Source organism: Pseudomonas orientalis (assembly GCF_001439815.1).
In the GTDB taxonomy this organism is placed as follows: Bacteria; Pseudomonadota; Gammaproteobacteria; order Pseudomonadales; family Pseudomonadaceae; genus Aquipseudomonas; species Aquipseudomonas orientalis.
Map to the genome: position 1 here is coordinate 57,672 of NZ_JYLM01000009.1, position 230,686 is coordinate 288,357.

192 protein-coding genes, 1 pseudogene and 2 riboswitches (2 of these 195 only partly in view) are annotated in these 230,686 nt (G+C 61.3%); of the genes and pseudogenes, 88 read left to right on the plus strand and 105 right to left on the minus strand.

The window, feature by feature from the left end:
• From TU82_RS20835 to TU82_RS20855, 5 genes are all read right to left on the minus strand, one after another.
• Nucleotides 1–998: the 5' portion of a vWA domain-containing protein gene (locus tag TU82_RS20835; RefSeq protein WP_057725105.1), read on the minus strand. It extends 91 nt beyond the left edge of the window; 998 of the gene's 1,089 nt are visible here — the first part of the coding sequence; its start codon is at nucleotides 996–998; the stop codon falls past the left edge of the window.
• Nucleotides 991–1,485, minus strand: a complete 495-nt coding sequence (locus tag TU82_RS20840; RefSeq protein WP_057725106.1) for a DUF4381 domain-containing protein — start codon at nucleotides 1,483–1,485, stop codon at nucleotides 991–993. The genes TU82_RS20835 and TU82_RS20840 overlap by 8 nt, the downstream gene beginning before the upstream one ends.
• Entirely contained in the window at nucleotides 1,482–2,414 is a 933-nt protein-coding gene (locus TU82_RS20845; protein WP_057725107.1) for a DUF58 domain-containing protein, read from the minus strand. Before TU82_RS20845 ends, TU82_RS20840 begins: the two co-directional genes overlap by 4 nt.
• Nucleotides 2,415–2,419: 5 nt before the next feature.
• Nucleotides 2,420–3,379: an AAA family ATPase gene (locus tag TU82_RS20850; RefSeq protein WP_057725108.1), complete on the minus strand. Its 960-nt coding sequence runs from the start codon at nucleotides 3,377–3,379 to the stop codon at nucleotides 2,420–2,422.
• 478 nt (nucleotides 3,380–3,857) lie between these two features.
• Nucleotides 3,858–4,211, minus strand: coding sequence for a hypothetical protein (locus TU82_RS20855; RefSeq protein WP_057725109.1), 354 nt, complete (start codon nucleotides 4,209–4,211; stop codon nucleotides 3,858–3,860).
• Nucleotides 4,212–4,299: 88 nt separating this feature from the next.
• Here TU82_RS20855 and TU82_RS29025 point away from each other — a divergent pair, with 88 nt between their 5' ends.
• Nucleotides 4,300–4,560, plus strand: coding sequence for a hypothetical protein (locus TU82_RS29025; RefSeq protein WP_211269737.1), 261 nt, complete (start codon nucleotides 4,300–4,302; stop codon nucleotides 4,558–4,560).
• Nucleotides 4,561–4,692: 132 nt separating this feature from the next.
• Complete coding sequence (locus TU82_RS20860) at nucleotides 4,693–9,552, plus strand: NAD-glutamate dehydrogenase (protein WP_057725110.1); 4,860 nt, start codon at nucleotides 4,693–4,695, stop codon at nucleotides 9,550–9,552.
• 94 nt (nucleotides 9,553–9,646) lie between these two features.
• Here TU82_RS20860 and TU82_RS20865 read toward each other — a convergent pair whose 3' ends face one another.
• The 4 genes from TU82_RS20865 to TU82_RS20880 form a co-directional block, all read right to left on the minus strand.
• Nucleotides 9,647–10,636, minus strand: a complete 990-nt coding sequence (locus tag TU82_RS20865; protein WP_057725111.1) for a hypothetical protein — start codon at nucleotides 10,634–10,636, stop codon at nucleotides 9,647–9,649.
• 101 nt (nucleotides 10,637–10,737) lie between these two features.
• Nucleotides 10,738–11,439, minus strand: coding sequence for a GntR family transcriptional regulator (locus TU82_RS20870; protein WP_057725112.1), 702 nt, complete (start codon nucleotides 11,437–11,439; stop codon nucleotides 10,738–10,740).
• A 16-nt stretch (nucleotides 11,440–11,455) separates the two neighbouring features.
• On the minus strand, nucleotides 11,456–12,157 hold the full coding sequence (locus tag TU82_RS20875) for a FadR/GntR family transcriptional regulator (RefSeq protein WP_057725113.1): 702 nt from the start codon (nucleotides 12,155–12,157) through the stop codon (nucleotides 11,456–11,458).
• Nucleotides 12,158–12,318: 161 nt separating this feature from the next.
• On the minus strand, nucleotides 12,319–13,629 hold the full coding sequence (locus tag TU82_RS20880) for a C4-dicarboxylate transporter DctA (protein ID WP_057725114.1): 1,311 nt from the start codon (nucleotides 13,627–13,629) through the stop codon (nucleotides 12,319–12,321).
• Between the two features lie 231 nt (nucleotides 13,630–13,860).
• Here TU82_RS20880 and TU82_RS20885 point away from each other — a divergent pair, with 231 nt between their 5' ends.
• Nucleotides 13,861–14,490, plus strand: a complete 630-nt coding sequence (locus TU82_RS20885) for a DNA-3-methyladenine glycosylase I (protein ID WP_057725115.1) — start codon at nucleotides 13,861–13,863, stop codon at nucleotides 14,488–14,490.
• A gap of 4 nt (nucleotides 14,491–14,494) precedes the next feature.
• Here TU82_RS20885 and TU82_RS20890 read toward each other — a convergent pair whose 3' ends face one another.
• Nucleotides 14,495–15,649, minus strand: a complete 1,155-nt coding sequence (locus tag TU82_RS20890; protein WP_057725116.1) for an acetyltransferase domain-containing protein — start codon at nucleotides 15,647–15,649, stop codon at nucleotides 14,495–14,497.
• Nucleotides 15,650–15,836: 187 nt separating this feature from the next.
• Between TU82_RS20890 and yfcF the strand changes: the two genes are divergently transcribed.
• The gene (gene yfcF, locus TU82_RS20895; protein WP_057725117.1) at nucleotides 15,837–16,469 is read left to right on the plus strand and encodes a glutathione transferase; all 633 of its coding nucleotides are present in this window, start codon (nucleotides 15,837–15,839) and stop codon (nucleotides 16,467–16,469) included.
• Here the strand turns inward: yfcF and TU82_RS20900 are convergent.
• A complete protein-coding gene (locus tag TU82_RS20900; RefSeq protein ID WP_057725118.1) occupies nucleotides 16,444–16,716 on the minus strand; it encodes a hypothetical protein in 273 nt (90 codons plus the stop codon). The genes yfcF and TU82_RS20900 overlap by 26 nt on opposite strands.
• Before the next feature lie 143 nt (nucleotides 16,717–16,859).
• Between TU82_RS20900 and TU82_RS20905 the strand changes: the two genes are divergently transcribed.
• Nucleotides 16,860–17,504: a hypothetical protein gene (locus TU82_RS20905; protein ID WP_057725119.1), complete on the plus strand. Its 645-nt coding sequence runs from the start codon at nucleotides 16,860–16,862 to the stop codon at nucleotides 17,502–17,504.
• A 46-nt stretch (nucleotides 17,505–17,550) separates the two neighbouring features.
• The gene (locus TU82_RS20910) at nucleotides 17,551–17,892 is read left to right on the plus strand and encodes a hypothetical protein (RefSeq protein ID WP_057725120.1); all 342 of its coding nucleotides are present in this window, start codon (nucleotides 17,551–17,553) and stop codon (nucleotides 17,890–17,892) included.
• A 72-nt stretch (nucleotides 17,893–17,964) separates the two neighbouring features.
• Here the strand turns inward: TU82_RS20910 and TU82_RS20915 are convergent, their stop codons facing one another.
• Together TU82_RS20915 and TU82_RS20920 are read right to left on the minus strand one after the other, a co-directional pair.
• Entirely contained in the window at nucleotides 17,965–18,711 is a 747-nt protein-coding gene (locus TU82_RS20915) for a creatininase family protein (protein WP_057725121.1), read from the minus strand.
• A gap of 29 nt (nucleotides 18,712–18,740) precedes the next feature.
• Nucleotides 18,741–19,469 (minus strand): murein L,D-transpeptidase catalytic domain family protein, encoded by a 729-nt coding sequence (locus TU82_RS20920; RefSeq protein ID WP_057725122.1) that lies wholly within the window; start codon nucleotides 19,467–19,469, stop codon nucleotides 18,741–18,743.
• Nucleotides 19,470–19,508: 39 nt separating this feature from the next.
• Here TU82_RS20920 and TU82_RS20925 point away from each other — a divergent pair, with 39 nt between their 5' ends.
• On the plus strand, nucleotides 19,509–21,110 hold the full coding sequence (locus TU82_RS20925; RefSeq protein ID WP_057725123.1) for a L,D-transpeptidase family protein: 1,602 nt from the start codon (nucleotides 19,509–19,511) through the stop codon (nucleotides 21,108–21,110).
• Nucleotides 21,111–21,256: 146 nt separating this feature from the next.
• On the opposite strand, the gene TU82_RS20930 is transcribed toward TU82_RS20925, so the two are convergent.
• Both TU82_RS20930 and TU82_RS20935 read right to left on the minus strand, forming a co-directional pair.
• A complete protein-coding gene (locus TU82_RS20930; RefSeq protein ID WP_057725124.1) occupies nucleotides 21,257–22,648 on the minus strand; it encodes a sensor histidine kinase in 1,392 nt (463 codons plus the stop codon).
• Complete coding sequence (locus tag TU82_RS20935; protein ID WP_010564812.1) at nucleotides 22,626–23,309, minus strand: response regulator transcription factor; 684 nt, start codon at nucleotides 23,307–23,309, stop codon at nucleotides 22,626–22,628. The genes TU82_RS20930 and TU82_RS20935 overlap by 23 nt, the downstream gene beginning before the upstream one ends.
• A gap of 391 nt (nucleotides 23,310–23,700) precedes the next feature.
• Between TU82_RS20935 and TU82_RS20940 the strand changes: the two genes are divergently transcribed.
• Nucleotides 23,701–24,606, plus strand: coding sequence for a hypothetical protein (locus TU82_RS20940; protein WP_057725125.1), 906 nt, complete (start codon nucleotides 23,701–23,703; stop codon nucleotides 24,604–24,606).
• A 225-nt stretch (nucleotides 24,607–24,831) separates the two neighbouring features.
• Here the strand turns inward: TU82_RS20940 and TU82_RS20945 are convergent, their stop codons facing one another.
• Both TU82_RS20945 and TU82_RS28725 read right to left on the minus strand, forming a co-directional pair.
• Nucleotides 24,832–25,740, minus strand: a complete 909-nt coding sequence (locus TU82_RS20945; protein ID WP_057725126.1) for a MurR/RpiR family transcriptional regulator — start codon at nucleotides 25,738–25,740, stop codon at nucleotides 24,832–24,834.
• Between the two features lie 82 nt (nucleotides 25,741–25,822).
• Nucleotides 25,823–26,026, minus strand: a complete 204-nt coding sequence (locus TU82_RS28725; RefSeq protein ID WP_156421679.1) for a hypothetical protein — start codon at nucleotides 26,024–26,026, stop codon at nucleotides 25,823–25,825.
• On the opposite strand from TU82_RS28725, the gene TU82_RS20950 reads away from it, so the two are divergent.
• The 13 genes from TU82_RS20950 (at nucleotide 26,025) to TU82_RS21005 (ending at nucleotide 41,354) form a co-directional block, all read left to right on the plus strand.
• Nucleotides 26,025–27,962, plus strand: a complete 1,938-nt coding sequence (locus tag TU82_RS20950; RefSeq protein WP_057725127.1) for a bifunctional 5-dehydro-2-deoxygluconokinase/5-dehydro-2-deoxyphosphogluconate aldolase — start codon at nucleotides 26,025–26,027, stop codon at nucleotides 27,960–27,962. The two genes, TU82_RS28725 and TU82_RS20950, sit on opposite strands and share 2 nt — an antisense overlap.
• A 165-nt stretch (nucleotides 27,963–28,127) precedes the next feature.
• On the plus strand, nucleotides 28,128–29,015 hold the full coding sequence (gene iolE, locus TU82_RS20955; protein ID WP_057725128.1) for a myo-inosose-2 dehydratase: 888 nt from the start codon (nucleotides 28,128–28,130) through the stop codon (nucleotides 29,013–29,015).
• A 2-nt stretch (nucleotides 29,016–29,017) separates the two neighbouring features.
• A complete protein-coding gene (gene iolB, locus TU82_RS20960; protein WP_057725129.1) occupies nucleotides 29,018–29,806 on the plus strand; it encodes a 5-deoxy-glucuronate isomerase in 789 nt (262 codons plus the stop codon).
• 27 nt (nucleotides 29,807–29,833) lie between these two features.
• Nucleotides 29,834–30,649, plus strand: coding sequence for a TIM barrel protein (locus TU82_RS20965; RefSeq protein WP_057725130.1), 816 nt, complete (start codon nucleotides 29,834–29,836; stop codon nucleotides 30,647–30,649).
• A 10-nt stretch (nucleotides 30,650–30,659) separates the two neighbouring features.
• Nucleotides 30,660–32,591, plus strand: coding sequence for a 3D-(3,5/4)-trihydroxycyclohexane-1,2-dione acylhydrolase (decyclizing) (gene iolD / locus TU82_RS20970; protein ID WP_057725131.1), 1,932 nt, complete (start codon nucleotides 30,660–30,662; stop codon nucleotides 32,589–32,591).
• Between the two features lie 19 nt (nucleotides 32,592–32,610).
• Nucleotides 32,611–33,621 carry a bifunctional inositol 2-dehydrogenase/D-chiro-inositol 1-dehydrogenase gene (gene iolG / locus TU82_RS20975; RefSeq protein ID WP_057725132.1) on the plus strand — a complete coding sequence of 337 codons (1,011 nt, stop codon included), beginning with the start codon at nucleotides 32,611–32,613 and terminating at the stop codon, nucleotides 33,619–33,621.
• A gap of 153 nt (nucleotides 33,622–33,774) precedes the next feature.
• Entirely contained in the window at nucleotides 33,775–34,803 is a 1,029-nt protein-coding gene (locus tag TU82_RS20980) for a Gfo/Idh/MocA family protein (RefSeq protein ID WP_057725133.1), read from the plus strand.
• Nucleotides 34,804–34,931: 128 nt separating this feature from the next.
• Nucleotides 34,932–35,108 carry a hypothetical protein gene (locus TU82_RS28935; protein WP_163001556.1) on the plus strand — a complete coding sequence of 59 codons (177 nt, stop codon included), beginning with the start codon at nucleotides 34,932–34,934 and terminating at the stop codon, nucleotides 35,106–35,108.
• A 48-nt stretch (nucleotides 35,109–35,156) separates the two neighbouring features.
• Nucleotides 35,157–36,086, plus strand: a complete 930-nt coding sequence (locus TU82_RS20985; RefSeq protein WP_057725134.1) for a sugar ABC transporter substrate-binding protein — start codon at nucleotides 35,157–35,159, stop codon at nucleotides 36,084–36,086.
• 64 nt (nucleotides 36,087–36,150) lie between these two features.
• Nucleotides 36,151–37,704 (plus strand): sugar ABC transporter ATP-binding protein, encoded by a 1,554-nt coding sequence (locus TU82_RS20990; protein WP_057725135.1) that lies wholly within the window; start codon nucleotides 36,151–36,153, stop codon nucleotides 37,702–37,704.
• Between the two features lie 25 nt (nucleotides 37,705–37,729).
• Entirely contained in the window at nucleotides 37,730–38,752 is a 1,023-nt protein-coding gene (locus tag TU82_RS20995; protein WP_057725136.1) for an ABC transporter permease, read from the plus strand.
• A 423-nt stretch (nucleotides 38,753–39,175) separates the two neighbouring features.
• A complete protein-coding gene (locus tag TU82_RS21000) occupies nucleotides 39,176–39,580 on the plus strand; it encodes a TraR/DksA family transcriptional regulator (protein WP_003191666.1) in 405 nt (134 codons plus the stop codon).
• Between the two features lie 544 nt (nucleotides 39,581–40,124).
• Complete coding sequence (locus tag TU82_RS21005) at nucleotides 40,125–41,354, plus strand: methyl-accepting chemotaxis protein (protein ID WP_428838887.1); 1,230 nt, start codon at nucleotides 40,125–40,127, stop codon at nucleotides 41,352–41,354.
• Nucleotides 41,355–41,405: 51 nt separating this feature from the next.
• On the opposite strand, the gene TU82_RS21010 is transcribed toward TU82_RS21005, so the two are convergent.
• From TU82_RS21010 to TU82_RS28125, 3 genes are all read right to left on the minus strand, one after another.
• On the minus strand, nucleotides 41,406–41,648 hold the full coding sequence (locus TU82_RS21010) for a DUF2789 domain-containing protein (RefSeq protein ID WP_057725138.1): 243 nt from the start codon (nucleotides 41,646–41,648) through the stop codon (nucleotides 41,406–41,408).
• A 71-nt stretch (nucleotides 41,649–41,719) separates the two neighbouring features.
• Nucleotides 41,720–41,950, minus strand: a complete 231-nt coding sequence (locus TU82_RS21015) for a hypothetical protein (RefSeq protein ID WP_057725139.1) — start codon at nucleotides 41,948–41,950, stop codon at nucleotides 41,720–41,722.
• 122 nt (nucleotides 41,951–42,072) lie between these two features.
• Nucleotides 42,073–42,348, minus strand: coding sequence for a hypothetical protein (locus TU82_RS28125; protein ID WP_082632050.1), 276 nt, complete (start codon nucleotides 42,346–42,348; stop codon nucleotides 42,073–42,075).
• A 375-nt stretch (nucleotides 42,349–42,723) separates the two neighbouring features.
• On the opposite strand from TU82_RS28125, the gene TU82_RS21020 reads away from it, so the two are divergent.
• Nucleotides 42,724–43,194, plus strand: a complete 471-nt coding sequence (locus TU82_RS21020; protein WP_057725140.1) for a hypothetical protein — start codon at nucleotides 42,724–42,726, stop codon at nucleotides 43,192–43,194.
• 132 nt (nucleotides 43,195–43,326) lie between these two features.
• Nucleotides 43,327–44,343 (plus strand): ABC transporter substrate-binding protein, encoded by a 1,017-nt coding sequence (locus tag TU82_RS21025; RefSeq protein ID WP_057725141.1) that lies wholly within the window; start codon nucleotides 43,327–43,329, stop codon nucleotides 44,341–44,343.
• Nucleotides 44,344–44,959: 616 nt separating this feature from the next.
• Here TU82_RS21025 and TU82_RS21030 read toward each other — a convergent pair.
• A complete protein-coding gene (locus tag TU82_RS21030) occupies nucleotides 44,960–47,086 on the minus strand; it encodes a TonB-dependent receptor (protein ID WP_057725142.1) in 2,127 nt (708 codons plus the stop codon).
• Between the two features lie 93 nt (nucleotides 47,087–47,179).
• Nucleotides 47,180–47,569: a DUF2946 domain-containing protein gene (locus TU82_RS21035; protein WP_057725143.1), complete on the minus strand. Its 390-nt coding sequence runs from the start codon at nucleotides 47,567–47,569 to the stop codon at nucleotides 47,180–47,182.
• Between the two features lie 94 nt (nucleotides 47,570–47,663).
• Between TU82_RS21035 and TU82_RS21040 the strand changes: the two genes are divergently transcribed.
• The 4 genes from TU82_RS21040 (at nucleotide 47,664) to TU82_RS21055 (ending at nucleotide 49,329) form a co-directional block, all read left to right on the plus strand.
• Nucleotides 47,664–48,101 carry a DUF3995 domain-containing protein gene (locus TU82_RS21040; RefSeq protein ID WP_057725144.1) on the plus strand — a complete coding sequence of 146 codons (438 nt, stop codon included), beginning with the start codon at nucleotides 47,664–47,666 and terminating at the stop codon, nucleotides 48,099–48,101.
• An 82-nt stretch (nucleotides 48,102–48,183) separates the two neighbouring features.
• The gene (locus TU82_RS21045) at nucleotides 48,184–48,513 is read left to right on the plus strand and encodes a hypothetical protein (protein ID WP_057725145.1); all 330 of its coding nucleotides are present in this window, start codon (nucleotides 48,184–48,186) and stop codon (nucleotides 48,511–48,513) included.
• Nucleotides 48,514–48,609: 96 nt separating this feature from the next.
• Nucleotides 48,610–49,056, plus strand: coding sequence for a GNAT family N-acetyltransferase (locus TU82_RS21050; RefSeq protein WP_057725146.1), 447 nt, complete (start codon nucleotides 48,610–48,612; stop codon nucleotides 49,054–49,056).
• Between the two features lie 3 nt (nucleotides 49,057–49,059).
• Nucleotides 49,060–49,329, plus strand: coding sequence for a hypothetical protein (locus tag TU82_RS21055; RefSeq protein ID WP_057725147.1), 270 nt, complete (start codon nucleotides 49,060–49,062; stop codon nucleotides 49,327–49,329).
• 311 nt (nucleotides 49,330–49,640) lie between these two features.
• Here TU82_RS21055 and TU82_RS21060 read toward each other — a convergent pair whose 3' ends face one another.
• Nucleotides 49,641–50,003 (minus strand): NUDIX hydrolase, encoded by a 363-nt coding sequence (locus TU82_RS21060; protein WP_057725148.1) that lies wholly within the window; start codon nucleotides 50,001–50,003, stop codon nucleotides 49,641–49,643.
• Between the two features lie 125 nt (nucleotides 50,004–50,128).
• Between TU82_RS21060 and TU82_RS21065 the strand changes: the two genes are divergently transcribed.
• The 3 genes from TU82_RS21065 (at nucleotide 50,129) to TU82_RS21075 (ending at nucleotide 52,478) form a co-directional block, all read left to right on the plus strand.
• Nucleotides 50,129–51,106, plus strand: coding sequence for a Gfo/Idh/MocA family protein (locus TU82_RS21065; protein ID WP_057725149.1), 978 nt, complete (start codon nucleotides 50,129–50,131; stop codon nucleotides 51,104–51,106).
• A 47-nt stretch (nucleotides 51,107–51,153) separates the two neighbouring features.
• Entirely contained in the window at nucleotides 51,154–51,783 is a 630-nt protein-coding gene (locus tag TU82_RS21070; RefSeq protein WP_057725150.1) for a ribonuclease T2 family protein, read from the plus strand.
• A 107-nt stretch (nucleotides 51,784–51,890) separates the two neighbouring features.
• The gene (locus tag TU82_RS21075) at nucleotides 51,891–52,478 is read left to right on the plus strand and encodes a LysE family translocator (protein WP_057725151.1); all 588 of its coding nucleotides are present in this window, start codon (nucleotides 51,891–51,893) and stop codon (nucleotides 52,476–52,478) included.
• On the opposite strand, the gene TU82_RS21080 is transcribed toward TU82_RS21075, so the two are convergent.
• From TU82_RS21080 to gloB, 8 genes are all read right to left on the minus strand, one after another.
• Nucleotides 52,420–53,313 carry an AraC family transcriptional regulator gene (locus tag TU82_RS21080; protein WP_057725152.1) on the minus strand — a complete coding sequence of 298 codons (894 nt, stop codon included), beginning with the start codon at nucleotides 53,311–53,313 and terminating at the stop codon, nucleotides 52,420–52,422. The genes TU82_RS21075 and TU82_RS21080 overlap by 59 nt on opposite strands.
• Before the next feature lie 18 nt (nucleotides 53,314–53,331).
• Complete coding sequence (locus TU82_RS21085; protein WP_057725153.1) at nucleotides 53,332–54,933, minus strand: ABC transporter ATP-binding protein; 1,602 nt, start codon at nucleotides 54,931–54,933, stop codon at nucleotides 53,332–53,334.
• Between the two features lies 1 nt (nucleotide 54,934).
• Nucleotides 54,935–55,954, minus strand: coding sequence for an ABC transporter permease (locus TU82_RS21090; RefSeq protein ID WP_057725154.1), 1,020 nt, complete (start codon nucleotides 55,952–55,954; stop codon nucleotides 54,935–54,937).
• Nucleotide 55,955: 1 nt separating this feature from the next.
• Entirely contained in the window at nucleotides 55,956–57,032 is a 1,077-nt protein-coding gene (locus TU82_RS21095; RefSeq protein WP_057725155.1) for a microcin C ABC transporter permease YejB, read from the minus strand.
• On the minus strand, nucleotides 57,033–58,871 hold the full coding sequence (locus TU82_RS21100; RefSeq protein WP_057725156.1) for an extracellular solute-binding protein: 1,839 nt from the start codon (nucleotides 58,869–58,871) through the stop codon (nucleotides 57,033–57,035).
• Nucleotides 58,868–60,697: an extracellular solute-binding protein gene (locus TU82_RS21105; protein WP_057725157.1), complete on the minus strand. Its 1,830-nt coding sequence runs from the start codon at nucleotides 60,695–60,697 to the stop codon at nucleotides 58,868–58,870. The genes TU82_RS21100 and TU82_RS21105 overlap by 4 nt, the downstream gene beginning before the upstream one ends.
• Nucleotides 60,698–61,313: 616 nt before the next feature.
• Entirely contained in the window at nucleotides 61,314–62,714 is a 1,401-nt protein-coding gene (locus tag TU82_RS21110) for a transglycosylase SLT domain-containing protein (protein ID WP_057725158.1), read from the minus strand.
• Nucleotides 62,715–62,812: 98 nt separating this feature from the next.
• Nucleotides 62,813–63,580 carry a hydroxyacylglutathione hydrolase gene (gloB, locus tag TU82_RS21115; RefSeq protein ID WP_057725159.1) on the minus strand — a complete coding sequence of 256 codons (768 nt, stop codon included), beginning with the start codon at nucleotides 63,578–63,580 and terminating at the stop codon, nucleotides 62,813–62,815.
• A gap of 65 nt (nucleotides 63,581–63,645) precedes the next feature.
• On the opposite strand from gloB, the gene TU82_RS21120 reads away from it, so the two are divergent.
• The 5 genes from TU82_RS21120 to TU82_RS21140 all read left to right on the plus strand — a co-directional run bounded on the left by TU82_RS21120 (nucleotide 63,646) and on the right by TU82_RS21140 (nucleotide 68,657).
• A complete protein-coding gene (locus TU82_RS21120; RefSeq protein ID WP_057725160.1) occupies nucleotides 63,646–64,404 on the plus strand; it encodes a class I SAM-dependent methyltransferase in 759 nt (252 codons plus the stop codon).
• Nucleotides 64,405–64,434: 30 nt separating this feature from the next.
• Nucleotides 64,435–64,887 (plus strand): ribonuclease HI, encoded by a 453-nt coding sequence (rnhA, locus tag TU82_RS21125; protein WP_057725161.1) that lies wholly within the window; start codon nucleotides 64,435–64,437, stop codon nucleotides 64,885–64,887.
• 67 nt (nucleotides 64,888–64,954) lie between these two features.
• Nucleotides 64,955–65,695 (plus strand): DNA polymerase III subunit epsilon, encoded by a 741-nt coding sequence (dnaQ, locus tag TU82_RS21130; RefSeq protein ID WP_169794969.1) that lies wholly within the window; start codon nucleotides 64,955–64,957, stop codon nucleotides 65,693–65,695.
• Nucleotides 65,696–65,811: 116 nt separating this feature from the next.
• Nucleotides 65,812–68,067 carry an Orn/Lys/Arg family decarboxylase gene (locus TU82_RS21135; RefSeq protein ID WP_057725163.1) on the plus strand — a complete coding sequence of 752 codons (2,256 nt, stop codon included), beginning with the start codon at nucleotides 65,812–65,814 and terminating at the stop codon, nucleotides 68,065–68,067.
• An 8-nt stretch (nucleotides 68,068–68,075) separates the two neighbouring features.
• Nucleotides 68,076–68,657: a GNAT family N-acetyltransferase gene (locus TU82_RS21140; protein WP_057725164.1), complete on the plus strand. Its 582-nt coding sequence runs from the start codon at nucleotides 68,076–68,078 to the stop codon at nucleotides 68,655–68,657.
• Between the two features lie 8 nt (nucleotides 68,658–68,665).
• Here the strand turns inward: TU82_RS21140 and TU82_RS21145 are convergent, their stop codons facing one another.
• Nucleotides 68,666–69,574, minus strand: coding sequence for a LysR substrate-binding domain-containing protein (locus TU82_RS21145; RefSeq protein WP_057725165.1), 909 nt, complete (start codon nucleotides 69,572–69,574; stop codon nucleotides 68,666–68,668).
• Between the two features lie 182 nt (nucleotides 69,575–69,756).
• Between TU82_RS21145 and TU82_RS21150 the strand changes: the two genes are divergently transcribed.
• Entirely contained in the window at nucleotides 69,757–70,095 is a 339-nt protein-coding gene (locus TU82_RS21150) for a hypothetical protein (protein ID WP_057725289.1), read from the plus strand.
• A gap of 49 nt (nucleotides 70,096–70,144) precedes the next feature.
• On the opposite strand, the gene TU82_RS21155 is transcribed toward TU82_RS21150, so the two are convergent.
• Nucleotides 70,145–70,381 carry a hypothetical protein gene (locus TU82_RS21155; protein ID WP_057725166.1) on the minus strand — a complete coding sequence of 79 codons (237 nt, stop codon included), beginning with the start codon at nucleotides 70,379–70,381 and terminating at the stop codon, nucleotides 70,145–70,147.
• A gap of 227 nt (nucleotides 70,382–70,608) precedes the next feature.
• Here TU82_RS21155 and TU82_RS21160 point away from each other — a divergent pair, with 227 nt between their 5' ends.
• Nucleotides 70,609–71,166: an NADPH-dependent FMN reductase gene (locus TU82_RS21160; protein WP_057725167.1), complete on the plus strand. Its 558-nt coding sequence runs from the start codon at nucleotides 70,609–70,611 to the stop codon at nucleotides 71,164–71,166.
• A 41-nt stretch (nucleotides 71,167–71,207) separates the two neighbouring features.
• On the opposite strand, the gene poxB is transcribed toward TU82_RS21160, so the two are convergent.
• Nucleotides 71,208–72,932 (minus strand): ubiquinone-dependent pyruvate dehydrogenase, encoded by a 1,725-nt coding sequence (gene poxB, locus TU82_RS21165; RefSeq protein WP_057725168.1) that lies wholly within the window; start codon nucleotides 72,930–72,932, stop codon nucleotides 71,208–71,210.
• Between the two features lie 78 nt (nucleotides 72,933–73,010).
• Entirely contained in the window at nucleotides 73,011–74,243 is a 1,233-nt protein-coding gene (locus tag TU82_RS21170; protein ID WP_057725169.1) for an NADH:flavin oxidoreductase/NADH oxidase family protein, read from the minus strand.
• A 71-nt stretch (nucleotides 74,244–74,314) separates the two neighbouring features.
• Between TU82_RS21170 and TU82_RS21175 the strand changes: the two genes are divergently transcribed.
• Nucleotides 74,315–74,719 (plus strand): MerR family transcriptional regulator, encoded by a 405-nt coding sequence (locus TU82_RS21175; RefSeq protein WP_057725170.1) that lies wholly within the window; start codon nucleotides 74,315–74,317, stop codon nucleotides 74,717–74,719.
• Between the two features lie 150 nt (nucleotides 74,720–74,869).
• On the opposite strand, the gene TU82_RS21180 is transcribed toward TU82_RS21175, so the two are convergent.
• The 5 genes from TU82_RS21180 to TU82_RS21200 all read right to left on the minus strand — a co-directional run bounded on the left by TU82_RS21180 (nucleotide 74,870) and on the right by TU82_RS21200 (nucleotide 87,521).
• Nucleotides 74,870–75,364 carry a DUF934 domain-containing protein gene (locus TU82_RS21180; RefSeq protein WP_057725171.1) on the minus strand — a complete coding sequence of 165 codons (495 nt, stop codon included), beginning with the start codon at nucleotides 75,362–75,364 and terminating at the stop codon, nucleotides 74,870–74,872.
• On the minus strand, nucleotides 75,348–77,006 hold the full coding sequence (locus TU82_RS21185) for a nitrite/sulfite reductase (RefSeq protein ID WP_057725172.1): 1,659 nt from the start codon (nucleotides 77,004–77,006) through the stop codon (nucleotides 75,348–75,350). The genes TU82_RS21180 and TU82_RS21185 overlap by 17 nt, the downstream gene beginning before the upstream one ends.
• A 405-nt stretch (nucleotides 77,007–77,411) precedes the next feature.
• The gene (locus TU82_RS21190) at nucleotides 77,412–77,627 is read right to left on the minus strand and encodes a DUF2970 domain-containing protein (protein ID WP_057725173.1); all 216 of its coding nucleotides are present in this window, start codon (nucleotides 77,625–77,627) and stop codon (nucleotides 77,412–77,414) included.
• Between the two features lie 51 nt (nucleotides 77,628–77,678).
• Nucleotides 77,679–82,535 carry a dermonecrotic toxin domain-containing protein gene (locus tag TU82_RS21195; protein WP_057725174.1) on the minus strand — a complete coding sequence of 1,619 codons (4,857 nt, stop codon included), beginning with the start codon at nucleotides 82,533–82,535 and terminating at the stop codon, nucleotides 77,679–77,681.
• A 135-nt stretch (nucleotides 82,536–82,670) separates the two neighbouring features.
• The gene (locus TU82_RS21200) at nucleotides 82,671–87,521 is read right to left on the minus strand and encodes a dermonecrotic toxin domain-containing protein (RefSeq protein WP_057725175.1); all 4,851 of its coding nucleotides are present in this window, start codon (nucleotides 87,519–87,521) and stop codon (nucleotides 82,671–82,673) included.
• 226 nt (nucleotides 87,522–87,747) lie between these two features.
• Here TU82_RS21200 and TU82_RS21205 point away from each other — a divergent pair, with 226 nt between their 5' ends.
• The gene (locus tag TU82_RS21205) at nucleotides 87,748–94,953 is read left to right on the plus strand and encodes an NEL-type E3 ubiquitin ligase domain-containing protein (protein ID WP_072024042.1); all 7,206 of its coding nucleotides are present in this window, start codon (nucleotides 87,748–87,750) and stop codon (nucleotides 94,951–94,953) included.
• Nucleotides 94,954–94,959: 6 nt separating this feature from the next.
• On the opposite strand, the gene metH is transcribed toward TU82_RS21205, so the two are convergent.
• A complete protein-coding gene (gene metH / locus TU82_RS21210) occupies nucleotides 94,960–98,670 on the minus strand; it encodes a methionine synthase (RefSeq protein ID WP_057725176.1) in 3,711 nt (1,236 codons plus the stop codon).
• A 234-nt stretch (nucleotides 98,671–98,904) separates the two neighbouring features.
• Here metH and nfuA point away from each other — a divergent pair, with 234 nt between their 5' ends.
• Nucleotides 98,905–99,489: a Fe-S biogenesis protein NfuA gene (gene nfuA / locus TU82_RS21215; protein ID WP_003173594.1), complete on the plus strand. Its 585-nt coding sequence runs from the start codon at nucleotides 98,905–98,907 to the stop codon at nucleotides 99,487–99,489.
• Nucleotides 99,490–99,797: 308 nt separating this feature from the next.
• On the opposite strand, the gene cobM is transcribed toward nfuA, so the two are convergent.
• Genes cobM through TU82_RS21235 form a run of 4 tightly spaced genes read right to left on the minus strand, consistent with a single transcriptional unit; the run spans nucleotide 99,798 to nucleotide 101,910 of the window.
• Nucleotides 99,798–100,547, minus strand: a complete 750-nt coding sequence (cobM, locus tag TU82_RS21220) for a precorrin-4 C(11)-methyltransferase (protein WP_057725177.1) — start codon at nucleotides 100,545–100,547, stop codon at nucleotides 99,798–99,800.
• A 40-nt stretch (nucleotides 100,548–100,587) separates the two neighbouring features.
• The gene (locus TU82_RS21225; RefSeq protein WP_057725178.1) at nucleotides 100,588–101,010 is read right to left on the minus strand and encodes a cobalamin biosynthesis protein; all 423 of its coding nucleotides are present in this window, start codon (nucleotides 101,008–101,010) and stop codon (nucleotides 100,588–100,590) included.
• Nucleotides 101,007–101,711 carry a CbtA family protein gene (locus tag TU82_RS21230; protein ID WP_057725179.1) on the minus strand — a complete coding sequence of 235 codons (705 nt, stop codon included), beginning with the start codon at nucleotides 101,709–101,711 and terminating at the stop codon, nucleotides 101,007–101,009. The genes TU82_RS21225 and TU82_RS21230 overlap by 4 nt, the downstream gene beginning before the upstream one ends.
• A gap of 10 nt (nucleotides 101,712–101,721) precedes the next feature.
• Complete coding sequence (locus TU82_RS21235; RefSeq protein WP_057725180.1) at nucleotides 101,722–101,910, minus strand: CbtB domain-containing protein; 189 nt, start codon at nucleotides 101,908–101,910, stop codon at nucleotides 101,722–101,724.
• A gap of 97 nt (nucleotides 101,911–102,007) precedes the next feature.
• A riboswitch (cobalamin riboswitch) is annotated at nucleotides 102,008–102,235 on the minus strand.
• Between the two features lie 59 nt (nucleotides 102,236–102,294).
• On the opposite strand from TU82_RS21235, the gene TU82_RS21240 reads away from it, so the two are divergent.
• The 5 genes from TU82_RS21240 (at nucleotide 102,295) to TU82_RS21260 (ending at nucleotide 110,663) form a co-directional block, all read left to right on the plus strand.
• A complete protein-coding gene (locus tag TU82_RS21240; protein ID WP_231982757.1) occupies nucleotides 102,295–103,836 on the plus strand; it encodes a M10 family metallopeptidase C-terminal domain-containing protein in 1,542 nt (513 codons plus the stop codon).
• Nucleotides 103,837–103,882: 46 nt separating this feature from the next.
• Nucleotides 103,883–104,081: riboswitch (cobalamin riboswitch) on the plus strand.
• Nucleotides 104,082–104,174: 93 nt separating this feature from the next.
• The gene (gene cobW, locus TU82_RS21245; RefSeq protein WP_057725181.1) at nucleotides 104,175–105,236 is read left to right on the plus strand and encodes a cobalamin biosynthesis protein CobW; all 1,062 of its coding nucleotides are present in this window, start codon (nucleotides 104,175–104,177) and stop codon (nucleotides 105,234–105,236) included.
• A 2-nt stretch (nucleotides 105,237–105,238) separates the two neighbouring features.
• On the plus strand, nucleotides 105,239–109,000 hold the full coding sequence (gene cobN / locus TU82_RS21250; RefSeq protein WP_057725182.1) for a cobaltochelatase subunit CobN: 3,762 nt from the start codon (nucleotides 105,239–105,241) through the stop codon (nucleotides 108,998–109,000).
• Nucleotides 109,000–110,007, plus strand: coding sequence for a magnesium chelatase ATPase subunit I (locus TU82_RS21255; protein ID WP_057725183.1), 1,008 nt, complete (start codon nucleotides 109,000–109,002; stop codon nucleotides 110,005–110,007). Before cobN ends, TU82_RS21255 begins: the two co-directional genes overlap by 1 nt.
• 53 nt (nucleotides 110,008–110,060) lie before the next feature.
• Nucleotides 110,061–110,663 (plus strand): vWA domain-containing protein, encoded by a 603-nt coding sequence (locus TU82_RS21260; protein ID WP_057725184.1) that lies wholly within the window; start codon nucleotides 110,061–110,063, stop codon nucleotides 110,661–110,663.
• A 108-nt stretch (nucleotides 110,664–110,771) separates the two neighbouring features.
• On the opposite strand, the gene TU82_RS21265 is transcribed toward TU82_RS21260, so the two are convergent.
• Entirely contained in the window at nucleotides 110,772–111,719 is a 948-nt protein-coding gene (locus TU82_RS21265) for a DUF1853 family protein (protein WP_057725185.1), read from the minus strand.
• A gap of 156 nt (nucleotides 111,720–111,875) precedes the next feature.
• Here TU82_RS21265 and TU82_RS21270 point away from each other — a divergent pair, with 156 nt between their 5' ends.
• Genes TU82_RS21270 through pepN form a run of 6 tightly spaced genes read left to right on the plus strand, consistent with a single transcriptional unit; the run spans nucleotide 111,876 to nucleotide 118,376 of the window.
• Complete coding sequence (locus TU82_RS21270) at nucleotides 111,876–112,766, plus strand: NAD(+) kinase (RefSeq protein ID WP_057725186.1); 891 nt, start codon at nucleotides 111,876–111,878, stop codon at nucleotides 112,764–112,766.
• Nucleotides 112,763–113,737, plus strand: a complete 975-nt coding sequence (locus TU82_RS21275) for a metallophosphoesterase (RefSeq protein ID WP_162276159.1) — start codon at nucleotides 112,763–112,765, stop codon at nucleotides 113,735–113,737. The genes TU82_RS21270 and TU82_RS21275 overlap by 4 nt, the downstream gene beginning before the upstream one ends.
• On the plus strand, nucleotides 113,734–114,603 hold the full coding sequence (locus TU82_RS21280) for a rhomboid family intramembrane serine protease (protein WP_057725188.1): 870 nt from the start codon (nucleotides 113,734–113,736) through the stop codon (nucleotides 114,601–114,603). Before TU82_RS21275 ends, TU82_RS21280 begins: the two co-directional genes overlap by 4 nt.
• A gap of 14 nt (nucleotides 114,604–114,617) precedes the next feature.
• Nucleotides 114,618–114,878, plus strand: a complete 261-nt coding sequence (locus tag TU82_RS21285) for a YeaC family protein (protein WP_057725189.1) — start codon at nucleotides 114,618–114,620, stop codon at nucleotides 114,876–114,878.
• Entirely contained in the window at nucleotides 114,875–115,705 is an 831-nt protein-coding gene (locus TU82_RS21290) for a DUF2797 domain-containing protein (RefSeq protein WP_057725190.1), read from the plus strand. Before TU82_RS21285 ends, TU82_RS21290 begins: the two co-directional genes overlap by 4 nt.
• 13 nt (nucleotides 115,706–115,718) lie before the next feature.
• Nucleotides 115,719–118,376: an aminopeptidase N gene (gene pepN / locus TU82_RS21295; protein WP_057725191.1), complete on the plus strand. Its 2,658-nt coding sequence runs from the start codon at nucleotides 115,719–115,721 to the stop codon at nucleotides 118,374–118,376.
• Nucleotides 118,377–119,014: 638 nt separating this feature from the next.
• On the opposite strand, the gene TU82_RS21300 is transcribed toward pepN, so the two are convergent.
• The 6 genes from TU82_RS21300 to TU82_RS21325 form a co-directional block, all read right to left on the minus strand.
• Nucleotides 119,015–119,416 carry a cupin domain-containing protein gene (locus tag TU82_RS21300; protein WP_057725192.1) on the minus strand — a complete coding sequence of 134 codons (402 nt, stop codon included), beginning with the start codon at nucleotides 119,414–119,416 and terminating at the stop codon, nucleotides 119,015–119,017.
• 82 nt (nucleotides 119,417–119,498) lie between these two features.
• The gene (pdxR, locus tag TU82_RS21305; RefSeq protein ID WP_057725193.1) at nucleotides 119,499–120,932 is read right to left on the minus strand and encodes a MocR-like pyridoxine biosynthesis transcription factor PdxR; all 1,434 of its coding nucleotides are present in this window, start codon (nucleotides 120,930–120,932) and stop codon (nucleotides 119,499–119,501) included.
• Between the two features lie 69 nt (nucleotides 120,933–121,001).
• On the minus strand, nucleotides 121,002–121,769 hold the full coding sequence (locus TU82_RS21310; protein WP_057725194.1) for an SDR family oxidoreductase: 768 nt from the start codon (nucleotides 121,767–121,769) through the stop codon (nucleotides 121,002–121,004).
• Nucleotides 121,770–121,791: 22 nt separating this feature from the next.
• Nucleotides 121,792–122,859, minus strand: coding sequence for a phosphotransferase family protein (locus TU82_RS21315; RefSeq protein WP_057725195.1), 1,068 nt, complete (start codon nucleotides 122,857–122,859; stop codon nucleotides 121,792–121,794).
• Between the two features lie 129 nt (nucleotides 122,860–122,988).
• Nucleotides 122,989–123,942 (minus strand): 2-hydroxyacid dehydrogenase, encoded by a 954-nt coding sequence (locus TU82_RS21320; RefSeq protein WP_057725196.1) that lies wholly within the window; start codon nucleotides 123,940–123,942, stop codon nucleotides 122,989–122,991.
• 214 nt (nucleotides 123,943–124,156) lie between these two features.
• A complete protein-coding gene (locus TU82_RS21325) occupies nucleotides 124,157–124,600 on the minus strand; it encodes a hypothetical protein (RefSeq protein WP_057725197.1) in 444 nt (147 codons plus the stop codon).
• 274 nt (nucleotides 124,601–124,874) lie between these two features.
• Here TU82_RS21325 and TU82_RS21330 point away from each other — a divergent pair, with 274 nt between their 5' ends.
• On the plus strand, nucleotides 124,875–126,152 hold the full coding sequence (locus TU82_RS21330; protein ID WP_057725198.1) for a serine/threonine transporter: 1,278 nt from the start codon (nucleotides 124,875–124,877) through the stop codon (nucleotides 126,150–126,152).
• A 229-nt stretch (nucleotides 126,153–126,381) separates the two neighbouring features.
• Here TU82_RS21330 and acnB read toward each other — a convergent pair whose 3' ends face one another.
• Nucleotides 126,382–128,991 carry a bifunctional aconitate hydratase 2/2-methylisocitrate dehydratase gene (gene acnB / locus TU82_RS21335; RefSeq protein WP_057725199.1) on the minus strand — a complete coding sequence of 870 codons (2,610 nt, stop codon included), beginning with the start codon at nucleotides 128,989–128,991 and terminating at the stop codon, nucleotides 126,382–126,384.
• 394 nt (nucleotides 128,992–129,385) lie between these two features.
• Here acnB and TU82_RS21340 point away from each other — a divergent pair, with 394 nt between their 5' ends.
• A complete protein-coding gene (locus TU82_RS21340; RefSeq protein WP_057725200.1) occupies nucleotides 129,386–129,856 on the plus strand; it encodes a DUF1289 domain-containing protein in 471 nt (156 codons plus the stop codon).
• Nucleotides 129,857–129,991: 135 nt separating this feature from the next.
• Here the strand turns inward: TU82_RS21340 and TU82_RS21345 are convergent, their stop codons facing one another.
• Complete coding sequence (locus tag TU82_RS21345) at nucleotides 129,992–130,855, minus strand: universal stress protein (protein WP_057725201.1); 864 nt, start codon at nucleotides 130,853–130,855, stop codon at nucleotides 129,992–129,994.
• Between the two features lie 145 nt (nucleotides 130,856–131,000).
• Here TU82_RS21345 and TU82_RS21350 point away from each other — a divergent pair, with 145 nt between their 5' ends.
• Complete coding sequence (locus tag TU82_RS21350; protein WP_057725202.1) at nucleotides 131,001–131,603, plus strand: MiaE family protein; 603 nt, start codon at nucleotides 131,001–131,003, stop codon at nucleotides 131,601–131,603.
• Here the strand turns inward: TU82_RS21350 and TU82_RS21355 are convergent.
• The gene (locus TU82_RS21355) at nucleotides 131,559–132,758 is read right to left on the minus strand and encodes an MFS transporter (protein ID WP_057725203.1); all 1,200 of its coding nucleotides are present in this window, start codon (nucleotides 132,756–132,758) and stop codon (nucleotides 131,559–131,561) included. The two genes, TU82_RS21350 and TU82_RS21355, sit on opposite strands and share 45 nt — an antisense overlap.
• Nucleotides 132,759–132,915: 157 nt before the next feature.
• On the opposite strand from TU82_RS21355, the pseudogene TU82_RS21360 reads away from it, so the two are divergent.
• Nucleotides 132,916–133,275: pseudogene (locus TU82_RS21360) on the plus strand (response regulator); the annotation flags it as partial.
• 201 nt (nucleotides 133,276–133,476) lie between these two features.
• Here the strand turns inward: TU82_RS21360 and TU82_RS21365 are convergent.
• Both TU82_RS21365 and ampC read right to left on the minus strand, forming a co-directional pair.
• Entirely contained in the window at nucleotides 133,477–137,511 is a 4,035-nt protein-coding gene (locus TU82_RS21365) for a hypothetical protein (RefSeq protein WP_057725204.1), read from the minus strand.
• A 151-nt stretch (nucleotides 137,512–137,662) separates the two neighbouring features.
• Complete coding sequence (ampC, locus tag TU82_RS21370; RefSeq protein ID WP_057725205.1) at nucleotides 137,663–138,817, minus strand: class C beta-lactamase; 1,155 nt, start codon at nucleotides 138,815–138,817, stop codon at nucleotides 137,663–137,665.
• Between the two features lie 131 nt (nucleotides 138,818–138,948).
• On the opposite strand from ampC, the gene TU82_RS21375 reads away from it, so the two are divergent.
• Nucleotides 138,949–139,827: a LysR family transcriptional regulator gene (locus TU82_RS21375; protein ID WP_057725206.1), complete on the plus strand. Its 879-nt coding sequence runs from the start codon at nucleotides 138,949–138,951 to the stop codon at nucleotides 139,825–139,827.
• On the opposite strand, the gene yghX is transcribed toward TU82_RS21375, so the two are convergent.
• The gene (yghX, locus tag TU82_RS21380) at nucleotides 139,824–140,711 is read right to left on the minus strand and encodes a YghX family hydrolase (protein ID WP_057725207.1); all 888 of its coding nucleotides are present in this window, start codon (nucleotides 140,709–140,711) and stop codon (nucleotides 139,824–139,826) included. The genes TU82_RS21375 and yghX overlap by 4 nt on opposite strands.
• A gap of 69 nt (nucleotides 140,712–140,780) precedes the next feature.
• Nucleotides 140,781–141,671: a DMT family transporter gene (locus TU82_RS21385; RefSeq protein ID WP_057725208.1), complete on the minus strand. Its 891-nt coding sequence runs from the start codon at nucleotides 141,669–141,671 to the stop codon at nucleotides 140,781–140,783.
• A gap of 88 nt (nucleotides 141,672–141,759) precedes the next feature.
• Between TU82_RS21385 and TU82_RS21390 the strand changes: the two genes are divergently transcribed.
• Nucleotides 141,760–143,085 carry an aminotransferase-like domain-containing protein gene (locus TU82_RS21390; RefSeq protein WP_057725209.1) on the plus strand — a complete coding sequence of 442 codons (1,326 nt, stop codon included), beginning with the start codon at nucleotides 141,760–141,762 and terminating at the stop codon, nucleotides 143,083–143,085.
• A gap of 29 nt (nucleotides 143,086–143,114) precedes the next feature.
• Here TU82_RS21390 and TU82_RS21395 read toward each other — a convergent pair whose 3' ends face one another.
• Nucleotides 143,115–143,546 carry a nuclear transport factor 2 family protein gene (locus TU82_RS21395; RefSeq protein WP_057725210.1) on the minus strand — a complete coding sequence of 144 codons (432 nt, stop codon included), beginning with the start codon at nucleotides 143,544–143,546 and terminating at the stop codon, nucleotides 143,115–143,117.
• A gap of 153 nt (nucleotides 143,547–143,699) precedes the next feature.
• Between TU82_RS21395 and TU82_RS21400 the strand changes: the two genes are divergently transcribed.
• A complete protein-coding gene (locus TU82_RS21400) occupies nucleotides 143,700–143,906 on the plus strand; it encodes a DUF6434 domain-containing protein (RefSeq protein ID WP_057725211.1) in 207 nt (68 codons plus the stop codon).
• Between the two features lie 456 nt (nucleotides 143,907–144,362).
• On the opposite strand, the gene TU82_RS21405 is transcribed toward TU82_RS21400, so the two are convergent.
• A complete protein-coding gene (locus TU82_RS21405) occupies nucleotides 144,363–146,069 on the minus strand; it encodes an amidase (RefSeq protein ID WP_057725212.1) in 1,707 nt (568 codons plus the stop codon).
• A 121-nt stretch (nucleotides 146,070–146,190) separates the two neighbouring features.
• Here TU82_RS21405 and TU82_RS21410 point away from each other — a divergent pair, with 121 nt between their 5' ends.
• Entirely contained in the window at nucleotides 146,191–146,511 is a 321-nt protein-coding gene (locus tag TU82_RS21410) for a DUF2834 domain-containing protein (RefSeq protein WP_057725213.1), read from the plus strand.
• Nucleotides 146,512–146,564: 53 nt separating this feature from the next.
• Here TU82_RS21410 and TU82_RS21415 read toward each other — a convergent pair whose 3' ends face one another.
• Genes TU82_RS21415 through TU82_RS21425 form a run of 3 tightly spaced genes read right to left on the minus strand, consistent with a single transcriptional unit; the run spans nucleotide 146,565 to nucleotide 149,495 of the window.
• A complete protein-coding gene (locus tag TU82_RS21415; RefSeq protein ID WP_057725214.1) occupies nucleotides 146,565–147,488 on the minus strand; it encodes a sugar ABC transporter substrate-binding protein in 924 nt (307 codons plus the stop codon).
• Nucleotides 147,489–147,525: 37 nt separating this feature from the next.
• Nucleotides 147,526–148,650 carry a phytanoyl-CoA dioxygenase family protein gene (locus tag TU82_RS21420; RefSeq protein WP_057725215.1) on the minus strand — a complete coding sequence of 375 codons (1,125 nt, stop codon included), beginning with the start codon at nucleotides 148,648–148,650 and terminating at the stop codon, nucleotides 147,526–147,528.
• Nucleotides 148,650–149,495 carry an SDR family oxidoreductase gene (locus TU82_RS21425; RefSeq protein ID WP_057725216.1) on the minus strand — a complete coding sequence of 282 codons (846 nt, stop codon included), beginning with the start codon at nucleotides 149,493–149,495 and terminating at the stop codon, nucleotides 148,650–148,652. Before TU82_RS21425 ends, TU82_RS21420 begins: the two co-directional genes overlap by 1 nt.
• 123 nt (nucleotides 149,496–149,618) lie before the next feature.
• On the opposite strand from TU82_RS21425, the gene TU82_RS21430 reads away from it, so the two are divergent.
• Both TU82_RS21430 and iolG (TU82_RS21435) read left to right on the plus strand, forming a co-directional pair.
• Nucleotides 149,619–150,644, plus strand: coding sequence for a LacI family DNA-binding transcriptional regulator (locus TU82_RS21430; RefSeq protein ID WP_057725217.1), 1,026 nt, complete (start codon nucleotides 149,619–149,621; stop codon nucleotides 150,642–150,644).
• 31 nt (nucleotides 150,645–150,675) lie between these two features.
• On the plus strand, nucleotides 150,676–151,680 hold the full coding sequence (gene iolG / locus TU82_RS21435; protein WP_057725218.1) for an inositol 2-dehydrogenase: 1,005 nt from the start codon (nucleotides 150,676–150,678) through the stop codon (nucleotides 151,678–151,680).
• A gap of 43 nt (nucleotides 151,681–151,723) precedes the next feature.
• Here the strand turns inward: iolG (TU82_RS21435) and TU82_RS21440 are convergent, their stop codons facing one another.
• Nucleotides 151,724–152,935, minus strand: a complete 1,212-nt coding sequence (locus tag TU82_RS21440) for an MFS transporter (protein ID WP_057725219.1) — start codon at nucleotides 152,933–152,935, stop codon at nucleotides 151,724–151,726.
• A gap of 97 nt (nucleotides 152,936–153,032) precedes the next feature.
• Between TU82_RS21440 and TU82_RS21445 the strand changes: the two genes are divergently transcribed.
• Both TU82_RS21445 and TU82_RS21450 read left to right on the plus strand, forming a co-directional pair.
• Nucleotides 153,033–153,854, plus strand: a complete 822-nt coding sequence (locus tag TU82_RS21445; protein WP_057725220.1) for an AraC family transcriptional regulator — start codon at nucleotides 153,033–153,035, stop codon at nucleotides 153,852–153,854.
• 370 nt (nucleotides 153,855–154,224) lie between these two features.
• Nucleotides 154,225–155,148: an AraC family transcriptional regulator gene (locus TU82_RS21450; RefSeq protein WP_057725221.1), complete on the plus strand. Its 924-nt coding sequence runs from the start codon at nucleotides 154,225–154,227 to the stop codon at nucleotides 155,146–155,148.
• Here TU82_RS21450 and TU82_RS21455 read toward each other — a convergent pair.
• The 5 genes from TU82_RS21455 to TU82_RS21475 all read right to left on the minus strand — a co-directional run bounded on the left by TU82_RS21455 (nucleotide 155,123) and on the right by TU82_RS21475 (nucleotide 159,851).
• The gene (locus TU82_RS21455) at nucleotides 155,123–155,629 is read right to left on the minus strand and encodes a GAF domain-containing protein (protein ID WP_057725222.1); all 507 of its coding nucleotides are present in this window, start codon (nucleotides 155,627–155,629) and stop codon (nucleotides 155,123–155,125) included. The two genes, TU82_RS21450 and TU82_RS21455, sit on opposite strands and share 26 nt — an antisense overlap.
• 52 nt (nucleotides 155,630–155,681) lie before the next feature.
• Nucleotides 155,682–157,184 (minus strand): glycine betaine/L-proline transporter ProP, encoded by a 1,503-nt coding sequence (gene proP, locus TU82_RS21460; RefSeq protein WP_057725223.1) that lies wholly within the window; start codon nucleotides 157,182–157,184, stop codon nucleotides 155,682–155,684.
• 158 nt (nucleotides 157,185–157,342) lie between these two features.
• Nucleotides 157,343–157,798: a hypothetical protein gene (locus TU82_RS21465; RefSeq protein WP_231982756.1), complete on the minus strand. Its 456-nt coding sequence runs from the start codon at nucleotides 157,796–157,798 to the stop codon at nucleotides 157,343–157,345.
• Between the two features lie 88 nt (nucleotides 157,799–157,886).
• Complete coding sequence (mapR, locus tag TU82_RS21470; RefSeq protein WP_057725224.1) at nucleotides 157,887–159,296, minus strand: GntR family transcriptional regulator MpaR; 1,410 nt, start codon at nucleotides 159,294–159,296, stop codon at nucleotides 157,887–157,889.
• Nucleotides 159,297–159,611: 315 nt separating this feature from the next.
• Complete coding sequence (locus tag TU82_RS21475; RefSeq protein WP_057725225.1) at nucleotides 159,612–159,851, minus strand: DUF3203 family protein; 240 nt, start codon at nucleotides 159,849–159,851, stop codon at nucleotides 159,612–159,614.
• A gap of 121 nt (nucleotides 159,852–159,972) precedes the next feature.
• On the opposite strand from TU82_RS21475, the gene TU82_RS21480 reads away from it, so the two are divergent.
• Nucleotides 159,973–160,464 (plus strand): MgtC/SapB family protein, encoded by a 492-nt coding sequence (locus TU82_RS21480; protein ID WP_057725226.1) that lies wholly within the window; start codon nucleotides 159,973–159,975, stop codon nucleotides 160,462–160,464.
• Here TU82_RS21480 and TU82_RS28940 read toward each other — a convergent pair.
• Nucleotides 160,442–160,618: a hypothetical protein gene (locus tag TU82_RS28940; protein ID WP_169794968.1), complete on the minus strand. Its 177-nt coding sequence runs from the start codon at nucleotides 160,616–160,618 to the stop codon at nucleotides 160,442–160,444. The genes TU82_RS21480 and TU82_RS28940 overlap by 23 nt on opposite strands.
• Before the next feature lie 205 nt (nucleotides 160,619–160,823).
• On the opposite strand from TU82_RS28940, the gene TU82_RS21490 reads away from it, so the two are divergent.
• The 4 genes from TU82_RS21490 (at nucleotide 160,824) to TU82_RS21505 (ending at nucleotide 170,293) form a co-directional block, all read left to right on the plus strand.
• Complete coding sequence (locus TU82_RS21490) at nucleotides 160,824–162,812, plus strand: alpha-1,4-glucan--maltose-1-phosphate maltosyltransferase (protein ID WP_057725228.1); 1,989 nt, start codon at nucleotides 160,824–160,826, stop codon at nucleotides 162,810–162,812.
• A 145-nt stretch (nucleotides 162,813–162,957) separates the two neighbouring features.
• A complete protein-coding gene (gene treS, locus TU82_RS21495) occupies nucleotides 162,958–166,305 on the plus strand; it encodes a maltose alpha-D-glucosyltransferase (RefSeq protein ID WP_057725229.1) in 3,348 nt (1,115 codons plus the stop codon).
• Entirely contained in the window at nucleotides 166,302–168,539 is a 2,238-nt protein-coding gene (gene glgB, locus TU82_RS21500; protein ID WP_057725230.1) for a 1,4-alpha-glucan branching protein GlgB, read from the plus strand. Before treS ends, glgB begins: the two co-directional genes overlap by 4 nt.
• Before the next feature lie 626 nt (nucleotides 168,540–169,165).
• Entirely contained in the window at nucleotides 169,166–170,293 is a 1,128-nt protein-coding gene (locus tag TU82_RS21505) for a GGDEF domain-containing protein (protein ID WP_057725231.1), read from the plus strand.
• Here the strand turns inward: TU82_RS21505 and TU82_RS21510 are convergent.
• Entirely contained in the window at nucleotides 170,272–172,476 is a 2,205-nt protein-coding gene (locus TU82_RS21510) for a GAF domain-containing protein (protein ID WP_057725232.1), read from the minus strand. The genes TU82_RS21505 and TU82_RS21510 overlap by 22 nt on opposite strands.
• Nucleotides 172,477–172,648: 172 nt before the next feature.
• On the minus strand, nucleotides 172,649–173,500 hold the full coding sequence (locus tag TU82_RS21515; RefSeq protein WP_057725233.1) for a CAP domain-containing protein: 852 nt from the start codon (nucleotides 173,498–173,500) through the stop codon (nucleotides 172,649–172,651).
• A 175-nt stretch (nucleotides 173,501–173,675) separates the two neighbouring features.
• Between TU82_RS21515 and TU82_RS21520 the strand changes: the two genes are divergently transcribed.
• Nucleotides 173,676–174,347 (plus strand): GNAT family N-acetyltransferase, encoded by a 672-nt coding sequence (locus TU82_RS21520; protein ID WP_057725234.1) that lies wholly within the window; start codon nucleotides 173,676–173,678, stop codon nucleotides 174,345–174,347.
• Between the two features lie 240 nt (nucleotides 174,348–174,587).
• Here the strand turns inward: TU82_RS21520 and TU82_RS21525 are convergent, their stop codons facing one another.
• Complete coding sequence (locus TU82_RS21525) at nucleotides 174,588–175,199, minus strand: TetR/AcrR family transcriptional regulator (protein WP_057725235.1); 612 nt, start codon at nucleotides 175,197–175,199, stop codon at nucleotides 174,588–174,590.
• Nucleotides 175,200–175,271: 72 nt separating this feature from the next.
• Between TU82_RS21525 and TU82_RS21530 the strand changes: the two genes are divergently transcribed.
• The gene (locus TU82_RS21530; RefSeq protein ID WP_057725236.1) at nucleotides 175,272–175,871 is read left to right on the plus strand and encodes an NAD(P)H-dependent oxidoreductase; all 600 of its coding nucleotides are present in this window, start codon (nucleotides 175,272–175,274) and stop codon (nucleotides 175,869–175,871) included.
• Between the two features lies 1 nt (nucleotide 175,872).
• Here TU82_RS21530 and TU82_RS21535 read toward each other — a convergent pair whose 3' ends face one another.
• From TU82_RS21535 to TU82_RS21545, 3 genes are all read right to left on the minus strand, one after another.
• The gene (locus TU82_RS21535) at nucleotides 175,873–176,262 is read right to left on the minus strand and encodes a hypothetical protein (RefSeq protein WP_057725237.1); all 390 of its coding nucleotides are present in this window, start codon (nucleotides 176,260–176,262) and stop codon (nucleotides 175,873–175,875) included.
• A gap of 32 nt (nucleotides 176,263–176,294) precedes the next feature.
• Complete coding sequence (gene aroA / locus TU82_RS21540; RefSeq protein WP_057725238.1) at nucleotides 176,295–177,551, minus strand: 3-phosphoshikimate 1-carboxyvinyltransferase; 1,257 nt, start codon at nucleotides 177,549–177,551, stop codon at nucleotides 176,295–176,297.
• A gap of 91 nt (nucleotides 177,552–177,642) precedes the next feature.
• The gene (locus TU82_RS21545) at nucleotides 177,643–178,197 is read right to left on the minus strand and encodes a UPF0149 family protein (protein WP_057725239.1); all 555 of its coding nucleotides are present in this window, start codon (nucleotides 178,195–178,197) and stop codon (nucleotides 177,643–177,645) included.
• A gap of 161 nt (nucleotides 178,198–178,358) precedes the next feature.
• Here TU82_RS21545 and TU82_RS21550 point away from each other — a divergent pair, with 161 nt between their 5' ends.
• Nucleotides 178,359–179,171: a crotonase/enoyl-CoA hydratase family protein gene (locus TU82_RS21550; protein WP_057725240.1), complete on the plus strand. Its 813-nt coding sequence runs from the start codon at nucleotides 178,359–178,361 to the stop codon at nucleotides 179,169–179,171.
• A 5-nt stretch (nucleotides 179,172–179,176) separates the two neighbouring features.
• Entirely contained in the window at nucleotides 179,177–180,010 is an 834-nt protein-coding gene (nudC, locus tag TU82_RS21555; protein ID WP_057725241.1) for an NAD(+) diphosphatase, read from the plus strand.
• Here the strand turns inward: nudC and TU82_RS21560 are convergent.
• From TU82_RS21560 to TU82_RS21580, 5 genes are all read right to left on the minus strand, one after another.
• Nucleotides 179,978–180,757: a TSUP family transporter gene (locus TU82_RS21560; protein WP_057725242.1), complete on the minus strand. Its 780-nt coding sequence runs from the start codon at nucleotides 180,755–180,757 to the stop codon at nucleotides 179,978–179,980. The genes nudC and TU82_RS21560 overlap by 33 nt on opposite strands.
• 196 nt (nucleotides 180,758–180,953) lie before the next feature.
• Nucleotides 180,954–181,670 carry a phosphatidylcholine synthase gene (gene pcsA, locus TU82_RS21565; RefSeq protein ID WP_057725243.1) on the minus strand — a complete coding sequence of 239 codons (717 nt, stop codon included), beginning with the start codon at nucleotides 181,668–181,670 and terminating at the stop codon, nucleotides 180,954–180,956.
• Nucleotides 181,671–181,818: 148 nt separating this feature from the next.
• Nucleotides 181,819–182,739, minus strand: a complete 921-nt coding sequence (locus TU82_RS21570) for a class I SAM-dependent methyltransferase (protein ID WP_057725244.1) — start codon at nucleotides 182,737–182,739, stop codon at nucleotides 181,819–181,821.
• 49 nt (nucleotides 182,740–182,788) lie between these two features.
• Nucleotides 182,789–183,277, minus strand: coding sequence for a DUF1289 domain-containing protein (locus tag TU82_RS21575; RefSeq protein WP_057725245.1), 489 nt, complete (start codon nucleotides 183,275–183,277; stop codon nucleotides 182,789–182,791).
• Nucleotides 183,278–183,426: 149 nt separating this feature from the next.
• The gene (locus TU82_RS21580) at nucleotides 183,427–184,677 is read right to left on the minus strand and encodes a ribonucleotide-diphosphate reductase subunit beta (protein ID WP_057725246.1); all 1,251 of its coding nucleotides are present in this window, start codon (nucleotides 184,675–184,677) and stop codon (nucleotides 183,427–183,429) included.
• 303 nt (nucleotides 184,678–184,980) lie between these two features.
• Here TU82_RS21580 and TU82_RS21585 point away from each other — a divergent pair, with 303 nt between their 5' ends.
• From TU82_RS21585 to TU82_RS21595, 3 genes are all read left to right on the plus strand, one after another.
• Entirely contained in the window at nucleotides 184,981–185,499 is a 519-nt protein-coding gene (locus TU82_RS21585; protein ID WP_057725247.1) for a sigma-70 family RNA polymerase sigma factor, read from the plus strand.
• Complete coding sequence (locus TU82_RS21590) at nucleotides 185,496–186,404, plus strand: FecR domain-containing protein (RefSeq protein WP_057725248.1); 909 nt, start codon at nucleotides 185,496–185,498, stop codon at nucleotides 186,402–186,404. Before TU82_RS21585 ends, TU82_RS21590 begins: the two co-directional genes overlap by 4 nt.
• Nucleotides 186,405–186,548: 144 nt before the next feature.
• Nucleotides 186,549–186,764 (plus strand): TOBE domain-containing protein, encoded by a 216-nt coding sequence (locus tag TU82_RS21595; protein ID WP_057725249.1) that lies wholly within the window; start codon nucleotides 186,549–186,551, stop codon nucleotides 186,762–186,764.
• Between the two features lie 20 nt (nucleotides 186,765–186,784).
• Here TU82_RS21595 and TU82_RS28735 read toward each other — a convergent pair whose 3' ends face one another.
• Nucleotides 186,785–187,258 (minus strand): hypothetical protein, encoded by a 474-nt coding sequence (locus tag TU82_RS28735; RefSeq protein WP_162276147.1) that lies wholly within the window; start codon nucleotides 187,256–187,258, stop codon nucleotides 186,785–186,787.
• A gap of 298 nt (nucleotides 187,259–187,556) precedes the next feature.
• Complete coding sequence (locus TU82_RS21605) at nucleotides 187,557–188,702, minus strand: MalY/PatB family protein (protein WP_057725251.1); 1,146 nt, start codon at nucleotides 188,700–188,702, stop codon at nucleotides 187,557–187,559.
• A gap of 191 nt (nucleotides 188,703–188,893) precedes the next feature.
• Here TU82_RS21605 and ggt point away from each other — a divergent pair, with 191 nt between their 5' ends.
• Both ggt and xth read left to right on the plus strand, forming a co-directional pair.
• Nucleotides 188,894–190,618, plus strand: a complete 1,725-nt coding sequence (gene ggt, locus TU82_RS21610; RefSeq protein ID WP_057725252.1) for a gamma-glutamyltransferase — start codon at nucleotides 188,894–188,896, stop codon at nucleotides 190,616–190,618.
• A gap of 76 nt (nucleotides 190,619–190,694) precedes the next feature.
• Entirely contained in the window at nucleotides 190,695–191,489 is a 795-nt protein-coding gene (xth, locus tag TU82_RS21615) for an exodeoxyribonuclease III (protein ID WP_057725253.1), read from the plus strand.
• Here the strand turns inward: xth and TU82_RS21620 are convergent.
• The 3 genes from TU82_RS21620 to TU82_RS21630 all read right to left on the minus strand — a co-directional run bounded on the left by TU82_RS21620 (nucleotide 191,486) and on the right by TU82_RS21630 (nucleotide 194,456).
• Nucleotides 191,486–192,022 (minus strand): AAA family ATPase, encoded by a 537-nt coding sequence (locus TU82_RS21620; protein ID WP_057725254.1) that lies wholly within the window; start codon nucleotides 192,020–192,022, stop codon nucleotides 191,486–191,488. The two genes, xth and TU82_RS21620, sit on opposite strands and share 4 nt — an antisense overlap.
• Nucleotides 192,019–192,582 carry a nicotinamide riboside transporter PnuC gene (gene pnuC, locus TU82_RS21625; RefSeq protein ID WP_057725255.1) on the minus strand — a complete coding sequence of 188 codons (564 nt, stop codon included), beginning with the start codon at nucleotides 192,580–192,582 and terminating at the stop codon, nucleotides 192,019–192,021. The genes TU82_RS21620 and pnuC overlap by 4 nt, the downstream gene beginning before the upstream one ends.
• 239 nt (nucleotides 192,583–192,821) lie before the next feature.
• The gene (locus TU82_RS21630; protein ID WP_057725256.1) at nucleotides 192,822–194,456 is read right to left on the minus strand and encodes a methyl-accepting chemotaxis protein; all 1,635 of its coding nucleotides are present in this window, start codon (nucleotides 194,454–194,456) and stop codon (nucleotides 192,822–192,824) included.
• Between the two features lie 228 nt (nucleotides 194,457–194,684).
• Here TU82_RS21630 and TU82_RS21635 point away from each other — a divergent pair, with 228 nt between their 5' ends.
• Nucleotides 194,685–195,515 (plus strand): undecaprenyl-diphosphate phosphatase, encoded by an 831-nt coding sequence (locus tag TU82_RS21635; protein WP_057725257.1) that lies wholly within the window; start codon nucleotides 194,685–194,687, stop codon nucleotides 195,513–195,515.
• On the plus strand, nucleotides 195,512–195,895 hold the full coding sequence (locus tag TU82_RS21640) for a DUF1294 domain-containing protein (protein WP_057725258.1): 384 nt from the start codon (nucleotides 195,512–195,514) through the stop codon (nucleotides 195,893–195,895). Before TU82_RS21635 ends, TU82_RS21640 begins: the two co-directional genes overlap by 4 nt.
• Here TU82_RS21640 and TU82_RS21645 read toward each other — a convergent pair.
• Together TU82_RS21645 and TU82_RS21650 are read right to left on the minus strand one after the other, a co-directional pair.
• The gene (locus TU82_RS21645) at nucleotides 195,878–196,240 is read right to left on the minus strand and encodes an MmcQ/YjbR family DNA-binding protein (RefSeq protein ID WP_057725259.1); all 363 of its coding nucleotides are present in this window, start codon (nucleotides 196,238–196,240) and stop codon (nucleotides 195,878–195,880) included. The genes TU82_RS21640 and TU82_RS21645 overlap by 18 nt on opposite strands.
• Complete coding sequence (locus TU82_RS21650; protein WP_057725260.1) at nucleotides 196,237–197,145, minus strand: LysR substrate-binding domain-containing protein; 909 nt, start codon at nucleotides 197,143–197,145, stop codon at nucleotides 196,237–196,239. Before TU82_RS21650 ends, TU82_RS21645 begins: the two co-directional genes overlap by 4 nt.
• A gap of 125 nt (nucleotides 197,146–197,270) precedes the next feature.
• On the opposite strand from TU82_RS21650, the gene TU82_RS21655 reads away from it, so the two are divergent.
• Nucleotides 197,271–197,882, plus strand: coding sequence for an FMN-dependent NADH-azoreductase (locus TU82_RS21655; protein ID WP_057725261.1), 612 nt, complete (start codon nucleotides 197,271–197,273; stop codon nucleotides 197,880–197,882).
• A gap of 191 nt (nucleotides 197,883–198,073) precedes the next feature.
• Nucleotides 198,074–199,111 carry an alpha/beta hydrolase family protein gene (locus TU82_RS21660; RefSeq protein WP_057725262.1) on the plus strand — a complete coding sequence of 346 codons (1,038 nt, stop codon included), beginning with the start codon at nucleotides 198,074–198,076 and terminating at the stop codon, nucleotides 199,109–199,111.
• On the opposite strand, the gene TU82_RS21665 is transcribed toward TU82_RS21660, so the two are convergent.
• The 3 genes from TU82_RS21665 to TU82_RS21675 form a co-directional block, all read right to left on the minus strand.
• Nucleotides 199,105–200,277 (minus strand): MFS transporter, encoded by a 1,173-nt coding sequence (locus tag TU82_RS21665; protein ID WP_057725263.1) that lies wholly within the window; start codon nucleotides 200,275–200,277, stop codon nucleotides 199,105–199,107. The genes TU82_RS21660 and TU82_RS21665 overlap by 7 nt on opposite strands.
• 225 nt (nucleotides 200,278–200,502) lie before the next feature.
• On the minus strand, nucleotides 200,503–202,089 hold the full coding sequence (locus tag TU82_RS21670; RefSeq protein WP_082632055.1) for an ABC-F family ATPase: 1,587 nt from the start codon (nucleotides 202,087–202,089) through the stop codon (nucleotides 200,503–200,505).
• 142 nt (nucleotides 202,090–202,231) lie between these two features.
• Complete coding sequence (locus tag TU82_RS21675; protein ID WP_057725265.1) at nucleotides 202,232–203,470, minus strand: MFS transporter; 1,239 nt, start codon at nucleotides 203,468–203,470, stop codon at nucleotides 202,232–202,234.
• A 541-nt stretch (nucleotides 203,471–204,011) separates the two neighbouring features.
• Here TU82_RS21675 and TU82_RS21680 point away from each other — a divergent pair.
• Nucleotides 204,012–205,349, plus strand: coding sequence for a Wzz/FepE/Etk N-terminal domain-containing protein (locus tag TU82_RS21680; RefSeq protein WP_057725266.1), 1,338 nt, complete (start codon nucleotides 204,012–204,014; stop codon nucleotides 205,347–205,349).
• 258 nt (nucleotides 205,350–205,607) lie between these two features.
• The gene (gene lpxO / locus TU82_RS21685; protein ID WP_057725267.1) at nucleotides 205,608–206,507 is read left to right on the plus strand and encodes a lipid A hydroxylase LpxO; all 900 of its coding nucleotides are present in this window, start codon (nucleotides 205,608–205,610) and stop codon (nucleotides 206,505–206,507) included.
• A 19-nt stretch (nucleotides 206,508–206,526) separates the two neighbouring features.
• Here lpxO and ligD read toward each other — a convergent pair whose 3' ends face one another.
• Together ligD and ku are read right to left on the minus strand one after the other, a co-directional pair.
• Nucleotides 206,527–209,052, minus strand: a complete 2,526-nt coding sequence (ligD, locus tag TU82_RS21690) for a DNA ligase D (RefSeq protein WP_057725268.1) — start codon at nucleotides 209,050–209,052, stop codon at nucleotides 206,527–206,529.
• Between the two features lie 24 nt (nucleotides 209,053–209,076).
• Nucleotides 209,077–209,916 carry a non-homologous end joining protein Ku gene (ku, locus tag TU82_RS21695; RefSeq protein WP_057725269.1) on the minus strand — a complete coding sequence of 280 codons (840 nt, stop codon included), beginning with the start codon at nucleotides 209,914–209,916 and terminating at the stop codon, nucleotides 209,077–209,079.
• A gap of 192 nt (nucleotides 209,917–210,108) precedes the next feature.
• Here ku and TU82_RS21700 point away from each other — a divergent pair, with 192 nt between their 5' ends.
• Together TU82_RS21700 and TU82_RS21705 are read left to right on the plus strand one after the other, a co-directional pair.
• Nucleotides 210,109–210,423 carry a hypothetical protein gene (locus TU82_RS21700; RefSeq protein ID WP_057725270.1) on the plus strand — a complete coding sequence of 105 codons (315 nt, stop codon included), beginning with the start codon at nucleotides 210,109–210,111 and terminating at the stop codon, nucleotides 210,421–210,423.
• An 11-nt stretch (nucleotides 210,424–210,434) separates the two neighbouring features.
• The gene (locus tag TU82_RS21705; protein WP_057725271.1) at nucleotides 210,435–211,592 is read left to right on the plus strand and encodes a PQQ-dependent sugar dehydrogenase; all 1,158 of its coding nucleotides are present in this window, start codon (nucleotides 210,435–210,437) and stop codon (nucleotides 211,590–211,592) included.
• 624 nt (nucleotides 211,593–212,216) lie between these two features.
• Here TU82_RS21705 and TU82_RS21710 read toward each other — a convergent pair.
• Together TU82_RS21710 and TU82_RS21715 are read right to left on the minus strand one after the other, a co-directional pair.
• Nucleotides 212,217–212,696: a nuclear transport factor 2 family protein gene (locus tag TU82_RS21710; RefSeq protein ID WP_057725272.1), complete on the minus strand. Its 480-nt coding sequence runs from the start codon at nucleotides 212,694–212,696 to the stop codon at nucleotides 212,217–212,219.
• 52 nt (nucleotides 212,697–212,748) lie between these two features.
• Nucleotides 212,749–213,312, minus strand: coding sequence for a TetR/AcrR family transcriptional regulator (locus tag TU82_RS21715; protein WP_057725273.1), 564 nt, complete (start codon nucleotides 213,310–213,312; stop codon nucleotides 212,749–212,751).
• A 124-nt stretch (nucleotides 213,313–213,436) separates the two neighbouring features.
• Here TU82_RS21715 and pssA point away from each other — a divergent pair, with 124 nt between their 5' ends.
• The gene (gene pssA, locus TU82_RS21720; protein WP_057725274.1) at nucleotides 213,437–214,780 is read left to right on the plus strand and encodes a CDP-diacylglycerol--serine O-phosphatidyltransferase; all 1,344 of its coding nucleotides are present in this window, start codon (nucleotides 213,437–213,439) and stop codon (nucleotides 214,778–214,780) included.
• Between the two features lie 79 nt (nucleotides 214,781–214,859).
• Here the strand turns inward: pssA and efeO (TU82_RS21725) are convergent, their stop codons facing one another.
• The 4 genes from efeO (TU82_RS21725) to efeU are packed head-to-tail and all read right to left on the minus strand — an operon-like array spanning nucleotide 214,860 to nucleotide 219,083.
• A complete protein-coding gene (gene efeO, locus TU82_RS21725) occupies nucleotides 214,860–215,678 on the minus strand; it encodes an iron uptake system protein EfeO (protein ID WP_057725275.1) in 819 nt (272 codons plus the stop codon).
• A 27-nt stretch (nucleotides 215,679–215,705) separates the two neighbouring features.
• A complete protein-coding gene (efeB, locus tag TU82_RS21730; protein ID WP_057725276.1) occupies nucleotides 215,706–217,010 on the minus strand; it encodes an iron uptake transporter deferrochelatase/peroxidase subunit in 1,305 nt (434 codons plus the stop codon).
• 14 nt (nucleotides 217,011–217,024) lie between these two features.
• The gene (efeO, locus tag TU82_RS21735) at nucleotides 217,025–218,227 is read right to left on the minus strand and encodes an iron uptake system protein EfeO (RefSeq protein ID WP_057725277.1); all 1,203 of its coding nucleotides are present in this window, start codon (nucleotides 218,225–218,227) and stop codon (nucleotides 217,025–217,027) included.
• Nucleotides 218,228–218,237: 10 nt separating this feature from the next.
• Nucleotides 218,238–219,083 carry an iron uptake transporter permease EfeU gene (gene efeU, locus TU82_RS21740; RefSeq protein WP_057725278.1) on the minus strand — a complete coding sequence of 282 codons (846 nt, stop codon included), beginning with the start codon at nucleotides 219,081–219,083 and terminating at the stop codon, nucleotides 218,238–218,240.
• Nucleotides 219,084–219,251: 168 nt separating this feature from the next.
• Here efeU and TU82_RS21745 point away from each other — a divergent pair, with 168 nt between their 5' ends.
• Nucleotides 219,252–220,274, plus strand: coding sequence for an AraC family transcriptional regulator (locus tag TU82_RS21745; RefSeq protein ID WP_057725279.1), 1,023 nt, complete (start codon nucleotides 219,252–219,254; stop codon nucleotides 220,272–220,274).
• A 59-nt stretch (nucleotides 220,275–220,333) separates the two neighbouring features.
• Here TU82_RS21745 and TU82_RS28190 read toward each other — a convergent pair whose 3' ends face one another.
• The 5 genes from TU82_RS28190 to TU82_RS21765 form a co-directional block, all read right to left on the minus strand.
• On the minus strand, nucleotides 220,334–221,581 hold the full coding sequence (locus tag TU82_RS28190; protein ID WP_082632056.1) for an MFS transporter: 1,248 nt from the start codon (nucleotides 221,579–221,581) through the stop codon (nucleotides 220,334–220,336).
• Nucleotides 221,582–222,352: 771 nt separating this feature from the next.
• The gene (locus tag TU82_RS21750) at nucleotides 222,353–223,768 is read right to left on the minus strand and encodes an efflux transporter outer membrane subunit (protein WP_057725280.1); all 1,416 of its coding nucleotides are present in this window, start codon (nucleotides 223,766–223,768) and stop codon (nucleotides 222,353–222,355) included.
• Nucleotides 223,765–226,944: an efflux RND transporter permease subunit gene (locus tag TU82_RS21755; protein ID WP_057725281.1), complete on the minus strand. Its 3,180-nt coding sequence runs from the start codon at nucleotides 226,942–226,944 to the stop codon at nucleotides 223,765–223,767. The genes TU82_RS21750 and TU82_RS21755 overlap by 4 nt, the downstream gene beginning before the upstream one ends.
• 15 nt (nucleotides 226,945–226,959) lie before the next feature.
• Nucleotides 226,960–228,201 (minus strand): multidrug efflux RND transporter periplasmic adaptor subunit MexE, encoded by a 1,242-nt coding sequence (mexE, locus tag TU82_RS21760; protein ID WP_057725292.1) that lies wholly within the window; start codon nucleotides 228,199–228,201, stop codon nucleotides 226,960–226,962.
• Nucleotides 228,202–228,439: 238 nt separating this feature from the next.
• The gene (locus tag TU82_RS21765) at nucleotides 228,440–229,732 is read right to left on the minus strand and encodes an MFS transporter (RefSeq protein WP_057725282.1); all 1,293 of its coding nucleotides are present in this window, start codon (nucleotides 229,730–229,732) and stop codon (nucleotides 228,440–228,442) included.
• Nucleotides 229,733–230,057: 325 nt separating this feature from the next.
• Between TU82_RS21765 and TU82_RS21770 the strand changes: the two genes are divergently transcribed.
• Nucleotides 230,058–230,686 carry the 5' portion of a PAS domain S-box protein gene (locus TU82_RS21770; RefSeq protein ID WP_057725283.1) on the plus strand. It continues 1,174 nt past the right edge of the window, so 629 of the gene's 1,803 nt are visible here — the first part of the coding sequence; the start codon lies at nucleotides 230,058–230,060; its stop codon lies beyond the right edge, outside the window.

The window sequence follows — 230,686 nt, forward strand, 5'->3', positions numbered from 1 at the left end:
TACAGCCGCTGCAAGGCGTTGTTCGGCCAGCGCTCCTGCACCACCAGCAGCAGACTCAGCAGCAACGCCAGGGCCAGAGGGCCGCTGTACAGCGCGTGCGCAGGACGGGCGCGGGTGGGTTGCTGTTCGACCGGCTCAAGGGTGTCGAGGGTGGCCTTGATCTGCTCCAGCTCCTTGCCATCACGGGCGCGGAAATACTGGCCGCCCGTGGCCTCGGCGATGGCCTTGAGCGCCGGTTCGTCGAGGTCCAGGCTCGGGTTCACACCAAGAATACCCAGGGAGCCGGTTTGCTCGGGATCGGCGCCAATGCCGATCGGATAGATTTTCACGCCTTCTTCCGCAGCCAGGCGCGCGGCGGTGAGCGGGTCGATTTGCCCGGCGTTATTGGCGCCGTCGGTCACCAGGATCAGTACGCGGCTTTGCGCCGGGCGCTGGCGCAGGCGTTTCAAGGCCAGGCCGATGGCGTCGCCGATCGCGGTGTTCTTGCCGGCAATGCCGATGCGCGCTTCATCCAGCCAGGTGCGTACGGTGCGCCGGTCGAAGGTCAGCGGCGCTTGCAGGTAGGCCTGGCTGCCGAACAGGATCAGGCCCACGCGATCGCCTTCACGCGCTTCAAGAAAGTCGCCGAGCAGGTGCTTGACCAGGGCCAGGCGGCTGACGTCCTCGTCCTGCCAGTGCATGTCGGGAAAGTCCATGGAACCGGAGACATCCACGGCCACCAGCAAGTCGCGACCACTGGCGGCAATCGGCAGCGGCTCGCCGAGCCATTCCGGGCGTGCGGCGGCGCTCAACAGCAGCAGCCACAGCACCACGAAGGGGGCCTGCTGGCGCCAGCCCGGCAGATTGATCCGGGCGCGGCGTCGGGCCAGGCTTTCGAGGTCGGTGAGGTAGCTGACTTTCAAGGCCGGCTCGCCGCTGTCGGCCACCGGCAGCACAAGGCGCATCAGCCACGGCAGCGGCAAGAGGATGAAGACCCACGGCCAGGCGAACTCAAACATGTTTGCGAATCCAGGTATCGACAGCTTGGGTCAGACCGGCGATGGCCTTGTCGTCGAGTTTGCATTCGGGCTTGTAGGCGCCTTCGACCAGCACCATCCAGCGCGTGAGGCCGGCGGCGGGGCAGCGGTTATCCAGGAATGCCAGCCATTTGCGACCGTTGAGGGTGTGGCTTTGGCTGTAGGGGTAGTCGTTGCGGCACAGGCGCTTGAGCAAGCCATTGAGTTGTTGCAGCCAGGCACCGGCGGGCGCGCCGTCATAGGGCTTGGGCATCAGCGCAAGCTCAGCCAGGGCCGCGATGCGCAGCGGGTCCAGTGGTTGTTCGGCGCGGGCGACGGGTTGGCGGCTGGGCAAGAAGCGCCGTAGCCGCCACAGGCCCCAGCCGAGCAACGGGATCACCAGCAACAGCAGCCACCAGCCCGGCGCAGGCGGCCAGAAGCCGATGGCCGGCGGGGCGATCAAGGGTTGCAGTTGGTCGAGGCTGCTCATTGTTTTCTGGCCGGGCGTTGCGGGTTGAGGTATTCGCGCAGTTGCTCGACCATTTCACTCTGGGTGCTCAACGGCATCAATAACACCCGCAGCTTCTGCGCCAGCAGCTCCCAGCGGGCGATACGCGCTTCGGCCTGGGCCTTGTAGGCCTGGCGCAAATCGACATTCAGCGTGTCCAGTTCCAGTTGCGCGCCTCGTTGCGCAAAGCGCAGCAACCCGGCGGCGGGCAGGGCGTGGTCCAGGGGGTCGGAGATGGGCAGCAGCAGCAGGTCGCAATGGCGCGACAGCAGGCTCAACTGTTGCTCGGCGCCTTCGGTGAGCGCGCGTTCATCACAGATCACAATGCCCAGGCTGCCCGGGCGCAGCACTTCGCGGCCACGGCGCAAGGCCATGCCCAGCGCATCGGCTTCAGGCAGGCTTTCGGTCGTGAGGCTCTGGTTGACCCGCACCAGGCGGTTAAGCAGTTGCAGCAGGCTTTGCTTGCTGCGCCGGGGTTTGATTTCGTAGTGCTCGCTGTCGCCGAACACCAGGCCGCCCACGCGGTCGTTATGCCCCAGTGCCGCCCAGCCGATCAGGCTCGCGGCTTGTGCGGCGAGCACCGACTTGAACATCTGCCCCGAGCCGAAAAACAACCGGCAGCTTTGCTCGACCATGATAAAAATCGGCCGTTCGCGCTCTTCGTGGAACAGTTTGGTGTGGGGCTCCTGGGTGCGCGCCGTCACGCGCCAGTCGATGGTGCGCACATCGTCCCCGGCCTGATACACGCGCACCTGGTCGAAATCCACGCCGCGCCCGCGCAGCTTGGAGTGATGCAGGCCGACCAGCGGGCTGCGCTGGCCTGGCGTGGAAAACAATTGCACTTCACGCACGCGATGGCGCATCTCGATCAACTCGCTGAGCGTGACGTGGAGACCCGCGCTCGCGTTCATCGACTTCAAGCGACGGCAACGACGTCAAGGATGCGTTGCACCACGCGGTCCTGGTCTACGCCGGCCGCTTCGGCTTCGAACGACAGGATGATGCGGTGGCGCAACACGTCGAACAGCACCGCCTGGATATCTTCAGGGCTGACGAAGTCGCGACCGGCCAGCCAGGCATGGGCGCGCGCGCAGCGGTCCAGGGCGATGGAGCCGCGCGGGCTGGCGCCATAGGCAATCCATTCGGCCATCTCCGGGTCGAACTTGGCCGGGGTGCGCGTGGCCATGACCAGTTGCACCAGGTATTCCTCCACCGCATCGGCCATGTACAGGCCGAGAATTTCCTTGCGCGCGGCAAAGATCGCCTGCTGGCTGACGCGGCGCTCGGGCTTGGCTTCGCCGTTGAGCGCTTCGCCACGGGCCTGTTGCAGGATGCGCCGTTCGACGGCGGCATCCGGAAAGCCGATCTTGACATGCATCAGGAAACGGTCGAGCTGGGCTTCCGGCAGGGGGTAGGTGCCTTCCTGCTCGATGGGGTTCTGCGTGGCCATGACCAGAAACAGCGGCGACAGCTCGTAGGTGCTGCGGCCCACGCTGACTTGGCGCTCGGCCATGGCCTCGAGCAGCGCCGACTGGACCTTGGCCGGCGCGCGGTTGATTTCGTCCGCCAGCACCAGGTTGTGAAAGATCGGGCCTTGCTGGAACACGAAGCTGCCGGTTTCCGGACGGTAGATTTCGGTGCCGGTGATGTCGGCGGGCAACAGGTCGGGGGTGAACTGGATACGATGGAACTGCGCTTCGATACCTTCGGCCAGCTCTTTGATGGCCTTGGTCTTGGCCAGGCCCGGCGCGCCTTCGACCAGCATGTGGCCGTCGGCGAGCAGGGCGATCAGCAGGCGATCGATGAGTTTTTCCTGGCCGAGAATCTGCGTAGAAAGAAAGGTTCGCAGCGCTAGCAGCGCTTCACGATGTTCCATCGATGACGGTTCCTGGAAAGATGAGCCTGGTGTCAGGGAAAGAAACACCGGCCTGGGGCGCTTACTTTAATGCATCGCGGGGTGTGGCGACTAACGGCGTGACGGGTATTTTTGGCAAAGCTTGTAGGAATTTTGTGTAGGAGTGCGTGCTTGCCGGGGTGAACACAGTCAAGGTGGGAGGGGGCTTGCTCCCGATTGCGTTGGGTCAGCTGGCAATTTCTTGACTGTCAGGGCCTCATCGGGGGCAAGCCCCCTCCCACAGTTGGTCTTCTGTGTGTTAAAGACTTTGATCGGGGCAAGCTCTAATACCAGTCAGTCAAGCGTACATCGCCGTCTGTAGGAGCGAGCTTGCTCGCGAAAAACGTCAACGATAACGCGTGCTTCCTGAATGAACGCGGTGCCTGTGAGTTTTTCGCGAGCAAGCTCGCTCCTACAGTATTAGGGCAAGCCCCCTCCCACATTTGATCCTGGGTGCAGCTTAAATCCGGGTGAAGGTGCCGGTGCCTTTGAGGATGTTCTGCAGGGTCTGCTCGACCTCGGCCAGGTCGGATGCGGCCGTGGCATGAGTAATCTTAAGGTGGTCCTTGCCCCCCAGCGCATCAACGTCACCGGCGGCCAGCTCTACCGACAGAGTGGTGTTGCCCAGCGTTACCTTGAGCCCGGTCAACGTCGACGGCTCGTAGTCCCAGGTCAACTCCACGTCGTCTTCATCCGGGTAACGGCTGAGCATGAACATCTCGCCATTCTTGCCGTGGCAGCAGAGCATGGCCATGTTGTCTTCTTCGTCGTCGCACGGAGTGGCCATCAGGGCGTCGGTTTTCAGCTGCAGCATGGGGAATCCTGTGTGGAGGGGGGCGTTGCACGGGGCAATTGTGCCATTGTGGCGAATTTTATGCTGCACGATGTGTCAGAGCTGGGGCATGACCTTGCGCGCGAAACCAGTCATTTCCGGCACTCACCGGCTTGAAAACAGCCGGTTTTTTACCCGGGAAAACCCGGTTGCACAAGTTGCAACCCCGCACCTGCTTGTCGATGACCGAATATGTCGCAGCACCGCAAGCAGCGCGCTTCCTACACTCGTTAAGCTGCGCAACGGATGTGCTCCGCGCCAGGCGCCTGACCTGCCCGTCGTACCGTCACCCGGCAAGGTGTACATCTGGTGGAAGTTGTATGTGACCTGACTGTCTTGTCCAGCTTCACCCACCTGTCACTCTGAATCGTTTATCGTGACCGACGAACAGAGCTGACGTCTCCCCGCAAGGGGATAACACGCGACGCTTCCATCAATAACAAGCCCAAGCGGAGTACCACAGATGGCGTTCTTCACCGCAGCCAGCAAGGCCGACTTCCAGCACCAACTGCAAGCGGCACTGGCGCAGCACATCAGTGAACAGGCACTGCCACAAGTGGCGCTGTTCGCTGAGCAATTCTTCGGCATCATTTCCCTGGACGAACTGACCCAGCGTCGCCTTTCCGACCTGGCCGGTTGCACCCTGTCTGCCTGGCGCCTGCTTGAGCGCTTCGACCACACCCAACCGCAAGTGCGGGTCTACAACCCCGATTACGAACGTCATGGCTGGCAATCGACCCACACTGCGGTCGAAGTGCTGCACCATGACTTGCCATTTCTGGTGGACTCGGTGCGTACCGAGCTCAACCGCCGTGGCTACAGCATCCATACCCTGCAAACCACCGTGCTCAGTGTGCGTCGTGGCGGCAAGGGCGAACTGCTGGAAGTGCTGCCCAAGGGCACCCAGGGCGACGGCATCCTGCAAGAATCGCTGATGTACCTGGAGATCGACCGCTGCGCCAACGCCGCCGAACTCAATGTGCTGAGCAAAGAGCTTGAGCAGGTGCTGGGCGAAGTGCGCGTGGCCGTGGCCGATTTCGAGCCGATGAAAGCCAAGGTCCAGGACCTGCTGGCCGGTATCGACGCCAGCGCGTTCGTGATCGACGGCGAAGAAAAAGCCGAGATCAAGAACTTCCTCGAGTGGCTGGTGGGCAACCACTTCACTTTCCTGGGCTACGAAGAGTTCGTGGTACGTGACGAGGCGGACGGCGGTCATATCGAATATGACGCCGGCTCCTTCCTCGGTCTGACCAAGCTGCTGCGCGCCGGCCTCACCGCCGAAGACCTGCGCATCGAAGACTACGCCGTCGCCTACCTGCGCGAACCGACCGTGCTGTCGTTCGCCAAGGCCGCCCACCCGAGCCGCGTACACCGCCCGGCTTATCCTGATTATGTGTCGATCCGCGAAATCAGCGCCGACGGCCAGGTCATCAAGGAACACCGCTTCATGGGCCTGTACACCTCCTCGGTGTACGGCGAAAGCGTGCGGGTGATTCCTTACATCCGCCGCAAGGTCGCGGAAATCGAGCGCCGCTCGGGCTTCCAGGCCAAGGCGCACCTGGGCAAGGAACTGGCCCAGGTAGTTGAAGTACTGCCTCGCGACGACCTGTTCCAGACCCCGGTCGACGAGTTGTTCAGCACCGTCATGTCGATCGTGCAGATCCAGGAACGCAACAAGATCCGTGTGTTCCTGCGCAAAGACCCGTATGGCCGTTTCTGCTACTGCCTGGCCTACGTGCCGCGCGACATCTATTCCACCGAAGTGCGCCAGAAGATCCAGCAAGTGCTGATGGATCGCCTGAAAGCTTCGGACTGCGAATTCTGGACCTTCTTCTCCGAGTCCGTGCTGGCCCGTGTGCAACTGATTCTGCGGGTCGACCCGAAGAACCGCCTGGACATCGACCCGCTGCAACTGGAAAAGGAAGTGGTGCAGGCCTGCCGCAGCTGGCAGGACGACTACGCCAGCCTGGTGGTCGAAAGCTTCGGCGAAGCCCACGGCACCAACGTGCTGGCAGACTTCCCGAAAGGTTTCCCGGCCGGCTACCGCGAGCGTTTCGCCGCGCATTCGGCCGTGGTCGACATGCAGCACCTCAACAGCCTCACCGAAGCCAACCCGCTGGTGATGAGCTTCTACCAGCCGCTGGGCCAGGTCTCCGGCCAGCGCGAGCTGCACTGCAAGCTCTACCACGCCGACACGCCGCTGGCGCTGTCGGACGTGCTGCCGATCCTGGAAAACCTTGGCTTGCGCGTGCTGGGTGAATTCCCGTACCGGCTGCGCCATGCCAATGGCCGCGAGTTCTGGATCCATGATTTCGCGTTCATCGCCGCCGAAGGCGTGAACCTGGATATCTCGCAGCTCAACGACACCCTGCAGGACGCCTTCGTGCACATCGTGCATGGCGACGCCGAGAACGATGCGTTCAACCGCCTGGTACTCACCGCCGGCCTGCCATGGCGTGACGTGGCGCTGCTGCGTGCTTACGCGCGTTACCTCAAGCAGATCCGCCTGGGCTTCGACCTCGGCTACATTGCCAGCACCCTGAACAACCACACCGACATCGCCCGCGAGTTGACCCGGTTGTTCAAGACCCGCTTTTATCTCGCGCGCAAGCTCACCGCCGACGACCTGGAAGACAAGCAGCAACGCCTGGAACAAGCGATCCTCACCGCGCTGGACGACGTCCAGGTGCTCAACGAAGACCGCATCCTGCGTCGCTACCTGGACCTGATCAAAGCCACCCTGCGCACCAACTTCTACCAGAGCGACGCCAACGGCCAGAACAAGTCGTACTTCAGCTTCAAGTTCAACCCGCACGCTATCCCTGAGCTGCCCAAGCCGGTGCCGAAGTTCGAAATCTTTGTCTATTCGCCACGCGTCGAAGGCGTGCACCTGCGCTTTGGCAACGTGGCCCGTGGCGGCCTGCGCTGGTCCGACCGGGAAGAAGACTTCCGCACCGAAGTGCTCGGCCTGGTAAAAGCCCAGCAGGTGAAGAACTCGGTGATCGTGCCGGTGGGCGCCAAGGGCGGCTTCCTGCCGCGTCGCCTGCCCTTGGGCGGCAGCCGTGACGAGATCGCGGCCGAGGGCATCGCCTGCTACCGCATCTTCATTTCCGGCCTGCTGGACATCACCGACAACCTGAAGGACGGCGCCCTGGTGCCGCCGGCCAACGTTGTGCGCCATGACAACGATGACCCGTACCTGGTGGTGGCGGCGGACAAGGGCACCGCAACCTTCTCCGACATCGCCAACGGCATCGCCATCGACTACGGCTTCTGGCTGGGCGATGCGTTCGCCTCCGGTGGTTCGGCCGGTTACGACCACAAGAAAATGGGCATCACCGCCAAGGGCGCGTGGGTCGGTGTGCAGCGTCACTTCCGTGAACGCGGCATCAACGTGCAGGAAGACAGCATCACCGTGGTCGGCGTCGGCGATATGGCCGGTGACGTGTTCGGTAATGGCTTGCTCATGTCCGACAAGCTGCAACTGGTCGCGGCCTTCAACCACCTGCATATCTTCATCGACCCGAACCCGAACCCGGCCACCAGCTTCGTCGAGCGCCAGCGCCTGTTCGAGCTGCCGCGTTCGGCCTGGACCGACTACGACACCAGCATCATGTCCGAAGGCGGCGGGATCTTCTCGCGCAGCGCCAAGAGCATCGCCATCTCCGCGCAGATGAAAGAACGCTTCGACATCAAGGCCGACAAGCTGACCCCGACCGAACTGCTCAACGCCTTGCTCAAGGCGCCGGTGGACCTGTTGTGGAACGGCGGTATCGGTACCTACGTCAAAGCCAGCAGCGAGAGCCACGCCGACGTGGGCGACAAGGCCAACGACGCGCTGCGCGTCAACGGTAACGAGTTGCGCTGCAAGGTGGTGGGTGAGGGCGGCAACCTGGGCATGACCCAACTGGGTCGTGTGGAATTCGGCCTCAATGGCGGCGGCTCCAACACCGACTTCATCGACAACGCCGGTGGCGTGGACTGCTCCGACCACGAAGTGAACATCAAGATCCTGCTCAACGAAGTGGTGCAGGCCGGTGACATGACCGACAAGCAACGCAACCAGTTGCTGGCGAGCATGACCGACGAAGTCGGCCACCTGGTGTTGGGCAACAACTACAAGCAGACCCAGGCCCTGTCCCTGGCCGCGCGCAAGGCTTACGAGCGCGCCGCCGAGTACAAGCGCCTGATGAGCGACCTGGAAGGCCGTGGCAAGCTGGACCGCGCCATCGAGTACCTGCCGACCGAGGAGCAGCTTGTCGAGCGCGCCGCGACCGGCAAGGGCCTGACGCGTCCGGAGCTGTCGGTGTTGATCTCCTACAGCAAGATCGACCTCAAGGAAGCGCTGCTCAAGTCCCAGGTGCCGGATGACGAGTACCTGACCCGTGACATGGAGACCGCGTTCCCGCCGAGCCTGGTGGCCAAGTTCTCCGAGGCCATGCGCCGCCACCGTCTGAAGCGTGAGATCGTCAGCACCCAGATCGCCAACGACTTGGTCAACCACATGGGCATCACCTTCGTGCAGCGGCTCAAGGAGTCGACCGGCATGAGCCCGGCGAACGTGGCCGGTGCCTATGTGATCGTGCGCGATATCTTCCATCTCCCGCACTGGTTCCGTCAGATCGAAGCCCTGGATCACCAGGTGTCGGCCGACGTGCAACTGGAGCTGATGGACGAGCTGATGCGCCTGGGCCGTCGCGCCACGCGCTGGTTCCTGCGCAGCCGTCGCAACGAACAGGACGCCGGGCGTGACACGGCGCACTTCGGTCCGCACCTGGCGGCGCTGGGCCTCAAGCTTGATGAACTGCTCGAAGGTCCGACCCGTGAAGGCTGGCAGAACCGCTACCAGGCCTACACCCAGGCCGGCGTACCGGAGTTGCTGGCGCGCATGGTGGCAGGCACGACCCACCTGTACACCCTGCTGCCGATCATCGAAGCCGCCGACGTGACCGGGCATGACGCCGCCGAAGTGGCCAAAGCCTACTTCGCCGTCGGCAGCGCCCTGGACCTGCCGTGGTACCTGCAGCAGATCAGCGACCTGCCGGTGGCCAACAACTGGCAGGCCCAGGCCCGTGAAGCCTTCCGCGATGACGTGGACTGGCAGCAACGGGCGATCACCATTTCGGTCCTGCAAATGGCCGACGCGCCGCAGGACATGGAAGCCCGCGTGGCCCTGTGGCTTGAACAGCACCAGGACATGGCGGATCGCTGGCGCGCCATGATGGTGGAAATTCGTGCGGCGGTCGGCACGGACTACGCCATGTACGCGGTGGCCAACCGTGAATTGCTCGACTTGGCGTTGAGCGGTCAGTCGGTGCTGTAACCGACGGGACCGAGCAGCAAAAAAAGCCCCGTATCGTGAGATACGGGGCTTTTTCATTGAGGCGCGAGGGGCTATGTCAGCCGGGCGTCAGGGCTCAATGCGCCCAGCCCAGGATGACCGTCGGATCAACGACCTTGAACAACGCAGGTACGTCTGACTGAAGTTCCAGCAGGTTCTTCTCGTACTCGATAGTGTCTGATAGCTGGTGCACCAACGCCCAGTAGTCGTGTTCAACGCAGGGCAGCTCCAACGCCCCGGCGGTTCTCGTAAGGGCCAGTTTCAATACCGCACAGGCCCTGGGCAGGTTCTGTTCAAGCCCATAGGTGCGAGGCGTCCTGGTTTTGTCTCGGGACAGGCCCGCCAAGGCGTACCCGTACTCAAGCAGGCCACGAAGCTGGCCCATAAAGGCCAATTGAGTGATCCTTTTTTGCTTCTCTGTGACGCTCACAACGCCGTCTTCTGAAAAGGCGAGTTCGTACACGGCCCTGCGGCATCCGGCGTCGGCAGCGCGTTGCATCAGGTCTGCAATCACCGTATCGCTCTGCTGCGGATCGGGAAGCAGGCGCGGTGTTTTGCGGTAAGCGGCGGCGAGTTCGTATAACGCTTCGGCATCGTCCGAGGACGCGGCCATCTGCAGCCACTCGATCTCCTGAGTCAGGATATGCATGTAAATCATGGAAGCGGGTTTATGGGCGTTGGCGGTGTTCCTTGCCAATTCCTTGGCTTTTGCTATCGATTCGCGGGTGCCCAGCCTTATCAGCGCAGGAATATGGTCTTGTGCTGCGGCCAGCAGCAGCCATTTGCGTGTGGTGTCACTGATGAAATGAAACCCGCCGTCCATGCGTGTCGTGCACGTGGCCATGGCGTATTGGGACTCGACGTCGCCGGCGGTCCCCGACAGCGTCAGGTGGAGCAAGGCCTTCTCATAAGCACCCAGGTTGAACAGCTCGAAACCGGTGGTTTTCGCCGTTGCATTCAGTTCGCTCAAGGCTGAATTCAGCGAGGCAGGCAGCGTGCCTGCCTGTGCGTTGAGTTGCGTGAAGAGGGTGAACAGCGGCGCGAGTATTTTTGATTCAACGTACATTTTACACCTGTCATAGAGCACTCAAATTGTGCGAGATACAGGCTATGTGGAGTCCTTGGCAGCATGTCGTTAAATACTTGTCACCCGCCGACGCTGCACCCTTACTGGGCGGTGCACAGGCTCAGTTGCAGTCCGATATGCTCAAGGTGTCGAATCATCAGGGTGGCTGAACGGTTGACGTCGCAGCGTTCCAGCGCTTGCACAATTTCTTCATGCTCGGGCCCTATCAAATTGCCGTTGGCGCCCAGGCCATGTTGCGCAAGGATCAGCGAGGTCAACGGCACCAGGCTGTTGAGGAACTGGGCCAGCGGTCGATTGCCCGCAATGGTGGCCAGTTGCAGGTGAAAGTCGCCCCACAACCGAATCGCCGCACCCCGTTGGCCTTGCTCGCTGCACGCACGCTGTTGGGCGATCAGTTCACGTAAGAGCCTCACCTGCGCTGGCGTGGCTTTGGCGCACGCCAGCTTCACCACGGTTACCTCCATCAAGCGCCGCGCTTCCAGAATATGCTGCACTTGCCGGGCATCCGGTTGCGCAACCTGGGCGCGCAGGTTTGGGCGCAGGATGATCACCTGCTGCTCGGCCAGGCGCGCCAGGACGCGACGGATCACACTGCGACTGGCGCCGAAACTCTGCGCCAGACTGTCCTCGGTAAAGCGGCTGGCGGGCACGATGCGCTGCTCGAGGATGGCGTCGAATAACCGCGGGTAGATGTCCTGTGCCGAAAGCCGGGTGCCTGTTGCCAGGCGCATGGGGGGCAGGGCGGGTGCAACCCTGTTGTGTTGCATGGCGTGGGCGGTCATGGTCTGTCTCCTCCCGTCAGCTGTCGAGGTGGTCGTCCGGGATGTTCATGGCGATGCCCATGCGCTGGCCTTCCTTGAGGATGTGACGGCGCATTTCGGCGCTGGCCAGGGCGCTGTTTTTATTGCGGATGGCGCGTACCACCGCTTCGTTTTCCTGCAGGCGTTCGGCCAGATGTTCGGAGGAGTTACGCAGCACCTGGGCACTTTGCTTGAGCGCGTTGCTGGTTTGTTGCACCACGTTCTGGAAGATCGGATTGGAGGTCAGCGCGAACAGTTCCTCGTGAAAGGCAATGTAAGCATTCATCCCGGCTTCGCTGTCACCGACATCCAGGGCTTCGCGCATGTCCATCAGGGTCAGGCGCAGTTGGCCGATTTCCTTGCTGCTGATGGACTGGGCGACCAGACCGACGATAAAGGGCTCGAGGGTGTAGCGCAGTTGCAGGATGTCTTGCAGGCTGGCATCGGCCACGCTGTCGCTCGACTGCGGCTGGCTGATGCTGGTTTCCAGCACCACCACGCCCTTGCCGGGCATTGAGCGCACCAGGCCGAGGGTTTCCAGCACGATCACCGCTTCGCGCAGGCTCGGGCGGCTGATGCCCAGTTGTTCGGCCAGTTCACGTTGGCCGGGCAGCATTTCACCCCGGCGCCATTGGCCACGTGCCAGGGCGGCGCGCAGTTTTTCCACGACTGAATTGACGACGGTTGAGGTGCTGATCACGTCTCATGCACTCCTTGAAATTGCGAACACGATAGTCAAGCTGTTGAAGGTCAAAGTGTGGGAGGGGGCTTGCCCCCGATGGCGGTGTGTCAGTCACAGCATCATCAACTGATAGATTGCTATCGGGGGCAAGCCCCCTCCCACATTTTCCCATGCCGATTTCAGAATTCCTGGTGCGCCGGTAATGCCGGCTTCTTGGCCTGGAAGGCATAGCCTTGCTGGCCGTCGAGTACCTTGTTGGCGCGTTGGATATCGATGTCTTTTTCCCAGCGCGCGATGGCCACGGTGGCGACGCAGTTGCCGATCAAGTTGGTCAACGCGCGGCCAATGCCCATGAACCAGTCCACCGCAAGTACCAGCACCAGGCCCACCACCGGAATCGCCGGGATGGCCGTGAGCGTGGCCGCCAGAATCACCAGCGCCGAGCCCGGAATGCCATGGGCACCCTTGGACGTGATCAACGACACCAGCAGGATGGTCAGCAGGTCAGTCATCGACAGCGGCGTACCGGTGGCGTTGGCGATAAATACGATGGCCAGTGTCAGGTAGATCGAGAAACCGTCGAGGTTGAACGAATATCCCGTAGGAATCACCAGGCCCACGGTGGAGCTGCCTATCCCCAGGTGCTCCAGCTTGCGCATGATCTGCGGCAGCACCGCGTCGGACGAAGCTGTGCCCATCACGATCAGCAATTCTTCACGCAGGTACTTGAGCAGCGGCAGCATGCGCAGGCCCGACAAGCGCATCACCAGGCCGAGGATCAGCCCGACGAAGGCCAGGCAGGTCAGGTAGAACAGGCCCACCAGGCTGCCCAGGTGTTGCAGCGAGTCCAGACCGTAGGTGCTGGTGGTGAACGCGATCGCGCCGAATACGCCGATCGGCGCCAGGCGCACGATCATGCCCATGATGCGAAAGATCACATGGCTCAGCTCGTTGATGAGCCGCGAGATGCCCGAAGCCGCTTCACCCACCAGGTTCAGCGCGCTGCCGAACAGTACGGAGAACAGCAGCACCTGCAGCACGTTGTTGTCGGCAAAGGCACCGATCACCGAGTTGGGGATCAGGTCCATCAGGAACTGGCTGGTGCCCTTGATGTGCTGGCCCTTGTCGGCGAGTTCAGTCAGGCCGGCGGAGGACAGTTGTTCCAGATGGATGTTGGCGCCGCTGCCGATACCGGTGCTGAAGGCCATGATCAGGCCGAGCACCAGGGCGACGGTGGTCAGCACTTCGAAATAGATCACCGATTTCAAGCCGATGCGCCCGACTTTCTTCAAGTCGCCGGCGCCGGAAATGCCGCTGACCACGACGCAGAATACAATCAGGCCGATCAGCATTTTGATCAGCTTGATAAAGCCATCACCCAGGGGTTTGAGTTGCGAGGAGAATTCGGGAAGGGCCAGGCCGCAGATAACGCCGAGCATCAGGCCAATCACGACTTGCAGGAAAATCGAACGCGAGCACCATCTGAGCATGGGAAGGATCTCTATTCGGTGCCCTGGTGGTTCCAGGGCTTAATTGTTGTGGTCTTACCGGTAAGTCCAGTGCGCGGCCAGTCTACGCCCGGCTTTTTTCAAACTACAAGTAAATATTCGGTGGCTGATGGTCCCCGGTCTGACCAGTGGGTCGGCAAGTGCGGCGCTTGAGCGGTTGACGGGGCGCAAATTTTTTTGCGTATCATCCGCGCTCGGTACGCGAGGTGATGGATGGACCAGTCAGGACTGACAACGGATGAAGCCGGGCGCACCCATTGCGCCTGGCGCAACGCCGCGCCGCAATACTCGCATTACCACGATCATGAGTGGGGCGTGCCGGTGGCGGACGACATCCTGTTGTACGAGAAGATCTGCCTGGAAGGTTTTCAGGCGGGGATGGCGTGGATCACCATTCTGCGCAAGCGCGAGCAGTTTCGGCGGGCGTTCGACGGCTTTGATTTTCGCAGGGTGGCGCAGTATGGCGAGGCGGACATCGAACGCTTGATGAACGACCCGGGTATCGTGCGCAACCGGGCAAAGATTGTGTCTACGGTCAACAATGCCCGCCGCGCCTGTGAGCTGGTGAGTGAAACCGGTTCGCTGGCGCGCTGGGTCTGGTCATTCGAGCCCGGCCCGCAGGAGCGCCCGGCGGTGGTGGACATGGCGTACTGGAACGCCAACCCGACCTCACCGGCGTCGATGCGCTTGTCCAAAGCGCTGAAGAAACGTGGCTGGACCTTTGTCGGCCCGACCACGATGTATGCGCTGATGCAGGCGTTGGGGATGGTCAATGATCACTTGGAGGGTTGCGTGTGCCGAGGGCGCATCGAAACGTTGCGCCATCAGTTCGAACGACCCTGAGCGCTCAGAGATATTTAAGCCAGGTGATATCCCTGCGCCGCGCCTTGAGTCCGGCAAACCATCGCACCGGCACATACAACGCCAGTGGCAGCGCCAACGCCGCCAGCCACACGGCGCCTATGCCGTCGAACCCGAAATAATTGCCGTGATCGAGCCCAAACACTGCGACACACGCGACGTAGAGTAGTTTGAGCACATACAGGTGCAGCAGATAAAAGAACATCGGCGCCGCGCCAAATACCGCCAATGTGCTGATCCAGCGCTTGTGCCCGGCGCGTTCGAACGCCAGCAGCAACAGCAGGCCGATGCCCAGCGTCAGCGCCAGGAACAACAGCGACGGCGGGTATTTGGTGATATTGAAAAAGCTCATCACGGTCTGCACGCCGCTGTCATAGGCCTGCCACGGCTTTTCGCCATAGCCGTTGACCGCCCGCAACAGCGCAAAACCCAGCAACGCGCCGACGCCCGCCCGCAGCAGATAACGCTGGCGCATGGCTGGCAGCGCGGCATTCGAAAACCACGGCCCGAGGCCGTAGCCCAGGGCAATCACGCCGATCCACGGCAGCACCGGGTACGTCACACGCAGGCGCAGGGTGTCGGACACCTCGATCCAACTGCGCTCATGCAGGATCGACCACGCCACTTGCGCGGCCGAGCCCGGTGGGAAATGCACACCGTCGAGCAGGTTATGCCCGGCGATGAGCACCAACGCCAAGGCGATCAGCAGCGGGCGCGGCAACCACACCAGGGCGGCAAGGGCGATCATGCTCACGCCAATCGCCCAGATCACCTGCAGATAAATCACACCCGGCGGCAACTGGAAGGTCCAGGCGAAGTTGACCAGGGTGAACTCCAATATCACCAGAAACAGCCCGCGCTTGAACAGAAATGCCGACACCGCGCGCCGGCCCTGGTATTTCTGCCCGTACAGCCAGGCCGACAAACCGGTGAGCAGCACGAACACGGGCGCGCAAAGATGGGCCAGGGTTCGGCTGAAAAACAGCGCCGGCTCGGTGGTGTCGATGTTCATCGGGTCGCCGACCTGACGGTGCAGCAGGAACGTTTCGCGGACATGGTCGAGCAGCATGAAGAGGATCACCAGGCCGCGCAGAGCGTCGATGGAAAGCAGGCGTTGGCGTAGCGCAACAGCGTCAGTCATGGGACGGTTCACAAGGCTGGAAATAAAAGGGACGTTATTCTATAACATTAATCGGTGGTTTAGCCGATCAGTCCTGCGCAGTGATTCAGCAGCGCTATTCCCGTCAGGAATGCCCCCATAAAAACCGCGCATTGTCTTTATCGCCGTGGATCTCGTAGCGTTAAGCCTCATTTCAAGGAGATCGTCCATGAGCCACCGTCCGCTGCGCCTCTACGTTGATTCGCTGTTCACCAGCCCCTATGCCATGTCGGTGTTTGTCGCCTTGCGCGAAAAGGGCCTGGCGTTCGAGACCGTGCCTCTGGACCTGGACGCTGGTCAGCATCAGGCCGCGGATTACGCGCGACTGTCACTGACCCGGCGGGTGCCGACGCTCGAGGAAGGCGAGTTTTCCCTGTCGGAGTCTTCGGCGATTACTGAATACCTCGACGAAGCCTACCCCGAGAGCCGCGTTTATCCGGTCGAACCGCAGCAGCGGGCGAGGGCGCGGCAGGTGCAGGCGTGGTTGCGCAGCGATTTGCTGCCGATTCGCCAGGAGCGTTCGACCCTGGTGGTGTTCTGCGGGGAGAAGATGCCGCCATTGTCGCCGCTGGCCGAGGCTGCGGCAGGCAAGTTGATCAGTGTGGCGCAGGCGTTGCTGGCGGCTGACCCGGACTGTCTGTTCGGCACCTGGTCAATTGCCGACGTGGACCTGGCCGTGATGCTCAATCGCCTGGTCCTCAACGGCGACGCCGTGCCTGCGCAGTTGGTGGCTTACGCCCAACGTCAATGGCAAAGGCCGTCAGTGCAGGAATGGGTCAACCAGCCACGCCCTCGGGGGTAGGGCTCTCGTTCATTTGCGCGACGCGCCGGTCCAGATCTTCCCAATCCGCCATGCCCAGCACGCGCGTGGTATTCAGGCCGCGCAGGTAGCCACGCAGTTGCTGGGCACTGGCCGATTGCGCGGCGCCAGCGCTTGTTTCACTCAGCAGAACGTTTTCATATTCGACCAGGTAATCGGCGACTCGCTCGCGATACTCCGGCAGTACGGCTTCGCGGATGCGGTCGAAGGTTTTCTGGTGACGCTTCATGGCATGGTCCTTATAGGTTTTATGGGGCTGGGCTACCTGACACTATCGGTTCAAATGATAGTCACCATCAAGGATCACAAGTTCTGTTTTTACGGCAAAGGCGCAAAATCCGCTCATCGAAACGCTGCTCAAGGAAATGCGCGATGAGAACTCTGATCCAGCTGGCTTTGATCACCCTGATGCTCGGCACCGCCGTGCTGACCAACCCGGCCGTTGCCGATGAGCTGCGTACGGGCCATTTGCTGCCACTCGCCGCTGGCGTAAACTCCCTGCAGCGCGCCCAGTCGGTGGGGGTGTTGTACAGCGAAAACACGCGGGACAACCTCAGCTACCTTGAGCGTTACCACGCCATGGCGGTCAATGGCGCCAAGGATGCCTTGGACGGGCGTATCCGCGAGGCGTTCGTCAACAGCTCCGATCCGGAGCTGGCCATCGACTGGCTGATGAACTCGCTGCAAGGCACGTTTGTCTCGGTGACGGTGTATGGCAGCCTGGACGCGCTGGTGCAGGCGCATCCGGACGTGGTGGTGGTGCTCGATACCCATAACCAATTGCTGACCCCGCGTAACGACGTGGTCGAGGCGCGTTTTACCGCGCGGTTCTATGACGCCGATCTGCAATACATCGCCAAGGCCGAAGGCGCGGTGGACAAGCAGGTGCCATCGGTGTGGGTGCATGACAAGTCAGCATTCGAAATTGCCGCGCAGATCGAGCAGCAGCGAGATGTACAACAAGATGCCTTGAAGCAGTTTGACGCATCGCTCAAAGCCCTGGTCCGCGCCGGTTGATACGCGGGTCCACAGGCACCTATTTTTGTTATTTTCAGGAATGTTTATGCGCGCTTTTTTCGCCCCGGCCCTGGCCTTTGCTTCCCTGGCGCTGGCCGGGTGCATCACGGCCCCAAATGCCCCCTCGCTGACCCTGCAAACCGCCAAGACCCCCGAAGGCTACGTGCAATGCGTATTGCCCAAGCTTGAACAGCACGGCATCACCTCGACCGTGACGCAGAACTCGCGCCACGCCAAGGTGCTGTTGACCAGCAAGATCGCGGCCGATGATGTGCTGGAAGCCTATAAGTCCCAGGATGGCACCAAGGTGTTCCTGTACGAGCGCAAACCGCTGGCTTCGGCGATCAAGGCGTCGCGGCTCGAGCAGGCGGCGCAGGATTGTCGGTAACCTGTGCAGGAATGAATACAAATCAAATGTGGGAGGGGGCAAGCCCCCTCCCACATTTGGATAGTGTTCGACTCAGGGTTTGGCTTCGTTGCTGAAGGCATTGACCGTCTTGACCAGCCCCTGCGCCGCCAGCGCCACCAATGCACCGCCTTTCTCCACGGTTGCCAACGCCGGGTCCGAACCCATGCGCCCATCGGGGAAGCGTGCGCGGAAGTCCAGCGCTTCGCGGATCGGGCCGGTGCTGGCGATTTGCGGCGAGTACTCGGCCGACTTGATCGAGTCCGGATAGGCCCATTGCGTCACGGCAATCTCCGACGGCGTGGCGTGGCTGCCATGGCCCACCGGGAATTGGCGCTGCGCCAGGTCGGTGACGCCCTCCAGGTCCCACCAGTTGACCAGCTTGAGGGCGAACCCGGCCGGGCGGCGGGCAAAGCTGGCTTCGGCGTAGAGTTCGGAAAACGCCGCTTCGATGGTGGCGATATTGCCGCCGTGGCCGTTGAGGAACAGGATCTTGTCGAAACCATGCCCGACCAGCGAGCGCACCCAGTCGCCGATCGCCGCGATAAAGGTGGAAGGGCGCAGCGAAATGGTGCCGGGAAAACCCAGATGGTGCTGGGCCATACCGATGTTGAACGTCGGGCCGACCAGGATATCGGCATTTTTCTGCGCTTCGACGGCGATGATCTCCGGGCACATCCAGTCGGTGCCCAGCAGGCCGGTGGGGCCGTGTTGCTCGTTGGAGCCGATGGGGATTATCACCGTGCGGCTGCGCTGCAGAAACTGCCCGATCTCGATCCAGGTGGACTTGTGTAGAAGCATGCGACGCTCTCTTTTATCTGTGGGACAGGCTATCCGCCACGGATTGTACGACTACTGGCCACCTGTTGGGGTTTGCAATTGAGATAGGTCGAGGACTTCAGCCAGCGCTGGTCGGGGTACCACGAAAACATGAATTGCCCGTCCTTGAGCTTGTCCACCACTTGGCGCGCGACTTGCGGGCGCACCGCCGGGCAGCCCTGGCTGCGGCCGATACGGCCTTCGCGCTTGCTCCATAGCGGGCTGACGTAGTCGGCGGCATGGATCACAATGGCGCGGTCGCGGGCCAGGTCATTGAAGCCAGGCTCCAGGCCGTCCATGCGCAGTGAGTAGCCATGGGTGCCGAGGTAACTTTCCTGGGTGCGGAACAGGCCCAGGCTGGACTGATGACTGCCTTCGAGGTTGGAAAACGCGGTGGCGAAGTTTTCGCCGGACTTGGCACCGTGTGCCACCAGGTCGCGCAGTACCAAGGTCTTTTTGCGCAGGTCGAAAATCCACAGCCGACGGGCGGTCGAAGGCTGGGAGTAGTCAATCACCGCCAGGCGATCGGAACGTTCCTCGCCGTTATTGACCGCGCACTGCACCGCGCTCAGGGCGCTTTTCAACACGATGGGATTGAGTTCTGGAGCAGAGCGCGCCAGGCTGCTATACAAGGAAGGAGCGGGGCCATTGGCGGCGAGCGCAACATTGCTCAGTAACGCCAGGCTCGCGGTGATCAGGCCCAGGTTGGTTGAACCGAGCCGGCGCATTAAAGTCAGCATCTACAGTCGAGTCCCCGCTGTGGAGTGGAGCTAAGTCAATTGTTCAAAAAACACGCATGTTACTTGAGCATTTGCCTGCTCGTTACACCACTGGTCGCCACAGCCGAAGCGCCGCCGCTGGAGCCGCTGCCGGTCACGACCCCGGCACCGGTCGACCTGGCGCCGCTGCAACAGGCCCTGGCGCAGTTGCCCAGTGTCTGCCCGCAACTCGCGCCGCGTATCGACGCCAGCGCGCAATTGCGCCTGCAAGCCTTTTACCAGCAGCAGGGCGATGCGCCGCTGTGGTCGGCCGACGAGCGTCGGCAGGCCTTGCACGACCAGTTGCTGATGCTGGCCGACGACGGCCTGGACCCCACCCACTATAGCTTGCCCACCGCAGACGCCACGGCCAATGTGCTGTGCAGCGATATCGCGATCAGCCAGCAGTACCTCCAGGCCCTGCAGGATTTGCACTTCGGGCGTCTGCAGCAATCGCGCTTCGAGCCGCTCTGGCACGCCCAACCGCCTGCCGATGACCCGCACACCGCCGTGCTGGCCTTCGCCGCCACCGGCTTGCAGGACATGGCCCAGGCGTTCGACCAGGCGCGGCCCAGCGCGGATTTGTATCGCAGCCTGCGTAACGCCTATTCCAGTGCGCGCCAGCAGCCGTTGCCGCAGTGGGAAGCGGTGGGCGAGGGGCCGCTGTTGCGTCCGGGCATGGAAGACCCACGGGTACCGGAACTGGCGCGTCGCCTCTACCGCGGCGGTTACCTGACCCAGGAACCCAAGGGCAGCGCCAGGCTGTACCGCCCCGAACTGGTCGCTGCGGTCAAGGCCTTCCAGCTCAGCCATTCCCTGCAGGCTGACGGTGTGATCGGCGCCGGCACCGTGGCCGAACTCAATATCAGCCCTTTGACGCGCCGCGACCAGTTGCGCATCAACCTCGAACGGTTCCGCTGGCTGGCCCGGGACCTGGAGCCTGAAGGCGTGGTGGTCAACGTCGCGGCCGCGCAATTGAGCGTGTATCAGAGCGGCATCCCGGTATGGCAGACCCGCCTGCAAGTGGGCCGCGCCGAGCGCCAGACACCGCTGCTCAAATCGCGCATCACGCGGCTGACTCTCAACCCGACATGGACCATCCCGCCCACGATCATGCGCGAGGACAAGCTGCCGGCCATCCGCCTCAATCCGGAGTATCTGCGCCAGCAGAACCTGCAAGTGCTTGACGCCGAAGGTCACCCGCTGACGCCGGAGCAGGTCGACTGGGCACGTCCCGGCAATATCCTGCTGCGCCAGGAGGCAGGGCCGCGCAACCCGTTGGGCAAGATTGTGATGCGTTTTCCCAACCCGTACTCGGTGTACCTGCATGACACGCCGAGCCAGCCGCTGTTTACCAAGGGGCCGCGGGCGTTCAGTTCGGGGTGCGTGCGGGTCGAACAACCGCTGCTGTTGCGCGACCTGCTGGTGAGCCCGGCCGAACGCACGCGCACCGATGAGTTGCTGGCCACCGGCGTCACCCATGAATTCAGGCTGGCCACGCCGGTGCCGGTGCTGCTGGGGTATTGGACGGTGGAAGTGGATCGCCAGGGAAGCCTGGTGTACGCGCCGGATATCTACGCGCGCGATCCGGTATTGATCAAGGCCATGGGGAGTGTGTTGTAGAGCGCTGCCCGGAATGTGGAATGGGGGCTTATGTGGGAGGGGGCTTGCCCCCGATGACGGTGTGTCAGCTACAGATAGGCTGGCTGACACACCGCTATCGGGGGCAAGCCCCCTCCCACATTTGGATCTGCGGTGCGTTCACTTACCTATTCAGGCATTAATTGCTGGCGGCACTCCAGCACCAGCCGCGCGCCGCCCAGTTCGCTGGTGGCCACGTCCAGCTTGAAGCCGTGCAGGTTGATGATTGCCGCCACGATCGACAGGCCCAGGCCAAACCCGCCTTGCTGATCACTCTCATCCACCCGATAGAAGCGCTGGAACACCGAAGCACGTTCGGCCGCAGGAATCCCCGGCCCCGAGTCGAGCACTTCGATCCGCGTGCTGCCCACATCATTGAGCGCGCGCAGGATCACCTGGCCGCCCGGCGGGGTGAACTTGATCGAATTGCTCAGCAGGTTGGCCAGGGCCTCGAACAACAGGGCGCGGTCGCCGGTGATCCAGGGCAGTGAGTCCGGGGTCTGCAGCAGCAGTTCCAACTCGCCTTCTTCGGCCAGGGGCAGGTAGAAGTCATGCAGTTCGCGCAGCAGCGGCAGGGGGTCCATGAGCAAAAAGCCCGAACGCCGCTGGTGGTCTTCCAGTTCCGAAATCCGCAGCAAACCGCGAAAACGCGCCATCAGCGTGTCGGTTTCGGCAATCGCGTCATCGAGCTTCACCGCATGGGCCGAGTCTTCCTCCGCTTGTTGCTTGATGCGGTAAAGCTGCGCACGCAAGCGCGTCAGCGGCGTGCGCAGATCGTGGGCGATGTTGTCGCACACGCCCTTGACCTCGTTCATCAGCTTCTCGATGCGGTCGAGCATGGCGTTGACGATGGCCGCGAGCATGTCCAGCTCGTCGCGCCGATCGGACAGCGGCAAGCGGTGCGTCAGGTCGCCGGCGACGATGGCCTCGGCGCTCGCCTGAATACCGCGAATGCGCCGCAGCGGACGGCGGCGCAGCAAGTGCCAGCCAGCGGCGCCGGGAATGATGGTCAGCGACAGCGCCCACAGCAGGGCATGCCAGATGATCCGGGTCACGCCGAACAGCGAGCCGTTGGCGCGCACCAGCACCAGCCAGCGGCCATCTTCGGTGTGGGTGGCCACGGCGTCGCAGCTGTCCTTGGGCAGTTTCGGGTCGTCGGAGTCGACACAGTTGGCCAGGGAATGGATCTTGCCATCCAGCGGCAAGTCGGGCGGCACGGCGCGGATCGGCCCGCTCAACGGACGAAACTGTTCGTCGAACAGGCCATAGGCGTCCACGCCTTTCATGTCGAAGGTCATGCTGGTGGTCAGCGCCTCCACCAGTTCTTCGCCGTCGAAGCGTTGGAACAAATGCTGGCGCTGCATCAGCGAATGGCGCGACAGGTCGCCCAGGTACCCGGACACCTCGTAATACAGCACCCCCATGAGGATGCAGCTCCACGCCACGAACAGCGAACTGTACAGCGCCAGCAAACGGCTGCTGGAAGAGCGCCAGCCTTTAGAGGGGTTCAGCAATGACATATCCCGAGCCTCGTACCGTGCGAATCAGCGGCGTGAGGCCCGGCGGGTCGATTTTCTTGCGCAGGCGACCGATGTGCACGTCGATCAGGTTGGTGCCGGGATCAAAGTGATAACCCCAGACTTCCTCGAAGATCATCATGCGCGACAGGATCTGCCCGGTGTTGCGCATCAGAAATTCCAACAGCTTGTACTCGGTGGGCAACAGGCTCAGCGGTTGATCGGCGCGGCTGGCTTCGCGGCTGATCAGGTTCAGCTCCAGATCGGCCACGCGCAGGGCGGTTTCGAATTCCTTGACCGTGCTTTTGCGTCGCAGCAGTACCTCGACGCGGGCGGCCATTTCGTCGGAAGCGAAGGGCTTGGTCAGGTAGTCATCGCCGCCGGCGCGCAGGCCGCGCACGCGTTCGTCCACGTCGGAGAGGGCGCTGATCATCAAAATCGGCGTCGACACCCCGATGGTGCGCAGGGTGGTGACGATGGCCAGGCCATCCAGTTCGGGCAGCATGCGGTCGAGGGTGATCAGATCGTAATCACCACTCACGGCACGGACCAGGCCTTCGCGGCCGTTGTCCACCCAGTCTACGTCCAGTCCATGGCTACTCAGCTCGGCGACGATCTCGCGGGCCGTTACGGCGTCATCCTCGATGGTCAAAATGCGGGTCATAGGATTACCTGGTGAGCGTTCACACTAGAAGTGTGGGCATTTTGCCAAGAAGTTGCTGAATGTTTCCTAAATAAAACTTCATCTAGGCAAATCATCCCCTATTCCAGTGTGGGAGGGGGCTTGCCCCCGATAGCGCTAGGTCAGTCTGTCAATTCTTACCAGACACACCGCAATCGGGGGCAAGCCCCCTCTTACATTGGTTGTTCAACAGGAGAATGCATAACGCCCGCTCTCTGCAGGCCATTCTTGCAACTTGCATGATTTAAAGAAGTTCAATTTAGTTAAGCTGTTGAAATATAAGCAGTTTATTTTCTACTTGAGCTGGCACGCTGCCTGCACTGTCCCTTTTGAGACTTGTAACACTATTTTTCATGCCTGGAGCAAAACAACAATGATCACATCCTCATCCACGCTGCAAGAGTCAAGCGCGCTCTCCGGGGTTTCCTGGGGGGCGATTTTTGCCGGGGCTGCCGCGGCGGCTGCACTGTCCTTGATCCTGGTGCTGCTGGGCTTCGGCCTGGGTTTTTCGGCGGTATCGCCGTGGGCCGACAGCGGCATGAGCGCCAAGGGGCTTGGCATTTCCACGATTGTGTGGCTGGCATTCACCCAAATCGTCGCGTCGGGCCTGGGCGGCTACATTGCCGGCCGGTTGCGCGTGAAGTGGGCCAATCTGCATGGCGATGAGGTGTACTTCCGTGACACCGCACACGGCTTCCTGGCCTGGGCGGTCGCGACACTGATCACGGCGATGCTGGTGGTCGGTTCGGTCAGCAGCGTAGTCAGCGGCGGCGTGAAAGCCGGTGCCAGCGTTGCGTCGGGCGCCGCCAGCGGCATGTCCCAAGCCGCCGGCAGCGTAGCCAAGGGCGCCCACAGCGGCGACTTCGGTTACTACGTCGACAGCCTGTTCCGCGACGACCGCCCTGCAGCGGTCAGCGATGACGCCGCCCATGCCGTGGTCGGCCGCATCTTTGCCCGTACCCTGGGCAATGACGGCCAACTGGCTCCGGAAGACCGTACCTACCTGGCCCAGTTGATCAGCCAGCGCACCAACCTCAGCCAGGCCGACGCCGAGGCGCGCATCGACAAAGTCTACGGCGATGCCCGTAAAGCCGTCGAAGACGCCAAGGTCAAAGCCAAGCAAGCCGCCGACACGGCCGCGAAAGTCGCTGCCTACACCTCGCTGTGGACCTTCGTCGCGCTGCTGATCGGTGCGTTCTTCGCCAGCTTCGCCGCAACCTTCGGCGGTCGCCGCCGGGATGCCGTGGTGTACGTCGAAACCGAAAACTACGTTCGTTAATTCAAGGAGAACATGATGCGCTCATTACTGCTGTGGTTCCTCGGCGTGCCGATTCCGCTGATTATCCTGATTGCCATTTTCATGCACTAAACCTGAGCCTGGCTCTGGTCCAATGTGGGAGGGGGCTTGCTCCCGATAGTGGAGTGTCAGTCAGCTGGTTCGGCGACTGACACCCTGCTATCGGGGGCAAGCCCCCTCCCACATTTGGTTGGCGGTGAGCCAGCCTTAGTCGTCGAACCCTACCTGCTCGTGAATCTCATCGACCTTCAGCTCCAACCGATACGCCACCGCAATGAACAACGCCTGGCACAGGCACAGCGTGGCGCTCAGTGAGCGAAAGGCGAAAGACGAACCCTCATTGACCAACAGCACGGCGTTTGCCCGCTTGGCCAGGGGCGACAGGTTGCTGTCGGTGATAATCAACGTCTTGGCCTGGTGATGCTGGGCAATGCGCAGGCAATGCTGGGTTTCCTTGCCGTACGGCGTGAAGCTGATCGCAATCACCAGGTCATTGGCGCGCACGCTGCGCATCTGTTCGCGGTAGCTGCCACCCAGCCCCGAAATCAGGTGAATACGTTTGTTGGTGTGCTGCAGGTTGTACACCAGGTAGTCGGCTACCGCGAATGAGCGGCGTACGCCGACCACGTAGATATTGTCGGCATTGACCACCAGGTCCACGGCCTTGTCGAAGGCCGCGTCGTCCAGTTCCAGCCCCAGCCGTTCGATGCCGGATAACGTGGCATTGACGCACTCACGCGCCAGGTCGCCGCCGCTGGCCTTCTGCGACTTGTTGGCGATCATGCTGCGGATGCGCTGCTGGTAGTTCTGCACCGGCGTGGTCTTGTGGGTATACGCCTCGCGAAACAATGCCTGCATCTCACTGAACCCGCTGAAGCCGAAACGTTGGGAAAACCGCACGATGGCCGAGGGGTGCACTTCACATTCACGGGCGATATCGCTGATGCGGTCGACCATGATCCGGTCGCTCTGCTGGCTCATGTAGCTGGCGATGCGCTTGAGTTGACGGGGCAGGCTTTCGTATTCGTCGGTGATCAGCTGCAACAGGCGTTCGGCATTGATCGGAGGGCTGGCGATCGGATCTTCCAGGGTGGTCTCGGGATCGGTGCGGGACATGGGCAATCCTTCTGGCGTGTTCGTCTGGTGCGCTGATGGGTGGCGCAAGTCTACAGGGTAGGCGCAAAAAAATACCTCGGCATCACGGCCTGCGCGGGCTGCTGAAACGATGCACGACGGCTGCCACAGCATTATGCCGGCTTATTGGAAAAAATATTCCACTAAAAATAATTATGGAATAAATATTGATTGCCGCCGCCGGACGTTCTAGTCTGCTCCCACCAAGAGCGTTTGCCGTCGCCACGGCGGCACAACGCAGGCTGATAAAAATAACAGGAGCCAGCATGGGCCAGACTCGTTTTGCCAGTGGGCGTCAATTGGATCTGATTTGCCTCGGACGCCTGGGCGTCGATCTCTATGCGCAGCAAGTGGGCGCGCGGCTTGAGGACGTGACCAGCTTCGCCAAATACCTTGGCGGTTCCTCCGCCAATATCGCCTTCGGCACGGCGCGGCTGGGGCTCAAGTCAGCGATGCTCAGCCGGGTGGGCGACGACCACATGGGCCGCTTCCTGGTCGAATCCCTGGCCCGTGAAGGCTGCGACGTCAGCGCTATCAAAATCGACCCGGAACGCCTGACCGCCCTGGTGCTGCTCGGTCTCAAGGACCGTGAGACCTTCCCCCTGGTGTTCTACCGCGAAAACTGCGCCGACATGGCCCTGCGTGCCGAAGACGTCAACGAAGCCTTCATTGCTTCCAGCAAGGCGCTGCTGATCACCGGCACGCATTTCTCCACTGACGGGGTGTACAAGGCCAGCATCCAGGCGCTGGACTACGCGGCCAAACACAACGTCAAGCGCGTACTCGACATCGACTACCGTCCGGTGCTGTGGGGCCTGGCCGGCAAGGCCGATGGCGAGACCCGCTTTGTTGCCGACCAGAATGTCAGCCAGCATGTGCAGAAAATCCTGCCGCGTTTCGATCTGATTGTCGGTACCGAAGAAGAATTCCTGATTGCCGGCGGCAGTGAAGACCTGCTCGGCGCCTTGCGCACCGTGCGCGAACTGACGCCCGCCACCCTGGTGGTCAAGCTCGGCCCGCAAGGCTGCACGGTGATTCACGGCGCCATTCCCGAACGCCTGGAAGACGGTGCGATCTACCCCGGCGTGCGCGTGGAAGTGCTCAATGTGCTGGGTGCCGGCGATGCCTTCATGTCGGGCTTCCTCAGCGGTTGGCTCAACGACGCCACGGATGAGCGTTGCAGCCAGTTGGCCAATGCCTGTGGCGGCCTGGTGGTGTCGCGTCATGCCTGCGCGCCGGCCATGCCGACGCCTGCCGAGCTGGAATACCTGTTCAATAGCCCGGTGCCGATCACCCGGCCTGACCAGGACGCGACCCTGCAACGCCTGCACCGCGTCAGCGTGCCGCGCAAAACCTGGAAGCAGCTGTTCGTGTTCGCCTTCGACCACCGCTGGCAACTGGTCGACCTGGCTCAGCGCGGCGGCCAGGAGGTGGCGCGCATCAGTGCGATCAAGCAATTGTTTATCCAGGCCATCGAACGCGTGGAGCGCAAGCTGGGCGAGCAGGGCATCGAGGCCGATGTGGGCCTGTTGGCCGACCAGCGTTTCGGCCAGGATGCGCTCAACGCCGCCAGCGGTCGCGGCTGGTGGATCGCACGCCCGGTCGAAGTGCAGAACTCGCGGCCCCTGGCGTTCGAACACGGTCGCTCCATCGGCAGCAACCTGATCGCCTGGCCTGCGGAACAGATCATCAAGTGCCTGGTGCAATTTCACCCTGATGACGAACCGCTGCTGCGCCTGGAACAGGAGGCGCAGCTCAAGGCGGTGTACGAAGCGTCCATTGTCAGCGGCCACGAACTGCTGCTGGAAGTCATCCCGCCCAAGGATCACCCGTCCACTTACCCGGACGCGCTCTATCGCAGCCTCAAACGACTCTACAACCTCGGCATCTACCCGGCGTGGTGGAAGATCGAGGCGCAATCGGCCGAGGACTGGAAAAAGCTCGACGAACTCATCCACGAACGCGACCCGTACTGCCGAGGTGTGGTGCTGCTGGGGCTGAATGCCTCGGCGGAGTTTCTCGCCGACGGCTTCAAGCAGGCCAGCCAGAGCACTACCTGCCGTGGGTTTGCCGTGGGCCGCACGATCTTCCAGGAACCGAGCAAGGCGTGGATGGCGGGGGAAATCGATGATGAAACCCTGATCCAGCGTGTCCAGGCCACCTTCGAACAACTTATTACCGCCTGGCGCAGCGCGCGAACCTGATCACAGTTCCAAATGTGCAATGCAATCAAATGTGGGAGGGGGCTTGCCCCCGATAGCGGTAGTTCAGTTAGAGAAGTGTTGTCTGACACGCCGCTATCGGGAGCAAGCCCCCTCCCACATAAAGCAGATTTTCAGTGTTAGTTGAAAACAATAAAAGGTGCAGCCATGCCCGCAATCCGAATTGGCATCAACCCGATCTCCTGGAGCAACGACGACCTGCCGGCCCTGGGCGGTGAAACGCCGCTGAGCACCGCTTTGAGCGAAGGCAAGGAGATCGGCTACGAAGGGTTTGAACTCAACGGCAAATTCCCCAAGGACGCCAAAGGGGTCGGCGACGTGCTGCGCCCCTATGACCTGGCGCTGGTCTCCGGCTGGTATTCAAGCCGCCTGGCGCGGCGTTCGGTGGCCGAAGAAATCGAGGCCATCGCCGGCCACGTCGAGCTGCTCAAGCACAATGGCGCGACGGTGCTGGTGTACGGCGAAGTCGCCGATTCGATCCAGGGCTCGCGCATCCGTCTGATCGAACGCCCACGCTTTCACACCGAGCAGGCGTGGCAGGCGTACGCCGACAAGCTCACGGAACTGGCGTGTTTCACCCTGTCCCAGGGCGTGCGCCTGGCCTACCACCACCATATGGGCGCCTATGTCGAATCCCCCGAAGATATCGATCAGCTGATGCGCCGCACCGGCCCGGAAGTCGGTCTGTTGTTCGACTCGGGCCACTGCTACATGGGCGGCGGCGAACCCCTCGAGGTGCTGCGCAAACACATCGCGCGCATTTGCCACGTGCATTTCAAGGACGTGCGCAAACCCGTGGTGCAGCTGGCGCGCAACCAGATGTGGAGCTTTCCCGACTGCATCGTCAATGGCACCTTCACCGTGCCCGGCGACGGCGATATCGATTTTGCGCCATTGCTCGATGAGCTGTTGGCCGCCGGTTACAGCGGCTGGCTGGTGGTCGAGGCCGAGCAGGACCCGGCCGTGGCGCCCAGCTATATCTACGCGAAAAAAGGCTACGACACGTTGCGAGCATTGCTCGACGAGAGGACTTAACCATGAGCTTGCTGGTCAAGAGCAACACACGCGGACAAACCATGGTCGCCCTGGAAACAGGGCGCCTGGAGTATGTCGGTTTCAGCGCTTATCGCCTGAGCCTGGGCGAGACGCTGCCGGTCAGCGCCGGCGACAAGGAGCTGTGCCTGGTGCTGCTCAGCGGCCGGGTGAATATCCAGGGCGAGGGCTTCGACTGGCAGAACCTGGGGGATCGTCAATCGGTGTTCGAGGACAAATCCCCGTTTGCCGCCTACTTGCCGCCCGGCACCGACGCCCGGGTCACCGCCTTGAGTGATGTACAGATCGCGGTCTGCGCCGCGCCCGGCGCGGGCGGTTACACACCGCGCCTGATCCGCCCGCAACAGTGCAAGCGCAGCGTGCGCGGTAAAGGCGCCAACACCCGCTACGTGTGCGACATCCTGCCCGACAGCGAGCCGGCGCATTCGCTGCTGGTGGTAGAAGTGCGCACGCCATCCGGGCATTCGTCGAGCTACCCGCCGCACAAGCACGACACCGATGACCTGCCGCACCAGAGCTTTCTGGAAGAGACCTATTACCACCAGGTCAATCCACCCCAGGGCTTCGTATTCCAGCGCGTGTACACCGACGATCGCAGTATCGACCAGGCCATGGCCGTGGAAAACAGCGATCTGGTGGTGGTGCCCAAGGGCTATCACCCGGTCAGCGTGCCGTACGGCTACGAGTCGTATTACCTGAACGTCATGGCCGGCCCCAAGCGTGCCTGGCATTTCCACAACGACCCGCAGCACAGTTGGCTGCTGGACCTCTGAAACGGTTTTGCACGGAGAACAACAACAATGAAGTCGCCGCTACGCTTTGCCCTTAACCGTATGGTCGCACCCAACCTGTCCCTGCCGGACTTCATCCAGCTGGCCGCGTCGCTCAAGTGCGATGCCATCGAGATCCGCAATGATCTCAAGGACCGCCAGATCGAATACGGCACGCCCGCCAGCCGTGTGCGCGAGCTGTGCGCGGTACAGGGCATCACGGTGTTGTCGATCAACGCGCTGTATCCCTTTGACGTGTGGAACGATGAGCGCCGTGCCCAGGCAATCGAGCTTGCCACCTATGCCCGTGAATGTGGCGCCCAGGGCCTGGTGATGTGCCCGTTCAACGAGCCGGGCGACACGCGCACCGATGCCCAGCGCGCCGCCGGTTTGCGCACGGCCCTGAGCGAAATGGCGCCGATCCTGCGCGAGTACGGGATCCTCGGTTTCGTCGAGCCCCTGGGCTTCGAAGAATCGGCCCTGCGCCGCAAGCGCGTGGCGGTGGACGCGATCAAGGCCATCGGCGGCCTGGATGTGTTCCGTGTGGTGCACGACACCTTCCATCATCACTTGGCCAACGAACATGAGTTCTTCCCGGAACTCACTGGCCTGGTGCACATCTCCGGCGTGGAAGATGCCGACGCGCCGCTCAACGCGATCCGTGACGGCCACCGCGTGCTGGTGGGCGAGGGCGATATCCTCGGCAATGCGGCGCAGATCGACACCTTGCTCAGCACCGGCTACAGCGGCTACCTGTCGTTCGAGCCGTTTGCGACCAGCGTGCATGAACTGGCGGATATCCAGCAGGCCTTGGGCGCCAGCATTGCCCACCTGAAAAAAAGTTAAGGGGCGCGACATGACCACCACCCGACTGACCATGGCCCAGGCCCTGGTGAAGTTCCTGGATAACCAATACATCGAAGTCGATGGCGTGCAGAGCAAGTTCGTCGCCGGCGTGTTCACCATTTTCGGTCACGGTAACGTGCTGGGCCTGGGCCAGGCGCTGGAGCAGGACAGCGGCGACCTGGTGGTGCACCAGGGTCGCAACGAGCAGGGCATGGCCCACGCCGCCATCGGGTTTGCCAAGCAGCACCTGCGCCGCAAGATCTACGCGTGCACCGCCTCGGTGGGACCCGGCGCGGCGAATATGCTCACCGCCGCGGCCACCGCCACCGCCAACCGCATTCCGTTGCTGCTGCTGCCCGGCGATGTCTACGCCAGCCGCCAGCCGGACCCGGTGTTGCAGCAGATCGAGCAGTTTCATGACCTGAGCATCAGTACCAACGACGCCTTTCGCTCGGTCAGCAAATACTGGGACCGTATCAACCGCCCGGAGCAATTGATGAGCGCGGCGATCCACGCCATGCGTGTGCTTACTGATCCTGCGGAAACCGGCGCGGTCACCCTGGCGCTGCCCCAGGATGTGCAGGCCGAAGCCTGGGACTATCCGGATTACTTCCTGCAAAAGCGCGTGCACCGCATCGAACGTCGCCCGCCGACGGCGGCAATGCTTGACGACGCATTGGCTGCCTTCAAGGGCAAGCGCAAACCGCTGATCATCTGCGGCGGCGGAGTGAAGTACTCCGGCGCAAATGCCGCGCTGCAAGCCTTTGCCGAGCGCTTCGATATCCCCTTCGCCGAAACCCAGGCGGGCAAGAGCGCGGTGGTGTCCAGTCACCCGCTGAACGTCGGCGGCATTGGCGAGACCGGCTGCCTGGCGGCCAACCTGCTGGCGCCCGAGGCGGACCTGATCATCGGCATCGGCACCCGTTATACCGACTTCACCACCTCGTCCAAATCGCTGTTCAAGCACGCCGAGGTGACGTTTCTCAACCTCAATATCAGCCCGTGCGATGCGTTGAAGCTCGACGGCGTGCAAGTGCTGGGCGATGCCAGGGTCGCCCTGCAAACGCTGGCCGATGCGCTGGGGGATTACCGCGCCGGCTGGGGCGAACAGGTGCGCGACGCCAAGGCGCAACTGGACGCCGAAGTGGACCGGGTGCATCAGGTTGAATACCTGGGCGATGATTTCGTCCCCGAAGTCGATGACCATCTGGACCGCGCGGTACTGCGCGAATTTATCGAACTGACCGGCTCCTGCCTGACCCAGAGTCGCGTGCTCGGCGTGCTCAACCAGACCCTGGCCGACGACGCCATCATTGTCGCCGCCGCCGGCAGCCTGCCCGGCGATCTGCAGCGCGCCTGGCGCAGCAAGGGCGTGAACACCTACCACGTCGAATACGGTTATTCGTGCATGGGCTACGAGATCAACGCTGCCCTCGGCGTCAAGCTGGCCGAACCGGGCAAAGAGGTGTACGCGCTGGTCGGCGATGGCTCCTACATGATGCTGCATTCGGAACTGGCCACCTCGATCCAGGAGCACCGCAAGATCAATGTGGTGCTGCTCGACAACATGGCCTTCGGTTGCATCAACAACCTGCAGATCGGCAACGGCATGGACAGCTTCGGCACCGAGTTCCGCTACCGCAACCCCGAGAGCGGCAAGCTCGACGGCGGCCTGGTGCCGGTGGATTTCGCCATGAGCGCGGCGGCATATGGCTGCAAGACCTACAAGGTCAGCAACGTGGAACAGCTTGAAGCGGCCCTGGCCGATGCACGTACCCAAACCGTGTCGACCCTGATCGATATCAAGGTACTGCCCAAGACCATGGTCCACGGCTACCTGTCGTGGTGGCGGGTGGGGGTGGCGCAGGTGTCCACCAGCGAACGCACGAATGCCGCTGCAAAAAAACTCAATGAACAGCTGGCCAAAGCCCGGCAGTACTAATAACAAGAGGAGTGTGTGTATGTCGTTGAAGCTTGGAGTGATCGGTACCGGTGCCATCGGCCGTGACCATATTCGTCGTTGCAGCCAGACCCTGCTCAACAGCCAGGTGGTGGCGGTCACCGATATCAACCTTGAACAGGCCGCCAAGGTGGTGGCTGATTTGAAGCTGGACGCCGAGGTGTACCCGGATGGCCACGCGTTGATCAACTCGCCGCAGGTGCAGGCGGTGCTGGTGACCTCGTGGGGGCCGAGCCATGAAGAGTTCGTGCTCGCCGCCATCGCGGCCGGTAAACCGGTGTTCTGCGAGAAACCCCTGGCCGTGACCGCCGAAGGCTGCCGCCGCATCGTCGAAGCCGAAGTGGCGCACGGCAAGCGCCTGGTGCAAGTCGGTTTCATGCGCCCCTATGACGAAGGTTATCGCGCCCTGAAAGCGGTGATCAAAAGCGGCCAGATCGGTGAGCCGCTGATGCTGCACTGCGCCCACCGCAACCCGACGGTGGGCGAGAACTACAAGACCGACATGGCGATTACCGACACCCTGATCCACGAACTGGACGTACTGCGTTGGCTGCTCAACGACGACTACGTCTCGGTGCAGGTGGTGTTCCCGCGCAAGACCAGCAAAGCCCTGGCCCACCTGCGCGACCCGCAGATCGTATTGCTGGAGACCGTCAAGGGCACGCGTATCGACGTGGAAGTATTCGTCAACTGCCAATACGGCTACGACATTCAGTGCGAAGTGGTGGGGGAGAGCGGTATCGCCAAGTTGCCGGAGCCTTCGCAGGTGCAACTGCGCAGCGGGGCGAAGTTGTCCAACGCGATTCTGATGGACTGGAAGGACCGGTTTATCGGCGCCTATGACGTGGAACTGCAAGCGTTCATCGACAGCGTGCGCGCCGGACAAGTGGGCGGGCCGTCGGCCTGGGACGGGTATGCGGCGGCCGTGGCGGCGGATGCGTGTATTGAAGCGCAGGGCAGTGGGCAGATTGTGCCGGTGAGCCTGCCGGATCGCCCGCACTTCTACGGCTGACCCCAAATCTGAATTGAAATGCAGTCAGTGTGGGAGGGGGCTTGCCCCCTATGGCAGTGTGTCAGTCAGTAAGTCTGTATCTGAACCACCGCCATCGGGGGCAAGCCCCCTCCCACATTTGATTGGGTTTGCACTTCAAAGAAGGAATAAATCATGCGAATCGGACTAGTCGGCTACGGCCACGGAGGGCGCTTCTTTCATGCGCCGCTGATTGCGACGTTGCCAGGCGCGACCTTTGTCGGCGTCGTCACACGCTCCCCCGAGCGCCGCCAGCAACTGGCAAACGACCACCCTGGCCTTCCGGCCTTCGACACCATCGGCCAGATCGTCGAAGCCGGCGTCGACGCCCTCGTCATCTCCACCACCCTCAAAGGCCGTCCGGCCCTGGTGCTGGAAGCCATCGAACACGGCGTGGCGGTGGTCAGCGACAAGCCCTTCGCCGCCAACGCCGAGCAGGCCCAGGCCTTGATCACCGCCGCTGAACGCCAGGGCACATTGCTCAGCGTCTACCAGAACCGCCGCTGGGATTCGGATTACCTGACCCTGCGCAAACTCATCGAGGCCGGTGCCCTGGGTTCCATTACCCGCTTTGAATCCCGCGTCGAACGCTACAGCCCCCAGGCGGTGGGCAATGCCAGCGGCGGCGGCTGGTTGCGCGACCTCGGCAGCCATCTGGTGGACCAGGCCCTGCAACTGTTCGGACCGGTGGACCGGGTATTTGCGCAACTGCACTTCACGCCCGAGCATCCCACCCTTGACCACGGCTTTTTCGTGGCGCTGACCCATGCCAACGGCGTGATTTCGCACCTGTGGGGCAGTGCTTTGCAAAACAGCCAGGCCCCACGCTTTCGCGTCAGTGGCACGCTGGGTTGTTACACCGTCGAAGGGCTGGACGGCCAGGAAGATGCGCTGATGGCCGGCAAGTCACCGAAAACCGAAGGCGAGCACTGGGGCGCCGAAGAACACCGACGCTGGGGCTGGTTTGAACAGGGGCCGGAGCGGGAACGGGTGCCGTCGGAAAAGGGCTGCTGGCCTCAGTTCTATCGGCAGTTGCAATGTGCCGTGCAAGGCCAGGGGCCGCTGCCGGTTGATGCCTGTGACGCGCTGGAAACTACCCGTATATTGGACGCCGCACGCCTGAGCGCCGAGCGCCAGCAAGTGGTTTCGACAAAAATAGAATAAAATTCTAAAACAGGTTGATATGGAAATTATTTTCCAATAAAGTCGTTTCCAGGTTGCATAAAGTACGTCTGGGGCTCGACCCCGGCGACTCAACAAAAACAAGATCAAAAACAACCAGGTACCGTCAGATGAAAATCTTCAACGCTGTACTGCGAGTTTTACGCCCTGCCCACACGCCACGCGCACTGCCTCGCGCCCGGCCGTTCTACTTCTCCTTCCTCAATGTGCTGTGCGTCGAAAACCAGGGCGCACTGGTCTGCTGCATTCCCGGCGCTCCGGTGGTGCGCGTGCCTGCCGAACGCTGATAAACGCAACGTCCATAAAACCAACAAGAAAGTGGAGACAGACCGTTCATGAAGACCCCGATCCGTTTTACCGCGCTGGCCCTGTCGATGCTACTCGCCAGCGGCATTGCCGCAGCTGCTGACCTCAAGGTGGGGGTGAGCATGTCCGCCTTCGATGACACCTTCCTGACCTACCTGCGCGAAGACATGGACAAGCAGGCCAAGTCCTATCCCAAGGGCGACGGCGTGCAGCTGCAGTTCGAAGACGCCCGCGCCGATGTGGTCAAGCAACTGAGCCAGGTCGAGAACTTTATCAGCCAGAAAGTCGACGCCATCATCGTCAACCCGGTGGACACCGCCTCCACGGCGAACATCATCAAAGCCGCCACCGCCGCGAAAATCCCCTTGGTGTTCGTCAACCGCCGTCCCGACCAGAAAGACTTGCCCAAGGACGTGGTCGCCGTGACCTCCGATGACGTTGAGGCCGGCAAGCTGCAAATGCAGTACATCGCCGAAAAACTCGGCGGCAAGGGCAAGATCGTGATCCTGCTGGGCGACCTGGCGAACAACTCCACCACCAACCGCACCAAGGGCGTGAAGGAAGTGCTGGCCAAGTACCCGGACATCAAGATCGAGCAGGAACAGACCGGCATCTGGCTGCGCGACAGGGGCATGACCCTGGTCAACGACTGGCTGACCCAGGGCCGCGACTTCAATGCGGTGCTGGCTAACAACGATGAGATGGCCATCGGTGCGGCCATGGCCCTGAAATCGGCAGGCAAGAAAGACGTATTGATCGCCGGGGTCGACGGCACGCCGGACGGCCTCAACGCGATCACCAAGGGCGACATGGCCGCCTCGGCCTTCCAGGACGCCAAGGGCCAGGCCGTGGGCTCGGTGGAAGCGGCGCGCAAGATGGCCAGGCACGAGCCGGTGGAGCAGAACGTGGTGATCCCGTTCAAGCTCATCACCCCGGACAACGTCAAAGACTTCAAGTAGCCCTGAACTCACAACCCTAAGCTGGCAGGGCGGTCACGGCCGCCCTGCCGATGGAGTACCTCCTATGCTCGCTCACGCCACTGTCGCGCCGCCGCCGGGTATCCCGCCGCTGGCGCAGGACGAACCCTACCTGCTGGAAATTCTCAACATCAGCAAAGGCTTTCCCGGCGTCGTGGCCCTGGACAATGTGCAGTTGCGGGTGCGCCCCGGCACGGTGCTGGCGCTGATGGGCGAGAACGGTGCGGGCAAGTCGACGCTGATGAAAATCATCGCCGGCATCTATCAGCCCGATGCCGGCGAAATCCGCCTGCGGGGCAAGCCGATCACCTTCGAGACGCCGCTGGCGGCGCAGAAGGCCGGGATTGCGATGATCCACCAGGAACTTAACCTGATGCCGCACATGAGCATCGCCGAAAATATCTGGATCGGCCGCGAGCAGCTCAACAGCCTGCACATGGTCAACCACCGCGAAATGCACCGCTGCACCGCCGACCTGCTGGCGCGCCTGCGCATCAACCTCGACCCGGAAGAACAGGTCGGCAACCTGAGCATCGCCGAACGGCAGATGGTCGAGATTGCCAAGGCCGTGTCCTACGACTCAGATATCCTGATCATGGATGAACCGACCTCGGCGATTACCGAAAAGGAAGTCGCGCACCTGTTTTCGATCATTGCCGACCTCAAGTCCCAGGGCAAAGGCATCGTCTACATCACGCACAAGATGAACGAAGTGTTCGCCATCGCCGATGAAGTGGCGGTGTTTCGCGACGGCCAATACATCGGCCTGCAACGCGCCGACAGCATGAACAGCGACAGCCTGATCTCGATGATGGTCGGCCGCGAGCTGAGCCAGTTGTTCCCGGTGCGCGAGACGCCGATTGGCGACTTGTTGCTGTCGGTGCGCAATTTAAGCCTGGACGGCGTGTTCAAGGACGTTTCATTCGACCTGCACGCCGGTGAAATCCTCGGCATTGCCGGGCTGATGGGCTCGGGTCGCACCAACGTGGCGGAAACCATTTTCGGCATCACTCCCAGCAGCAGCGGGCAGATCACCCTCGACGGCAAACCGGTGCGCATCAGCGATCCGCACATGGCCATCGAGAAGGGCTTTGCACTGTTGACCGAGGACCGCAAGCTCAGTGGCCTGTTCCCGTGCCTGTCGGTGCTGGAAAACATGGAAATGGCGGTGCTGCCGCACTACTCGGGCAACGGTTTCATCCAGCAGAAAGCTCTGCGCGCCTTGTGCGAGGACATGTGCAAGAAGCTGCGGGTGAAAACCCCATCGCTGGAACAGTGCATCGATACCCTGTCCGGCGGTAACCAGCAGAAAGCGCTGTTGGCGCGCTGGCTGATGACCAACCCGCGCCTGTTGATCCTCGATGAGCCGACCCGCGGCATCGACGTGGGCGCCAAGGCCGAGATCTATCGATTGATCGCCTTCCTCGCCAGCGAAGGCATGGCGGTGATCATGATTTCCTCGGAACTGCCCGAAGTGCTCGGCATGAGCGACCGGGTGATGGTGATGCACGAAGGCGAACTGATGGGCACCCTGGATCGTGCGGATGCGACCCAGGAAAAAGTCATGCAATTGGCCTCCGGTATGACCGCAGTCCACTGACTCCAGAATAAGAAGGTGATGGGTTATGAATGCAATAACAGATAACAAGCCGGCCACGGCACCAGTCAAGCACCGTCGACGCATGCCTACCGAATTGAGCATCTTCCTGGTGCTGATCGGCATCGGCCTGGTGTTTGAACTGTTCGGCTGGATCGTGCGCGACCAGAGCTTTCTGATGAACTCCCAGCGCCTGGTGCTGATGATTCTGCAGGTGTCGATCATCGGCCTGCTGGCCATCGGCGTGACCCAGGTGATCATCACGACCGGGATCGACCTGTCGTCCGGCTCGGTGCTGGCGTTGTCTGCGATGATCGCTGCGAGTTTGGCGCAGACTTCCGATTTTTCCCGGGCGGTGTTTCCGTCCCTGACCGACTTGCCGGTGTGGATCCCGGTGGCGATGGGCCTGGGCGTGGGACTGCTGGCGGGGGCGATCAACGGCAGTATCATTGCGGTCACCGGTATCCCGCCGTTCATTGCGACCCTGGGCATGATGGTCTCGGCCCGTGGCCTGGCGCGTTACTACACCGAAGGCCAGCCGGTGAGCATGCTCTCGGACTCGTACACGGCCATCGGCCACGGCGCGATGCCGGTGATCATCTTCCTGGTGGTGGCGGTGATTTTCCATATCGCCCTGCGTTACACCAAGTACGGCAAATACACCTACGCCATCGGCGGCAACATGCAGGCGGCGCGCACCTCGGGGATCAACGTCAAGCGTCACCTGATCATCGTCTACAGCATCGCCGGTCTGCTCGCAGGCCTGGCCGGCGTGGTGGCTTCGGCCCGAGCGGCGACCGGCCAGGCCGGCATGGGCATGTCCTATGAGCTGGACGCCATTGCGGCTGCAGTGATCGGCGGCACCAGCCTGGCGGGCGGGGTAGGGCGCATCACCGGCACCGTGATCGGCGCGCTGATCCTTGGCGTCATGGCCAGCGGGTTTACCTTCGTCGGGGTGGATGCGTATATCCAGGACATCATCAAGGGCCTGATCATCGTGGTGGCGGTGGTGATCGACCAGTACCGCAACAAGCGCAAGCTCAAGCGCTGAGCCTATTTCAAGGACAACATCCATCAAATGTGGGAGGGGGCTTGCCCCCGATAGCGGTGGATCAGTGACAAAATTGTTGACTGACACACTGCAATCGGGGGCAAGCCCCCTCCCACATTTATTAATTCTGTGCGATCCGTATTAACCGTTTGTCTTCTATATAGCTCCATCAACTTGAATTTCTTGCTATAAACGCACTCCGATAACCGTTCGCCAAGCCCGTCCTGGTGCTTTTGGGGGTTGATCGGGAAAAAATGCCTGTCATTTCAGTTGCTGCGCCTTCAAGTCGGCCTTAGACTGCCGCCCCTCGTAAATTGAGTGCCGGGTGGCGCTTGGAATGGATGGCGCCTTTCCGAGACCTGCAGAGGTCGACCGGAACGCTCCCTTATTCGCCTTAATGCACGTATTTTTATAGAGAAATCAATGACAAAGGAAAAGTTGCTGGCCATGCCGGCGGATGACTACATGAATGCCGAACAGCACGCTTTTTTCGAGAAGTTGCTGCAAGACATGAAAGTGGAACACCACGAGCGCATTGAACAGAACCGTATCGCCATTGAAAGCCTGGACACCCCGGCCGACCCGGCGGACGCCGCTTCCGTGGAAGAAGAGCGCACCTGGCTGGTCAATGCCATCGACCGCGACCAGCGCATGTTGCCGCAACTGGAACGTGCCTTGGAACGCATCAAGGAAGATTCCTTTGGCTGGTGTGATGACAGCGGCGAGCCTATTGGCCTCAAGCGCCTGCTGATCAGCCCGACCACCAAATACTGCATCGAAGCGCAAGAGCGCCACGAGCAGATCGACAAGCATCAGCGTCAAGCCTGACGCGGTGCATGGGGGGCCGCATGCTCGGCTCCCCGGAGAGATTTCCGTTACACCCTGGTTATTGATCTACTGCAAGCACCTGTACTAAAGGCCCATGGATAATGGCCCGATAGTGGCGTTTAATGCAGACACAATAACGACAAGCAGCGGGGTAACGACAATGGCTGGAGACGGATCTCTGATGGGCGCAGCAGTACCACCGCACACGGTGGCGCGGGTGCCGCCCGGCTGGCTGATACCGCTCGCGCAGAGTACCGCCCTGGTGCTGCTTCTGCTGGGCCTGGCGTTTGCCCGCTTGCCGATTTACCTGTGCCTGCCGCTGGCCTTGCTGGTGATCTGGCTACCCCGCCTTAAACGTCCCACGCCTTCGGTGGCCCACGCCGAGCCCGGCGACGCGATTGGCGAGCTGACCCGCGACCTGTCCCATACCACCAGCCATAATGCACTCTCTGCCGCGGGCGTGGCCTATTCGGTCAGGCAACTGGCGGCGCGCCTGCAATCGCAGTTGAGCGCTTCACAGCAAATCGTCAGCAGCGCGCAGGTGATGATCGGCACCGAACAGGTCACTGCCCAGCTCAGCCGCCAGGCCCTGGGCGCGTCCAGCCAGGCCCATCAGCGCAGTAATGAGGGCCGTCAAGTACTGGTGCAGTCGATCACCCGCATGCATCAACTCAGCCAGCGTGCCGATGCCAGCCGTACGTTGATCGAAGCCTTGAGCCAGCGCAGCGAGGACATTCAGCGCGTGACGCTGGTGATCCAGTCCATCGCCAGCCAGACCAACCTGCTGGCACTGAACGCGGCGATTGAAGCGGCGCGCGCCGGAGAGCACGGGCGCGGGTTTGCCGTGGTCGCCGATGAAGTGCGCGGCCTCGCCGGACGCACCGCCACGGCCACGGATGAAGTCGGGGGGATGGTCGCCGATATCCAGCAGCGCACGGCCCAGGTGGTCGAGCAGATTCGCCAGTTGTCGGCCGACCTGCACACCGGTGTCGAGCAAGTGGAAAATGCCGGCGAACACCTGGCAAGCATCGCCGGCCTGGCGGCGGATGTGGAACAGCAGGTCAGTGAGATCGCCCAGGGCACCGACACCAACCGCAGCCAACTCGACAGCCTGTTCCACGCCGTGGAGCAGATGCGCAGCGACCTTGCGGTCAGCGATCAGCAAACCCGCCAGCTCGCCGACGCCGCCGTGCAGATGGAAGGGCAGGCGGAAACCATCAGCGAGCGCCTGGCGCAAGTCGGCCTGGATGACTATCACCAGCGCATCTACGATCTGGCTCGCGAAGGCGCCCGGCGTATTGGCGAACAGTTCGAGGCGGATGTGCTGCACAGTCGGATCAGCCTCGAGGATCTGTTTGATCGCAGCTACACGCTGATCCCCAATACCCATCCGAGCAAATATAAAACGCGCTTTGACGCCTACACCGACCAGGTATTGCCCGCTATCCAGGAGGCGCTGTTGCCGCGCCATGAAGGCTTGGTGTTTGCCATCGCCTGTACCCCGCAGGGCTACGTGCCGACGCATAACAAAGCGTTTTCCCACGCATTGACCGGTGATGCCCAGGTGGACGCGGTGCAGAACCGCACCAAGCGCAAATTCGACGACCGTACAGGCTTGCGATGCGGTAGCCATCAACAAGCCCTGTTGCTGCAGACCTACACGCGCGATACCGGCGAGTTGATGCACGACCTGTCGGTACCGATCATGGTCCAGGGACGGCATTGGGGTGGCCTGCGCCTGGGCTACAAGCCGCAGGGCGCCAGGCCCCAATAGCTGCAAGCGCGCTCCTGCGGGCGGAGCGGGCCTGCTGTCAGGGCGGTTGAATCAGGCGACGGGAGACTCGTGCAGCAGGGCGTTGAGGTCATCGACCGCAGGGGCCCATTCGGCATCGACATGCAATTGTTCCCTGAGGAAACTCGCCTGTTGCTCGCTCCAGAACGGCGCGTCGATGAGTTTCACGTCATCCGGCAGACGGTGCTCAGCGGTGAAGCGTTCGATGCCTTCCTGAGTGGAATCCAGGCCTAGCTGGTCGAAGAGGGTTTCAAGTGTCGGGGTGGTGGTGTCCATCATATTCTCCATGCGGGCTGATCATCGGTATGCATGTGAGGGATAGGGAACGCCAGAGTTCTATCGGATTGTCACGAAGTAAGCGCGCCGGAGTCCACGGCGGCTTTGAGGGCCTTGGCGGCTTCTTTTGCTGCAATGGCGGCAGCGTCGACGGTTTTGAACCAGCGGTCTTTTTCGACCTGATGCGTTGTGACTGTGGTCAACGGCGGTTTGGCCCGCATGATGATGACTGCTTGAAACTCACCGTCCACTTCCCTGGCATCGCCATGGATAAAAAATTCGCCAATATCAAATTCCGTCACGTATAGCCTTCCCTTCGCGGTAACTGCACTGATGAAACCTGACCCGCAGGGGGCAAACTTCAATGGACGGGTCAGTATGGCAGTTGTTGAAGGGCCGCTGTGCAGTAAAGTGTGCAGTACAGTCAGCCAGCTGACGAAACGAGCGTGCCGTGCAGGCGCTGCAGGTTGGCTTCCAACGCTCTGGCCAGTGCACAGGCCTTGGTGTGATCGCTGCGAAAGCCTTTTATCCTGCCGCTGGTCACTTCCTGGATATGAAAAAAGTTTCTTCCGGCCGGCACCACCCGATAAAGCACGGAATGGGAGTACCCATCGGGTGCAGGTAAGCAGTAGTATTGGTGTTCGTCTGGACATGATGAACGAGTGTGAAAAGACGCAGTATCGTGTTGACGTCGTTGCATGCTCAGCTCCTGTCGATCGACCGGTTTGATATAAGCGCCACGTTTCGGCTGGTTTTGTCCTGTGTTGCTGTTTTAGTATTGTCGTCGGCAGCACGCGCCTGGTTCCATGGCCGGGTATTTTCTTTTGTGATGCGTGTCGGAAAATTGTGTTTTTAATCGGGTTATTCTCTGAAGTTGTTCGACCCGTATTCTCGGGTCGTTGAACCTGTGATTTGCTGTGTTACCGGATGACCTTGCACAAAGGGCACCGCGCCCGTCTGTACGAGTCTTAGGGTTATCTTCAGGTTTTAAAGAATATGTGATCGTGCCGTAATGGCCGTTTTTTTGTGCTGCCCGCTTACGCGGTCAGTGCTTTATCGATGTGGGGGCGTTTCCTTGGCAGTCAGTAATCTGGATATGCACGCGTTGTTCGTGCTGGGTGATTTGCGCGCAAAATTGGTCAAGCAGTTTCAATCTCGTTTTGTCTACGTTACCGAACAAACCCCGGAAGGTATCTACATCGCCGAGATCGACACCGAAGCGGCGTTGGTCGTGGACGACAAGCCACGCCTGGAACTCAAGGTAGGCGATCATTTTCGCGCGGCGGTATTGCCCAGTCGCGAAGGTGGCAAGTTCGAACTCAAGTTCCGCGATATCAAGTTGACCGTGTATGGCCTGGGCGACTACGCCTTTGTGTCTTCGGCCGAAGGCGAGGGCATTGTGTTCAAGGAAGGCCACAGCGTGATGCTGGTATTTGCCGCCCACGAACAACTGCAGGAAGGCCTGACCAAAACCCTCAAGGCCGTCACCGGCAAAGCCGCCAAGTGGCGCAAGGGCGAACTGGTGACGTTCAAGGCCAGTGAGTAAGCGCCAATACGGCGAACTTCGTTTATCTCCCGGAACCTCTACTACAGTTGAGTTGACTTAACTACTGAAGAGGCTTCGCGCATAGCAGCAAAGCCGTCCGCTGATGGCTGCGATATCGCGAGGTGCGAAGCAATGAAAGGATTGAGAACGCTGTTGGCTGCATCGCTGACGAGCCTGGGTCTGGCCATGGCGTCAGTGCCGCTATCGGCGGCCCAGGCGCCGGTGCACTTTGCCGACCTGAACTGGGAAAGCGGCAGCCTGATCACCGAGGTGCTGCGGTTCATTGTCGAGAAGGGCTACGACTTGCCCACCGACACCTTGCCCGGGACCACGATCACCCTGGAAACCGCCCTGGCCAAGAACGACATTCAGGTGATCGGTGAAGAGTGGGCCGGCCGCAGCCCGGTCTGGGTCAAGGCCGAGGCGCAAGGCAAAGTGGTGGGCCTGGGCGATACGGTCAAGGGCGCCACCGAGGGCTGGTGGGTGCCGGAATACGTGGTCAAGGGTGATCCGGCCAGAAATATCAAGCCGCTGGCCCCTGACTTGAAAAGCGTGGAAGACCTGGCGCGCTACAAGGATGTGTTCAAGGACCCGGAATCACCGGGCAAGGGGCGCTTTCTCAATAGCCCCATCGGCTGGACCTCGGAAGTGGTCAACAAGCAAAAGCTCAAGGCCTACGGCCTGGACGACAGCTACGTGAACTTTCGCAGCGGCTCGGGGGCGGCACTGGATGCCGAGATTGCATCTTCGATACGCCGGGGCAAGCCTGTGCTGTTCTATTACTGGTCACCGACGCCGTTGATGGGCCGCTACAAGTTGATTCAACTGCAAGAGCCGCCGTTCGACGCCGAGGCCTGGAAGACGCTGACGGATGCGGACAATCCTGATCCCAAGCCGACGCGGTCGCTGGCGTCGAAGTTGAGCATCGGGGTGTCCACGCCGTTTCAGAAAGCGCATCCGCAGATTACGCAGTTCTTTGAGAAGGTCGAGTTTCCTATCGAGCCGCTTAACGAGGCCTTGGCGTCGATGAGCGAACATCACACGCCACCCCGGGATGTCGCCCAGGCGTTCCTCAAGGCCCATCCCGAGGTGTGGAAGGCGTGGTTGACGGAGGATGTGGCACGCAAGGTTGAGTCGGCCCTTGAGTGATCGACAGTATCGCTAGTTGATGGAGATCAAAATGTGGGAGAGGGCTTGCTCCCGTGGCGGCCTATAGCTATCTGACTGATGCCCCGCGTTCCAAATGTGGGAATGTGGGAGGGGGCTTGCCCCCGATGGCGGCCTGACAGCCGACCAGGATGTTGGATCAGATCGAGTACATATCCATTATTTAGGTCACGGCCACTTAGGGTTCCGCCCTTACGGCGGCTCACTTTTGAAAAGCCGGAATGCCGGCCCAGTCAAAAGTAAGCAAAACGCTCTTGCCCCACCACTCGGCACCTCGCTTGGGCTCGGTGTGCCCGAACGCAGGCTTGAATCCGTGGGCCGCCGCAATGGGCCATCCATGGCCCAATGCGGCTAACCCGGCGTCCTGCCGGGTTGCCCACGGATTCAAGCCTGCGTTCGGCCAGCGTGGTTTAACGGGGCGCCTGAGATCAAGATCAAGATCAAGAGCGACTCGCTTCGCATCGTGGTTACCGTTGGCTGCTACGGTCTGGAAAGTTGTGTAGATACCTATGCGATAGCAGGCAGCCGGACAGCGATGTGTAAGCTGACACACTGCAATCGGGGGCAAGCCCCCTCCCACATTGTTTGTATTCCATAGTTAGAATCGGGTTTGTACGGCTACCTCGAACGTTCGCGGCGAGCCGAGGTAATACGCCGGTGACACGTGGGCGAACTCGGCATACACCTCATTGGTCAGGTTGCGCACCCGGCCGGTTATCGAGGTATGGGAGTCCACCTTGTAGCGCAAGAAACTGCCAAACACTGTGTAGGCCGGCACTGTCTGGGTGTTGGCATTGTCGGCGTACACCTGGGCCACGTAACGCGCGTCCACACCGCCTTGCCAGTCCTCGGAAAAGTCATAGGTCAGCCATAGGTTGCCCACGCGTCTGGGTACGTTGGTCGGCGTATTGCCTTTACGCGACACCACCGCACCGCTGGCGGTTTTTTCGTTGAAATCGTCGTATTGTGCGTCCACCCAGGCGACGTTGCCTTCAGCCAGCAAGCTGGGCGTCAGGCGCAGCGAACTGGCCAGCTCGATGCCCCTGGATGACTGCGCACCCACGGGAATGCTGCGAGTCGGGTCCTGTGGGTCGGTCACCGCAAAGTCCTTGCGCTCGATCTTGTAGACGGCGAGGGTGGCGGCGCCACGACCGTCGAGGTAGTCGAACTTGCTGCCTATTTCCCATTGCTTGCCGGTCGATACGTCGAACACTTGCGTCGTGGTGCTCGGCTGTTCGGCGGCGGTGCTGTATTGCACGTAGACGTTGGCCGATGGCATGAACTGATAGGTCAAACCCACGCGTCCGGTCACCGGCTCCCAACTGCGCTTCAAATGCCGGGGGTTGGAGGCTGTCACCGCTCTATGGTTGGTGACGTCCAGGTCGATGGCGTCATAACGCAGGCCGGTCAGCAGCGACAACGTGTCGGTCAAGCCCAGGCGGTTTTCCACGAACAGCGCCTTTGTGGTCACTGCGCTGGTCTTGTCTTTGGTAAAACCAGGCCGGGTGCCGGGGATGTCATAAAAGTGGCCTGGGTTATAGCCGTTCGGGTCCACCGTACTGTTGCCCGGCACGTTCAACGGGCTGTTGGTGGTGCTGTTGACCTTGTATTCGAAGCCTGCGGACCAGGTGGTGGCCAGGCCGAAGACAGCGTCCTCATGGCGCAGCTCGAACTGGTTGCCGTTCTGCCCGCCCTGATGCCGCACTTGATAGGCGGTGGAGCGGTTCACCGCGCTGTTGTCGGCGTTGTACTGGTAGGTCTCCAGGTTGCGATAATCGCGCTGGCTGTCGAGGTGGTAGAGGGTGTTTTTCAGCGTGGTGCTGTCGTTGATCCGGTAATCGATGATCGAGCGTGCCCACACCGTGCGCTGTTCATAGCGACCGTCCGCGACGTTGTAGTTGTTGAAGCGGTTGTGCCGGTCGATCTTCAATTCACCGGCCTTGGGATTGAGCACCGGGGTGCCCCAGTAGGGACTGTCTTCGTGCTCGTCCTGATATTCCAGGGCCAGGGTATGGGACAGGTTCGGGGTCAGGTCGCTGAGCAGGGAAAACGCCACGCTCCAGGCTTCGCGCTGGTCACGGTCGATATAGCTGTGCTGGGTGTTGCGGCTCACATCCAGGCGTGCGTAATGCTGCACCTCGGCGCCCGGCTCGGTGAGCGCATGGTTGAAGCCCAACGCCAGGCCGGCGGTGTCATGGCTGCCATAGGTCAACTGGCCTTCGATGGCTTGTTCCTCCCGGCTGGCCAGTTTGGTCACGTAGTTCAGCGAACCGCCCACGGAGCCTGCGCCATTGATCAGGGAGGAGGGGCCGCCGACCAGTTCGACACGGTCGTAGATCCACGCATCCACCGGCCGCGCCAAGCCGGTGGCGACGCTGATACCGTTGAACATCTGGGTGATCTGGCTGCTGGTGAACCCGCGGTAGGAGACGAACCCCCCAAAGCCCGGTGGTGCGCTGGCGTTGACGCCGGGCAAGGTATTGGCCGCATCGCGAAAGGTCCGGGCGCCATGGCGCTCGATATCGTTGCGCGTGGCGATGGCCACCGACGCCGGGGTTTCGCGCACAGTCAATCCCAGTCGCGACGCCATGCCGCTGGGTTGATCCAGGGCCAGGCCGGGATCAAGGCTTTGCTCGCCTTCAATGGTGGTCGGGGCCAGCTCGAGGGCTGGAGCGCAAACAGGCAGGCAGCCGAACAGGCCCGCCAGCAAGGGTAAAAGTTTCATGGTTGAATCCTGAAAACGTGGCGTGAAAACAACGCACGACCGCGCGTATTTCCTGATGGAAACAGGGGTCAGTGCAGAGGGACAGCGCAGGGATCAGGCAGAGGCGGGCGGCGCGCGCGGGTTGGCGGTGGGCCAGTTGAGGCGGGCGGGGATATCAGCGGCGAGGACCACGGACGCAGGCGGGGCGTGCGGTTGCGGCAGCACCGCTACATTCAGGTGACTGTTGAGCGCGGGGCCCATACCGCCGGTGGAGCACAGCGGGCAACCGAAGGCCTTGGCCAGGGTTGGCAGGCCCTCATCGGTAGAGTTCGATTGCACGGGCGCCTGGGTGCGCGGGTCGACCGTACAGAACTGACCGCTGATGCCGTTGAGCTGCATCCCGACCATCTGCCCGTGTCCGATGCTGCAGGCGAACACATTGAACAGGACGCAGCCATACAGCATCCAGGCAATGAGTGAGCGGTCGGTGCGGGCAAGTTTCATGGGGCGGCACTTTACCATCAGCCGCCGATTAAATACCTGCAAAAACTATCAGGGCGTCTATGCTCATCCCCACCTTTTCTGGGGAGCGTCCGCCATGAGCTTCGCCGTTGCGCGCTGGATCGTCGGGATTTTCACCTGCATCAGCGTGGTGCATTTGTACTGGGCCGCCGGCGGCAAACTCGGCAGCCTGGCCGCCATTCCACAATTGCCTGGCGAATTCGCCGGCGGGCCAAGGCCAGCCTTCAAGCCCTCGGCGCTGGGTACCTTCCTGGTGGCGATGGGGTTGGTGGCGATTGCGCTGCTGGTCTGCCTGCGCGCAGGTCTGTATTTTTCGCCGGTATCCCATGGGGCGCTGCAATGGGGAATCAGCGCGATTGCCGTGGTGATGTTTGCCAGGGCGATTGGGGATTCGGAACTGGTGGGTTTTTTCAAGAAGGTGGTGGGTTCAAGGTTCGCCCGGCTTGATACCTACTTTTATTCGCCGCTGTGCCTCGTGTTGGGCGCCGGCTTACTGATAGTGGCGTGGGCATGAGATAAGGCAATCTGATGGCCCCTTTGTAACAAAATTCTCGCCAGAATCGCTTTTATTTTCAGGTGGTTAGGTGAGAAAGCCCATGCGCACTGTTGGAATCATGCTGGTTGCTTGTTCACTGGCCGGCGGCGCGGCAGCCGTGCAGGCCCGGGAGTTGCGCGAGGGCGACAAATATATGTGCAGTTGGGGCGCCGGCACCGCCGCCAGGGCTCAGGAACTCAAGCTTTCGGGTGTGTCGCTGTACGCCGCTCGGCAAAAGATCCAGACCCTCAAATTCAATAAATCGTGGATGCGCATGATGGCCATGGGCATCACCGAACAAACCTATGACAGCCGCTCACGGCTCAAGCCCGAGGTGATTCGCCAGAGTTTCTACCAGGATTGCCTGCGCTACAAAGTGGCGCGCAAATAAGCGCCATTCGCAGGTTCCTGCGGGGCGGTTTACAAATCCACGACAAATGCCGTGTATGTATTTGCATACAATCACCCCCTTGATCGGGAGGCGTGTATGCATGTGCTTATTCGAGCGGCGACCGTCGATGACGTCGACACGCTCATAACAATCCGTACGTCCGTTGTGCAAAACCACCTGAGTGTCGAACAGATGGCTGACCTTGGGATCACGCCGCAGGTACTGATCGACGCCCTGCGCACAGCCCGGTGCGCATGGGTCGCTGAAGTAGACGGCCAGGCGTCCGCCTTCTCGATGGTCGATCTGGAGGCGGGCGAGGTGTTCGCGATGTTCGTGTTGCCCACTCACGAGAACCTGGGACTGGGCCGGCGGTTGATGGCCGAGGCCGAGGCCGCATTGTTCGAGCATCACGACCGTGTGTACCTTGTCACCGATGGCCGTGATGGGATCCGCGCCAACGGGTTCTATCAGCGTCTGGGCTGGCTGAAGGCTGGCGGCGCAGACGGTGACGACGTTCGCTACGAAAAGCGCAGGGCGCGTTAATTCATGAGCGCTTCGGTCCCCGAGTCATCCAATAGCTTGCGCAATTTCGTGGTGGGCGTGCTGGGCGTCGCGGCGCTGCTGGGTTTCTATTTCGTACAACTCAACGCCGAGGCCGATCGCCAGCGTGAAGCCGCCGCCGAGCAGTTGACGTTGTGCCTTCATCTAAAGCGGGTCGCCGGTGCAGCCGCTTCAACCCCTTCAACCCCTGTCGAACTTGGCGCGGCGTGCAGGCAATTGAACATCGAGTTTTTGAAAAGTGTGAAAGTGGAATAAGTAATAACCTTTATTTATAAGTGGGTAAGTTCGGTACAGGAGCGCTAACTTGCACCAAAAAGTGGCGTCGGTAGCCCGCTTACCTTAAAAAACATGTGGTTATTGAACGACTTACGACGGTTTAATCCGACGAAAGGAATAAAATAATCTTGTGAGCCGATTTTTCAGTCGCTACTATACCCGGGCGTTCACCTCCCACGGTTTATGCATTTTTAAATCCCAAGTTTCCATCAGCTACTTGGGATTTTTTTTGCCCGGAATTTGATCTTCGTACCAACGTGTCGGCAAAACTCGCCGGGCAAACCGCCGTCTCAGAGGCGGCGCAGAAAGGACTTGACGATGTGCCGTGTGGCGTCAGTGGTGTCCAATTCGTCGAGTGCGCCGTAGGCGTACCACTGACATTCAACGATTTCGTTGCACGGCCGTGCCTCGTCGACATTCACCACCGAGGCCTCGAACACATGGTGCAGGGTGTCGCGGGCCTTCAGCTCCTGCAGATACAGCAAGCCGTCCACGTTCAACCCTGTCTCTTCTTCCAGCTCGCGTTCCGCCGCGCCCACCGGGCGTTCACCGCGCTCTACCTTGCCGCCCGGCAATGCCCACTTTGATCTGGCCTTGCGCACGAAGAGGATGTGCCCTTCGTGTTCGCAGATGACGGTGGCCCGTATTTTCATAGTCTGTACCTGTCACGGGATGCTTGTCATAAAAGTGTAATGCAATTGTCATGCTAAGTGGTTATGGCGCGCTGGGGCCTGTATGTGGATACTGCCCGATTGACGTAAATGAACGAGGAGAGCAGATGAGCACCGTACGTTGGGGCATGATCGGCTGTGGCAGTGTGACCGAATTGAAGAGTGGACCGGCTTTCTACAAAGCGCCAGGTTCGGCCCTGGTGGCCGTGATGGGACGTCGCGAAGAAGCCGTGCGCGATTATGCGACACGCCACGGCATTGCCCGCTTCTACACGGATGCCCAAGCCCTGATCGATGACCCCGAGGTGGACGCGGTGTACATCGCAACGCCACCCGACAGCCACCTCGAATACAGCTTGATGGTGGCGGCGGCAGGCAAGCATTGCTGCGTCGAAAAACCCATGGCGTTGAACGCCGAACAGAGTGCGCTGATGCAACGCACCTTCGAGCGCGCCGGGCTGCACCTGTTCGTCTCCTACTATCGGCGCTCATTACCGCGCTTCCAGCAGGTGCGCACCTGGTTGCAGGAAGGCCGTATCGGCGAGTTGCGTCATCTGACCTGGACCCTGTGCAAGCCTGCGGCGCCGGCCGATACCAACCCGGCTAACTGGCGCACTGATCCGGCCATTGCCGGCGGTGGTTATTTTGCCGACCTGGCCAGCCATGGCTTTGACCTGTTCCAGTACCTGGCGGGGGATATTGTCGAGGTTTCGGGCTTTACCGCACGACAGGCCGGGCGCTATGCGGCGGAGGACGCAGTCACCGCGTGCTGGACCTTCGCCAGCGGCGCATTGGGCATGGGCTGCTGGAACTTTGTTGCAGACCGTCGCGAAGACCGGGTCGAGCTCATCGGCAGCCGTGGGCGCATCACGTTCGCGGTATTCGAAGACCAGCCGTTGCGCCTCGAAGGGGAGGCAACGGAGGTGCTGGAGGTGCCTTGCCACGCGCATATCCAGTGGCACCACGTACTGGCGATGAACGCCCATATCCGTGGCGAGGCCAAACACCCTTCGCTGGCGATCGAGGCGTTGAAGACCGATCGAATCCTGGACAAGGTGCTGCAACGTTACTCCCAGCACCCTTAGTCGTCGCGATAGCGTGATGCTTCACTTTTATTGAGAAGGGTATCGCGATGAAATACTGGATGCTGTTGTGGCTGTTGATTGTTACTGGCGCGACGGCGGCGCCGCGTAGCCAAGGACAGGCGGGGGAATTTGATTTTTATGTGCTGTCGCTGTCATGGTCACCGACGTTCTGCCTGACGCACCCGAACAATGAACAGTGTTCGGGCAAGGGCTACGGCTTCGTATTGCATGGACTGTGGCCACAGTATGCCAAAGGCGGGTGGCCGGCTTCCTGCGCGCCGCAATCGCGGTTGAGCGATGAAGCCATGGAAAAGGGTGCGACGCTGTTCCCCACGCGTGCATTGCTCAAGCACGAGTGGGCTAAACACGGGACCTGCAGCGGGCTAGAACCGCTGGAGTATCTGGAAAAGTCCGATACGGCGCTGGGCGCGGTTGTGATTCCACAACAACTGCAGCCGTTCAATACGCCGCCGTCATTATCGGCCAGTGCAATTGAGGCACTGTTTCGCGACAGCAACCCACGCATGAGCGACCACGGGATGGCTGTCATCTGCAAAGGCCGCGTGTTGTCTGAGGTGCGGGTATGCCTGACCAAGGACCTGGCCTTTGCCGGATGCCCGCGCAGCGTGAAGAGCCAGTGCCGTGGCGGCGATATACGGATCCCGGCGCAACGCTGATTCCGAATGTCTCGCGTCGTTCGAGGGGCATTTTGTTCAATACCTCGATCGCCCCAGTCTTTACCGTGATGCCATCCCTGTCTGGCATCACGAATAAAGGAACTGCAATGAGCTTGATTATTTCCATGGCTGCTTTCGCTCTGGCGACCTCCATTACGCCAGGCCCCGTCAATGTGGTCGCCCTGAGCAGCGGCGCGCGCTTCGGATTCGCTGCCAGCCAGAAGCATGTGCTCGGCGCGGCTGTCGGTTTCACGCTGCTGCTGGTGCTGATCGGCCTGGGTTTGCACGAAGTACTGCTGCGCTGGCCGATCCTGACTCAACTGATCCAGTGGGGCGGGGTCGCATTTTTGTTGTACATGGCCTGGAAACTGGCCGTGGACGATGGCCGCCTGCAGGATGACGGCGCCGCCACTGCGCCATCGATGCTGTATGGCGCGATCATGCAGTGGCTCAACCCCAAAGCCTGGCTGGCCTGTGTAGCGGGGATGGGGCTGTTTGCGGCGGATGGCGAGGCCAGGCAAGTCTGGTTGTTCGCCGGCCTTTACCTGGTGATCTGCTACCTGTCGGTGGCGTGTTGGGCCTACGCCGGAACCTTTCTGCGGCGCTACCTGCACAATCCCAAGGGTGTGAGAGTCTTCAACCGCTCCATGGCCGCGTTGCTGGTGGCCAGTGTGGGTTATTTGCTGATGGCTTGAGCGTTTCGCGGTATTGCCCCGGCGTGGCGGCGAAATGCTGTTTGAACGCACGCTGGAAATGCGCCTGGTCGGCAAACCCGGCGGCCAGGGCCACATCGGCGATCAGCTCGCCATTGCGCAGTTGGGTGCGGGCGAATTGAATGCGGCGGTTGACCAGGAACGCATGGGGCGTCAGCCCGTAATACTGCTTGAAGGCGCGGATCAGGTAGGACGGGGACAGCTCGGCGGCATGGCAAATGTCTTCGAGCTTCAAGGCCTCGGTACAGTGTTCACGGATGTAGTCGGCGGCCCGCTCCAACTTGTGATTGACCTCTCGCACGGGTGTGAGTGAAGGGTTCAGGCGCTGCTGCACGTCGCTGAAGTAGTCCACCAACGCGCTCTGTTTGTGCAACAGTTCGGCCCGCTCATCCACCAATAGCCGGTACAATGCCAGCAAGCCGTTGTACAGCGACGTATCCCGCGTATGGGCCGTGTTGAACGGGCGGTAACCCTGGTCGGTGCTGAAACCGAGTTGATGCTGCAGGTCGGTCAGCCAGGGCGTGTCGAGGTAGAGCATATGGTAGGACCAATGCTCGTTTTCGATGGGATTGCACGCATGCACGTCGCCTGGGTTCATCAACACCACGGTGCCGGCGCTGATCACGAAGGTCTGTTCGCCATAGTGGTAATAGCTGCGCCCGGCGGTGATAGCGCCAATGGAAAAATGCTCATGGGCGTGGCGGGTGTAGGTGACCTTGCGCCCATCGGCAATGGTGCGCGCCTCGATGAACGGCAGACGCTCGTCGCGCCAGAAGCGCGGCGAGTGCGCAGGGTGAGCGGGGCTGTTCAACGACATGGCGATGGCTCCTGCCTGTTATGCGGGCACCAGAAAGGCCGCTTCCAGCAATTGCCGAGTATAGGCATGTTGCGGGTTGGCGAAAATCGTCGCGGCATCCCCTTGCTCCACGACCTGGCCCTGCTTGACCACCATCAACTGATGACTCAGCGCCTTGACCACCGCCAGGTCATGGCTGATGAACAGGTAGGTCAGGTTGTACTTGGCCTGCAAGCCGCGCAGCAATTCCACCACTTGGCGTTGCACCGTACGGTCCAGCGCCGAGGTTGGTTCGTCCAGCAGGATCAGGCGCGGTTTGAGCACCAGGGCGCGGGCGATGGCGATGCGTTGGCGTTGGCCGCCGGAAAACTCATGGGGGTAGCGATGCCGCGACTCCGGGTCCAGGCCGACCTCCTTGAGCGCGGCGATGATCGCCGCTTCCTGCTCGGCCGGCGTGCCCATCTTGTGAATGCGCAAACCTTCGCCGACGATCTCGCTGACGCACATGCGTGGGCTCAGGCTGCCGAACGGGTCCTGGAACACCACCTGCATTTCCCGGCGCAACGGGCGGACCTGTTGCTGGGTCAGGCGATCAAGCGGCTGGCCTTCGAAGCGGATCCCGCCCTGGCTGCCAATCAGGCGCAGGATCGCCAGGCCCAGGGTCGATTTACCCGAGCCGCTTTCGCCGACGATGCCCAGGGTCTGCCCCTGGGGCAGGCTGAAGTTGATGCCGTCCACGGCCTTGACGTAATCGACGGTGTTGCGCAAAAAGCCTTTCTTGATCGGGAACCAGACTTTCAAGTCTTTGACTTCCAGCAGCGCTGGCCCGACGGCATTGGCGGCCGGGCCGCCGCTGGGTTCGGCCGCCAGCAATTCCTGGGTGTAAGGGTGCTGCGGCGCCTGGAACAGCGTCTCGCAGTCGGCCTGTTCGACGATGCAGCCCTGTTGCATCACGCACACGCGGTGAGCGATGCGGCGGACCAGGTTCAGGTCATGGCTGATCAGCAATAACGCCATGCCCAGGCGCGCCTGCAGTTCCTTGAGCAGTTCCAGGATCTTCAATTGCACCGTCACGTCGAGGGCCGTGGTCGGCTCATCGGCGATCAGCAGCTCCGGCTCGTTGGCCAGGGCCATGGCGATCATCACCCGCTGGCGCTGGCCGCCGGAGAGTTCGTGGGGCAGCGCCTTGAGGCGTTTGTGCGGCTCGGGGATGCCCACCAGTTCCAGCAGTTCCAGGGTGCGCCGGGTGGCGACCTTGCCGGTGAGGCCCTTGTGCAGACCGAGCACTTCGTTGATCTGTTTTTCGATGCAGTGCAGCGGGTTCAGCGAGGTCATCGGCTCCTGGAAGATCATCGCAATGCGATTGCCGCGAATATGCCGCAGGGTCTTTTCCTTGAGCGTCAGCAGGTCTTGTCCGGCATAGCTGATGGTGCCGGAAGGGTGCCGCGCCAACGGATAGGGCAAGAGGCGCAGGATCGAATGCGCCGTCACCGATTTGCCGGAGCCGCTTTCGCCGACCAGGGCCAGGGTTTCGCCGCGCTTGATATCGAAGCTGACGTGATTGACCACGCGATGCTGATGCTCGCCCGTGACGAACTCGACACTGAGGTCGCGGATTTCGATCAGATTGTCCTGATTCATCTCATTTCCTCGGGTCGAAGGCGTCACGAGCGGACTCGCCGATAAATACCAGCAGGCTCAACATGATCGCCAGCACGGCGAACGCACTCATGCCCAGCCACGGCGCCTGCAGGTTGGATTTGCCCTGGGCCACCAGTTCGCCCAGTGACGGCGAGCCGGCCGGCAGGCCGAAACCCAGGAAGTCCAGGGCGGTGAGGGTGCCGATGGCGCCCGTGAGGATGAACGGCATGAAGGTCATGGTCGAGACCATCGCGTTGGGCAGGATATGGCGGAACATGATCGCGCCGTTCTGCATGCCCAGTGCACGGGCCGCGCGCACGTACTCGAGGTTGCGCCCGCGCAGGAACTCGGCGCGTACCACGTCCACCAGGCTCATCCACGAGAACAGCAGCATGATGCCCAAAAGCCACCAGAAGTTGGGCTGCACGAAACTGGCAAGAATGATCAGCAGGTACAGCACCGGCAACCCGGACCAGATCTCCAGGAAGCGTTGCCCGGCCAGGTCCACCCAGCCGCCATAGAACCCCTGCAGGGCACCTGCGATCACGCCGATGATCGAGCTGAGCACGGTCAGCGTCAGCGCGAACAGCACCGACACGCGAAACCCATAGATGACCCGCGCCAGGACATCGCGGCCCTGGTCATCGGTGCCCAGCAGATTGACGCCCGACGGTGGCGCGGGCGCCGGCACCTTCAGGTCGTAGTTGATGCTCTGGTAGCTGAACGGGATCGGTGCCCACAAGGTCCAGGCATCCTTGGCCTTGAGCAGTTCCTGGATATACGGGCTCTTGTAGTTGGCTTCCAGTGGGAACTCGCCGCCGAAGGTGGTCTCCGGGTAGCGCTTGAGCGCCGGGAAATACCAGTCGCCGTCGAAGTGCACGGCCAGCGGCTTGTCGTTGGCGATCAATTCGGCGCCCAGGCTCATCACGAACAGGATCAGGAACAGCCACAGCGACCACCAGCCACGCTTGTTGGCCTTGAACCGCTCGAACCGGCGGCGATTGAGGGGGGACAGGTTCATCTCAATGCTCCCGGCTGGCGAAGTCGATACGCGGATCGACCAGGGTGTAGGTGAGGTCGCCGATCAGTTTCACGATCAGCCCCAGCAGGGTGAAGATAAACAGCGTACCGAACACCACCGGGTAGTCACGATTGATCGCCGCCTCAAAGCTCATCAGGCCGAGGCCGTCGAGGGAGAAGATCACTTCCACCAGCAGGGAACCGGTAAAGAAAATACCGATAAAGGCCGAGGGGAAACCGGCGATCACCAGCAGCATCGCATTGCGAAACACATGGCCGTAGAGCACGCGGTGGTTGGTCAGGCCCTTGGCCTTGGCGGTGACCACGTACTGTTTGTTGATCTCGTCGAGAAAGCTGTTCTTGGTCAGCAGGGTCATGGTGGCGAAGTTGCCGATCACCAGGGCGGTCACGGGCAGGGCCAGGTGCCAGAAGTAATCGAGAATTTTGCCGCCCCAGCTCAATTCGTCGAAGTTGTTGGACGTGAGTCCGCGCAAGGGGAACCAGTCCAGGTAACTGCCGCCGGCAAACACCACGATCAGCAGGATAGCGAACAGGAACGCAGGGATCGCATAGCCGACGATGATTGCCGAGCTGGTCCACACGTCGAAGTGACTGCCGTGGCGCGTGGCCTTGGCGATGCCCAGGGGGATCGACACCAGGTACATGATCAGGGTGCTCCACAACCCGAGAGAGATGGAGACCGGCATCTTCTCCTTGATCAGGTCGATGACCTTGGCGTCACGGAAAAAACTGTCGCCGAAATCCAGTCGGGCGTAGTTCTTGACCATAATCCACAAGCGTTCCGGCGCGGACTTGTCGAAGCCGTACATTTTCTCGATTTCCTTGATCAGCGCCGGGTCCAGGCCCTGGGCGCCACGGTAGCTGCTGGAGCCGGCCACCGAGACTTCGGCGCCGCCGCCGGCAATGCGGCTGGTGGCGCCGTCAAAGCCTTCAAGCTTGGCGATCATCTGTTCCACCGGGCCCCCTGGGGCGGCCTGGATGATCACGAAGTTGATCAGCAGGATCCCGAACAGCGTAGGGATGATCAGCAATAGGCGACGAACAATGTAGGCCAGCATTCAATCGCCTCCGCTCGCCGCTTCGGCGCTTTGTGTGGTGTCCAGGGGAACGGCCGGTTTGACGTCGGGTTTGGCCCACCAGGTGGCGGTGCCGACGTCATAGCGCGGCGAGACGTTCGGGTGGCCGAGGTGGTCCCAGTACGCCACGCGGAAGGTCTTGATGTGCCAGTTGGGGATCACGTAGTAGCCAAACTGCAGCACGCGATCCAGGGCCCTGGCGTGGGCGATCAGGCTTTTGCGCGAGTCGGCGTCGATCAGTTGCTCGACCAGTTGGTCCACGGCGGGGTCCTTGAGCCCCATGTAGTTGCGGCTGCCCGGTTTGTCGGCGCTGGACGATTTCCAGAACTCGCGCTGCTCGTTACCCGGTGAAGTGGATTGCGGAAAGCTGCCCACCAGCATGTCGAAATCCCGCGAGCGCAGGCGGTTGACGAACTGCGACACGTCGACCCGGCGAATCACCAGGTCGATGCCCAGGTCGGCCAGGTTGCGCTTGAACGGCAACAGGATTCGCTCGAACTCGGTCTGGGCCAGCAGGAACTCGATGGTCACCGGTTTGCCGGTGGTGTCGACCATTTTGTCGTCGACGATTTTCCAGCCGGCCTCCTGCAGCAACTGATAGGCCTGGCGCTGCTGCGCCCGGATCATGCCGCTGCCGTCGGTTCTGGACGGCTCGAAGGCCTGGGTGAAGACGTCGGCGGGGATCTTGTCGCGCAGCGGTTCAAGAATGGCCAGTTCATCCGGGCCGGGCAAGCCGGTGGCGGCCATTTCCGAGTTCTCGAAGTAACTGCGGGTGCGGGTGTAGGCGCCGTTGAACAACTGTTTGTTGCTCCATTCGAAATCCAGCAACAGGCTGATGGCCTTGCGCACCCGTACGTCCTGGAACATCGGTTTGCGCGTGTTGAACACGAAACCCTGCATCCCGGTGGGGTTGCCGTTGGGGATTTCTTCCTTGATCAAGCGGCCCTGGGCCACCGCCGGAATGTTGTAGGCGTTGGCCCAGTTTTTCGCGCTGAACTCCAGCCAGTAGTCAAACTGCCCGGCTTTCAGTGCTTCCAGGGACACCGTGCTGTCGCGGTAATAATCGGTGATACGGTTATCGAAGTTATAGAAACCCTTGGCCACCGGCAGGTCCTTGGCCCAGTAGTCCTTGACCCGCTCGTAGCGAATCATGCGCCCGGCCTTGACCTCGGCCACCTTGTACGGGCCGCTGCCCAGCGGTATTTCAAGATTGCCTTTGGAAAAGTCGCGGCTGGCCCACCAGTGCTTGGGCAGCACCGGCAATTGCCCGAGGATCAGTGGCAGCTCACGGTTGTTGGTGCGCTTGAACTTGAACAGCACCCGAAGCGGGTCTTCGGCGATCACTTCATCCACGTCGGCGTAGTAGGTGCGGTAGAGCGGGGTGCCGTCCTTGATCAGGGTCTGGAAGGTAAACACCACGTCTTCGGCGCGGATCGGATGGCCGTCATGGAAGCGTGCCTCGGGGCGCAGGTAGAAGCGCACCCAACTGTTATCCGGGGCCTTCTCGATCTTGCCGGCCACCAGGCCATATTCGGTGATGGGCTCATCCAGGCTCTGCATGGCCAGGGTGTCGTAGATCAGCGGTAGATTGTCCGCCGGCACGCCTTTGCTGATGTAGGGGTTGAGACTGTCGAAGCCGCCCATGGCCGATTCGCGAAAGGTACCTCCTTTGGGGGCGTCGGGGTTCACATAGTCGAAGTGCTTGAAGTCGGCGGGGTACTTGGGGGGCTCGTTATAGAGCGTCAACGCATGTTGCGGGGCGGCCTGGACCGCGCCGCACAGCAACAGGCCGGCCAATACAGTACTGCGCAAGGACATCATTGGGCTTTCTCCGAAGCTTTCAGCCACCACGCGCTCAAGCCCAGGCTGTAGGGCGGCGTGGTGACGAAGGCGAACCGGTTGCGGTACGCCAGGCGATGATAGTTGAGGTACCAGTTGGGAATGCTGTAATGCTGCCAGAGCAGCACCCGGTCCAGGGCGCGACCGGCGGCCAGTTGTTCTTCGCGGGTCTTTGCCGCGAGCAGTTGTTCGAGCAGGTGATCGACCACGGGGTTGGCGATGCCCGCGTAATTCTTGCTGCCCTTGATGGTGGCCTGACTGGAGTGGAAGTACTGCCATTGTTCCAGCCCGGGGCTGAGGGTCTGGTTGAGCGTGATCAGGACCATGTCGAAGTCGAACTGATCCAGGCGCTGCTTGTACTGTGCGCGGTCGACGGTGCGCAGGCGCGCGTCGATGCCAATGCTGATCAGGTTCTCGACATAGGGCTGCAGGATGCGCTCCAGGTTCGGGTTGACCAGCAGGATTTCCAGGCGCAGCGGTTGCCCGTCCTTGTTCAGCAGGCGTTGGCCGGACAGCTTCCAGCCGGCCTCGCCAAGCAGGGCCAGGGCGTGGCGCAGGGTTTCGCGCGGGATGCCGCGACCGTCGGTCTGCGGCAGGTTGAAGGCTTGGGTCAACAGATTGACCGGCAGTTGCTCGCGATAGGGCGAGAGCATCAGCCACTCGTGGCCGACCGGGACGCCCGTGGCCGAGAACTCGCTGTTGGGGTAGTAGCTCAAGGCGCGTTTGTAGGCGTTGCTGAACAGGGTGCGGTTGGTCCATTCGAAGTCGAACATCAACCCCAGGGCTTCGCGCACTTTTGTCTGGCTGAAGGCCGGTCGCCGAGTGTTCATGAACAGGCCCTGGCTCTGGGTGGGGATCCGGTGGGCGATCTGCGCCTTGATGACCTCGCCGCGATTCACCGCAGGAAAGTGGTAGCCGGTGACCCAGTTCTTGGCCTGGTGCTCGATGTAAATGTCGAATTCGCCCGCCTTGAAGGCTTCAAAGGCGACGTCGCTGTCGCGGTAGAACTCCACCTCGACCTTGTTGTAGTTATACAGCCCCTGGTTGACCGGCAGGTCCTTGCCCCAGTAATCCTTGACCCGTTCGAACACCAGCTGGCGGCCAGGGGTGACCTTGCTGATGCGGTACGGCCCGCTGCCCAGCGGCGGTTCGAAGGTGGTGGCCTTGAAGTCGCGATTCTTCCAGTAATGCTGGGGCAGCACCGGCAGCTCACCCAGGCGCAGGATCAGCAGCGGGTTGCCTGCGCGCTTGAAGACAAAGCGTATGCGATGGCGATTGAGCACATCGACCCGCGCCACTTCCTGCAGGTTGGTGCGGTATTGCGGGTGGCCTTCGGTGAGCAAGGTGCGATAGGAAAATGCCACGTCATCGGCGGTAATCGGCGTGCCATCGTGAAAGCGCGCCTCGTGGCGCAGGTTGAACACCACCCAGCTGCGGTCCTCGCTGTACTCCACCGATTGGGCAATCAGGCCGTAGCTGGACGTAGGTTCATCGCCGGACGTGGCGTACTGGCCGGTGCCGACCATCAGCGGTTCGTTCAGCTCATTGACGCCATACTGCAGGAAGTTTGCCGTGGAAACCGGGCTGGTGCCCTTGAAGGTATAAGGATTGAGGGTGTCGAACGTGCCAAAGGCCATCACCCGCAGCGTGCCGCCTTTGGGCGCTGCAGGGTTTACCCAATCGTAGTGGGTGAATTTGGCCGGGTACTTGAGCGTGCCGAACTGCGCGTAACCGTGGCTCTCGGTAATCGTCGCGTTCGCCGCAAAGCTCAAGGCCAGACTTATTAGTAGAAGGAGGGGACGCTTCAAGTCAGAGTTCCGATCCGGGCGGCTTGGGCTTTATGATCGGTACAGTAACAGCTTGTTCCGGATGGAAAAAGCCAGTTGGGACGATGGAGATCAATGTGGGAGGGGGCTTGCCCCCGATGGCGACCATAGGGCCGACCAAGATGCTGGATCAGACCGAGTACATATCCGTTTCTGCGGTAACGGCTGCTATGGGTTCCGCTTTTACAGCGGCTCACTTTTGAAAAGCCGGAATGCCGGCCCAGTCAAAAGTAAGCAAAACGCTCTTGCCCCACCACTCGGCACCTCGCTTAGGCTCGGTGTGCCCTCTCTCCGGCTTGAATCCGTGGGCCGCCGCAATGGGCCATCCATGACCCAGTGCGGCTAACCCGGCGTCCTGCCGGGTTACCCACGGATTCAAGCCTGCGTTCGGCCAGCGTGGTTAACGGGGCGCCCAAGATCAAAAGCAGATCAAGAGCGACTCGCTTCGCATCGTGGTTACCGTCGGCTGCTACGGTCTGAAACGTTGTGTAGATACCTATGCCCCGATAGCATTCAGCCAGACACAGATGCGCAAGCTGACACACTGCAATCGGGGGCAAGCCCCCTCCCACATTAGCTCTTCGGTGTGCTTGAGGCCTTATCGTGGCCCCGACACCACCAGCATCTGACCGGGCTTCAACGCCTGGCCGGTACGCGGGTTCCAGCGCTTGAGGTGTTGCATCTCGACGTTGAAACGCTTGGCGACCATGTACAGCGAGTCGCCTTTCTTGACCTTGTACTGCACCGGCTTTGCTGCGGCGGCTTTGCGCATGTCCTGCATCACCAGGGTCTGGCCGACCTTGAGGGCCTGGCCGTTGAGCTTGTTCCAGCGCTGCAGGTCGTGCACATCGACCTTGTTGGCCTTGGCGATCAGCGTGAGGTTGTCACCGGTGCGCACCTTGTAGCTGCGGGTCCGCCCGGCAACCGCCTTGGTCTCGACTTCGTCGAACACCGGCTTTTTCGGACGCATGCTCAACAGCTCTTCGGGCTTCATCGTCGACAGGGTGCTGGTGAGCAGTTGCGCCTTGGAGGTGGGTACCAGCAGATGCTGGGGGCCATCCAGGGTGGTGCGTTGTTTCAGGGCCGGGTTGAGCTGGAACAGCTCGTCTTCATCGATTTCCGCCAGCGCGGCGACCCGGGACAGGTCCATGCTTTGCTTGACTTCAACCACTTCGAAATATGGCGTGTTGGCGATCGGGTTCAGGTTGACGCCGTAGGCCTCGGGGGCCAGCACCACCTGGGACAGCGCCAGGAATTTGGGCACGTAGTCCTTGGTTTCCTGGGGCAGCGGCAGGTTCCAGTAATCGGTCGGCAGGCCGAGCTTTTCGTTGCGCTCGATGGCCCGGCTGACCGTACCTTCACCCGCATTGTAGGCCGCCAGGGCCAGCAGCCAGTCGCCGTTGAACATGTCATGCAGACGGGTCAGGTAGTCCAGGGCGGCGGTGGTGGAGGCGGTGATGTCGCGGCGGCCATCGTAGGCGCGGGTCTGGCGCAGGTTGAAGTAACGTCCGGTGGAGGGGATGAACTGCCACAAGCCGACCGCATCGCTGCGCGAATAGGCCATTGGGTTGTAGGCACTTTCAATCACCGGCAGCAGCGCCAGCTCCAGGGGCATGTTGCGTTCTTCAAGGCGTTCGACGATGTAATGAATGTAGAGGCTGCCGCGTTCTCCGGCGTTCTCCAGGAAGGAGGGGTTGCTGGCGAACCACAGGCGCTGTTGCTCGATGCGTGGGTTGACGCCGACGCCGTCCTGCAATTGAAAGCCCCGACGCATGCGTTCCCAGACATCCTGGGGCACTTCGGGGCTGGGCTTCTCTGAGAGCCAGATAGGTTTTTGCTTGATCTTGGCAGCAAGATTGGGTTTGGGTTGCACGGTGGATTGTGCAGCGTAATGAGTCGATTGGCAGCCCGCCAGAGTTGCGGAAACGGCCACCGCCACGGCTTGAGCCAGGCGGGTCAATGCGTCTGAAGAAATGGATTTACGAATAGATGACGACATTGGCTGGAAGTAAGTTCCGGGCAAAAATGTCGGGCGATTCTAGAAAGCGCTTCGGTTCCGGTCAACCATTCAGAAATTTCGTATCAGATTGCTTCCGCTTAGAACTTATCTTTCCAGGCCCTCAAGCTAGCAAACACCTCGGCCCCAGAGCGGTTGTCGCGTCCATTCCGTTCGTCCGCTTTTTGTTTAACGGATGTTTCAGAGGTGCGCAGAAAAGGGTTAGTACGTTTTTCAAGCGCCAGATTGGACGGCAGCGTCATCTCGCCACGGGCCCGCAACTGGGCGACCTGCTCCACCCGTTCAGCGATGTCGGCATTGTGCGGTTCCACGGCTTGGGCAAACTTGAGGTTACTTTGTGTGTATTCGTGCGTGCAGTACACCAGGGTGTCGGCGGGCAGGGCGGCCAGGCGCTCGAGCGAGGTATGCATCTGCTCCGGCGTGCCTTCGAACAGGCGACCGCAACCGGCGGCAAACAGCGTGTCGCCACACAGCAACACGCCTTGATGGTAATAAGCGATATGGCCGAGTGTGTGGCCGGGCACCTCGTACACAGCAAAGTCCCAGCCGAGCACGGTGATGTGGTCGTTGTCCTGCAAGCCGGTGTCCCGTGCGGGGATGTTTTCGTTCGCGGGGCCGTAGACCTTGGCGCCCGTCAGCTTCTTGAGTTGCTCGACGCCGCCGACATGATCATGGTGATGGTGAGTGACCAGGATATCGCTGAGCACCCAGGCCGGGTGCTGCTCAAGCCAGGTGAGCACCGGCGCGGCGTCACCGGGGTCGACCACGGCGCAACGTTGGGTTTGCTCATCCTGTAACAACCAGATGTAGTTATCGGTGAAGGCGGGCAGGGCACTGATCTGTATCATTCTTCGATTCGCCAAGCTGAACACATTGGTGCATCTTAGAACGTCTAGGCGAATTGGAGAATGCAATGACTGATAAAGCGTTCGCCCAGGCCGATCCCGAGTGGCTGGCTCTGATCGGTGCCGCCCGCGAATGGCTGTCCGGGCCGCTGGGGCAATTTCTGCTGGATGAAGAACGGCGCATGCTCGACGACGAGCTGGGCCGGTTCTTTGGTGGCTATCTTGTGCATTACGGTCCCTCGGCCGAGTCGCCCCCGTGCGCACCGCAGGTACAACGCAATGTGCGCCTGGGGGCGCCGTTGCCGGGCGTGGAAATCGTCTGCGAGGAGCAGGCCTGGCCGTTGAGCGAGCACGCCGCCGATGTGGTGGTGTTGCAGCACGGCCTGGATTTCTGTCTGTCTCCCCACGGTTTGTTGCGCGAAGCCGCGAGCAGCGTGCGTCCAGGTGGCCATTTGCTGATTGTTGGCATCAACCCCTGGAGCTGCTGGGGCCTGCGCCACCTGTTCGCCCAGGACGGCCTGCGCCAGGCACGCTGCATCGCGCCTTCACGGGTCGGCGACTGGCTGAACCTGCTGGGCTTCGCGCTGGAGAAACGCCGCTTCGGGTGCTATCGTCCGCCGCTTGCGTCCGCCAAGTGGCAGGGCCGCCTTGCAGGCTGGGAACGCCGCGCAGGGGCCTGGCAACTGTCGGGTGGCGGCTTCTATTTACTGGTGGCGCGCAAGATCGCGGTCGGGCTGCGGCCGGTGCAGCAAGTGCGCCGCGAACCGCTCGGCAAGCTGGTGCCGATGCCGCTGGCCAAGGTCAACCGCGAACAACGCCAACCGTAAAACCTCTTTTTGATTCAGGCCGAATAACCGATGACCGATAGTGTAGAACTCTTCACCGATGGCGCCTGCAAGGGCAACCCCGGCCCCGGCGGCTGGGGCGCGTTGCTGGTGTGCAAGGGCGTGGAGAAGGAGTTGTGGGGCGGCGAAGCCAATACCACCAATAACCGCATGGAGCTGATGGGCGCCATTCGCGGCCTCGAAGAGCTCAAGCGGCGCTGCAATGTCCTGCTGGTGACCGATTCGCAATATGTGATGAAGGGCATTAACGAGTGGATGGTCAACTGGAAGAAGCGCGGTTGGAAAACGGCGTCCAAGGAACCGGTCAAGAATGCCGACCTGTGGCAATTGCTCGACGAGCAGTGCAACCGCCATGACATCACCTGGAAATGGGTGCGTGGGCATATCGGCCATCCAGGCAACGAGCGCGCCGACCAACTGGCCAACCGTGGCGTGGATGAAGTGCGCGGCTACAAGCAGAGCTGAGGCCGGCCGACGTGTTAACATCGCGCCCTTTGACCTACACACCGTTGAGAGCTGAACCCTGATGGCCATCCGATCCGTTGTACTCGATACCGAAACCACCGGCATGCCGGTGACCGATGGTCACCGGATCATCGAAATCGGCTGTGTCGAACTCATGGGTCGCCGCCTGACCGGCCGTCACTTCCACGTCTACCTGCAACCGGACCGCGACAGTGACGAAGGCGCGATCGGCGTCCACGGCATTACCGACGAATTCCTCAAGGGCAAGCCGCGCTTTGCCGAAGTGGCCGATGAATTTTTCGAGTTCATCAACGGCGCCCAACTGATCATCCATAACGCGGCGTTCGACGTCGGCTTCATCAATAACGAATTTGCCTTGATGGGGCAGACGGACCGAGCGGATATTTCCCGGCATTGCTCGATCCTCGACACCCTGATGATGGCCCGCGAGCGTCACCCCGGCCAACGCAACAGCCTGGATGCCTTGTGCAAGCGTTATGGCGTCGACAACTCCGGGCGTGAACTGCACGGCGCCTTGCTCGACTCCGAAATCCTGGCTGACGTTTACCTGACCATGACCGGTGGGCAGACCAGCCTGTCGTTGGCCGGTAATGCAACCGATGGCAGCGGTTCGGCGGAAGGCTCGGGCAATCGCCCCTCGGAGATCCGTCGCCTGCCGGCTGACCGCAGGCCCACGCCGGTCATCCGTGCCAGCGAGCAGGATCTGGCCGAGCACGTCGTGCGGCTCGAAGCGATTGCCAAGGCGGCGGGCGCGCCGGCGTTGTGGACTCAGTTGACCCAACAATAATCCTGGCGCCCTGCGATCGTTCCCACGCTCTGCGTGGGAACGATCAGCAATCTTCATTCGCCACATTCACTTCCAGCTTCTACCCTGAGTACAAGCCCTCAGGCGTAGGCGCGCTCATGTACAAAGACCTGAAGTTTCCCGTCCTTATCGTGCACCGTGACATCAAGGCCGACACCGTTGCCGGTGACCGGGTTCGAGGCATCGCCAGGGAGTTGGAGCAGGAGGGCTTCAGTATCTTTTCTGCGGTGGACTACGCCGAAGGGCGGTTGGTGGCGTCGACCCACCATGGCCTGGCGTGCATGCTGATCGCAGCGGAAGGCGCCGGGGAAAACACCCACTTGCTGCAAAACATGGTCGAGCTGATCCGCCTGGCGCGAGTGAGGGCGCCCAACCTGCCGATCTTCGCCCTGGGCGAGCAAGTCACCCTGGAAAACGCCCCGGCTGATGCCATGAGCGAACTCAACCAACTGCGCGGCATCCTGTACCTGTTCGAAGACACCGTACCGTTTCTGGCGCGCCAGGTCGCCCGCGCTGCGCGCACCTACCTCGATGGCCTGCTGCCGCCGTTCTTCAAGGCCCTGGTGCAACACACCGCTGACTCCAATTACTCATGGCATACCCCGGGCCATGGCGGTGGCGTGGCGTATCGCAAAAGCCCGGTGGGGCAGGCGTTTCATCAGTTCTTCGGGGAAAATACCCTGCGCTCGGACCTGTCTGTTTCCGTGCCCGAACTGGGCTCGCTGCTCGATCACACCGGGCCCCTGGCCGAAGCCGAAGCCCGTGCCGCGCGCAATTTCGGCGCCGACCATACGTTCTTTGTGATCAACGGCACTTCCACCGCCAACAAGATTGTCTGGCATTCCATGGTGGCCCGCGACGATCTGGTATTGGTCGATCGCAATTGCCACAAGTCGGTGCTGCATTCGATCATCATGACCGGCGCGATCCCGTTGTACCTGTGCCCGGAACGTAACGAACTGGGGATCATCGGCCCGATCCCCTTGAGTGAATTCAGTCCCGAATCGATCCGCGCCAAGATCGCTGCCAGCCCACTGGCGCGTGGCCGCCCGGCGAAAGTAAAGCTGGCGGTGGTGACCAATTCCACCTACGACGGCCTGTGCTACAACGCCGAGCTGATCAAGCAGCAATTGGGCAACAGCGTGGAGGTGCTGCACTTCGATGAGGCCTGGTATGCCTACGCCGCGTTCCACGAGTTTTTCGCCGGACGCTATGGCATGGGCACGTTGCGTACGCCGGACAGCCCACTGGTGTTCACCACGCACTCCACCCACAAGTTGCTGGCGGCATTCAGTCAGGCGTCGATGATCCATGTGCAGGACGGCGGCGCGCGGCAGCTGGACCGCGACCGCTTCAACGAAGCGTTCATGATGCATATCTCCACGTCGCCGCAATACAGCATCATCGCCTCCCTGGACGTGGCGTCGGCGATGATGGAAGGCCCGGCGGGTCGCTCGCTGTTGCAGGAAATGTTTGACGAGGCCCTGAGTTTCCGGCGTGCGCTGGCCAATCTGCGTCAGCATATCGCCGCCGATGACTGGTGGTTTTCCATCTGGCAACCGCCCTCGGTGGCCGGTATCGACCGGGTCGCCACGGCCGACTGGCTGTTGCACCCCCAGGACGACTGGCATGGTTTCGGCGACGTGGCTGAAGATTATGTACTGCTGGACCCGATCAAAGTCACGCTGGTGATGCCCGGCCTCAACGCCGGCGGCGCCTTGAGCGATTGCGGGATTCCCGCCGCTGTGGTCAGCAAGTTTCTCTGGGAGCGCGGCCTGGTGGTGGAGAAGACCGGGCTGTATTCTTTTCTGGTGTTGTTCTCGATGGGCATCACCAAAGGCAAATGGAGTACCTTGCTCACCGAGTTGCTGGAATTCAAGCGCAGTTATGACGGGAATGCCAGCCTGGCCAGTTGCCTGCCTTCGGTATATGCCCATGGCCCGGTACGCTATCAAGGCCTGGGGTTGCGAGACCTGTGCGACCAGTTGCACAGTTGTTATCGCAGCAACGCGACGGCCAGGCATCTCAAACGCATGTACACGGTATTGCCGGAAATCGCGATGAAGCCGGCCGACGCCTACGACCAGTTGGTCAGGGGTGAAGTGGAGGCGGTGTCCATCGATGCCTTGCCAGGACGCATCGCAGCCGTGATGCTGGTGCCCTATCCGCCGGGTATTCCGTTGATCATGCCGGGGGAGCGCTTTACCGAGTCAACGCGTTCGATCGTCGATTACCTGGCGTTCGCCCGCACGTTCGATAGCAGTTTCCCCGGCTTTGTCGCAGATGTGCATGGGCTGCAACATGAAGATGACGGCAGTGGTCGTTGTTACACTGTCGATTGCATCAAAGGTTAAGGAACGTTATGCAAGCTGTCATGAACCCGAAGTATCCAGGGCTCAGTGTGCGAGTCGCCGATGAGGGCTTCGACGCTTATGTATGGGGCAATGACTTCAGTTTCGAGGTCAGCGCCTATGGGGTGCCGCAGATGGACAAGCGGGTCGATCAGTGGCCGGTGGAGCGCATCCTGCCGTACCGCAAGTGCTACGGCATCGACCCGGAAGAATTCGCCAGTTTTCGCAACGCGCCCGACAGCGCGATCTTCATGGCCTATCTGGATGATCGCGCAGTCGGGCACGTCGTGGTCAGTACCAACTGGAACGGCTTTGCCCATGTTGACGAGCTGGCGGTGGCGCTGCCTGCGCGGCGCCACGGTGTCGCCAAGGCGCTGTTGGATGTGGCGCAGTTCTGGGCCCGCAAGAAAAACCTGCCGGGCATGATGCTCGAAACCCAGAACAACAACCTCGGTGCCTGTCGCCTGTATGAGCGTAGCGGCTATGTAATGGGAGGCATCGATCAACTGCGCTATCGCGGGATCGACCCGCAGACCCGTGAAGTGGCGATTTTCTGGTATCGGCTGTTCAAGACGGAAGTCAACGCGGTCTGAGACCGCGCCTACTGCGGTTTCATGTCGTTGCACAGCAGGTTTTCGGCCTTCTGGGTCACGATCTCCAGCAGTGCGCTCAGGGCCGGTGACGCGGCCCCGCCGTGCAGGGTCAGCGCATACAGGTTGACACTGATCGGTGGTGAAATCGGGCACACATCCAGCCCCGCGTCCCGTGCACCGCAGGCGGTGAACGGGTCGACAACCGCCAGGCCTTCGCCGGCTTCGACCATGCTGCGCATCATCTGATACGTCTGCACCCGCGTCTGCACCACCGGCAGCGGGCGCAAGGCTTGCAGCTTGGCGTCCAGCAGGCGGCTCAGCGGGTCCCGGCCCTCCAGCCCAATCATCGACTGTCCCGCCAGATCCTGCAGTGCGATGTACTTCTGCCTGGGTTTGAGCCAGCCATGGGGCGCGAGCAATTGCAGTTTGCCCTGGGCCAGTACGCTGCTCTGAATGTGCGGGTGTTCCGGATCGTGCAGGCTCAGGCCCACATCGGTTTCATGCAGCAACAGGCTGCGCACGATTTCCCGGGTCGGTTGGCTCGACAGGTTACACGGCGTGTCCTGGAACCGTCGGCGCAGCAGGGCGATGCTGTGGGGCAACAGTTGGTTAGCCAGCGGCGGGGTGCACAGCACGCGCAAAGTTGGCGCGTGATGGTGCTTCAAACGGTTGGCCAGACGCTGTATTGGCTCCAGCGCTTCGTACAGGTGGGCGATTTGCGGCTGCAGCTCCAGGGTTTCACGGGTCGCTTGCAGGCGCCCGCGCACACTGGCAAACAACATGAAGCCCAGTTGCAGCTCGGCATCCCTGAGGGTGGCGTCCACCTCGCCCACGGAGAGTTGCAACCACTCGGCGGCCAGGCCTGGGTGTCCGGTCTGCAAGATGGCCTGAATCACTTCGATATGACGTAAACGCATGGCCGGAGTCTATGTGCAGCGCGTTGGGGATTCAATGGCGCAGGCCTGTGTGCGCAAAAAAGACTGCGCGCGTCGCCCCTGCCTATGGCGTTGCGCCACGACCCTACTAGAATGCTGTGTCTGATCAGCAACGACCAATGCCGGCAACCCGGTACTTACAACAAAAACAGGTCTGGTCTCAAATGCCTCTACCCTCGACGCTCTTCGGGGTAACGGCCAAGCAACTCCTGGTGCTGGTGACCGTGGGATGCATGGCGGCTTACTTCTTGAACAATCACACTGAACAAGCGCCGGAAAACCTCGAGCTTGAAGCGTTTATCCGCTCCCAGGAACAGGTCGGCGAGCAGGTGGGCGCGGTGCTCGGTATCACGTTGATCAGGCAGGTGCAGGCCTATCCCGCTTACGACCGGTCGGGCTACACGCGCTCGATGTATGCGGTTGAGGGAGAGAGAGGGCAGGTGGTGGTGACGCTCAAGCGGGGCGAGCAGGGCATTGAAGTGACGCAAATCCGCGGCCCGTGAGCATCCCCAGCCCAGTCGCCAGGACTGGGCAGGTATTTAAGGCTAAATCTTATGAGGCGAGGGTGGTCTTCGATTCGCGTACGAGGATCGTGCCCGACTGAATCAATCTGAACTCATCACCCTCGAGCTTTTCCACCCGATCGCCAATGGCCAGCTTGTAGGTGATGGCAGGCGCCGAGCCCGCCAGGTCGCCTTGCGCCGGTTCGGATTCCTGGAACTCATGCACCGAATATACGCGGCCTTCCGCGTCTCTGGCATGAAACTGTCCGACTAGTACTGCTGCCATCTGTTTAGAACCTCTGGAGATAAACACTCGATTTGCGGGTCTGTAGACCGTCAGGGAGCGGGGTAGTTTACCTATAAGAAAAAAATACTATTCGTTTAAAATTTCAGACGTTTCCCACGCTTGGGGCTGCGCTGCAACTTTTGCGGCATTCTCAAAACCTGCTGGTGCGCGCGCGGTGAAATCTCTATAACTACAGGCTCCTTTAGTCAGACATCGGGGAAACCTCAATGAGCAAGGTCTACACGATTGCCGTCCTGGTCGGCAGCTTGAGAAAAGACTCGATCAACCGCAAGGTCGCCTTGGCCCTGGCCGAACTGGCCCCTGCCAACCTGAAGCTGAACATTGTGGAAATTGGCGATTTGCCGCTCTACAACGAGGACATAGAGGGTGCAGCCGCGCCGCAAGCCTACAGCACTTTCCGTCAACAGGTGAGTTCATCCGACGCGGTGCTGTTCGTCACGCCCGAATACAACCGTTCCGTGCCTGCGCCGTTGAAGAATGCCATCGACGTGGGGTCCCGCCCTTATGGGCAGAGTGTGTGGGGCGGCAAGCCTGGGGCGATCATCAGCGTGTCGCCAGGCGCCATGGGTGGCTTTGGCGCCAACCACCACCTGCGCCAGTCCCTGGTGTTTCTAGACGTGTGGTGCATGCAGATGCCGGAAGCCTACCTGGGCGGAGCGGGCAGTGTGTTCGATGAGGCGGGCAAGCTGTCCGAGAAGACCAGGCCATTCCTGCAGTCATTCATCGACGCCTACGGCAAATGGGTCGAAAAACTGAAGGGCTGAATGGATAGCGTGGAGGGAGCCAGCTCCCTCCCACCGTTGGATCAACGCAGCCAGTTGGTGCGCGCCAGTTCAATCACTTCATCGCCACGCCCGCTCATCACCGCCTTGAGCATATACAGGCTGAAGCCCTTGGCCTGTTCCAGCTTGATGCTCGGCGGCATCACCAATTCCTGGGTTGCGGTGACCACATCCACCAGCACCGGGCCGTTGTGGGCCAGCGCGCGGCGCAGGGCCGCTTCCAGGTCCTCGGATTGCTCCACGCGAATCCCCAGGATACCCATGGCATTGGACATGGCGGCGAAATCCGGGTTTTTCAGCTCGGTGCCGGTGTCCAGGTAACCTGCGGCCTTCATCTCCATCGCGACGAAACCCAGTGACGCGTTATTGAACACGATCACTTTGACGGGCAGATTCAATTGCGCCAGCGAAATGAAGTCCCCCATCAACATGGTGAAACCGCCGTCACCCGACATCGAGATCACCTGCCGACCCGGGAACGCCGCCTGCGCGCCGATGGCCTGGGGCATGGCGTTGGCCATGGAGCCGTGGTTGAACGAGCCGATCAGGCGGCGCTTGCCGTTCATCTTCAGGTAGCGCGCGGCCCAGACGGTTGGTGAACCGACATCGGCGGTGAAAATCGCATCATCAGTGGCCAGCTCGCTGAGCAGGCGCGCCACGTATTGGGGATGGATCGGTCGATCCGCCTTGGACGGTTGCGCCAGGTCATCCAGGCCCTGGCGGGCTTTCTCGTAGTGCTTCAGGGAAGTTTCGAGGAAGCTGCGATCGGTCTTGCGGGTTAGACGCGGCAGCAGCGCATCGATTGTCTCACTGACATCGGCGGCGATGCCCAGGTCCAGGGTCGCACGTCGGCCCAGGGCCTGGGGGTTGCGGTCAACCTGGATGATCTTCGCGTCGGTCGGATAGAACTGACGGTAAGGAAAGTCGGTGCCGAGCATGATCAGCGTGTCGCAGTCGAGCATGGCGTGATAGCCGGAGCTGAAACCGATCAGGCCGGTCATGCCCACATCGAACGGGTTATCCCATTCCACATGTTCCTTGCCGCGCAGCGCGTGCACCACCGGCGCGCCGAGGGCGTCGGCCAAGGCCACCACCTGGTCATGGGCACCGGCGCAACCGCTGCCGCACAGCAGCGTGACTTTTTCACTGCTCTGGAGCATATCGCTCAAGCGCTGCAGGTCGGCCTCTGCCGGCAATGTGCGCGGTGCATGCAGCGCCGGCCACGGCTTGAGCTTGTCTTCCACCTCCAGCAGCGACACGTCCCCCGGAATCACCACCACCGCCACGCCCCGATTGAGGATCGCCGAACGCATCGCGCGATGCAGCACGTGGGGCATCTGCTCGGGGTTGCTCACCAGCTCGATAAAATGGCTGCATTCCTTGAACAGCTCCTGAGGATGGGTTTCCTGGAAGTAGTTCAGGCCGATCTCCGAGGACGGAATCTGCGCGGCAATCGCCAGTACCGGCACATGGTTGCGATGGCAATCGAACAGGCCATTGATCAAATGCAGGTTGCCCGGCCCGCAACTGCCGGCACACACGGTCAGCTCACCGGTGGCGGCGGCCTCGGCCCCTGCGGCGAACGCGGCCACTTCTTCATGGCGCACATGCATCCACTCGATGCTGTCCATGCTGCGCAGGGCGTCGGTGAGGCCATTGAGGCTGTCGCCGGTCAGGCCCCAGATGCGCTTGATACCCGCCTGTTCAAGGGTGGTCGCCAACTGCTGGGCCAGGTTGATTTTCGCCATGAAGAACTCCAATCGTCAGTGAGGTTGAAAAACTGCTGATCAGTAGGGGACAGCTCAATCACGGCGAATGCTCCGCGTTTAATGTGAAGATTGCGTCATGCTGGCGCGATATTGCCGTGCGCGCCGCGCGGTAAACCACTGGTCACACACCAGCGCCAGCCACGGAGCGACCTTGGCGTTGGGCAGGCGCCCGCGGCTCAGGCGGCGCATCTGGTCGCGTACCACCGCCAGGGTGGCGAGGGCGGCCAAGGGTTTGCGTTTCCAGTCGATGGGTTTGAGCTGCGGGTTGAGGTCGCGGCCTTCGCGCCAGTGTTTGATCAGTTGCGGCTCGAGGGTCAGGGCGGTGGCGATACCGGCCATGGCAATGCCGCTGTCGAGTACTTGCTGCACGACCGGCAGGCGGCGAATGCCGCCGGTCACCATCAGCGGCATCCTGGCGATGGTGGCCAGTTCCTCGGCGAACTCCAGGAAGTAGGCTTCACGGGCCAGGGTGCGCCCGTCCCGGGCTTCGCCCTGCATGGCCGGCGCTTCGTAGCTGCCGCCGGACAATTCCAGCAGGTCGATGGGCAGCGGGTTGAGCATTTCGACCACAGCGCGCGCATCGGTGGCATCGAAACCGCCGCGCTGGAAGTCGGCGGAATTGAGCTTTACCGCCACGCAAAAGGATGGGCTGACGCTGGCGCGTACGGCATGGATCACCTCGAGCAGCAGGCGCGCGCGGTTTTCCAGTGAGCCGCCCCAGCGGTCGGTGCGATGATTGCTCAGCGGCGAGAGAAACTGGCTCAGCAGGTAACCGTGGGCGCCGTGGATCTGCACCCCGGTGAAGCCGGCTTTCTCGGCCAGGCGGGCGCTGGTGGCGAAGCGTTGGATCACCTCCTGGATGTCGTCCTCGGTCATGGCCCTGGGCTTGGCGAACATTTTGGAAAAGCTGCCCAGGTCCAGCGCGATGGCAGATGGCGCCAGTGCCTGCTGGCCCAGGTTGGCCATGGTCTGGCGTCCCGGATGGCTGAGTTGCACCCAGAAGTGCACGCCCTTGGCCCGCGCCACGTCGGCCCATTCGCGAAAGCTCTCCAGGTGTTGCTCGTTTTCCAGTGCAACGCCACCGGGGCCGGTCATGGCGCGGCGGTCGACCATAACGTTGCCGGTAAGCAGCAAGCCGGGTTCACCCTCGGCCCAGGTCTTGTACAGCTGCTTCAATTCACGGGAGGGTGCCTGATTGAGATCGGCCATGTTTTCTTCCATCGCCGCCTTGGCGATGCGGTTGGCAATAACCTGGCCGTTGGGCAGTTGCAGGGCTTCAAAGGGTGACATGGGTTGACTCCTGAGCGGGGGAGGCCTCAGGCTAAGCTTAAAGTTAACTTTAATGTCAAGCGGGCGTTTCGATGAATATTGGTGAGTTGGCAAAGCAGAGCGGGCTGGCGGCGTCGCGCATCCGTTTTTATGAGGCGGAGGGGTTGATCAGTCAGGTCGGGCGTCAGGCCAATGGCTATCGGCGCTATGCCCCTGAGGCGCTGCAAACGCTGCAATTGATCCAGAGCGCGCAACAGGCGGGATTTACCTTGCAGGAGCTCAAGGCGTTGATGCCTGCGCCGGGGGAGCACAAGCGCGATGAGTTGATCGAGGCATTGGAGCGCAAGGTGGCGCAGATCGAGGTGATGCAGGCGCAGTTGGCCCATAGCAAGGCACAGTTGCTGGGGGTGATCGATGCGGTGCGGGCGCAGCCGGAAGGCGTGCCTTGTTCCATGGGGCAGAAGCAGGTGCTGGCGTCGATTAAGCTGCAATCCTGAAGTCGCTGGATTTGTAGGAGCGAGCTTGCTCGCGAGAAACTCACAGGCACCGCGTTCATTCAGGAAGCACGCGTTATCGTTGACGTTTTTCGCGAGCAAGCTCGCTCCTACAGAGGGCGGTGTCAGGGCTGCCCCCTCCCACATTTTTACTCAGCGGCGGCGGAATAGCGGTAGTGGCTCGTCCGTTGCGGCCTGGTACGTCACCGAAAAGTCCTTGAGGCTTTCCAGCGCTTCATACGGGTCTTTGTCGGCGCGCAAGGCGAAGGCATCGAACCCGCAGCGGCGCAGGTAGAACAACTGGTCGCGCAGCACATCGCCAATCGCGCGCAGTTCACCCGTGTAACCATAACGCTCACGCAGCAGACGCGCGTTGGAATAGTTGCGCCCGTCGGTGAAGGCCGGGAAGTTCAGCGCGATGACCTGGAAGTGCTCGACGTCTCCACCAATCTCTTCGGCTTCTTCATCGGCGTCCAGCCACACACCCAGGCCGCCGTCGCGGGCCTTGAGCGCGTGGCCGTGCTCGCGCCACAGCGCCAGCGGCACGATCAGGTCGTCGCAGTTGGAGATGCCGTCGAAGCTCGCGTCCTTGGGCAGCAGGTGCCAGGTTTCGTCGACGACTTCGTTGTTCTTAATGATTCGCTGCATAGACGCGCTCCTTGAACAGGTCAATGCCGATGCGCTGGTAGGTGTCGATGAAACGCTCATCTTCGGTGCGCTGTTCGATGTACACGTCGATCAGCTTGCCGATCACCTCGGGCATGGCTTCCTGGGCGAAGGATGGGCCGAGGATCTTGCCCAGGCTCGCATCGCGGCTGGCGCTGCCACCCAGGGACACTTGGTAGAATTCTTCGCCTTTCTTGTCCACGCCCAGAATGCCGATGTGGCCGACGTGGTGGTGACCACAGGCGTTCATGCAGCCGGAAATGTTCAGGTCCAGCTCGCCGATATCGAACAGGTAGTCCAGGTCGTCGAAACGGCGCTGGATCGATTCGGCGATCGGGATCGACTTGGCGTTGGCCAGGGAGCAGAAATCGCCGCCCGGGCAGCAAATGATGTCAGTCAAGAGGCCAATGTTCGGCGTGGCGAAACCGCCTTCGCGCAGCTCGCCCCACAGGGTGAACAGTTGGCTCTGCTCGACGTCCGCGAGAATGATGTTCTGCTCGTGGGAGGTGCGCAGTTGACCGAAGCTGTAGCGGTCGGCCAGGTCGGCGACGGCGTCCAGCTGCTTGTCGGTGATGTCGCCAGGGGCCACACCGGTAGGCTTGAGCGACAGGGTCACCGCCACGTAGCCCGGCTGTTTGTGCGCCAGAGTGTTGCGCGTGCGCCAGCGGGCAAAGCCTGGGTGCTGCTGGTCGAGGGCGGCCAGTTCGGCGTCTTGATTGGTCAGGACTTTGTACTCAGGATCGACAAAATGCTTGGCGACGCGATGCACCTCGGCTTCGGTCAGGGTGGTCTGGCCGCCGCGCAGGTGTTCCATCTCGGCGTCGACTTTCTGCGCGAACACTTCAGGCGTCAGCGCTTTTACCAGGATCTTGATCCGCGCCTTGTACTTGTTGTCACGACGACCATAGCGGTTGTAGACCCGCAGGATGGCGTCGAGGTAGCTCAACAGGTCCTGCCACGGCAGGAACTCGTTGATGAACGCGCCGACCACCGGGGTACGACCGAGGCCGCCACCGACGAGTACGCGAAAGCCCAGTTCGCCGGCCGCGTTGTGCACCGGCTCCAGCCCGATATCGTGCACTTCGATGGCGGCGCGGTCCGAGGTCGAGCCATTGATGGCGATCTTGAACTTGCGGGGCAGGTAAGCGAATTCGGGGTGGAAGGTGGTCCATTGACGGACGATTTCGCACCAGGGGCGTGGGTCGATCAGTTCGTCGGCGGCAACACCGGCAAACTGGTCGGTGGTCACGTTGCGCAGGCAGTTACCGCTGGTCTGAATGGCGTGCATCTGCACGGTGGCCAGTTCAGCCAGGATATCCGGCACATCTTCCAGCGCCGGCCAGTTGAACTGTACGTTCTGGCGGGTACTGATGTGGGCATAGCCTTTGTCGAAGTCGCGGGCGATCCTGGCCATCATTCGCGTCTGGCGCGAGGTCAGTTGGCCGTAGGGCACGGCCACCCGCAGCATCGGCGCAAAGCGCTGTACATAAAGGCCATTTTGCAGGCGCAGAGGGCGGAACTCTTCTTCGCTCAGTTCACCTGCCAGATAGCGTCGGGTCTGATCACGGAACTGCTTGACGCGGTCCTCGATGATGCGCTGATCGTATTCGTCGTATACGTACATATAGGTCCTGTTCTCGGCAAATCTGCGCGCACGGCCGCGCACTCCCAACGGAGCCGGCGCACGATACCAGTTTGCGTATATGCGCAAAAGTGATGTTTGGGTATATGCACATAACCAAACTGACTAATGAGAGCCGTTATCGCGATACCCACATTTGTCATGCGGGCAATCATCGTCTTTACTGTGTTCGAGTCTGAGTGCAATCACCTATAAAACCGACAAGAGGCGATGCGATGAGCAATTCCACCAAAGCCCGTAAACCCGACAGTACCGTGGATGCCTGGGCGATTTTGTTTCTGATCATTCTGGTGGTCGGGACCGCCGTCTTCTGGGTCAGTCACCAGTAACCGGGGCATCGATTGAACCCGGCTTGAACGTCCCGCCCAGCCGGCAGGTGTCATTGCGCTAAACGCCAGCCAGGTGCAGCACCAGCTTGACGATGCCGAACAGGGTCAAGGCAAATATTGCCGTGAACGCAATGCCCAGCATCACGAAGTGGCTGGGCTTGCCATGGGTAAAGTCGCGGGTGCGGTTCTTGCCGCTCTGCACACCGAAGGCCGCCGCCATCACGCTGTGCAGCATCTGCCAGAAGCTTGGGGGTTTGTCGTTGTGATCGTCCATACAGCCCTCGTCAAGCGGGTCATTGTATGGAGCATAGACAATCCGTTGAGCTTATCTGGGGTTCAGCACCTCCAAACCCAGAAATAGCTGCCGATCAAGCGGTGGCTTGATCTCGGCTTTCTCCAGATTCACCACCGCGCGGTTGTCGGCGCGGGCCCGTTCGATCAATTCCTTGCGGGTGAATACCCGCTCAGCCTTGGTTTTCAGGTGACCGAAGGCCGGTTGGGCGACGGGTGTATCGGCGCTCGGGTAATGAAAGTGGGCGTACCAAAGGACGTTTTCATCGCCCTTTTTACCGGCCCTGATTTTATCTTTGTCGCGTATGGCGTACTCAGTCAGAAAATCGCCGGCCTTCAAGGGGGTACGACTGTGAACCAAATTGATATCGACGAAGCCGTGTCTCCACAGATAAGCGACATTGGAGGCTCTGGGCCGCTGTAACTTATACCCTTCGCTGCAGTATTCACGGGCCTGCAACGTCGCGGCGACCGCCTCTTTGCGGTATTCATCGATCAACGCCGGAGCGCGTGTGTCCGCAGCCCAGTCGCGCTGTATTTCGTCTGCAAGGGCTTCGAATTTGGCCGCATGCTGGGTCAGTAGCACATCCCACTCACGGGGATCGAGGCCTTCCAGCCGGGTGGGATCCTGCAGCTTGCGTAGCTGGAAGCGAATGCTGCTGTCAATGCCGGCGCGCTCGTCCCTGACGGCTTTCGCCTGTGCTTCAATGGTTCTCAGCGAGCGCTTGATTGCCACTGGGGCGGGCACGGTGGCCCCGACCTCCTTGACGACGTTCCAGACACCTTCGCTGGCGTGTTCAACGTACGTGACGATGGTTTTCCCGGTAAGCGGGTCCTTGATGTCGACGAAGTTGCCCGGCATGTCAGCTTGGCCTGGACGCAGATCACCCACCAGGCTTTTCCTGTCTGCGGTCTTGATCACCTTGCGGTTGGTTTTTTTGGGGCGTTTGGCTGTGTCGGGCGCGGGGAGCGAGACGAGCTGTTGCTCAACCCTGATCAGCTCGGCCAGTTGTGCTTCCAGGCTGGAGCGTGCCTCGTCCAGGTGGGTTTGGAATGGCGCTTGATAAGCCTCGCGGATAAAGCCGGAACCCATCTCGACTAACGAGTTGACGGCGTTTTCCAGTCGTTCGTAAAGCTCGAGAATGCTGGTGAGTACCTCGATTTGCTCCTTGACCGAGTAACCGCTGGTCGTGCGCATCTCTGTGTGCGTCAGTATGGTGGGCGTCACTTGCGGGTCTGCCAGCTCGATGATGAACGGGTACTCCGCCGGTATACGCGAGCCATGGGCGCGATTGAATATCAGGTCGACAAGCAGTACCAGCAGTTGTTGTTTGATATGGGCCGAAGTGAAGTTCAGATCCGGTGGGGTTTCTTTCAACAGGCTGTCGCGCAATGCGGGGTCCGCTTGTTCGAGGATGGCGCTCATTTGTTCGACAGGCTCAATCATCGATTTAAGCGCCTGTAACTGCTGGTCGCGGCTTTTGATGAACTCCCCGTACGCGTCGTTGATATTGGCAGGCAGTTCTCTATTTATCCGCTCGCCGAGCTCCTCGGTGCTCTCGCCGCGTTGGGTTTCGAGGGAGTAGGCAAATTTTGTATGCTCGGATGCATAGGCCGATACCCACTGGACATAGATGGCGTTAAGCGCGTTGTTGCGTTCTTTCTGGTACCTCGAGCTGGTCCTGTCGGCAATCATCAGTTCGCCGGCCTTGTCCGCGATGTTGCGCATCACGCCAATGAGTGCCTGGCCGTTTTTTTGAAAGTTATGCACGGCGATGTTCCACTCGATCCTGGCGCGTAAGGCCAGGCGTTGCGCTTGGGTGTGCTGTTCAGTGGTTCGGGCGCGCGTTGCCTCGGCAAGTGTCGGGCTGTTGAGGGTGACCCAAAGCGCTCGCAGGGATTTTATCCGTGTGTCCAGCGCAGCGCGGGTGTTGTTCACTGCCGCTTCGAGGGTAAGGGTCAGGTTCGCCAACGGCAGAACGTCCAACTGCAGGCCTGTGAGTTGCGAGGTGAGCAGGTCGATGTTTTGTCGTTTTTCTTCGCGCAATTGACTCACCCTGCCTTTGTGCATCCCGCCTTCAAGCCTGGCATGTCGATCCAGCCGCCAGTGCCCCTGGCCGTCGCTGATCAGCTTGAAACCGGGGTGCTGCGCATGGGCTGGATGCACCAGGTATACCTCGGCAAAACCGGGTACCACGTTCACCTGAAACAACAGCCCGCCGATGCTGGCGTGCCACTTGCCGTCAATCCAGTACAACCCCTTGAGTACACCGCTTGGCAGGGGCGCCGGTACGGGGTCTGGCCAAGGTACATTTACTTCCAGCAAAGCCTTGAACAACATCGCGCCCGCTTTGGCGCTGGCCAGCGAATGAGTGAAATCCAGGGTTGTCTCGCCTCCTGCCGGAGGTTCGCCCGGCAATGCCACCAGGCCATGACGTGCCAGCGGCGGTTCTGCCGGGTGGGGCAACCCTGCTGTGCGTCTCCACGTTTGCAGGTGCAGGACGTGTTCCTGCGCGGCAGGCGCTGCCAGCACCTGTGGGGAGCGGTCGCTGGGGGCGGCTGCGTGCATCAACACCATTGCGGTATTGAGCAGCAAATCGATCAGTGCGATTTCGCGGGTGGTCGGATCATTGCTTTGCAGGCCCGCCAGGTCTTGCTCAAGGCTGCTGAGCAATTGAAAAAACCAGCCCATCAACATCGCCGGCCCTCGGGCGAGGGGCAACAGCAGCGTGTTGAACAGCAGCCAGGCGCCTTCCATCACGATGGCCCAGCGGCTTTCGTGATTGGACACCGACTCGCGGTCCGCCAGATCCACCAACGCCCGCGCGGTACTGCCGAACACATGGCTGAGCAAGAAACCGTTGATCTGCCACTGAAGCCATTCACCGACGCCTTCATCGACGGCCAGGGTGGCAGGCGCAGGCTTGTCGGGAATGGTGAACTCATCCCCCGGCAGGAAGCGAATGAGGTGCGGCTCGGTGAATCCGCCGTGGTCATAGATCGGGCGCGCCGTGTCGCTCAGCCAGGTCAGCACGCTGTCTTGCAGCTCCCCGGGGGCGGCCAGCGCGTCCAGCAGCGCCTGGCGGGTCGGGTATTCATGCAAGGTGTCGGTGTACAGCGGTCGAAACAGCAAATGCGGGCCCACACTCACGTCGCGCGGTTCGATGATAAAGGCGTTGGTGACTTCATCCGGTGTGGCTCCGACCGTCCGGCACAGGGCCAGGGGGCGCAGCACGATCTGCCGTTCGTCGACCATTCGGTCCGCAGGCGTCTCGCCCATGAGCGCCTTCACATAGCGGTAACCCGTGACGGTGACACCGTGCAGCCGGCGGATCTTGTACTCCAGCGCCTGCATCGGCAGCTTGACCTTGAGCTCGCGGGTAAACAGCGCTTCGCGGCGCTGCGCCTCGACGCTGCCGGACAACAGCAGGTCCTTGATGTGTTGCGGGTAGGCAGTGCCGATATCGATGCGCTGGATCAATCCGCTGCTGCCCAACAGGTAATTCTCAGTCAACCAGCTCGGCAGTGGCGTGGCAGTTGTGGACGACAGCGTCAGTGCACCTTTGGGTTTGCCGGCCAGGTTCCTGACGGCCAGTTCGGTCAGCGACATCCGCACGTGCTCGATAATCCCGGCGCCGCCGGGATAACCGGCGGCGACGGCGAAGTCCAGCAGCACTTGATCAGGATCGAACGGTGCATGGTCCTTCTGCATCTGCTTGCGCAACGCAGTGCGGCTGAAGCTCTGGAGAGTGTCGATGCCTTCGTTGAACGAGCGGCCCTGGTTCTGGTGCAGCACCTGCGCCATGTCCTGCAGGTGGCGGTGATAGGCGAAACGGTCAGCGGCGTCAGCTTGCCTGAGCCATTCGGGCAGTTGGTTGTCGACCTTCTGCAGCAGCGGGGCGGCGGGCACCGGCATGTGGGTGAACAACACCGCCGGATCGGTGAGCTTTTCCAGGCGCCGCCCAATGGACACTTCATCCTGGCCCTGAAAGCTCAACGTGGCCAGGTCTTCCAGTTGCTGGTTAAGAATCAGGCCGGCCTGCTGCTCGAATACATTGTTGTCAGGTTCATTGCGCCGCCAGGTGAGGCTGTCGAACTGAAACCGATGTTGCATTTTTACCGCCCAGGCGCTGCCGAAGGCATCGGTGGAATCGAACGGTTCGACCCGGCCATCGACGCAGTACAGCAGCACTTGCCTATCGCGCACCAGCAGCAGGTCCGGGGTCAGCAAGCGTACCGTTTCGCCGTCGCGGGTGAAGGTGTTTTCAATGAAATAGGCATAGGTGGGCGGCGTGGAGTGGGGCAGGCGTTCATTCAGCACCGGCCAGGCGGCGGTGACCGTAAGCATATCGCGCTGGAGTTGATTAAGGCTTGACTGGCGTGCGGCCGTGGCGGTCATTTGGCCATTGAGCAATTGCGCCAGCCATTGCCAGCGACTGCCGCCGTGACTGTCGATCTCGCTCCAGTAATCGGCCAGCGCCTGTTGAAAATACAGGTAAAGCGATCCAGGCAACTCGTCGATCAGTTGTGCAATCACCTGCATGTCGATGAGCGGCAGGGATGCCGGCTTGAGCACATCCGGGATTTTTTGCGTCAGGTAATACGGCAGCTCGCGTTCGGAGTGCAGGTCCAGCAATTGGGGCTTCAGTACATGGTCGATGGCGACTTCCATCAACGGTCGATAGGTGTAATGACCATCGGGATGGGGAATCGCCAGTTTCACTCCGGACATTTCCAGTTCAAGTGACGGGTAGCGCTCGAGAATCAGCTCGCGCAGCGCATTCAACACCACGGAGTAAAAAGCCGGGCGCGTGACGAAGCGTTGATGAATCGCCTGTGCGGGCAGTTGGCTCAGGGCAATAGGGGGCGCGGAAGGGGTGGGGCCGGGCATGGGAAGTTCCATTTCCTGTTGAGTCCGGTTATTGGCTGCCGGATCAGCAGACCGGTGATCGGTCCGCTACAGGAAATCGAATTTCTGCGTGGCCGGTGGGGTAGTGGGCTACCCCACCGGCCACGCGCGTGCCACTCACTCAGGCTGTGGGTCCTCCAGGTAAAGGAACAGTTTGCGATCCAGTGGTGCCTCGATCAGCGCCTTGTCCAGATTGACCACGGTGCGATTATTTGCCCTGGCCTGTTCGATCAGTTCTCTGCGTGTGTACCGACGTTCCGCTTGGGTCTTGAGGTGGCCGAACGCAGGACTCGAGGCCGGCGTGTCGACGGCCGGGTAGTGGAAGTGGGCGTACCACAGGTCGGCTTCCTCTGTTCTTGCGCCTGGCTTGATTTTGCTTTTATCGCGGATGGCATATTCAGTGAGATAGTCTCCTGCTTTCAATGGAATGCGCTGTTTGATCCGCAGGATGTCGACAAACCCGTGCGTCCATAAATAATCGACTTTGGCGGCACCAGGGCGTTGCAATAGATACCCTTGGCTGCATACCTCATGGGCCCGTTGCTTGACTGCTTTGGCCTCGTCAAGGTAGCGGTTTTTCGCGGTAATGGCGTTTTGATCGGTTGCGTTTTTGAGTTCCTCGGCCAGCGCGATGAATTTTGCCGCATGTTGGCTCAGCATCACGTCCCAATCATACGGGTCGACGCCTTCCCGCCGGGCGGGCTCCAGCAGTTTGCGCTGTTGATAGTGAATGCTCGCATCAATACTGGCCCGTTCGGCTCGCAGGGCCTCGGCATGGGCCTCCAGTACTCTCAATGGGCGGACTGCCGGCGTCGGTGCTTTTCTCGCCTGGGTGGCGGGCTCGACAATTTTCCATACGCCCTCGGTGGCCTGTTCGCGGTACGTAGCGACGATGCCCCCGGTGAGCGTGTCGGTAATGTCCACGTAATTACCGGGCTCATCAGGCTCGCCGGCGCGCAGGTCGCCTACCAGGCTTTTCCTGTCGACGGTTTTGATCACCCGGCGGTTGGCGGTTTTCTGGCGTTTGGTTTTGTCGGGCTTGGGGCGTGGCGCGATCTGTTCCTCAACCAGGATCAGGTTGGCCAATTGCGCTTCCAGGTTTTCCCGGGCCTCGCCGAGCGCTTCGAGGAAAGGACCTCGGTAGGCCTCGCGTAGCAGTGCGCAGCCCATTTCAGTTAACGAGTCGACCGCGTTTTCCAGGCGCCCGTATTGCTCAAGCGCATCCTTGAGTACGTGAATCTGCTCGGTGGTGGAGTAGCCCGCCGTGGTGCGCATTTCCGTATGGGCGTTGACGCTGGCGTAGATCTGGCGATCAGCGATCACTTCAAGGAACGGGCGCTCCTGCGGTTTATCGGCGTCAAGCGCGCGATTCAACAGCAATTCAACGAGCGATAACAACAGGTGTTGCTTGATGAGGATCGAAGAGATCGCCTGATCTGCCGGGAGTTCTTTCAGGAGGCTTTCGCGCAGCGCGGGTGCGGCGCGTTGCATAATGGCTTCGCATTGTTCTGCAGGCTCCAGCAACTGCTTGAGCGCCTCCAGCCGCTGGGTGGCCAGGAGAATGAATTGCTCGTATGCCTGAGGGTTGTTGTCGAGCAGTTCGCGGTCCACACGCCGCAGCAGCTCGGTAAAGCTTTCACCCTGTGGGGTTTCCAGGGTATGCGAGATTTTTTGATGCAGGTTCGCGTAAGACAACAACCAGTGCTTGTAAAGATTGGACGTGGCGCTATCGCGCGCGTTCCTGTATTGCACTTCTGTACGGTCCATCTCCGCCAGCTCACCTGCCATGGCTTCGATCTTCTGTAAGCCCGTCGTGAACGACTGGCTGCTGCGCTGGTAGTCGTCGACCGCGATATCCCATTGGGCCTTGGCCTGTGCCGTGGAGCGTTGTCTTTGCGCATGGCGTTCAGCGATTCTTGGACGCAGCGCGGGAAGTAATGTGGGGTCGTTGAGCCTTATCCAGTCTTCGCGCAGGGCACGCCGCTGCTCTGCCAGTTGTCTTCGCGCAGCGTTCACGGCTCGGTTGAACTGCTGCGCCTGAACGCCCAGGACGTTTACTTCACTATTGAGAATTTCCAGTGTCGAGCCCAGGGTGTCCAATCGCTGTTTCTTGAGTTCCGCCAGTTCGGCCAGCCTTTTTCTTGGCATGCCTCCCTCCAGCCTGGCGTGACGATCCAGCCGCCAATGTCCCTGGCCGTCGCTGACCAGCTTGAATCCAGGGTGCAATGGATGTTGTGGGTCAACCAGGTAAACCTCACCAAAACCGGGCACCACGCTGACCTGAAAGAGCAACCCGCCGACGCTGGCGTGCCAGGTGCCGTCGATTCGATACAAGCCCTTGAGTGGGCCACCGGCCTGTGGGGAGGGCAACAACTCGGGCCAAGGTACGTGCACCTCACGCAATGCCTTGAACAATGTCGCGCCGGCCTTGGGACTGGCAATCGACTGGATGAAATCCAACACCGTCTCTCCCGATGCAGGCGGTTCGCCGGGCAGCGCCACAGGGCCATGCTGCACTGCTGGCGTCTCCAGTGACGCAGGCAAGCCGGCTGCGCGGCGCCAGTTCGCCAACTGCAAGGCGCGCTCTTCGGCCACCGGTTCGGCTAACAGTTGCGGGGACCGGCCGGAAGGCGCGGTGGCGTGCAGCAGCACCATCGCGGTGTTGAGCAATAAATCGATCAGCGCCAGTTCGCGGGTGGTCGGGTCATGGCTGTCCAGTCCCGCCAGATCCTGCTCGAGGCTGCTGACCACGACCATGAACCAGCCCACCAACATGGCCGGCCCCCGGGTCAAGGGCAACAGCAGGGTATTGAACAGCAGCCATACGCCTTCCATCATCACTGCCCAGCGGCTTTCGCTGTTGGATACCGATTGGCGATCGGCCAGGTCCACCAATGCCCGCGCTGTGCTGCCGAACAGATGGTTAAGCAGATGGCCATTGATTTGTGACTGCAGCCATTCCCCGGCGCCTTGATCGATTGCCAGGGTGGCGGGCGCCGGCTTTTCAGGAATGTTGAATTCATCGCCGGGCAGGAAGCGCAGGATATGCGGTTCCTTGATACCGCCGTGGTCGTAAATGGGCCGGGCCTTGTCGCTCAGCCAGGTCAATATACTGTCCTGCAGGTCGCCGGGCGCGGCGATGGCATCGAGCAAAGCCTGGCGTGTCGGATATTCATGCAGGGCGTCTGCGTACAGCGGCTGATACAGCAGGTGCGGGCCAGTAGTCGCGTCGCGCGGTTCGATAATGAACGCATTGTTGACTTCATCCGGGGTGGCGCCGGGCTTGCGACACAGCGCCAGTGGGCGCAGGACGATCTCCTGGCCATCGACGAACCGGTCGGTCGGCGTTTCGCCCATCAACGCTGTCACATAGCGATAACCCATGACAGTGACGCCGTGCTGCTGGCGGATCTTGTATTCCAGCGCCTGCATCGGCAGCTTGACCTTGAGCTCGCGGGTGAACAGGGTTTCCCGGCGGCGCGCATCGGCGCTGTCGGACAGCAATGTGTCCTTGATTTTTTGCGGGTAGGCGGTGCCTATGTCGACGCGCTGGATCAGACCGGTGCTGCCCAACAGGTACGCTTCATTCAACCAGCTCGGCAGCGGCGTGGCGTTTTTGGACGACAGTGTGAGAGTGCCCTTGGGTTTGCCGGCGAGATTCCTTAGCGCCAGCTCCGTCAGGGACATCCTCACGTGAGAGATGATGCCGGCGCCCCCTGGGTAACCGGCGGCCACGGCGAAGTCCAGCAGCACCTCGTCAGGGTCAACGTCGCCATGATCGGCTTGCATCTGCTTGCGCAGCGCCGTGCGACTGAAGCCATGAAGGGTCTCGATGCCTTCGTTGAACGACCGGCCCTGGTTCTGTTGCAACACCAAGGCCATGTCCTGCAGATGGCGGTGGTAGGCGAAGCGGTCGGCGGCCGTGGCTTGCCTGAGCCATTCAGGCAGTTGCTGGCTGACCTTCTGCAAGAGGGGTGCGGCAGGCGTCGATACCTGCGTGAACAGGACCGCCGGATCGGTGATGGCTTCCAGGCGCCGCTCAAGGGCTTTCTCGTCTTGTCCCTGGAACTTCAAGGCCGCGAGGTCCTCCAGCTGTTGATTGAGGATCAAGCCCGCCTGTTGCTCGAAGACATTGGCGTTGGGTTCATTGCGCCGCCAGGTGAGGCGGTCGAACTGGAACTGGCGCTGCATCTTCGCGGCCCAGGCCAGGCCGAAGGCTTCGATGGAATCAAATGCCTCGACCACGCCGGCCACGCTGTACAGCAGCACCTGTTTGTCGCGCATGAGCAGCAGGTCCGGCGTCAACAGGCGTGCTTGTTGGTCGGCGCTGTAAAACGTGTTTTCAATGAAATAGGCGAAAGTGGGTGGCGTGGAGCGGGGCAGGCGTTTGTTCAGCATCGGCCAGGTGGCGACGACGTTCAGCATGTCGCGCCGGGTGTCACTCAGGCTTGATTGGCCTGCCGCTGCGGCAGTCATCCGGCCGTTGAGGAAGTCGGCCAGCCATTGCCAGCGACTGCTGCCATGGCTGTCCATTGCGCTCCAGTAATCGGCCAGCGCATGCTGGAAATACACATGGAGCGCGCCGGGCAACTGGTCGATGAGTCGAGCGATCAGTGGCATGTCGATGAGCTGCGGGGGCGCAGGCTTGAGGATGTCGGGGATTTTTTGCGTCAAGTAATACGGCAGTTCACGTTGTGTGTGCCAGTCAAGCCATTGCGGGTTCAATACGTGCTCGATGACGACTTCCATCAGGGGGCGATAGGTGTAATGACCATCGGGGTGTGGAGCGGCCAATTGCACCCTGGGCAAGTCCAGTTTCAGGGACGGGTAGCGTTCAAGGATAAGGGTGCGCAACGCATTCAATACCACGGAGTAGAGCGCCGGACGCGTAGCAAAGTGCGTATGCACCGCTAGCGCGGGCAAGTGGCTGAAGGTCGAGGTTGACGCGGGTGAGATCGGTTGGGGCATGACGAAATCCGTTTCCTGTGGAAACCGGTTGAGCTGCCGGTTCAGCCGACCGAGGATCGGTCCGGCACAGCAAAGCGTATTGGGTCATTGCGCATGCGGTAAGCGTTTACCGCAGGCGCCTGCATAGGTGTTGTCGTCCAGGCTCGGTGCGAGCTCACTAAATATTCACCACCGGCCAGGGTTTTAACGGTGATGTGCTGTCACTCCAAATCACAGGAGTGACAGCATGTCCGATTCACCCACGCGCGCCACGACTGGCAAGCCGCCGCCGGCCACCAAGAGTATTCACGCTGACTTTCTCGAGAAAGCCGTGCCCCAGTGGCTGGTGGACGCTACACCTGCCCGCCGCCTGACGCTGAAACAAACCGCGCCGGTTTTGCCGCCGGCCTACAAGAATTTCACCCCCGAACAACGCCTGGCCGTCAACGCGAGCGTCAAGGCCGGCGCGATAGCCCAGGTTCAACTGGACCAGACCATGTCGACGTTCCTGGACGTCGAGGCATTCGCCCGGCCATTATTGCTCAAGGCGCTGAAAGACCAGCACCAGCTGGAAGTCGATGTCGACAAGACCTTCCTGTGCCTGCGACGTCCGCTGCAAATCGGTGTTTTTAATGTTGAGCTGGACTCGTTCGAACTCCTGAAACTATCGATGCTGCAGGCCGCTTTGCATAACTTTGAAGCCTGGGAATGCAAACCGGGCGCGTACCACTCCACCTCGGGTTATGTGCTGGAAACGGACACACCCGGCACCTTCGAGACGACGGTCGTCAACCTGACAATCAGCCGGTTCATGACCTTGTGCCGTAGCCTCGATATCGGGGCGCAGTATCAAACCTACCTGAAGGGTTTTTTCGAGCCGGTCGACACAAGCCCCGAACCGCTCCTTCGCCAGCATTTTATCGCCAGCCAGAAAGCGACGATGAAAGCCGCCGCCGACTACGCCTTGGCGACCGGGGATATTCAGCCTGCGGATCACGCCATGATCCTCTCGGCGATCGGCGGCGAACTCTATCTCACGATCGGGGAGAAGCGGGTGTGGATCCAGGACATGAGCCTGATGAAAAAAAGGCTGACCGGCTGTGTGTATTTTGCAATCGGTGACAGGTACAGCGACGAGTTGATTCTCTACATCCCGCATGATCCGGCGCACCCACTCAAACGCTACACCCGGCAGCAGATGCGCGACGAATTCAAGCGCCTGTTCACCGCCCGCGAGGGGATGGTAGCCGGTGATCCGGCTCCAACGGCTTACCAGCGCTTCTTCAGTCAGTTCGTGCCCTACGAACAGCGGCCGTATTACTTCAGTCAGTTCACGCAACAAACATCTGATTCTCCAAGGGGTCCGTTTGACTCGCCTTGGCGAAAGTTCGTGGAAATCATCACAGGGATGTCGCCGCTGACACGCATCAAAGAACTGCCGCCTGAAAAGTCTGCGAAGAGGGAGCCGGTCAGCGATCCTTACCTGGCGCCTGGCAGCATGATGCCTTACCGCGCGGGAGGCATCTGGACCGCCAACCTGGATCTTCTTCCTTTTCTTTACGAAAAACAGCGTGACAAGCTCCTGGCAGACGCCCGTGCGCACGCGGTGCCCACCGCCGATGTCGATGCAAAGGCGCGGGACGCCAAACTGGCGCACTTGCTGGAAGTCGGCATGCTGGCGCTGAATGTGGTCTCGATGTTCGTACCCGTATTGGGTGAAATCATGATCGCGGTGATGGCCGCGCAATTGCTGGCCGAAACCGTGGAAGGCACGGTGGAGTGGGCCGAGGGCGACAAGCGCGCGGCCAAGGCGCACCTGATCGACGTGGCGGAAAATCTGGCCCAGATCGCTGTGATGGCGGGTGTGGGGGCGGCGGTGAGCAAGTTCAGGGCCGTCAAGGCCGAACCGGTGCTTGAAAACCTCAGTTCCGTCACCTTGCCCAATGGCCAAACCCGTCTCTGGAAGCCCGACCTGCGAGGCTACGAAAGCCCCGTTGCACTGGATGCCGGCGCAGTTCCCAACACAAGCGGGCAATACAAGCTCGATGGCAAGACCTATATGCGTCAGGGCGACCAGGTTTATGAGCAGGTCTTCGATGAGTCGATCAAGCAGTGGCGCATCAAGCACCCGACTGATTCGCAAGCGTATCAACCGATCCTTCAAAGTAATGGTCGCGGTGCGTGGCGTCATACCCTGGAACGGCCTGCCGACTGGGACCGCCTGACCCTGTTACGGCGCATAGGCCATGAAACCGAGGCTTTTTCCGATGCGCAGTTGCTCAAGGTGGCGGATGTCAGCGGCGTCAGCGACAGCGCCTTGCGTAAAATGCACACTGATCTCGCGGCGCCTCCCCCTGAACTGCTGGACGCCATGCGCTTGTTCAAAGCCGACGCGGGCAGTGCGCAAGTCCTAGAGCAACTGCGAGGCAGTCAGCCGATCGACGATCGTTATCTGTTTGCATTGCCGCTGGTGGCCGAAATGCCACGCTGGCCGAAGGCGAGGACGCTTGAAGTGTTCGAGGGGGCTGAGTTCACCGGGAAATCCGTGCAGTACGGTTCCGAGCGCCCGCTCCGTGGTGGCATGGCTAAGGCACCCATCCGTATTACCCGTGCCGATGTCCTTGGCGGGCAGTTGCCAACGGTTATTCTGGCGGCATTGGACGAAACGCAAGTGACGGGCCTGTTGGGGGGCGAGGGCGCACGCGTGCCGGACTTGAGGCCGCAAGAGTTGCGCAAGCAACTCGCAGATTATGCCCAGACCCGCAAACCGGCGATTTTCGACAGCATTTACGCCGGTACCGAGCCGCTCGATACCCAGGTACGGCTGCTGCAGCGCACGTGCCCCGGACTTAGCGTGGCAGCTGCCGAAGAAACATTGGCCCATGCCTCCCCGGATGATCTGAAACGCCTGGAGGCGACACGCCGGGTGCCTTTGACCCTGCTGGAGGAGGCACGCTGGTACGCGCTCCAAGGTCGACAGACCCGTGCGTACGCGGGCTTGTGGAGCGATACCATGGCCTCGGCGGACAGCCGCCGGCTGGCGCTGCATACCCTGGAAAAGCTGCCGGGTTGGCCGGACACGTTGCGCCTGGAGGTTCGCGACGCCAGCGTGAGCGGCTCTGTGCTGGACAGCATCGGTAGTGTCACGGCACGGGACAAGAAGTACCTGGTAAAAAAAGGCCCGCGCTTCCAGGCGTTCAATGAACGTGGAGAAGAACTCAATAGCGTGCCCACGCAGGGCGATAATTTTTATGCCTCGCTGATGCATGCCATGCCGGACGACGCGCGTCGCGGGCTGGGGGTTGCGCAGGTCGGTCAGAGCGCGCAACTGCGGGAAAAAATCATCGAGTACGCGCAGCGGTATCGCAGCGACACGCCACGATTGCTCGAGCCGCAACGCAAGGGGTTCAAGCCGCCGGTACGCATCAATGACAAATTGGTGGGGTATTACGCCAGCGGGCGAGGCCAGGGCCTGAGCGCGAGCCTGGAGTCACGAGCGCAAGCGTTGTATGGCCTGAACGATGCTCAGGCCGAGGATTACATCCTGCAACTGCGTGCGCTGGGCAAGGATAACAAGGCCATATTCAACCATTTGCAAAACCGGCAACGTGAATACACCGAGTTGGTGTCGACGCTTGACGAGTGGGTCGGACCTCAACGCAGCACGCTTTTCGGCGATTTGTCGCACACTTACAGATCCAACATGGCTCTGCAACTCAAGGATGCCTGGCGCAGGGAGCCGTTGGCGGGGAAGGTGAGCAATGCTGATCGCTTGCACCTCAATGTGGACGAGCATCTGCCGCCCTTAATGGCTGATTTCTCCCATATTCGGGAATTGTCGGTGGTCGGAAAGCGCATGAATGATGCAGACATGGACGCTTTCCTGACGCGCTTCCCTAATGTACAAACCCTGTCTATTGGAGACACTGTCCAATTATGGGAGCCGGTCACGGGAGTTCGCAGATTGTCCCTGACGACCTTGCCCCCTGCCGTAACCAGGATGAGCAGTCTCACAAGGTTGAAGTTCGGCACGGCGACACAGCAACTGGCGCCGGAATTTTTCACCAGACTCAGCGGCCTGACTTCGCTGGAGGCGTTGCATATCGATTACCGCGGTTTTTCTGCAACCGCACTCAACAGCCTGGACCTGGATGCGTTGGTGCAGTTGGAGCGGCTGCAAATCGAGGCCCCGATCGGTCTGTCGCAGTGGCCGGCCAATCTCGAGAACCTGCCTCGCCTGAGGCGCCTGGATTTGAGCCACACCGCAATCAGTGCGCTCCCAGGCACGCTGTACAGCGGGCATGAGCAGTTGTGGGCGGGGCTGTCGATGGACTGGTCAAGGTTTTCTCTGGAGACGTTCAGGCCAGCCTATGAGTATGTCAGGACCTATGCGGGCGAATACGGGCATTTGGTGGACTTGCACCAGATGGTCAGTGCCTACACCAGGGGAGAGCTGGAGTTTCTCGGCGTTGGTGCACGCTTGAGGTATTCACTGCACGATAAGATCATGGCCGGCGTGCAGGCCCCGCAAGCACGGTTGGCTGTCATCGAGGACCTTAGCCAACAATACAACGACATTTTCGCCCGTTTTTACTACTCATCGGCCAATGCCGTGCGGCGCCTCAGATTACGCTCAACGGCATGGGAGGCCGGGCCCGGTGCTCAACTGGTCAGCGATCTGGAAACCAATTGGTGGGCGCAGGTGGGCGAACGTCATGGACTGCCAGGCCAATCATCGGTGCTCGAACTGCCTGCGCCGAGCCTTCAAGGGACCGACACGCTGTTGCCGATCGATGCCGTTGAACTGCCGCAATTACCCGCCGCAAGTTTTGGTCATGTACGTACGTTACGCCTCAATTGCAGGGGAGCGCCCAGCGCGCAGACCCGTGGTTTTCTTCGCGCGTTCAGCGGCACGCAAACTCTTGGGCTCAACGGGCTTGGCTTGAGCGAAATCCCCATTCGCGGGGGCGATCTTCCAGCCTTGAGCCGGCTTGAACTGGCGAATAACGATCTGGTCATGCCGGCGCTCCAGGCATCGCTCAATGAAATCGGTAGCCTGCAAGTGCTGGATCTGAGCCGTAACAGCAACCCGCTCACTGGCGTGGATGTCAGCGCGTTGACCCGGCTTCGGGCGCTGAATCTGCGCGGCACGCAATTGCGGGCCTGGCCGAGCGGTGCCGAAAACCTGGCGCGATTGACCTGGCTGGACCTTCGCGACAATCAGCTGGTGACGCTGCCGTCTCAAGTGCTCGCCAATGACGCGCTGTTGATGAACACCAACCTGGCAGGCAACCGTTTCAGTACAGAGGCTGAGGCGGCGCTGCAATCGGCGCGTGAGCGGGTCGAGGATGTCCAGGGTTTGCCACCGGGCGCAATTACGCGTTTTGAACGGCAAACGTTGCCCACTGTATTTCCCCCGCAGGAAACCGGCTCAACGATGGCGCGTTATCTGTTGCCATTGCCTGAGTCGATCCCAGTGGGTGGAGGTTCCGAGGGCTTTGTCAGTCGCCTGCAACAACTGAGCCCCGTTGTGAGCGAAGAAAAGGCGCTGCAATGGTTCGAGCAACTGCGCCAGGGTGGGATGAGTGATGCACAAATAGACAGCCTGTTGAGCGGCTGGCATCAGGAGTTCAGTACGCTGACGCGTCAGCTCAACGGCTGGCTGTATACCCGCGAATTACCCGGCCCGGACATCAGCCTGGCGGCTGAACAGCGTCGAAATATGGCACTCAGGATCATTGAGTGCTGGCAAACCGGCGTGTCGGCCGAAGCCGGTTATGAACTGAGCCTGCGTGGCCTGCAAGCGGAAAACCTGCCAGAGTTGACGGTGCAGTTCAACCACGTTCACACGTTGGATATGACCGGTGTGCGGTGTTCCGTGTCGAGTGCAGAGGGCTTTCTCAATAGCTTTCCCGCGCTGCGCAATCTGGTTCTGAGCGGTAATGGCCTATCGGCGCTTCCCGAAGCGGTGGGGAGCATGGCTCGGCTTGAGGCGCTGGAGTTGACTGCAAACAACATTGCCGATCCCGAACCCCTGTACCGTCTCTTGGGTGGCGAACGCGTGCGTCGGTTGGATCTGGGCAGAAACGACCTGCGTGAGTTCAGCGTCCAAGCCTTCACTCAGCTTGAGAGCCTGGACCTTAGTTACAATGGTCTGACGTCATGGCCGCGGGGCACGCTGCAAGCGCGCAACCTGCGAACATTGAACCTCAGTGGGAATGACCTTGAGGATTTCCCCAGTAACTTGCTCGATGGCAGTCACCACGCGTTGGTGATGGGGACGGACTTTTCCGAGAACGAACGGATTTCACTTGAAAGTCTTCAGCAACTGCGACGCTATAGCGTTCGCCATGGCAATAGCGCAGTGATGGGATGGAGCAGCAGCGACATTGAGGGCTGGATTGAGGGTTATCCGCGAGAGGCCTCTGACACGGATAGCAGCGATGGAGGCAATGACAGCGAGGACGACGATGCACGCTACGCTCCCCTGGAAACCATTCAAGACCCACACGGGGATGCGGGGGAGGCTGTGCTGACATCCTGGCTGGCACAATCACCTGCCGCCCTGAACGCCTCCAGACGGCAGTTGTGGCAGCAATTGGCCCAGGAACCGGGCCATGAGCGCTTCTTCCATTTGCTTGAACGACTACGTGACACGGATGAGTACCGCTTCGCCGGTGCCGACCTTACCCGGCGGGTATGGCGGGTGATTGAAGGGGCTGCCGACAGTGTGCAGATGCGCGAGCCGTTGTTCGTCGCCGCTGAAACCCATGGCACCTGTATCGATGGGCGTATTCTTACCTTCAGCTCAATGGAAGTGCTGGTATTCGAGGCGGATGTGCTGAACCAGGTTCCAACCAGCAACCTCAGGCTCAGAGGCCAGCGTTTGTTGACGCTATCCCGGCAATTGTTCCGGCTGGACCAGGTCGATACCTTGGCCGAACGCAATGCGATTGGACGAGACCGCGCCGAGGTGCGCTTGGAGTACCGGATCGGCATGACCCGCGGCTGGCCGGATGGGCTGGAGCTGCCAGGGCAACCTACCTATATGTCATTTGGTCGAGTGATCAGTGGGCAGGTATTGACTGACGCCCGTAACCTGGTGCTCACGGCAGAAGCATCCGACAGGTTTTATGAAAGCCTGGTTGCCCGTGACTATTGGATCAGTTACCTGCAGGAGCGCTACCCCGATGAGTTCGAGGCATTGCAGAGCGACGCCGCCAGGCGCCATGAAGCCGTGGAGGACGAATATGCCGACCGGCAGCCGGGCACCGACAGCCAGCAGCGCTACGATGCGGCCATAACCCGGTTGGAGTTTGACCGAGGCAGTGCGCGGGCGCAGTTGCTGCTGGATTTGTCGCGCAAGGAGGTGCAGGCGTTCGAGGTAACCAGCGCCGTACCGCCACTGCCCAGGGCTGAGTCGCTTCAGCCTGGGCCGTCGACGCGGCAGTAGCGGTTCTCAGTTGTCGTAACCCAGGTTCGGCGCCAGCCAGCGCTCGGTAACGCCGAGGTCCTGGCCTTTGCGTGCGGTATAGCTGGCGACCTGGTCCTTGTCGACTTTGCCCACCGCAAAATACTGCGCCTGCGGGTGGGCAAAATACCAACCGCTGACCGCAGCGGCCGGGAACATCGCATAGTGCTCGGTGAGAAACACACCGCTGCGCCCGGCCTGCATTTCACGGGCCTCGGGATCGAGCAGTTGGAACAGCTGGGCTTTTTCGGTGTGGTCCGGGCACGCCGGGTAGCCGGGGGCAGGGCGGATGCCGCTGTATTGCTCCTTGATCAGCGCATCGTTGTCCAGTTGCTCGTCCCTGGCGTAACCCCAGTAATTCTTGCGCACTTGCTGGTGCAGCCATTCGGCGCAGGCCTCGGCCAGGCGGTCGGCCAGGGCCTTGACCATGATCGAGTTATAGTCATCACCGGCGTCCTGGTAAGCCTTGGCGACTTCCTCGGCGCCGATGCCGGCGGTGGTGATGAAACCACCGATATAGTCGGTCACGCCGCTGTCCCTGGGCGCCACGAAGTCGGCCAGGGAGAAGTTCGGCTTGCCGTCTGTCTTGATGATCTGCTGGCGCAGGTGATGCAGTTTGGCGATGGGCTGGCCGTCGTCGCCGTAGACTTCCAGGTCATCGTCCTGCACCTGGTTGGCCGGCCAGAAGCCGAACACCGCACGGGCGCTGATGAGCTTTTCGTCGATCAGTTTCCTGAGCATTTCCCGGGCGTCGGCATACAGCGCCGTGGCGGCTTCACCCACCACTTCATCGGTGAGGATGCGCGGGAATTTGCCGGCCAGGTCCCAGGAGATGAAGAACGGCGTCCAGTCGATGTAATCGGCCAGGACGTTGAGGTCGATATTGTCCAGCACCTTGGCGCCGGTAAAGGTCGGTTTGACCGGGGTGTAGCTGCTCCAGTCGAACTGCGGCTTCTTGGCGATCGCCGCCGGGTAGCTCAGGCGCTCGGTGCGAGCGCTGCGGTTGGAGGTGCGCTCACGTACGTCGATATATTCCAGGCGGGTCTTCTCGACGAAACCGGCCTTCAATTCCTTGGACAGCAACTGGGTGGCCACGCCCACGGCGCGGGAGGCATCGGTGACGTAGATCACCGCGTCATTGCTGTATTTGGGTTCGATCTTCACCGCCGTATGCGCCTTGGAGGTGGTTGCGCCACCGATCATCAGCGGCAGGTGGAAGTCCTGGCGCTGCATCTCGCGGGCCACATGCACCATCTCGTCCAGCGATGGCGTGATCAGGCCGGACAGGCCAATGATGTCGCACTTCTGCTCCCTGGCGACCTGCAGGATCTTCTCGGCCGGCACCATCACGCCCAGGTCGACAATGTCATAGCCGTTGCAACCGAGCACCACGCCGACGATGTTCTTGCCGATGTCGTGCACGTCACCCTTGACCGTGGCCATCAGAATCTTGCCCTTGGCTTCGGGCTTGTCGCCTTTTTCCAGCTCGATGAACGGGATCAGGTGAGCCACGGCCTGCTTCATCACGCGGGCGGACTTGACCACCTGGGGCAGGAACATCTTACCGGCGCCAAACAGGTCGCCGACGATGTTCATGCCGGACATCAGCGGGCCTTCGATCACTTCGATCGGGCGCGCGAACGACTGTCGGGATTCCTCGGTGTCTTCGACAATGTGCGTGGTAATGCCCTTGACCAGCGCGTGTTCCAGGCGCTTGTTCACCGGCCAGCCGCGCCACTCTTCGGTCTCGGCTTCCTTGACGCTGCCGTCGCCCTTGTACTTATCGGCGATGGCGAGGAGGGCGTCGGTGCCGTCCGGGGTGCGGTTGAGCACCACGTCTTCCACCGCATCGCGCAGCTCGGCCGGGATCTGGTCGTAGATCTCCAGCTGGCCGGCGTTGACGATACCCATGGTCAGGCCGTTGCGGATCGCATACAGCAGGAACACCGAGTGGATCGCCTCGCGCACAGGGTTGTTGCCGCGGAACGAGAACGACACGTTGGACACGCCACCGGAGGTCAGCGCGTAGGGCAGTTCGTCACGGATATAGGCACAGGCATTGATGAAGTCGACGGCATAGTTGTTGTGCTCTTCGATGCCGGTGGCGACCGCGAAGATGTTCGGGTCGAAGATGATGTCTTCCGGCGGGAAGCCGACTTCATTGACCAGAATGTCGTAGGAGCGTTTGCAGATTTCTTTCTTGCGCGCTTCGGTGTCGGCCTGGCCGGCTTCGTCGAAGGCCATCACCACCACGGCCGCGCCGTAGCGCTTGCACAGCTTGGCGTGGTGAATGAACTGCTCCACGCCTTCCTTCATGCTGATGGAGTTGACGATGCCCTTGCCCTGGATGCACTTGAGGCCGGCCTCGATTACTTCCCACTTGGAGGAGTCGATCATGATCGGCACGCGGGAGATGTCCGGCTCGCCGGCGATCAGGTTGAGGAAGGTCACCATGGCCTTCTTCGAATCCAGCATGCCCTCGTCCATGTTGATGTCGATCACCTGCGCGCCGGCTTCCACCTGCTGCAGGGCGACTTCGAGGGCTTCGGTGTAGTTGTCTTCACGGATCAGGCGGGCAAAGCGTGCGGAACCGGTGATGTTGGTGCGCTCGCCGACGTTGACGAACAACGAGCTGCGATCGATGGTGAACGGCTCCAGGCCCGACAGGCGGCAAGCCTTGGGGATGTCCGGGATCGGGCGCGGCGCATAACCGGCCACGGCCTTGGCGATGGCCTCGATATGGCCCGGCGTGGTGCCGCAGCAGCCGCCGACGATATTGAGGAAGCCGCTTTGGGCGAACTCTTCGATAACCTTGGCGGTTTCCGACGGCAATTCATCATACTCGCCGAATTCGTTGGGCAGGCCGGCGTTGGGGTGCGCAGACACATGGGTGTTGGCCTTGTTGGACAACTCCTCCAGGTACGGACGCAGTTCGCTGGCGCCCAGGGCGCAGTTCAGCCCCACGGAAATCGGCTTGGCGTGGGCCACGGAGTTCCAGAACGCTTCGGTGGTCTGGCCGGACAGGGTACGGCCGGAGGCGTCGGTAATAGTGCCGGAAATCATGATCGGCAGTTCCACGCCCAGTTCCTCGAACACCCCTTGTACGGCAAAAATCGCGGCCTTGGCGTTGAGCGTATCGAAGATGGTTTCGATCAGGATCAGGTCGGCGCCGCCCTCGATCAGGCCCTTGGTGGCCTCAGTGTAGTTTTCCACCAGTTCATCGAAGGTCACGTTGCGGTAGCCGGGATTGTTCACGTCCGGCGACAGCGAGCAGGTACGGCTGGTCGGCCCGAGTACGCCGGCGACGAAACGTGGCTTGGCCGGGTTCTCGAGGGTTTTGGCGTCGGCCACCTTGCGTGCCAGGCGTGCGCCTTCCACGTTCAGTTCATAGGCCAGTTCTTCCATGCCGTAGTCGGCCATGGAGATGCGCGTGGCGTTGAAGGTGTTGGTCTCGAGAATGTCCGCACCGGCGTCCAAGTAGGCCTTTTCGATCCCACCGATGACATCGGGGCGGGTGAGCACCAGCAGGTCGTTGTTGCCCTTGACGTCGCTCGGCCAGTCGGCGAAGCGTTTGCCACGGTAGTCCTGTTCCTCGAGCTTGTAGCTCTGGATCATCGTGCCCATACCACCGTCCAGGATCAGGATACGTTCCTTGAGGGCGTGGTGAAGGGCTTGCACACGAGCGCTACGATCGGACATGGGACTACTCTGGTCAGGCATTACGGAGGACATGAATGATAACAAACCTGTGCCGGATTTGAGCGCGCGGGATTCTGCATGAATATCGCTCATGTTCAGGCTGCGGTGGCTCGGTGGAGCCGCCGCGACGTAACCGGTGACAGCGACAGTTGGCCTTTTCCGACAAAAACACTGGGACTTTGTACCTGCGTAATAATTTGGCGTAAACTGCGGGCAAGCCTGTGAGGAGTTTCCATGACTGCCATAACCATTACCGACGCCGCCCACGATTACCTGGCTGACCTGCTGTCCAAGCAGAACACCCCAGGCATCGGCATCCGCGTCTTTATCACCCAGCCCGGCACCCAGTACGCCGAGACGTGCATTGCCTACTGCAAGCCCGGGGAAGAGAAACCTGAAGACACCGCCCTGGGGCTGAAAAGCTTTACCGCCTACATCGATGCCTTCAGCGAAGCCTTCCTTGACGACGCCGTAGTCGACTACGCCACCGATCGCATGGGCGGCCAGTTGACCATCAAGGCGCCGAACGCCAAGGTGCCGAACGTCAACGCCGACAGCCCGGTCAACGAGCGCATCAACTATTACCTGCAAACCGAGATCAACCCGGGGCTGGCCAGCCACGGCGGTCAGGTGAGCCTGATCGACGTGGTGGAGGACGGTATCGCCGTGCTGAAGTTCGGTGGCGGCTGCCAGGGCTGCGGCCAGGCGGACGTGACCCTGCGCGAAGGCATCGAGCGTACCCTGCTCGAGCGCATTCCGGAGCTCAAGGGTGTACGTGACGTGACCGACCACACGCAGAAAGAAAACGCCTACTACTGAGTAAGGCGTTCACTGCGAACAAAAAACGGCGCCCGTGAGCGCCGTTTTTTATTGATTTTTTTCAACGGTTTGCACGATATTCCTGGCACAGAAGATTAATTGTGGGAGGGGGCAAGCCCTAATGCCATTCAGTTAAGCGTACGCCTCCTTCTGTAGGAGCGAGCTTGCTCGCGAAAAACGTCAGCGATAACGCGTGCTTCCTGAATGAACGCGGTGCCTGTGAGTTTTTCGCGAGCAAGCTCGCTCCTACAAAAAGCCTTAACTGTCTGACATTAGGGCAAGCCCCCCTCCCACAGTTTTGACGGTGTTTATCCGGGGCGATAGAGGTGGGCATGGCCGGCACGGTAGAGCGATGACTCGCTGAAGCTGTCATTAGTCAGCACGCGGCCCACCAGGATCAGTGCGGTACGCCGAAAACCTTTTGCCTCAACCTTTTCGACAATATCCTCAAGCGTGCCAATGGCCCAATCCTGGTCCGGCCAGGTCGCCCTGTGCACCACGGCAATCGGGCAGTCCGCGCTGTAGTGCGGCAGCAGTTGGGCAACGATGTGTTCCAGATGACTGACCCCCAGGTGAATCGCCATGGTGGTGCCATGTCGCGCCAGGCTGTCGAAATCCTCGCCGGCGGGCATGGGGGTCTTGTCGGCATAACGGGTCAGTATCACGCTCTGCGCGATATCCGGCAGGGTCAATTCGGTTTCCAGCAGCGCGGCGCAAGCCGCGACCGCCGTGACCCCCGGAATGATCTGAAAAGGGATGCCCAGTTCACGCAAGTGGCGAATCTGTTCGCCGATCGCCCCGTAAAGGCTGGGGTCGCCCGAATGTACGCGCGCGACGTCCTGGCCTTTGGCATGGGCCGCCTTGATCAGTTCGATGATCTGTTCCAGGTGCAAGTGGGCGCTGTTGACCACCTGCTGCGCCTGATGGCCTTCCAGCACCGCGGCGGGCACCAGCGAGCCGGCATAGATGATCACCGGGCAACTGCGGATCAGCCGCTGGCCTTTGACGGTGATCAGTTCCGGGTCGCCGGGGCCTGCGCCGATGAAGTAGACGGTCATGCAAGATTCCTGTGGGAGTGCGCATGAGCATGAACAATGCTCAAGATCGGGTGCGGTGATTATCCGGGTTCGCGTCGACGCCGGCCAATGCAAAGGTGGCCTGTACGCTTTTGCGGCGAGTGACCAGCAGCCGGGCAGGGGCGCCGGCGAGATGCTCGACCAGGGCCAGGGCGGCGCTTTCGGCAACCCCATGACACTGGGTATGGGCAAAGGCGACGGCGGATTTGTGGCTCAGGCGGTCTTCATAAGCGCTCAGGTGCGCGGCACTGAAACACAGCAGCGGCACATTCAGGATCTGAGCCAGTGCCAAAAGCCCGGGCTCGGCCTGTTTGCGCTCAATGCTTGCCAGCGCGCTGATACGCTGGCGGTCGATGCCGGCCTCGGCGAGCGCGCTGTCAACCAGCGCCAGCAGCGCCTGGACACCACAATCGCGCTGACAACCGAGGCCGACGACCAGGGTCATGCCGAGTATGAGTCGTCGCGGTGCCGGCGGAACAGCCAGGCGCTGATCAAGCCCAGAGCCAGCCAGAACGCAACATTGGTCAACTGCGACGCGATCTTGAACTGGGTTTCGAGGGCTTGCGGTGCCAGCATCGAATGCACCTCGGGTTGCGGTGCGCCGATCACGTGGGGCACCACAAGAATCGCCATGCCCAACCCTTTCAGCAACCCGTTGCGCCCGAACACCAGCAACGCAATGCCCGCAGCCGTCGAGGCGGCGGTGCCGACCCACCAGATCTGGCGCTGTGCCAGATCGGCGGCGGCGGTACCCGGCAATTCCGGTGGCAGGCCCAAGGTGGGAGCGAGTACGAAGGTCGCGTAACCGGCCAGGCCCCACAGCAAACCTTGGGCCGTGCGGGTGGGTGCACGCAGCGTGTAGAGCCCGGCCAGCATCAGCGCGAATCCGACCGCCACGACCAAGTTGCCACCGGTGGTGGACAACACCCGTTGCCAGCCGTCCTGCGGCTCCCAGGCCTGGGCGTCATGGGTGTGTGCAGGCGCGCCTGCGACGTGTTCATGTGGGGCTTCGGCGGCTGAGGGAGCCTTTTCGAAGGTTTCCGCCTGCAATATCAGCGGAGCGACCCAGAAGCTTTGCAAAAGGGTCAGCAACAAGGCAGCGAAAAGCCCGGTGAAACCCGCAGTCTGCGCAATACGCTTGATCATCTGGCAGGCCTCAGTGGCACGGGAACGCGGCGCTGTGGCGGGTATCATGGGCAGCATTGTGCACTGCCTCGATATGCGAGAAGCCGGCGAAGTACACCAGGCAGGCGCCGAGGATCGACGCGCCGATGGCGGCGCTCAGGCGTTGGCTCAGTGTGGAGGTGCTGCTGGCGGCGTGCGAGGTGCTGCGGGTGATCGACATGGCGCGTCCCTTTCAGGTGTCTTGAGTGAAACGAGCGCATGAAAAACCCGCGAGCCGGGCACGCAGGGTTCTGAACAGCGCCCGCCCACCGCGGGTTTGTTATCTGAATTTTCGGGCCGGTCTCCGGGCTTGCGAGGGGGCGACTCTTGAAAGAGTCATCCTCAAAAGCATCTCCTTCCCATGCACAGGCACAGTGGATTTGACGCTTCGCTCGCTTACCGTTGCGGGGGCAGCACCGGACTTGTCATGCCGTCGATCGAACAACGTATGACTCACCGGTTTCCCGTTTCACCCTGTGAAGGGCACCCGAAACAAGTTGCATAGGAAAACACGCGCAGGCCTGGGCGTCAATTGAGGCGGGGGCGGGCGCTGAGTTGATAGCGGATGGGCAATATCTGTAATTGGTTTACGTGGCTGGCACGCTTTATTTCAATTATTCCTTATTGGAAGCTGCGCCTCTCAAATGTTGATGTGTCATTCACTTTGCGAGGCTTTTTTATGACAAGTGTATCCCGCGCCGGTTTTAATTCGGGTCGTGTTTTCGAACAGGCAGATCAATTGCAAAAGTTGGCAGAGCCCCAGCAACAGTCCCCCAGCGCCAACGCCGCTGTGCCTGGGGACAGTACCCTGCGCGCCGATGATCCATATTCGCGCGCCACCTTTCACAAACCCGCTTGGGCGCTGACCGATATGGCCCACCAGATCGATCGCAGGGGGCGTCGGTTGAAAGACAGTAATGGCGATGGAATAACGCAGCTTTCTTATACGTTCAATGAAGTTGCCGCCAACGAAAGTAAGTTCAATGAAACACAAAAAGCCCAGGCCAGGCGTTCAATGCAATCCTGGGCGGATGTTGCAAACATTACTTTTGAAGAAGACGCCGTTGGTGCCGAAGGCCGCTTGCGCTTTGTCAACGACAAGACACCGGCAGTCGCGGATGCAGTGTTCTCACATTACCAGGGCCGGGTGCGGATAAACCCTCGCTATGGGGATAACCACGCACCGACGGTCAACGGCTTCGGGCGCCAAACGCTCACGCACGAGATCGGTCACACCCTGGGCGCCGCCCATACCGGTGAGTATGACGCCACTCGCGGACCGGTCACCTACCAAACGCATGCCGCTTACGCACAAGACAGCCGGGCCTTTGCGATCATGAGCTATTTTGACGTAAGCAATACCCATCAGGATTTCAAGGGTCGATACGCCTCCTCGCCATTAATAGCCGATATCGCCTGGTCTCAGAAGGTTTTTGGTGCCAACCACCAGACGCGCAATACGGATACTACCTACGGTTTCAACTCCAATACCCTCAGAGACGATCTGTCCTTGAATTCATCCCGCGACGGTGCGGTGTTCTGCGTCTGGGATGGGGGTGGCACCGATACGTTGGATTTCTCCGGCTATCATCAGAACCAAGTGATCAACCTGCGCGCCGAGTCCTTCTCCGATGTAGGGGGGATGAAGGGCAATGTGTCCATTGCCAGGGGCGTTATGCTGGAAAACGCCATCGGTGGTTCGGGCAATGACGTGCTGATCGGAAATGACGCCGACAATCGCCTCAAGGGCAATGCCGGCGCGGACCGCATGCGAGGTGGAGCCGGCAGCGATACGTTCGTATACGACAATGCCGATGATTCGACGTTGTACGCCCCGGATCAGGTGACGGACTTTGTCAGTGGTCAGGACAAAATCGATATTTCCTCGCTGTTGCGCAAACATGACATCCGCTCGCTGACATTCGTCAGCCAGTTCACCGGGCGGGCAGGCGAGGTGGGCGTGGGCTACGATCCGCACACGAACGAGTCATGGGTCGTACTCGACTTGACCGGCAATGGCGAGATTGATCTATACCTCGAAAGCCTTGGGCAGATCAGGCATGCCGACATTATTGGCGATGTGCCTGTCAGCTATCATTACGTCTGAACCTTTCATCCCGGCTGCGGGAGATTGACCGCCGGCCGTGCACTGCGTAGCCTTGCCTGCTCGAGGTTCTTCGGCTGCGGCCGAAGCTAAGAAGGGAACGCGGTACAAGCCGCGGCTGCCCCCGCAACTGTGAAGGGTTCACCTGACTGCAATGCCACTGCCGATACGGCGGGAAGGCGCAGCCGGCGCCGGTCGTAGACCGGCAAGCCCCAAGCCAGGAGACCTGCCTCGCAATCGATTTTTCAATTCAACCGGGCGGGGTGATCCGGTGACGAAACCTGCTGCTGTGCGCCGTCGCAGAGCCTGTCGTCCCGTATGCCCGCCCCAAAGGGCATCCGATGAAAACACTGGCCAAACTCCCCGTCACCATCGTTACCGGTTTTCTCGGCTCGGGTAAAACCACGTTGCTGCGCCATATGCTCGACAACGCCCAGGGCCGTCGCATTGCGGTGATCGTCAATGAGTTCGGCGAGCTGGGCATTGACGGTGACATCCTCAAGCAGTGTTCCATCGGTTGCACCGAGGAAGAGGCCAATGGCCGTGTGTATGAGCTGGCCAATGGCTGCCTGTGCTGCACCGTGCAGGAAGAGTTCTTTCCGGTGATGCGCGAACTGGTGGCCCGGCGCGGCGACCTTGACCATATCCTCATCGAAACCTCGGGTCTGGCCCTGCCCAAGCCGTTGGTCCAGGCGTTCCAATGGCCGGAAATCCGCAATGCCTGCACCGTGGACGCGGTGATCACCGTGGTCGACAGCCCGGCCGTGGCCGCCGGTACCTTCGCCGCATTTCCCGACCAGGTCGACGCCCAGCGCAAGCTCGATCCGAACCTGGACCATGAATCGCCCCTGCACGAGTTGTTCGCCGACCAGCTGGCCAGCGCCGACCTGGTGATCCTCAACAAGGCCGACCTGATCAGCGCCGAAGACCTGGCCCGGGTGCGCCTGGAAGTAGCCGAGGAGCTGCCGCCGGCGGTGAAAGTCATCGAAGCCAGCAGCGGCCGCCTGCCACTGGACGTGCTGATCGGCCTGGGCGCCGGTTCCGAGGAGCATATCGACGCGCGCCACAGCCATCACGACCATCACCACGACGGTGAGGACGACCACGACCACGACGCTTTCGACTCCATCTCCATCGACCTGCCGCAAGCCGACGAAGCCCTGTTGCTCGATGCCCTGACGCAACTGGTGGTGCAGCACGGCATCCTGCGCATCAAAGGCTTCGCCGCCATCCCGAACAAACCGATGCGCCTGCTGATCCAGGGCGTGGGCACGCGTTTTGACAAGCATTTCGACCGTGCCTGGGGCGCCGACGAGGCCCGCACCACGCGCCTGGTGCTGATTGGCCAGGAACTGGATGCCGCCGGCCTAGAAGCGCAACTGCGCGCCGCCCTCAGCGTTTAACCATGCACCTGCTCAGGACCCAACCCGGTGGCTTCGTCGCGGACGACAATATTGCCGACCTTGGCCAAACCCCCGCTGAGCTGGTGATCCTGTGCAGCGGCGATTCCAGCCTGGCGCTGCTTGCCGAAGCGGCGCAGCAGCTGCCCGAGGATTACCCCAGCCTGCGCCTGGCCAATCCGATGCAGGTGCAGAACCACGCCTCCGTCGACCTGTACGTCGATGAGGTGTTGCGCCACGCCAAGGTCATCTTGATTTCCTTGCATGGCGGCATCGGTTATTGGCGCTACGGCATCGAGCGCCTGGTGGAATTGGCCGAGCGCGGCGTCACGCTGATTCTGGTACCGGGGGATGATCGTCCGGACCCGGAGCTCAGCGGCCTGAGCACCGTCGACGCGGCGCAGCGTGACCGGCTGTGGCAGTTCCTGCGCCAGGGCGGCCTGGGTAATGCGCTGGATTTCTATCGCTGCCTGGCCAGTGGCTATCTCGGGCGCGACTACCCATGGACCGAGCCGCACAGCTTGCCGCGCACCTCGATCTATCACCCGCATACCGCCAATGCCGGCCTTGAGCACTGGCAGGCGGATTGGCGCGCGGACTTGCCGGTGGCGGCGGTGCTGTTCTACCGCTCCCATCTGCAGGCCGCCAATACCGGGTTTATCGATGTGTTCTGCCAGCGTTTGCAGGCGGCGGGCCTCAACCCGTTGCCAATCGCGGTGGCCAGTTTGAAAGAAGCCAGTTGCCTGACGGTGGTTGAAGACTGGCTCGATGAAGTACAGGCGGCGGTGATCCTGAACACCACCGGCTTTGCCCAGTCGAGCCCCGAAGCGCCGCACCTGCGCCCATTCCGACGCAATATCCCGGTGATCCAGGCCATCTGCGCCCAGGACAACCAGCCCGGCTGGGAGGCCAGCGCACAAGGCCTGGGCCCTCGCGACCTGGCGATGCACATTGCCTTGCCGGAGCTGGACGGGCGCATTATCAGCCGGCCGATCAGCTTCAAGGACCTGGCCTGGCGCAGTGAACGCAGCCAGTCGGACGTGGTGTGCTACCGCGCCGCGCCCGAGCGCATGGATTTTGTCGCTGACCTGGCGCGCCGCTGGGTCGAGTTGGCGCGGCTGCCGAATGCGCAAAAGCGCGTCGCGTTGATCCTGGCCAATTACCCGACCCGCGATGGCCGTATCGGCAACGGCGTGGGCCTGGATACGCCGGCGGCGGCGCTGAACATCCTGCGCGCCTTGCAAGCCGAAGGGTATCCAGTGCCGTCCACCTTGCCGGACAGCGGCACCGCGTTGATCCACGCCTTGCTGGGCGGTGTCACCAACGACCTGGACAGCCTCGACCTGCGCCCGTGCCATCAAAGCCTGGGCCTGGACGACTATGCAGTGATGTTCCAGTGCCTGCCCGAGGCCAATCGTCAAGCTGTACTCGAGCGCTGGGGTGCGCCGCATCAGGACCCGATGTGCCGCGACGGCCGCCTGATGATCGCCGGCCTGCGCCTGGACCAGACCTTCGTCGGGATTCAACCGGCGCGGGGTTATCAGGTTGATCAGAGCGCGGTGTATCACGATCCTGACCTGGTGCCGCCCCACGGCTATCTGGCGTTCTACTTCTGGTTGCGCCAGACCTACGGCGCCCATGCGCTGATTCATGTGGGCAAGCACGGCAACCTCGAATGGCTGCCGGGCAAGGGCGTGGGCCTGTCGGAAAACTGTTGGCCGGACGTGCTGCTCGGCCCGCTGCCGAATATCTACCCCTTTATCGTCAACGACCCGGGCGAGGGCGCCCAGGCCAAGCGGCGCACCCAGGCGGTGATCATCGACCACCTGATGCCGCCCCTGACCCGCGCCGAAACCTACGGCCCGCTGCGCGACCTGGAATTGCTGGCCGACGAATATTACGAAGCGCAGTTGCTCGACCCGCGACGCGCGCTGGAATTGCAGAAAGACATTCTCAAGCTGGTGCGCGAAACCCGTATCGACCAGGAACTCGAGCTGGACGGCGAGGCCGATGCCGACGTCTGGTTACCGCGCCTGGACACCTACCTGTGTGACCTGAAGGAATCACAGATCCGCGACGGCCTGCATGTCTTCGGCGAATCGCCGGCGGGGCGCTTGCGTATCGATACCTTGCTGGCCTTGCTGCGCATTCCCCGTGGCGATGGCCGTGGCGCGCAATCGAGCCTGTTGCGGGTGCTGGCCAAGGCGTTCGAACTGGGTTTCGATCCACTGGACTGCGCGCTCGCAGAGCCGTGGACCGGGCGGCGGCCCGAGGTGTTGCGCCAGCTTGATGCGCAAGTGTGGCGCACCGCCGGCGACACCCGCGAGCGCCTGGAACTCTACGCGACGCGCTTGATCGAGCAGGCGTTGGAGGGGCCGCTGGAGCAACTGGAGGAAGCTGGCTGGGAAGAGGTGAAGGCGGTGGTCGAAAGCCTGCGCATGGTCGTGGCGCCGCGCCTGGATGCCTGCGGCCCGGCGGAAATGCGCGGCCTGCTGGACGCCCTGGGTGGTCGATTTGTACCGGCAGGTCCCAGTGGCGCGCCGAGTCGCGGCCGCCTGGATGTGTTGCCCACGGGGCGCAACTTCTTCACCGTGGATGTGCGCAACCTGCCGACCACCACGGCCTGGCGCATCGGTTTCCAGTCGGCCAATCTGCTGCTTGAACGGCATCTGCAGGACCATGGCGATCATCTGCGCCAATTGGGCCTGTCAGTGTGGGGCACTGCCACCATGCGCACCGGTGGCGACGATATCGCCCAGGCCATGGCGCTGATGGGCGTGCGTCCGGTATGGGCCACCGGCAGCCAGCGCGTGGATGACTTCGAGATTCTGCCGATCAGTCTGCTGGATCGTCCGCGTGTCGACGTGACGCTGCGCGTGTCCGGCTTCTTTCGCGATGCGTTTGCCAACCTGATCCGCCTGTTCGATGCGGCGGTACAGGCGGTGGCGGCCCTCGACGAGCCGGACGACATGAATCCATTGGCCGCCAAGGTGCGCAGCGAGCGCCAGGCGCTGCTTGAGTCGGGCCTGGACGCAGAGGTCGCGGCGAAACAGGCCGGTTGGCGCATTTTCGGCGCCAAGCCAGGCGCCTATGGCGCGGGCGTGCAGGGCGCGATTGACGGTCGCCTGTGGCAAAGCCGCGAGGACCTGGCCGAGGTCTATCTGAACTGGGGCGGCTACGCCTATGGCGGCGCCGACGAAGGCACCGCCGCCCGTGGGCAATTCGCCCAGCGCCTGAGCCAGGTGCAGGCGGTGCTGCAGAACCAGGACAACCGCGAGCACGATGTGCTCGACTCCAACGATTACTACCAATTCCAGGGCGGCATGCTCGCCGCCGTGGAAACCCTGAGCGGCGACAAGGCCGCCAGCTATCATGGCGATCACAGCCAGCCGGACCTGCCGAAAATCCGCACCTTGAAGGAAGAGCTCAATCGGGTGGTGCGTTCCCGTGCGGCCAACCCGAAGTGGATCGAAGGGGTGAAGCGTCACGGCTATAAAGGCGCGTTTGAAATGGCTGCGACCGTGGACAACCTGTTCGCCTTCGACGCCACCACCGCATTGATCGACGATCACCAATACGCGTTGCTCGCCGACGCCTACCTGCTCGACCCAGACACTCGCGCGTTTGTGCAACAGCACAACCCCGACGCCCTGCGCGACATGACCGAACGCATGCTCGAAGCCCAGCAGCGCGGTATGTGGCAAGCGCCGGGCGCCTACCGCGAAGCGTTGGAAAACCTGTTGCTGGATATGGAAGAAGACAGCTGATGACCGATAGTGCGCATTTCCCGCTGGCCGCCGTGGTCGGCGCAGATGAGCTGAAACTGGCGCTGTGCCTGAATGCGATCGATCCCAGGATCGGCGGTGTACTGATCGAAGGTCCGCGCGGCATGGCCAAGTCCACCCTGGCCCGAGGCCTGGCGGACCTGCTCGGCAGCGGGCAGTTTGTCACCTTGCCCCTGGGCGCGACCGAGGAACGCCTGGTCGGCACCCTGGACCTGGACGCCGCGCTCGGCGAGGGCCGCGCGCAGTTTTCCCCCGGCGTGCTGGCCAAGGCCGATGGCGGCGTGTTGTACGTCGATGAAGTCAACCTGCTGCCCGATCACCTGGTCGACCTGTTGCTCGACGTGGCCGCCAGCGGCACTAACCTGATCGAACGTGATGGCATCTCCCATCGGCATGCGGCGCGGTTTGTGCTGATCGGTACGATGAACCCGGAGGAAGGGGAGTTGCGCCCGCAGTTGCTCGACCGCTTTGGCTTCAATGTGGCCTTGAGCGGGCAGACATTGCCGGCCGAGCGTGGCCAGATCATCCGTCGCCGCCTGGATTTCGACAGTGACCCCGTCGCGTTCTGTGAACGGTGGGCCGAGCCGCAAGCCGCTTTGCGCGAACGCTGCATCCAGGCGCGCGCGCGCCTGGACCGTATCGAGCTGGATGACCAGGCCCTGGCACAAATCACCCAGCGTTGCTTTGCCGCCGGCGTGGACGGGATGCGCGCCGACCTTGTGTGGCTGCGCGGTGCCAGGGCCCATGCCGCCTGGCGCGGGGCCGGGGCCATCGCCGAGCAAGATATAGACGCGGTCGCCGAATTTGCCTTGCGTCATCGACGCCAGGAGCAGGCACCAGCGCCCAGCCCGCCCAGTCAGGCCCAAGCCCCGCAAGCCCCGCAAGCCTCGAACCCTTTGCCCGGCCAAGGCCAATGGGGCGATATGCCCGCGCCGGCCCTGCCCACCGGCGCCCGCCGCGATGTGCCCGCCTGGCCAAAAAAGCCCTAGGCATTCGCCCTCGACCTGACGCGGGGGCGGATGCCCGGCCCCAGGCGGGGCGATTGGACAACGGCAGGCAAGGCAAGGCGCGCAGCGCGGGACAGGGCCGGATCAATTGGCCTTGCACCTTGCTCGGTGGCAGGCCGCAACGCCGTGAAGATTTACGCTGGCATCTGCGCAGCCACTCTGCCCATGAACTCTGGCTGGTGATTGTCGACGCCTCGGCTTCCACCCGGCGACACCGGGCGTTGAGCGATGCCAAGGGCCTGTTGGCGCAATTGTTCGATGACGCCTACCGGCAAAGGGCGCGCCTGGCCTTGCTGACGGCCAGCGGGCGAGCGCCGCAGTGGCAGGTGCAGGGCTTGAAGGCGGCAAAAAGCCTGGCGGACTGGCTTGAGCAACTGGGCGCCGGTGGCGGTACGCCGCTGCTGGCAGCCCTGACCGAGGCGGGGAATTGGCTGGTGGCGCGGCGCAAGCGTTACCCGGCAGAGCAGCAGCGTTTGCTGGTGATAACCGATGGGCGGCTCAAGATGATCGATGGGTTGCCGCCGCTGGCGTGCCCGGGATGGCTGGTGGATATCGAGCGCGGGCCGATCAGGTTGGGGCGGGCGCGAGAGCTGGCTATCGGGCTGCAGCTGGATTATCGGCATATCGATGATGTGTAGTGCCTGGCCAGCCGCCATCGGGGGCAAGCCCCCTCCCACAGGGAAACGCATTCCAAATGTGGGAGGGGGCTTGCCCCCGATAGCGGTCTGCAATACACCGCAGATTTATCAGCCTGCCCCCAGCACATTCGGCCAAAGATCCGCCACCAGAAACAACCGCTCCGCTTCCTCCCAATCCTCACCGTTCTCCACCAGCCGCACCAGCAACTGCGCCGGCGCCATCGGGTCCAGGTCTGCCAGCCAGCCTTCCATCTGCTCCTCACTCCACACCTCATCCGCCGGGTAGTGCGCCGGCGCCAGCCACGCGTGCCGGGGCAGGGGTTGCCAGCGGCCGGCGGGGCGGGTGCCGACAAAGTCCGGCCAATCGCGCTGATGCAGCCAGCGCCCGCGCAAATGCTGCGGGTGGGCGCCGAGGGGCGGATGGGCCTGGCCCGGCCATGGATAAAGCAGGTACCCGCCCAGCCACAGGTGCGCATCGAACTGCTGGATATCCAGCGCCGCCAGGGCCTCGCGGCTCTCCGGGCGCGCCGAGATCGGTAGTTGATGCTGGACCAGGTGGGTCAGTTTGCGGTCCAGGCGGTCATGGCAGCCGGGGCCGAGCCATTGCGCGGTGTCCTGCCCGTTGCCGTCCTGTGGGCCAAGATAGAGTTTGATCGCCAATTCCAGGTGATGCACGCCATCGCGGTCGCGCAGCAGCATATCCAGTTCGCCCAGGGTGTGCCCGGCACGGCGGATCGGCAGGTTGGCCGCCAGCAGCTCCACGCCCGGCGCGTGCTGCACGGCGAACTGCCACAGGCGCTCATAGTAGAGGCCCAGGCGCCGGGTGCGCGACAGGCTCAGCCACTGCTGCAACGCGCGGTTGTCCTGGTCGAGCGCGCGTAACCAGGCTTCGAGCAAATGCGGCGCCTGTACCCAGTCGCTGCCCGCCAGCGGGTGGCGTTGCGGCCACGGGGTCTGTGCGAGCATTGGAGGCGCCAGCATTACCCACGCCAGGTCGCGCACCTCGGGGTGGCGCAATTGGCGGGGCAGGGCATGCAGGTCAGGGAACAGAGTCATGGTGCGAGCATAGCCTCTTGAGTTGCGTGCGGGTGCCTGGGCGTTGCCTGAGAACCATTGTCATCACAGGCCTGCGGCGACAAAGGATTTTGCCTGAAGCGGCCTTTCGCCCATAATCCTTTCTTTTTGCCATACCCCTATGCCCGCAGGAGCCCCATGGAGCAATTTCGCAATATCGGCATTATCGGTCGCCTGGGCAGTACCCAGGTGCTGGACACCGTCCGCCGGCTGAAAAAATTCCTGCTGGAACGCCACCTGCATGTGATCCTCGAAGACACCATCGGCGAAATCCTGCCGGGCCACGGCCTGCAGACCTCCTCGCGCAAGATGCTGGGCGAAGTGTGCGACATGGTCATCGTGGTCGGCGGCGACGGCAGCCTGCTCGGCGCGGCCCGTGCCCTGGCGCGGCATAACGTGCCGGTGCTGGGGATCAACCGGGGCAGCCTGGGGTTTCTCACCGATATTCGGCCCGACGAGCTGGAAGTCGAAGTGGCCAAGGTGCTCGACGGCCATTATCTGGTGGAAAACCGCTTTCTGCTGCAGGCCGAAGTGCGCCGCCACGGCGAAGCCATCGGCCAGGGCGATGCCCTCAATGACGTGGTGCTGCATCCGGGCAAATCCACACGGATGATCGAGTTCGAGCTGTATATCGACGGCCAATTCGTGTGCAGCCAGAAGGCCGACGGCCTGATCGTCGCCACGCCCACCGGCTCCACCGCGTATGCGCTGTCGGCCGGTGGCCCGATCATGCATCCCAAGCTCGATGCCATTGTGATCGTGCCGATGTATCCCCATATGTTGTCGAGTCGGCCGATTGTGGTCGATGGCAACAGTGAGCTGAAGATCGTGGTGTCCAAAGACATGCAAATCTATCCGCAAGTCTCCTGCGACGGGCAGAACCATTTCACCTGCGCCCCCGGTGACACCATCACCGTGAGCAAGAAGGCCCAGAAGTTGCGCTTGATCCACCCGCTGGATCACAACTACTACGAAGTGTGCCGCACCAAGCTGGGCTGGGGCAGCCGCTTGGGGGGTGGAGGCGACTGATGCTCGATCCCGCGCGTAGCTACGACCTGATTGGTGACGTGCACGGTTGTGCCCATACGCTGGAGCACTTGCTTGAGCAGATGGGTTACCACAAGCAGGGCGGCACCTGGCGCCATCCGTCGCGCATGGCGGTGTTTCTCGGCGATATCATCGACCGTGGGCCACGCATCCGCGAAGCGCTGCATATCGTCCACGACATGACCGAGGCCGGCCAGGCGCTGTGCATCATGGGCAATCATGAGTTCAATGCGCTGGGTTGGACCACGCCGGCACCGCCGGGCAGCGGCAGGCAATTCGTGCGCGAGCACAACCCGCGCCATGCGCGGCTGATCCAGGAAACCCTGACCCAATTCGAACAGCACCCGGCCGACTGGCATGACTTCCTCGGCTGGTTCTACGACATGCCGCTGTTTGTCGACGCCGGGCGTTTCCGTGTGGTGCATGCCTGCTGGGACGAGGGCTTTATCCAGCCGCTGCGCGCGACCTTCCCGGATGGCTGCATCGATCAGCATTTCCTGCAGGCCGCCGCCGTACCGGGCAGTTTTGCCTGCAACGCGTTCGATCGGCTGTTGCGCGGCACCGACATGCGCCTGCCCCACGGCCTCACCCTGACCGGTGGCGATGGGCTGACGCGTTCGTTCTTTCGCACCAAATTCTGGGAAGACGACCCGAAAACCTACGGCGATATCGTGTTCCAGCCCGACGCCTTGCCCGAGCCGGTGGCGCGCACGCCGTTGTCGTCCACTGAAAAGAATTCCCTGCTGCGCTATGGCGTCGACGAGCCGTTGTTGTTCGTCGGTCATTACTGGCGCAGCGGCAATCCGGCGCCGATCCGCCCGAACCTGGCCTGCCTGGACTACAGCGCGGTGCTGTACGGCAAGCTGGTGGCGTATCGCCTGGACCAGGAAACCCGCCTGGATCCGCATAAATTCGTCTGGGTCGACGTTGAGCGACCTGAGGTTATCCAATGAGTACCGTGGCTGTATTGCGCCTTCCCCTGAGCGTCGACCTGGGCGGTTTCGTCAAATTGCTGCAACGCATGCAGGTGCCCCATCGCGTCAGCGAGGAAGCGGGTGAGCAAGTGCTGTGGGTGCCCGAGACCATCAGCGACGACGTGCGCGTGTTGTACCAGCGCTTTCCCGCCGGCGACCCGGACCAGCAATTGGATATTCCCGAGCAGGCACCGGTTGCGCGTCCCAGCTTTATCCAGCAGGTCCGGCATAGCCCGGTCACAGCCCTGGTGCTGCTGGCAAGCCTGATCGTGGGCGCGGTGACGCTGCTCGGGGAAAACCTGCAAACCATGGCCTGGCTGACGTTCCTGCCGTTCCGCGTGCTGGGCGAGTACATCCAGTTCACGCCGTTGGCCGACAGCCTGGCGTCCGGTCAGTGGTGGCGGTTGGTCACGCCGATGCTGATTCACTTCGGCATCCTGCACCTGGCCATGAACGGCATGTGGTACTGGGAACTGGGCCGACGCATTGAAGCGCGCCAGGGCGGCATCAACCTGCTGGGCCTGACCTTGTTGTTCAGCCTGGTCTCCAACTACGCGCAGTACGCCTACGGCGGCCCGGGCCTGTTTGGCGGTTTGTCCGGCGTGTTGTATGGCCTGCTCGGGCATTGCTGGATCTTTCAGTTGCTCTCGCCCAACCCTGCGTATCGCCTTCCCCGTGGGGTGCTGGTGATGATGCTGGTGTGGCTGTTGCTCTGCCTGTCGGGGCTGGTCTCGATGATCGGCTTCGGTGAAATCGCCAACGCGGCCCATGTGGGCGGCCTGGTTATCGGTTGCCTGACCGGTTTGCTCGGCGGGCTCTACAACCGCCGCAAATCGTCTATTTGATAAGGAAGAGCCTTATGTCCTCTTTTGCTGAAATGATCGAAAACATCACCCCGGATATCTATGAGAGCCTCAAGCTCGCCGTGGAAATCGGCAAGTGGTCCGACGGCCGCAAGCTCAGCGCCGAACAGCGCGAGCTGTCGTTGCAGGCGATGATCGCCTGGGAACTGCAGAACCTGCCCGAGGACCAGCGCACCGGCTATATGGGGCCGCAGGAATGCGCGTCGAAATCGGCACCGGTGCCAAACATCCTGTTCAAGTCGGATGCGATCCATTGATTGAAATCGGTCGCGGTGCAGTCAGCAAAATGTCGGCGAAACTCGGTGAGCCGACCGTTCAATACGCGTTTCGCCTGGGTGATACCGAAGTGCCGGTCAACCCTTTGATCGGTACCCATATTCGCCTGGAATACCTCGGTGCCATTCATTGCAGCCATTGCGGCCGCAAGACCAAAAACAGCTTCAGCCAGGGTTATTGCTACCCGTGCATGACCAAGCTGGCCCAGTGTGATTTGTGCATCATGAGCCCCGAGCGTTGCCATTACGACGCCGGTACCTGCCGCGATCCGGGCTGGGGCGAAACGTTCTGCATGACCGACCATGTGGTGTACCTGGCCAACTCGTCGGGGATCAAGGTCGGCATCACCCGCGCTACGCAGTTGCCGACCCGCTGGCTCGACCAGGGCGCCAGCCAGGCGCTGCCGATCATGCGCGTGGCCACGCGCCAGCAGTCGGGTTTTGTCGAAGACCTGTTTCGCAGCCAGGTCGCCGACAAGACCAACTGGCGTGCGCTGCTCAAGGGCGACGCGCAGTCCGTCGACCTCAAGCAGGTACGCGATGAACTGTTCGCCGCCTGCGCCGAAGGCTTGCTGGGTTTGCAGGAACGCTTTGGCCTGCAGGCCATCCAAACCATTGCCGACGTCGAGCCGATCGAGATCCGCTACCCGGTCGAGCAGTATCCGGCCAAGATCGTCAGCTTCAACCTGGACAAGAATCCGATTGCCGAAGGTACGCTGCTGGGAATCAAGGGCCAATACCTGATCTTCGACACCGGTGTGATCAATATTCGTAAATACACGGCCTACCAGCTCGCCGTGCATCAGTAGAAGGATGCCACCCATGCGCACCGAACAACCGAAGATGATTTACCTGAAGGATTATCAGGCGCCGGACTACCTGATCGACGAGACGCACCTGACCTTCGAGTTGTTCGAGGACCATAGCCTGGTCCACGCGCAGCTGGTGATGCGCCGCAACCCCGAGCGAGGCGCCGGTTTGCCGCCCTTGGTACTCGATGGCCAGCAACTGGAGCTGTTGAGTGTCAACCTGGCCGACCAGCCGCTGACGGACGCCGATTACCAACTGACTGACAGCCACCTGACCGTGCAGCCCAGGAGTGAGACCTTCACCCTCGACACCACGGTCAAGATCCATCCGGAAACCAACACCGCCCTGGAAGGCCTGTACAAATCCGGCGGCATGTTCTGCACCCAGTGCGAGGCCGAGGGTTTTCGCAAGATCACTTACTACCTCGACCGTCCCGACGTGATGAGCGTGTTCACCACCACGGTGATCGCCGAGCAGCACCGCTATCCGGTACTGCTGTCCAACGGCAACCCGATTGCCAGCGGCCCCGGTGAAGACGGTCGGCACTGGGCGACCTGGGAAGACCCGTTCAAGAAACCCGCCTACCTGTTCGCCCTGGTGGCCGGTGACCTGTGGTGTGTCGAAGACAGCTTCACCACCATGACTGACCGCGAAGTCGCATTGCGCATCTACGTCGAGCCGGAAAACATCGACAAGTGCCAGCACGCCATGACCAGCCTGAAAAAATCCATGCGCTGGGATGAACAAACCTACGGCCGTGAGTACGACCTCGATATCTTCATGATCGTGGCGGTGAACGACTTCAATATGGGCGCCATGGAGAACAAGGGCCTTAATATCTTCAACTCCAGCGCCGTGCTGGCCCGCGCCGAAACCGCCACCGACGCCGCGCATCAGCGCGTCGAGGCCATCGTCGCCCACGAATACTTCCACAACTGGTCGGGCAACCGCGTGACCTGCCGCGACTGGTTCCAGTTGTCGCTCAAGGAAGGCTTCACCGTGTTCCGCGACTCGGGCTTCTCCGCCGACATGAACTCGGCCACGGTCAAGCGCATCCAGGACGTGGCATACCTGCGTACGCATCAATTCGCCGAGGATGCCGGGCCGATGGCCCACGCGGTGCGCCCGGACAGCTTTATCGAGATCTCCAACTTCTACACCCTGACGGTGTACGAAAAGGGCTCGGAAGTGGTCGGCATGCTGCACACCTTGCTCGGCGCCGAGGGCTTTCGCAAAGGCAGCGACCTGTATTTCGAGCGCCATGACGGCCAGGCAGTGACCTGCGACGATTTCATCAAGGCCATGGAAGATGCCAACGGCGTCGACCTCACCCAGTTCAAACGCTGGTACAGCCAGGCCGGCACGCCGCGTTTGGCGGTGAGCGAGTCCTACGACGCAGCGGCCAAAACCTACAGCCTGACGTTCCGCCAGAGCTGCCCGCCGACCCCGGACAAGGTGGAAAAACTGCCGTTCGTGATTCCGGTCGAGCTGGGCCTGCTGGACGCCACGGGCGCCGGAATCGCCCTGCGCCTTGCCGGCGAAGCGACGGCCGGCGCTACCTCCCGAGTGATTTCGGTGACTGAGGCCGAGCAGACCTTCACCTTCGTCGACGTCGCGGAAAAACCCTTGCCGTCATTGTTGCGTGGTTTTTCAGCGCCGGTGAAACTGAGCTTCCCGTATGACCGCGACCAACTGATGTTCCTGATGCAGCACGACAGCGACGGATTCAACCGCTGGGATGCCGGCCAGCAACTGTCGGTGCAGGTGTTGCAGGAACTGATCGGCCAGCATCAGGCAGGCCAGCCACTGAAGCTCGATCAACGCCTGATCGACGCATTGTGCACCGTGCTGAGCGACGAAAGCCTGGACCAGGCCATGGTCGCCGAAATGCTCTCGCTGCCGAGCGAAGCCTACCTGACCGAAATCAGCGAGGTGGCGGATGTGGAGGCCATTCACGCTGCCCGTGAGTACGCCCGCAAGCAACTGGCCGATAACCTGTTCGAAGGCCTGTGGCTGCGCTACCAGGCCAACCGCGATCTGTCCCGGCAAACGCCGTACGTGGCGGAGGCCGAGCACTTTGCCCGGCGTGCCCTGCAGAACATCGCATTGTCGTACCTGATGCTCAGCGGCAAACCTGAAGTGCTGGCGGCGACACTGGATCAGTTCGACACCAGCGACAACATGACCGAGCGCTTGACGGCCCTGGCCGTGCTGGTGAACTCACCGTTCGACGCGGAAAAAGCCCAGGCCCTGGCGGTGTTTGCCGAGAACTTCAAGGACAACCCGCTGGTCATGGACCAATGGTTCAGCGTGCAGGCCGGCAGCACCCTGCCGGGCGGGCTGGCGCGGGTCAAGGCGTTGATGGAGCATCCGGCGTTCACGATCAAGAACCCGAACAAGGTGCGCGCGCTGATCGGCGCCTTTGCCGGGCAGAACCTGATCAACTTCCACGCGGCGGATGGCTCGGGCTACCGTTTCCTGGCGGACCTGGTGATCCAGCTCAATACGCTGAACCCGCAGATCGCTTCGCGCCAATTGGCGCCCTTGACGCGCTGGCGTAAATACGACGCCGCACGCCAAGCGTTGATGAAGGCGCAGCTGGAGCGCATTCTTGGCTCGGGCGAACTGTCCAGCGATGTGTTCGAGGTGGTCAGCAAGAGCCTTGCCTGACCTGGCCATCTTCCTGAAGGAGGGTGCCAATGTGGGAGGGGGCTTGCCCCCGATGACGGCCTCAGGGCCGATCAGGATGCTGGATCAGACCGAGTACATATCCGTTTCTGCGGTAACGGCCACTTGGGGTTCCGCCCTTACGGCGGCTCACTTTTGAAAAACGCAAAAGTAAGCAAAACGCTCTTGCCCCACCACTCGGCACCTCGCTCAGGCTCGGTGTGCCCTCTCTCCGGCTTGAATCCGTGGGCCGCCGCAATGGGCCATCCATGGCCCAGTGCGGCTAACCCGGCGTCCTGCCGGGTTACCCACGGATTCAAGCCTGCGTTCGGCCAGCGTGGTTTAACGGGGCGCTTAAGATCAAAAGCCAGATCAAGGTCAAGAGCGACTCGCTTCGCATCGTGGTTACGGTTGGGCGCTGCTGAGTTGTGTAGATAGTTATGGCTATCGGGAGCAAGCCCTAATGCCAGTCAGTTAAGCGTAGACCGCCCTCTGTAGGAGCGAGCTTGCTCGCGAAGAACGTCGACGATAACGCGTGCTTCCTGAATGAACGCGGTGCCTGTGAGTTTTTCGCGAGCAAGCTCGCTCCTACAAGAAGCCAGGGCAAGCCCCCTTCCACATTGATCGGAACGGGATGCCGCTTATTGGGCAAGCGGCGTCAACACCTCGGCCTTGTCATCCAGCACCATCACCACCAGCAGCCTGGCGGGCCGGGTCTGGCTTGCGTTGCTTGATTCGAAGTGCCGCGAACCGGCGGGCTCGTAGAACGAATCGCCGGCCTTGTAGGTAATCGCCTTCTCATCGTTGACCCGTGACGTGATTTCGCCTTCCAGCACATACGCCACGGCCGTGCCGGTGTGGCTGTGGGGCACGGTGGCTTGGCCGGGAGCGTAGTCCACGGTTAGCATGATGGTTTTCTTGCCGGGCACGTTGGCCAAGGCGTGCTCCTGCAACACCTTGAGCGTTTCCTCGTGGTACACAGGTTCCTGGGCGTAGGCATTGAGCGAGGCCAGTATCGAGGCAATGGCGAGCAGTCGTTTCATGAGGGGTTCCACGTAGTTCGAGACCCGTTCACCCTACGCCTGGGGGCTTGGTCGACCAATGACCAATCCTGCGCAAAACCGCCTAGCCAATTTGCCGCAGAATGTCGCGGACCTTGTCCAGCGCCGGGTCGATATCGAGGGTTTCGATGGCGCCGAAGCCGAGAATCAGCCCCGTGCGTGGCGCAGTGTCGTGAAAAAACACATCCAGCGGGTACAGACCCACCTGCGCCTTGCGCGCCAATTCCATCAGCAACGGAATATCCACCGGCACCTTGCACAGCGCGGCCAGATGGAACCCGGCCACCGTCGGCACCGCCTCGAACCAGGGCGACAGGTCACCCGCCAGGCGCTGCAGGATCCGTTCGCGGCGCCCCGCGTATATGCTGTGGCAGCGGCGAATATGTTTGAGCAGATAGCCTTCGCTGATGAACTTGGCCAGCGCCCATTGCGGCAGGGTCGAGCTGTGCTGGTCGGTCAGTTGCTTGGCCTTGAGTACCGCGCCATGGATCGCCGGCGGCAGCACCGCGTAGCCCAGGCGCAACTCGGGCAACAGGGTTTTGGAAAAGGTCCCGACGTAGGTCACCACGCCTCGTGTATCCATGCTTTGCAGGGAGTCGGTGGGGCGGCCTTCGTAGCGGAATTCACTGTCGTAGTCGTCTTCGATGATGATAGCGCCGAGGGCGATGGCGCGGTCGAGCAGGGCCTCGCGCCGCGCCAGGCTCATGGGCATGCCGAGGGGGAACTGGTGGGACGGCGTCACATAGATCAGGCGGGTGCCATCCGGGATCTGGTCGACCTGGATGCCTTGCGCATCGACCGGTACGCTCGCGACCCTGGCGCCCATCGCCACGAACAACTGGCGCGCCGGGCTGTAGCCGGGGTCTTCCATGGCGACGATGCTGCCCGGCTCGAGGACCACGCGGGCGATCAGGTCCAGCGCTTGCTGGGCGCCATTGGTCACCACAATGTCAGCGGCGCGACCTTTCACCCCCCGGGAAAAAGCAATATGCCCGGCGATGGCCTCGCGCAGCGCCGGCAAGCCTTCCGGTTGGCTGTAGAAACCACTGTTCCGGGCGATGCGGCGCAACGCATCCAGGGTGCAGCGTCGCCATTCTTCCTGGGGAAACTGATTGCGCGTGGTGGCCCCGCCGATAAATTCGTAGCGCAGGATTTCGTCGCGGGCGGGATGGTGCATGGGCGAGGGGAGCGCCGCCCATTTTCCCAGGCTGGCGGCGCAGGCCAGGTCGGTGGCGGTCTGCACGCGGTCGGGCCGGGGTGCCCACGCATTGACGAAGGTGCCCCGGCCAATCCGGCCGACCAGCAGGCCTTCATATGTCAGGGTGGCATAGGTGTCCGACACGGTTTTGCGCGAGACCTCCAGTTGCTCGGCGAGCAGGCGGCTGGGCGGCAATTGCGCGCCGGCTGAAAGTCGCCCGCCGGTGATGGCTTCGCGCAGTTGCTGGTAAAGCTGGGCAGCCAGGTCCTTGCGGCCGTTGATGACGAGGTGCAGTTCCATGTTTCATCCCGGGACAGATCGATCTGCGCCAAGGTTACGCGCAAATCGATCTGAAAAAACCAGGCGGGATCAGGACAGGAAGCCACCGTCCACATTCAACGACACCCCGGTGGTGTAACTGGACGCATCGCTGGCCAGGAACAACACGGCACCGGCCATTTCGCTGGGGTCGGCCACGCGCTTGAGCGGGATCTGCGCCAGGGCCATCTTCAGGATCGCGTCGTTCTTGACCAGCGCCGAGGCGAACTTGGTATCGGTCAGGCCCGGCAGCAGCGCGTTGCAACGGATGCCGAACGCGGCGCATTCCTTGGCGAACACCTTGGTCATGTTGATCACGGCGGCCTTGGTCACCGAATAGATGCCCTGGAATACACCCGGGGAGATGCCGTTGATCGACGCGACGTTGATGATGCTGCCGCCGCCGTTGTCGCGCATCAGCTTTCCGGCTTCCACCGACATGAAGAAATAGCCGCGGATGTTCACATCGACGGTCTTCTGGAACGCACCGAGGTCGGTGTCCAGCACGTTGCAGAACTGCGGATTGGTCGCGGCGTTGTTGACCAGGATGTCCAGGCGGCCGAACTGTTCACGGATACCGGCGAACACCTGGGCGATCTGCTCCATTTCGCCGATATGGCAGGCTACCGCAGTGGCCTTGCCGCCGTCTGCGATGATCGCGTCGGCAACGTGCTGGCAGCCTTCCAGTTTGCGGCTCGAGACAATCACGTGGGCGCCTTGCTGGGCCAGCAACTTGGCGATGGCCTCGCCGATGCCACGGCTGGCGCCGGAAACGAAAGCAATCTTGCCGTCGAGGTCGAACAGGTGGGTCTTGGACATGAGCGGTTCCTTGTGATTGTTATCAGAGGGCGGATTTGCCGATGACCGACAGGCTCATCTGCTCCAGCAGCGTGTTCATGTGGATGAACTGGGCAAAGCGTTTGTCCTGGGTCTGGCCGTGGAAGAAGCGGTAATAGATCTGCTGCACGATGCCGGCCAGGCGGAACAGGCCGTAGGTGTAGTAGAAGTCGAAATTGTCGATCCGGATGCCTGAGCGCTCGGCATAGTAGTCGACGAACTGGCGGCGGGTGAGCATGCCGGGCGCATTGCTGGGCTGGCGACGCATCAACTGCACGGGGGCGGGGTCGGCGGCTTCGATCCAGTAGGCTAGGGTGTTGCCCAGGTCCATCAACGGGTCGCCGAGGGTGGTCAGTTCCCAGTCCAGCACACCGATGATCTGCATCGGGTTATGCGGGTCGAGGATCACGTTGTCGAAGCGGTAGTCGTTGTGCACGATGCTCGAGGTCGGGTGGTCGGCCGGCATCTTGTCGTTGAGCCAGGCGCGCACGGCTTCCCAACGGGGGGCATCGGGGGTCAGGGCTTTTTCGTAGCGCTCGCTCCAGCCACGGATCTGGCGTTCCACATAACCTTGCGGCCTGCCCAGGTCGGCCAGGCCGCAGGCGTTGTAGTCGACCTGATGCAGTTCGACGAACTTGTCGATAAAGCTTTTGCACAGGGCTTCGGTGCGCGTCGGGTCCAGGCCCAGCTCGGCGGGCAGGTCCGAGCGCAGGATGATGCCGTTGACGCGCTCCATCACGTAGAACTCGGCGCCGATCACCGACTCATCGGTGCAATGCACGTAGGCCTTGGGGCAATAGGGAAAGCCGTCCTTGAGCTGATTGAGAATGCGGTATTCGCGGCCCATGTCGTGGGCGGATTTGGCCTTGTGGCCGAACGGCGGGCGACGCAATACGAATTCCTGATCCGGGTATTCCAGCAGATACGTCAGGTTCGATGCGCCGCCGGGAAACTGGCTGATCTTGACCGTGCCGTGCAGGCCGGGGATATGGGCCTTGAGATAGGGATCGATAAGGCTGGCATCAAGTTCTTCGCCGGGGCGAATCTGGGTCGATTGGTCGTTAAGCGCCATGCTTATCCCTTCTGCTTATTTTAAAGGCCTTGGACTATTGGCTAATCTAATGTGGGTCGCCGCCCAGCGACAAGGTCGGGGCGGCTTTATAGGTCAGCGTGTTGAAGCAGGATCAGCGTGCCTGATCGGTCATTTATCGGGCGCCGGCAATGTTACCGGTGTAAGTACCGGGCGACCGGCGAAGTATTCCACCAGGTTGTCGGCGACCCGTTGCACAGTGTCGTGGGTAGCTTCCGGCGACAGGCCCGCCACATGGGAAGTCAGCACGGTATTGCTCAGGCGCTTGAGTGCGTCAGGCACCTTGGGTTCGTCGTCGAATACGTCCAGCGCGGCGCCGCCGATGCGCCGCTGTTCCAGCGCAGCCACCAGGTCGGCGGTAACCACTACGCTGCCCCGGCCGATGTTGACCAGGAAGCCGTTCGGCCCCAAGGCGTCGAGGGCGTGGCGATCGATCAGGTGACGGGTGCCGGCGCCGCCGGGCGTGGCCAGGATCAGGAAGTCCGAGGTGCGCGCCAGTTCCACGGCGGTTGAACAGTAGGTGTAATCCACATCATCGCGAGGTTGACGGTTGTGATAACTCACCTCCATGCCAAAGCCCAGCGCCGCGCGCCTGGCGATCTCCAGGCCGACGGCGCCCAGCCCGAGAATGCCCAGTTGCTTGCCGCCCAGGGAAGGGCGCATCACTTTGGGCCATTCGTGGCGACGCACGGCGGCGTCCGTCTGGGGGATGCCGCGCACCAGCGACAGCAGCAACGCCATGGCATGGTCGGCCACCGACGGCGCGTTCACCCCTGCACCATTGGTTACCACGATTCCACGGTTGGCCGCTGCCTGTAGGTCCACATGCTCATAACCGGCACCGATCACGCAAATGATCTCCAGCAGCGGCAACGCGGCGATTTCTTCGGCCGACAGCCCCAGGGGCCCCCGGGTCAGTACGGCCTTGATCTGCCCGCCATGAGCCTTGATCGCCTGTGCGCGTTCAGCGGGCGTCGGCGCCAGGATCACGTGGAAATCATTGCTCTCGATGATTTGCAGGTATTCGTTGATGGTCTCAACCAGGACCAGAACAGTGTTGGTCATCGCAAGGTTCTTCCCTAAATACTTGAGCGCATGAGTATGCGGGATTTGTCAGAAGGAGCGTAGGAACCTGTAGGAGCAGCAAACCCACTCCTGAAGTATTTCAAAAACCGAGGTCTTGCTCCTTGTGAGTGCCGGGTGGCGGAGCAATAAAAAAGCCCCGTCCATAACGGGCGTGTGCGGGTTGTCCCCGACCTCGGCGCTTTGTTTATCGGTATTACTGAGCAGTGGTCTGCCGTGCCTGGGCTTGCTCTCTTTGGGCGATCGGCATGAAATCGTACGTTGGATAAAATTCAGTCTCGTAGACACCCCAGGCGGTGTTCTCGATGGCGAGGTTGACTTCAGCCAGGCGCGACGCCGGCAGGCGCAGGACGATGACTTGCCCGATGCCCATGGTGATATTCCAGCTTACGACCTCCACCCCGGCAGGCGGGAACACTTTGTGAAACTCCTGTTTGGCAAGTTGGGCTTTCAATGTGCTGAGGGGCCGTGATTGATCGTGTTTAAGAAATATGGTCAACATGATCGCGTTATCAGGCGTAACGGCAGCGATGTTCGCCCCTGCGGGTGGTTTGGCCTGGGCGGTACCCGCGCCTGGTAACAGAGTGATGATTAACAGTGCAGGTAGCAATGTGAACTTGAACAGGTCGCGAATATTCATCGTGAAGCACCTTTATTGTTGGTTGATTGAGTGGCGCCTGACGATGGCAATGCAGCTATGCGTGATAAAGCGGACAGCATCTGAGTTTGTTGTCGGACCGTTCTTTAATGTGCAGGTTTCGGAGGTGCTGGCAGTATCAGCGCATTGCCATTCCTCAGCTAAGCCTTTGCTTATTCTCAGGAATCCCGGACAATCGCGCCCCTGTTGAGGTCGGGGCGCTGCCTGTCAGGTTTTCTGACTCGTCCCGGCCGCGTGAATGCGGAGATCCGACCGGATGAATGATCAGGCCAATAGCGTCGACGAACGCTATGCAACGACACCTGCAACGCTCACAAGCTGGAGCCGCCAGGACACCACCTGGATGCTTGGGCTGTTCGGCACCGCCATCGGCGCCGGCACTTTGTTCCTGCCGATCAACGCGGGCCTGGGGGGCTTCTGGCCGCTGGTGATCCTGGCGCTGCTGGCCTTCCCGATGACGTTCTTTGCCCACCGTGGGCTGACCCGTTTCGTCCTGTCCGGCCGTGAAGGTTCCGACATTACCGATGTGGTCGAAGAACATTTCGGCGTCAAGGCCGGGGCCTTGATTACCTTGCTGTACTTCTTCGCGATCTTTCCGATCCTGCTGATCTACAGCGTGGCCCTGACCAACACCGTCAGCAGTTTCATGGAGCATCAATTGCACATCATGCCGCCGCCTCGTGCGGTCCTGGCGTTTGTGCTGATTCTGGGCTTGCTGGCCGTGGTGCGTTGCGGTGAACAGGTGATCGTCAAGGCCATGAGCCTGATGGTGTATCCGTTTATCGTGGCCTTGCTGTTCCTCGCTGTCTACCTGGTGCCCCATTGGAATGGCGGCATCCTCAGCACCGCCAGTGAAATTCCGACGCCGTCGGCCTTGCTCAGCACCTTGTGGCTGGCGATTCCGGTGATGGTGTTCTCGTTCAACCATTCGCCGATCATCTCGGCCTTTGCGGTGGACCAGAAGCGCCAGTACGGCGCACACGCCGACGAGCGCAGTTCACAGATCCTGTCCCGCGCGCACCTGTTGATGGTGGCGATGGTGCTGTTCTTCGTGTTCAGTTGCGTGCTGACCCTGTCCCCGGCGCAGTTGGCCGAGGCGAAGGCGCAGAACCTGTCGATCCTGTCGTACCTGGCCAACCATTTCGATAACCCGACCATTGCCTTCGCCGCGCCGTTGATTGCGTTCGTGGCGATTGCCAAGTCGTTCCTGGGCCACTACATCGGTGCCAGCGAGGGCCTCAAGGGCCTGGTGCTCAAGACCGGTCGCCGCCCGGCCGCCAAGTCGCTGGACCGCATGACCGCCGCCTTCATGCTGTTAGTGTGCTGGATTGTCGCCACGCTGAACCCGAGCATCCTCGGCATGATCGAGACCCTGGGCGGGCCGGTGATTGCGTCGATCCTGTTCCTGATGCCGATGTATGCGATCCGCAAGGTGCCGGCGATGGCCAGGTACCGTGGGCAGGCGTCGAATGTGTTTGTCACGGCGGTGGGGTTGGTGGCGATTACGGCGTTGGTGTATTCGCTGGTTGCTTAAGGTCTGACACAGTCTCAAGGACTACAAAGATTCAAATGTGGGAGGGGGCTTGCCCCCGATAGCAGTGGCTCAGTCAATTCATCTATGACTGATACACCGCCATCGGGGGCAAGCCCCCTCCCACATTTGTTTTGTGTTGGCTGTAAAGCCTGATGCCAGGCATAAAAAACGCCGCGTACCTTGCGATACGCGGCGCTCGTTTACCCGGTACAGCTACATCAACACACCGTTAAGCTTGAATCACCGGGATGTTGGCGCTTGCCGCGATCTTGCGGAACTCGGCGATCTGGTCGAAGTTCAGGTAGCGGTAGACGTCACTGGCCATGGTGTCCAGTTTCGCCGCGTAGCCCATGTACTCTTCGACGGTCGGCAGGCGACCCAGGGTAGAGGCCACGGCCGCCAGCTCGGCCGAAGCCAGGTAGACGTTGGCGCCATCGCCCAGACGGTTCGGGAAGTTACGGGTCGAAGTCGACACCACGGTCGAATTCGGCTCAACCCGTGCCTGGTTACCCATGCACAGCGAGCAGCCCGGCATTTCCATGCGCGCGCCAGCCTTGCCGTAGATGCCGTAGTAGCCTTCTTCGGTCAACTGGTGAGCGTCCATCTTGGTCGGCGGCGACAGCCACAGACGGGTTGGCAGCTGGCCCTTGACCTGCTCCAGCAACTTGCCGGCAGCGCGGAAGTGACCGATGTTGGTCATGCACGAGCCGATGAACACTTCGTCGATCTTCTCACCGGCAACGCTGGACAGCAGACGGGCGTCGTCCGGGTCGTTCGGTGCGCAGAGGATCGGCTCGTTGATTTCGGACAGGTCGATCTCGATGATTTCGGCGTATTCGGCGTCGGCGTCGGCTTCCATCAGCTCCGGATTGGCCACCCAGGCTTCCATCGCTTGGGCGCGACGTTCCAGGGTGCGTGCATCGCCGTAGCCTTCGCCGATCATCCAGCGCAGCAGGGTGATGTTGGAGTTCAGGTACTCGGTGACGGAGTCTTTGGACAGCTTGATGGTGCAACCGGCAGCCGAACGTTCAGCCGAGGCGTCGGACAGCTCGAAAGCCTGTTCCAGCGTCAGGTCGTTCAGGCCTTCGATTTCCAGGATGCGACCGGAGAAGGCGTTCTTCTTGCCTTTCTTCTCTACGGTCAGCAGGCCAGCCTGGATCGCGTAGTAAGGAATGGCATGCACCAGGTCGCGCAGGGTGATGCCAGGCTTCATTTTGCCCTTGAAGCGCACCAGGATCGATTCCGGCATGTCCAGTGGCATTACGCCGGTGGCTGCGGCGAATGCAACCAGGCCGGAACCGGCCGGGAACGAGATGCCCATCGGGAAACGGGTGTGGGAGTCGCCACCGGTACCCACGGTGTCCGGCAGCAGCATGCGGTTCAGCCAGCTGTGGATGATACCGTCGCCCGGACGCAGCGATACACCGCCACGGGTCATGATGAAGTCAGGCAGGGTGTGGTGGGTGGTTACGTCGATCGGCTTTGGATAGGCCGCGGTGTGGCAGAACGACTGCATCACCAGGTCGGTCGAGAAGCCCAGGCACGCCAGGTCTTTCAGCTCATCACGGGTCATTGGACCGGTGGTGTCCTGGGAGCCGACGGTAGTCATCTTCGGTTCGCAGTAAGTACCTGGACGCACGCCTTTGCCTTCCGGCAGGCCGCACGCCTTGCCGACCATTTTCTGTGCCAGGGTGAAGCCCTTGCCGGTGTCGACAGGCGCTTCAGGCAGCTTGAACAGGTCGGTAGGGCCCAGGCCCAGTTCGGCACGGGCCTTGTCGGTCAGGCCGCGTCCGATGATCAGCGGGATACGGCCACCGGCGCGAACTTCGTCCAACAGCACCGGGGTCTTCATTTCGAAGGTGGTGATGACTTCGTCGGTGCCGTGCTTGCAGACTTTGCCAGCATGGGGGTACAGGTCGATCACGTCGCCCATGTTCATGTTGGTGACGTCGAACTCGATCGGCAGTGCGCCCGCATCTTCCATGGTGTTGTAGAAGATCGGCGCGATCTTGCTGCCGAAGCAGAAACCACCGGCGCGCTTGTTCGGAACAAAAGGCACGTCGTCGCCGAAGAACCACAGCACCGAGTTGGTCGCCGATTTACGCGACGAACCGGTACCGACCACGTCACCGACGTAGGCGATCGGGAAGCCCTGGCCGCGCATTTCTTCGATCTGCTTCATCGGGCCGGTCTTGCCTTGCTCGTCCGGCACGATGCCTTCACGGGCCATTTTCAGCATGGCCAGGGCGTGCAGCGGGATGTCAGGGCGCGACCAGGCGTCCGGGGCAGGGGACAGGTCATCGGTGTTGGTTTCGCCGGTGACCTTGAACACGCGCAGGCTGATCTTGTCGGCCAGGGTAGGGCGGTTGCTGAACCACTCGCCATCGGCCCAGGATTGAAGCACGGCTTTGGCGTGCTCGTTGCCGTTCTTGGCTTTTTCAGCCACGTCGTGGAACGCATCGAACATCAGCAGGGTGTGCTTGAGCTGGGCGGCCGCGACAGGCGCCAGTTCGGCGTCGTCCAGCAGCTCGACCAGCGTCACGATGTTGTAGCCGCCTTGCATGGTGCCAAGCAGTTCAACCGCGCGCTTTTTGTCGATCAGGGGGGAGGTGGCTTCGCCTTTGGACAGGGCGGACAGGAAGCCGGCCTTGACGTAGGCAGCTTCGTCAACGCCTGGTGGAATGCGGTTGGTGATCAGGTCAACGAGGAATTCTTCTTCGCCAGCCGGAGGATTTTTCAGCAGCTCGACCAGGCCTGCGGTTTGTTCGGCGTTAAGCGGCTGGGGAACGATACCCAGGGCGGCACGCTCTTCGATATGTTTGCGGTAGGCTTCAAGCACAGTTATTACCCTCATCAGTGGTCCCACGGGACGCTCATCCAGGAATGACCGGCACGCGTGCGCTCGGGGGCTTTTTGGGCCGCAAAGCCAGCGCTGCCGGCATTCCTTACAGAAGCTGCTTTCAAAGTTTTACGCCTGCAGAACGGAGCTGATGAGGGTTGGCGCAAGCATTGACCTACCGGGTCAAACTTGCGCCAACACCGTTCTGAAGGAACGACTGTGCTCGTGACGCTTTGAAAACAGCTTCCAGCGGATTATTGGCGCCTTACAAGGCCGGGTGATTCTACGGCAAAAAAAATCTAAAGGTAAGTTGCGTCGCCAAGTTTGCAGGGTGATCAACCTTAGACAAAGGGCTAACATGGCGCACTGTTTTGCTGATCTGCGTGTTTTGCCCATGCCCAACCAAACCATCAAGACCCCTTGCGTCGGCCTGTGCTCCACGGTCTACGGCGATCTCGTGTGCCGTGGCTGCAAGCGCTTTCACCACGAGGTGATCCAGTGGAATGGCTATAACGAGGAAGAAAAGCGCGCGGTCTGGCTCAGGCTCGAACAGTTGCTGGTGCAGGTGATGGCCGGCAAAGTGGAGGTTTTTGACCCCAGGACCCTGCGCGGGCAGTTGGAACAGCGCAAGATTCGCTTCGTGCCGCACCAGTCCGAGTACTGCTGGGCCTATCAGTTGATTGCGCGTGGGGCGCGGGTGATCAATAGCCTGGAGGCCTACGGCATGGTGCTGCTGCCGGAGTTTCGCGACTGGGCGCTGCCGCAGTTGCGTGACGCCATTGACCGGGAGTTCTTTATTCTGTCCGAGGCCCATTACCAGCGCTATATCGCACCGGGCTTCCTGAAAGATGCATTCGCTGACTGACAATACAAATCCAAAGTGTGGGAGGGGGCTTGCCCCCGATGGCTGAGTGTCAGTTACCAGATGTATTGGCTGACAGACTGCAATCGGGGGCAAGCCCCCTCCCACATTGGGTTCTCGGTGCCTGAAGGAGCGATGTCAGGACTTGGTGGCGAGTTCTTCCAGATGATCCATCAGTGTCTGCGGTTTGAGCACCAGCACGTCGCTTTCCACCGCATCGAGCACCACTTCCGCCGTATTGCCGATCAACGCCCCGGAAATCCCGGTACGCGCCACGGTGCCGATGATAGTGACCGCCGCTTGCCATTTATGCGCCGCGAAGGGAATCAATACATCCGCCGGCCCTTCCTCGATATGCAGGTGTGCATCATCCACGTCGAATTCAGTCTGGAAGGCTTTGCATTGCTCGCGATAACGCGCCTCGATGGTTTCCCTGAGTTGGAAGGTCGGGTCCGCCGCCGACAGCATCGGCGATGGATGCGCGCTGATGACATGCAATTGCGCTTTGGCCAGGCTGGCGATATCGAAACCGTGGTCGATGATGGCGTTGTGCAGCGAGCGGTGCTCGCTGTCGGTATTGCCCACGTCGATGGCCGCCAGAATCACCCGCTCGGCCCAGGGCGTAGCGGTCTTGACCAGCAGCACAGGCGTCGGGCAGTAGCGCAGCAGTTTCCAGTCCGCCGGGGTCAGCAGCGCCTTTTTCAACGGGCTGTCGGAAAAGTGCTGCTTGATCACCAGCCCGCAGCCTTCGGCCTGCTGCACGTCGACGATGGTTTCATGCAGGCTGTCGTTCCACGCTTGCTCGGTGCTGACGCTATACCCATCCTCCTGCAAGCCGGACTTGAGCACGCTCAGCAGCGCCGAATGCTCGTGCTTTCTGTCACAGACCAGCAGATGCAAGTGCGCGCCGGTGACCCCGGCGATCAGCTTGGCGCGCTTGAGGGCCAGGCTTTCGGAATGCTCGGGCTCGATGACCACCAGGATGCTGCGGATGGCTTGCATGGTCGGATCTCCAGGAAGGGGCTGCAACAACTATAGTTGCTGCTGGCCTGGCGTCATCTTGATGTACATCAAGGCCCATGGCTGGCGGTCTGCGGCGGGGTCGGTATAATCGGCGCCCCTTTGCGATCCTTTGCCCGTGAGCCCGATGATCCTGCCCGAAATCCACGAATTCCTCGGCTGCCCCACCCCCGATGCCTGGGTGCAGGCCGCGCTGGCCGATCAGGACACCCTGCTGATCGACCACAAGAACTGTGAATTCAAAGCCGCCAGCACCGCCCTGAGCCTGATCGCCAAGTACCACGGCCATGTCGACCTGATCACTATGATGTCGCGCCTGGCCCGCGAAGAGCTGGTGCATCATGAGCAGGTCATGCGCCTGATCAAGAAACGCAAGGTCGAGCTGCGTCAATTGTCCGCCGGCCGTTACGCCTCGGGCTTGCGCAAGGTGGTGCGCAACCATGAGCCGGTCAAGCTGGTGGATACCCTGGTGGTCGGTGCCTTTATCGAAGCGCGCAGCTGCGAGCGTTTCGAAGCCCTTGTACCGCATTTGGACGAAGAACTCGGCAAGTTCTATTTCGGCTTGCTCAAAAGCGAGGCACGGCATTTTCAGGGCTACTTGAAATTGGCGTACCAGTACGGTGACGCCAGGGACATCGCCCAGGTGATCGAGCGGGTGAGGGCGGCCGAGCAGGCACTGATCGAGTCACCCGACGTCGAGTTCCGCTTTCACAGCGGCGTGCCAGCCTGAGGCCACGGCCACGCCGATCAAGGCGCTGATTCCAGTCAACAGCAGGATTACCGTTTGCGTGCCAAGCGGCGCGGCCAGCACCGCAATCATCAAACCGGCCAGGGGCTGGGCCAGGTTGTTGAGCAAGGTGATCACGCCCACCGTCTTGCCAAAATCCTGCACCGGAATGACCTGCTGACGCAGGCTGCGCATGTACACGTTGAACATCTTGTCGAAACCGGTTACCAGCAGGAAGCCCACGGCGTACGCCCATAGGCCTGGACTGATGGCGGTGATCAGCGCGCCGACGGCAATCATCGAATACGACAGCCCGCCGAGCACCTTCAGCGCCAGGGTCGAACGCGCCAGGTAAAACAGAATCACGAGGGTGACCACCGCGCCGGCGGCTTGCAGCAGGGCGTAGGCGTCCTTGTCGGCCGCATATTGCCCGGTGACCATGGCCGCCGAGGTGGCCAGCGTGACCCCGACCAGCAGGTTCACACCGACCGCCAGGGTAACGATGCGTTTCAACTCCACGCGGTTGCGGATGTGGCCGAAGGCGGTACGCAAGGGTTGCAGCCAGAGACCCGAGGGTTGTTCGTGGATGGGCAGGTTTACCGTGGTGTTGCGCTGCCAGATCAGCATCGCCAGGTCCGCCAGCACAAACAGCGCGGCGATTCCCAGCACCACCCAGGGCCACGCCCAGATGTCCAGCATCAATGCCGCCACCAGAGGCCCGAGGACCAGGCCGCTCTGGTCGGCGATCTGTGAATAGGACAAGGTCCTGGCGTAGGTGTAGTGCTGGAAGATATGTGGCATCAGCACCTCCCGCGCCATGATGCCCTGGGTGGTCAATACCCCGCACAACGCGGACAGGATCACCAGCCACTGGATACCGTCGAACAGCCCATACAGCGCGACCGCCACCACACAGACCAGTGCCCGGTACACCTGGCTGATATGCAGGATGCGCACCGGTGAGAACCTATCGCACAACGCCCCGCACACGGGAAATGCCAGGTAGCGCGGCAGCGATTCGACAAAGAACGCCAGGCCCGCCCACGACACACTGCCGGTGGTCTGGAACACCACCAGCGGCACGATGAACAGCAGGATCTGGTCCGCCAACCGCGACAGGAACAGTGAAACGAAGAACGCCAGGTAATCCCTGCGCATATGACTCCCTGCCAATGGCGTAAAAGAGTGCAGGCAAATTGTTAAAAACTCTTAAAAGCATGAAGCTTGCCGGCACGGTACACGGACGCTGCTCCCGTCGACCAGCTTGCCATCTATAATGCCGGCCTTTCAATCTGCGTTCGCACCCTGGGAACTTATGGAAAACCTGGGTCAGGGCAAGGTCCTGCTCGTTGAGGACGACGAGAAGCTGGCAGGGCTGATCGCGCATTTTCTGCCGCAGCACGGTTTTGACGTGCGGGTGGTGCATCGGGGCGATCTGGCCTTGACCGCGTTTCTCGAGTTCAAGCCGAAAATGGTCGTGCTCGATTTGATGTTGCCTGGCCAGAGTGGGCTGCATGTGTGCCGCGAGATTCGCACGGTGTCGGATACGCCCATCGTGATCCTGACGACCAAGGAAGATGACCTCGACCATATCCTGGGCCTCGAGTCCAGCGCCGACGATTACGTGATCAAGCCGATCAAGCCGCCGGTGCTGCTTGCCCGTTTGCGCGCCTTGCAACTATCGACGACGGCGCGCAATTGCTTGAGATCCAGTTGCCGGAAGAGCCCAAGTGGCTGGTCAAGCGGGTCAGCCAGTGGCATGGGGGGCAGGTGCAAGTGCTCGATTCGGAGTGGGGCGGGGCGTCGTTTCGGATGACGTGGGGGTATGCTGATCAGGCTAATAGAAATGCCAGTCTGTAGAGACTGGCATTTTTTATCAGCGCGTGAACCAGCGTGGTTGGTAGTTAACGACGCCGTCTACGATGACAGGTGGTTTGTTGACTTCAGCAATATTGACTTTAATCGTTGCGCCATGATTTTTTTTCACGCCGACAATGATTTTATTGACGAATGTCTTTTTGATTTTGTTATCCGCAAGAAAGTCGAGCGTCTTCGCATCAGCTCCCGCATGTGATAGTGCAAAATTTTTGCGTTCCAAATTGCGTTGCGTGGTCACGAAGGTTGAACCCGGATCCACGGTTACCGTTCCTTCAAACGCCTTCACAGGTCTCCCAACTTCTGTTTGAAATAAACGCCCAAACGCTCTACTTTTACCTTCGGCTGAGTGACATACCAGCAGCCGGATATTGTCGAAGCTGGCAGGGTCCACTCCCCGAGTTCGCAATAATTTGATCAAGTCTTTAGCGCTATAGAGTTTGTTATCTATGAGCACTTTTGTGCCTGAACCGAAGAAATTATCAACCCAATCTCGCTCGGTGCCATGGGCTACGATGTTTAATCGTTTTAAATCTTTATATTCGTCTACAAACGTGTGGATTTCGTTACCGATCAGTTTTAGATCTTTCATTTTACCGCCCAATTGAATCACGTTATCGCGCCCTAACTCCCTATCCAGCGCACGCGCCCTGCTTGTACGGCCGCCACCGCTCGTACCCGGCAGTGCATCATCAATGTGAGCATGAGGCGTGTAATTCTCAAGTGGCTTGCCATACGACCTGTTTTTCAGAGGATCGAATGCATGCCATTTTCCGCTGTTGTTATCCAGCTTCGCCGGCGCAGACAAGGTCGCACCGCCTTTTTTATAGGTGCCCTCGGCAATGTCGGGACGGGAGGCAAACTTGGACAGTTCATAGCGTCCGGTTCTGGCACGCCCCAGGTTTTTGAATGGCCCGTTGGGCGTATAAGAAGAAATATTGGATGCGCTTTTGAACAGTTGGCTGCCGAATGCTCGAGTGCTCCTGAACCGGGAGGGCACCGAGGATAGCCCCCGAACTGTTTTCGGCAAACCAGGCGCCAGAAGCATGACACCATCAAATACAAGGCCGATGGTCGCCTCTTGCCAGTCTCCCTGAATCGCCTTCCTGATCCCGTTCGCGAACGGGATGGTACCCAGCAAAGCATCGGTATTGGCTTCGTGCTCGCCGTCTTCTTCGTCAAATTTGGTTGTGTGGTGGGCTGCGGCCGTCAGAATTTTCAGGTCGCAGTCCTGATAGGAATAACGGGTAACCAGGTTACTGAGAAACTGGCTGCGCTGACTATTATAGGAATCAGGAATAGACGTCTGATCTGAAGCGCGGGCCTGTAAATCTTCAGCCCGTATCCGGTCGTCGAGGAGCGGCTCGACAATCACGTTTTTATAAGTGAATCCTGTGACCGACTTTTTATTTTTTTCTTCCCATTCACCTTGTAAGCCAGCGTTGACGGGGCTTGGGCGTATGTAATTTTTTGCCGGATTGAATTCATAGGTAATGGTGCGCCCTTGATGAGTGGCTCTGATCAGCAGGGGTTCCTCAATGTTGCTTTTCTGCGGCGTAGGGTACGAAGTGCTCGTGTAGCTTGCGATTCCGGTAGCGGTGAATTTTTCAATCGGCCTTTTACGAAGTATCTCGAGGTTCCCATATTCAAGTTGCTGTCTGTCGGCCAGGGGCAATTGTGCAATCAAGTGCTTGGTGAGGTTGGTCAACGAACTCGTTCTACGACGATCGAAATCCGCCAGTTCGGTTTTGTGAATGTGCTTAATATCAGGAAGGATGCTGAGCGACTGGATGGCCCCTGTCGGGACCTTCTGCTGGTCGAATGAGTACCACTCTTTATTATCTTTCAGGTTCTTGAGGTTCTGGGAGAGACTCAGATCCAGCAGCGAATACGGGCCATACGTGACGTCCCACGGTGCGCTATTAAGTGCGTTACTGGTTTTATCCGCGCCTCGGGTGATGACCTTGGCGGTAAGGTCGACATTTTTAAAGTGCTTGCCCATCAGCTCCAACGCCTTATCTTTCAGGCGGGGCAAGGGGGCGCTCAAGTCGGCGCTGATAGTTGTCAGCCCGTCCATCACCTCAGAGAATGTGCTTTGCGCCGCGCTCAGTTGCTGGGCCGAATAGGTTCGCGTGGTGGATGCTGGCAGGACCCCATACATCAACGCCCAATCGATCAATGCGTCCTGCTTGACCTCATTGAGTAGCTGTTCATCCTCGTCGTTGATCTGTTCGAGACTGCCGTAGCTTGCCACTTGGTTGAAGGTCATTTCTGCGCTGCTGCCGGGGCTCTTGGCCTCCAGGAAGGCCACCGTGGATTTCAGGCTGAACCAGCTGGGCGAGCCGTAGGTCACGTAGCTGGGAATATCTTTGACCAGCAATTCAGGTGCGGCCCGGGAAAGCAATAGATAGGCAGCCGTCGGCGCCAAATCAGGGGTGGCGCGCCCGGTGGACACCAAATGTTCCTGAAGACCCTGACGGACATTCTGCAACGGCCTGCCATAAAAGGCTTTATCGGCCAGATCATACTGGGCCACCTCATTTCTCTTGGCAGGATCCATCCACGATGGAGAGCCCAGCCCCAGCGACATTGCCGCCAGGATCCAATCGCAACTGTCTTTATCTTCTGCGGCCCCCATCTTTTTCTGAAGGGTGGCTTCCAATTCTCTGGCTTTTGGTGAAGCGAGAATCTCGCTCAATATATAGCGGGGATATTGAAGCTGTTGAGAAGTGAAGTGCAGGTTTTTTGTCAAGTAATTAAAGGCACCGCCTTTTTTATCGCTGGCGTGCGTGCCGTCGAGTCCAGGCAGTTGCAAGTTGTTATAGGCGATGTGCGAGTAAACTTGCTTTTGTTCATCCAGGCTCAGGGGCGCCGCCCAACCTAAGGCACCTGTGAAGTTGCCATCAGTCGGGGCTGGTAGAACGTCGTGCCTGAGGTGCTCAATAAGGATCTTTATTTCACCTTTTGTTTCTGGAATTTTACGACCGGTATCGGCGATGAATTGCTCAATGCTGACCTTATCCTCGGGCATCAATTGCGCGTCTTGAAAGTACCAGGAAGAGGGATCGACCTGTACATGGTTACGCTGCAGGAATTCCTTGACCTTGGCCTTTTCAATGCGCTCGGCAGCCTCGGGTGTCTGCGGCTCGGCGATGAAATGCGGTTGGGTGTTAGCGGGCTCAGTCCCGGGGCCGAGTGAGTCGAGTGCTTTGCTTAACTGCTGAAACAATCGGATTTTATTGTGAATATCGCCCAGCGTCCTTTGTTGCCGCTCAAGCACATCTTCGGATCCCCTCTCAAGCTGCGCGCTTGAAAGGGAGGTATCGGGCATTGGAAATGCGCCTACTTGTTTCAGCTCATTTGCGCGGCTCATAGCCTGCTCCCGGGTCTCAGGAAGAGACTCGCCGTAAAACTTGGCGATCTCAAACAGCGTGGCAGGACGCTCGGCATGTGCGCTGGGCGAAGACCGGTCAGGGGCGGGCACCACGATGGAGCTCCGCCCCGGTGCCAGTGTGCTCGCGGCCTGCATGATCAAGCGCCAGGAGTCTGGCAAGGGTTTGCCTTGACCGGGTCTGAATATTTCCAGTTCCGCAGGTTCATGACGGGAGCGGGGTTTGAGCGTCACCGTGATGTGTTCCTGCGACCCGCCCAATTGAGGGGAAATGCGAATGGGCTTGGAACGATCAATTTTGTTGAAGTCGGCCCATTGCTGAAAGTCAGGGCCTGCGAGCAGGTCATCAAGATGCTGGCGCCATTGCCCGAACTTTGAGTCTGGGGAAACAGGTAACAATGGGTTGTCGTAGTTGTTTGCACTCTCATCATCTGCCGCATCGACCAGCTCAGCGGCATAAGCGGCGGCAAGTTGGCTATCAGCTTTGTAACCTGGCGAAGCCTTGATCAGCTCCATCCATGATGAGGTCGGGGCCTCGTGCTCGGCAGGTCGCGCTGCTACGGCCGTATTCGCCGCAGTGGACTCGGTGGAAGAGGGTTGCTCAGTAAAAAGATTTTCTGCGGGGCGTTGAGAGATAACGGGCATCGATAGACTCCGGAAAGACGGCTTAGCTACCGCACGTTTCGTACGTGAAGCAGTGCTAATCCGTCGTCTGTTTCCGAAACCGCGTTCCCGCTTTGACTATTGCAAATTTTATCGGGTTACCCAACCCAATCAGCATGGTTCTGTGCAGGCCTTAGTGATCCATGGCACTCAGGATCGCATGGGCCACTTTCACCCGCTCGGCATTCGGGTAGTTCCGGTTCGCCAGAATCACGACGCCAATGTCCCTGCTCGGCACATACGCCACATAGGCGCCAAACCCACTGGTGGAACCGGTTTTGTTGTACAGCACATCGCTCGGCTGCGCCTGCGCCGGTTTCAGCCAGTTGACCCTGTGTGGTTCCACGGCCATCGGCGTTGAGTTGCCGTCGATCAGCGCTTGCAGAGAGATGGGGTAGGGGTAGCGTTCCCAGCCCAGGCCCTGGGTCATGCCGTCGACGCTGTAGTAACCGGTGTGGGTTGTGGCGATCGCCTGCTGCAGCGGCGCGCTCAATGTTTCGGGGTGCATGTTCAGCATCACGTAGCGTGCCAGGTCCTGGGTGCTGGTCTTGATACCGTAGGCTTCGCTGTCCAGCGCCCCGGTGCCCACACGCACCGGTTTTTCCTGTTTGTCGTAGCCTTGGGCATACCGGCCGCGTTTGTCGGCGGGCACATTGATATGGGTATTTTTCAAGCCCAGCGCCGGCAGCAGCGTCTGTTCCATGGCGGTGTTGAATGGCTGGCCCAGGCTTTTGGCCGCGAGATAGCCGAACAGGCCGATGCTCGGGTTGGAGTAGAGGCGCTGGGTTCCCGGGCTGTAACTGGGTCGCCACGTTTTGTAGTAATCGAGCATGGTCGCGGCGCTGTCGGCCTCACTTGGAAATTGCAACGGCAGGCCGCCGGCTGTGTAGGTTGCCAGTTGCAACAGGCTGATGCGATCGAATGTACTGCCGGCCAGATCGGCCCAGTGCCGGCTGGCGCTGTCCGACAGCTTCAGCTTGCCGCTGGCCAGGGCATAGCCACCGAGCGTTGAGGTGAAGGTCTTGGTCAAAGAGCCGACTTCGAACAGCGTGTCTTCAGTGACAGGCTGCGCGCCCTTCTTGGACGCAACGCCGTAGTTAAAGTATTGCGCCTGACCGTTCTTCACCACGGCCACCGACAGCCCGGCGATGCGCTGCTGCTGCATGAGCGGTTCGATGTTGCTATCGACGACTTTGCGCAGGTCAGTGACCGCCATGCAAGGGCCGGAGGCCAGCAACAATGAGACAATTAGGAGGTTTCGTACGCTAAGACAGGATTTTTCTTGCATGTTATTTTCGCTTCCATGTATCGGGTTGACGAATGCTTAGGCCTGCGCGGGCTCCGCCAATCTAGGCGCTGACAGGAGCGGGTGCAAACGATGATATCTTGCGCCAGCCATTAGAAAAATTAGGGCCAATCATGCTGCGCTCCCATCTACCCCTTAATGCCCTGCGCGCCTTCGAGGCTTCCGCCCGGCACCTGAGTTTCACTAGGGCTGCCATCGAGTTATGTGTGACTCAGGCGGCGGTCAGCCACCAGGTTAAAAGTCTGGAAGCGCAACTCAATGTCACATTGTTCAAACGCCTGCCTCGCGGGCTGATGCTTACGAGCGAAGGCGAAACCCTGCTGCCGGTGCTGCGCGAATCGTTCGACCGCATTGCCCATACGCTGGGGCAGTTTGAGGCCGGGCATTACCGTGAAGTGCTCGCGGTCGGCGCGGTCGGTACCTTTGCGGTGGGTTGGCTGTTGCCGCGCTTGCCGGATTTCCAGAGCCGCTACCCGTTCATCGATCTGCGCCTGTCCACGCACAACAATCGCGTCGATGTCGCCGCCGAAGGCCTGGATTACGCAATCCGTTTCGGCGCCGGCGCCTGGCACGGCACCGAGGCCTGCCAGTTGCTGGAAGCACCGCTCAGCGTGCTGTGTGTACCGCACCTTGCCGAACAGTTGCACACGCCGGTCGATCTGTTGAAGCACACCTTGCTGCGCTCTTACCGCGCCGATGAATGGAGCCTGTGGTTCCAGGCCGCCGGCCTGCCGGCAGACACCCTGGCACCGCGCAGCATTGTGTTCGATTCGTCGTTGGCGATGATGGAAGCCGCGCTGCAGGGTGCTGGCGTGGCACTGGCGCCGGCGCTGATGTTTTCGCGGCAATTGGAGCGTGATGTGATTCGCCAGCCGTTCGAGGCGCAGATCAGCACCGGCAGTTACTGGCTGACGCGCTTGCAGTCGCGTGCCGAAACGCCTGCGATGCTGGCGTTCAAGGGGTGGTTGCAGGCGAGTGCCGTCGGTGTCTAACCGAGGTACTTGCGAAACCATCCCAGGGTGCGTTCCCAGGCCAGGTTCGCCGCCGCCTCGTCGTAACGTGGCGTCGAATCATTATGAAAACCATGATTGGCGCCCTTGTAGATATACGCTTCGTAAGGGGTGCCCGCGGCCTTCAGCGCCTGCTCGTACACCGGCCAACCTTCATTGATGCGCGTATCCAGCTCACCGTAGTGCAGCATGATCGGCGCCTTGATGCGCGGCACGTCCTTCGCCTCGGGCTGGCGTCCGTAGAACGACACGGCCGCGCCCAGTTCCGGGTAGGCCACCGCCGCCGCGTTGGTGACGCCGCCGCCATAATAGAAACCGGTGATGCCGACTTTGCCGGTGCTGCTGTCGTGCTGCATCAGCCACTCGATGGCGGCAAAGAAGTCATTCATCAGTTTGGTCGGGTCAACGGTCTGTTGCAGGGCCACGCCTTTTTCATCGTTGCCGGGGTAGCCGCCCACCGAGGTCAGGCCGTCCGGCGCCAGGGCGATAAAGCCCGCTTTGGCCAGGCGCCGCGCGACGTCTTCGATATAGGGGTTCAGGCCACGATTCTCGTGCACGACCACTACCGCAGGTAGCTTGCCGACGGCCTTGGCCGGCCGCACCCGATAGCCGCGCACCGTGCCGTTACCCTTGGGTGAAGGGTAGGTCATGTAGTCGGCGACGATGTCGGGATCGGTGAATTTCACCTGTTCAGCCAGCGCATAGTTAGGGCTCAGGGCCGCGAGCAGGGCCGACGCCGTCAGGCCACCGAAGGTGAACAGTGCGGCGCGGTCGAGAAATTCGCGGCGGTTGAGCTTGCCATGGGCGTAGCCGTCGTAGAGTTCCAGCAGCTCGGGAGCAAAGTCCTTGGCGGTGAGACGAGTCATCGGTGCAGTCCTCGATTAGCAGTATGGCGGGGGACGACACTTCTGTTTAGCAGGCCTTGGGCCGTAGCGCTAGCGCGCGAACCTTTTGGCCCCGGCCACGCAACCGATCACCGCCACCGTGACCAGCAGCATGCCCAGGCTGACCTGCTCATGCAGCAGGCCCGCCGCCAGGGCCAGGCCGAAGAACGGTTGCAGCAGCTGCAACTGGCCGACTGCGGCGATGCCACCCTGGGCCAGGCCGCGGTACCAGAACACAAAGCCGATCAACATGCTGAACACTGCGACATAACCCAGGCTCAGCCAGGCCGGCAGGCTGATGCCGGTGAACGAGGCGGGCGCCAGCAGCACGCTCAACGGTGCGACGACCGGCAGCGACATCACCAAGGCCCAGCAAATCACCTGCCAGCCGCCGAGACTGCGTGACAGCGTGGAGCCTTCGGCGTAGCCCAGGCCGCAGACCAGCACCGCCAACAGCATCAGCACATCCCCCGCAGGCGCAGCGCTCAGGCCTTGAGCGAAGGCATAACCCATCACCAGCGCACTGCCCATCACTGAAAACAGCCAGAACACCGGCCTGGGCCGCTCACCGCCGCGCAGCACGCCGAAGATTGCCGTCGCCAGCGGCAGCAGGCCGATAAACACGATGGAGTGCGCCGAGGTCACGTACTGCAGCGCCAGCGCGGTCAGCAGCGGAAACCCGATCACCACGCCGAGCGCGACGATGGCCAAGGGCGTCCATTGCTGGCGGTTGGGGCGCTTTTCCTTGAACAGTCGCAGCAGGCACAACCCAAGGACGGCGGCGAGCGTCGCGCGGAGCATGGTCAGGAACACCGGGTCAAACTCCATCACCGCCAGGCGCGTGGCCGGTAACGATCCGCTGAAAATCAGCACGCCGATAAAACCGTTGATCCAGCCTTGGGTGCGGGTGTCCAGAGTGCCGAGCGGGGAAGTGCGTTCCATGGAAGTTGTCCGAAAAAGGAAGTTGCGTAGGGATCATCCTAGGGCTGAAGATTGGGGCAATCAAAAAATTGTCATGGATACACCCGCTATGCCGCGCGCCCGTTACAAATCCCTGGTCGATAGGTTCGCCGAGGCCATTCGCTCGGGCAGCATGCCGCCCGGCACACGCCTGCCCACGCACCGCCAGCTCGCCGCCGAGCATGGGTTGGCGTTGGCTACGGCGAGCCGCGTGTACAGCGAGCTGGAGGCGATGGGGCTGGTCAGCGGCGAGACGGGGCGTGGCACCTTCGTGCGCGAGATAGCGTTGCCGCCGGGGCAGGGCAGCGGGCAGATGCCGGTGGCAACGGGCATGCTCGACCTGAATTTCAACTACCCGTCATTGCCCGGCCAGGCGGACCTGCTGCGCAACGCACTGCGCCAGCTGGCGTTGTCGGGCGACCTCGAAGCGCTGCTGCGTTATCAACCCCACGCCGGCCGCCCGCATGAGCGCGCGGTGGTCGCGCGGCACTTGTTGCATCGCGGGCTGGCGGTGCAGGCCGAACAGGTGTTGCTGGTCAGCGGTGCCCAGCACGGCTTGGCGGTCACGATGATGGCGCTGCTCAAACCTGGCGATGTGATTGCTGTCGACGCATTGACCTATTCCGGCTTGAAGGTTCTGGCCGAGACCCTGCACCTGGAAATCGTCGCAATCGCGGCCAGCGCCACCGGCCCGGACCTGGATCACCTGCAGGCCCTGTGCCGCAAGCGCCCGGTGCGTGCGGTCTACAGCATACCGACCGTGCATAACCCGCTGGGCTGGGTGATGAGCCTGGTGCAGCGCGAGCGCCTGGTGGCGATTGCCCGAGAGCATCAGTTGATGATCATCGAGGACGCCGCCTACGCATTTCTCGCCGAACACGCACCGCCGCCGCTGGCGACGCTGGCGCCTGAGCGCACAGTGTACGTCGGTGGGTTTTCCAAGAGTGTCGCCACGGGATTGCGCGTGGGTTTTGTCGCGGCGCCCCTGGCTTGGGTCAAGCACCTGGAGCGCACCCTGATGGCAACCACCTGGAACGTGCCGGGGGTGATGAGTGCGATCGCCGTGGCCTGGATCGAAGACGGCACCGTTGCGCGGCTGGAGGCGCAAAAACGCGAAGACGCCCAGGCGCGGCAACGTGTGGCGGCGCAAGTGCTCACGGGGTTGAGCTATATCAGCCATCCTTCGTCGTATTTCCTGTGGCTGCCGCTGACCGAAGACGCCCGCGCCGATCAGGTGGCCATGAGCTTGCAGCGCGAGGGTATTTGCGTATCCACCGCCGAACCCTTTGCCGCCTCGGCCTATGTGCCTCATGCATTGCGCCTGGCCCTGGGATCGGTGTCGATGACGGCGTTACGCGAGGCGCTGACGACGGTGCGCAGGGTGGTGCAATGGTGAGCCGTGGCTGAACGGCTCACCGGCATGGGTCAGTATTTATAAGCCTGACGACCGATCAGCAGCCATTTGCCATGCTGCTTCTGCCAGACCTGGAAGTTGTCGATATCGGTCGGCACTTCCACGCCGCTGTTCACCGCCAAGGCGTGGAAGTGGTTGCGCACCAGTGCGGTGTCGCCGTTCAGGGTGATGGTCTGGTTTTGCATTTCCAGCGTCTTGAACGCGCTGGTATGGGTTTCCAGATCAGCGATGAACTGCGCCTTGTTCTGCACCTTGCCGCTGGAATGGCCGTAGGTGAGGGTGTCCGAGGTCAATGCGTGAAGTTGCTTGAGATCCAAGTGCAACATGGCTTGGGTAAGCTGGTCGACCGCCTGGGCCACCTCCTTCTCGGCGGGGGCCGGCGCGGCTGCGACGTAGCCGCAGAACAGGCACAGAAAAGCGATCAGCACTTTGAGGTTGGGCATGGGTGTTTCCTTGTTGTTGTGGGTGTAAATACGACGAGGTCTGTCGTCGTACAACCATGCATTAATTTTGAGGGGGAAGGAAAGTGAAATTTTGCAGGGTCCGGCTGCTAGAGGTTATGTTGGTGGCCAACATTCCCACCCGCGAGACATGAAATGGACTTTGACTGGCACAGTGGCGTTATCACCCGCGCTACGCCCGTAACCCCCAGCTACAAGAATACCCAGAATGTGCGCCGCTTCATGCTTGAGCACTGCGGCCCGGGGTTCAAGTTCAACCGTCCCTTCATGGCCTGGATACGCAATGGCGTGCCCAAGACGCTGGGCGATGTGGTGGATGAGTGGCAGCGTCGCGCTGCTTGAGATGAATACAGCAAAATCGTACACCGCTGTCTGTAGGAGCGAGCTTGCTCGCGAAAAACGTCAACGATAATGCGTGCTTTCTGAATGAACGCGGTGCCTGTGAATTTTTCGCGAGCAAGCTCGCTCCTACACAACGCCGCAGCGCCCACCGGTAACCACGATGCGAAGCGAGTCGCTCTTGATCTTGATCTGCTTTTGATCTTAAGCGCCCCGTTAAACCACGCTGGCCGGAGAGAGGGCACACCGAGCCTGGGCGAGGTGCCGAGTGGTGGGGCAAGAGCGTTTTGCTTACTTTTGCGCTTTTCAAAAGTGAGCCGCTGTAAAAGCGGAACCTATAGCAGCCGTTACCGCAGAAACGGATATGTACTCGATCTGATCCAGCATCCTGGTCGGTCCTGAGGCCGCCATCGGGGGCAAGTCGAATCGTCGCACCGCCCCTCCCACCTTGGACGGTGCTCAATCGGCCAGCGGCGGTGTCCGTGGTGGAATCAGGCGTTTGTTGCCAGTGGCTTCAAACCCGGCGGCAAAGCGCAGCAGCGCCGAATCGTCATACGCCCTACCTGCAAACGTCAGCCCGACCGGCATGCCGATATCCGCCATCACGCCCATCGGCACGGTGACGGTGGGCACGCCAAGGTGGCGGATGGCGAGGTTGCCGTTGGCCACCCACACGCCATTGCTCCAGGCGATATCGGCCGAGGCTTCGTTGACATCAGCGTCGGCCGGGCCGACATCCGCCACGGTCGGGAACAGCACCGCGTCGAGGCGCAGGTTGTCCATCCAGTCTTCCAGGTCCAGGCGACGGGTTTGCTCAAGGCCGCGCAAGCCGTCGGGCAAGGTGCTGATCTCGTTCCACGGCGTGATGCCGCGCTGGGCCATGCGCACGTATTCGTCCATGCCGGCGGCCAGGTCGTCTTCGCGGTTGGGCAGGGTGCCGGGGTCGTGGGGGAAGATGTTCGGGCCGTCGACATCCGCCAGGCGGTTCAGGGCCGGGTCGCCGTTGGCGCGCAGGAAGTCATCAAAGGCCCAGGCCGACAGTTCCCACAACTCATCATGCAGAAACTGCCTGGACACCAGGCCACGGGTGAACACCGTCGGCGCGCCGGGGCGGTCGCCTTCGCAATTGGACACCAGTGGGAAATCCACCTCGATGACTTCGGCGCCAGCGGCTTCCAGAGCCTGGCGCGCCGCTTGCCACAGCTCGATCACCGAGGTGCGGGTGTGGATCTTTTGTCCGGTTGGCCCGCCGATTCCCGGTTTTTCGCTGGTGCCGGCCTCGGGGTCGGCGTTGATGTACATGCGCGGCACGCCAAAGCGTTTGCCGGCAAGGGCCGCGCTGCCTTGGGCCAGTTCGGCATAAGACGCCGGGCGCACCGAGCTGACGGCGGGGATCGGCACCCAGGGTTGCAGGCGCCACAGGTCGCCACGGGTATCCGGGTCGTCGGCGACCACCACCTCGAGCACTTCCAGCAGGTCCGCCATGGTGCGCGCATAGGGTACTACCACGTCCATGGTCGGAGTCAGCGGCCAGTTGCCGCGCACCGATATCACCCCACGCGAAGGCGTGTAGGCACACAGGCCGTTGTTGGAGGCCGGACCGCGACCGCTCGACCAGGTCTCTTCAGCCAGGCCGAACGCGGCGAAGCTTGCCGCCGTCGCTGTGCCGGTGCCATTGGACGAACCCGAGGCGAACGGTGCGGTGAGGTAAGCGGCGTTGTACGGGCTTTCGGCACGGCCATACACACCCCGTTGCATGCCGCCGTTGGCCATGGGCGGCATATTGGTCTTGCCCAGGCAGATGGCGCCGCCGGCGCGCAAGCGCTCGATGGTGAACGCATCGCGCTGCGCGACCAGGCTGGCGAACGCCGGGCTGCCGGACGCGGCGGTGAGGCCCTTGACCAAGTAACTGTCCTTGGCGGTATAGGGAATGCCATCCAGCGGCCCCAGAGTCTGGCCTTTGGCCCGGCGTGCATCGGACGCCTCGGCTTCTTCCAAGGCTTCGCCATTGCGCACTACCACGGCGTTCAGCGCGGTAGCGGTCTGCGGACCGTCATAGGCGTCGATCCGCGCCAGGTAGGCGCGGACCAGTTCAACGGCAGTGGTCTGGCCGGATTCAAGCGCAGCGCGCAATTGGGCAATGGAGACTTCGGTAACTTGCATCACGTTTTTTTCGCCGCCTTCACGTGGGGGTATGGCGGCAGTCTACGGACAGATATTTGCCAGTGCCAGCTTACTGCTAAGGTAAGCGGCCTGATCATCCACATTGCGCTCCAAGGAGGAGAACATGACCAGACCCTACATCGCCCTGGCCGGCTTGCTCGGCTTTTCGCTGTACACCGTGGCGACGATGCTGACGGCCGAGCAATCGCTCATCGCGTTTGGCCGGGAACTGATGTCGCGGCCGGACACCGCGCAGGTGGTGATTGACCTGTACCTGATGGCGATCCTGGCGTGTGTATGGATGTACCGGGACGCGCGCGGGCGAGGGCGCACCGTGGCGTCGTTGATCCCCTATTTCCTGTTGACGGCGGTGTTCGTGTCGGTGGGGCCGCTGCTGTATATCGTCGTCAATGGGTTCTCCCGTAGCCCACCGAACCAGGGTTGACGCAGGCTCCGGTGGCGAGCGAGCCTGCTCACTCGCCACGGTGGGTGGCATCATCAAGGGTTGAGAAACGCCTGGTAGTTGTCCTTGGTGATCTGCTGATAAGGAATCGTCAGTTCAGCCGTGTACGGCTCATGCTTGACCATCTTCAGCGCCAGGTCGATGGAACCCACTGCCTGGCCCTTGTTGTCCTGATACACCGTGACCAGCAGTTGGCCTTTTTTCACTGCCTCCAGCCCTGCCGCACCGCCGTCGCAGCCCGCTACCAGAATGTCCTTGCCCGGCTGCATGCCCGCCTGGCTGATCGCCATGGCCGCGCCGATGGCCATCTCATCGGCATTGGCGGCCACCGCGTCAATCTTGCGCCCGGATACAATCCAGTTATTCATCAGGTCGATCGCCTTGCTGCGTTGCCACTCCGCGCTTTGCTCCTCAACGATCTTGATATCGGGGTAATCCTTGAGTACGGCCTTCACGCCCAGTGTGCGATTGTAGGTGGCGTTGTTGGACAACAGCCCGAGCATGATCGCCAAGTTGCCTTTGCCGCCCATTTTTTCCGCCAGATAGCGCATCTGGATTTCCCCGGCCTTGATTTCATCCGAGCCGACATAGCCCACTCCCGGCGGCACCTCCTTGAACTCGGGGCGGCGGTTGACGTACACCAGAGGAATCTTGGCCTGCCGGGCGTTGAGCGTGATTTTTTGCGTGGCCGCCGTGTCCACCGCGTTGACAATGATTGCGTCCATGCCTTGGGCGGTGAAGTTCTGCACCTGATTGAGCTGGCGCACCACGTCGCCCTGGGCGTCTTCAAATTGCAGGGTTACGCCGGGAAGCTCCTTGACGTGGGCCGCCATGTAGTCGCGCATCTGTGCCAGGAATACGTCGTCGACCTGGGCGATGCTCACGCCGATACGCACATCGGCCAAGGCCCAAGGCGTAACGACAAGAGTAAAGAGTGCCGTCAGGAGTTGCTTTCTCATGATGTTGCTCCACTGTTTTTGTTGTTGTTAAAGCGATTCATGCCTGGCGCTTGGCCCGCATCCGTGCCACGGCGGCGGCGAAGTCCGAGTATGGCCATCGTTCGTCCAGAGCTTGCAGCATCAACTGTTGCCCTGTTTGCGGGGCCAGACCTTGCAAGGGTGGGTCGGTGTCAAGGTTGGTGGGAAAGGAGTAACCGTCGGCGGTACAGGCGATAACAGCCTGAGCATCCAGGGCTGGATTGGCCAGCAGCACCGGGTAGATCGCCAGCATCATGCGCTCGCGATCGGTGGCTTCCATCGGCTTGCCGAACGCCGAGGAAATCTGCAACAGATTGGCCATGCGCTGACGGTCTGGCGTACGGTTGGTGCCGGCGGCATGAAACAGCGCCGGGTTGAAGAACAACAGGTCGCCCTTGTTCAGCGGCAACTGCACGGCATGCTGTTGGAAATAATCGATAAAATCAGTGCGGCGCCAGGCCAGGTAACCCAATGCATATTGCTGGGAGAACGGCAGCAACTGGGTAGGGCCGGTTTCCAGCGGCATGTCCGAATGGGCAACGGCGCCTTGCAGGGTCAGGTATTGGGACAGTACATGCAGCGGCAGTGGAAATCGCTCGACCTCAGCGTCAGTCTGAAACCCCAGATGGTAATCGCGATGCGGCTGCTGCGCCTGGCCGCCCGGGTGCACCACGTTAACCTGGGCGGTGACCTGAAAGCCCGGACCCAACCAGGACTCGGCAATCAATCCCAGCAACGGGTTGGCGTAATACTCGACAAACGATTCGGGGGATTGCAACGCGGCTTTCTGCAACACATTCCAGATACGCCCATTGCTGCCGGCCTTGGCGAAGTGATCTGCCGCGACGCCTTGGGCGGCCTCGTTGGCGAAGATCGCCGCAAATACCTGGCTATGGCGATCCACCACGTCCAGATCCTCGTAGCCCCGGCGTACCACCATCACCCCAGGACCATCGAGAAACACCCGGTGCAGTTCATTCATCACGCTGAGGCGGTCGCTGTTGCGCAAGGTCCCGGCTTGATAGATGGGTACATTGCGCAAGACTTCAGTGCACAGCGGATATTCATCAGCACTGGCCCGCTGCGCGCAAATCCGGCTGAAATCCGCCAGGCTTACGGCGTCGCCGCGCACAAAGGCAGGCATCACGCACCTCCCGGCAGGCGCAGGGCCTGATGCGGTTGTGGAGTGCTGCTGTCGGTGCAACCGACCACGCCTTGCTCCAGGTCGATCACCGCACCGGTCATCATTCCCGACTCGCGGGACAGCAAAAATGCCACGCTCTGCGCCACTTCCTCCGGCTTGAGCAGCCGTCCAAACGGTTGCGCGGCTTCCGCCTGTGCCAACCAACCCTCCTGTGCGCCGTGGTACTGGCGCTGGATTTGATCTTCGTGAGGCGTATCCATCCAGCCGATATTCAAACCATTCACGCGAATGCGGTTGCGTAAGGCGCTGAACGCGACGTTCTTGGTCAAGATCGCCAATGCACCCTTGGACGCGGCATAGGCACTCAGGAATGATTGGCCGCCATGCCCGGTGACGCTCTGGATATTCACCACGGCGCCTTCCACGCCCTGGCTGATCATCAATTTCAACGCTTCCTGCATCAGAAAGAACGGTGCGCGCACATTCACTGCAAACAGGCGCTCAAACAGTTGCGGCGACGTGTCGAGAATGGTGCCGCGGTCTGACATCCCGGCGCAGTTGACCAGCCCATGCAAGGTGCCGAAATGCGTGCGCGCCGCATCGATGACCGCGCGGCAATCCTCGACGCTTTCCAGGTCCGCTTCGACAAAATAGGCCTGACAATCGAGCTGCGCCAATTGCCGCACCTGTTCTTCGCCCTGGGAGCGACGGCGCCCGCAGATGATCAACCCGGCCGCCCCCCGGCGTGCCAGGGTGTGGGCCACCGCCGCACCGAGGCCTTGAGTGCTGCCGGTGACGACAAAAAACTGACCGCTGAATGAGGTGGCGAGATCGGTGTGGGGCATTGGGAACTCCTGATGTTTTGTTGTTGTTCATTGCACGGCTCGACGTCGGGCAAAACTGAGACTAGCATTGCGTTACCTCAGTAATACCTAAAAAGAACCTCAAAAAAACCTCAGGTAGCCTGTATGCTTGAACGCGCCAAACATTTTTCCATCAAGCAACTGGCGACCCAGGCCGGGGTCAGCAAGGCCACGGTCGATCGTGTGTTGCACCAACGCGGCAGCGTGCATGCGCAAACCACCCGGCGCATCGAACAAGCGCTGGAGGAGTTGGAGTCCCAGGAAAAGAACGGCCTGGCGGTGGGGCGTACCTTCCATGTCGACGTGATCATGCACACCCCGCAGCGGTTCAGCGCGGCGGTGCAGGCGGCAATCACCGCTCAATTGGCCAGCCTGGCGCCGTTTCGCATCGCGCCGCGTTTTCACCTTTTCGAAGAGATCGAGCCCTGGGCCATGCACGATCAATTGCTGCGCTGCCTCGGCACCGGTAGCCAAGGGGTCGTGCTCAAGGCCGCCGATGAACCGGCGGTAAACCAGGCAGTCAAGCAACTGATTGCCGCAGGCATTCCGGTGGTGACCCTGGTCACGGACCTGCCGCAAAGCGAGCGGATTGGCTATGTGGGCATGGACAACCGCACCGCCGGCCAGACTGCTGCGTACCTGATGTCGCGCTGGCTGCCGGTGCAGCCCCAGGAAGTGGCGGTGGTGATCGGCAGCGAGTTGTTCCGTGGCGAAGAAGAACGTGAGATGGGGTTTCGTGCCTGGCTGCGCGGGCGTGCCGCGCACCTGAGGGTGCTGGATATCAGCGGCGGCTATGGCGTGTATGAGCGCACCTTCGAACGCGTCACCCATGCGCTGCACCAGCATCCCGAGCTCAAGGCGGTCTACAGCGTCGGGGGCGGCAATCGTGCGATCGTCGATGCGTTCGCTGCGCTCGGCCGCCCATTGGAAGTGTTTATCGGCCATGACCTGGACGAGGAGAACCGCCAGTTGTTGGTCGAGGAGAAAGTCGCCGCGATCATCGACCACAACCTGCAGATCGATGCGCGCCATGTGTTCCTGCACATCCTCCAATACCACCGGCTCTGGAAGATCGGGCCGATTGCGCCTTCACAGGTGCAGATCGTGACACCGTTCAACCTGCCGGATTGAGAAGTCCCACAACAACATCAGGAGTTCGATCATGCTACGTATCGCTGTTTTAGGTGCCGGGCGCATCGCCAGGATCCACGCGGCCAATGTCGCCGGCCATCCCAACGCCACCCTGGTGCTGGTGGCCGATCCCTGGCGTGAAGGGGTCGACGCACTCAGCGCGCAACTGGGTTGCGAGGCGGCATACGACTGCGCCGCCGTACTGACTCGTACAGACATCGACGCCGTAGTGATTGGTACACCCACCGATACCCATATCGACCTGTTGCTGGCGGCGGTCGCCGAAGGCAAGGCGGTTCTCTGCGAGAAACCCATCGACCTCGACATCGCCAAGGCCCGCAGGGCCGCGCAAACGGTTGAACGCCGGGGCGGCAAGGTCATGCTCGGCTTCAATCGGCGCTTCGATCCCGACATGCTGCGCCTGCGCGAGGCCCTGGATGCCGGGCGGATCGGAGCGGTGCGTCAGGTGATTATTACCAGCCGCGATCCCGGCCTGGCGCCGCGTGACTACCTGAAGCATTCCGGCGGCATTCTGCGCGACATGACCATCCATGACTTTGACACCGCCCGGCATTTACTCGGCGAGGAGCCGGTGCAGGTCAGCGCCTTCGCCAGCCGCCTGGTGGACCCCAGCCTGGAGCAGATCGACGATTACGACAGCGTGATGGTGTTGCTGCGCACCGCCTCGGGCAAGCAATGCCATATTAACTGTTGCCGTCAGGCGGTGTACGGCTATGACCAACGCGTGGAGGTATCAGGTGCCCACGGTGTGCTGCTCACCGACAATCATCGCGCAAGCACGCTTCGCCATTGGAGCACCGAGCACACCGAGGCGCTGGAGCCACTGCAGCACTTTTTCCTGGAGCGCTATGCGGATGCCTATCGCAATGAACTGACGCAGTTTATCGACGCGCTGAACAACGACTGCGAGTTGCCCACCAGCATGCGTGATGGGCTGTGTGCATTGCATCTGGCCGATTGCGCGTTGGAATCGGTGAAGACGGGGAGGAGCGTGGCGGTCAATTACGACTTCTAGAACGGAGCGCGCAAGGGGGCGGCGGGTGGCCCGCCCCTATTGATCAGACGCCTTTGGTCGAAGGCAAAAAGATCGTCAGAATGCCCGCCAATGGCAGGAACGAGCAGATTTTGTAGACGTATTCGATGCCATGGTGATCCGCGAGCAAGCCCAGCAATGCTGCGCCAATCCCGCTGAAACCGAACATCAGGCCAAAGAATATCCCGGCGATCATGCCGACATTGCCCGGCACCAGTTCCTGGGCGAACACCACGATGGCCGAGAACGCCGAGGCGATGATAAAGCCGATGACCACGCTGAGTACGGCGGTCCAGAACAGGTCGACGTAGGGCAGGGCGAGGGTGAAGGGCGCGGCGCCGAGAATCGAGAACCAGATGACTTTCTTGCGGCCGATCCTGTCGCCGATCGGCCCGCCGGCGAAGGTGCCCACCGCCACCGCGCCGAGGAACAGGAACAGGTACATCTGGGAGCTGGCGACCGACAGCTGGAATTTCTCGATCAGGTAGAACGTGAAGTAGCTGGTCAGGCTGGTCATGTACCAATATTTGGAGAACACCAACAGCGCCAGCACCACCAGGGCAAAGGTCACGCGGCCTTTGGACAAACCATGGGTCGGCTGACTGCCTTGCTTGAGCTTGAACAGGTTGAGGTGGTGACGGTACCAGCGGCTCAAACCGTACAGCACCAGGATGGCGAACACCGCGAACAGGCCGAACCAGGCGATATGGGACTGGCCGTAGGGAATGATGATGGCCGCCGCCAGCAACGGGCCGAACGCGCTGCCGGTGTTGCCGCCGACCTGGAACGTCGATTGCGCCAGACCGTAGCGGCCGCCGGAGGCCAGGCGTGCCACGCGGGACGTTTCCGGGTGAAACGTCGACGAACCGACCCCCACCAGCGCCGCCGCCAGCAGGATCGCCGGGAAGCTGCCGACAAACGCCAGCATCAGGATACCGATCAAGGTGCAGACCATCCCCGCCGGCAACAGCCAGGGCTTGGGGTGACGGTCAGTGTGGTAGCCGATCCACGGTTGCAGCAAGGAGGCGGTCAGTTGGAAGGTCAGGGTAATCAGGCCGACCTGGGTAAACGTCAGGCCGTAGTTGGCCTTGAGCATCGGGTAGATCGACGGCAGCACGGCCTGGATCAAGTCATTGATCATATGCGCCAGGGCACAGGCGCCGAGCACGCGCATGACCAGCGGGCTTATCTGGGGCGCAGTGGTTGCAGCGGCGGGTGTCGCGGTGAGGGTCGACATGCAGGCATTCCATACAAGGCAGCGAACAGGGGCAGACAGTACTTGAGCTGACGGCCTATTTCTAATTGTTTCGGGCACTATGCTAGAGTCGACAAAAATGCCTGTCTCGCGAAATTCGGGCAGAAAACATCGCAAAAAGGGCAAAACCATCAAATCCCTCGACAAATTCCTCCAGGAGATCGATGAAGGCGATTGGACCGTCATCAGCTCGGCCACCGATTACCCGGAAAACTGGGTGATTCCCGAACACAGCCACAACAAGCATCAACTGCTGTATGCCATTGGCGGCGTCATGGTGGTGTATTCGGCCTTGAACCAGTGGACGGTGCCGCCCAATCGCGGCTTCTGGATGCCCTGTGGGCATGTGCATGCGCTGCGCTGCGTGGGCACCTTGAAAATGCGCAGCGTGTTCGTGCGCCCGGACAGCTTTCCCGACCTGCCGGCCGAACCGAAGACGGTCACGGTTTCGCCGCTGTTGAGTGAATTGATCAAAGCCTCGGTCAGTCTGAAACCGCCCTACGCCGAAGACTCACGCGACGCCAGGATCATGCGCCTGATCCTGGATGAGCTGGCGATCCTGCCTGCGCTGCCCTTATCTCTCCCGCAGCCCGTCGATCCGCGTATCAACCACATCTGTCTGACCTTGCAGCAAGACCCGGGCGATGCCTCCACCGTCGCCGACTGGAGCGAACGCCTGGATCTGGATCAAACCACCATCCAGCGCCTGTTCCGCCGCGAAACCGGCATGACCTTCGGCCAGTGGCGCCAGCAGGCACGCTTGTTGTTGGCGCTGGAGCGCATTGCGGTGGGCGAGAAGATTATCGATGTGGCCCTTGAGCTGGGCTATGAAAGCCCAAGCGCCTTTACCAGTATGTTCAAGAAACAGTTTGGCAAGACGCCGAGTCATTTCTTCAAGTAGCGTTGTTGACGACACGAGCATGCAGTGACCCACGAGATGCCACGTAAGCCAGCAACGTGGCGACCACCAGCAATCCCGCGCTCAGCTCAAAGGTCGCCCGGTACCCGCTCAGGTCGAAGGCCGCGCCGCGACCAGGGCGAAGGCCGCCAGCGACATGGCGAGTACGGCGCCCCAACGGCGTGTGGAATGTGCAGCGGACATCGTATGAACCCATCGTTGTGCCAATTGCTTGCACATTTTCCCGGCGAACCCAGGTACTCCATAGTTCGATCCAGCGGATTACTTGCCTGATCCTCTGAGTCTTGAGGCTTGCCAATGACAACCATCGCATGCACGGGTAACGTTCAGTGAGAAAACAACCGAGCTTGCCATGACCCGCCCCTGTCTGCCTTTGGAATCACTGGTGCATTGCATCGATTCACGCACCCCTTCGCCTGGCGACTTCCTCACGTCGATTGCCGGCCTGGGCTTCTATCGGCGAGAGCAACCAGCCGCGCCGGTGGTGTGCATGGTCGAACCGAGCATCGTGCTGGTGGTGCAGGGCCAGAAACAGCTGTGGGTCGGTGGTGAGGGCTATCCCTACGACACGTCGCGATTTCTGGTGACTTCGCTGGATATCCCGGCCAACTCCGAAGTGCTGGTCGCCAGCGCCGAGCAACCGTGCCTGGGGCTGACGTTCAAACTGGACCTGCGCATGCTGGCCGAGCTGATCGCCCAGGGCGACCTGCCGCCCACCCGTGAGCGCGCGATGATGAAGGGCGTTGGCATCGGCTCGGTAACGGGCGGCATGCTGGGGGCGTTCGCGCGCCTGGTGGCGCTGCTCGATGAGCCGCAAGCAATAGCCGTATTGGCGCCGTTGATCCAGCGCGAGATTCACTTCCGGTTATTGCAGAGCGACCAGGCGGGCCGGCTGCGCCAGATCTGCTCGGTGGACGGGCAGGGCTATCGGATCGCCAAGGCCATCGATTGGCTGAAACTGAATTTCGATAGCGCACTGCGCGTGGAAGAACTGGCGGCGCGCGTGCAAATGAGCGCGGCAACCTTTCATCATCACTTCCGGCAACTGACCTCGATGAGCCCGTTGCAGTATCAGAAATGGCTGCGCTTGAATGAGGCCCGACGCTTGATGTTGAACGAGCACCAGGACGTGTCCAGTGCTGCGTTCAAGGTTGGTTATGAAAGCCCGTCGCAGTTCAGCCGTGAGTACAGTCGGCTGTTTGGCGTACCGCCCAGGCGCGATGTGGCCGCGCTGCGGGGCAGGGCGGCTGTCACTGATCCGTCGGGGCCAGGTTAGCGTAGAAGATGCAGCCGATCAGCCTTGCGAACAGGCTCAGGGTTTCCGGCAGGTTGGGATCGTCGAACAGCATGGCGCGCGAATCCAGCGCGCACAGCGCACCGAACAGGCGCCCGTCGGGCAAGAAGATCGGCGCGCCGGCATAGCTTTCGATCGCGTATTTCTTGACCACCGGGCGTGCGGCAAGTCGCCCGTCGAGGCTGATCTGCGGCACGAACAAGGTGTGGGGGTTGATGCAGAATTCACTGCACAGGGTGGTCTCCAGGTCGAGTACGTCGTCTACATGGATGCCCATCTGCATGGGGTCATAGGCCGAGCACACCACCCATTCCAGGTCGGTGAACTTGGCGATGCCGGCAAAGCGCATCCCGGTCAGGCGGGTGACCAGCTTGAGAATATTGGTGCTCGCTTCGATTTCGGCGATGGCCGCGCGTTCGTCGGCGCTCAGGAGCGATTGTGCGTAGGTGACGCTTGGAACCATGTGATCACTCCAATATGCGTGGCCGCGGGCCGCGACCACGCACAGTCAGGTCTTAATTAATCCGTGGGTGCTGCTGCACCAGGTTTTCCCGCTTGGCTTGGAGGGCTGCAATCTCGGCATCGATGTCCTCGATCTTCTGCTCGATATTGTCATGATGCTCCTGCAGCAATTCCTTGGCTTCTTCCATATCGGAAGCCGCCGGGGCCGCGCCGCGCAGTGGTTTATTGGCGGTTTCCTTCATGGTCAGGCCGGTCACCAGGCCCACCACGGCGAATACCATCAAGTAATAGGCCGGCATGTACAGGTCGTTGGTGCTTTCCACCAGCCACGCCACTGCAGTAGGCGTGACGCCGGCAATCAGTACCGAGACGTTGAACGCGCTGGCTAATGCACTGTAGCGCAGATGTGTAGGAAACATAGCTGGCAGCGTGGACGCCATCACGCCGATAAAGAAGTTCAACACGATCGCCAGGATCAGCAGGCCGCTGAAAATCAGGCCGGTCTTGCCGCTGGTAATCAGCATGAACGCCGGAATCGACAGGCACAGCAGGCCGATACTGCCGGCGATGATGAAGGGCTTGCGGCCGATCTTGTCGCTGACAAAACCGATGAACGGCTGCACGAACAGCATGCCGACCATGATCGCGATGATGATCAGCACGCCGCTGTTTTCGGCGTAATGCAGGTTGTGTGACAAATAGCTGGGCATGTACGTGAGCAGCATGTAGTAGGTCACGTTGGTGGCCGCGACGATACCGATGCAAGTCAGCAGGCTGCGCCAGTGCTTGGTGGCGATCTCCTTGAACGACACCTTGGGGCCATGGCTGAGACCTTCGCGGTCACCCTGTTCAAGCTTGTCGACATGCTGCTGGAAGGCCGGGGTCTCTTCCAGGGCGTGGCGCAGGTACAGGCCGATCATGCCCAGCGGCAGGGCCAGGAAAAACGGCAGGCGCCAGCCCCAGGCCTCGAAATCGGCCTCGCCGAGCACCGTGGAAATCAACACCACCACGCCGGCGCCCAGCACGAAGCCGGCAATCGAGCCGAAGTCCAGCCAACTGCCCAAAAAGCCGCGCTTGCGGTCCGGGGCGTATTCGGCGACGAAAATCGACGCGCCGGTGTATTCACCGCCCACCGAGAAACCCTGGGCCATTTTGCACAGCAGCAACAGGATCGGCGCCCAGATACCAATGGACGCGTAGCCCGGAATCAGGCCGATGGCAAAGGTGCTCAGGGACATGATCACGATGGTGGCGGCCAAAACTTTCTGCCGCCCGTATTTATCACCCAGGGCGCCGAAGAACAGGCCACCCAGTGGACGGATCAGGAAGGGCACGGAAAAAGTTGCCAGTGCCGCGATCATTTGTATGCTGGGGGACGCGTCCGGGAAGAACACCTTGCCCAGCACATAGGCGACAAACCCATAGACGCCAAAGTCGAACCATTCCATGGCGTTGCCCAAGGCGGCGGCGGTGATCGCCTTGCGCATCTTGTTGTCGTCGACAATGGTGATGTCGTTCAATCCGATGGGACTGACGCGTTTCTTACGTAATTTCATGCGGGTCACTCTAGACGCTGAACGGGAGGTGCCATCGCAGCGATGGCACCGCTCTGTCAGTTCAGATACAAGCGGACACGAAATAATTCACCCATCGGCGGATTTTTTCTCGCAGTGGGCGCCGCAGCGTCGGCAACGCCCTGTTGACCTAGGTGCCGTCAGGTCCGCAGGGCGCGTAGCGCATCATAGCCGGCATTGGAAAACGCCTTGAGCACGCCGGCCTCCGAATTTATTACGGTGCCATAGCCACTGCTGAAGAAGCCATCGACCCGTCCATTGCGGCTTTGGCTACAGTTCAAGAAGCGATCATCGGCGTTATCGATAAACCGCAGTACTTTGTCCAGATCGTATGCCGCATCAGCTCTGGCTTGCGGATCCGGGTTGTCTGCTGTCCAGTCACCGACTTGTAACTTGAGGTTATCGCCGATTTCATAGTGGTCTCGGGTTTCCAGGAATCGTCGCAAGACTGTGCTTTGTTCGATGATTGTTTCTGCTGAACGATGATCGCCTTTGGGGCGGCCCAGGGGGCCTGTCATCCGGCGGACCTGTTGTTGTTCGGCTGCGCGCATGTAGTGGGGTGGGATGGGCAGCGGCACACTGCATGGGCGGGTCATCGCAAGCCTCAATCTTGATGGGACGGTGTGGCAATCCTTTCAGAGTAACGCCTGTTCCGTGTGATCTTCCCGTCAAGAGAGTTTCAATCTAAAACGAGCGCACAATTCGCCCCAGCGTCTCCATCGCTTTTTCCGACGCGTCGGTCCACGGGCTGCCGTAGTTCAAGCGGATGCAGTTGCCAAAGCGCCGGGTCGCCGAAAAGATCGGCCCCGGTGCGATACTGATGCCTTGCGCCAGGGCCATCTGGAACAGCTTCAATGAATCGGTTTGCTCCGGCAGTTCCAGCCACAGGAAATAGCCGCCGGCCGGCTGGCTGACGCGGGTCTGCGCCGGGAAGTAACGGGCGATGGCGGCGAGCATCGCGCTTTGCTGTTCTTCCAGGGCGTAGCGCAGTTTGCGCAGGTGCCGGTCGTAGCCGCCGTGTTGCAGGTAGTCGGCAATCGCGGCCTGGGCCGGCATCGACGGGCACAGCGATGTCATCAGCTTCAGGCGTTCGACCTTCTGCGCGAAGCGGCCGGCCGCCACCCAGCCGACGCGGTAACCCGGCGCCAGGCTCTTGGCAAAGGAGCCGCAGTGCATCACCAGCCCTTCGGTATCGAAGGCCTTGGCTGGTTTCGGCGCGTGCTGCCCGTAATACAGCTCGGCGTACACATCGTCTTCGATCAGCGGTACTTGGTGGCTGCGCAGCAGTTCCACCAGCGCCTGCTTTTTTTCTTCCGGCACCGTCGCGCCCATCGGGTTCTGGAAGCTGGTCATGCTCCAGCAGGCCTTGATCGGGTAACGTTCCAGGCTTTGCGCCAGGGCGTTGAGGTCGATGCCGTCGCGCGGATGCACCGGGATCTCAACGGCCTTGAGCTTCAGGCGCTCAAGCACTTGCAGACAGGCGTAAAACGCCGGGGCTTCGATCGCCACCAGGTCGCCGGGCTCGGTCACGGCTTGCAGGCACAGGTTCAGCGCTTCGAGGGCGCCATTGGTGATCAGCAGTTCTTCCATGGGCAGCATCAAGCCGCCGACCATGTAGCGCAGCGCGATCTGACGGCGCAGCTGCGGGTTGCCGGGGGACATGTCGGTGACTACCAGGCGCGGGTCCATCGCGCGGCTGGCACTGGCCAGGGAGCGGGCCAGGCGCGGCAGCGGGAACAGCATCGGGCTGGGAAAGGCAGAACCGAAGGGCACAGTGTTCGGGTCCTTGATCGAATCGAGCACCGAAAACACCAGCTCACTCACATCGACTTCGGTGGACTCATGCACCTGCTCGCTGACCGCCGGCTCGGAAAACGGGCTGGGCGTGTGGGTATTGACGAAGTAGCCGGAGCGCGGCCGCGCGCGGATCAGGCCGCGACGCTCCAGCAGGTAGTAGGCCTGGAATACAGTGGACGGGCTGACGCCGTAAGTCTGGCTGGCGTAGCGCACCGACGGCACGCGCTGGCCGGGGCCGAGGACGCCGGAACGGATCAGTTCTGCGATGTCATCGGCGAATTTTTCGTAGCGTTTCATGGGAGCCTTGAACAGTTTTCGTTGTGTGCGCCGGGCAATGCGGGAGGGGGCTTGCTCCCAATGGGGGCGTGTCCGTAAACACAGGTTCAACTGATTTACCGCTATCGGCGGATGAACTATGGGCGGCGCTCTGTTTGCGTAACAGACCCAGATTGGCAGTTATAAAGCGGATCAGATGGGCAATCCAGGCCTTGGTGCGAAACCTTGTAGGAGCGAGCTTGCTCGCGAAAAACTCACAGGCACCGGGGTTATTCAGAAAGCACGCGTTATCGTTGACGTTTTTCGCGAGCAAGCTCGCTCCTACAGAGGGCGGTGTTAAATGACCGAACCGGGTTCATCGGCCTTCACATGCTGGCGCCCGTCGTGAGCTCCCGCAACGGTCAGCGCATCGGCCTCGGCTTCGGTAATGTAGATCCGTTCTGCCGCAAGTTCCACGTACGACATGGATTTCTCGGTATCAGTCACGACAGTGACGCGGGTCGCAGGCACGCTTTGTTCCTGTCCGTTGCCATCAAGCGTGAAATAGCACAGTTGGTTGTCGATACGGATAGGCATACCGGTCTCCTTTTCATGGGCTCTGTTCATTTAGGAACCAGCGGGACACGTGGGTTCCACGCAACTGACTGACGGTCGCCGCTGTCCACCTACTATCAATAATCACAAAAGGACAGCATCCATGGACGCCTGGCTACATGAAGCGTGGCAAACCCTGCAGGCTGAGTTTGCCGATATCGGCGATGCCAGGCAGCTCACCCAGATCACCGTGCGCCTGCTGATGGCCGCGATCCTCGGCGGCATTCTTGGTTTTGAACGCGAGAGCAAGGGCAAGGCTGCCGGCGTGCGCACCCATATGCTGGTGGCGCTGGGCGCCGCGCTGTTTGTGATGGTGCCGCAGATGTCCGGCAATCAAGCCGATGCCATGAGCCGGGTGGTGCAGGGGGTGATTGCCGGGATCGGCTTCCTGGGAGCCGGCACGATCATCAAGGGCAAGGATGAGGACGCCGGCCACGTCAAAGGGCTGACCACCGCCGCCGGTTTGTGGATGACCGCTGCGATCGGGGTCTCGGCCGGTCTGGGTCGGGAATCGACAGCGGTGCTGAGTACGTTGCTCGCCCTGGCGGTGTTCAGCGTGATGCCGAAAATCGTCAGGCGTTTCGAGAAGGACTGACAATGACGGGCGGCATGGTGGTCGGCGGTTCCTGCACCGGTGGCGGCTCATTCTCCGGCGGTTCCTTTTCAGGAATCGGCGCAGGCTCGGTGGGTGGCAGGGTCGGGCTGTCGATATTCGGGTCGGGCGTCTCTGCCGGGATCGGGATAGTCATGGGTGTGGCCTCCTTTGTGCTTTGCTCTATCGGTGGACAGCCAGGGGAGGGAATTGATTCCCCGCCCGATGGCGGCATATCCGCCTGAACTTTTGCCCGGCGCCCAGGCTCGGACCTAATACGGGCTTGCTCAGGGAGTGCGCCGCCATCTTACGAATTCGGATCAAGCACAGTGCGTCCACTGGGCGTAAGGGGAATATGCTCGATGACTGCTGAAACACTGGTTCCAGAACATTCTTTGTTGCCGTTGTCCCAGGCACTGCTGTTACCCAGAATCGCGATTGAAAGCACCATGCCGGTGATCGACGGCGGCGAGTTTGCCGTCAAGGCGGTGGTGGGCCAGCAGGTCAACGTCACCAGCAAAGTGTTCGCCGATGGGCATGACAAGCTGGCGGTGCTGGTGCGCTGGCGCCCGCTCGGGCAGGAACACTGGCACAGCGTGGTCATGAATGATGTGGGCAACAATGGCTGGGAAGGTGCGTTCACCGTCACCACCCAGGGGCCCCATGAATTTTGCATTGAAGCCTGGATCGATACCTTCGCCAGCTTCTGCTACGAGCTGCGTAAAAAGCATGAAGCCGGGGTGCCGGTCAGCCTTGAGCTGCAGGAAGGCCGCAGCCTGGTGCTGCAGGCCGCCGAGCGTAGCGACAACGAGCTGCGCGACCGCTTGATGCTGCTGCACCACGAGCTCTCCGGCCTGCTGGAAACCGAGCAGGTCGCGCAGTTCCTGCACGAAGACAGTGCACACCTGATGACCCAGGCCGACCACCGCGCCTATTTGAGCATCAGCACGGTTTACCCGATTGACGTGGAGCGCGAGCGTGCCCAGTTCGCCAGCTGGTACGAGCTGTTTCCCCGCTCGATTACCGATGATCCGGCCCGTCATGGCACCTTCAACGATGTGCATTCGCGCCTGTCGATGATCCACGACATGGGTTTCGACGTGTTGTACTTCCCACCGATCCATCCCATCGGCCGCAGCCACCGCAAGGGCAAGAACAACTCCCTGAACGCAGGCCCCGACGACCCCGGCAGCCCTTACGCCATCGGCAGCGAGGAGGGCGGACACGAGGCCATTCACCCGCAACTGGGTAGCCGCGAGGACTTCCGTCGCCTAGTCAAGGCCGCCGCCGACCACGGCCTGGAAATCGCCCTCGATTTCGCCATCCAGTGTTCCCAGGACCACCCTTGGCTCAAACAGCATCCGGGCTGGTTCAACTGGCGCCCGGACGGCACGATCAAATACGCGGAAAATCCACCGAAAAAGTACCAGGACATCGTCAACGTCGATTTTTATGCGGCGGACGCGATCCCTGGCCTGTGGACCGAACTGCGCGACGTCGTGCTGGGCTGGGTGGAAGAGGGCGTGAAGACGTTTCGCGTGGACAACCCGCACACCAAGCCGCTGCCGTTCTGGCAGTGGTTGATCAGCGATGTGCGCAGCAAATACCCGGAAGTGATCTTCCTGGCCGAAGCCTTTACCACCCCGGCGATGATGGCGCGCCTGGGCAAGGTCGGTTATTCCCAGAGCTACACCTATTTCACCTGGCGCAATACCAAGGCCGAACTGAGTGAGTATTTCACCCAGTTGAACCAGTCGCCATGGCGCGAATGCTACCGGCCGAATTTCTTTGTCAATACGCCGGATATCAACCCAGGCTTCCTGCATGAGTCCGGCCGGGCGGGCTTTCTGATCCGCGCCGCGCTGGCCACCATGGGCTCGGGCCTGTGGGGCATGTACTCCGGGTTCGAACTGTGCGAGTCAGCGCCGGTGCCGGGCAAGGAAGAATACCTGGACTCGGAGAAATACGAGATCCGCCCCCGCGACTTCACCGCCCCCGGCAACATCATTGCCGAGATCGCCCAGCTCAATCGCATCCGCCGCCAGAACCCGGCGTTGCAGACACACCTGGGGCTCAAGCTCTACAACGCCTGGAACGACAACATCCTGTACTTCGGCAAGCGCAGCGAGGACGGCAGCAATTTCGTGCTGGTGGCCGTCAACCTCGACCCGCACAACGCCCAGGAAGCGCACTTCGAACTGCCGCTGTGGGAGATGGGCCTGCCGGACGATGCCCAGACCCAGGGTGAAGACTTGATGAACGGTCATCGCTGGACCTGGTACGGCAAGACCCAATTTACTCGGCTGGAGCCGCAGATGCCGTTCGGCATCTGGCGCATCACTGCTTCCTAGGCCAGTGGAGACCAAAGTGTGGGAGGGGGCTTGCCCCCGATCGCGGTGTCTCAGTCACCGAATAACCAACTGAGCCACCGCCATCGGGGGCAAGCCCCCTCCCACATTGATCGTATTTGCGTCTGCAGCATTTCAGGAGTGTGCAATGGCGAAGAAACCCAAGGCAGCCACCTTTATCCAAGACCCGCTCTGGTACAAGGACGCGGTGATCTACCAGGTGCATGTCAAATCCTATTTCGACTCCAACAACGATGGCATTGGTGACTTTCCCGGACTGATCGCCAAGCTCGACTACATTGCCGACCTGGGCGTCAACACCATCTGGCTGTTGCCGTTCTACCCCTCGCCACGCCGCGACGACGGCTACGACATCGCCGAATACCGGGGCGTGCACAGCGACTACGGGACCATGGCCGACGCCAAACGCTTCATCGCCGAGGCCCACAAACGCGGGCTGCGCGTGATTACCGAGCTGGTGATCAACCACACCTCCGACCAGCACCCCTGGTTCCAGCGCGCGCGCAAGGCCAAGCCGGGCTCGGCGGCGCGGGACTTCTACGTCTGGTCCGATGACGACCAGAAATACGACGGGACGCGGATCATTTTCCTCGACACCGAGAAGTCCAACTGGACCTGGGACCCGGTGGCCGGCCAGTACTTCTGGCACCGTTTCTATTCGCACCAGCCGGACCTGAACTTCGACAATCCGCAGGTCATGAAGGCCGTGCTGTCGGTGATGCGCTATTGGCTCGACCTGGGTATCGACGGCCTGCGCCTCGATGCGATTCCCTACCTGATCGAGCGTGACGGCACCAACAACGAGAACCTGCCCGAGACCCACGGCGTGCTCAAGCAGATCCGCGCCGAAATCGACGCCAATTACCCCGATCGCATGCTGCTGGCCGAAGCCAACCAATGGCCGGAAGACACGCAACTCTACTTCGGCGACCGTAAAGGCGACGACGGCGATGAATGCCATATGGCTTTCCACTTTCCGTTGATGCCGCGCATGTACATGGCCCTGGCCCAGGAAGATCGCTTCCCCATCACCGATATCCTGCGCCAGACCCCGGAGATTCCGGCCAATTGCCAGTGGGCGATCTTTCTGCGCAACCACGATGAATTGACCCTGGAAATGGTCACCGACAAAGAGCGCGACTACCTGTGGAACTACTACGCCGCAGATCGCCGCGCGCGCATCAACCTGGGCATTCGTCGGCGCCTGGCGCCCTTGATGGAGCGTGACCGTCGCCGCGTGGAACTGCTCAACAGCCTGTTGCTGTCGATGCCCGGCACGCCGACTCTCTACTACGGCGACGAAATCGGCATGGGCGACAACATTTACCTGGGCGACCGCGACGGCGTGCGCACACCGATGCAGTGGTCCATCGACCGCAATGGCGGCTTTTCCCGTGCCGACCCGGCCAGCCTGGTACTGCCGCCGATCATGGACGCGCAGTACGGCTATCAGTCGGTCAACGTCGAAACCCAGGCCCAGGACCCGCACTCACTGCTGAACTGGACGCGACGCATGCTGGCGGTGCGCAAGCAGTCCAAGGCGTTTGGGCGCGGCAGCCTGAAAATGCTGTCGCCGAGCAACCGCCGCATCCTGGCGTATACCCGTGAATACACCGGGGAGGACGGCCGCACCGAAATCATCCTGTGCGTGGCCAACGTCTCGCGCAGCGCCCAGGCGGCGGAGCTGGACCTGTCCGCGTTCGCCGGGATGGTGCCGGTGGAGATGCTGGGCGGTAACGCATTCCCGCCCATCGGCCAACTGAATTTCCTGCTGACCCTGGCGCCCTATGGCTTTTACTGGTTCGTGCTGGCGGCGGAAAACCAGATGCCCAGCTGGCATGTGGAACCGGCCCAGAGCATTCCCGATTTCACGACATTGGTGTTGAAAAAACGTATGGAAGAATTGCTCGAAGAACCCTGCCGCACCACCCTGGAACATACTTCATTGCCGGCCTGGCTGCCCAAGCGCCGCTGGTTCGCCGGCAAGGACGCCACCATCGACAGCGTGCATATCGCCTACGGCGTGCGCTTCGGCGATGCGCAGCACCCGGTGCTGCTCAGCGAGATCGACGTCACCAGCGCGGGCCAGACCAGCCGCTATCAATTGCCGTTCGGTTTCCTCGGCGAAGACCAGCTCACCAGCGCCTTGCCGCAACAACTGGCCCTGGCCCGGGTACGGCGCAGCCGCCAGGTGGGACTGGTCACCGACGCGTTCAGCCTTGAGCCCTTTGTTCGCAGCGTGATTCAAGGCATGCAGGCCGGTACCGTGCTCAATTGCAGCGAGGGTGACCTGCGCTTCGAGGCGACCCCGCACCTGGCCGCCTTGCAACTGACGGATGAATCGGCGGTGCGCTACCTGTCTGCCGAGCAGTCCAACAGTTCGGTGGTGGTGGGCGAGAGCCTGGTGCTCAAGCTGATCCGCAAAGTCAGCGCCGGGGTACATCCGGAACTGGAAATGAGCGCCTACCTGACCGAAGCCGCCTACCCGAACATTTCTCCGCTGATGGGCTCGATGAGCCGACGCGACGCACAGGGCGAGGACAGCCTGCTGATGATTGCCCAGGGTTACCTGAGCAACCAGGGCGATGCCTGGAGCTGGACCCAGAACAACCTCGAGCGGGCCATCCGCGACGAGCTGGCGGAAGCGATTTCCGAACAGGAGCAGCACTACAACGCCCTTGGCGAGCTGGCCGATTTTGCCGGTCTGCTAGGCCAGCGCCTTGGCGAGATGCACGGGGTGCTCGGCGCGCCCACCCAGAACAAGGACTTCAAGCCCGAAGTCACCTCGGCCAGGGACACCCAGGCCTGGGCCAAGGACGTGGGCGCGCAGATCGAGCGGGCCTTGCAGCTGCTCAAACTAAATCAAAGCCAGTTGAACCCCGCCGATCAGGCGCTGGTCAGTGAATTACTGGCGCAGAAAAAAGCCATCGGCAGCCACGTCCAGGCCTTGGCGAAAGCCACGCTGGGCGGATTGCGGATTCGCGTCCACGGTGACTTGCACCTGGGCCAGGTACTGGTGGTCAAGGGCGACGCCTATTTGATCGACTTTGAAGGCGAGCCGGCGCGACCGCTGCATGAACGACGCGGCAAGCACAGCCCGTATAAAGATGTGAGTGGCGTGTTGCGCTCCTTCGATTACGCGGCGGCCATGGCCCTGAATGTGCAGGGGGTTGATCAGTCGCCGCAGGCACAGGCCGCGCGACGCCGCGTGACCGAGCGCTACCTGAGTGAAGCGCGCCAGGCATTTACCCAGGCTTATCAGACGGCGACGGCTACACTGGCGCATGACTGGCAGGATGCCAACGGCCAGGACGCCGCGCTGACCTTGTTCAGCCTGGAGAAGGCCGCGTATGAAGTGGCTTACGAAGCGGAAAATCGCCCGAGCTGGTTGCCGGTGCCCTTGCAAGGGTTGCACGGTCTGCTCAGCGGGCTTACACCTGAATCGACAACTGCACGCGGTGGGGAGACGTCATGAGTTTTACGCATAGAGAACCGCTGCAGCCCAAGTTGACTGCAATGCCGGCGTCCAAGGACGTCGAAGCGCTGGTGCGCGCCGAGCACCACGATCCATTCTCGATCCTTGGGCCGCACGATGACGAGCAGGGCGGGCAATTTATCCGCGCGTTCCTGCCTGAAGCCCTGAGTGTCCAGGTACTGGCGCGTGACAGCGGCGAGCCGATCGGCAGCCTCGACGCCACCCAGGTGCCGGGGCTGTTTGTCGGGCACTTCGGCACGCGCCAGCAATACCTGCTGAAGATCCAGTGGGCCGGCGGCGAGCAGATCACCGAAGACCCGTACAGCTTCAGCCAACTGCTGCTGGGTGAAATGGACCTGTATCTGTTTGCCGAAGGCAACCACCGTGACCTGGGCAACTGTCTGGGCGCCCAGGTGACCACGGTGGACGGTGTGCAGGGCGTCCGGTTTGCCGTGTGGGCGCCGAATGCCCGGCGGGTCTCGGTGGTCGGCGACTTCAACATCTGGGACGGCCGCCGCCATCCGATGCGCCTGCGCCATCCTTCAGGCGTCTGGGAAATCTTCATCCCGCGCCTGCAACCGGGCGCGGCCTACAAATACGAAATTCTTGGCGCCCACGGCATCCTGCCGCTCAAGGCCGACCCCATGGCCCTGGCCACCCAACTGCCGCCGGACACCGCCTCGAAGGTCGCCGCGCCGTTGCAGGTGGACTGGCAGGACCATGAGTGGATGCAGGCGCGTGGCGACAAACAGAAGTCCAACGCGCCGCTGTCGATTTATGAGCTGCACGTTGGCTCCTGGCAATGCGAGCTGGACGAGGCCGGCGAAGTCTCGCGCCAATACGGCTGGCGCGAACTGGCCGAGCGGCTGATTCCCTACGTGCAGCAACTGGGCTTCACGCATATCGAACTGATGCCGATCATGGAGCATCCCTTCGGCGGTTCCTGGGGCTATCAGGCCTTGTCCCAGTTCGCGCCGAGCGCACGCTTTGGCTCGCCGGAAGATTTCGCCTACTTCGTCGACGCCTGCCATCGGGCGGACATCGGCGTGATCCTCGACTGGGTGCCGGCGCATTTTCCCACCGACACCCACGGCCTGGCGCAATTCGATGGCACGGCGCTGTACGAATACGCCAACCCGCTGGAAGGCTTTCACCAGGATTGGGACACGCTGATCTACAACCTGGGCCGCACCGAAGTGCACGGTTTCATGCTCGCTTCGGCGTTGCACTGGCTCAAGCACTTCCACGTCGACGGCCTGCGCGTGGATGCGGTGGCCTCGATGCTGTATCGCGACTATTCACGCAAAGCCGGTGAGTGGGTGCCCAACCGCCACGGCGGCCGCGAGAACCTGGAAGCCATCGATTTCCTGCGCCACCTGAACGACGTGGTGGCGCTGGAAGCGCCGGGCGCGCTGGTGATCGCCGAGGAATCCACCGCGTGGCCAGGCGTGAGCCAGAGCACTCAACAAGGTGGGTTGGGCTTCAACTACAAATGGAATATGGGCTGGATGCACGATTCGCTGCATTACATCCAGCAAGACCCGGTGTACCGCGCCCATCACCACAACGAGTTGAGTTTCGGCCTGGTGTATGCCTGGTCCGAGCGGTTCATCCTGCCGATTTCCCATGATGAAGTGGTGCACGGCAAGCACTCGCTGATCGACAAGATGCCCGGCGACCGCTGGCAGAAATTCGCCAATCTGCGCGCCTACTTGAGTTTCATGTGGATGCACCCGGGCAAGAAGCTGCTGTTCATGGGCTGCGAGTTCGGCCAGTGGCGCGAATGGAACCACGACCAGCAACTGGACTGGTACCTGCTGCAATACCCGGAACACCGCGGGGTGCAGAAGCTGGTGGGCGACCTGAACCGCCTGTACCGCGAGGAACCGGCGCTGCATGAGCAGGACGACGCGCCCCAGGGCTTCCAGTGGCTGATCGGGGATGACGCCATCAACAGCGTCTACGCCTGGCTGCGCTGGAGCAAGGACGGCAAGCCGGTGCTGGTGGTCGCCAACTTCACGCCAGTGCCTCGTGAGGCGTACGCCGTCGGCGTGCCGTTTGCCGGGCGCTGGAGCGAAGTGATCAACAGTGATGCCGATATGTACGCAGGTTCCAACTACGGCAATGGCGGTGCGGTACAGACCGTGGATGAGCCTCGCCATGGGCAGCCGGTGTCGCTGTCGTTGAACCTGCCGCCCTTGGGTGTGCTGATTTTGCGGCCACAGGACGTATAGGTATCTACACAACGCAGCAGCGCCTACTGTAACCACGATGCGAAGCGAGTCGCTCTTGATCTTGATCTGCTTTTGATCTGCTTTTGATCTAAGGCGCCCCGTTAAACCACGCTGGCCGAACGCAGGCTTGAATTCGTGGGTAACCCGGCAGGACGCCGGGTTAGCCGCACTGGGCCATGGATGGCCCATTGCGGCGGCCCACGGATTCAAGCCTGCGTTCGGGCACACCGAGCCCAAGCGAGGTGCCGAGTGGTGGGGCAAGAGCCCTTTGGTTACTTTGGGGCTTTTCCAAAGTGACCCGCCGTCAGGGCGGAACCCTAAGCAGCCGTTACCGCAGAAACGGATATGTACTCGGTCTGATCCAACATCCTGGTCGGTCCTGAGGCCGCCATCGGGGGCAAGCCCCCTCCCACATTGGATCTCGCAGCGTCAGGTAGATACGCGTTGGCTGTTCGACTGTCACGGGAGCAAGCCTCCTTGCCAAGGGTCCGGCGTCGCATCATCGTTGTGTAGATACCTATGCACAGGAGGGCTTAAACGCTCTAGCGCACAGGATCCTGTTGTCCGGGCTACTGGCAGGGTGCCACAATGGCGCCTCTGTCGGAGCAGCCAAACAGGCGAATCGCATGCATAGCCTTGGGCACGGGCAAGACCCGGACCGCGTTATCGAAGAACAGGTGCGAACCGACCGTTTGCATCAGCTGTTTCGCCAGTCGTTCTCGGCCATCCCTGGCAGCTACCTGGGCGCCCTCATGCTCTGCTGGCTGTGCTGGGAGCGCTTCGATCACCAGGTCGCGGTGGTCTGGCTGGTGCTGCTGGCGGGCTCCTCGCTGCTGCGCCTGCAACTGTTCCTGGAATGGTTCCGCTGCCCCAACAGCGAACGCACCCCTGCGCGCTGGGAGCGTCGTTACTGGCTCACACTGGTGCTGTCGGCGGGCATCTGGGGCGGCGGGGCGCTGGCGGTGATGCCGGTCGACGACCGTATGGCTCAGGTGCTGGTCATGCTGTTTACCGTGGGCATGTCGGTCAGCGCCGTGTCGTGCTATTCGGCTTATCGCTATATGTCGCTGGGGTCCATGGGCCTGGTGCTGTTGCCCTGTACCCTGTGGCTGCTGTTTCAGCCGTCGCCGATGCAGGTGGGCGTGGCGCTGGCAGTACTGGTGTTCTCGTCCTTTGTGATGGGCGCCACGCGCAAACTCTCCGATGCCCTGGAAAAAGCCTTTCGCCTGACCCGCCAGATGGAACGTGCCCACACCCTTTCAACCCACGCGGCCCAGACCGATGAGCTGACCGGGTTGATGAACCGTCGTGCGTTCTACGAACGTGCCCAGGTGCTGTACGCGCAGTGCCATCGCGCGCAGCAGCCGCTGTGCGCGCTGATGCTGGACATGGATCACTTCAAGAGCATCAATGACACCTACGGGCATCAGACCGGCGATCAGGTGTTGCGCCAGATTGGCGGCGTGATCAGCGCCTCGTTTCGCCAGGTCGATGTGTCCGGTCGCCTGGGCGGCGAAGAATTCGCGATATTGCTGCCCAATACGTCCCTGGAGACCGCGCACAGCATCGCCGAGCAACTGGTCCGGGCCATTGGCGACCTGCGGGCCGATCCGGTGCAGGGGCTGAGCGCCAGCCTGGGGCTTGCGTCGACCCATACCGAGGCGCTCGACTTGCATGGCTTGATGGACAGCGCCGACAAGGCGCTGTACCGGGCCAAGGCGCTGGGTCGCAATCAGGTGGCCGTGGCGGGCTGATCCTTGGCCATGGCCCTGGCCAACGCGCGCGCAACCTGTTCGGCGGAGTAGGGTTTGGCGAGGAACTCAAAGCCCTCGTACCCGCTGTCCGCCAGTTCTTCGCTGTAGCCCGAGACGAGCACCACCGGCAGGTCCGCACGGCGCTGACGCAGCAGCTTGGCCATGGCCACACCGGTCATTCCCGGCATCACCACGTCCGAGAAGACCGCGTCGAAGGCCTCGGCGTCTTTGCCGGCAAGCGTCAGCGCCTGTTCGGCGTTGGTCGCCCAGGTGGTCTGGTAACCCAGATCCTTGAGGATCTGGCTGGCGAAACGTCCCACCTCGAGGTTGTCTTCGACAATCAGTACATGCCGTTGGGCAACGTCCAGCGGTGTTGGCAGGTCTGGATGTTCGTCCTCCGGCGGTGCGACTTCGCCTTCCACCTGGGGCAGGTACAGGGTGAACACCGTACCCTGTCCGGGAGTACTGGCCACATCGATATTGCCGCCCGATTGCTTGGCGAAGCCGAAGACCTGCGACAAGCCCAGCCCGGTGCCCTTGCCGACGGCCTTGGTGGTGAAGAACGGCTCGAAAATGCGCTCGAAGGCATCGTCGGATATACCGCTGCCAGTGTCGGCCAGGGAAACACTGATGTAGGGCAGGCGCGACTCGGCGTCACCACGGATGCGCGGCAGTGGCTGTTGCCCGACGACCTTGATGGTCAGGGTGCCCTGGCCGTTCATCGCGTCGCGCGCATTGAGGGCAATGTTGATCAACGCGGTTTCGAACTGACTCGGATCGATGCGCGCAAAGCAGAGCTGGTCGGGCAATTGCACCTGCACTTGAATGCGTGCGCCGGTGACGCTTTCGAGCATGTCGCCGATGTTGCGCACCCGCTGGCTCACATCGAACACCTGCGGATTCAGCGGCTGGCGCCGGGCAAAGGCGAGCAGTTGGCTGGTGAGCTTGCTGGCCCGCTCGACGGTATCGGACACCGCCCACATGTAGCGTTGCCGGCGTTCTTCCGACAGCCCCGGCTGGCGCAGGAAGTCCACGGACGAGCGGATGATCGTCAGCAGGTTATTGAAGTCATGGGCGACGCCGCCGGTCAGCTGGCCAATGGCCTCGAGCTTTTGCGATTGGCGCAGCGCGGCTTCAGCCTGGGCGAGGGCGCGGGTGCGTTCTTCGACGCGCTGCTCCAGGGTTGCATTGAGTTCGGTATAGGCCGCCAGGCCCGCACGTACCGCGGCATCGGCGCGTACGCGTTCGATATGCGCCCAGGAGCGTTCGGTGACTTCGCCCAGCAGCGCAAGGTCATAGGAGGACCAGTGGCGGGGCTGTTTGTCGTGCACGGCCATCAATGCGGTGAGGCGCCCGTGTTTGATCAGGGGCATGCAAAGCGTCGCCGTTACCCCGAGTGCCTGGAAATGCGCGGCTTCATGGGCCGGCAGTTCGAGCAGGTTGTCGCAGATCACCAGGGGGGCGCCGGCCCGCAGGCAGGCCACCGCGTGCTCGCCGAACGCGGCCAGGCTGTAATGGCCGATGATGCTCGGTGAGCCTTGCGCGGACCAGTCGCCGCGAATGGTAAAGCCGTCCTGATCGTCTTCCATGTCGGCGTAGGCGCAAATCGACACGTGCAGGTGTTCGGCCAACAGGCGCGTGGTCAAGGTCATGATGGCTTCGGCGTCGGTGGCGGTGGCGACGCTCTTGCCGATGGCGTCCAGCACTTCCAGGCGCCGTGTGAGAAACACCGTGTCGGTGGTTTCGGTCACTGTATCGAGCAAGCCGACCACCGCACCCTGTGCGTCACGGATCGGGCTGTAGCAAAAGGTGAAATACGCTTGTTCAGGCGCCTCGTTGCGCTGGATCACCAGCGGAAAGTTTTCGATGTAGGTGGCTTGTCCGGCGAACGCGGTGTCGGCGATAGGGCTGATCTCGTCCCATGCCTCGTGCCACACGTCGCTGAACGGGCGGCCCAGGGCATCGGGTTTGTTACCCAGGATCGGCACGAAGGCGTCGTTGTAGAGGGTGATCAGCTGAGGCCCCCAGACAATCGCCTGGGGGAAGCTGGAAGCGAAGCACAGCGCCACGGTTGTCTTCAACACGTCCGGCCAGTGTTCAAGTGGCCCCAGGGGCGAATTGGCCCAATCATGTCGACGAACCCGCTCTGCCATTTCGCTGCTGCCTTGCAGCCAATTCATCATTGGGTTCACACCTTGTTCGCTACGCGCTGTCAAGCGTTGAAGAGGTCGGATTGCCTAGCTACAGACCGGCACGACCGTAATCAGTTCAGCGCGCTCATCTCCTGGATAGCACTTTGATTTAATTGCCCATTTGGCGGGCAGGGCAGCCGCAGGTCCGGGGCGGCCCGCGACTTTATTGTGTGCCGAACAGTCCCGTCCAATAGATACCCGCGTCGCTTTTGGGGTCCATCGCGTAGGCCGCGCCCAATTCGCGAAATTGCGGGTTCATCAGGTTGGCGCAATGGCCGGGGCTGGCGAGCCAGCCGTCGAGCACCTTGCGCGGGGTATCGAGGCCGGCGGCGATGTTTTCGCCGATGTTCTTCGCGGCATAGCCGGCCAGCTCGGCGCGGTCGCCGGGGGTACGGCCGTCGTGGTCGAGGTGATCAAAAAAGTTGCCGTTGGCCATGTTGCGCGTGTGGCTGTTGGCGGCGCCGGCCAGGTCGTCGTTCCACGACAGCGGCGTGGTCGCCGTGAACGCCTGGGTGCCGCACTGGCGCGCCTGGGCGCGGGCGGCGTTGATCAGGTCGAGCAATTTTCGGCCTTCGGTCTGCCAGTCGCCCAGACCACTGGTCAGCAGCGGGCGCGCCAGTACGATGCGCCAGTCCTGGCCGCTGTTGCTTACGCCGATATCGACGAATTGCGGGTCGAGCACCACGCGACAGAAGCTCTCGCGCACCGCTTTCATGGCGGCCTCGGCGTCCTTGGGCCCGGACAGGCTGATGGCCTGTACGTTGACCATGGGGTAAGCGGCCCGCGCCAGCGCCTGCTGCAAATCGCCGACATTGTTGGCCGGCAGCACCAGCCGTGTATCACTGGCCAGCGGCGGCAGCTCCTGGGAACCCTGGTCGCCGCAGCGCTGCACCTGGCTGCGGTACTGGTTGATCTGTTGCACCAACTGACTTTCTTCATTCGCCATCGCGCTGGCGCAGAACACCGTACTGGCGGCCAGCGTCGTAAGACCCATCATCAATGACAGAACGCGCATGGACGTTACCCTTGAGCTTGAAAGTGCCCATGATGCGCGATCCAGGGGCATGCATGCACCCGTTGGTCCGAACTTTTTTCACTCAATTGTTGATTTTCGGGTGCCCCGGACCCCGGCCAAACGGCGCGCAACAGGTACAATCGCCACGCCTCGACGCGAAAACCCAGGAATTTGCATGTTCAGCCTTACCCGCTACACCACGCCGTGTCCCGAACCGGTCAACAGCCAGATCCTGCAGATGGTGGTCGACAACCTCACCGACATCAGCAGCGTGGCCCTGGCGCCCAGTAACCTGCTCTACAACATCTACCAGTACGCCATCGGTTTTGAGGTGCACCTGTATCTGGAGGCGCTGGACGGCTCGAAGGGCATCAACGTCGAGCTGGTGGCGGCGATGCAGGACGAGACCGTCGTCGGCTTTTGCCTGTACCTGCCGGTGAAGGGCGACCCTCAAGCCTGTGGCGTGGCCTTCATGGCCGTGCACGCCGGCTCCAGGCGCCAGGGTGTGGCCCGGGCCATGCTGGACGATGTGCTTGCGCGTTATCCCCACGCCGAACTGGCGTGTTCGGTCGAGAAGGTCCCGGCATTCGAAGCCATGGGCTTCAAAGTGCGCGGCGCGCGCGGCACGCAAGTGCTGATGAATACGCGGGACTACGGCACCGATGGGTTGATGGGCGTGCTGGACGTGGCCGCTGTCTACAACTCGCTGGAAGTGCGGCAGATTCATACCTACCTGCTGCAAAAGCATGGCAAGCGCGCCATGGTGGATGCGGAAAAGCAGCGTGATCGGCATTTGGATCAACTGACGCGCAGGGTGCGGGTGTTTGTTGATCAACGCTTGGCCTAAGGTTCAAACACTGAGGATTAACTGTGGGAGGGGCAAGCCCTAATGCCAGTCAGTTAAGGCTTTTTGTAGGAGCGAGCTTGCTCGCGAAAAACGTCAACGATAACGCGTGCTTCCTGAATGAACACGGCGCCTGTGAGTTTTTCGCGAGCAAGCTCGCTCCTACAGAGGGCGGCGTACGCTTAACTGACTGGCATTAGGGCAAGCCCCTCCCACAGTTCGATTTTCTTTATCAGATAGGCCTCATCCTGCCGTTGAGACGCCGCGCTTGACCATCGCCAGGATGGTCGCCAGCAATTCCTGCTGCGCTTCTTCGCGGCTGATCTCTGCGCTGGCCGCCGCATGGGACAAGGCTTCGGCAGCACCCAGCATGGCACGCAGTCCGGCTTGGGAGAGCCGACCACCCGGAGCGAACGGCGCAAGGGCATCGCGGCATTTGTCCAGAAAGATCGCCTCATACTTGCGCTTGAGCGCCTCCAGCTCCGGTGAGCCGCTCAGCGCCGCCGTCACCCCCGGAATCTCGCGCCCCTGCAGCAGCACGCAATCCACATAGGACGATGCAATCACCCAGGCCCGGTCTTCAAGCGTCGCGCTGCTGGCCTCGATGGCGTCGACAAACACCTGGTTCTGGCGTCCATCGAAGTCTTCATACAGCGCCGCCAGCAGACCCGACCGCGTAGCGAAATGGTCGTAGACCACCGGTTTGGTCACCCCGGCCAGCTCGGCCAGGCGGCCCAGGGTCAGGGCGTCGGTGCCTTCTGCGCGCACCAGTTGCCAGGCGGTTTCCAATAATTGATGCAAACGTTCTTCACGCGACAGACGTCGACGTGGGGCAGGGGATTGTTCGCTTGACATGCTTATATACCAAAAGTAACTTAAAGGCGGTAACTTACTAAAAGTAGCTTAAGCCCAAAAGGACAGAATGTCATGCACGCACTTATCGTTGTTGCTCATCACGACCCGCATTCCCTTACCCGCAGCGTCGCCGAGCAGGTCGGCGCTGGCTTGAGCGCCTGCGGCCACACCTTTGAAATCGCCGACCTTGCGGCCGAAGGCTTCGACCCTCGCTACACCGCCGCCGACCACCAGGTACACCGCAGCCACGCAACGCCGCCGGCGGATGTGCTTGCCGAACAGGCACGCATCGAGCGCGCCGACGCTTTGGTGGTGGTGTTCCCGATCTACTGGTGGTCCATGCCGGCGCTGCTCAAGGGTTGGATCGACCGTGTCTTCGTCAACGGTTGGGCGATCGATTACGGCCCCGATCTTCCTGTGACCAAAAAACTGCGGCACCTGAAGGTGCATCTGCTCGCCTTGGGCGCTGCGGATGCACACGCCTTCGACCGGCACGGCTATGCCGAGGCCATGCGCACGCAGATCGATTACGGGATCTTTGACTATTGCGGCGCCCAGGTGCTGACGTCGCAGTTGTTGCTGGAATCGGAAAGCGACACTGCCCAGGCGCATTTGCACAGGGCCAGGACGCTCGGCCAGGGGCTGTTTGAGCGCGAGACAGTCGCCGGGTGATTCAAGCGTCGCGGAACAGGTCGTGGGCGTCCAGCAAGCGGTAGGCAATCTCCGGTTGCTTCTCCATGCCGCGACGAATCGCCGCCGGGATCGATTGCCGGGTCTTGCGACACAGGCCGGGCAGCTCGTCGATGACGATCTGGATGCCGCGCATGCTCTTGACCTCGGTGTGGCCCGGCGCGATGTGCAGGCGGATGCCCAACTGCTCGTACATGCGCTGCTGCATATGCTCCAGGTCCTGCAGGCTCTTGAGGTTTTCCAGGCGCTCGAGCAGGCGCTTTTCTTCCTGGCGTGTCAGGCTGAGGATGCGCAGGTCGGCGCCGGGCGCCTGCAGCAAGCGTTCGCGCTCGCAGACGCAGGCGCCGGGTGGGCAGGGTTGGCGAATGGTCATGTGCATGCCCTCCCGTAACCTGCGGCTTGGTCTTAGTAGCTGAGCGTTACGCCGAGGCTGCCCAGAGCTTTCCAATACCCGGGGTAGGTCTTGGCCACGCAGTCCGGGTCCTGGATCCGAATGCCCGAGACTTTCAGCCCGGCCAGGGCAAAGCACATGGCGATGCGGTGGTCGGCATGGGTGTCGATCGATGCGTCGCACGCCGTGCCGGCCAGCGCCGGGTCGGCAGCCACCAGCAGGTCGTCGCCCTCGATGGTCGCCAGACCTGCACGGATTGCATTGAGGCCGTCGTGCAGCGCCTGCACGCGGTCACATTCCTTGACGCGCAGGTTGGCCAGTTCAGTGAAGCGCACCGGGGTGTTGTTGAAGGCGGCGAGCACCGCCAGGGTCGGGATGGCGTCCTGCATCTGCGAGCCCACCACCGTGGCCTGCATGTGCGGGAACTGGGCGATCACTGCCTGGGCCTTGGCGTCCGGCTGGGTGAAGTCGCCGGCGGCGACGCCGATGTCGATACGGCCGCCGGTCAACACTTCTGCAGCCCACAGGTAGGTGGCGGCGGAGGCGTCGGGTTCGATCAGGTAATCGTGGGCGGTGTAGCCGGTCGGGGCCACGCGCCAGGTGGTGTCGTCGACCGCTTCAACCTGGGCGCCGAAGGCACGCATGCAGTCCAGCGTCAGGTCCACATAGCCACGGGCGCCGATGTCCTTGCCGGTCAATGCGACTTCAATCGGCGCTTCGCCGCATGCGGCGAGCATCAGCAGGGCGGAAACATATTGGCTGGACAAGCCGCCGTCGATCTCGAAGCGCTTGGCCTTGACCTTGCCCACCCCGTTCACGGTGACCGGCGGGCAACCGCTGGGGCTGTCGACCCGGATGCCGTTCTGGCCGAGGGTGGCGAGCAGTGGCCCGATCGGGCGCTTTTGCATGTAGTCGTCGCCGTCCAGCACCACAGTGCCGTCCACGGTGGCGACGGCGGCGGTGAGAAAGCGCATGGCGGTGCCAGCGTTGCCGAGGAACAGCGGCTGCGCCGGCAGTTGCAGTTTGCCGTGGCCGGTGACCACGAAGGTGGTGTCGTCCGGCTCGTCGATGGTCACGCCCATCTGCCGCAGGGCCACCGACATGTGACGGGTGTCGTCGCTCTTCAGGGCGCCGCTCAAGCGGCTGGTGCCGTTGGCCAGGGCCGCCAGCAGCAGGGCGCGGTTGGTAATGGATTTGGAGCCGGGGGGCGCGACCTTGCCATTGAGGGGAAAGTTGGGCGGTGTAACGGTCACGGTTTTTTGCGAACTCAAGGGACAAGGCTCCTGATCAAGGCGAGGTGGCAGGGAGTGGCCGACGGGGCGGACCCGAATAATCGGCCAAAGGTGCAGTGCTTGTCGAGATTTAGCGCTGGCTCAGCCAGTAATCGTGCAGCGCCCGGGCGGCCGGTTCTATTTCGCCGACCTGTTGCTGATGGGCCTGCACATCCAGGTCCGCCGGCAACTCGAAATTATCCTGCTCGGCGCACCAGGAGATTTTCTCGAACTGCGCGGCCAGTTCGGCGGGCAACGCCGGCCAGTTGCCAATCGCGGCGCCCCGAATAAAGCCGAAGCACCATTCTTCGGCGAGGGTCACGGTTTGGCCGTGGTGCTCTTTTTCATCGAACAGGGCCTTGAACTCACTGGAGTCGCCGGCCAGTTGCGTCGCCAGCGTCTTGAAGTGGCGCACACACAGGTCCAGGAACTGCTCGGCCTCTGCGCGACTTTCCCACTCCGGGTTCTGCCCGCCAAAGATTGCCGGAAACCACTCGGCGATCTCCACCTGCGTCGGGCTGGAGACCAATGCCGTGAAATAGCCGTCGAGTTCAGCCAGGTTCAGCACCGAATGGTCGTCGCCATACTTGAGCAGGGTTTCATCGATCAGGTCGAAATCGGCGGGGGTGAGCGGCTGGGCGTGCATGGGGCATATCCTTCAAACGTCGAACGCCGCGGCGGGGCGGCTTAAAGCGCCAAGGATGGCGCCTGGCAAGGTTTTTTGCCAGTCCCGCTTTTGGCCGATGCGCCGTTGCCTGCCCTTGTTATAGTTCAGGCCTTACCACTCGCCAGTCAGGGATCACTGCCATGTCCGAATACCAAGCTTTCGTCGTCGAACTCAACGGCAACGTTGCCCATGTGCAGATCAACCGCCCGGAAAAGATCAACGCGATGAACGCGGCGTTCTGGAGCGAAATCATCGATATCTTCCAATGGATCGAAGACACCGACGCCGTGCGCGCGGTGGTGCTCAGCGGCGCCGGCAAGCACTTTTCCTCCGGTATCGACCTGATGATGCTGGCCTCGGTGGCCAATGAACTGGGCAAGGACGTGGGCCGCAACGCGCGCGTGCTGCGGCGCAAGATCCTCGAACTGCAGGCCTCGTTCAATGCGGTCGACAACTGCCGCAAGCCGGTGCTGGCAGCGATCCACGGCTATTGCATCGGCGGCGCCATTGACCTGATCAGCGCCTGTGACATGCGCTACGCCGCCGAGGACGCGCTGTTCTCGATCAAGGAAGTCGACATCGGCATGGCCGCCGACGTCGGCACCTTGCAGCGCCTGCCGCGCATCGTCGGCGACGGCATGTTGCGTGAACTGGCCTACACCGGTCGTCAGTTTGGCGCCGAAGAGGCGCGCAGCATCGGCCTGGTCAATCGTGTGTACGCCGACCCGGCCAGCCTGTTGGCGGGCGTCATGGCCATCGCCCATGAAATCGCCGCCAAGTCGCCGATTGCCGTCACCGGCACCAAGGCGATGCTCAGCTATATGCGCGACCACAGCATCAATGATGGCCTGGAATACGTTGCCACCTGGAACTCGGCTATGTTGCAATCCAACGACCTGCGCGTGGCCATTGCGGCCCATATGAGCAAACAGACACCCGAATTCGTGGATTGATTGATATGACTCCAGGCTGGATTACCACAACGCTGCTGGACAACGACGCCGCCGGCGGCTGGGCCGTGGCCCGCAGCCGCGATGGCTTTTTGCAGGATGCCAACGGGCCGCTGTTCCCTCGCGAATGGCTCAAGCGCCAGGACCTTTCCATATTTGCAGAACACGGCATCGGGCATCTCGATGGCGAGCCGGTGTACCTGCTGGAAGTCAATGGTGCCGGCGAAGTTCCGGGTTGCAGTTGGCAGGGCCTGCGCGGCTTCATGCTGCAAGGCGATCACACCCTGTACAAAGTGCTGGGCTATGCCGCGCAGATCGGCACCTGGGCGCGGGAGCATCGCTTCTGCGGCAGTTGCGGCCAGGCCATGGTCCAGGTGCCACGGGAGCGGGCGATGTACTGCCAGCCCTGCGACCTGCGCAGCTACCCACGGATTTCGCCGAGCATGATCGTGCTGGTGACCCGTGGCGATGAGATTCTGCTGGCGCGCTCACCACGCTTTGTCACCGGGGTCTACAGCACCCTGGCCGGCTTTGCCGAGCCGGGTGAGTCGGCTGAAGACTGCCTGATCCGCGAAGTGCGCGAGGAAGTGCAGGTAGAGGTGAAGAACCTGCAGTACATGGGCAGCCAGTGCTGGCCGTTCCCGCATTCGATGATGCTGGGCTTCCATGCCGAGTATGCCGGTGGCGACATCGTGCCCCAGGCCGACGAAATCGAGGACGCGCAGTGGTTCAATATTCACGACCTGCCGCCGCTGCCGGCGTCACGCTCGATTGCGCGTTACCTGATCGACCTCTATGTGGCCCGTCGCCTAGGCCACGCTGAACCAGTGCTGCCAGGCTAGGCGCACGGTCAGACCGAGCACCACGGTGATGAACACCGGGCGGATGAACTTGGCGCCGCCGCTGATGGCGCTGCGTGCGCCAAAGAACGCGCCGCCCATCACTGAGATGCCCATCGCCAGGCCGACGATCCAGTCCACCGAGCCGTTGATGATGAAAACGCTCAGCGCCGCCGCGTTGCTGACGAAGTTCATGCTGCGCGCCACGCCGCTGGCCTTCACCAGGTCGATCGGGTGCAGCAGCATCGTGCTCACGGTCCAGAACGCGCCGGTGCCGGGCCCGGCCACGCCATCGTAGAAGCCCAGGCCGAAGCCCTGGGTGGCCTGCCATTTCTTCTTGATCGGTGCCTCGGCGTCCAGCGGCGCCTTGGGCGTGCCGCCGAACAGCAGGTACACCCCGCAGGCGAACACGATCACCGGCAGCATCTTGTTCAGGGTTTCAGCGGGCAAATAGTGCGCAACCACGGCGCCGGCCAGCGCGCCGACCAACGTACCGACGATGGCGTGCACCCATTGGCGCGGGTGGAACAGCTTGCGGCGGTAGAAGGTAAAGCTGGCGGTAGCTGAGCCAAAGGTGGAACTGAGCTTGTTGGTGCCCAGCACCAGGTGCGGTGGCATGCCGGCGGTGAGCAGGGCAGGAGTGGTGAGCAGGCCGCCGCCGCCGGCGATGGCGTCGATGAAACCGGCAATAAAGGCCACGACGGCGAGAATGGCGAGGGTGGTCAGGTCAACGCTGAGTTCGAAGGGCATGGGCAGGGCTTATTGTTGGCGGGGCTGCTGGGAAGGCCGCCATCTTACCCCCAGGATGTACGCAGAACCAAATGTGGGAGGGGCGGTGCGACGATTCGACTTGCCCCCGATAGCGGTGTGTCAGTGACAGATAAGCTGACTGATCCACCGCCATCGGGGGCAAGCCCCCTCCCACATTTTGATCCTGGGTGCTGGGTTATTTATGGGTGCCCAACCACTCCAGCGCCGTGCGCCAGATGCAAATGCCCAGAAAGTACGCCGACATCAGCGACCACAGCCCGAACGTCCACGGGTTGGTGTTCGGATAATCCACCACCATCAGGAAGCTGCACAGCAACCAGATCGTGGTCACCGCGATATTGAGCGGCATGAAGCGCTTGACCCGGAACGGGTGCAGGAACTTCATTGGCGTCACGGTCAGCAGCGCCAGGCCGATCACGGTCAGCAGGGTGACCCAGGCGTCCGGCTGGATGATGTACACGCACAAGGCCACCACGTTCCAGGCCGCCGGGAAGCCGACGAAATAGTTGTCCTTGCTCTTCATGTTCACGTTGCAGAAGCAGAACAGCGACGACACCAGGATCACCGACACCGCAAACAGGTGGGTAAATTCCGGCAGGTCGATATAGCGGTAGATAAACAGCGCCGGGATGAACACGTAGGTGAGGTAATCGATCACCAGGTCCAATACCGAGCCGTCAAAGCTGGGCAAGACCGTACTGACGTTGACCCGTCGCGCCAGGGAGCCGTCGACGCCATCGACCACCAGGGCCAGGCCCAGCCACAGCAGGCAGGCCTTGGGCGAGTTTTCCAGCAGTGCCAGGGTCGCCAGGAATGCCAATACCACGCCCGTGGCGGTGAAGCCGTGGGCGCCCCAGGCTTTGATTCTGGCTACATGCAGGGTCGATATCACGGGCGGTTCTCCAAAGGGTCAAACGGGGCAGCCGACAGCGTAACGCCGTCGAGTCTGGCCGGGGAATGCAGGTATCGACCGGGAAGGCGGGGATAAGGTTCACCACCCGGCGTATGGCTTAGCGTAGCAAGCGTAGGAAGTTTCAGCATCACCCCTGGCGAAACACCAGGGCTTTCAAACCACTTTGCGGGTCGATATCCGGAAATTCCGGCGGGTTTTCCAAGCGCTCGATAAAGCGCAGGTCCGGTGCCTCGCGGGTGACGCCGTCGATCAGGAAGTCTGCGCCGAAGGCCGGATCGTTCATGCACGCCAGCACCGTGCCCTGGGCCGTGAGCAAATCCGGCAGGCGACGCAATACGCGCTGGTAGTCCTTGGTCAGCAGGAAGCTGCCTTTCTGGAAGGAGGGCGGGTCAATGATCACCAGGTCATAGGGGCCGCCATGGGTGACCTTGGCCCAGGACTTGAACAGGTCGTGGCCCAGAAAGGTGACCTTGCCCAGGTCGTGACCATTGAGGCGATGGTTGTCACGGCCACGGCTCAGGGCGCCACGGGCCATGTCCAGGTTCACCACATGCTCGGCGCCGCCTTCGATAGCGGCCACGGAAAACCCGCAGGTGTAGGCAAACAGGTTAAGCACGCGCAGGCCGTTGGCCTGCTCGCGCACCCAGTCGCGGCCGTAGCGCATGTCGAGGAACAGGCCGCTGTTCTGCTTTTTACCCAGGTCGATCAGGTAGCGCAGGCCGCCTTCGGTAATGGTCAACTCGTCGACGGGGTCACCGACCAGCCACTCGGTGGTGCTTTGCGGCAGGTAGCGGTGCTGCAGCGCTACGGCCCGTGCGCCAAAGCCGGCCCAGTCCATCTGCAGCAATTGCTGCTTCAAGGCCTGCAAATGCTCGGTTTCCTTGAACAGCGCCACCAGCACCACGCCTTGCAGCCAGTCCACTGTCAGTTGCTCAAGGCCCGGCCAGCAGCGGCCACGGCCATGGAACAGGCGCCGGGTTTCAGCGGGCGGGCTGGCCAGGGCGGTGAGCAGATGGGCGTGCAGGGTGGCGAGTGCGTCTGGGGTCATCGTTGAGCGTCAGTCGTTGAGCGGGCGGCATTTTAAACACAATTGCGCGTCAGAGCGTGGCGATCAGGGCTGGGCCAAAGGTTTCGCGCAGAAAAACCGGGGCAATGTAGCGCTCGTAATGGGCCTCGGACAGCAGGAAAAATTCGCGGTCAATCGCATCGCGCAAGTCCGTGAGCGGGCGCTCACGAAATTCCGGTAGCAACGCCAGCCCATAGGCGTCCAGTTTGGACATCACCCGAGCCCCCCGGGCAATCAACTGGTACGCCCAGCAGTAGGGCGACTGTTGCGGCATGAAGCGAATCTTGCGGTCTTCCAGTTGCTGGCGCAGGCGTTGCGGGTCGAAGACTTCCAGCTTGCTGCTCATGACCTGCACCAGCAGCTGCTCCAGGCGCAGCCATACCGCGTGCTTTTCCTCGGCGCTATAGCCGTTCCACTGGATCACTTCATGGTGATAACGCTTGCAGCCCCGGCAGACCAGGTCACCGTAGACGGTGGAACACAGGCCTATACACGGCGTTTTGATGGTTTGATTGGGCATAAAAGGCAATTTGCAAAGTTTATGGAACACCGCGTTCCCAATATGGGAGGAAGCTTGCTCCCGATAGCGGTCGTTCAGTTAAAGCACCTGTGACTGATACACCGCTATCGGGGGCAAGCCCCCTCCCACATTTGGATTTGTGCAGTCAATCAATCCCAGCTCAGAGCGCCGCCGGTCTGGTACTCGATTACGCGGGTTTCGAAGAAATTCTTCTCTTTCTTCAAATCCATGATCTCGCTCATCCAAGGGAACGGGTTGGTGGTGCCTGGATACTCTTCCTTCAACCCAATCTGCGACAAACGACGGTTAGCGATGAACTTGAGGTAATCCTCCATCATCGCCGCATTCATCCCCAACACCCCACGCGGCATGGTATCCCGCGCGTATTCAATCTCCAGCTGCGTCCCCTGCAGAATCATCTGGGTCGCTTCTTCCTTCATCTCGGCATCCCACAAATGCGGGTTTTCGATTTTGATCTGGTTGATCACATCGATCCCGAAGTTCAGGTGCATCGACTCATCGCGCAGGATGTACTGGAACTGTTCGGCCACGCCGGTCATTTTGTTGCGGCGGCCCATGGACAAAATCTGGGTGAAGCCGCAATAGAAGAAAATGCCTTCCAGCACGCAGTAGTAGGCGACCAGGTTGCGCAGCAACTCTTTGTCGGTGTCGACAGTGCCGGTTTCGAACTTCGGATCGGAGATCGAGCGGGTGTACTTCAGGCCCCAGGCGGCTTTTTTAGCGACCGATGGGATCTCGTGGTACATGTTGAAGATCTCGCCTTCATCCATGGCCAGGGATTCGATGCAGTACTGGTAGGCGTGGGTGTGGATCGCTTCTTCGAAGGCCTGGCGCAGGATGTACTGGCGGCACTCCGGGTTGGTGATCAGGCGGTAGACGGCCAGCACCAGGTTGTTCGCGACCAGCGAATCGGCGGTGGAGAAGAAGCCGAGGTTGCGCATGACGATGCGGCGTTCGTCGTCGGTCAGGCCTTCGGGGTTTTTCCACAGGGCGATGTCGGCGGTCATGTTGACCTCTTGCGGCATCCAGTGGTTGGCGCAGCCGTCGAGGTATTTCTGCCAGGCCCAGTCGTACTTGAAGGGCACGAGCTGGTTGAGGTCGGCGCGGCAGTTGATCATGCGCTTTTCGTCGACGGCGACGCGGGCGGAAGCGCCCTCGAGTTCGGCGAGGCCTTCGGCGACGTCGAGTTTGTCCAGCTCGGCCTTGGCGCGCGCGATGGCGGCGGAGTCATTGGCGGTAACGGCGCGGGCTTCGATGGCGGCGGCAGCGCCGGCGCCGTCGAGGCGGTCCATGTTGGCTTCGGTGGCGTGGCCGGCGTTGGCGCCTCTGACTACCGCTGCAACGCTGTCTTCGTTGTCGACTTCATCCCAACTCAGCATTGAAAATACTCCTTCCAGATCTGTTCTGACGGTGTGTGGACCCGTCCAAAAAATAGGCGGTTTGCAGGCTTCAGGCATTGAAATACTGCGCAGAGTGTGGTCGGAAAATACCGATACTGCACACTATGTAGTGGTATGTTCTGTTTGTGGGCACACTATATGGTGTGTAACAGGGCAGGTCAACGCGCAAGAAGATCGTCCGAATGTTTAAACGTTGCGTTGAAAAGATCGTGGTATAGCGGCGCAACATTAAATAGAATGAATCTCATTTGAGACTCAGTCGCGCCGTGCAGGTCGCTAGCCATGAATGATGCTGTTATACCGACCCATGCCCCCGAGCTGAGCGTGTCGAGCCTGTACCGCGACCATCACAGCTGGCTGGAAAGCTGGCTGCGCCGGCGTTTGGGCAATGCCTGGGATGCTGCGGACCTGAGCCAGGATACCTTCCTGCGCGTGCTTGCCAGCGCACAGCCGATCGGGCAGATGCAGGAGCCGCGGGCGTATCTGGTGACGGTCGGCAAGCGCCTGCTGGTAAATTTCCATCAGCGGCGCAGCCTCGAACAGGCTTACCTGAATGCCTTGGCAAGCCTGCCGCAGGCCTGCGTGCCTTCGCCCGAGCAGCGCTGGCTGTTGCTGGAAACCTTGCACGCTCTGGACGACCTGCTTGATGGGTTACCGGTGCCGGTGCGCCGCGCCTTTCTGTGGAGCCAGCTGGAAGGCCTGGGCTATCGGGAGATCGCCGCACGCCTGGATGTTTGCGAGCGCACGGTGAAACGCTACATGGCCCAGGCCTACGAACACTGCCTGCTGGTGAGCCTGTGAACCGCGACGTCGCCCGCGCCGCCGCCCGGTGGCTGGCGCTGCTGGAGTCAGGCACGGCCACCGAGCGCGATCACGCCGCGCTGCAGCACTGGCGTGACAGCCATCCGCAGCACGAACAGACCTGGCAAAGCGCGCAGGCCCTGCGCCAGCGCTTCAGCGACTTACCCCAGGCCCTGGCGATGGCCAGCCTCGATCGCCCGCAACCCGCACGGCGTGCGGTGCTCAAGCGCGCGCTGGGCGTTGCGGCACTGCTGCCGACAGCCTGGCTGCTCAGCCGGCAACTGCCCATCGAGACCTGGCGCGCCGATCTGCACACGGCCACGGGGGAGCGCAAGCGCATGGCATTGGCTGACGGCGCCAGCGTGCAACTCAATACCGCGACGGCGGTGGATGTGGAACCGGCGCAGCGGCGGATCACCCTGGTCGAGGGTGAGCTGGCATTGAATGTACCCGCAGCGGCGGCGATGAGCGTACAGACGCGTTACGGCGAGCTGACGGTCAGCCAGGCGCAGGTGTGCGTTCGGCAACTGGTCAGCGGTTGCCTGGTGTCGGTGCTCAAGGGTTCAGTCCGGGTCCGCGACCTGGACGGGCGAACGGCTACCTTGCAAGAAGGGCAGCAAGCGCCGTTGAAAAGCAACGGACTCGGCGCCCGGGTGGCGTTCGATGCGCTGCAACTGGGCTGGCGCGACGGTGTACTGACCGCGCAGAACCAGGCGCTGGGGGACTTTCTGCGGGAATTGGCGCGCTATCGGCCAGGCGTGCTGCGCTGGGACCCGCACCTGGAAACGCTGCGGGTCACCGGCAGTTTTCGCCTGGACGACACCGATCGCATCCTCGACTTGCTGGCCTCCAGCCTGGGGTTGCGTGTACAGGCGCGAACCCGGTACTGGGTCACGCTTTCTTGAAACACTGGGATGAGCAGCGCTTTTTATATATCCTTATCGAATAAATAAAGAGTTATATATTCCTTTTATTGTTCTGTTGCATGGCGCATTTTGAGGGCCTGCGCATTCGTGCGGATTGACTCAACAGCCAAAAGGAAAGCCGACATGACCATCAAAGCGATCAACGTGCGCAACCAGTTCAAAGGCACAATCAAGGAAATCCTGCTGGGTGAAGTGGTGTCGGAAATCGACGTGCAAACCGCGTCCGGCATTGTCACTTCGGTCATCACCACCCGCTCGGTGCGTGACCTGGAGTTGAAAGTGGGCAGTGAAGTGATTGCCTTTGTGAAGTCCACTGAAGTATCCATCGCCAAACTTTAAAAAGCGTCAGGCGGGCGCTCTCAATCGACGCGATCAAATACTCTGGCGATGTCTTCGCGGCTCAGTACTCCTTTACCGGTGCCGTCGAGCAATTTGAATGTGCCATCGGCATTGATCGTGATGCCGGCGGAACTGGCCAGGGTCACTGCTGCGCCGGAGCGGCCATTGAGCAGGTCGCGCAGCGGCTGTTCGCCGTGCAGGTTTTGCCCGATGGTCGTTGCCATGCCTTGCAGGGAACTCGAATTGACCCCGCCTACCAGGATGACATGGCTGTTCTTGTCCAACGATGCCTGCAGTCTGTGCATCAATGTTCGCGTATCGCTATTTCCAGGGTTCAGGCCCAGTTCCAGGTTGCTGCCAGTCAGGTGCATCAGAGTGCGGTTCTGGTAGGTCGATCCGTTCCAGCCAGTGAGCACCGCCAACGCCGAGCAGTCTGACAAACTTCGGGTAGCGAGCGCATCATGACCTTTACTCAGGGAGACTGACTGGCCCATTTCAACCTCCACCGTTTTGATGTCGGCACGCAAGCCGGGTGGGTTCGCCAGTGGGTGTTTCAATCCCGCAAGGCGCATTGGCCGCTGAGTGCCACGGGTGTCAGCAGTATCTCGAACCGAGGCGACCGATGCAGGTTCGCGCGGTGCATGGTTCGGTTTGAATGATTCCATGACCGGCACAGGACCGATAGTTGCAGGAGGTGTCGACAACATAGGGCGCAAAGCTCCGAGAAGGTTTCAGCAGCACAAGGAGACTCCCTTGAGTGTTGAAAAAGCCTTCTGCGGTTCCAGTCCCCATTCAGCGGTTTTTCAAGCTGCGCTCCATGCGTTGCAGGCCTTCTTCCAGCATCGCTCGAGGGCAACCGAAGTTCAGGCGCACGAACTGCTGACTGTCATCGCCAAACTCGATCCCGGCGCTCAGTCCGACCTTGGCCTGCTCCAGGAAAAACTGCTGCGGGTCATCCAGGCCCAAGGCGCTGCAATCGAGCCAGGCCAGGAATGTACCTTCTGGCGCATGCATCACCACGCCGGGCAGGCGAGTTTGCACGGCATTGAGCAGGTAGTCGCGGTTGGCTTGCAGGTAGTGCACCAGCGCCTCGAGCCAGTCGCCGCATTCGCTGTAGGCGGCGCGGGTGGCTTCCAGGCCCAGGGGGCTGACGCTGTCGACCATGCCGCAACGGGCCTGGTTGAAACGTTCGCGAATCGCGGCGTTCTGGATCACCGCGAAACAGGTCTTCAGGCCGGCCACGTTGAAGGCCTTGCTGGCCGACATCAGCGTGATGGTGCGCTGCGCAATCTCGGGGCTGAGGCTGGCTGTGGGAATATGGCGACGGCCGTCAAAGCACAGCTCGGCGTGGATTTCATCGGAGATGATCAGCGTGTCATTTTCCATGCATGTCTGCGCGATCGCCAACAGCTCTTCACGGGGGAATACCTTGCCGATCGGGTTGTGCGGGTTGCTCAGCAGCAGCGCGCCGGCACCGCTCAAGGCATCGCGCATGGCCGCCAGTGGCGTGCGGTATTGGCCATCAACCCGCTCGAACGGCACTTCGATGCGCGGCAGGTTCCAGTGGCCGGGCGCGAGGCGGATGGGGCGATAGTTGGGCGTTTGCAGCACCACCGGCTGGCCCGGCTGGACGAACGCGTGCAACGCCATATTGAAACCCGGCTCGACGCCGGGCAGGAACAACAGCTCATCCGGTTCCACACGCCAGGCGTACTTGGCCCACAGGTCGGCGATGATCGCCTCGCGCACATCCGGGCCGGCGACACTGTAGCCGAGAATCTGCTGGTCGAGCCGCGCATGCAGGGCTTCAAGCACGGCGGGTGGGGCGGCGATGTCCATGTCGGCGATCCACATCGGCAACACGTCTTGCGGGTAGCGGTTCCACTTGGTGCTGCCGGTGCCGAGGCGTGGGTGGATCGTGTCGAAATCAAAGCTCATGGGGCGGCTCGTATCAGGGGGCGGATAAAGAGTGGCGCTGATTCTAGCGCCATTCGTTTCATAGGCCAGTGCTGAATAATCCGGACCACCGTTCCATCACCGACAAGCTCTGTCATAAAAACGCCATGGCGCTGGGGATCGCAACAGGGAAGGGCTATTTTGGTGCATCTCAATAACCCGAGTAGTCACGGATGAAATACCAAGTTTTCTACCGCAGCTTGATTGCCACTGCCCTGGTGTTGACGGTCAGTGGCGTGCACGCCGCCTCCCAGGCCCCGGTGGCCGGGGAAAATGGCATGGTGGTCACGGCCCAGCATTTGGCGACGCAGGTGGGCGTGGATGTGCTCAAGGCCGGCGGCAATGCGGTGGATGCGGCCGTTGCAGTCGGTTACGCGCTGGCGGTGGTGTACCCGGCGGCGGGCAATCTGGGCGGTGGCGGTTTCATGACCGTGCAGCTGGCGGACGGGCGCAAGACGTTCCTCGATTTCCGTGAAAAGGCCCCGTTGGCGGCGACGGCCAATATGTACCTGGACAAAGACGGCAACGTCATCGACGGCCTGAGCGCCAAGGGGCACCTGGCCGTCGGCGTGCCTGGCACTGTTTCCGGTATGGAGCTGGCCCTGAACAAATACGGCACGTTGAAGCGCGCCCAGGTCATCGCCCCGGCGATCAAGCTGGCCGAACACGGCTTTGCCCTGGAGCAGGGCGACATCGACCTGCTGCACACCGCCACCGGTGAGTTTGAAAAAGATCAGGACCTGCGCGCGATCTTCCTGCACAACGGCCAACCGCTGCAGGTCGGCCAGACGCTGGTGCAGAAGGACCTTGCCAGGACCCTCAAGGAAATCTCCGCCAAGGGCAGCGATGGCTTCTATAAAGGGTGGGTCGCCAAGGCCCTGGTCGACTCCAGCCAGGCCGGCAAGGGGCTGATCACCCAGGCTGACCTGGACAGATACACAACCCGCGAACTGGCGCCCATCGAGTGCGACTACCGTGGCTACCATGTGGTCTCGGCGCCGCCGCCAAGCTCCGGTGGCGTGGTGATCTGCCAGATCATGAATATCCTCGAGGGCTACCCGATGGCGGACCTGGGCTATCACTCGGCCCAGGGCTTGCATTATCAGATCGAAGCGATGCGCCATGCGTATGTGGACCGCAACAGCTACCTCGGCGACCCGGATTTCGTGAAGAACCCGATCGCGCATCTGCTGGATAAAAACTACGCGGCGAAACTGCGCGACGCGATCGAGCCGCACAAGGCCGGGGATTCCCAGGCGATCAAGCCGGGGGTATCGCCCCATGAAGGCAATAACACCACTCACTATTCGATTGTCGACACCTGGGGCAACGCGGTTTCCGTCACCTACACCCTCAACGACTGGTTTGGCGCGGGCGTGATGGCAAGCAAGACCGGGGTGATCCTCAACGATGAAATGGACGACTTCACGGTCAAGGTCGGCGTGCCGAACATGTACGGGCTGGTCCAGGGCGAAGCCAATGCCATTGCGCCGGGCAAGGCGCCGTTGTCGTCGATGAGCCCGACCATCGTGACCAAGGATGGCAAGGCGGTCATGGTGGTGGGGACGCCGGGTGGCAGCCGCATCATCACCGCGACCTTGCTGACCATCCTGAATGTCATCGACTACAAGATGAACATCCAGGAGGCCGTGGACGCACCGCGTTTCCACCAGCAGTGGATGCCGCAGGCCACCAACCTGGAAACCTTTGCGGTCAGCCCGGATACGCGCAAGATCCTCGAAAGCTGGGGCCATACGTTCGCCGGTCCTCAGGATGCCAACCACGTGGCCGCCATCCTGGTGGGCGCTCCGGCCCTGGATGGCAAGCCGGTGGGCAACAACCGCTTCTATGGCGCCAATGACCCACGTCGCAATACCGGCCTGTCGTTGGGGTACTGACACCCGACGCGCTCGCGATTGAACATCCGCGACCTTTCCGGGCTCTACCCCAAGAGCCCTGAAAGGACCCCATCCCATGAAAGCGCTGAAAATCGCCACCTTCAATATCAACGGCATTCGTGCCCGCCTGCCCAACCTGCTGCACTGGCTGGCCCGTGAGCAGCCGGACATTGTCTGCCTGCAAGAGCTCAAGGCGCCGGAAAGCCTGTTTCCCTATGCCGATTTCGAAGCGGCCGGCTACGGCGCGATTTGCCTGGGCCAGGCCTCCTGGAACGGGGTGGCGATTCTGGCCAGGGACGCGCAGCCGCTGGAAAGCCGGCGCGGCTTGCCGGGTGACGACAGCGACGCTCAAAGCCGCTACATCGAAGCGGCCGTGCATGGCGTGTTGGTCGGCTGTTTGTACCTGCCCAATGGCAACCCGCAACCCGGGCCGAAATTCGATTACAAACTGGCCTGGTTCGAACGCCTGATCGACTATGCCCGGGCGCTGCAGGCCAGTGATCATCCGGTGCTGCTGGCCGGGGATTTCAACGTGGTGCCCACCGACCTGGACATCTACAACCCGCGCTCCTGGCTCAAGGATGCGTTGCTGCAACCCGAGAGCCGCGCCTGCTACCAACGCCTGCTGGAACAGGGCTGGACCGACGCATTGCGGCATTTGTACCCCGAAGAGCGGGTGTATACGTTCTGGGACTATTTCCGCCAGCACTGGCAGAAGAATTCAGGCCTGCGCATCGACCATCTGTTGCTCAACCCCGCGCTCAAGCCCTATCTGAAGAATGCCGGCGTCGATGCCTGGGTGCGCAACGAGGCGCATGCCAGTGACCATGCGCCCACTTGGATTGAGATCGGCACGCGCAAAAAACGTTAATCGGTCGTAACAGACGCGAGCAGGCGCTCGACGGCAGCAAACGCTGCTTCCCGGCGCGCTTGCCAATCCCCCCTGATCACCTCCACAGGCTGGTGATGCGCGTGCATCCAGTCCAGGCTGGCCTGGAAGAACGCCCGGCGGTCCGCCAGTTGCGGTTGGCAGCGCTGGCCGTCGGCGCTCCATTCCACGTCTTCCGGAGACAGCAGCAGATGCAGGTCGTAGTGACGGGCCAGCAGTTCGCTGTCGAGCCAGCCTGGGTAGTCGCCAAACAGCGTCTGGCTCCAGAGCCTGTTGGTCAGCAGGTGAGTGTCGAGGATCAGCAGCGCCGGGCGCCCCGCTCGCGCCGCATCCTCCCAGGCCAACTGGCCCCGGGCGATCGCGGGGATATCCGCCAGGCAGGTATCGCGTTGATGCTCGTCGATGAAATGGCGCACGTATTCACCCACCATCAGCCCGCCGAAGTGCGCATGCAGCTCAGCCGCCAGCCAGCTTTTACCGCTCGACTCAGGCCCTGCCAGTACCACCACCTTCATGGGTGCAACGCCGGGTCGGCGCGCCATTCACGCCAGCCCTGCACGGCGATCATCGTGAACAGTGCATACAGCACGGCGGTGAGGTAGAGGCCTTTGTAGAGGAACAGTCCGACGAAAATCACGTCCAGCGCGATCCACAGCGGCCAGCATTGCACGCGCTTTTGCGCCATCCACAGCTGCGCCACCAGGCTGAAGCCGGTGAGGGCCGCGTCGAGCCAGGGCTGGGCGGCATCGGTCCAGTGGGCCATGGCGGCGCCGAGCAACAGGCTGCCGACAGCGCCCACGGCCAGGCCGCCCATGACCGCCGGCATGCCCAGGCGGGTGACCTGGCGCCCCTGCCTGACCGTGCCGGCGCGGGTCCACTGCCACCAGCCATAAAGTTGCAGGACGGCATACACCCCTTGCAGCAGCATGTCCGAGTAGAGTTTTACGTCGTAGAACACCCACGTATAGAGCAGCACCATCACCAGGCCGATGGGCCAGCACCAGGGGTTCTGCTTGACCGTCAGCCATACGGCGATCACCCCCAGTGCGGCGGCGAACAATTCAAGCCCGGACATGGCGGTTCCTTGGGGAGTGGGAGAGGGCGGTGATTGTACCCAGAGGTGGACGATCCTCAAAACACAGCAGGTAAATCTGGGAGGGGGCAAGCCCTGGCTTTTTGTAGGAGCGAGCTTGCTCGCGAAAAACTCACAGGCACCGCGTTCATTCAGGAAGCACGCGTTATCGTTGACGTTTTTCGCGAGCAAGCTCGCTCCTACAGGTTAGGGCTTGCCCCGTCCCACAATTTAACCCAAGGCTAGATTCGGAACTGACGCAACAACCCGTCAAGCTGCTCGCTCAAACCACGCAACTGCGCGCTGGCGACGCTCGACTGCTCAGCCGCCAGCGCGGTGCTGTGGGACAGCCCGGCCGCCTGGGTGACGTTCTGGTTGATGTCTTCCACCACATGGGCCTGTTGCAGGGTGGCGCTGGCAATCGAGGCATTCAGGCCGTTGAGATTTTGCAGCGCCTGGCCAATGGCATTCAGGCTCGCCCCGGCCAGGCCGGCTTGCTCGATGGTCAGCTGCGAGGCGCTGTGGCTGTCGCTGATCACCTTCACCGCCGCTTCCGAATGCCCTTGCAGGCGCTCGATCATCGCCTGGATTTCAGCCGTGGATTTCTGCGTGCGCTGGGCCAGCAACCGGACCTCATCGGCCACCACCGCAAACCCACGGCCCTGCTCACCGGCGCGCGCGGCTTCGATGGCGGCGTTGAGGGCGAGCAGATTCGTCTGGTCGGCAATCGAGCGAATCACTTCCAGCACACCGCCGATCTGGGTGCTTTCGCTGGACAGGGTGCGGATCACCTCCACGGCCTGGCTGATGGTGCCCGAAAGCTGGTCGATCTGCTGCAAACTGCTGTCGATGTTGACCTGGCCTTGCTGCGCCTGGGCCTGGGCATCGCGCATTTCGCTGGCGGCGTGCTCGGCATTCTTGGCCACATCCTGCACGCCATAGGTGACTTCATTGATGGCGGTGGCCACCAGTTCCATCTGTTGCGATTGCTGCTGGCTGCGGTCGTGGGCCTGGCTGGCGTTGTGGCCCAACTCGCTCGACGACTCGCCCAAGGCGTTGGCGCACACCTGCAATTGCCCGACCACCTGGCGCAATTTGGCGGTGAAAGTATTGAAATGCTGCGAGAGCTGGGTGACCTCGTCGCGCCCGTGAGTATCGAGGCTGCGGGTCAGGTCGCTTTCGCCGCTGGCGATGTTGGCCATGGCATTCACCGCAGCCTGCAATGGCTGCACGATACTGCGCGCGATCAACAGCACCAGCAGGGTCATGACCAGTGCAATGGCCAGGCCGATAGCGGAGGCTTTCCACACCTGGCCTGTGAACTCGGCCTGCACGTCGTCCACATAGACACCCGAGCCGATGATCCAGCCCCAGGGTTCGAACAGCTGGATGTACGAGGTTTTCTGCACCGGCGCATCGGCTCCCGGCTTCGGCCAGCGGTAATTGACGATGCCGGCGCCCTTGGCCTTGGCCAGGCTCACGAATTCATTGAACACCGCAAACCCGTCCGGATCGCGGATCGCCGAGAGGTTCTGGCCGTCCAGCTTGGGGTTGGCCGCGTGCATGATCATCACGGGGGTGAGGTCGTTGATCCAGAAGTAGTCATCGTGGTCGTAGCGCAGGCCGCGCACCGCGCTCAGGGCTTGTTGCTGCGCCGCTTCACGGGTGAGTGCCCCGGTCTTTTCCAGGTTCTGGTAGTAGCCGAGCACGCCGCTGGCGGTTTGCACCACGTGCTGGGTCTGCTGGCGCTTGGCCTGGTAGAGATCGTCATGGATCTGTTTGAGCATCAAGGCGCCCAAGGTCAGCAGCATCAGCACGGCGACTATCAGGATCAGCCAGAGGCGTCGGCTGATCGACATATTGCGCAAACTGTTCATCGTCCTGTCACTCCGTGCCTTTTATAATTGTGGGTGTTGCATCGACTTTTGCGGCTTGTCTGATAGGCTTTCGGCCCGATATCGAAAAACCTGAGTACTGCCTGATTTTTCACGGAATTTTTGCAGTCCGGCATTGAGAATCAACGCCGGGCGCAGCAGTGCGCTCGTGGTCAGTGAACTTTAAAAAACACTAAGAGGCACGCCAGGCGCGTGACCTTTGGAGAAAGCATGGATTTTTGGACCGCCATACAGGCACTGATTCTTGGCGTAGTCGAGGGGCTGACGGAGTTTCTGCCGATCTCCAGCACCGGCCACCAGATTATCGTCGCCGACCTGATCAACTTCGGCGGCGAGCGTTTCGAGGCATTCAATATCATTATCCAGCTGGGCGCGATCCTCGCCGTGGTCTGGGAGTTTCGCCGCAAGATCCTCGACGTGGTCATCGGCCTGCCGACCCAGCGCAATGCCCAGCGTTTCACCGTGAACCTGATCATCGCGGTGTTGCCGGCGGTGGTGCTGGGGGTGATTTTCGCTGACCTGATCAAGCATTACCTGTTCAACCCGATCACCGTGGCCACGGCCCTGGTGGTGGGCGGTGTGATCATGTTGTGGGCCGAACGCCGCCAACATGCCGTTCATGCCGAAAGCGTCGACGAGATCACCTGGAAGGACGCGCTCAAGGTCGGCATGGCCCAGTGCCTGGCCATGATCCCGGGCACTTCACGCTCCGGTGCGACGATCATCGGCGGCCTGTTGTTCGGCCTGTCGCGCAAGACCGCGACCGAGTTTTCGTTCTTCCTGGCCATGCCGACCATGGTGGGGGCCGCGCTGTACTCGGGCTACAAATACCGCGACCTGTTCCAGCCGGCGGACCTGCCGGTATTCGCGATTGGCTTTGTCACCTCGTTCATCTTCGCGATGATCGCGGTCAAGGGCCTGCTCAAATTCATCGCCAACCACAGCTACGCGGCCTTTGCCTGGTACCGCATCGCGTTCGGCCTGGTGATCCTGGCGACCTGGCAATTCGGCTGGATCGACTGGACCGCCGTCAAGCCATGAACATTCAGCACCTACGCCTGAAAGCGCTGTTTTTTGTCCTGCTGTGCGCCGCGCCGCTGCTGGGGGCGGCACTGCTGTGGCATCGTGGCGAGACGGTCATCCCGTTGGTGGCTTATGGGGTGGTCAGCGTGATGGCGTTCTTTCTGTACTGGAGCGACAAGCGCAAGGCGCAGACAGAGGGCCGACGCATCCCGGAAAACATCCTGCACGCCGTCGAACTGGCGGGCGGCTGGCCGGGCGCGTTGATCGCGCAGCAGGTGTTCCGGCATAAGACGCGCAAGGTGTCCTACCAGGTGCTGTTCTGGATCATTGTGCTGCTGCACCAGGTGTTCTGGCTGGACCAGCTGTTTCTCGGCGGCACGCTACTCTCGATCCTCTAGCCAAAGCCCGACTTGTGCGCGCCTGGGCAGCTTGCTCACCACCAATTGGTGCGAGCGCTGCAACAGGCCACGCAGTTCCTCGGGCCCGAGCGGGTAGGGCGTGTTCATGATGATCCACTGCGCGCGTGCCAGGTAGGGCGCGGGGTGAATGCCCGGGCGGTCGACGTGGCCGAGGAACAGCGCCTTGTCGACCTTGAACGCCAATGAATCGCCGCGCAGGTTCTGCAACGCGAACATCTTGTTGCCGGCAATCGAGAACACCCGCACGCCACCCCATTTGTAGTCCTCGCGCGCGCCCGGCAGGCTCAGGCAGAACGCTGCGACCTGTGCTTCGGTCATGCTCATAACAGACGGTCTCCACAGCCTTTGAAGCCTTCTTCCATATAGTCGATCCAGGCGCGGATCGCCGGCAGCACGCCGCGCCGGTGCGGGTACACGGCCTGCAGCCAGCCGCCGGGCAATGACCATTGCGGCAACAGTTGCACCAGTCGGCCGCTGGCCAGCTCCTCTTCGCAATACATCATCGGCAGCACGGTGAAGCCCACGCCCATGAGGGCGCTGGTCTTGCGTACGATAAAGTCTTCGATACCCAGGCGAGCCTCCATGACCAGCTCATGGGCGTTGCCCTGCGGGTCGATGATGCGCTGGTGCACCATGCGGTCGGCCTCGAGTGCGCCCATGATCGGCAATTGCCTGAGGTCTTCCAGGGTGTCTACCCGTCGGTCACGCAGGAGAGCCGGGCTGGCCACCAGCACAGTTTGCGCCTGGCGCAAGCGTTTGGTGACCAGCAGCGGGTCTTCGTCGCCCAGTTCACGCACGCGCAACGCCACGTCGATGCCTTCGGCCACCAGGTCGACGCGACGGTTCACCAAGGTCATGTCGAGCTGCACCAACGGGTGCGCGGCGAGAAATCCGGCCACCAGTTCCGGCAGGATCTGCTGGGCCAGCCCGACCGGGCACGTGACCCGCAGGCGCCCGCGGGGCTCTGTGGACATGCTTGCCACGGCCTCATCGGCCATCTCCGCCTCCAGCAGCATTGCCTGGCAGTGGCGCAGGTAGCGTTCGCCGACGGCGGTCAGGGTCAGTTGCCGCGTGGTGCGTTGCAACAGGCGTGCGCCCAGGCGCTCTTCCAGCTCGGCAATGCGCCGCGACAGTCGCGATTTGGGAATCCCCAAGAGGCGCCCGGCGGCGGCGAAACCGCCGGCTTCGACGACTTTGGCGAAATAGTAGAGGTCGTTGAGGTCTTGCATGCTCAGCCTATTGTCCTGTCAGTGGGACAATCTATCGCATTGCAGGTGGCTTATCGACCATTGGTTGGGTGCGTAGCATCACCACCATCTGATCGCCCCTGTCGATCCCACCTCGGAGATCCACCATGAAACTCTTGCATATCGATTCCAGCATCCTCGGCGACAACTCGGCGTCCCGTCAGCTCAGCGCTGGCGTGGTCAAGGCATGGCAAGCCGCCGAGCCGGGCGTGGAAGTGACTTACCGTGACCTGGCCAGCGAAGGGATCAAGCACTTCTCCGGCGCGACCCTGGGCGCCTTGGGCACCGCCGCCGAACTGCGCGATGCCGCGCAAAAGCAGGAAGCCGAACTGAGCGCATCGTCGCTGGCTGAGTTCCTCGCCGCCGATGCTGTGGTGGTGGGTGCGCCGATGTACAACTTCACCATCCCGACCCAACTCAAAGCCTGGATCGACCGTATCGCCGTTGCCGGCCAGACCTTCCGCTACACCGAAGCCGGCCCTGAAGGCCTGTGCGGCAACAAGAAAGTCATCATCGTTTCCACCGCTGGCGGCCTGCATGCCGGCCAGGCATCCGGTGCCGCCCATGAAGGCTACTTGAAGCTGCTGTTTGGCTTCCTTGGCATCACCGATATCGAAATCGTACGCGCCGAAGGTCTGGCCTATGGCGACGAAGTACGCAGCAAAGCGTTGAGCGACGCCAACGTGCTGATCAGCGAGCAATTGTTCGCCGCTGCGTAAGGCTTATGTAAATGTTCGCCTCGCCCGGTTTCAATCTGAAACCAGGCGCCTAAACTCTGTATTCTGATCGCCTGAGCGCGAGCGGAGTACGGAGTTTTCCACGTTATGGCCCAGGTTATGCAAAGTTGGGCTCAATACCCGGGAATTTTTAGACGGCCTGCCGGTTCTCATGCAGCAAAGGTGGACATCCCATGATGCGTCTCTGTGCTGTTTTGGTTCTTTCCCTGTGCGGCGGCCTGATTTCAGTGCACGCCGCGCCTGCGCCGCATCCGCATTGGAGCGTGGGCTTTCATCGCATGAGCGTTCTCGATCCGCTGGATTCGCAGCCGATGAAGGCCATTGCGTTTTACCCCTCCACCGACACTGAACACACCACGGCCTTGGGCCCCTACCATGTGGCGGCTGGCGAAGACGCCAAGGTGGCCATCGGCCGTTTCCCGATGCTGATGTTGTCTCACGGCAATACCGGTACACCGCTGGCCCTGCATGACCTGGCCACCTCGCTGGCGCGCAAGGGCTTTGTGGTGGTGGCGGTGCTGCATCCCGGCGACAACTACAAGGACCACAGCCGCCTGGGCACCGTGAGCAATTTGTACGGTCGTCCGATCCAGATTTCCCAGGCGATTACCGCGGCCTTGAACGATCCAATGCTGTCGCCCTTCGTCGACATCGACCAGGTGGGCGTAATCGGCTATTCGGCCGGTGGCGAAACCGCGCTGATCCTGGCCGGTGCCAAACCGGATTTCGAGCGCCTGCGCCGCTATTGCCAGCAGCGTCCGGAAGACCGTGACGCCTGCACCACCAAAGGCGAGTTGGTGGTCGACCGTGACGACTTGCAGCCCCAGGCCGATCCGCGCATCCATGCGCTGATGCTGATGGCGCCGCTGAGCCTGATGTTCGGTCGCCATACCCTGGCCGACGTGCATGTCCCGGTGCTGCTCTACAGCGGCGATGGCGACCAATTGGTGGCCGTGGACAAGAACGCCGCCGCCCTGGCGCGCAAACTGCCGGAGCCGCCGGACTTTAAATTGCTGGCCGGGGCAGGGCACTTCGTGTTCATGGCGCCGTGCGACAGCGATCAATTGGCGACGATGCCGGCCATCTGCACCGATGCCGACGGCGTCGACCGTGAGGGCATCCACCGCGACCTGGTCTCCGAGGCCGGGCGCTTTTTCAGTCACACCCTCGGCGAGGCGACCCGCGCCGGGCTACAGACGGCTGATCAGTAAGCGCGACGCTTGAGCAATACGGTCAGGACCAGCGCGGTCACGGACAGCAGCGCGGCGCAGAAGAAAATCCAGCCGTAGCCGAGGTTCAGTGCCACGGCGCCCATCAGCGGCCCGGCAATCGCCAGGGCCAGGTCGAAAAATACCGCATACGCACTCAGCCCGGCGCCTCGGCTGCTGTCCGGCACGCGCTTGATGGCTTCCACACCAAGCGCCGGGTAGACCAGGGACAAACCGAAGCCGGTCAGCCCCGCGCCAATCAACGCCACGCCGGTCGACGGCGCCAGCCACAGCAGCGTGAGGCCCAGGGTTTCGATGAGCATGCAGGCGATGGCGGCGGTAAAACCGCCGACGCGGTTGATGGCGGAAATAAACAGCAGGCGCGACACAATGAAACACGCGCCAAACACCGTCAGGCAGTAGGCCGCTCCGGTCCAGCCGCGATTGAGGTAATACAGGGTGATAAAGGTGGTCAGCGTGCCGTAGCCAATCGAGGCCAGGCACAGGCTGGCGCCAAACGGTGCGATACGGCCAAACACCGCCCAGAACGGCAGACGCTCGCCGCGCACCACCGGTACCGAAGGTTTGTTGCGGATCAACACCAGGCCCAGCGCGGCCAGCCCCGCCAGCGCCAGGCCCAGGCTGGCGAAGCCATAATCGGCCACCATCACCACTCCCAGAGGCGCGCCAATGGCGATGGCGCCGTAGGAAGCAATACCGTTCCAGGAGATCGAACGGGCCGTGTGCTCGGTGCCGACCGCGCCCATGCACCAACTGATGGTGCCCACGCCAATCAGGCCCTGGGCCACGCCCAGCAACAGCCGACCGACGATCAGCACAGCCAGGCTCAGCGCCGGCACATGCTCAAGCAGTACGGCGATAAACGTCAGCACGCCACTGATCAGAATACCGGCCAGGCCCAGCACGATCGCGCGCTTGGTGCCGACATTGTCCGACATGCGCCCGGCCATCGGCCGACTGAGTAAGGTCGCCAGGTACTGCGAGCCAATGGTGACGCCGGCAACGACTGCGCTGTAGCCCAGATGCTCGTGCACATAGCCTGGAATCACCGCAATCGGCAGGCCGATGCAGATGAACGCGATGAAGGTGTAGAAGACGATGGAGACGATCTGCAGGGTGATCGACAGGGAGGAGGGGGCGGCGGGCATGAATAGTCAATCGCTGGCGGGCGGTAGAAGCATCATGGCATATCCCGCACGACTGTAGGAGCGAGCTTGCTCGCGAAGAACGTCAACGATAACGCGGGTTGCCTGATTCTGCGCGGTGCTCTGAGGTTTTTCGCGAGCAAGCTCGCTCCTACAGAAGTGTGCATGCAAAAAAGCCCTGTCACAGGGACAGGGCTTTTTCTTGCAGCTTGCAGCTATGCGCTGTTCTTAGAACACCACACCCTGGCTACGCAGGTAGTCGTCGTAGGTGCCGCTGAAGTCGATCACGCCGCTGGCGCTCAACTCAATGATGCGGGTCGCCAGGGACGATACGAACTCACGGTCATGGCTGACGAAGATCAGCGTGCCCGGGTAGTTCTCCAGCGCCAGGTTCAGCGCTTCGATGGATTCCATGTCCAAGTGGTTGGTCGGTTCGTCCATGATCAGCACGTTCGGCTTTTGCAGGATCAGCTTGCCGAACAGCATGCGGCCCTGTTCACCACCGGAAATCACCTTTACCGACTTCTGGATCTCGTCGTTGGAGAACAGCATGCGGCCCAGGGTGCCACGGATCATCTGCTCGCCCTGGGTCCACTGGCCCATCCAGTCGAACAGGGTGACGTCGTCTTCGAAGTCATGGGCGTGGTCCTGGGCGTAGTAGCCCAGTTCCGCGGCGTCGGTCCACTTGATGCTGCCGGCGTCGGGGGTCAGTTCGTTGACCAGGGTGCGCAGCAGGGTGGTCTTGCCGATACCGTTCGGGCCGATGATTGCCACGCGCTCGCCGGCTTCAACCTGGAAGCTGAAGTCCTTGAACAACGGTTTGCCGTCAAAACCCTTGGCCATCTTCTCGACCATGACCGCCTGACGGTGCAGCTTTTTGTTCTGTTCGAAACGGATAAACGGGCTCACGCGGCTCGACGGCTTGACCTCGGCCAGCTGGATCTTGTCGATCGCCTTGGCACGGGAGGTGGCCTGCTTGGCTTTCGAGGCGTTGGCCGAGAAGCGGCTGACGAAGGATTGCAGTTCGGAGATCTGCGCCTTCTTCTTGGCGTTGTCCGACAGCAGTTGCTCGCGGGACTGGGTCGCCACGGTCATGTATTCGTCGTAGTTGCCCGGGAACAGGCGCAGCTCGCCGTAGTCCAGGTCAGCCATGTGGGTGCACACGCTGTTCAGGAAGTGACGGTCGTGAGAGATGATGATCATCAGGCTGGAACGCTGGGTGAGAATGTTTTCCAGCCAGCGAATGGTGTTGATGTCCAGGTGGTTGGTCGGTTCGTCGAGCAACAGCACTTCCGGATCGGAGAACAGCGCCTGGGCCAGCAATACGCGCAGCTTCCAGCCGGGCGACACTTCGCTCATCGGGCCGAAATGCTGTTCCAGCGGAATGCCCAGGCCCAGCAGCAGCTCACCGGCACGGGATTCGGCGGTGTAGCCGTCCATCTCGGCGAACTCGGTTTCCAGCTCGGCCACGGCCATGCCGTCTTCTTCACTCATTTCGGGCAGCGAGTAGATGCGATCGCGCTCGGCCTTGACCCTCCACAGCTCTTCGTGGCCCATGATCACGGTGTCGAGCACGGTGAATTGCTCGTAGGCGAACTGGTCCTGGCGCAGCTTGCCCAGGCGCACGTTCGGCTCCAGCATGACCTGGCCGCCGGACGGTTCGAGGTCGCCGCCGAGGATTTTCATGAAGGTCGACTTGCCGCAACCGTTGGCACCGATCAAACCATAGCGGTTGCCGGCGCCGAACTTGACCGAGACGTTCTCGAAGAGCGGCTTGGCGCCGAACTGCATGGTGATGTTAGCTGTGGAGATCAATTACTTTACCTATCAATGAGTTGCGAGCGTGACGGCAGGTGCCTTCAGGCATGCGTCAACAGCGACATCAAGGCGCGAAACCCGGTCGCTGAATACAAAATCTGGAATGTGTGTTGGAATTTGGCGCGCATTGTCGCATATGTCAGGCGACAGTTGTATGGCCAGCGAAGGTTGGTTTCGCCAATGTCTCCGGCATGGCCAGCCACAGCAGCAGCAAGGCGGCGGCGGCCACCCCGGCCAGGGTCAGGAAGGCGGCGTTGTAGCCGGCCAGCTGCACCACGAAGCCGGCCAGGCTGCTGCTCAGCGCCGCGCCCAGGCCAAAGACGGTCGACAGCGCGCCGAGGCTGACGTTGAAGCGGCCGGTGCCTTGGGTCAGGTCCTTGACGATCACCGGGAACAACGCGCCGAAAATGCCCGCGCCGATGCCATCGAGCATCTGCACGGCAACCAGCCAATAGGGGTCGCTGGACAAGGTGTAGAGCACGCCGCGCAGGGGCAGGATCATGAAGCCGGCCAGCAGCAGCGGCTTGCGCCCCCAGCGGTCGGCCTTGATTCCCACCAGCATCGCCGTTGGCACCATCACCAATTGCGCGGCGACGATGCAGGCCGAGGTCAGCGGCGTGGCCATCTGCAGGTTGATCTGCGACAGCTTCTGGCTGACCAGCGGCAGCATCGCGGCGTTGGCCAGGTGAAACAGCGCGCAGCAAATGGCGAACAGCAGCAACGAGCGGTTGGCCAGCAGCGCGCTCAGCCCCGAGGGCTGCTCATGGTCGGTGTGATGAGCCGGGTCGAAGCCACGGGCCACCTCGTGGTCGATCGCCTTGGCCGGGACGCAGCTCACGGCGATCACACTGGCCACGGCCATGAACGCCATCAGGTAGAACACCACCACCGGCCCGAACAGATACGCCAGGCCGCCGGCCAGTAATGCCGCTACCGCGTTGCCGGCGTGATTGAAGGTTTCGTTGCGTCCGGTGCGCCGGGTAAACGCGCGCGGCCCGGTGATGCCCAGGGAAATCGCGGAAATCGCCGGGGCGAACACCGAGGCGGCGATGGCGCTGGCGGCCTGGGTCAGCGCCACCCAGCCAAACGAACTGACGAAGGGCAGCATCAGACAACTGAGCGTGACCAGCAGCGCGGCAAGCGCAATCACTGCGCGTTTGCTGCGGGTACGGTCGATCAGCGCGCCCGCCGGGCCCTGGGTAATCAGCCCGGCGATGCCGGCCAGAGTCATGACTACGCCAATACTGGCCGGCTCCCACTGATGTACCGCCAGCAGGTAAATCGCCAGGTACGGCCCCAGGCCGTCGCGCACATCCGCGAGGAAGAAATTCAGGCCGTCCAGGGACAAGGCGGTGCGCAGGTCTAAGTGATGGGCCACGATGCTATCTTCCAGAGCGCAGTCCGGAGGCTGGACACGCGTTGGGGTAGTGACCTGCACCCAGGGTGATTAGTTCGCGGTTGCCTGGGATTTCCAGACGCAAAAAAAGCCCGCAAGCAGAGGCGGGCCAAGGGATTCACTGGAGTAGGTAGGCTTCACCCTATAGGTCGGAACGTGAAGGCCTTGTGAAAATGCCGTGATCAAACCGCTTAAGCAGGCCGCTCATGCAAGGCGGGCATTGTATCGGCAATATAACAGCGCTACGGATAACGGGATTTTTTTCTTTATGGGACAGCCATTTGACAGGTTTTTCATGTTGTATTGACTACGCTTGTAGCCTGATTAGTCCCACATCAAAATATCTTTGTGACTACACGTCGACTTAAAGCTGAAATAATCCTTAAAACCGTGGGATTTTTCGTCAGACTAAGTGGTCAGACTGCCATTGGTCGGCCGTGCTCAGGGCGTTGTCCCTGACTCAAAGCCGCTAGGGCTTCCGCTAAGTGATGGCCTTTTAGTATTAATTTAAGGTGTTCTTATTTTGAATCGAAGTTCCCCGCTTACGCCTGCTGTAGCGTCTGATGAAATTGACCTGTTTGAATTGTTTAATGCCATATGGCGGCAAAAGAAGCTCATCGTGGGGGGCACGGTTCTGGCAGGGGTGCTGGGCGTGGGGTATGCCTTTCTGGCACCCAAGACTTACGAGGTCAGCAGCGTGCTGCGGCCTGCGGCGATCAACGAACTGGACGCGCTGAACCGCTCCGAAGTGTATAAATTGCCGCCCGCCGACGCGTTGCTCAAAGTCGGCGCGCAGTTGGACTCCTACGAGGCGCGCCTGGGCTTTTTCAAGGACCATGAGGAATTGTTCAAGGCGTTCCAGAAGCCGGGGCAAACCCTCGAGCAGAGTTTTGAAGACTTCAATCGCAACTCGGTCAATCTGATCCTGCCGGACCCGAAGAAGTCCGACTCGCTGAGCAACTACATTCGCCTGGAATTGCAGTACCCGACCGACGTTGACGGAGTAAAAATTCTCAACGGGTTTGTCGACTACGCCATTGCTGCAGAGCGCCAGCAGGTGGGGGCCGACCTCAAGGTGATCGTGAACAACCGCCTGAATGAGCTCAAGGGCAAGATCGATGCGGCCCGTGCCAACTATGACACCGACAAGGAATCGAAGATCGCCAAGCTGCTCGAGGCCGACCGGCTCAAGCGCGCCCAATTGCAGGATGAACTCAGCGCCCTGCGCTTGCAGATGAAAATGGAGCGGACCAACCGCCTGGCGGAATTGGCTGAAGCCATCGGCATCGCCCAGTCCATGGGCATCCGCACGCCGACTACGCCATCCTCGATGGCCGACGCCACGCGAACCGGCTCAAGCCAGGTGATGCGCACCGAGGTCAACAATCAGAAGATTCCGCTGTACTTCATGGGCACCGAGGCGCTGGAGGCCGAGCGCGCCGCTCTGCAAAAGCGCACCAGCGATGACTTCACCAACCCGCGTATTGCCGAAATCGGCAAGGAACTCCAGCTGTTGGACGCCAACCGCGAGGTTGAAGTACTGCGCAAGCGTGGCAATGAAGATATTTTCCTGCAGGACGTAGAGCCACTGCGCGCCGAAGTCGCCAGGCTGCGGGGTTTGAACATCGACATGAGCAACCTCAAGCTGGTGACGATCGACCGCCGCGCCCAGGAGCCACTGTCACCGATCAAGCCGAAAAAAGCCCTGGTCATTGCGTTGAGCCTGGTGGGCGGCTTGCTGCTGGGCGTGATGGTCGCGCTGCTCCGCCACCTGGTGTTGACCCGGCGACAGGCCGTACCGTTCTCGGCATTGGAAGACAGCAGTTTTTCCCGCCGTGAGCGTAAGGACGATCAACTGTAAGCCATAGCACTGCCCTCCAGTGGGCGGGTCCAATGGCTCGCCTGCTCATCCCCCCAGCACACTTCGTAGACAGGTTTTCACAATTCTTAGTTAACCTTTGGTTACAAAGTATGGCTAAATAACCGCCAATGGTCACACATCGCATGGTCGGTCGTGTCACCTGTATGTGAATTGTGATTTCAGGTGCTGCTTATCCATCCTCGGCCGTTGTGGGCACGCAGGAGCAGCCTGTTGTCTCCCTGACGTGTGACGAATCCCTTGAAACTCATCATTGTTGCTCTCTACGTTGCCTCCATCGCGTATGTACATCTGCGCGGCCGGGTGCGGCACAAGCTGGGCCGCCAGCTTAGCGATCACTCGACGTTCCTGGCGCCGATCAATTGCTTCCTGTACCTGTTCTCCAAACAACCCAGCCGCCCCTTTCTGACGCCCAGCGACTTTCCGGACCTGAGCCCGTTGCAGGAGCACTGGGAAGAGATCCGCCAGGAAGGCCAGAACCTGATGCGGGCCGGGGAGATCAAGCGTTCGCAGCAGTACAACGATGTGGGTTTCAATTCGTTCTTCAAGTCCGGCTGGAAGCGCTTCTACCTGAAGTGGTACGGCGACAGTCATCCATCGGCGATGAAGCTGTGCCCGCGCACTACCGAACTGGTGCAAAGCATTGGCTCGATCAAGGCCGCGATGTTCGCCGAGCTGCCACCGGGTTCCAGGCTGGTGCGTCACCGTGACCCTTACGCGGGTTCCTACCGTTATCACCTGGGGCTGGACACGCCGAACGATCCGGGCTGCTATATCAACGTGGACGGCGAAAGCTATTACTGGCGCGACGGCGAGCCGGTGATGTTTGACGAGACCTACATTCATTACGCCGAGAACACTACATCGCACAACCGCATCATTCTGTTCTGCGATATCGAGCGGCCGATGAAATATCGCTGGGCAGCCGCATTCAACCGCTGGTTCAGCCGCAATGTGATGGCAGCGGCGGGTTCACCCAATGACGAAGGCGACAAGACCGGCGGCCTCAACCGGGCCTTCACCCGCCTGTACAAGATCCGGTTGCGTGGCAAGGAACTCAAGAAGCGCAATCGCACGCGCTATTACCTGGAAAAGTGGGCGATTTTTGCCGGTCTTGCGTTGATCTTTATCCTTATCTGATCTGCATTCGGGGCGCGCATCACTTCGGTGCCTTCGCGCCCAGCTTGTCCCACATCTGCTTGCTGATCTTCTGACGATTGGCATAGCCGGCCCAAGGGTCGTCTTTCAAGTCCCGCAACCGTTCGTGCAGATTGGCCACCGTCCATTGCTGGGCGCCGCGCAAGCCACTTAATTCATCGCGACTGACCGGTACCGACACCGGCAGGCCTGGCCGTGCCCGCACGGAGTAAGCCGCGACCGTGCTCGCGCCCCTGGCGTTACGCAGGTAATCGATGAAGATTTTGCCCACGCGGTTCTTCGGGCCGCTGGTGGCGGTAAAGCGCTCCGGCAGTTGCTGGGTCATGAACTGGGCGATCGCCTTGGCAAAGGCTTTGACGGTGTCCCAGTTATCGCGCCGCGCCAGCGGCACGATCAGGTGCAAGCCTTTGCCGCCGCTGGTTTTGACGAAGGCCTGCAAGCCTATTTCATCCAGGACCGACAGCGTCAACTGCGCCGCCTCCAGCATGGATTTCCAGGGCAGGGCAGGGTCCGGGTCAAGGTCGAGCACAAACAGGTCGGGGGTTTCGATCTTGTCCGTGGTGGCGCCCCAGGTGTGCAGCTCAACCGTGCCCATCTGCACCGCGCCGATCAAGGCATCGGCGCTGTCGATTTCCATCAGGCGGGCATGGCCGGGGTCCAGCGCCTGGTCCAATTGCTTGATGTGCGGGATGCTCATGCGTTCGGAATGCTTCTGGAAGAACTGTTCACCTTCGATGCCTTCCGGCGCCCTGAGCAGCGAGACGGGCCGGTTGCGCAGGAAGGGCAGGATCGATGCGCTGATGTCGGCGTAGAACTGCGCCAGTTCCTGTTTTTGCGTGCCGCTCTGTTTGTCGATGACGCGATCAGGGTGGGTGATTTTCATGGCCTTCACGGGTTTCACCTCTTTCTCGGTTTTTTTCGCCTTTGGCGTTTTCACCGATTTGGCCGTGCGCGGCTGTTCATGAATGATCTGCGCAGCGGGCTTGTCGGTGCGCATACCCACAAAGGCAGCCTGACGCACCACGCCTTCCCGGGTCCATTCGGCAAATTGCACTTCACCGACCAGGCTCGGCTCGACCCAGTGCACGCCGCGCGCCTGGGCGCTGGTCAACGGCTTTTGCAGCGGCGAATCCTTGCGCTCGAGCGCGGTGAGCTTGGCGTAGATGGCTTTGAGCGACGCCTGGTCGAAGCCGGTGCCCACACGCCCTGCGTACACCAGCCCGGTATCGTCGTTGACCGCCAGGAGCAGCGCGCCAAATCCGGTGCGCGAGCCCTGGGGGCGGGTATAACCGACAATTACGAATTCCTGGCGCAGGCGGCATTTGAGCTTGATCCAGTCGGCACTGCGGCTGGACACATAAGGGCTGCCGGCACGCTTGCCGATTACACCCTCCAGGGCCAGGTCGCAGGCACTTTCGAAAATGTCGCGCTGGTTGGCGGCGAAGGCTTCGGAGAAACGCAGCAGCTTGCTCTTGCTCCCGTCCAAGGCTGACTTGAGCGCGGCGCGACGCGCTTCGACCGGCTCTTCGCGCTGATCGCGGCCGTCAAGAAACGGCGCATCGAACAGGTAGTAAACGATGTCGAGGCTGCGGCCGATGTCGAAGGCATTCTGCAATGCCTGGAAATCCGGCAAGCCGTCGCCGTTGAGGCTGACCACTTCGCCATCCAACCAACTGTCCTTGAGCTTGAGCGCTTGCAAGGCTTTGGCCTGGCGCGGCAGGCGCTCGGTCCAGTCGTGGCCGTTGCGGGTGAACAGGCGTACCTCACCGTCGCGAATACGCGCCAGGATGCGGTAACCGTCGAATTTGATCTCGTAGTGCCAGTCACCTTCGGGTGCCCGATCGACCAGGGTTGCCAGTTGCGGGGAGAAGGCTTCGGGCACGGCGGTCGCCTGCTTGCGAGTGCTCGCCTTCGGTGCCGGTTTGGGTTTCGCTGCCGTTTTGGTCCTGGCCTTGGGTCTACCGACCACGGCATCGCTGAGCACGCTGGCGGGTTGGGCCTCGACGATGTCGTACTCAGCCGAGGGGCGCGCCTGTTGATCCTTTTCCTTGATCAGCAGCCATTGCTCCTTGTCGCCGCTGCCTTTGAGCCGGGTACGCACGAGGGTCCAGTCGCCCGTGAGTTTTTCGCCGACCAGGCTGAATTTGAGTTTGCCGGCCTCGTAGGCCTTGTGCGGGTCGTCATGGGGTTGCCAGATGCCGCGGTCCCACACGATTACATCCCCGGCGCCATATTGCCCGGCGGGAATGCTGCCTTCGAAGCCGCCGTAGCTCAGGGGATGGTCCTCAACGTGGACCGCCAGGCGCTTCTGGCTCGGGTCCAGGCTCGGGCCCTTGGGCACGGCCCAGCTCAACAACACGCCGTCCAGTTCCAGGCGAAAGTCATAGTGCAGGTTGCGCGCATCATGTTTCTGGATCACAAAGCTCAGGGCTGAGGCCTTGCGCTTGCCGGCCGGTGAGGTGCCGGCGGGCTCGGCGGTGATCCCGAAGTCGCGTTTGCGGTTGTACTCGCTCAGGGGCTTTGCCATGTCGTTCTCCAGCCAATGGCAGGCTCAAGAGGCCTTTTTGTTGGATTTTTTCGGCGCGGTTTTTTTCGCCGCAGGTTTACCCGCCAGGCTGCGCTTGAGCAACTCGGTCAGGTCGATTACATCGGCGGATTTGCGCTCTTCGCTGCCTTCGGTCGATTCGACGTCTTCGATCTTGCCGGCCTTGGCCTTCTTCTCCACCAGCGCCATGATCTTGTCCTGAAAGCTGTCGCGGTATTCTTCGGGTTGCCAGTCTGCGCTCATGTCTTCCACCAGACGCTTGGCCATGTCCAACTCACCCTTGGCCAGGGTCGGCTTGGTCACATCGCTGCCCAGTTCCAGCTCATCCAGGCTGCGCACCTCGGCGGGCCAGCGCAGCATCACCAGCACCAGGGCCGACTCCAGCGGCATCAGCGCGGCCAGGTGCTGCTTGGTGTGCAGCACCACATTGGCCAGGGCAACCTTGCCGGTTTTTTTAAGGGTCTCGCGCAGCAGCGCATAGACCTTGCCGCCGCGCTTATCCGGGGCCAGGAAGTAGGGCGTGTCGATGTTCTGCAGGGGAATCTGGTCGCTGGCGACAAAGGCGATGATTTCGATGGTCTGGGTCGACTTGGGGTGGGCCGAGCGAATTTCATCTTCGCTTAGCACCACGTAGCGGCCCTTTTCATAGGCCACACCCTTGACGATATTTTCCTTGTTGATCTCTTTGCCGGTCGCCTTGTTGATGCGCTTGTAGCCCACCGGGTCCATGCTGCGTTTATCCAGCCAGTCGAAATCAACGCCTTGGGAAGACGTGGCCGACACCAGCGAGACCGGGATGTGAACCAGACCGAAGCTGATGGCGCCTTTCCAGATTGCCCGGGGCATAGATACCTCTCCTTACAAAGATAAGCCTGTGTTCTGGTGACTCGTGGGCCGGGGCAAAAGTTTCGGCGAACGGATGCTCGGACAGATCCTGTTACACCTGATGAGAAACAATTTAATGTCGCCAGCCGAACCCCTGGCGTAGCGTGTTATCGAAAGCACGTGATACCACGCGACACATAGAGAGGCAGCGTCATGAACAGTTGTGTGCGTTACCTGGCCGTGCTGGCGTTGGGCCTGGTCCTGGCCCCCTTGGCCCAGGCGCAAAACCTGCCGGGCCGCCCCGATTCCAACAACGGCCCTATTCATCGGGCCAATCCCAACAGCATGCAGGGCACCCAGCCCAACGCGCCGGCCGTGCGCGGAATCCAGACCGCCCCAAGCAACCCTCGGCCTACGCTGGAAAACGGCGGGATCGGCAATAGCTATCCCAAGCGCGACACCGCACCCAGTCGCCCGACCACCGAACCCAAAGCGCCCACCTATGATGCCAACGGCAATCGCCGGTAAGGATCCGTCTTATGTTTCTACGCAAAACCCTGCTAGCCGCCTTGTGCGCAACCACGCTGCTGCCATTGGCCGCAGTCCAGGCCGCCGAGGCCCGACAGTTTCCCAGCGAGCAAGGCAGCATCACCGCGACGCCGGTCGCCAAGGGCCTGCATCATCCCTGGGCGGTGGCGTTCCTGCCGGACAGGCAAGGCTTCCTGGTGACCGAGCTTCCCGGCCAGCTGCGTTTTGTCAGCCAGGACGGCAAGCTTTCCGCGCCGTTGACGGGCGTGCCGCAGGTGTGGGCCAAGGGGCAGGGCGGTTTGCTGGACGTGGTGCTGTCGCCCGACTTCAAGCAAGACCGCCTGGTCTACCTGTCGTATGCCGAAGGGGGCGGCAAGGATGGCAAGGCCGGGACCGCCGTGGGACGCGGGCGCCTGGCCGATGACTTGAGTGGTCTGAAGGACTTTACGGTAATTCTGCGCCAGGAGCCCAAGCTGTCCACCGGCAATCACTTCGGCTCGCGCCTGGCGTTCGACCGTGACGGTTACCTGTTCGTGACCTTGGGCGAAAACAACGACCGGCCTACCGCGCAGGATCTGGACAAGCTGCAAGGCAAGGTCGTGCGCATCTACCCGGACGGCCGCGTGCCTGACGACAACCCATTTGTCGGCCAGCCAGGGGTACGTCCTGAGATCTGGTCCTACGGCCAGCGCAACCCGCAAGGCCTGGCGCTGAACCCGTGGAGCGGGACGATCTGGGAAAACGAACACGGGCCACGGGGTGGCGATGAAGTCAACATCATCGAGCGCGGCAAGAACTACGGCTGGCCATTGGCAACGCATGGCATCAACTACTCCCTCACGCCGATTCCAGAGGCCAAAGGCAAGACCGCCGAAGGCACCGTGGCGCCGCACCATGTGTGGGAGAAGTCGCCGGGGATCAGTGGCATGGCGTTCTACGACGCCGACCGGTTCAAGGCTTGGCAGCACAACCTGTTTATCGGCGCGTTGGCCAGCCAGGAGCTGATTCGGTTGCAGTTCGACGGTGACAAGGTTGTGCATGAGGAGCGTTTGCTGGGGGATTTGAAAGCACGTATTCGTGACGTGCGGCAGGGGCCGGATGGCTATCTGTATGTGCTGACGGATGAAGAGGATGGAGTGCTGTATCGCGTCGGGCTGAATCAGGACTAGGCAGATATAGCTGATGTTCCGAGATCCAAATGTGGGAGGGGGCTTGCCCCCGATGGCGGTGTATCAGTCACTGATGTACTCACTGACCGGTCCTCATCGGGGCATAGGTATTTACACAATTTTGGTGCGACACCGCACCTCTGGCGAGGGAGCTAACGCGTATCTACCTGACGTTCCGAGATCCAAATGTGGGAGGGGGCTTGCCCCCGATGGCGGCCTCAGGGCCGACCAGGATGTTGGATTGGAACGGGTACATATCCGTTTCTGCGGTAACGGCCACTTAGGGTTCCGCCCTGACGGCGGGTCACTTTGGAAAAGCCCCAAAGTAACCAAAGGGCTCTTGCCCCACCACTCGGCACCTCGCTTGGGCTCGGTGTGCCCGAACGCAGGCTTGAATCCGTGGGCCGCCGCAATGGGCCATCCATGGCCCAGTTCGGCTAACCCGGCGTCCTGCCGGGTTGCCCACGGATTCAAGCCTGCGTTCGGCCAGCGTGGTTAACGGGGCGCCTGAGATCAAGATCAAAAGCAGATCAAGAGCGACTCGCTTCGCATCGTGGTTACGGTTGGGCGCTACAGGGTTGTGTAGATGCCTATGCTCATCGGGGGCAAGCCCCCTCCCACAGGTTACAGGCCCAACTGCGACAACCCCGGATGCTCATCCGGACGCCGCCCCAATGGCCAGTGGAACTTGCGCTCGCTCTCCTTGATCGGCAGATCGTTGATGCATGCAAAACGGTGGGCCATCAGGCCGTTTTCATCGAACTCCCAGTTTTCATTACCGTACGAGCGAAACCAGTTGCCGGAGTCATCGTGCCATTCATAGGCATAGCGCACGGCAATGCGGTTGTCGGTGAACGCCCATAGCTCCTTGATCAATCGATAGTCCAGCTCCCTGGCCCATTTACGCGTGAGAAAACCTTTGGCTTCTTCGCGGTTGTGGACAAACTCGGCGCGGTTGCGCCATTGGGTGTCCAGCGTATACGCCAGTGAAACCCGGTGCGGGTCGCGGGAGTTCCAGCCGTCTTCGGCCAGGCGCACTTTTTCGATGGCCGATTCGCGGGTAAAGGGCGGCAGGGGCGGGCGGACTTCAGCGTCAGTGGACATAGAGAAACTCCTGAAAACAGTAGAGTGGATCGAAAGTTGCCAGGAATGGGCTTCAAAGTGCCAATAACATTCGCGCCATGTCTTGCGCATTATCGGCAGCCGTTGAATCACCCATCACCAGGGCAACGGTAATAGCGCCATCGATCAGGATCAGCAGTTGCGCGGCCTGCCGCTCCGGGGCGGGGGTGCCGTGTGCGTGACACAGTTCGAGTACGTACTCGAACAGTTTTTGTTTGTGGGCCTTGGCCAGCAGGCGTACCGGGTCCTGCGCGTTGCCGGTCTCGCCACTGGTATTGATAAAGGCGCAGCCGCGAAAATCCGCCGAGCCGAACCAGCTTTTCAACGCGCTGAACAGCGCCAGCAGGCGCTCGCCGCTATCATTGCTACGCTCCACTTCAGTGCGCAGCCAGTGCATCCAGCGTTCGTCGCGGCGCTGCAGGGCGGCAATCACCAGCTCATCCTTGTTGGCGAAATAGCGGTAGATGCTTTTTCGCGAGACGCCGGCGGTTTTCACCAGCAAGTCCATCCCGGTGGCCGCGATGCCATGGCGATAAATCAGCTTCTCGGTAACGTCGAGAATGATATCGCGTGTTTCATTGGTGGTCATATCGTTCATGGCTGAAACAGTAGAACGATCGTTCTTCTTGGTCAAGTGGGTTTTTCGGATAGCGCTGACGAGACCTGAGCATCCTCATGGTGTAAGCTTTGGGCCTCTTCGGATTCGACCCTTTGCGAGCCTTATGCCGTCGTTCTTCAAACGCTCCCTGTTGCCTAAACTGCGCGGTTTTCCGCTGTCCACCGATGCCATCGAGGTGCTGTCCGGCGCTGATGCCTATCGGCGTTGCCTGCTGGAGAAAATCCCCCAGGCCACGCGGCGCATCTATATCGTTGCGTTGTACCTGCAGCAGGATGAAGCGGGACAGGAGATCTACGACGCACTGCATGCCGCGAAGGCGGCACGGCCGGCGCTGGACATCGTGGTGATGGTCGACTGGTTGCGCGCCCAGCGCGGGCTGATTGGCGCCGGCAAGCAGCCGGGCAACAGCGCCTGGTACCAGGCCATGACCCAGAGCCATGCCACTGAAGTGCCGGTGTACGGCGTGCCGGTGCAAACCCGCGAACTGTTCGGCGTATTGCACCTCAAGGGTTTCGTGATCGACGACACGGTGCTGTACAGCGGCGCCAGCCTGAACAACGTGTACCTGCACAAGTTCGACAAGTACCGCTTCGACCGTTATCACCTGATCCACAGCCAGCCGCTGGCCGATTCCATGCAGCATCTGGTGGAGCATGGCCTGGTGGCGTCCAAGGCGGTGCACCGCCTCGACCTGCCCAACCCGCCCACCACCCGCAGCCTGCGCAACGATATCGGCGACCTGCGCAGCCGCCTCAAGCATGCGGCGTATGACACCAGTGCCGGGCAGTTGCCCAACGGGCACTTGCAGGTCAGCCCGCTGCTGGGCGTGGGCAAGAACAACCCGCTCAGCCGGGTGATCCTCGAACTGATCGCCAGCGCCCAGCAGCAACTGACGATCTGCACACCGTATTTCAACCTGCCGCTGCCGGTGACTCGGGAAATCAACCGGGCCCTGGCGCGCGGGGTGAAGATCGACATCATCGTCGGCGACAAGACCGCCAACGACTTCTACATTGCGCCCAGCGAACCGTTCAAGGTGATCGCCGCCTTGCCTTATCTGTATGAGATCAGCCTGCGTCGCTTTGCCAAGCGCCACCAGCCGATGATCGACAGCGGCCAGTTGAACCTGCACCTGTGGCGTGACGGTGACCACAGCTACCACCTCAAGGGCATGTGGGTCGACGAGCGTTACACCTTGCTGACCGGCAACAACCTCAACCCGAGGGCGTTCCGGCTCGACCTGGAAAACGCCTTGCTGATCGACGACCCCAAGGGCGAATGGCTGGCGCCGCGAGCGCAGGAGCTGGCGCATATTTTCCGGCACGCCACACGTATTGAGGGTTACCAGCAATTGCAGACGCTGGTGGATTATCCGGCGGCGGTGGGCAAGTTCCTGCGACGGGTGAGCAGGGTGCGTATCGAACGGCTGCTGTACCGGATTCTGTAAAACCACCTGAACAAAAAAACACCCAGACTCCTGCGGGGCCTGGGTGTTTTTTTGCGTGGGCGGTTCAGCTCAGGTCCAATCAGTTCAGGCCCAACTTGCCGCGCAGCATCGACAGGTCTTCGGCCAGGGTATTGACCGGCCCCACCAGGGCTTTGCGGTCGTTATCCTTGACCTTGTCGTAGGTCTCAAACCCGCCGTCCGGGGTCTTGTACTTGGCGAGGATTTTGTCCACGGTGGCAAAGTTCTTGTCGACCTTGGCCAGGAAGCCCTTGTCCTGTTTTTCGATCTGGCCACGGAACAGGTCGACGATTTTCTTCGCGCCGTCGATATTGCCCTGGAAGTCATACAGGTCGGTGTGGCTGTAGCGGTCTTCTTCGCCGGAAATCTTGGTGGCGGCCACTTCTTCAAGCAGCGCTGCGGCGCCGCCGACGACTTTTTCCGGTGGGAAGGTCAGGCCGTCCACGCGGGTTTTGAGGTCCAGCACATCGCTGTTGAGCTTGTCGGTGAGGGCGTCGAGGCCCTGGGTGGTGTTCTCGGAAAACAGGCTGTATTCGATGCGGTGAAAACCGGTGAAGTCTTCGGCCTTCACGCCTTTTTCATGATCGTCGACCCGTGAGTCGATAGAGGCGTCGAGGTCGCTGAACAGCTCGGCGATCGGTTCGATGGACTCATAGTGCACACGGGTCGGCGCATAGAGTTTCCTGGCGGTGGCCAGGTCGCCTTGTTTCACGGCGGCGGTGAAGGCCTGGGTCTGGGTGACCAGTTCACCGATCTCTTCGGTGACGTAGATCTTGTAGTCCGACACCGGCCCTACCAGGTCCAGCGGCGCCGGGGCGGCGAAGGCGGCCAGTGGCGAAAGGGTGATCAGCAACGACAACGCGAGGGTCGACTTTTTCATGGGACGGTATCCGCTCTGAGTTTTGTTTCAGGTTTTGGCAGTGGTTGGCGAGTGCGTTGCCGCAAGCAGCGTGCGCCCGATGAAATCGTCAGGTCCCCGCACCCCCGGCAAGGTGAAGAAATAACCGCCGCCGACCGGCTTGAGGTATTCCTCCAGGGGCTCACCGTTGAGCCGGGTTTGCACGCTGATAAAGCCTTTCTCCAGGTCAGCCTGGTAGCAGATGAACAGCAGCCCCATGTCCAGCTGACCGTTTTTATTCACGCCGTTGGAGTAGTTGAACGGCCGACGCAGGATCAGGTTGGCCTGGGTCTGCGGTGTGCGCGGGTTGGCCAGGCGGATGTGGGCATCAAGCTTGGTCAACTTGCCCTCCGGGTCCTTGCTGTAGTCGGGCACCTGGGATTCCTTGTCGCCCCCCATCGGCGCGCCGGTGGGTTTGACACGGCCAATGATGCTTTCCTGTTCCTGCAGCGGAGTACGGTCCCAGCGCTCGACGAAGTTGCGGATGATCCGCACCGCCTGGTAGCTGCCGTGGGCGGCCCAGGCCGGTTCGTCGCTGCCGGGCTGGACCCAGACGATGCGGTCCATGGCCTTGGCGTCGTTGGAGTCGGGGTTGGCCGAACCGTCACGAAAGCCCAGGAAGTTGCGCGCGCTTTGCGCAGGCTCGCCGGGTTTGGCCGGCGCCTGGGGCGGCACGCTGCCTTCCTGTTTCCAACGCACCAGCAGCAGGTCCGGCAGGTTCTTCACGATGTCGCGCAGGGCGTGGATATTGGTGTCCGGCGTGTTGGAGCTGAACTGCAGGCTCAGGTCGCCGTGGCACTGTGCCGGTTCCAGCGCATCGTTGGGAAAGCCGACCATGCGCATCAGGCGCTTGGGTTTGGCTGCACCGAGGCCGAAGCGCTCATCGAACAACGACTCGCCGACGGAAACGGTGATAGTCAGGTTATCCGGCGTGACCACCGGGCCGAGGATGCCGGAGTCGGTGGGCGGCAGTTTCGGGTCGACCTGCGGCACGGTGCCGCCAGTCATCAGGAACGCGATGCGCTCGTTCAAGGTGCGAAACAGACGCTCCAGGTCTTCACGGTCGCTGGCCAGCACGTCGAAGGCCACCAACATGCCGCAGGCCGGGCGCGGAGTGACGATACCGCTCTGGTGCTGGCCGAAGAAGGCGTGATGGTCCTGGGTCTTGTCGCTGCGCGGCGCGGTGGTGACTTGTTCGGCGGCCGCAGCCATGGCCGGGCAGGTCAAGGTGCTGCCGGCAATGGCCGCGCCGGTAGCCGCCATGCCCAGCAGGACACGGCGACGCTGAAGGTTGAATTGTTCTGAATCACTCATGTCTGCGTTTCGTCTCACTGCAGGCCGGAAAGGCCAAGGGCGGGGTCGATTCCATCGAGTGCGGCGGCCAGTGCCTTGGCCTTGTCGGCGATCTGCTTGCGCTGATCGGCCGTTACGCTGTCGTACGTGCTGTAGCGGCTGCCGACTTTGAAACCGGCCAGTTCGGCGTCGAACTGCGCCAGTGCGCTGTCGAGGGTCGGCAGCAGATCCGCCGCCGACTGGGTCAACAATGGGCGCATCAGGTCGACCACCTTGTGCGCCACTTGCAGGTTGGCGGCGAAACCGTTGAGGTCGATATGGCTGTAGCGTTCTTCTTCACCGCTGGCGGCGCGTACGTCGGCCAGGCTGTTGAGGTTGCGCACCACAATGCTCACCAGTTGCTCCGGCGGCAGGGACTGGGCCAACAGCTGATGCTTGAGCGTGGTGACGTCGTCGACCAAACGCTGCGCAACGGGCGCCAGGCCATCGAGGCTGCGCTGCTGGAACAGGCTGTATTCCAGGCGGTGGAAGCCGCTGAAGGCCGGGTCCTGCTCGCGTTTTTCGAAGTAGTCGGCGCGGGCGTTGATTGCGTTGTCCAGTTCGGCCAAGCGTTGCGAGGCCGGGGCCAGGCGTTGGTAGGCTTCGCGGGCCGGTACGTACAAGGCCTGGGCCTGGGCCAGATCGCCCGCATCAATCGCCTGCTGCAGCGCCGTCACAGCCTTGACCAGTGCACTGCCTTGGCCGCTCAGGTACACGCGGAACTCCGACAGCGGGCCGATAAACGCCACCAGCGACGGCTTGGCCCTGGCCTGGGCGTCGGACTCAGTCGTTGGCGTGACATGCAAGGTGCCGCGCGGGTTACTCAGCAGGCCGCAGGTGATGGCGTAGTCGCCGGGCAGCAGGTTGGCGTTGATCACCTGGCTCAGGCCGGGGGCAATATTTTCGCGCTCTTCGACCACCAGCACGCCGTCGAGGATTTCCCACTCCACTGCGCGATCGGAGCGGTTGATGATGCGAAAGCTCGCACGTCCGGCCGGCACTGTCAGTGCATTGGGCTCACAGGCGTGGCCGCGGATGGTCACCGCGATTTCATTGTGGTTGGCCTGGCGCTTGCCGGCGGCCAACTGCGAGGCGTAATAGAACAGGCCACCGGCGGCGATCATCACGATCACCGAGCCGGCGAGGGCCCAGCGCAGCGCGCGGGATGGCGGGGCCGGTTGAAGGGTCGGGCTGGACAAGAGGCGGTCCTTACTGGCTGGAAACGGAAGAGGGGCGGGCGACTGGCTTGGCCGACGGCGCGGGCAGGAAGAACATCACCAGGGCCACCATCAGGTAGATCAGATAGGCACCGAGCGTGCTCACCGTCGGTGCTTCCTGATACCCGAACATACCGGCGAGCACTGAGCCCAGCGGGCTGTCCATCGGCAGTGCGGCGCTGAAATCGAACAGCACGGTCTGCAGGTGATTCCACACGCCCGCTTCATGCAGGGCCTGCACCGAGTTGGCGAGGATGCCGGCCGCCACCACGAGAATGAACAGGCCGGTCCAGCGGAAAAACGCGCCGAGGTTCAGGCGCATGCTGCCGGAATAGATCAAAAAGCCCACGACAATCGCCAGGATCAGGCCAAGCAGGGCGCCCATTGGCGCGCCGGGGCCTTCGCTCTGCTGGAATACCGCGAGCAGGAAGAACACGGTTTCCAACCCTTCACGGGCCACGGCGAAAAACACCATGGCGATCAGCGCAAACACTTGATGCCGGGAGCCGGCCAAGGCGTGATCGAGGGACTCATGCAGCGAATGTTTGATCGAGCGCGCCACCTTGCGCATCCAGAACACCATGGAGCTGAGGATGCCCACCGCGACCAGTCCGACGATGCCTTCGAACAATTCCTGCTGTTTCTGCGGGAACTCGGCGCTGACCAGTTCCAGCCCACCGCCCACCAGCAGGGACAGGGCAGCGGCGAGAAATACGCCGATCCACACGGCGGGCATCCACTGGCCGCGCCCGGTCTGTTGCAGGTAACTGGCGATGATGCCAACGATCAACGCCGCTTCAATGCCTTCGCGCAGCATGATTAAAAAAGGAACGAGCATCGGGCACCAGGGCGTAACTAGATAGGAAGCTAAGTTGTAACATAATGATACTCATTGCTAAACAAGAAATATTGACCTTTGCTGAACCTGGGCTGAACGGTGGTGGCGAAGCGCAACCGCCCTTATCATGCAAGCCACCCGAACCGTAGCCGGATTGCCCAACAGCCCATGTCGGAAAAAGACACCATCTCCATCCACCTAGTGCGCGAAGCCTTGCTGCAGAGCTGCGCGCCGGGCGCGGCCACTGTTGAGGCGTTAAGCAAGGTCGGGATTGACCCGATGTTGCTCGAACAGCCCGGCGCACGCGTGGCCGCCACGGCCTATGCGCGTTTGTGGCGTCTGCTGGCGCGGCGCAGGGACGACGAATTTTTCGGCATGGACCCGCGCAAGCTCAAATCCGGCAGCCTGGCCTTTCTGTGTCGTGCCGCCCTGGCACAACCGAGCCTGATGACCGGCCTGGAAACCGCGCTGGATTTTCTGTCATTGATGCTTGAGCGACTGCCTGCCCAGTTGGTGCGCCAGCAAAGCCTGGCGGAAATCGTGTTGCTCGAACCTGAGCCTGAACCCAAGCGCGCGTTCACCTATTTCACCTATTGGATGATTGTCCACGGCGTCGCCTGCTGGCTGGCGGGGCGGCGCATCCCGATCCTGGCCATTGAACTGCGCTGCGCCCGCCCGGACTTTTGTGACGATTACCAGGTGATGTTTTCCGACAACCTGCGCTTTGAGCGACCACGCACCCGCATGATCTTTTCCGCCGAGTGCCTGGACCTGCCGATCAGGCGTACACCCCAGGAACTGCAACGCTTTCTCGGCCAGGCACCGGCCAATATCCTGGTCAAATACCGCGACCCGCAAAGCCTGGCCAGCCGCATCAAGCACGACCTGCGCCAAATGCCCCCGGACACCTGGCCGGAAACCGAAGGCCTGGCGGCCACCTTGTGCATTTCCGCCTCCACCTTGCGCCGCCGCCTGGCGGAAGAGGGGCAGACCTATCAGGGCCTCAAGGACAGCGTGCGCAAGGAACTGGCGATTGTGTGGCTGGCTGATCCGCAGATCAGCTTTGCCCAGATTGCCGAGCGGTTGGGGTTTGCTGATACGAGTTCGTTTTATAAAGCGTTTCGTAAATGGAGCGGGTCGAATCCGGGGCATTATCGGAGTTTGATTTTGAATGAAGCAACGCAAGATTAATGGCGCTGCTTGAAAGCGTTACGCAGTGAGTCTGTAGAATGCCAAAAGGTCTGCGCGATTCAAACCCTCTGTTTTTTTAAATGACTTCTCTGTCCGTTTAAGAATAATGTTGTGCTTACACCAAATAAACCCACAAAGCAGGTGGCAGCAACTATAACCAAAGTCAACGAGAAGCCATAAATATCCAGCAGCCCGCCAAAAACAGTATAGGAGATGCCGATGACAACTGAATTTATTAGGTTTGCGACAGATAGGCAGGACGCTCGGATATGTGAATCAACATTTTCATGAATATATGTTTCATAGGAAGTTTCATATATTGAAGGGAGCGACATGATAAGAAGGAAAGTTGCCACCGAAGTAACTGTTCCAATATTTAATGATAAAATACCTAGCAAAAAAGTAACCGCGGCGGTAGTGGTAAGAGCAATTATGCCGAGAGAAAATCTAGAACAAATAAAACCTGCGGCCATGAACATAACTGCCGATATGGCTTCAACGGCAGCATAAATGCCGGCAATAATAGGTATCTCTAAACCCTGCATGGCAAAAAACGGCTGGCCATAGATAAAAAGGGGAATCGTTGATAGTTCGAATAAAGCATATCCAATAAATAGAGGTATAAGAAGAGCCCCTTTTTTTGAGCGAAAAAAATTGACGAGCGATGTGAAAACGTTTTCTGTCGTGTTCTGGCCTACTCCATTTTCTTTATGGAGCGCCGGAGAGGTAGACGGAAGCCTCATTTCGGGAATGCACGTTACAATAAGTGCGCCGACAAACTTGGATATCGCAAAAAAAATATAAACGCTGTTCCATGAGAAACTATCTTGTAATACGCCACCAAGAAGCATGGATAAGCCTAATGAAACCGCACCGATAGCACGGGCACGTGACAATATTCTGGGATACTCTTCAGCTCGGTGTTCAGCCAGTAAGTTATCATACAATAATGCTCTGTCTGAACCGGAGCCCATCGCAATGCTGGCGCCGAATAGGCAAAAGATAATCGCAAAAGGAATAAAAGAGGAGAATAGCAAGAAACCAATACCGCTTATACATAACCCTAGAAAACCGGTTATAAGAGAAAACTTACGGCCATATCGATCTGCAAGTAAGCCAGATGGGATTTCTAATGCCACACAAGAAAAAAATAAAAAAGATTGGAGTGCACCTATCTCTCCTTGTGTGATGCCAAGTTGCAGCAAGTAAAGAACGAACAGGCTTCTTTGAACATCCATGTTTAGGAAAATAGACAAAGAATAATATAAATTGTCATTTTTGTTTTTTAAAAAACCTAATGCATTCATTTTATTTAAATGCCTGTTTCTTTGTGAGTTTAAAAGATCTGAAATCTAAGCTTAAAATGCATGCATCTATTTTTGAAGGTCCAATCTTTGCCAAATATTGAAAGGCTTCCCACGCCATGAGATTGGCGACAATCGAGTTTGTTATTCCATTGGATGGAAAGCGTGCAGGAATAATTATTTTTTTACAAACGGTGTGTACATCTCTAATCCAGTGTAGATATGCCTGGAATGAAGGTTTCTCTCTCAGAAGCGGTCCGAGTGTGCCGTTGTTAATACCAACGGCACCGAAAAGCGCTGAGGGACTGTGTGAATAAGTTTAGCATCCTTTGATTTTCGGAGAAGGCTTTCCTCCGGTTCCTTCTCTAATTCCAACACGACCCCCCCGTTGTACTAAGTAGATGAAGCAACTTGGCAGTATCAGAATTGTGAGGTTTGATATTTTTTATGCCATCCTCTGTGATCAATTTAAGTTGATTCTTATCACTAAGAGAGTAAAGACCATATGGGCAGTATTAGGCAAATGTACAGGTTGTGACTTTATGTATCAGGACATCTGCAAGAAGAGAAATGGCTGCAGTGTTAAAAAATACTTAATCCTGATCGCCAGGCCCAGTGCGGTATTAGGAAATTACTTACGAACGACTTCTTATTAGGCTTACAGACATAACGTTCAATATTTTAGGACGCTCCTAGCAAAAAAAAGCCCCGCGACCGAATGGATCGCAGGGCTAAAAATTGGCTGGATGCGACCAACCAAAGGAGCTCTTTACATCACTTGCTGCTGGCCACCACCGTGTCCGGCTGCCAGCCGCCACCCAACGCCTTGTAGATCGCCACTATCCCGCGATACAGATCCACTTCGGCCTGGGCCTGGGCGTCTTCGGCGGCCAGGCGTTCGCGCTGTGCGTCGAGCAGCACCAGGAAGTCCACGGTGCCTTCGCGGTAGCGGATCGCGGCGAGGTCGGCGGCGGCGCGGCTGGATTCGCTTTGGCGGATCAGCGAGACCAGGCGTTGCTGGCGCTTGCCGTAGTCGCTGAAGGCGTTCTCGGATTCTTCCAGGGCCAACAGCACTTGCTGTTCATAGGTTGCCAGGGCGCCGTCGGCCTCGGCATTCGCACCGCGCAAACGCGCACGCACGCTGCCCAGATCAAACGCGGCCCAGGTAATGCTCGGGCCCAGGGACCAGGCATTCGCCGCAGCCGAGCCAATCTGCGAGCCGCGCCCGGCGGTGAAGCCGAGGAAGCCACTGAGGCTGACCCGTGGGAACAGGTCGGCCTTGGCCACGCCAATCCGCGCGGTGGCGGCGGCCAGTTTGCGTTCGGCGCTGAGGATGTCCGGGCGTCGTTGCAGCAGTTGCCCCGGATCGCCAATCGGCAATGCCTTGGCAATCGCCGGCAGGTCTTTGGGGCTCAGGTCCACGCTCAGTTTGTCCGGGCGCTGGCCGAGGAGGGTGGCGATGCGGTTACGCTCGCGCACTTGTTCGGCCTGCAGTTGCGGCACGCTGGCTTCCACCGCCGCCAGGCGCGCATCGGCACGTTCCACGTCGAGCTGATCACCCACACCGGCATCGCGCAGGCTCACGGTGATGCTGCGCGAATCCTGCTGGTTCTTCAGGTTGTCCAGGGCGATGCGTTCTCGCAGCTGCGCGCCGCGCAGTTGGCCGTAGGCATCCACCAGTTCGGCAATCATGGTGACTTGCAGTTGGTACAGGTCGGCTTCGGCCACTTGCTGGTCGGCGTCGCTGGCTTCCAGGTTGCGGCGGATGCGCCCGAACAGGTCCACTTCCCAGGCCATGTCCAGGCCCAGGTCGTAGCGCTCGCTGTTGACACGCTTGGTGGTCTGCCCTGGAATCTGGCCTTTACCCACATCGCTGCTGGCGCGGGAGGTGACCACCGGCATGATGTCGTTGGCCGCATCGTCACGGATGGCCCGTGCCGCCCGCAGGCGGGCGAAGGCTACGCGCAGATCGCGGTTGCCGCTCAATGACTGGGTCACCAGCTGGTTAAGCGTCGGGTCCTCGAACTGCTGCCACCAGATGCCTTCGTATTTGGCGTGGTCGTAGCTTTTGGTGTCGGCGGCGGCCGTGATATTGGCCGCCTCCAGCTGTTGGGTCTTGTAGTCCGGGCCTACGGCACAGGCGGCGAGCGCCAGGACCAGCAGGCTCGGCAGGAATATTTTCACACTCATTGCTGTGTCTCCAGCTTCAGGGCCTTGGCCGCTTTGCGCGCTTGCTGGCGCTCCACATAGCGCCGGATCAGTACGTAGAACACCGGCGTCAGCAACAGACCGAAGAAGGTCACCCCGATCATCCCGGAGAACACCGCCACGCCCATGGCATGGCGCATCTCGGCACCGGCACCGCTGGACAGCACCAGCGGCACCACACCCATGATGAACGCGAACGAGGTCATCAGGATCGGCCGCAGACGCAAGCGGCAGGCTTCCAGTACCGCAGCCAGCGGGTCGAGGCCTTCCTGCTGTTTATCCTTGGCGAACTCGACGATCAGGATCGCGTTCTTGCAGGCCAGGCCCACCAGTACGATCAGGCCGATCTGGGTGAAGATGTTGTTGTCGCCGCCCGAGATGATCACCCCAGTGATGGCCGACAGCAGCGTCATCGGTACGATCAGGATCACCGCCAGCGGCAGGCTCCAGCTTTCGTATTGGGCGGCCAGTACCAGGAACGCCAGCAGCACGCAGAGCGGGAACACGAACAGCGCGGTATTGCCCGAGAGGATTTGCTGATAGGTCAGGTCGGTCCACTCATAGGTCATGCCGTTGGGCAGTTCATCTTTCAACAGCTTTTCAATGGCTATCTGGGCCTGGCCGGAGCTGTAGCCCGGTGCGGCGTTGCCGTTGATTTCAGCGGTGATAAAACCGTTGTAGTGCATTACGCGGTCGGGGCCCGAGGTGTCGCTGACCTTGATGAAGGTCGCCAGCGGGATCATCTCGCCCTTGTTGTTACGCACTTTCAACTGGCCGATCTGGTCGGCGTCCTGGCGGAACTGTTGCTCGGCCTGCACGTTGACCTGGTAGGTGCGTCCGAAGCGGTTGAAGTCGTTGGCATACAACGAGCCCAGGTAGACCTGCAGCGTGTCGAAGATGTCGCTGATCGCCACGCCATGGGTCTTGGCCTTTTCACGGTCGATGGCCGCGTCGACTTGCGGCACGTTCACCGTGTAGCTGGTGAACAGGCCGAACAGCTCGGGCACGTTGTGGCTCTTGGCGATGACGTTCTGCACTTCTTTGTACAGCTCGTCATAGCCGAGGTTGCCACGGTCTTCGATCTGCAGGCGGAACCCGCCGATGGTGCCCAGGCCTTGTACCGGCGGCGGCGGAAAGATCGCCATGTAGGCTTCTTCGATATTGGCGTATTGGCCGTTCAGTGCACCGGCAATCGCACCGGCGGACATGCTCGCGTCCTTGCGCTCGTCGAAGGGTTTCAAGGTCACGAACACGATGCCGCTGTTGGGGCTGTTGGTGAAACCGTTGATCGACAGGCCGGGGAAGGCAATCGCGGCTTCCACACCGGGTTGCTTCAGGGCGATTTCCGACATGCGCTTCATCACGCTTTCGGTGCGGTCCAGGCTCGCAGCGTCAGGCAATTGGGCGAAGGCCACCAGGTATTGCTTGTCCTGGGCCGGCACGAAACCGGTCGGGGTGTGGGCAAAGCCGAAGAACGTCAGCACCATCAGGCCGGCGTAGACGAACAGGGCAATGCCGCTACCGCGAATCACCCGGCGTACGGTCCCCACGTAGCCATGGCTGGCCTTTTCGAAAAATCGGTTGAACGGACGGAACAACCAGCCACCGAAAATCTTGTCGAGGAACCGGGAGAAACGATCCTTCGGCGCATCGTGGGCACGCAGCAGCACGGCGGCCAGGGCAGGGGACAGCGTCAGCGAGTTGAACGCCGAGATCACCGTGGAGATGGCAATGGTCAAGGCGAACTGTTTGTAGAACTGTCCGGTCAAGCCGCTGATGAAGGCGGCCGGGATGAACACCGCGCACAGCACCAGCGCCGTGGCGATGATCGGGCCAGTCACTTCGCTCATGGCCTTTTCAGTGGCCGGGAACGGCTCCAGCCCCAATTCGATATTGCGCTCGACGTTCTCCACCACCACGATGGCGTCGTCCACCACGATGCCGATGGCGAGTACCAGGCCGAACAAGGACAGCGCGTTGAGCGAGAAGCCGAACAGGTGCATCACCGCAAACGTACCGATCAAGGAGACCGGCACCGCCACCAGGGGAATGATCGAGGCGCGCCAGGTCTGCAGGAACAGGATCACCACCAGCACCACCAGGATCAGTGCTTCGAACAGCGTGTGCACCACCGCTTCGATGGAACCGCGTACAAAGATGGTCGGGTCATAGGCGATGCGGTAGTCCATCCCCGCCGGAAAGCTCTTTTTCAGCTCGGCCATTTTGGCGCGCACATCGTTGGAGATGTCGATGGCGTTGGAGCCGGGACGCTGGAAGATCGGAATCGCCACGGCCGGTTGGTTATCGATCAACGAGCGCAGCGCGTATTGGCTGGAGCCCAGCTCGACGCGGGCGATGTCCTTGAGGCGCGTGATTTCACCGTTGGCGCCGGCGCGAATCACGATGTTCTCGAACTCTTCTTCGGTGACCAGGCGGCCCTGGGTATTGACCGACAACTGGAAGCTGGTGTCACTCGGCGCAGGCTGGGCGCCCAGGGCACCGGCGGCCACCTGACGGTTCTGCTCGCGGATCGCCGTGACCACATCGGTCGCGGTCAGGTTGCGCGAAGCGGTCTTGTTCGGGTCGAGCCACACGCGCAGGGAATAGTCGCCCATGCCGAACAACTGCACGTCGCCGACGCCGCCCAGGCGGGCCAGCTCATCCTTGATATTGAGGATCGCGTAGTTGGACAGATACAGCATGTCGTAACGCTGATCCGGGGAGGTCAAGTGCACCACCATGGTCAGGTCGGGGGAGGCCTTGTCCACGGTGATACCGATGCGGGTCACTTCCTCGGGCAGTTTTGGCTGAGTCCGCGTCACGCGGTTTTGCACCTGCACCTGCGCGTTGTCAAGGTCAGTGCCCAGGGCGAAGGTGATGGTCAGGGTCAGCTTGCCGTCGGCAGTGGATTGCGAGGACATGTACAGCATGTTCTCGACGCCGGTGATGGCCTGCTCCAGCGGCGCGGCCACGGTTTCGCCGATGACTTTGGGGTTGGCGCCGGGGAAGTTGGCGCGTACCACCACGGTCGGCGGCACCACTTCCGGGTATTCACTGATCGGCAGTTGGAACAGCGAGATTGCGCCGGCGATCAGGATCAACAGCGACAGCACCGCTGCGAAGATCGGCCGCGAAATGAAGAACTTGGAAAAATTCATCTTGAGTCGTATCCCTTAACCGCGTGGAGTCGCGACGCTTGCGAGCTTGGGCGCGGGTTTTTCCGGCGCCACTTGCTCCAGGTTGCTGGCTTCAAGCGCTTGTCGTTGTTGGGCCAGGGCGGCGAGGGTTTCCTGGCTGGCCATCGGAATGGTTTCCGGCGCCACCGGCGAGCCCGGGCGCACGCGCTGCAGGCCCTTGACGATAATGGTGTCGTCCTTGTTCAAGCCGCTGCGCACGATGCGCAAGCCTTCGATCTTCGGGCCCAGTTCCACGGCGCGATAGGCCGGCTTGTCGCCTTCCATCACCAGCACGAACTTCTTGCCCAGGTCGGTGCCCACGGCTTCGTCGTTGATCAGCACGGCGGAGTAGGTGCCGCTGCCTACCAGTTTCAGGCGTGCATACAGGCCAGGGGTGTATTCGCCCTTGCTGTTGTCGAACACCGCGCGGCCACGGATGGTGCCGGTGGCCGGGTTGACCTGGTTGTCGACGAAGTTCATCTGGCCCAGGTGCGGGTTGCCGGTTTCGTTCGACAGGCCCAGGTACACCGGCGTGGTCGCGCCGCGACGGCCTTGGCGGGCCAACTCGGTGTACTTGAGGAACACACGCTCATCGGCATCGAAGTAGGCGTAGACCTTGTCGGTGGAGACCACGCTGGTCAGCGCGGTGGTATCGGCGGTCACCAGGTTGCCGGCGGTGATTTCGGCACGGCTGACGCGGCCGCTGATGGGCGATGTCACGCGGGTAAAACTCAGGTTCAACTTGGCCAGGTCCAACTGCGCCTGGATCCCGGCCATGGCGGCACGGGCTTCCTGGGCGGCGGTGGCGCGCGAGTCGGCCAGCTCGGCGGAGATCGCATTGCTCTGGCGCAGGCGTTCGCCGCGCTGTGCTTCGTTTTCGCTGCGGGTGGCGGCGGCCTTGGTCTGAGCAAGCTGCGCTTCAAGGCGGCGCACTTCGGCCTGGAACGGGCGCGGGTCGATCTGGAACAGCAGGTCGCCTTTCTTGACCAAAGCGCCTTCGGTGAAAGCGACTTGGTCAATCTGGCCAGAAACCCGCGGACGAATCTGTACGGTTTCCGGAGCTTCCAGGCGCCCGGTGAATTCATCCCACTCGTTGACCGGTTGCTCCAGCACCTTGGCCACGCTGACTTTGGCAGCAGGCATGGCGGCCGCTTGTTCCGGGGTTTTACCGCACGCGCTCATCACCACCACGGCCAATATCGCCAGGGGCAAGCGCAAATGTTTGAGTGACTGTTCCATGAGGTGCATCCGCCAATGTATTTGAGATGGGCGGATCATGCGCGGGGAGGCGGTATGTCACGAATCGAATGAAGCAAAGGTAACTATCATTCGGAATGATATAAGCGGCGCGGACAGCCCCCTAGTCTGCAGCTTTAGTTAGGGAGCTATCAATTTGGTTGATGGCAAAACACTGTTGTTGCTGACGTGTTTAAACTCACCGGTGTTGTCCCTGCCACGCAGGCCGGGACAATCGGCTTCACGGCTGAGGCTGAGCGGGCTCACCGCTCAATGCATCGACCATGGGTGGGTGTTCCTGCACCGCCTGGCGCAGATCCTCGGTGACCCGCAGTTCAGCGCCAGTCGGCGAGAACGTTGCCGCTGCCGCAAACGGCGCGGGATTGGCCGGGACGGGACGCTTGCCGCGGCGCCACAGGAAGAAGGTGACCATGCACAGATTCACCAGCGCAAATACCCAGAACAGGCCGTTGGCGCCGAACGAATTCATCACCGGCGAGATCATCATCGGGCTGATGGCCGAGCCCAGCGAGTTGATCAGCAACAGGCCCTGGATCATCGGCACCAGCGCGTCGGCAGGGGCGCGGTCGGCGGCATGGCTGACGGCGACCGGGTACAGTGCGAACACCGCGCCGCCGAGCAGGAACAGCAGCGCCGCCAGCAGCATCGAAGACAGGGGCAGCAGTACGATCAGCAGTGACAACGCGCTGCATGCCACCGCCAGAATGGTCAGTACCTGCAAGCGATCCTTGTGATCGGACCAGCGACCGACCGGGTATTGCAGGAGCATGGCGCCGAGGATCGTCCAGGCCATCATGCTGCCGACTTCGCCGACATTCAGGCCGGCGCGTTGCAGGTACAGCGGCAGCAAGGTGTAGATCGCCGCAATGCTGACCCCCGAGCCGAAACAGCCGACCAGCCCGGTCGGCGTCACGCCCAGCAGTTGCCGTGGCTTGAGCGGCTCAACCTGATCCAGCAAGGGCGATACCCGTGGCAGGATCACAATCGGCAGCACCGACAACGAGGCGAGCATGCCGGCCACCATGAACGGTGCGCTCTCGCTCAGGCCGGCGATTCTGCCCAGCGCCGCCTGGCCCAGCACGCCTGCGCCATACAAAACGATCATGTACAGCGCGAGCAAACGCCCGCGAATCTTGGCATCGCCGGCCAGCAGCAACCAGCTTTCGATCACCAGAAACACCCCGACCGTGGCCCAGCCGTTGACCAGGCGCAGCGCGAACCAGCCCCAGGTGTCGTAGAACAGGCCCTGGAGCAGGATGGTCACCGCGATCAACGAGGCAAAGCTGCCGTAGGCGCGGATATGCCCGATGCGCAGAATCAGCCGGTCATTGAAGACGGCGCCCAGCGTCAGGCCGATGAAATAGGCCGATGACACGATCCCGATCATCGTGGCCGATGCGCCAGCCGCGTCGAGTCGAAGGGTGGTCAGGGATGAAAGAAAGCCGTTGCCCAGCGCAACAATGAACAGCCCCAGCAGGGGCGCCAGCGCCATGGCCAGCAAACGCGCAGACATAAAGACCTCAAGAAAATCGGACAGCGAAACAGGCGCTCGCCTGGAAGCGAGCGCGGATTCTACGGCGTGTACGGGATTTTCCAAGGGCTGTCTGCTGCGACGTTAGGCCGCAGGCGCAGCGGGGTTGATCACATAACAAAAGGTCCTCGTCTATGGCCCTTTCTGGCCGTGTTGCCGGTGATAGCCAGGAACGGGCTGAAAATTTGCGGGTTGATCATTCCAATGAAATTTTTCAGGATGGAATGCAGACTCAGGCTTACACTCAGGTGACAGCCAAGACGTCGATGGCAGACGCGTATCAGCACAGGTGCACAGAGGACGAAGTATGTTGAAGGTGGAGGGGGTGCCCAAAGACATAGGGGTACCGAGTGAGTACGAGAGCCTGATCGCCATGGGGACCCACGCGCTCAATGCCATTCCGGGGGCCATTTATCTTTGCGACCGCGAAGGGTGGCTCGTCAGGTTCAACAGCGAGGCGGTCAATCTGTGGGGAAGAACACCTGCCCTGGGTGAGCATGGCGACCGCTTTTGCGGCTCTTATCGGCTCTACACCACAGGCGGCACGCCGTTAGCCGTTGACGAATGCCCGATGGCCTCCACGCTCAAGGCGGGCCTGTGGGCGCGTAACCAGGAAGTCTTGATTGAGCGCCCGGATGGCTCGCGGTTCGTGGCGCTGATGAATATCCGCACGCTCAGAGACCAGCACGGAGAAATCCAGGGCGCGATCAATTGCTTTCAGGACGTCTCGCTGCACCACGCCATCGCCGAAGAGTTGCGACGCAAGAGCTCCGATCTCGAAGACTTTTTCGAAAACAGCGCCGTGGGCCTGCATATCGTCAGCGGCGAGGGCATTATCCTGCGGGCCAACAAAGCGGAGTTGGCGCTGCTGGGCTATTGCGCAGACGAGTACATCGGTCGTCACATCAACGAATTTCATGTGGATGAGCCGGTTAT

Bases quoted from the DNA above. Each gene is read 5' to 3' on its own strand.
- TU82_RS20840 (WP_057725106.1), bottom strand. From the start codon at position 1,485: ATGAGCAGCCTCGACCAACTGCAACCCTTGATCGCCCCGCCGGCCATC.
- TU82_RS20845 (WP_057725107.1), bottom strand. From the start codon at position 2,414: ATGAACGCGAGCGCGGGTCTCCACGTCACGCTCAGCGAGTTGATCGAG.
- TU82_RS20850 (WP_057725108.1), bottom strand. From the start codon at position 3,379: ATGGAACATCGTGAAGCGCTGCTAGCGCTGCGAACCTTTCTTTCTACG.
- TU82_RS20855 (WP_057725109.1), bottom strand. From the start codon at position 4,211: ATGCTGCAGCTGAAAACCGACGCCCTGATGGCCACTCCGTGCGACGAC.
- TU82_RS29025 (WP_211269737.1), top strand. From the start codon at position 4,300: ATGACCTTGCGCGCGAAACCAGTCATTTCCGGCACTCACCGGCTTGAA.
- TU82_RS20860 (WP_057725110.1), top strand. From the start codon at position 4,693: ATGGCGTTCTTCACCGCAGCCAGCAAGGCCGACTTCCAGCACCAACTG.
- TU82_RS20865 (WP_057725111.1), bottom strand. From the start codon at position 10,636: ATGTACGTTGAATCAAAAATACTCGCGCCGCTGTTCACCCTCTTCACG.
- TU82_RS20870 (WP_057725112.1), bottom strand. From the start codon at position 11,439: ATGACCGCCCACGCCATGCAACACAACAGGGTTGCACCCGCCCTGCCC.
- TU82_RS20880 (WP_057725114.1), bottom strand. From the start codon at position 13,629: ATGCTCAGATGGTGCTCGCGTTCGATTTTCCTGCAAGTCGTGATTGGC.
- TU82_RS20885 (WP_057725115.1), top strand. From the start codon at position 13,861: ATGGACCAGTCAGGACTGACAACGGATGAAGCCGGGCGCACCCATTGC.
- TU82_RS20890 (WP_057725116.1), bottom strand. From the start codon at position 15,649: ATGACTGACGCTGTTGCGCTACGCCAACGCCTGCTTTCCATCGACGCT.
- yfcF (WP_057725117.1), top strand. From the start codon at position 15,837: ATGAGCCACCGTCCGCTGCGCCTCTACGTTGATTCGCTGTTCACCAGC.
- TU82_RS20900 (WP_057725118.1), bottom strand. From the start codon at position 16,716: ATGAAGCGTCACCAGAAAACCTTCGACCGCATCCGCGAAGCCGTACTG.
- TU82_RS20905 (WP_057725119.1), top strand. From the start codon at position 16,860: ATGAGAACTCTGATCCAGCTGGCTTTGATCACCCTGATGCTCGGCACC.
- TU82_RS20910 (WP_057725120.1), top strand. From the start codon at position 17,551: ATGCGCGCTTTTTTCGCCCCGGCCCTGGCCTTTGCTTCCCTGGCGCTG.
- TU82_RS20915 (WP_057725121.1), bottom strand. From the start codon at position 18,711: ATGCTTCTACACAAGTCCACCTGGATCGAGATCGGGCAGTTTCTGCAG.
- TU82_RS20920 (WP_057725122.1), bottom strand. From the start codon at position 19,469: ATGCTGACTTTAATGCGCCGGCTCGGTTCAACCAACCTGGGCCTGATC.
- TU82_RS20930 (WP_057725124.1), bottom strand. From the start codon at position 22,648: ATGTCATTGCTGAACCCCTCTAAAGGCTGGCGCTCTTCCAGCAGCCGT.
- TU82_RS20935 (WP_010564812.1), bottom strand. From the start codon at position 23,309: ATGACCCGCATTTTGACCATCGAGGATGACGCCGTAACGGCCCGCGAG.
- TU82_RS20940 (WP_057725125.1), top strand. From the start codon at position 23,701: ATGATCACATCCTCATCCACGCTGCAAGAGTCAAGCGCGCTCTCCGGG.
- TU82_RS20945 (WP_057725126.1), bottom strand. From the start codon at position 25,740: ATGTCCCGCACCGATCCCGAGACCACCCTGGAAGATCCGATCGCCAGC.
- TU82_RS20950 (WP_057725127.1), top strand. From the start codon at position 26,025: ATGGGCCAGACTCGTTTTGCCAGTGGGCGTCAATTGGATCTGATTTGC.
- TU82_RS28725 (WP_156421679.1), bottom strand. From the start codon at position 26,026: ATGCTGGCTCCTGTTATTTTTATCAGCCTGCGTTGTGCCGCCGTGGCG.
- iolE (WP_057725128.1), top strand. From the start codon at position 28,128: ATGCCCGCAATCCGAATTGGCATCAACCCGATCTCCTGGAGCAACGAC.
- iolB (WP_057725129.1), top strand. From the start codon at position 29,018: ATGAGCTTGCTGGTCAAGAGCAACACACGCGGACAAACCATGGTCGCC.
- TU82_RS20965 (WP_057725130.1), top strand. From the start codon at position 29,834: ATGAAGTCGCCGCTACGCTTTGCCCTTAACCGTATGGTCGCACCCAAC.
- iolD (WP_057725131.1), top strand. From the start codon at position 30,660: ATGACCACCACCCGACTGACCATGGCCCAGGCCCTGGTGAAGTTCCTG.
- iolG (WP_057725132.1), top strand. From the start codon at position 32,611: ATGTCGTTGAAGCTTGGAGTGATCGGTACCGGTGCCATCGGCCGTGAC.
- TU82_RS20980 (WP_057725133.1), top strand. From the start codon at position 33,775: ATGCGAATCGGACTAGTCGGCTACGGCCACGGAGGGCGCTTCTTTCAT.
- TU82_RS28935 (WP_163001556.1), top strand. From the start codon at position 34,932: ATGAAAATCTTCAACGCTGTACTGCGAGTTTTACGCCCTGCCCACACG.
- TU82_RS20985 (WP_057725134.1), top strand. From the start codon at position 35,157: ATGAAGACCCCGATCCGTTTTACCGCGCTGGCCCTGTCGATGCTACTC.
- TU82_RS20990 (WP_057725135.1), top strand. From the start codon at position 36,151: ATGCTCGCTCACGCCACTGTCGCGCCGCCGCCGGGTATCCCGCCGCTG.
- TU82_RS20995 (WP_057725136.1), top strand. From the start codon at position 37,730: ATGAATGCAATAACAGATAACAAGCCGGCCACGGCACCAGTCAAGCAC.
- TU82_RS21000 (WP_003191666.1), top strand. From the start codon at position 39,176: ATGACAAAGGAAAAGTTGCTGGCCATGCCGGCGGATGACTACATGAAT.
- TU82_RS21005 (WP_428838887.1), top strand. From the start codon at position 40,125: ATGATCGGCACCGAACAGGTCACTGCCCAGCTCAGCCGCCAGGCCCTG.
- TU82_RS21010 (WP_057725138.1), bottom strand. From the start codon at position 41,648: ATGGACACCACCACCCCGACACTTGAAACCCTCTTCGACCAGCTAGGC.
- TU82_RS28125 (WP_082632050.1), bottom strand. From the start codon at position 42,348: ATGCAACGACGTCAACACGATACTGCGTCTTTTCACACTCGTTCATCA.
- TU82_RS21025 (WP_057725141.1), top strand. From the start codon at position 43,327: ATGAAAGGATTGAGAACGCTGTTGGCTGCATCGCTGACGAGCCTGGGT.
- TU82_RS21030 (WP_057725142.1), bottom strand. From the start codon at position 47,086: ATGAAACTTTTACCCTTGCTGGCGGGCCTGTTCGGCTGCCTGCCTGTT.
- TU82_RS21035 (WP_057725143.1), bottom strand. From the start codon at position 47,569: ATGAAACTTGCCCGCACCGACCGCTCACTCATTGCCTGGATGCTGTAT.
- TU82_RS21040 (WP_057725144.1), top strand. From the start codon at position 47,664: ATGAGCTTCGCCGTTGCGCGCTGGATCGTCGGGATTTTCACCTGCATC.
- TU82_RS21045 (WP_057725145.1), top strand. From the start codon at position 48,184: ATGCGCACTGTTGGAATCATGCTGGTTGCTTGTTCACTGGCCGGCGGC.
- TU82_RS21050 (WP_057725146.1), top strand. From the start codon at position 48,610: ATGCATGTGCTTATTCGAGCGGCGACCGTCGATGACGTCGACACGCTC.
- TU82_RS21055 (WP_057725147.1), top strand. From the start codon at position 49,060: ATGAGCGCTTCGGTCCCCGAGTCATCCAATAGCTTGCGCAATTTCGTG.
- TU82_RS21060 (WP_057725148.1), bottom strand. From the start codon at position 50,003: ATGAAAATACGGGCCACCGTCATCTGCGAACACGAAGGGCACATCCTC.
- TU82_RS21065 (WP_057725149.1), top strand. From the start codon at position 50,129: ATGAGCACCGTACGTTGGGGCATGATCGGCTGTGGCAGTGTGACCGAA.
- TU82_RS21070 (WP_057725150.1), top strand. From the start codon at position 51,154: ATGAAATACTGGATGCTGTTGTGGCTGTTGATTGTTACTGGCGCGACG.
- TU82_RS21075 (WP_057725151.1), top strand. From the start codon at position 51,891: ATGAGCTTGATTATTTCCATGGCTGCTTTCGCTCTGGCGACCTCCATT.
- TU82_RS21080 (WP_057725152.1), bottom strand. From the start codon at position 53,313: ATGTCGTTGAACAGCCCCGCTCACCCTGCGCACTCGCCGCGCTTCTGG.
- TU82_RS21085 (WP_057725153.1), bottom strand. From the start codon at position 54,933: ATGAATCAGGACAATCTGATCGAAATCCGCGACCTCAGTGTCGAGTTC.
- TU82_RS21090 (WP_057725154.1), bottom strand. From the start codon at position 55,954: ATGAACCTGTCCCCCCTCAATCGCCGCCGGTTCGAGCGGTTCAAGGCC.
- TU82_RS21095 (WP_057725155.1), bottom strand. From the start codon at position 57,032: ATGCTGGCCTACATTGTTCGTCGCCTATTGCTGATCATCCCTACGCTG.
- TU82_RS21100 (WP_057725156.1), bottom strand. From the start codon at position 58,871: ATGATGTCCTTGCGCAGTACTGTATTGGCCGGCCTGTTGCTGTGCGGC.
- TU82_RS21110 (WP_057725158.1), bottom strand. From the start codon at position 62,714: ATGTCGTCATCTATTCGTAAATCCATTTCTTCAGACGCATTGACCCGC.
- gloB (WP_057725159.1), bottom strand. From the start codon at position 63,580: ATGATACAGATCAGTGCCCTGCCCGCCTTCACCGATAACTACATCTGG.
- TU82_RS21120 (WP_057725160.1), top strand. From the start codon at position 63,646: ATGACTGATAAAGCGTTCGCCCAGGCCGATCCCGAGTGGCTGGCTCTG.
- rnhA (WP_057725161.1), top strand. From the start codon at position 64,435: ATGACCGATAGTGTAGAACTCTTCACCGATGGCGCCTGCAAGGGCAAC.
- TU82_RS21135 (WP_057725163.1), top strand. From the start codon at position 65,812: ATGTACAAAGACCTGAAGTTTCCCGTCCTTATCGTGCACCGTGACATC.
- TU82_RS21140 (WP_057725164.1), top strand. From the start codon at position 68,076: ATGCAAGCTGTCATGAACCCGAAGTATCCAGGGCTCAGTGTGCGAGTC.
- TU82_RS21145 (WP_057725165.1), bottom strand. From the start codon at position 69,574: ATGCGTTTACGTCATATCGAAGTGATTCAGGCCATCTTGCAGACCGGA.
- TU82_RS21150 (WP_057725289.1), top strand. From the start codon at position 69,757: ATGCCTCTACCCTCGACGCTCTTCGGGGTAACGGCCAAGCAACTCCTG.
- TU82_RS21155 (WP_057725166.1), bottom strand. From the start codon at position 70,381: ATGGCAGCAGTACTAGTCGGACAGTTTCATGCCAGAGACGCGGAAGGC.
- TU82_RS21160 (WP_057725167.1), top strand. From the start codon at position 70,609: ATGAGCAAGGTCTACACGATTGCCGTCCTGGTCGGCAGCTTGAGAAAA.
- poxB (WP_057725168.1), bottom strand. From the start codon at position 72,932: ATGGCGAAAATCAACCTGGCCCAGCAGTTGGCGACCACCCTTGAACAG.
- TU82_RS21170 (WP_057725169.1), bottom strand. From the start codon at position 74,243: ATGTCACCCTTTGAAGCCCTGCAACTGCCCAACGGCCAGGTTATTGCC.
- TU82_RS21175 (WP_057725170.1), top strand. From the start codon at position 74,315: ATGAATATTGGTGAGTTGGCAAAGCAGAGCGGGCTGGCGGCGTCGCGC.
- TU82_RS21180 (WP_057725171.1), bottom strand. From the start codon at position 75,364: ATGCAGCGAATCATTAAGAACAACGAAGTCGTCGACGAAACCTGGCAC.
- TU82_RS21185 (WP_057725172.1), bottom strand. From the start codon at position 77,006: ATGTACGTATACGACGAATACGATCAGCGCATCATCGAGGACCGCGTC.
- TU82_RS21190 (WP_057725173.1), bottom strand. From the start codon at position 77,627: ATGGACGATCACAACGACAAACCCCCAAGCTTCTGGCAGATGCTGCAC.
- TU82_RS21195 (WP_057725174.1), bottom strand. From the start codon at position 82,535: ATGCCCGGCCCCACCCCTTCCGCGCCCCCTATTGCCCTGAGCCAACTG.
- TU82_RS21200 (WP_057725175.1), bottom strand. From the start codon at position 87,521: ATGCCCCAACCGATCTCACCCGCGTCAACCTCGACCTTCAGCCACTTG.
- TU82_RS21205 (WP_072024042.1), top strand. From the start codon at position 87,748: ATGTCCGATTCACCCACGCGCGCCACGACTGGCAAGCCGCCGCCGGCC.
- metH (WP_057725176.1), bottom strand. From the start codon at position 98,670: ATGTCCGATCGTAGCGCTCGTGTGCAAGCCCTTCACCACGCCCTCAAG.
- nfuA (WP_003173594.1), top strand. From the start codon at position 98,905: ATGACTGCCATAACCATTACCGACGCCGCCCACGATTACCTGGCTGAC.
- cobM (WP_057725177.1), bottom strand. From the start codon at position 100,547: ATGACCGTCTACTTCATCGGCGCAGGCCCCGGCGACCCGGAACTGATC.
- TU82_RS21225 (WP_057725178.1), bottom strand. From the start codon at position 101,010: ATGACCCTGGTCGTCGGCCTCGGTTGTCAGCGCGATTGTGGTGTCCAG.
- TU82_RS21230 (WP_057725179.1), bottom strand. From the start codon at position 101,711: ATGATCAAGCGTATTGCGCAGACTGCGGGTTTCACCGGGCTTTTCGCT.
- TU82_RS21235 (WP_057725180.1), bottom strand. From the start codon at position 101,910: ATGTCGATCACCCGCAGCACCTCGCACGCCGCCAGCAGCACCTCCACA.
- TU82_RS21240 (WP_231982757.1), top strand. From the start codon at position 102,295: ATGGGCAATATCTGTAATTGGTTTACGTGGCTGGCACGCTTTATTTCA.
- cobW (WP_057725181.1), top strand. From the start codon at position 104,175: ATGAAAACACTGGCCAAACTCCCCGTCACCATCGTTACCGGTTTTCTC.
- cobN (WP_057725182.1), top strand. From the start codon at position 105,239: ATGCACCTGCTCAGGACCCAACCCGGTGGCTTCGTCGCGGACGACAAT.
- TU82_RS21255 (WP_057725183.1), top strand. From the start codon at position 109,000: ATGACCGATAGTGCGCATTTCCCGCTGGCCGCCGTGGTCGGCGCAGAT.
- TU82_RS21265 (WP_057725185.1), bottom strand. From the start codon at position 111,719: ATGACTCTGTTCCCTGACCTGCATGCCCTGCCCCGCCAATTGCGCCAC.
- TU82_RS21270 (WP_057725186.1), top strand. From the start codon at position 111,876: ATGGAGCAATTTCGCAATATCGGCATTATCGGTCGCCTGGGCAGTACC.
- TU82_RS21280 (WP_057725188.1), top strand. From the start codon at position 113,734: ATGAGTACCGTGGCTGTATTGCGCCTTCCCCTGAGCGTCGACCTGGGC.
- TU82_RS21285 (WP_057725189.1), top strand. From the start codon at position 114,618: ATGTCCTCTTTTGCTGAAATGATCGAAAACATCACCCCGGATATCTAT.
- pepN (WP_057725191.1), top strand. From the start codon at position 115,719: ATGCGCACCGAACAACCGAAGATGATTTACCTGAAGGATTATCAGGCG.
- TU82_RS21300 (WP_057725192.1), bottom strand. From the start codon at position 119,416: ATGAAACGACTGCTCGCCATTGCCTCGATACTGGCCTCGCTCAATGCC.
- pdxR (WP_057725193.1), bottom strand. From the start codon at position 120,932: ATGGAACTGCACCTCGTCATCAACGGCCGCAAGGACCTGGCTGCCCAG.
- TU82_RS21310 (WP_057725194.1), bottom strand. From the start codon at position 121,769: ATGTCCAAGACCCACCTGTTCGACCTCGACGGCAAGATTGCTTTCGTT.
- TU82_RS21315 (WP_057725195.1), bottom strand. From the start codon at position 122,859: ATGGCGCTTAACGACCAATCGACCCAGATTCGCCCCGGCGAAGAACTT.
- TU82_RS21320 (WP_057725196.1), bottom strand. From the start codon at position 123,942: ATGACCAACACTGTTCTGGTCCTGGTTGAGACCATCAACGAATACCTG.
- TU82_RS21325 (WP_057725197.1), bottom strand. From the start codon at position 124,600: ATGAATATTCGCGACCTGTTCAAGTTCACATTGCTACCTGCACTGTTA.
- TU82_RS21330 (WP_057725198.1), top strand. From the start codon at position 124,875: ATGAATGATCAGGCCAATAGCGTCGACGAACGCTATGCAACGACACCT.
- TU82_RS21340 (WP_057725200.1), top strand. From the start codon at position 129,386: ATGCCCAACCAAACCATCAAGACCCCTTGCGTCGGCCTGTGCTCCACG.
- TU82_RS21345 (WP_057725201.1), bottom strand. From the start codon at position 130,855: ATGCAAGCCATCCGCAGCATCCTGGTGGTCATCGAGCCCGAGCATTCC.
- TU82_RS21350 (WP_057725202.1), top strand. From the start codon at position 131,001: ATGATCCTGCCCGAAATCCACGAATTCCTCGGCTGCCCCACCCCCGAT.
- TU82_RS21355 (WP_057725203.1), bottom strand. From the start codon at position 132,758: ATGCGCAGGGATTACCTGGCGTTCTTCGTTTCACTGTTCCTGTCGCGG.
- TU82_RS21365 (WP_057725204.1), bottom strand. From the start codon at position 137,511: ATGCCCGTTATCTCTCAACGCCCCGCAGAAAATCTTTTTACTGAGCAA.
- ampC (WP_057725205.1), bottom strand. From the start codon at position 138,817: ATGCAAGAAAAATCCTGTCTTAGCGTACGAAACCTCCTAATTGTCTCA.
- TU82_RS21375 (WP_057725206.1), top strand. From the start codon at position 138,949: ATGCTGCGCTCCCATCTACCCCTTAATGCCCTGCGCGCCTTCGAGGCT.
- yghX (WP_057725207.1), bottom strand. From the start codon at position 140,711: ATGACTCGTCTCACCGCCAAGGACTTTGCTCCCGAGCTGCTGGAACTC.
- TU82_RS21385 (WP_057725208.1), bottom strand. From the start codon at position 141,671: ATGGAACGCACTTCCCCGCTCGGCACTCTGGACACCCGCACCCAAGGC.
- TU82_RS21390 (WP_057725209.1), top strand. From the start codon at position 141,760: ATGCCGCGCGCCCGTTACAAATCCCTGGTCGATAGGTTCGCCGAGGCC.
- TU82_RS21395 (WP_057725210.1), bottom strand. From the start codon at position 143,546: ATGCCCAACCTCAAAGTGCTGATCGCTTTTCTGTGCCTGTTCTGCGGC.
- TU82_RS21400 (WP_057725211.1), top strand. From the start codon at position 143,700: ATGGACTTTGACTGGCACAGTGGCGTTATCACCCGCGCTACGCCCGTA.
- TU82_RS21410 (WP_057725213.1), top strand. From the start codon at position 146,191: ATGACCAGACCCTACATCGCCCTGGCCGGCTTGCTCGGCTTTTCGCTG.
- TU82_RS21415 (WP_057725214.1), bottom strand. From the start codon at position 147,488: ATGAGAAAGCAACTCCTGACGGCACTCTTTACTCTTGTCGTTACGCCT.
- TU82_RS21420 (WP_057725215.1), bottom strand. From the start codon at position 148,650: ATGCCTGCCTTTGTGCGCGGCGACGCCGTAAGCCTGGCGGATTTCAGC.
- TU82_RS21425 (WP_057725216.1), bottom strand. From the start codon at position 149,495: ATGCCCCACACCGATCTCGCCACCTCATTCAGCGGTCAGTTTTTTGTC.
- TU82_RS21430 (WP_057725217.1), top strand. From the start codon at position 149,619: ATGCTTGAACGCGCCAAACATTTTTCCATCAAGCAACTGGCGACCCAG.
- iolG (WP_057725218.1), top strand. From the start codon at position 150,676: ATGCTACGTATCGCTGTTTTAGGTGCCGGGCGCATCGCCAGGATCCAC.
- TU82_RS21440 (WP_057725219.1), bottom strand. From the start codon at position 152,935: ATGTCGACCCTCACCGCGACACCCGCCGCTGCAACCACTGCGCCCCAG.
- TU82_RS21445 (WP_057725220.1), top strand. From the start codon at position 153,033: ATGCCTGTCTCGCGAAATTCGGGCAGAAAACATCGCAAAAAGGGCAAA.
- TU82_RS21450 (WP_057725221.1), top strand. From the start codon at position 154,225: ATGACCCGCCCCTGTCTGCCTTTGGAATCACTGGTGCATTGCATCGAT.
- TU82_RS21455 (WP_057725222.1), bottom strand. From the start codon at position 155,629: ATGGTTCCAAGCGTCACCTACGCACAATCGCTCCTGAGCGCCGACGAA.
- proP (WP_057725223.1), bottom strand. From the start codon at position 157,184: ATGAAATTACGTAAGAAACGCGTCAGTCCCATCGGATTGAACGACATC.
- TU82_RS21465 (WP_231982756.1), bottom strand. From the start codon at position 157,798: ATGACCCGCCCATGCAGTGTGCCGCTGCCCATCCCACCCCACTACATG.
- mapR (WP_057725224.1), bottom strand. From the start codon at position 159,296: ATGAAACGCTACGAAAAATTCGCCGATGACATCGCAGAACTGATCCGT.
- TU82_RS21475 (WP_057725225.1), bottom strand. From the start codon at position 159,851: ATGCCTATCCGTATCGACAACCAACTGTGCTATTTCACGCTTGATGGC.
- TU82_RS21480 (WP_057725226.1), top strand. From the start codon at position 159,973: ATGGACGCCTGGCTACATGAAGCGTGGCAAACCCTGCAGGCTGAGTTT.
- TU82_RS28940 (WP_169794968.1), bottom strand. From the start codon at position 160,618: ATGACTATCCCGATCCCGGCAGAGACGCCCGACCCGAATATCGACAGC.
- TU82_RS21490 (WP_057725228.1), top strand. From the start codon at position 160,824: ATGACTGCTGAAACACTGGTTCCAGAACATTCTTTGTTGCCGTTGTCC.
- treS (WP_057725229.1), top strand. From the start codon at position 162,958: ATGGCGAAGAAACCCAAGGCAGCCACCTTTATCCAAGACCCGCTCTGG.
- glgB (WP_057725230.1), top strand. From the start codon at position 166,302: ATGAGTTTTACGCATAGAGAACCGCTGCAGCCCAAGTTGACTGCAATG.
- TU82_RS21505 (WP_057725231.1), top strand. From the start codon at position 169,166: ATGCATAGCCTTGGGCACGGGCAAGACCCGGACCGCGTTATCGAAGAA.
- TU82_RS21510 (WP_057725232.1), bottom strand. From the start codon at position 172,476: ATGATGAATTGGCTGCAAGGCAGCAGCGAAATGGCAGAGCGGGTTCGT.
- TU82_RS21515 (WP_057725233.1), bottom strand. From the start codon at position 173,500: ATGCGCGTTCTGTCATTGATGATGGGTCTTACGACGCTGGCCGCCAGT.
- TU82_RS21520 (WP_057725234.1), top strand. From the start codon at position 173,676: ATGTTCAGCCTTACCCGCTACACCACGCCGTGTCCCGAACCGGTCAAC.
- TU82_RS21525 (WP_057725235.1), bottom strand. From the start codon at position 175,199: ATGTCAAGCGAACAATCCCCTGCCCCACGTCGACGTCTGTCGCGTGAA.
- TU82_RS21530 (WP_057725236.1), top strand. From the start codon at position 175,272: ATGCACGCACTTATCGTTGTTGCTCATCACGACCCGCATTCCCTTACC.
- TU82_RS21535 (WP_057725237.1), bottom strand. From the start codon at position 176,262: ATGACCATTCGCCAACCCTGCCCACCCGGCGCCTGCGTCTGCGAGCGC.
- TU82_RS21545 (WP_057725239.1), bottom strand. From the start codon at position 178,197: ATGCACGCCCAGCCGCTCACCCCCGCCGATTTCGACCTGATCGATGAA.
- TU82_RS21550 (WP_057725240.1), top strand. From the start codon at position 178,359: ATGTCCGAATACCAAGCTTTCGTCGTCGAACTCAACGGCAACGTTGCC.
- nudC (WP_057725241.1), top strand. From the start codon at position 179,177: ATGACTCCAGGCTGGATTACCACAACGCTGCTGGACAACGACGCCGCC.
- TU82_RS21560 (WP_057725242.1), bottom strand. From the start codon at position 180,757: ATGCCCTTCGAACTCAGCGTTGACCTGACCACCCTCGCCATTCTCGCC.
- TU82_RS21570 (WP_057725244.1), bottom strand. From the start codon at position 182,739: ATGACCCCAGACGCACTCGCCACCCTGCACGCCCATCTGCTCACCGCC.
- TU82_RS21575 (WP_057725245.1), bottom strand. From the start codon at position 183,277: ATGCCCAATCAAACCATCAAAACGCCGTGTATAGGCCTGTGTTCCACC.
- TU82_RS21580 (WP_057725246.1), bottom strand. From the start codon at position 184,677: ATGCTGAGTTGGGATGAAGTCGACAACGAAGACAGCGTTGCAGCGGTA.
- TU82_RS21585 (WP_057725247.1), top strand. From the start codon at position 184,981: ATGAATGATGCTGTTATACCGACCCATGCCCCCGAGCTGAGCGTGTCG.
- TU82_RS21595 (WP_057725249.1), top strand. From the start codon at position 186,549: ATGACCATCAAAGCGATCAACGTGCGCAACCAGTTCAAAGGCACAATC.
- TU82_RS28735 (WP_162276147.1), bottom strand. From the start codon at position 187,258: ATGGGCCAGTCAGTCTCCCTGAGTAAAGGTCATGATGCGCTCGCTACC.
- TU82_RS21605 (WP_057725251.1), bottom strand. From the start codon at position 188,702: ATGAGCTTTGATTTCGACACGATCCACCCACGCCTCGGCACCGGCAGC.
- ggt (WP_057725252.1), top strand. From the start codon at position 188,894: ATGAAATACCAAGTTTTCTACCGCAGCTTGATTGCCACTGCCCTGGTG.
- xth (WP_057725253.1), top strand. From the start codon at position 190,695: ATGAAAGCGCTGAAAATCGCCACCTTCAATATCAACGGCATTCGTGCC.
- TU82_RS21620 (WP_057725254.1), bottom strand. From the start codon at position 192,022: ATGAAGGTGGTGGTACTGGCAGGGCCTGAGTCGAGCGGTAAAAGCTGG.
- pnuC (WP_057725255.1), bottom strand. From the start codon at position 192,582: ATGTCCGGGCTTGAATTGTTCGCCGCCGCACTGGGGGTGATCGCCGTA.
- TU82_RS21630 (WP_057725256.1), bottom strand. From the start codon at position 194,456: ATGAACAGTTTGCGCAATATGTCGATCAGCCGACGCCTCTGGCTGATC.
- TU82_RS21635 (WP_057725257.1), top strand. From the start codon at position 194,685: ATGGATTTTTGGACCGCCATACAGGCACTGATTCTTGGCGTAGTCGAG.
- TU82_RS21640 (WP_057725258.1), top strand. From the start codon at position 195,512: ATGAACATTCAGCACCTACGCCTGAAAGCGCTGTTTTTTGTCCTGCTG.
- TU82_RS21645 (WP_057725259.1), bottom strand. From the start codon at position 196,240: ATGAGCATGACCGAAGCACAGGTCGCAGCGTTCTGCCTGAGCCTGCCG.
- TU82_RS21650 (WP_057725260.1), bottom strand. From the start codon at position 197,145: ATGCAAGACCTCAACGACCTCTACTATTTCGCCAAAGTCGTCGAAGCC.
- TU82_RS21655 (WP_057725261.1), top strand. From the start codon at position 197,271: ATGAAACTCTTGCATATCGATTCCAGCATCCTCGGCGACAACTCGGCG.
- TU82_RS21660 (WP_057725262.1), top strand. From the start codon at position 198,074: ATGATGCGTCTCTGTGCTGTTTTGGTTCTTTCCCTGTGCGGCGGCCTG.
- TU82_RS21665 (WP_057725263.1), bottom strand. From the start codon at position 200,277: ATGCCCGCCGCCCCCTCCTCCCTGTCGATCACCCTGCAGATCGTCTCC.
- ligD (WP_057725268.1), bottom strand. From the start codon at position 209,052: ATGGCAAAGCCCCTGAGCGAGTACAACCGCAAACGCGACTTCGGGATC.
- ku (WP_057725269.1), bottom strand. From the start codon at position 209,916: ATGCCCCGGGCAATCTGGAAAGGCGCCATCAGCTTCGGTCTGGTTCAC.
- TU82_RS21700 (WP_057725270.1), top strand. From the start codon at position 210,109: ATGAACAGTTGTGTGCGTTACCTGGCCGTGCTGGCGTTGGGCCTGGTC.
- TU82_RS21705 (WP_057725271.1), top strand. From the start codon at position 210,435: ATGTTTCTACGCAAAACCCTGCTAGCCGCCTTGTGCGCAACCACGCTG.
- TU82_RS21710 (WP_057725272.1), bottom strand. From the start codon at position 212,696: ATGTCCACTGACGCTGAAGTCCGCCCGCCCCTGCCGCCCTTTACCCGC.
- TU82_RS21715 (WP_057725273.1), bottom strand. From the start codon at position 213,312: ATGAACGATATGACCACCAATGAAACACGCGATATCATTCTCGACGTT.
- pssA (WP_057725274.1), top strand. From the start codon at position 213,437: ATGCCGTCGTTCTTCAAACGCTCCCTGTTGCCTAAACTGCGCGGTTTT.
- efeO (WP_057725275.1), bottom strand. From the start codon at position 215,678: ATGAAAAAGTCGACCCTCGCGTTGTCGTTGCTGATCACCCTTTCGCCA.
- efeB (WP_057725276.1), bottom strand. From the start codon at position 217,010: ATGAGTGATTCAGAACAATTCAACCTTCAGCGTCGCCGTGTCCTGCTG.
- efeU (WP_057725278.1), bottom strand. From the start codon at position 219,083: ATGCTCGTTCCTTTTTTAATCATGCTGCGCGAAGGCATTGAAGCGGCG.
- TU82_RS21745 (WP_057725279.1), top strand. From the start codon at position 219,252: ATGTCGGAAAAAGACACCATCTCCATCCACCTAGTGCGCGAAGCCTTG.
- TU82_RS28190 (WP_082632056.1), bottom strand. From the start codon at position 221,581: ATGAATGCATTAGGTTTTTTAAAAAACAAAAATGACAATTTATATTAT.
- TU82_RS21750 (WP_057725280.1), bottom strand. From the start codon at position 223,768: ATGAGTGTGAAAATATTCCTGCCGAGCCTGCTGGTCCTGGCGCTCGCC.
- TU82_RS21755 (WP_057725281.1), bottom strand. From the start codon at position 226,944: ATGAATTTTTCCAAGTTCTTCATTTCGCGGCCGATCTTCGCAGCGGTG.
- mexE (WP_057725292.1), bottom strand. From the start codon at position 228,201: ATGGAACAGTCACTCAAACATTTGCGCTTGCCCCTGGCGATATTGGCC.
- TU82_RS21765 (WP_057725282.1), bottom strand. From the start codon at position 229,732: ATGTCTGCGCGTTTGCTGGCCATGGCGCTGGCGCCCCTGCTGGGGCTG.